General features: G+C 71.9%; 202 protein-coding genes, 3 tRNA genes and 3 pseudogenes (2 of these 208 only partly in view). 95 read left to right on the forward strand and 113 right to left on the reverse strand.

What is annotated here, in order from left to right; all coding sequences use genetic code 11:
• The 8 genes from mrdA to IE273_RS01830 all read right to left on the reverse strand — a co-directional run.
• A protein-coding gene (gene mrdA, locus IE273_RS01795) for a penicillin-binding protein 2 (protein ID WP_189813331.1) crosses the window boundary here: on the reverse strand, positions 1-1,596 show its 5' portion. Its footprint begins 657 nt before the window's first position; only the first 1,596 of its 2,253 coding nucleotides appear in the window; it begins with the start codon at positions 1,594-1,596; its stop codon lies off the left edge, out of view.
• 146 nt (positions 1,597-1,742) lie between these two features.
• Positions 1,743-2,420 carry a rod shape-determining protein MreD gene (mreD, locus tag IE273_RS01800; protein ID WP_189813332.1) on the reverse strand — a complete coding sequence of 226 codons (678 nt, stop codon included), beginning with the start codon at positions 2,418-2,420 and terminating at the stop codon, positions 1,743-1,745.
• 13 nt (positions 2,421-2,433) lie between these two features.
• A complete protein-coding gene (gene mreC / locus IE273_RS01805; protein WP_189813333.1) occupies positions 2,434-3,372 on the reverse strand; it encodes a rod shape-determining protein MreC in 939 nt (312 codons plus the stop codon).
• Positions 3,373-3,537: 165 nt separating this feature from the next.
• Positions 3,538-4,557, reverse strand: coding sequence for a rod shape-determining protein (locus IE273_RS01810; RefSeq protein WP_014672705.1), 1,020 nt, complete (start codon positions 4,555-4,557; stop codon positions 3,538-3,540).
• Positions 4,558-4,818: 261 nt separating this feature from the next.
• A complete protein-coding gene (gene ndk / locus IE273_RS01815) occupies positions 4,819-5,232 on the reverse strand; it encodes a nucleoside-diphosphate kinase (protein WP_014672706.1) in 414 nt (137 codons plus the stop codon).
• Between the two features lie 65 nt (positions 5,233-5,297).
• Positions 5,298-5,657, reverse strand: a complete 360-nt coding sequence (locus tag IE273_RS01820; protein ID WP_189813334.1) for a DUF4233 domain-containing protein — start codon at positions 5,655-5,657, stop codon at positions 5,298-5,300.
• A gap of 9 nt (positions 5,658-5,666) precedes the next feature.
• Positions 5,667-7,181, reverse strand: coding sequence for a bifunctional tetrahydrofolate synthase/dihydrofolate synthase (folC, locus tag IE273_RS01825; RefSeq protein WP_189813335.1), 1,515 nt, complete (start codon positions 7,179-7,181; stop codon positions 5,667-5,669).
• 404 nt (positions 7,182-7,585) lie between these two features.
• On the reverse strand, positions 7,586-10,210 hold the full coding sequence (locus tag IE273_RS01830) for a valine--tRNA ligase (protein WP_189813336.1): 2,625 nt from the start codon (positions 10,208-10,210) through the stop codon (positions 7,586-7,588).
• Between the two features lie 136 nt (positions 10,211-10,346).
• Here IE273_RS01830 and IE273_RS01835 point away from each other — a divergent pair, with 136 nt between their 5' ends.
• Positions 10,347-11,306 carry a hypothetical protein gene (locus IE273_RS01835; protein ID WP_189813337.1) on the forward strand — a complete coding sequence of 320 codons (960 nt, stop codon included), beginning with the start codon at positions 10,347-10,349 and terminating at the stop codon, positions 11,304-11,306.
• A gap of 70 nt (positions 11,307-11,376) precedes the next feature.
• On the opposite strand, the gene clpX is transcribed toward IE273_RS01835, so the two are convergent.
• The 5 genes from clpX to IE273_RS01860 form a co-directional block, all read right to left on the reverse strand.
• Positions 11,377-12,663: an ATP-dependent Clp protease ATP-binding subunit ClpX gene (gene clpX / locus IE273_RS01840; RefSeq protein ID WP_030648610.1), complete on the reverse strand. Its 1,287-nt coding sequence runs from the start codon at positions 12,661-12,663 to the stop codon at positions 11,377-11,379.
• Between the two features lie 171 nt (positions 12,664-12,834).
• Positions 12,835-13,500 carry an ATP-dependent Clp protease proteolytic subunit gene (locus IE273_RS01845; protein WP_189813338.1) on the reverse strand — a complete coding sequence of 222 codons (666 nt, stop codon included), beginning with the start codon at positions 13,498-13,500 and terminating at the stop codon, positions 12,835-12,837.
• A gap of 67 nt (positions 13,501-13,567) precedes the next feature.
• Complete coding sequence (locus IE273_RS01850) at positions 13,568-14,173, reverse strand: ATP-dependent Clp protease proteolytic subunit (protein ID WP_051009690.1); 606 nt, start codon at positions 14,171-14,173, stop codon at positions 13,568-13,570.
• A 285-nt stretch (positions 14,174-14,458) separates the two neighbouring features.
• Positions 14,459-15,847, reverse strand: coding sequence for a trigger factor (gene tig / locus IE273_RS01855; protein WP_189813339.1), 1,389 nt, complete (start codon positions 15,845-15,847; stop codon positions 14,459-14,461).
• A gap of 195 nt (positions 15,848-16,042) precedes the next feature.
• Positions 16,043-16,119: transfer RNA gene (locus tag IE273_RS01860), tRNA-Pro, on the reverse strand.
• Between the two features lie 160 nt (positions 16,120-16,279).
• Here IE273_RS01860 and IE273_RS01865 point away from each other — a divergent pair.
• Positions 16,280-16,350, forward strand: a tRNA-Gly gene (locus IE273_RS01865).
• A 290-nt stretch (positions 16,351-16,640) separates the two neighbouring features.
• Here IE273_RS01865 and IE273_RS01870 read toward each other — a convergent pair.
• The gene (locus tag IE273_RS01870) at positions 16,641-16,835 is read right to left on the reverse strand and encodes a hypothetical protein (protein ID WP_041665168.1); all 195 of its coding nucleotides are present in this window, start codon (positions 16,833-16,835) and stop codon (positions 16,641-16,643) included.
• Positions 16,836-17,276: 441 nt separating this feature from the next.
• Here IE273_RS01870 and IE273_RS01875 point away from each other — a divergent pair, with 441 nt between their 5' ends.
• Entirely contained in the window at positions 17,277-18,452 is a 1,176-nt protein-coding gene (locus IE273_RS01875; protein ID WP_229887038.1) for an acyltransferase family protein, read from the forward strand.
• Between the two features lie 25 nt (positions 18,453-18,477).
• On the opposite strand, the gene IE273_RS01880 is transcribed toward IE273_RS01875, so the two are convergent.
• Complete coding sequence (locus IE273_RS01880; RefSeq protein WP_189813340.1) at positions 18,478-18,924, reverse strand: HD domain-containing protein; 447 nt, start codon at positions 18,922-18,924, stop codon at positions 18,478-18,480.
• 68 nt (positions 18,925-18,992) lie between these two features.
• Complete coding sequence (locus IE273_RS01885; protein WP_189813341.1) at positions 18,993-20,165, reverse strand: PP2C family protein-serine/threonine phosphatase; 1,173 nt, start codon at positions 20,163-20,165, stop codon at positions 18,993-18,995.
• A 159-nt stretch (positions 20,166-20,324) separates the two neighbouring features.
• On the opposite strand from IE273_RS01885, the gene IE273_RS01890 reads away from it, so the two are divergent.
• Positions 20,325-21,566, forward strand: coding sequence for a GNAT family N-acetyltransferase (locus IE273_RS01890; RefSeq protein WP_189813342.1), 1,242 nt, complete (start codon positions 20,325-20,327; stop codon positions 21,564-21,566).
• Between the two features lie 22 nt (positions 21,567-21,588).
• Here IE273_RS01890 and IE273_RS01895 read toward each other — a convergent pair whose 3' ends face one another.
• Positions 21,589-22,335, reverse strand: a complete 747-nt coding sequence (locus IE273_RS01895; RefSeq protein WP_189813343.1) for an Fpg/Nei family DNA glycosylase — start codon at positions 22,333-22,335, stop codon at positions 21,589-21,591.
• Positions 22,336-22,367: 32 nt separating this feature from the next.
• Entirely contained in the window at positions 22,368-22,856 is a 489-nt protein-coding gene (locus IE273_RS01900) for a ribose-5-phosphate isomerase (protein ID WP_189813344.1), read from the reverse strand.
• 214 nt (positions 22,857-23,070) lie between these two features.
• Here IE273_RS01900 and IE273_RS01905 point away from each other — a divergent pair, with 214 nt between their 5' ends.
• The 3 genes from IE273_RS01905 (at position 23,071) to IE273_RS01915 (ending at position 25,067) form a co-directional block, all read left to right on the forward strand.
• The gene (locus IE273_RS01905; RefSeq protein WP_189813345.1) at positions 23,071-24,489 is read left to right on the forward strand and encodes an amino acid permease; all 1,419 of its coding nucleotides are present in this window, start codon (positions 23,071-23,073) and stop codon (positions 24,487-24,489) included.
• 65 nt (positions 24,490-24,554) lie between these two features.
• Positions 24,555-24,755, forward strand: a complete 201-nt coding sequence (locus tag IE273_RS01910) for an FAD-binding protein (RefSeq protein ID WP_308437020.1) — start codon at positions 24,555-24,557, stop codon at positions 24,753-24,755.
• Positions 24,756-24,836: 81 nt separating this feature from the next.
• Positions 24,837-25,067: a hypothetical protein gene (locus tag IE273_RS01915; RefSeq protein ID WP_189813346.1), complete on the forward strand. Its 231-nt coding sequence runs from the start codon at positions 24,837-24,839 to the stop codon at positions 25,065-25,067.
• Here IE273_RS01915 and IE273_RS01920 read toward each other — a convergent pair.
• Positions 25,054-25,635 (reverse strand): biotin transporter BioY, encoded by a 582-nt coding sequence (locus tag IE273_RS01920; protein WP_189813347.1) that lies wholly within the window; start codon positions 25,633-25,635, stop codon positions 25,054-25,056. The genes IE273_RS01915 and IE273_RS01920 overlap by 14 nt on opposite strands.
• 703 nt (positions 25,636-26,338) lie before the next feature.
• Here IE273_RS01920 and IE273_RS01925 point away from each other — a divergent pair.
• Positions 26,339-27,724 carry an amino acid permease gene (locus IE273_RS01925; RefSeq protein WP_189813348.1) on the forward strand — a complete coding sequence of 462 codons (1,386 nt, stop codon included), beginning with the start codon at positions 26,339-26,341 and terminating at the stop codon, positions 27,722-27,724.
• Positions 27,725-27,846: 122 nt separating this feature from the next.
• Complete coding sequence (locus IE273_RS01930; RefSeq protein ID WP_189813349.1) at positions 27,847-28,494, forward strand: superoxide dismutase; 648 nt, start codon at positions 27,847-27,849, stop codon at positions 28,492-28,494.
• A 127-nt stretch (positions 28,495-28,621) separates the two neighbouring features.
• Here the strand turns inward: IE273_RS01930 and IE273_RS01935 are convergent, their stop codons facing one another.
• Positions 28,622-29,260, reverse strand: a complete 639-nt coding sequence (locus IE273_RS01935; RefSeq protein WP_189813350.1) for a mycothiol-dependent nitroreductase Rv2466c family protein — start codon at positions 29,258-29,260, stop codon at positions 28,622-28,624.
• Between the two features lie 137 nt (positions 29,261-29,397).
• Between IE273_RS01935 and pepN (IE273_RS01940) the strand changes: the two genes are divergently transcribed.
• From pepN (IE273_RS01940) to IE273_RS01950, 3 genes are all read left to right on the forward strand, one after another.
• Positions 29,398-31,977, forward strand: coding sequence for an aminopeptidase N (gene pepN, locus IE273_RS01940; protein ID WP_189813351.1), 2,580 nt, complete (start codon positions 29,398-29,400; stop codon positions 31,975-31,977).
• Between the two features lie 207 nt (positions 31,978-32,184).
• Entirely contained in the window at positions 32,185-33,294 is a 1,110-nt protein-coding gene (locus IE273_RS01945) for a hypothetical protein (RefSeq protein WP_189813352.1), read from the forward strand.
• 108 nt (positions 33,295-33,402) lie between these two features.
• On the forward strand, positions 33,403-34,212 hold the full coding sequence (locus tag IE273_RS01950; RefSeq protein ID WP_189813353.1) for an SGNH/GDSL hydrolase family protein: 810 nt from the start codon (positions 33,403-33,405) through the stop codon (positions 34,210-34,212).
• A gap of 3 nt (positions 34,213-34,215) precedes the next feature.
• Here IE273_RS01950 and IE273_RS01955 read toward each other — a convergent pair whose 3' ends face one another.
• The 4 genes from IE273_RS01955 to IE273_RS01970 form a co-directional block, all read right to left on the reverse strand.
• On the reverse strand, positions 34,216-35,400 hold the full coding sequence (locus IE273_RS01955) for a glycosyltransferase (protein WP_189813700.1): 1,185 nt from the start codon (positions 35,398-35,400) through the stop codon (positions 34,216-34,218).
• A gap of 141 nt (positions 35,401-35,541) precedes the next feature.
• Positions 35,542-36,669 (reverse strand): serine hydrolase domain-containing protein, encoded by a 1,128-nt coding sequence (locus IE273_RS01960; RefSeq protein ID WP_229887039.1) that lies wholly within the window; start codon positions 36,667-36,669, stop codon positions 35,542-35,544.
• A gap of 95 nt (positions 36,670-36,764) precedes the next feature.
• On the reverse strand, positions 36,765-38,513 hold the full coding sequence (locus tag IE273_RS01965; protein WP_189813354.1) for a TIGR03767 family metallophosphoesterase: 1,749 nt from the start codon (positions 38,511-38,513) through the stop codon (positions 36,765-36,767).
• A 199-nt stretch (positions 38,514-38,712) separates the two neighbouring features.
• On the reverse strand, positions 38,713-39,177 hold the full coding sequence (locus IE273_RS01970) for an NUDIX hydrolase (protein ID WP_189813702.1): 465 nt from the start codon (positions 39,175-39,177) through the stop codon (positions 38,713-38,715).
• 250 nt (positions 39,178-39,427) lie between these two features.
• Here IE273_RS01970 and IE273_RS01975 point away from each other — a divergent pair, with 250 nt between their 5' ends.
• The gene (locus IE273_RS01975) at positions 39,428-42,724 is read left to right on the forward strand and encodes a S8 family serine peptidase (protein WP_189813355.1); all 3,297 of its coding nucleotides are present in this window, start codon (positions 39,428-39,430) and stop codon (positions 42,722-42,724) included.
• A 75-nt stretch (positions 42,725-42,799) separates the two neighbouring features.
• On the opposite strand, the gene IE273_RS01980 is transcribed toward IE273_RS01975, so the two are convergent.
• The 5 genes from IE273_RS01980 to IE273_RS02000 all read right to left on the reverse strand — a co-directional run bounded on the left by IE273_RS01980 (position 42,800) and on the right by IE273_RS02000 (position 46,445).
• Entirely contained in the window at positions 42,800-43,492 is a 693-nt protein-coding gene (locus tag IE273_RS01980) for a hypothetical protein (protein WP_189813356.1), read from the reverse strand.
• 5 nt (positions 43,493-43,497) lie between these two features.
• Entirely contained in the window at positions 43,498-43,971 is a 474-nt protein-coding gene (locus tag IE273_RS01985; protein WP_189813357.1) for a matrixin family metalloprotease, read from the reverse strand.
• Between the two features lie 184 nt (positions 43,972-44,155).
• The gene (locus tag IE273_RS01990) at positions 44,156-44,701 is read right to left on the reverse strand and encodes a flagellar basal body-associated FliL family protein (RefSeq protein ID WP_189813358.1); all 546 of its coding nucleotides are present in this window, start codon (positions 44,699-44,701) and stop codon (positions 44,156-44,158) included.
• Between the two features lie 138 nt (positions 44,702-44,839).
• Positions 44,840-45,892: a hypothetical protein gene (locus IE273_RS01995; RefSeq protein WP_189813359.1), complete on the reverse strand. Its 1,053-nt coding sequence runs from the start codon at positions 45,890-45,892 to the stop codon at positions 44,840-44,842.
• A gap of 1 nt (position 45,893) precedes the next feature.
• A complete protein-coding gene (locus tag IE273_RS02000) occupies positions 45,894-46,445 on the reverse strand; it encodes an RNA polymerase sigma factor (RefSeq protein WP_373309295.1) in 552 nt (183 codons plus the stop codon).
• 329 nt (positions 46,446-46,774) lie between these two features.
• Between IE273_RS02000 and IE273_RS02005 the strand changes: the two genes are divergently transcribed.
• On the forward strand, positions 46,775-47,794 hold the full coding sequence (locus IE273_RS02005) for an aspartate-semialdehyde dehydrogenase (protein WP_189813360.1): 1,020 nt from the start codon (positions 46,775-46,777) through the stop codon (positions 47,792-47,794).
• A gap of 102 nt (positions 47,795-47,896) precedes the next feature.
• Here IE273_RS02005 and IE273_RS02010 read toward each other — a convergent pair whose 3' ends face one another.
• On the reverse strand, positions 47,897-48,373 hold the full coding sequence (locus IE273_RS02010; protein WP_189813361.1) for a DUF1203 domain-containing protein: 477 nt from the start codon (positions 48,371-48,373) through the stop codon (positions 47,897-47,899).
• 112 nt (positions 48,374-48,485) lie between these two features.
• Between IE273_RS02010 and pepN (IE273_RS02015) the strand changes: the two genes are divergently transcribed.
• From pepN (IE273_RS02015) to IE273_RS02025, 3 genes are all read left to right on the forward strand, one after another.
• Entirely contained in the window at positions 48,486-51,062 is a 2,577-nt protein-coding gene (gene pepN, locus IE273_RS02015; RefSeq protein ID WP_189813362.1) for an aminopeptidase N, read from the forward strand.
• A 174-nt stretch (positions 51,063-51,236) separates the two neighbouring features.
• Entirely contained in the window at positions 51,237-51,779 is a 543-nt protein-coding gene (locus IE273_RS02020; RefSeq protein WP_189813363.1) for a GntR family transcriptional regulator, read from the forward strand.
• Positions 51,776-52,555 (forward strand): GntR family transcriptional regulator, encoded by a 780-nt coding sequence (locus IE273_RS02025; RefSeq protein WP_189813364.1) that lies wholly within the window; start codon positions 51,776-51,778, stop codon positions 52,553-52,555. The genes IE273_RS02020 and IE273_RS02025 overlap by 4 nt, the downstream gene beginning before the upstream one ends.
• A gap of 93 nt (positions 52,556-52,648) precedes the next feature.
• Here IE273_RS02025 and IE273_RS02030 read toward each other — a convergent pair whose 3' ends face one another.
• Together IE273_RS02030 and IE273_RS02035 are read right to left on the reverse strand one after the other, a co-directional pair.
• Positions 52,649-52,942 (reverse strand): hypothetical protein, encoded by a 294-nt coding sequence (locus tag IE273_RS02030; protein WP_229887040.1) that lies wholly within the window; start codon positions 52,940-52,942, stop codon positions 52,649-52,651.
• A gap of 196 nt (positions 52,943-53,138) precedes the next feature.
• Positions 53,139-54,092, reverse strand: a complete 954-nt coding sequence (locus tag IE273_RS02035) for an EamA family transporter (RefSeq protein ID WP_189813365.1) — start codon at positions 54,090-54,092, stop codon at positions 53,139-53,141.
• A gap of 124 nt (positions 54,093-54,216) precedes the next feature.
• Between IE273_RS02035 and IE273_RS02040 the strand changes: the two genes are divergently transcribed.
• On the forward strand, positions 54,217-54,717 hold the full coding sequence (locus tag IE273_RS02040) for a MarR family winged helix-turn-helix transcriptional regulator (RefSeq protein ID WP_189813366.1): 501 nt from the start codon (positions 54,217-54,219) through the stop codon (positions 54,715-54,717).
• Positions 54,718-54,720: 3 nt separating this feature from the next.
• Here the strand turns inward: IE273_RS02040 and IE273_RS44880 are convergent, their stop codons facing one another.
• The 4 genes from IE273_RS44880 to IE273_RS02060 all read right to left on the reverse strand — a co-directional run bounded on the left by IE273_RS44880 (position 54,721) and on the right by IE273_RS02060 (position 57,803).
• Positions 54,721-55,044, reverse strand: coding sequence for a hypothetical protein (locus IE273_RS44880; protein WP_189813367.1), 324 nt, complete (start codon positions 55,042-55,044; stop codon positions 54,721-54,723).
• 92 nt (positions 55,045-55,136) lie between these two features.
• Complete coding sequence (locus IE273_RS02050) at positions 55,137-55,418, reverse strand: hypothetical protein (protein WP_189813368.1); 282 nt, start codon at positions 55,416-55,418, stop codon at positions 55,137-55,139.
• A gap of 66 nt (positions 55,419-55,484) precedes the next feature.
• Entirely contained in the window at positions 55,485-57,557 is a 2,073-nt protein-coding gene (malQ, locus tag IE273_RS02055; protein ID WP_189813369.1) for a 4-alpha-glucanotransferase, read from the reverse strand.
• Positions 57,558-57,803, reverse strand: coding sequence for a hypothetical protein (locus IE273_RS02060; RefSeq protein ID WP_014672753.1), 246 nt, complete (start codon positions 57,801-57,803; stop codon positions 57,558-57,560).
• Between the two features lie 166 nt (positions 57,804-57,969).
• Here IE273_RS02060 and IE273_RS02065 point away from each other — a divergent pair, with 166 nt between their 5' ends.
• The 5 genes from IE273_RS02065 (at position 57,970) to IE273_RS02085 (ending at position 62,488) form a co-directional block, all read left to right on the forward strand.
• Positions 57,970-58,578 carry an RNA polymerase sigma factor gene (locus IE273_RS02065; RefSeq protein WP_189813705.1) on the forward strand — a complete coding sequence of 203 codons (609 nt, stop codon included), beginning with the start codon at positions 57,970-57,972 and terminating at the stop codon, positions 58,576-58,578.
• Positions 58,575-59,519, forward strand: a complete 945-nt coding sequence (locus IE273_RS02070; protein WP_189813370.1) for a zf-HC2 domain-containing protein — start codon at positions 58,575-58,577, stop codon at positions 59,517-59,519. The genes IE273_RS02065 and IE273_RS02070 overlap by 4 nt, the downstream gene beginning before the upstream one ends.
• A gap of 230 nt (positions 59,520-59,749) precedes the next feature.
• Positions 59,750-60,523 (forward strand): ABC transporter ATP-binding protein, encoded by a 774-nt coding sequence (locus IE273_RS02075; RefSeq protein WP_189813371.1) that lies wholly within the window; start codon positions 59,750-59,752, stop codon positions 60,521-60,523.
• On the forward strand, positions 60,520-61,866 hold the full coding sequence (locus IE273_RS02080) for a hypothetical protein (RefSeq protein WP_189813372.1): 1,347 nt from the start codon (positions 60,520-60,522) through the stop codon (positions 61,864-61,866). Before IE273_RS02075 ends, IE273_RS02080 begins: the two co-directional genes overlap by 4 nt.
• A gap of 31 nt (positions 61,867-61,897) precedes the next feature.
• Positions 61,898-62,488 (forward strand): hypothetical protein, encoded by a 591-nt coding sequence (locus IE273_RS02085; protein WP_189813373.1) that lies wholly within the window; start codon positions 61,898-61,900, stop codon positions 62,486-62,488.
• Between the two features lie 126 nt (positions 62,489-62,614).
• Here IE273_RS02085 and IE273_RS02090 read toward each other — a convergent pair whose 3' ends face one another.
• Entirely contained in the window at positions 62,615-63,151 is a 537-nt protein-coding gene (locus IE273_RS02090) for an HNH endonuclease (RefSeq protein WP_189813374.1), read from the reverse strand.
• A gap of 317 nt (positions 63,152-63,468) precedes the next feature.
• On the opposite strand from IE273_RS02090, the gene IE273_RS02095 reads away from it, so the two are divergent.
• Both IE273_RS02095 and IE273_RS02100 read left to right on the forward strand, forming a co-directional pair.
• On the forward strand, positions 63,469-64,581 hold the full coding sequence (locus IE273_RS02095) for a mechanosensitive ion channel family protein (protein WP_189813375.1): 1,113 nt from the start codon (positions 63,469-63,471) through the stop codon (positions 64,579-64,581).
• A gap of 133 nt (positions 64,582-64,714) precedes the next feature.
• Complete coding sequence (locus IE273_RS02100) at positions 64,715-65,335, forward strand: Uma2 family endonuclease (protein WP_189813376.1); 621 nt, start codon at positions 64,715-64,717, stop codon at positions 65,333-65,335.
• On the opposite strand, the gene IE273_RS02105 is transcribed toward IE273_RS02100, so the two are convergent.
• Together IE273_RS02105 and IE273_RS02110 are read right to left on the reverse strand one after the other, a co-directional pair.
• A complete protein-coding gene (locus IE273_RS02105; RefSeq protein ID WP_189813377.1) occupies positions 65,322-65,507 on the reverse strand; it encodes a hypothetical protein in 186 nt (61 codons plus the stop codon). The two genes, IE273_RS02100 and IE273_RS02105, sit on opposite strands and share 14 nt — an antisense overlap.
• A complete protein-coding gene (locus IE273_RS02110; RefSeq protein ID WP_189813378.1) occupies positions 65,504-66,040 on the reverse strand; it encodes a hypothetical protein in 537 nt (178 codons plus the stop codon). Before IE273_RS02110 ends, IE273_RS02105 begins: the two co-directional genes overlap by 4 nt.
• 239 nt (positions 66,041-66,279) lie before the next feature.
• On the opposite strand from IE273_RS02110, the gene IE273_RS02115 reads away from it, so the two are divergent.
• The 15 genes from IE273_RS02115 to IE273_RS02185 all read left to right on the forward strand — a co-directional run bounded on the left by IE273_RS02115 (position 66,280) and on the right by IE273_RS02185 (position 86,595).
• Entirely contained in the window at positions 66,280-67,107 is an 828-nt protein-coding gene (locus IE273_RS02115) for a hypothetical protein (RefSeq protein WP_189813379.1), read from the forward strand.
• 218 nt (positions 67,108-67,325) lie between these two features.
• A complete protein-coding gene (locus IE273_RS02120; protein ID WP_189813380.1) occupies positions 67,326-68,537 on the forward strand; it encodes an ROK family transcriptional regulator in 1,212 nt (403 codons plus the stop codon).
• A gap of 42 nt (positions 68,538-68,579) precedes the next feature.
• The gene (locus IE273_RS02125; protein ID WP_189813381.1) at positions 68,580-69,923 is read left to right on the forward strand and encodes an ABC transporter substrate-binding protein; all 1,344 of its coding nucleotides are present in this window, start codon (positions 68,580-68,582) and stop codon (positions 69,921-69,923) included.
• Positions 69,923-70,864: a carbohydrate ABC transporter permease gene (locus IE273_RS02130; RefSeq protein ID WP_189813382.1), complete on the forward strand. Its 942-nt coding sequence runs from the start codon at positions 69,923-69,925 to the stop codon at positions 70,862-70,864. Before IE273_RS02125 ends, IE273_RS02130 begins: the two co-directional genes overlap by 1 nt.
• A 2-nt stretch (positions 70,865-70,866) precedes the next feature.
• Positions 70,867-71,760, forward strand: a complete 894-nt coding sequence (locus tag IE273_RS02135; protein ID WP_189813383.1) for a carbohydrate ABC transporter permease — start codon at positions 70,867-70,869, stop codon at positions 71,758-71,760.
• A 7-nt stretch (positions 71,761-71,767) separates the two neighbouring features.
• On the forward strand, positions 71,768-73,033 hold the full coding sequence (locus IE273_RS02140) for a 6-phospho-beta-glucosidase (protein WP_189813384.1): 1,266 nt from the start codon (positions 71,768-71,770) through the stop codon (positions 73,031-73,033).
• On the forward strand, positions 73,024-74,010 hold the full coding sequence (locus IE273_RS02145; RefSeq protein ID WP_189813385.1) for an N-acetylglucosamine kinase: 987 nt from the start codon (positions 73,024-73,026) through the stop codon (positions 74,008-74,010). The genes IE273_RS02140 and IE273_RS02145 overlap by 10 nt, the downstream gene beginning before the upstream one ends.
• 72 nt (positions 74,011-74,082) lie before the next feature.
• Complete coding sequence (locus IE273_RS02150) at positions 74,083-75,537, forward strand: purine-cytosine permease family protein (RefSeq protein WP_189813386.1); 1,455 nt, start codon at positions 74,083-74,085, stop codon at positions 75,535-75,537.
• Between the two features lie 196 nt (positions 75,538-75,733).
• A complete protein-coding gene (locus IE273_RS02155; RefSeq protein ID WP_373309278.1) occupies positions 75,734-77,182 on the forward strand; it encodes a GlnX family signal transduction membrane protein in 1,449 nt (482 codons plus the stop codon).
• A 14-nt stretch (positions 77,183-77,196) separates the two neighbouring features.
• On the forward strand, positions 77,197-78,228 hold the full coding sequence (locus IE273_RS02160; RefSeq protein ID WP_189813387.1) for a glutamate ABC transporter substrate-binding protein: 1,032 nt from the start codon (positions 77,197-77,199) through the stop codon (positions 78,226-78,228).
• Positions 78,229-78,269: 41 nt separating this feature from the next.
• Positions 78,270-79,550, forward strand: a complete 1,281-nt coding sequence (locus IE273_RS02165) for a coiled-coil domain-containing protein (RefSeq protein ID WP_189813388.1) — start codon at positions 78,270-78,272, stop codon at positions 79,548-79,550.
• On the forward strand, positions 79,547-82,012 hold the full coding sequence (locus tag IE273_RS02170; protein ID WP_189813389.1) for a serine/threonine-protein kinase: 2,466 nt from the start codon (positions 79,547-79,549) through the stop codon (positions 82,010-82,012). The genes IE273_RS02165 and IE273_RS02170 overlap by 4 nt, the downstream gene beginning before the upstream one ends.
• Positions 82,013-82,015: 3 nt before the next feature.
• Positions 82,016-83,395 (forward strand): PP2C family protein-serine/threonine phosphatase, encoded by a 1,380-nt coding sequence (locus IE273_RS02175; protein ID WP_189813390.1) that lies wholly within the window; start codon positions 82,016-82,018, stop codon positions 83,393-83,395.
• Positions 83,396-83,510: 115 nt separating this feature from the next.
• The gene (locus IE273_RS02180) at positions 83,511-84,854 is read left to right on the forward strand and encodes a VWA domain-containing protein (protein ID WP_189813391.1); all 1,344 of its coding nucleotides are present in this window, start codon (positions 83,511-83,513) and stop codon (positions 84,852-84,854) included.
• Positions 84,855-84,888: 34 nt separating this feature from the next.
• Positions 84,889-86,595: an FHA domain-containing protein gene (locus tag IE273_RS02185; protein WP_189813392.1), complete on the forward strand. Its 1,707-nt coding sequence runs from the start codon at positions 84,889-84,891 to the stop codon at positions 86,593-86,595.
• Between the two features lie 6 nt (positions 86,596-86,601).
• Here IE273_RS02185 and IE273_RS02190 read toward each other — a convergent pair whose 3' ends face one another.
• A complete protein-coding gene (locus tag IE273_RS02190; protein WP_189813393.1) occupies positions 86,602-87,579 on the reverse strand; it encodes a methyltransferase domain-containing protein in 978 nt (325 codons plus the stop codon).
• An 86-nt stretch (positions 87,580-87,665) separates the two neighbouring features.
• Here IE273_RS02190 and IE273_RS02195 point away from each other — a divergent pair, with 86 nt between their 5' ends.
• The 4 genes from IE273_RS02195 to IE273_RS02210 all read left to right on the forward strand — a co-directional run bounded on the left by IE273_RS02195 (position 87,666) and on the right by IE273_RS02210 (position 96,109).
• Positions 87,666-88,070 (forward strand): globin, encoded by a 405-nt coding sequence (locus tag IE273_RS02195; RefSeq protein ID WP_014672780.1) that lies wholly within the window; start codon positions 87,666-87,668, stop codon positions 88,068-88,070.
• Between the two features lie 163 nt (positions 88,071-88,233).
• Entirely contained in the window at positions 88,234-91,536 is a 3,303-nt protein-coding gene (locus tag IE273_RS02200; RefSeq protein ID WP_189813394.1) for an FtsX-like permease family protein, read from the forward strand.
• Positions 91,537-92,030: 494 nt separating this feature from the next.
• A complete protein-coding gene (locus IE273_RS02205; RefSeq protein WP_189813707.1) occupies positions 92,031-95,075 on the forward strand; it encodes an FtsX-like permease family protein in 3,045 nt (1,014 codons plus the stop codon).
• A gap of 83 nt (positions 95,076-95,158) precedes the next feature.
• Positions 95,159-96,109 carry an ABC transporter ATP-binding protein gene (locus tag IE273_RS02210; protein ID WP_189813395.1) on the forward strand — a complete coding sequence of 317 codons (951 nt, stop codon included), beginning with the start codon at positions 95,159-95,161 and terminating at the stop codon, positions 96,107-96,109.
• A gap of 159 nt (positions 96,110-96,268) precedes the next feature.
• Here the strand turns inward: IE273_RS02210 and IE273_RS02215 are convergent, their stop codons facing one another.
• From IE273_RS02215 to ettA, 3 genes are read right to left on the reverse strand one after another with little or no spacing between them, the layout of a single operon-like run.
• The gene (locus tag IE273_RS02215) at positions 96,269-96,949 is read right to left on the reverse strand and encodes a DUF8185 domain-containing protein (protein ID WP_189813396.1); all 681 of its coding nucleotides are present in this window, start codon (positions 96,947-96,949) and stop codon (positions 96,269-96,271) included.
• Positions 96,946-97,389, reverse strand: a complete 444-nt coding sequence (locus tag IE273_RS02220; RefSeq protein WP_189813397.1) for an acyl-CoA thioesterase — start codon at positions 97,387-97,389, stop codon at positions 96,946-96,948. Before IE273_RS02220 ends, IE273_RS02215 begins: the two co-directional genes overlap by 4 nt.
• A 6-nt stretch (positions 97,390-97,395) precedes the next feature.
• A complete protein-coding gene (gene ettA / locus IE273_RS02225; RefSeq protein WP_189813398.1) occupies positions 97,396-99,060 on the reverse strand; it encodes an energy-dependent translational throttle protein EttA in 1,665 nt (554 codons plus the stop codon).
• Positions 99,061-99,691: 631 nt separating this feature from the next.
• Here ettA and IE273_RS02230 point away from each other — a divergent pair.
• From IE273_RS02230 to IE273_RS02245, 4 genes are all read left to right on the forward strand, one after another.
• Positions 99,692-100,183, forward strand: coding sequence for a hypothetical protein (locus IE273_RS02230; RefSeq protein ID WP_189813399.1), 492 nt, complete (start codon positions 99,692-99,694; stop codon positions 100,181-100,183).
• Between the two features lie 47 nt (positions 100,184-100,230).
• Positions 100,231-102,198 (forward strand): NHL repeat-containing protein, encoded by a 1,968-nt coding sequence (locus tag IE273_RS02235; protein ID WP_229887041.1) that lies wholly within the window; start codon positions 100,231-100,233, stop codon positions 102,196-102,198.
• A 264-nt stretch (positions 102,199-102,462) separates the two neighbouring features.
• On the forward strand, positions 102,463-103,212 hold the full coding sequence (locus IE273_RS02240; protein ID WP_373309280.1) for a lytic polysaccharide monooxygenase auxiliary activity family 9 protein: 750 nt from the start codon (positions 102,463-102,465) through the stop codon (positions 103,210-103,212).
• 205 nt (positions 103,213-103,417) lie between these two features.
• Positions 103,418-104,623 (forward strand): cellulose-binding domain-containing protein, encoded by a 1,206-nt coding sequence (locus IE273_RS02245; RefSeq protein WP_189813400.1) that lies wholly within the window; start codon positions 103,418-103,420, stop codon positions 104,621-104,623.
• Between the two features lie 18 nt (positions 104,624-104,641).
• Here the strand turns inward: IE273_RS02245 and IE273_RS02250 are convergent, their stop codons facing one another.
• The 4 genes from IE273_RS02250 to IE273_RS02265 form a co-directional block, all read right to left on the reverse strand.
• Complete coding sequence (locus IE273_RS02250) at positions 104,642-106,000, reverse strand: Cys-Gln thioester bond-forming surface protein (protein WP_189813401.1); 1,359 nt, start codon at positions 105,998-106,000, stop codon at positions 104,642-104,644.
• A 330-nt stretch (positions 106,001-106,330) separates the two neighbouring features.
• A complete protein-coding gene (locus tag IE273_RS02255) occupies positions 106,331-106,861 on the reverse strand; it encodes a single-stranded DNA-binding protein (protein WP_189813402.1) in 531 nt (176 codons plus the stop codon).
• Between the two features lie 459 nt (positions 106,862-107,320).
• Positions 107,321-109,759 (reverse strand): YfjP family GTPase, encoded by a 2,439-nt coding sequence (locus tag IE273_RS02260; RefSeq protein ID WP_189813403.1) that lies wholly within the window; start codon positions 109,757-109,759, stop codon positions 107,321-107,323.
• 3 nt (positions 109,760-109,762) lie between these two features.
• Positions 109,763-111,370, reverse strand: a complete 1,608-nt coding sequence (locus tag IE273_RS02265) for a dynamin family protein (protein WP_189813404.1) — start codon at positions 111,368-111,370, stop codon at positions 109,763-109,765.
• 320 nt (positions 111,371-111,690) lie between these two features.
• Here IE273_RS02265 and IE273_RS02270 point away from each other — a divergent pair.
• Positions 111,691-111,766, forward strand: a tRNA-Arg gene (locus IE273_RS02270).
• Between the two features lie 175 nt (positions 111,767-111,941).
• On the opposite strand, the gene IE273_RS02275 is transcribed toward IE273_RS02270, so the two are convergent.
• The 12 genes from IE273_RS02275 to IE273_RS02330 all read right to left on the reverse strand — a co-directional run bounded on the left by IE273_RS02275 (position 111,942) and on the right by IE273_RS02330 (position 119,552).
• Entirely contained in the window at positions 111,942-113,336 is a 1,395-nt protein-coding gene (locus tag IE273_RS02275) for a tyrosine-type recombinase/integrase (protein WP_189813405.1), read from the reverse strand.
• The gene (locus tag IE273_RS02280; protein WP_189813406.1) at positions 113,336-113,536 is read right to left on the reverse strand and encodes a helix-turn-helix transcriptional regulator; all 201 of its coding nucleotides are present in this window, start codon (positions 113,534-113,536) and stop codon (positions 113,336-113,338) included. Before IE273_RS02280 ends, IE273_RS02275 begins: the two co-directional genes overlap by 1 nt.
• Positions 113,533-114,900: a replication initiator protein RepSA gene (gene repSA / locus IE273_RS02285; protein ID WP_189813407.1), complete on the reverse strand. Its 1,368-nt coding sequence runs from the start codon at positions 114,898-114,900 to the stop codon at positions 113,533-113,535. The genes IE273_RS02280 and repSA overlap by 4 nt, the downstream gene beginning before the upstream one ends.
• A 124-nt stretch (positions 114,901-115,024) precedes the next feature.
• The gene (locus IE273_RS02290; protein ID WP_189813408.1) at positions 115,025-115,342 is read right to left on the reverse strand and encodes a SpdD-like protein; all 318 of its coding nucleotides are present in this window, start codon (positions 115,340-115,342) and stop codon (positions 115,025-115,027) included.
• 24 nt (positions 115,343-115,366) lie between these two features.
• Positions 115,367-115,522: a hypothetical protein gene (locus IE273_RS02295; RefSeq protein ID WP_101417603.1), complete on the reverse strand. Its 156-nt coding sequence runs from the start codon at positions 115,520-115,522 to the stop codon at positions 115,367-115,369.
• A gap of 12 nt (positions 115,523-115,534) precedes the next feature.
• A complete protein-coding gene (locus tag IE273_RS02300) occupies positions 115,535-115,726 on the reverse strand; it encodes a mobile element transfer protein (protein ID WP_189813409.1) in 192 nt (63 codons plus the stop codon).
• 1 nt (position 115,727) lies between these two features.
• Complete coding sequence (locus IE273_RS02305; RefSeq protein ID WP_189813410.1) at positions 115,728-115,928, reverse strand: hypothetical protein; 201 nt, start codon at positions 115,926-115,928, stop codon at positions 115,728-115,730.
• Between the two features lie 20 nt (positions 115,929-115,948).
• The gene (locus tag IE273_RS02310; RefSeq protein WP_189813411.1) at positions 115,949-116,635 is read right to left on the reverse strand and encodes a DUF2637 domain-containing protein; all 687 of its coding nucleotides are present in this window, start codon (positions 116,633-116,635) and stop codon (positions 115,949-115,951) included.
• A complete protein-coding gene (locus IE273_RS02315) occupies positions 116,635-116,838 on the reverse strand; it encodes a hypothetical protein (RefSeq protein WP_171156186.1) in 204 nt (67 codons plus the stop codon). Before IE273_RS02315 ends, IE273_RS02310 begins: the two co-directional genes overlap by 1 nt.
• Before the next feature lie 81 nt (positions 116,839-116,919).
• Positions 116,920-118,275 (reverse strand): FtsK/SpoIIIE domain-containing protein, encoded by a 1,356-nt coding sequence (locus IE273_RS02320; protein ID WP_189813412.1) that lies wholly within the window; start codon positions 118,273-118,275, stop codon positions 116,920-116,922.
• A gap of 2 nt (positions 118,276-118,277) precedes the next feature.
• Positions 118,278-118,634: an SCO3933 family regulatory protein gene (locus IE273_RS02325; RefSeq protein ID WP_189813413.1), complete on the reverse strand. Its 357-nt coding sequence runs from the start codon at positions 118,632-118,634 to the stop codon at positions 118,278-118,280.
• 138 nt (positions 118,635-118,772) lie between these two features.
• Positions 118,773-119,552 carry a GntR family transcriptional regulator gene (locus tag IE273_RS02330; RefSeq protein WP_189813414.1) on the reverse strand — a complete coding sequence of 260 codons (780 nt, stop codon included), beginning with the start codon at positions 119,550-119,552 and terminating at the stop codon, positions 118,773-118,775.
• Positions 119,553-119,570: 18 nt separating this feature from the next.
• On the opposite strand from IE273_RS02330, the gene IE273_RS02335 reads away from it, so the two are divergent.
• On the forward strand, positions 119,571-120,035 hold the full coding sequence (locus IE273_RS02335; RefSeq protein WP_189813415.1) for an NUDIX hydrolase: 465 nt from the start codon (positions 119,571-119,573) through the stop codon (positions 120,033-120,035).
• Between the two features lie 345 nt (positions 120,036-120,380).
• Here the strand turns inward: IE273_RS02335 and IE273_RS02340 are convergent, their stop codons facing one another.
• Together IE273_RS02340 and IE273_RS02345 are read right to left on the reverse strand one after the other, a co-directional pair.
• A complete protein-coding gene (locus IE273_RS02340) occupies positions 120,381-121,514 on the reverse strand; it encodes a hypothetical protein (protein WP_189813416.1) in 1,134 nt (377 codons plus the stop codon).
• Positions 121,515-122,106: 592 nt separating this feature from the next.
• Positions 122,107-123,813, reverse strand: coding sequence for a DUF6119 family protein (locus IE273_RS02345; protein WP_189813417.1), 1,707 nt, complete (start codon positions 123,811-123,813; stop codon positions 122,107-122,109).
• A gap of 515 nt (positions 123,814-124,328) precedes the next feature.
• On the opposite strand from IE273_RS02345, the gene IE273_RS02350 reads away from it, so the two are divergent.
• The 3 genes from IE273_RS02350 (at position 124,329) to IE273_RS02360 (ending at position 126,593) form a co-directional block, all read left to right on the forward strand.
• A complete protein-coding gene (locus IE273_RS02350) occupies positions 124,329-124,526 on the forward strand; it encodes a dehydrogenase (protein WP_189813418.1) in 198 nt (65 codons plus the stop codon).
• Positions 124,527-124,860: 334 nt separating this feature from the next.
• On the forward strand, positions 124,861-126,279 hold the full coding sequence (locus tag IE273_RS02355) for a pentapeptide repeat-containing protein (protein ID WP_189813419.1): 1,419 nt from the start codon (positions 124,861-124,863) through the stop codon (positions 126,277-126,279).
• A gap of 155 nt (positions 126,280-126,434) precedes the next feature.
• A complete protein-coding gene (locus IE273_RS02360; RefSeq protein ID WP_189813420.1) occupies positions 126,435-126,593 on the forward strand; it encodes a hypothetical protein in 159 nt (52 codons plus the stop codon).
• Positions 126,594-126,958: 365 nt separating this feature from the next.
• Here the strand turns inward: IE273_RS02360 and IE273_RS45035 are convergent, their stop codons facing one another.
• Positions 126,959-128,008 (reverse strand): YaaC family protein, encoded by a 1,050-nt coding sequence (locus tag IE273_RS45035; RefSeq protein WP_373309281.1) that lies wholly within the window; start codon positions 128,006-128,008, stop codon positions 126,959-126,961.
• Positions 128,009-128,891: 883 nt separating this feature from the next.
• Between IE273_RS45035 and IE273_RS02370 the strand changes: the two genes are divergently transcribed.
• The gene (locus IE273_RS02370) at positions 128,892-129,059 is read left to right on the forward strand and encodes a hypothetical protein (protein WP_189813422.1); all 168 of its coding nucleotides are present in this window, start codon (positions 128,892-128,894) and stop codon (positions 129,057-129,059) included.
• 378 nt (positions 129,060-129,437) lie between these two features.
• Here the strand turns inward: IE273_RS02370 and IE273_RS02375 are convergent, their stop codons facing one another.
• The 5 genes from IE273_RS02375 to IE273_RS02390 form a co-directional block, all read right to left on the reverse strand.
• Positions 129,438-129,740 carry a hypothetical protein gene (locus IE273_RS02375; protein ID WP_189813423.1) on the reverse strand — a complete coding sequence of 101 codons (303 nt, stop codon included), beginning with the start codon at positions 129,738-129,740 and terminating at the stop codon, positions 129,438-129,440.
• Positions 129,737-130,480, reverse strand: a complete 744-nt coding sequence (locus IE273_RS02380; protein WP_189813424.1) for a GntR family transcriptional regulator — start codon at positions 130,478-130,480, stop codon at positions 129,737-129,739. The genes IE273_RS02375 and IE273_RS02380 overlap by 4 nt, the downstream gene beginning before the upstream one ends.
• Entirely contained in the window at positions 130,477-130,701 is a 225-nt protein-coding gene (locus IE273_RS02385) for a hypothetical protein (RefSeq protein ID WP_189813425.1), read from the reverse strand. The genes IE273_RS02380 and IE273_RS02385 overlap by 4 nt, the downstream gene beginning before the upstream one ends.
• A gap of 199 nt (positions 130,702-130,900) precedes the next feature.
• Positions 130,901-131,212 (reverse strand): hypothetical protein, encoded by a 312-nt coding sequence (locus IE273_RS45040; RefSeq protein WP_373309283.1) that lies wholly within the window; start codon positions 131,210-131,212, stop codon positions 130,901-130,903.
• Positions 131,213-131,224: 12 nt separating this feature from the next.
• Positions 131,225-131,503: a hypothetical protein gene (locus IE273_RS02390; protein ID WP_189813426.1), complete on the reverse strand. Its 279-nt coding sequence runs from the start codon at positions 131,501-131,503 to the stop codon at positions 131,225-131,227.
• Between the two features lie 79 nt (positions 131,504-131,582).
• On the opposite strand from IE273_RS02390, the gene IE273_RS02395 reads away from it, so the two are divergent.
• The 5 genes from IE273_RS02395 (at position 131,583) to IE273_RS02415 (ending at position 135,907) form a co-directional block, all read left to right on the forward strand.
• Positions 131,583-132,338: a GntR family transcriptional regulator gene (locus tag IE273_RS02395; RefSeq protein WP_189813427.1), complete on the forward strand. Its 756-nt coding sequence runs from the start codon at positions 131,583-131,585 to the stop codon at positions 132,336-132,338.
• 53 nt (positions 132,339-132,391) lie between these two features.
• Complete coding sequence (locus tag IE273_RS02400) at positions 132,392-132,640, forward strand: DUF7660 family protein (protein WP_189813428.1); 249 nt, start codon at positions 132,392-132,394, stop codon at positions 132,638-132,640.
• Positions 132,641-133,260: 620 nt separating this feature from the next.
• Positions 133,261-133,689 carry a hypothetical protein gene (locus IE273_RS02405; protein ID WP_189813429.1) on the forward strand — a complete coding sequence of 143 codons (429 nt, stop codon included), beginning with the start codon at positions 133,261-133,263 and terminating at the stop codon, positions 133,687-133,689.
• Between the two features lie 477 nt (positions 133,690-134,166).
• A complete protein-coding gene (locus IE273_RS02410) occupies positions 134,167-134,598 on the forward strand; it encodes a hypothetical protein (RefSeq protein ID WP_189813430.1) in 432 nt (143 codons plus the stop codon).
• A gap of 349 nt (positions 134,599-134,947) precedes the next feature.
• Complete coding sequence (locus IE273_RS02415; RefSeq protein WP_189813431.1) at positions 134,948-135,907, forward strand: D-2-hydroxyacid dehydrogenase family protein; 960 nt, start codon at positions 134,948-134,950, stop codon at positions 135,905-135,907.
• A gap of 12 nt (positions 135,908-135,919) precedes the next feature.
• Here IE273_RS02415 and IE273_RS02420 read toward each other — a convergent pair whose 3' ends face one another.
• Complete coding sequence (locus tag IE273_RS02420) at positions 135,920-136,513, reverse strand: DUF2087 domain-containing protein (protein WP_189813432.1); 594 nt, start codon at positions 136,511-136,513, stop codon at positions 135,920-135,922.
• A gap of 209 nt (positions 136,514-136,722) precedes the next feature.
• Here IE273_RS02420 and IE273_RS02425 point away from each other — a divergent pair, with 209 nt between their 5' ends.
• Complete coding sequence (locus tag IE273_RS02425) at positions 136,723-137,028, forward strand: chaplin (protein ID WP_189813433.1); 306 nt, start codon at positions 136,723-136,725, stop codon at positions 137,026-137,028.
• 116 nt (positions 137,029-137,144) lie between these two features.
• Here the strand turns inward: IE273_RS02425 and IE273_RS02430 are convergent, their stop codons facing one another.
• The 7 genes and pseudogenes from IE273_RS02430 to IE273_RS02460 form a co-directional block, all read right to left on the reverse strand.
• Complete coding sequence (locus IE273_RS02430) at positions 137,145-138,011, reverse strand: tyrosinase family protein (RefSeq protein ID WP_189813434.1); 867 nt, start codon at positions 138,009-138,011, stop codon at positions 137,145-137,147.
• The gene (locus tag IE273_RS02435) at positions 137,995-138,489 is read right to left on the reverse strand and encodes a tyrosinase family oxidase copper chaperone (RefSeq protein ID WP_189813435.1); all 495 of its coding nucleotides are present in this window, start codon (positions 138,487-138,489) and stop codon (positions 137,995-137,997) included. Before IE273_RS02435 ends, IE273_RS02430 begins: the two co-directional genes overlap by 17 nt.
• Before the next feature lie 100 nt (positions 138,490-138,589).
• On the reverse strand, positions 138,590-139,102 hold the full coding sequence (locus IE273_RS02440; RefSeq protein WP_189813436.1) for a hypothetical protein: 513 nt from the start codon (positions 139,100-139,102) through the stop codon (positions 138,590-138,592).
• Positions 139,103-139,276: 174 nt separating this feature from the next.
• A pseudogene (locus IE273_RS02445) lies at positions 139,277-139,540 on the reverse strand (vitamin K epoxide reductase family protein); the annotation flags it as partial.
• Positions 139,512-140,015 (reverse strand): DUF5949 family protein, encoded by a 504-nt coding sequence (locus IE273_RS02450; RefSeq protein WP_189813437.1) that lies wholly within the window; start codon positions 140,013-140,015, stop codon positions 139,512-139,514. The pseudogene IE273_RS02445 and the gene IE273_RS02450, both read right to left, overlap by 29 nt.
• A 157-nt stretch (positions 140,016-140,172) precedes the next feature.
• Positions 140,173-140,460: a hypothetical protein gene (locus IE273_RS02455; RefSeq protein ID WP_189813438.1), complete on the reverse strand. Its 288-nt coding sequence runs from the start codon at positions 140,458-140,460 to the stop codon at positions 140,173-140,175.
• A gap of 140 nt (positions 140,461-140,600) precedes the next feature.
• The gene (locus IE273_RS02460; RefSeq protein WP_229887043.1) at positions 140,601-140,984 is read right to left on the reverse strand and encodes a hypothetical protein; all 384 of its coding nucleotides are present in this window, start codon (positions 140,982-140,984) and stop codon (positions 140,601-140,603) included.
• Between IE273_RS02460 and IE273_RS02465 the strand changes: the two genes are divergently transcribed.
• A complete protein-coding gene (locus IE273_RS02465) occupies positions 140,974-141,426 on the forward strand; it encodes a hypothetical protein (RefSeq protein WP_189813439.1) in 453 nt (150 codons plus the stop codon). The genes IE273_RS02460 and IE273_RS02465 overlap by 11 nt on opposite strands.
• Before the next feature lie 578 nt (positions 141,427-142,004).
• On the opposite strand, the gene IE273_RS02470 is transcribed toward IE273_RS02465, so the two are convergent.
• Complete coding sequence (locus IE273_RS02470) at positions 142,005-142,244, reverse strand: chaplin (protein ID WP_189813440.1); 240 nt, start codon at positions 142,242-142,244, stop codon at positions 142,005-142,007.
• 214 nt (positions 142,245-142,458) lie between these two features.
• Here IE273_RS02470 and IE273_RS02475 point away from each other — a divergent pair, with 214 nt between their 5' ends.
• The 9 genes and pseudogenes from IE273_RS02475 (at position 142,459) to IE273_RS02515 (ending at position 153,080) form a co-directional block, all read left to right on the forward strand.
• On the forward strand, positions 142,459-142,806 hold the full coding sequence (locus IE273_RS02475) for a hypothetical protein (RefSeq protein WP_189813441.1): 348 nt from the start codon (positions 142,459-142,461) through the stop codon (positions 142,804-142,806).
• A 57-nt stretch (positions 142,807-142,863) separates the two neighbouring features.
• Positions 142,864-144,003, forward strand: a pseudogene (locus tag IE273_RS02480) (glycosyltransferase); the annotation flags it as partial.
• A gap of 398 nt (positions 144,004-144,401) precedes the next feature.
• Positions 144,402-145,823 carry an exopolysaccharide biosynthesis polyprenyl glycosylphosphotransferase gene (locus IE273_RS02485; RefSeq protein WP_189813442.1) on the forward strand — a complete coding sequence of 474 codons (1,422 nt, stop codon included), beginning with the start codon at positions 144,402-144,404 and terminating at the stop codon, positions 145,821-145,823.
• A 3-nt stretch (positions 145,824-145,826) separates the two neighbouring features.
• Positions 145,827-147,215 carry an O-antigen ligase family protein gene (locus tag IE273_RS02490; protein WP_189813443.1) on the forward strand — a complete coding sequence of 463 codons (1,389 nt, stop codon included), beginning with the start codon at positions 145,827-145,829 and terminating at the stop codon, positions 147,213-147,215.
• Positions 147,216-147,736: 521 nt separating this feature from the next.
• On the forward strand, positions 147,737-149,398 hold the full coding sequence (murJ, locus tag IE273_RS02495; RefSeq protein WP_189813444.1) for a murein biosynthesis integral membrane protein MurJ: 1,662 nt from the start codon (positions 147,737-147,739) through the stop codon (positions 149,396-149,398).
• Entirely contained in the window at positions 149,382-150,143 is a 762-nt protein-coding gene (locus IE273_RS02500; RefSeq protein ID WP_189813445.1) for a polysaccharide deacetylase family protein, read from the forward strand. Before murJ ends, IE273_RS02500 begins: the two co-directional genes overlap by 17 nt.
• Positions 150,140-151,297, forward strand: coding sequence for a glycosyltransferase (locus IE273_RS02505; protein ID WP_189813446.1), 1,158 nt, complete (start codon positions 150,140-150,142; stop codon positions 151,295-151,297). The genes IE273_RS02500 and IE273_RS02505 overlap by 4 nt, the downstream gene beginning before the upstream one ends.
• Positions 151,294-151,944 carry a lipopolysaccharide biosynthesis protein gene (locus IE273_RS02510; protein ID WP_189813447.1) on the forward strand — a complete coding sequence of 217 codons (651 nt, stop codon included), beginning with the start codon at positions 151,294-151,296 and terminating at the stop codon, positions 151,942-151,944. Before IE273_RS02505 ends, IE273_RS02510 begins: the two co-directional genes overlap by 4 nt.
• The gene (locus tag IE273_RS02515) at positions 151,941-153,080 is read left to right on the forward strand and encodes a GNAT family N-acetyltransferase (protein WP_189813448.1); all 1,140 of its coding nucleotides are present in this window, start codon (positions 151,941-151,943) and stop codon (positions 153,078-153,080) included. The genes IE273_RS02510 and IE273_RS02515 overlap by 4 nt, the downstream gene beginning before the upstream one ends.
• Here the strand turns inward: IE273_RS02515 and IE273_RS02520 are convergent.
• From IE273_RS02520 to IE273_RS02535, 4 genes are all read right to left on the reverse strand, one after another.
• Positions 153,077-154,381 (reverse strand): glycoside hydrolase family 26 protein, encoded by a 1,305-nt coding sequence (locus tag IE273_RS02520; RefSeq protein WP_189813449.1) that lies wholly within the window; start codon positions 154,379-154,381, stop codon positions 153,077-153,079. The two genes, IE273_RS02515 and IE273_RS02520, sit on opposite strands and share 4 nt — an antisense overlap.
• A gap of 191 nt (positions 154,382-154,572) precedes the next feature.
• Positions 154,573-155,367 (reverse strand): chaplin, encoded by a 795-nt coding sequence (locus IE273_RS44885; protein WP_189813450.1) that lies wholly within the window; start codon positions 155,365-155,367, stop codon positions 154,573-154,575.
• Between the two features lie 120 nt (positions 155,368-155,487).
• Positions 155,488-155,715 (reverse strand): chaplin, encoded by a 228-nt coding sequence (locus IE273_RS02530; RefSeq protein WP_058080591.1) that lies wholly within the window; start codon positions 155,713-155,715, stop codon positions 155,488-155,490.
• 248 nt (positions 155,716-155,963) lie between these two features.
• Complete coding sequence (locus tag IE273_RS02535; protein WP_014672821.1) at positions 155,964-156,362, reverse strand: rodlin; 399 nt, start codon at positions 156,360-156,362, stop codon at positions 155,964-155,966.
• Between the two features lie 247 nt (positions 156,363-156,609).
• On the opposite strand from IE273_RS02535, the gene IE273_RS02540 reads away from it, so the two are divergent.
• Complete coding sequence (locus IE273_RS02540; protein ID WP_189813451.1) at positions 156,610-157,014, forward strand: rodlin; 405 nt, start codon at positions 156,610-156,612, stop codon at positions 157,012-157,014.
• Between the two features lie 73 nt (positions 157,015-157,087).
• On the opposite strand, the gene IE273_RS02545 is transcribed toward IE273_RS02540, so the two are convergent.
• From IE273_RS02545 to IE273_RS02565, 5 genes are all read right to left on the reverse strand, one after another.
• Positions 157,088-159,010 (reverse strand): AMP-dependent synthetase/ligase, encoded by a 1,923-nt coding sequence (locus IE273_RS02545; protein WP_189813452.1) that lies wholly within the window; start codon positions 159,008-159,010, stop codon positions 157,088-157,090.
• 105 nt (positions 159,011-159,115) lie between these two features.
• On the reverse strand, positions 159,116-160,597 hold the full coding sequence (locus IE273_RS02550; RefSeq protein ID WP_189813453.1) for a vWA domain-containing protein: 1,482 nt from the start codon (positions 160,595-160,597) through the stop codon (positions 159,116-159,118).
• A gap of 158 nt (positions 160,598-160,755) precedes the next feature.
• Positions 160,756-161,610: an ABC transporter permease gene (locus tag IE273_RS02555; RefSeq protein WP_189813454.1), complete on the reverse strand. Its 855-nt coding sequence runs from the start codon at positions 161,608-161,610 to the stop codon at positions 160,756-160,758.
• The gene (locus IE273_RS02560; RefSeq protein ID WP_189813455.1) at positions 161,607-164,258 is read right to left on the reverse strand and encodes a CocE/NonD family hydrolase; all 2,652 of its coding nucleotides are present in this window, start codon (positions 164,256-164,258) and stop codon (positions 161,607-161,609) included. Before IE273_RS02560 ends, IE273_RS02555 begins: the two co-directional genes overlap by 4 nt.
• Before the next feature lie 160 nt (positions 164,259-164,418).
• Positions 164,419-165,810, reverse strand: a complete 1,392-nt coding sequence (locus IE273_RS02565) for an APC family permease (RefSeq protein WP_189813456.1) — start codon at positions 165,808-165,810, stop codon at positions 164,419-164,421.
• A 431-nt stretch (positions 165,811-166,241) separates the two neighbouring features.
• On the opposite strand from IE273_RS02565, the gene IE273_RS02570 reads away from it, so the two are divergent.
• Positions 166,242-167,072 carry an SCO4651 family lipoprotein gene (locus tag IE273_RS02570; protein WP_189813457.1) on the forward strand — a complete coding sequence of 277 codons (831 nt, stop codon included), beginning with the start codon at positions 166,242-166,244 and terminating at the stop codon, positions 167,070-167,072.
• Between the two features lie 60 nt (positions 167,073-167,132).
• On the opposite strand, the gene mmsA is transcribed toward IE273_RS02570, so the two are convergent.
• From mmsA to iolC, 5 genes are all read right to left on the reverse strand, one after another.
• Entirely contained in the window at positions 167,133-168,635 is a 1,503-nt protein-coding gene (mmsA, locus tag IE273_RS02575) for a CoA-acylating methylmalonate-semialdehyde dehydrogenase (RefSeq protein WP_189813458.1), read from the reverse strand.
• A 16-nt stretch (positions 168,636-168,651) separates the two neighbouring features.
• Positions 168,652-170,529, reverse strand: coding sequence for a 3D-(3,5/4)-trihydroxycyclohexane-1,2-dione acylhydrolase (decyclizing) (iolD, locus tag IE273_RS02580; protein WP_189813459.1), 1,878 nt, complete (start codon positions 170,527-170,529; stop codon positions 168,652-168,654).
• Entirely contained in the window at positions 170,526-171,350 is an 825-nt protein-coding gene (gene iolB / locus IE273_RS02585; protein ID WP_189813460.1) for a 5-deoxy-glucuronate isomerase, read from the reverse strand. The genes iolD and iolB overlap by 4 nt, the downstream gene beginning before the upstream one ends.
• Positions 171,351-171,357: 7 nt before the next feature.
• Positions 171,358-172,236 carry a Cgl0159 family (beta/alpha)8-fold protein gene (locus IE273_RS02590; RefSeq protein ID WP_189813712.1) on the reverse strand — a complete coding sequence of 293 codons (879 nt, stop codon included), beginning with the start codon at positions 172,234-172,236 and terminating at the stop codon, positions 171,358-171,360.
• 266 nt (positions 172,237-172,502) lie between these two features.
• The gene (gene iolC / locus IE273_RS02595) at positions 172,503-173,453 is read right to left on the reverse strand and encodes a 5-dehydro-2-deoxygluconokinase (protein WP_189813461.1); all 951 of its coding nucleotides are present in this window, start codon (positions 173,451-173,453) and stop codon (positions 172,503-172,505) included.
• A gap of 320 nt (positions 173,454-173,773) precedes the next feature.
• On the opposite strand from iolC, the gene IE273_RS02600 reads away from it, so the two are divergent.
• Positions 173,774-173,974, forward strand: a complete 201-nt coding sequence (locus IE273_RS02600; RefSeq protein ID WP_103810279.1) for a helix-turn-helix transcriptional regulator — start codon at positions 173,774-173,776, stop codon at positions 173,972-173,974.
• A 69-nt stretch (positions 173,975-174,043) separates the two neighbouring features.
• On the opposite strand, the gene IE273_RS02605 is transcribed toward IE273_RS02600, so the two are convergent.
• Positions 174,044-175,087 (reverse strand): zinc-dependent alcohol dehydrogenase family protein, encoded by a 1,044-nt coding sequence (locus IE273_RS02605; protein ID WP_189813462.1) that lies wholly within the window; start codon positions 175,085-175,087, stop codon positions 174,044-174,046.
• 30 nt (positions 175,088-175,117) lie between these two features.
• Positions 175,118-177,388: an MMPL family transporter gene (locus IE273_RS02610; protein WP_189813463.1), complete on the reverse strand. Its 2,271-nt coding sequence runs from the start codon at positions 177,386-177,388 to the stop codon at positions 175,118-175,120.
• Positions 177,389-177,552: 164 nt separating this feature from the next.
• Between IE273_RS02610 and IE273_RS02615 the strand changes: the two genes are divergently transcribed.
• From IE273_RS02615 to IE273_RS02625, 3 genes are all read left to right on the forward strand, one after another.
• The gene (locus tag IE273_RS02615) at positions 177,553-178,299 is read left to right on the forward strand and encodes a TetR/AcrR family transcriptional regulator (RefSeq protein ID WP_189813464.1); all 747 of its coding nucleotides are present in this window, start codon (positions 177,553-177,555) and stop codon (positions 178,297-178,299) included.
• 146 nt (positions 178,300-178,445) lie between these two features.
• Positions 178,446-178,685 (forward strand): heavy-metal-associated domain-containing protein, encoded by a 240-nt coding sequence (locus IE273_RS02620; protein WP_189813465.1) that lies wholly within the window; start codon positions 178,446-178,448, stop codon positions 178,683-178,685.
• Positions 178,686-178,772: 87 nt separating this feature from the next.
• Positions 178,773-181,034 carry a heavy metal translocating P-type ATPase gene (locus IE273_RS02625; protein ID WP_189813466.1) on the forward strand — a complete coding sequence of 754 codons (2,262 nt, stop codon included), beginning with the start codon at positions 178,773-178,775 and terminating at the stop codon, positions 181,032-181,034.
• Positions 181,035-181,681: 647 nt separating this feature from the next.
• On the opposite strand, the gene IE273_RS02630 is transcribed toward IE273_RS02625, so the two are convergent.
• Both IE273_RS02630 and recD2 read right to left on the reverse strand, forming a co-directional pair.
• Positions 181,682-182,971 (reverse strand): citrate synthase, encoded by a 1,290-nt coding sequence (locus IE273_RS02630; RefSeq protein ID WP_189813467.1) that lies wholly within the window; start codon positions 182,969-182,971, stop codon positions 181,682-181,684.
• 282 nt (positions 182,972-183,253) lie between these two features.
• Positions 183,254-185,509 (reverse strand): SF1B family DNA helicase RecD2, encoded by a 2,256-nt coding sequence (gene recD2 / locus IE273_RS02635; protein WP_189813468.1) that lies wholly within the window; start codon positions 185,507-185,509, stop codon positions 183,254-183,256.
• Between the two features lie 54 nt (positions 185,510-185,563).
• On the opposite strand from recD2, the gene IE273_RS02640 reads away from it, so the two are divergent.
• Complete coding sequence (locus IE273_RS02640; protein WP_189813727.1) at positions 185,564-186,082, forward strand: hypothetical protein; 519 nt, start codon at positions 185,564-185,566, stop codon at positions 186,080-186,082.
• Positions 186,083-186,250: 168 nt separating this feature from the next.
• Here the strand turns inward: IE273_RS02640 and IE273_RS02645 are convergent, their stop codons facing one another.
• Positions 186,251-186,631, reverse strand: a complete 381-nt coding sequence (locus tag IE273_RS02645; RefSeq protein WP_189813469.1) for a VOC family protein — start codon at positions 186,629-186,631, stop codon at positions 186,251-186,253.
• A 328-nt stretch (positions 186,632-186,959) separates the two neighbouring features.
• Here IE273_RS02645 and IE273_RS02650 point away from each other — a divergent pair, with 328 nt between their 5' ends.
• Together IE273_RS02650 and IE273_RS02655 are read left to right on the forward strand one after the other, a co-directional pair.
• Positions 186,960-187,880 carry an RpnC/YadD family protein gene (locus IE273_RS02650; protein WP_189813470.1) on the forward strand — a complete coding sequence of 307 codons (921 nt, stop codon included), beginning with the start codon at positions 186,960-186,962 and terminating at the stop codon, positions 187,878-187,880.
• Positions 187,881-188,091: 211 nt separating this feature from the next.
• Positions 188,092-188,736 (forward strand): dihydrofolate reductase family protein, encoded by a 645-nt coding sequence (locus IE273_RS02655; RefSeq protein WP_189813471.1) that lies wholly within the window; start codon positions 188,092-188,094, stop codon positions 188,734-188,736.
• Between the two features lie 167 nt (positions 188,737-188,903).
• Here the strand turns inward: IE273_RS02655 and IE273_RS02660 are convergent.
• Together IE273_RS02660 and IE273_RS02665 are read right to left on the reverse strand one after the other, a co-directional pair.
• Positions 188,904-189,085 (reverse strand): annotated as a pseudogene (locus IE273_RS02660) (helix-turn-helix domain-containing protein); the annotation flags it as partial.
• A gap of 38 nt (positions 189,086-189,123) precedes the next feature.
• Positions 189,124-189,825, reverse strand: a complete 702-nt coding sequence (locus tag IE273_RS02665; RefSeq protein ID WP_189813472.1) for a DUF2637 domain-containing protein — start codon at positions 189,823-189,825, stop codon at positions 189,124-189,126.
• Positions 189,826-190,535: 710 nt separating this feature from the next.
• Between IE273_RS02665 and IE273_RS02670 the strand changes: the two genes are divergently transcribed.
• The 5 genes from IE273_RS02670 (at position 190,536) to rbsD (ending at position 196,454) form a co-directional block, all read left to right on the forward strand.
• On the forward strand, positions 190,536-191,594 hold the full coding sequence (locus IE273_RS02670) for a LacI family DNA-binding transcriptional regulator (RefSeq protein WP_189813473.1): 1,059 nt from the start codon (positions 190,536-190,538) through the stop codon (positions 191,592-191,594).
• On the forward strand, positions 191,591-193,147 hold the full coding sequence (locus IE273_RS02675; RefSeq protein ID WP_189813474.1) for a sugar ABC transporter ATP-binding protein: 1,557 nt from the start codon (positions 191,591-191,593) through the stop codon (positions 193,145-193,147). Before IE273_RS02670 ends, IE273_RS02675 begins: the two co-directional genes overlap by 4 nt.
• Complete coding sequence (locus IE273_RS02680; protein WP_189813475.1) at positions 193,137-195,086, forward strand: ABC transporter permease/substrate-binding protein; 1,950 nt, start codon at positions 193,137-193,139, stop codon at positions 195,084-195,086. The genes IE273_RS02675 and IE273_RS02680 overlap by 11 nt, the downstream gene beginning before the upstream one ends.
• A gap of 79 nt (positions 195,087-195,165) precedes the next feature.
• Positions 195,166-196,068, forward strand: coding sequence for a ribokinase (locus tag IE273_RS02685; RefSeq protein WP_189813476.1), 903 nt, complete (start codon positions 195,166-195,168; stop codon positions 196,066-196,068).
• Complete coding sequence (gene rbsD, locus IE273_RS02690) at positions 196,065-196,454, forward strand: D-ribose pyranase (protein ID WP_189813477.1); 390 nt, start codon at positions 196,065-196,067, stop codon at positions 196,452-196,454. Before IE273_RS02685 ends, rbsD begins: the two co-directional genes overlap by 4 nt.
• 212 nt (positions 196,455-196,666) lie before the next feature.
• On the opposite strand, the gene IE273_RS02695 is transcribed toward rbsD, so the two are convergent.
• From IE273_RS02695 to IE273_RS02705, 3 genes are read right to left on the reverse strand one after another with little or no spacing between them, the layout of a single operon-like run.
• Positions 196,667-197,467, reverse strand: a complete 801-nt coding sequence (locus IE273_RS02695; RefSeq protein ID WP_189813713.1) for a sugar phosphate isomerase/epimerase family protein — start codon at positions 197,465-197,467, stop codon at positions 196,667-196,669.
• 35 nt (positions 197,468-197,502) lie between these two features.
• Positions 197,503-198,654, reverse strand: a complete 1,152-nt coding sequence (locus tag IE273_RS02700) for a dihydrodipicolinate synthase family protein (RefSeq protein ID WP_189813478.1) — start codon at positions 198,652-198,654, stop codon at positions 197,503-197,505.
• Positions 198,651-199,802, reverse strand: coding sequence for a Gfo/Idh/MocA family protein (locus tag IE273_RS02705; protein WP_189813479.1), 1,152 nt, complete (start codon positions 199,800-199,802; stop codon positions 198,651-198,653). The genes IE273_RS02700 and IE273_RS02705 overlap by 4 nt, the downstream gene beginning before the upstream one ends.
• Positions 199,803-200,037: 235 nt before the next feature.
• Between IE273_RS02705 and IE273_RS02710 the strand changes: the two genes are divergently transcribed.
• The 5 genes from IE273_RS02710 (at position 200,038) to IE273_RS02730 (ending at position 205,644) form a co-directional block, all read left to right on the forward strand.
• On the forward strand, positions 200,038-201,084 hold the full coding sequence (locus tag IE273_RS02710) for a LacI family DNA-binding transcriptional regulator (RefSeq protein ID WP_189813480.1): 1,047 nt from the start codon (positions 200,038-200,040) through the stop codon (positions 201,082-201,084).
• 223 nt (positions 201,085-201,307) lie between these two features.
• Positions 201,308-201,904: a dihydrofolate reductase family protein gene (locus tag IE273_RS02715; RefSeq protein ID WP_189813481.1), complete on the forward strand. Its 597-nt coding sequence runs from the start codon at positions 201,308-201,310 to the stop codon at positions 201,902-201,904.
• Positions 201,905-201,982: 78 nt separating this feature from the next.
• On the forward strand, positions 201,983-202,909 hold the full coding sequence (locus IE273_RS02720; protein ID WP_189813482.1) for a bifunctional helix-turn-helix transcriptional regulator/GNAT family N-acetyltransferase: 927 nt from the start codon (positions 201,983-201,985) through the stop codon (positions 202,907-202,909).
• A gap of 572 nt (positions 202,910-203,481) precedes the next feature.
• Complete coding sequence (locus IE273_RS02725) at positions 203,482-204,282, forward strand: sugar phosphate isomerase/epimerase family protein (protein ID WP_189813483.1); 801 nt, start codon at positions 203,482-203,484, stop codon at positions 204,280-204,282.
• A 120-nt stretch (positions 204,283-204,402) separates the two neighbouring features.
• Complete coding sequence (locus IE273_RS02730) at positions 204,403-205,644, forward strand: MFS transporter (protein ID WP_189813484.1); 1,242 nt, start codon at positions 204,403-204,405, stop codon at positions 205,642-205,644.
• On the opposite strand, the gene IE273_RS02735 is transcribed toward IE273_RS02730, so the two are convergent.
• Entirely contained in the window at positions 205,619-206,212 is a 594-nt protein-coding gene (locus IE273_RS02735; protein ID WP_189813485.1) for an alpha/beta hydrolase, read from the reverse strand. The genes IE273_RS02730 and IE273_RS02735 overlap by 26 nt on opposite strands.
• A gap of 199 nt (positions 206,213-206,411) precedes the next feature.
• Between IE273_RS02735 and IE273_RS02740 the strand changes: the two genes are divergently transcribed.
• Positions 206,412-208,277, forward strand: coding sequence for a glycoside hydrolase family 3 protein (locus tag IE273_RS02740; RefSeq protein WP_189813486.1), 1,866 nt, complete (start codon positions 206,412-206,414; stop codon positions 208,275-208,277).
• Positions 208,278-208,339: 62 nt separating this feature from the next.
• Here the strand turns inward: IE273_RS02740 and IE273_RS02745 are convergent, their stop codons facing one another.
• From IE273_RS02745 to IE273_RS02765, 5 genes are all read right to left on the reverse strand, one after another.
• Positions 208,340-209,755, reverse strand: coding sequence for a S28 family serine protease (locus tag IE273_RS02745; RefSeq protein WP_189813487.1), 1,416 nt, complete (start codon positions 209,753-209,755; stop codon positions 208,340-208,342).
• 110 nt (positions 209,756-209,865) lie between these two features.
• Positions 209,866-210,267: a hypothetical protein gene (locus IE273_RS02750; RefSeq protein ID WP_189813488.1), complete on the reverse strand. Its 402-nt coding sequence runs from the start codon at positions 210,265-210,267 to the stop codon at positions 209,866-209,868.
• A gap of 109 nt (positions 210,268-210,376) precedes the next feature.
• Positions 210,377-214,105: an ABC transporter ATP-binding protein gene (locus IE273_RS02755; RefSeq protein WP_189813489.1), complete on the reverse strand. Its 3,729-nt coding sequence runs from the start codon at positions 214,103-214,105 to the stop codon at positions 210,377-210,379.
• A gap of 92 nt (positions 214,106-214,197) precedes the next feature.
• Positions 214,198-215,223: an esterase-like activity of phytase family protein gene (locus IE273_RS02760; protein WP_189813490.1), complete on the reverse strand. Its 1,026-nt coding sequence runs from the start codon at positions 215,221-215,223 to the stop codon at positions 214,198-214,200.
• Between the two features lie 53 nt (positions 215,224-215,276).
• Positions 215,277-216,200 (reverse strand): serine hydrolase, encoded by a 924-nt coding sequence (locus IE273_RS02765; RefSeq protein ID WP_189813491.1) that lies wholly within the window; start codon positions 216,198-216,200, stop codon positions 215,277-215,279.
• 306 nt (positions 216,201-216,506) lie between these two features.
• Between IE273_RS02765 and IE273_RS02770 the strand changes: the two genes are divergently transcribed.
• The gene (locus IE273_RS02770; protein WP_189813492.1) at positions 216,507-216,866 is read left to right on the forward strand and encodes a peptidase inhibitor family I36 protein; all 360 of its coding nucleotides are present in this window, start codon (positions 216,507-216,509) and stop codon (positions 216,864-216,866) included.
• A gap of 589 nt (positions 216,867-217,455) precedes the next feature.
• On the opposite strand, the gene IE273_RS02775 is transcribed toward IE273_RS02770, so the two are convergent.
• Complete coding sequence (locus IE273_RS02775) at positions 217,456-218,214, reverse strand: GntR family transcriptional regulator (RefSeq protein ID WP_189813493.1); 759 nt, start codon at positions 218,212-218,214, stop codon at positions 217,456-217,458.
• A gap of 203 nt (positions 218,215-218,417) precedes the next feature.
• Here IE273_RS02775 and IE273_RS02780 point away from each other — a divergent pair, with 203 nt between their 5' ends.
• Positions 218,418-218,816 (forward strand): ATP-binding protein, encoded by a 399-nt coding sequence (locus IE273_RS02780; protein WP_189813494.1) that lies wholly within the window; start codon positions 218,418-218,420, stop codon positions 218,814-218,816.
• On the opposite strand, the gene IE273_RS02785 is transcribed toward IE273_RS02780, so the two are convergent.
• From IE273_RS02785 to IE273_RS02795, 3 genes are read right to left on the reverse strand one after another with little or no spacing between them, the layout of a single operon-like run.
• On the reverse strand, positions 218,817-220,502 hold the full coding sequence (locus IE273_RS02785) for a thiamine pyrophosphate-binding protein (RefSeq protein ID WP_189813495.1): 1,686 nt from the start codon (positions 220,500-220,502) through the stop codon (positions 218,817-218,819).
• Positions 220,499-221,479, reverse strand: a complete 981-nt coding sequence (gene speB, locus IE273_RS02790; RefSeq protein WP_189813496.1) for an agmatinase — start codon at positions 221,477-221,479, stop codon at positions 220,499-220,501. The genes IE273_RS02785 and speB overlap by 4 nt, the downstream gene beginning before the upstream one ends.
• 56 nt (positions 221,480-221,535) lie before the next feature.
• Complete coding sequence (locus IE273_RS02795) at positions 221,536-222,996, reverse strand: sodium:solute symporter family protein (RefSeq protein WP_189813497.1); 1,461 nt, start codon at positions 222,994-222,996, stop codon at positions 221,536-221,538.
• A gap of 191 nt (positions 222,997-223,187) precedes the next feature.
• On the opposite strand from IE273_RS02795, the gene IE273_RS02800 reads away from it, so the two are divergent.
• The 3 genes from IE273_RS02800 (at position 223,188) to IE273_RS02810 (ending at position 225,964) form a co-directional block, all read left to right on the forward strand.
• Entirely contained in the window at positions 223,188-224,765 is a 1,578-nt protein-coding gene (locus tag IE273_RS02800; RefSeq protein ID WP_189813498.1) for a PucR family transcriptional regulator, read from the forward strand.
• 78 nt (positions 224,766-224,843) lie between these two features.
• Positions 224,844-225,632 (forward strand): phosphatase, encoded by a 789-nt coding sequence (locus IE273_RS02805; protein WP_189813499.1) that lies wholly within the window; start codon positions 224,844-224,846, stop codon positions 225,630-225,632.
• A gap of 92 nt (positions 225,633-225,724) precedes the next feature.
• A complete protein-coding gene (locus tag IE273_RS02810) occupies positions 225,725-225,964 on the forward strand; it encodes a hypothetical protein (protein WP_189813500.1) in 240 nt (79 codons plus the stop codon).
• A 341-nt stretch (positions 225,965-226,305) separates the two neighbouring features.
• Here IE273_RS02810 and IE273_RS02815 read toward each other — a convergent pair whose 3' ends face one another.
• The 3 genes from IE273_RS02815 to IE273_RS02825 all read right to left on the reverse strand — a co-directional run.
• Positions 226,306-227,187, reverse strand: coding sequence for an acyl-CoA thioesterase (locus tag IE273_RS02815; RefSeq protein ID WP_189813501.1), 882 nt, complete (start codon positions 227,185-227,187; stop codon positions 226,306-226,308).
• 47 nt (positions 227,188-227,234) lie between these two features.
• Positions 227,235-228,392, reverse strand: a complete 1,158-nt coding sequence (locus IE273_RS02820) for an acyl-CoA dehydrogenase family protein (RefSeq protein WP_014672877.1) — start codon at positions 228,390-228,392, stop codon at positions 227,235-227,237.
• A 145-nt stretch (positions 228,393-228,537) separates the two neighbouring features.
• Positions 228,538-228,631: the 3' portion of an SACE_7040 family transcriptional regulator gene (locus IE273_RS02825; RefSeq protein WP_189813502.1), read on the reverse strand. 503 nt of this gene lie beyond the right edge of the window; 94 of the gene's 597 nt are visible here — the last part of the coding sequence; its start codon lies beyond the right edge, outside the window; it ends in the stop codon at positions 228,538-228,540.

Below are 228,631 nucleotides of genomic sequence, written 5' to 3' on the forward strand. Positions count from 1 at the left end.
GGCCTCCTGGATCGGGGTGACGAGGGTGTCACCCTGGCCGATGGAGTAGTTGATCGAGTCGCCCTCGCGCATCTTGTTGCCTTCGAGGCAGTTCTCGTAGGCGATCTTCTCTACGTAGGAGCCGTCCTTCTTGCCCGTCTTGCACCAGGCGTCCTTGTTGGCCTTCCAGTACGCCTGCTTCCACTGGCGGTCGGGGACGCGGCCGGTGACCTCGTTGGGCAGGTCGACGCCGGTCTCCTTGCCGAGGCCGAACTGGTGGGCGGCCTTGTAGAAGTAGTCCTTCGGCTGGCCCCTCTTGGGGTTGATGCCGCCGTCCTTCTTCCACTCCTTGTCGGCCAGGTAGTAGAAGACGGTGTCGCAGGAGACCTCCAGGGCGCGGCCCAGGGGGATCGGGCCGAAGTTCTCGCCCTCGAAGTTCTTGAAGACCTGGCCGCCGACCGAGTAGGAGCTGGTGCAGGGGTAGCGGCCGTCGAAGTCGTAGCCGGCCTCGACCGCGGCGGCCGTGGAGACCACCTTGAACGTCGAGCCGGGGGCGGCCTGACCCTGTATGGCCCGGTTGAGCAGGGGGTAGTCCGAGTCCTTGCCGGTGAGGGCCTTGTAGTCCTTGGCGGAGATGCCGCCGACCCAGACGTTCGGGTCGTACGTCGGCGCCGAGGCCATGGCGACGATGCGGCCGGTCTTGGCCTCCATCACCACGACGGCACCGGAGTCCGCCTTGTAGTTGGTGCCGGTGATCTTGTCGAACTGCTGGCGGGCGGCCTTCATCGCCCTGTCCAGCTCGTACTCGGCGACCCGCTGGACGCGGGAGTCGATGCTGGTCACCAGGTTCGAACCGGACTCGGCCGCGTCCGACTTGGCCTTGCCGATGACCCGGCCGAGGTTGTCGACCTCGTAGCGGGTGACGCCGGCCTTGCCGCGCAGCACCTTGTCGTACGTCCGCTCCAGGCCGGAGCGGCCCACCATGTCGGAGCGCAGGTAGGGCGAGTCGGAGTCCTTGGCCTGCTGGATCTCGGCGTCGGTGACGGGCGAGAGATAGCCGAGCACCTGCGCGGTGTTGGACTTGCCGGGGCCCGGGTAGCGGCGGACGGCCTCGGGCTCGGCGGTGATGCCGGGGAAGTCCTCGGAGCGCTCGCGGATCTGCAGGGCCTGCTTGGCGGTGGCCTCGTCGGTGATCGGGATCGGCTGGTAGGGCGAGCCGTTCCAGCAGGGCTGGGGGGTCTCGGCGTCGCACAGCCGGACCTTCCGCATGACCTCTGCGGGGCTCATGCCGAGGACGCCGGCCAGCTTGGTGAGGACGGCCTTGCCGTCGTCCTTCTGCTTCAGCAGGTCGGTGCGGGAGGCGGAGACCACCAGGCGGGTCTCGTTGTCCGCGAGGGGGACGCCCCGGGCGTCCAGGATGTCGCCGCGCACGGCCGGGTCGACGACCTGCTGGACGTGGTTGCCGGACGCCTCCTTCTGGTACTCGGCGCCCTCCCGGATCTGGAGGTACCACAACCGGCCGCCGAGCGTGCCGAGGAGGGAGAGAACGAGGATCTGGATGACGACGAGCCGGATCTGGACCCGTGGGGTCCGACCGGTCTCGGGGATGTTGGTCACTGCGGCTGTCTCCCCCTCTCAGTACGCCTGTGCGAGAACGCGTACGAATGATGAACGACCGGCTCGTGAACCGGCGTTCCAGGAACGCTTACCCGTTCGAGTGAACTCACCGGAGGTCGGCCCGCCGGTGTGGAACTCCCCGCCCCTCACAGCCGCTTGACCCCCTTGATGCGGCCGACCCGGGCGGAGCGCGTGCGCGCCTTGGCCTTCAGGGCGCCGAGACCGCTGCGCTGGCTGCCGATGCGCAGGCCCGTGCCGGAGGAGAGCCAGCCCGAGGAGATGTCCCCGGCCTTGGCCGCGGGCCCGGTCTCGGTGAGCGGGTCGTTGTCGGCGCGGCGGGCCAGCCACATCACGCCGGGCACGATGAACGGCGCGAGCAGCAGGTCGTACAGGGCGGCGGAGAACAGCAGCCCCGGCAGGCCGACATGGCGGGCGGCGGTGTCGCCGACCAGGGCGCCCACCCCGGCGTAGAGCAGGGTGGAGCCGATGGCGGCGGCGACCACGACGGCCATCGGGCCGGTCGCCGACCTCAGCCGGCCGTTCTCCGGCTTGACGAGCCCGGCCAAGTAGCCGATGACGCACAGCACGAGCGCGTACCGGCCGGCCGCGTGGTCGGCCGGCGGGGCCAGGTCGGCGAGGAGACCGGCGCCGAAACCGACGAGGGCGCCGCCGACGTGGCCGTAGACCATCGCCAGGCCGAGGACGGTGAGCAGCAGCAGGTCGGGGACGGCGCCCGGCAGGTGCAGCCGGGCGAGGGCGCTCACCTGGATCACCAGGGCCACGACGACCAGCGGGGTGGAGAGCAGGATCCGGTTGACACGCATGGGGATACAGCTCCTACTGCTGCTCGTCGGTGGCGGGGGCGTCGGCCGACGGGGTGACCGTCACGGTCACCGTCGGCGTCGGGACCGGCTTCGGCTTGGCCGGGAGCACGGTGTCCCGCGGGTCCTGCTTCGGTGGCGCAACGACCACGCCGACGATGTCGAGCTTGGTGAAGCCGACGTACGGGGTGACGTACAGCGTGCGGGTCAGGCCGCCGCCGGAGGGGTCGACGCGGGAGACCACGCCGACCGGGACACCGGGCACGAACGGCTTGTCGGCCTGCGAGCCGAACGTGACGAGCCGGTCGCCCTTCTTCACCTCCGCCTTGCCGTTGAGCAGTTCCACGCGCAGCGGGCGGTCGCCCTGCCCCGAGGCGAAGCCGAGTTCGTCGCCCGCCTCCATGCGGGTGCCGACGGTGAAGTCCGGGTCGTTGGCGAGCAGCACGGTGGAGGTGCTGGGGCCGACGGTGGTGACCCGGCCGACCAGGCCGTCCCCGTTCAGGACGGTCATGTCCCGCTTGATGCCGTCGTCGGCGCCGGCGTCGATGGTGATGGTCCAGGAGAAGCCCTGGGCCGAGCCTATGGCGATGACCTGGGCGCCCTTGATGCCGTACTGCCCCTCGCCGGCCACCTTGAGCAGCTTGTCGAGCTGCTTCAGGCGGCTGCGGTTGCGGTCGTCGCTGCCGAGCTTGGCCTTGAGGGCCGCGTTCTCCTTCTCCAGCACGGCGAGCCGGTCGTGGCGGCTGCCGGAGTCGCGGACCGCGGAGACGGCGCCCGCGACCGGGTCCACCGCGGAGGACAGCCCGTTCTCGACCGGGCCGAACAGCGCCGCGGCGGCGTGCCGGGCACCGTCGACCGGGGAGTTCCGGCCTCCGCGGATGTCCACCGTGATCAGCGCGAACGCGATGGCGACCAACAGGACCAGGAGCAGCCGGCTCTCTTTCGTGTCCCTCACGTGCGGCGGCCGTGCCCTTCCTCAAGTAGGAATTCGTCGGACCCCTGGAGAACGCGCGTACTCTGACGCGGCCCAAGAGGCCCATTCGTGGGAGCTTATGCCTCTATGTCAACGATCCGCCGCACGAGAGGAGAACGTCTCGTACGGCGGAATCGAAGAGTCGCGTCATCTGCGCGGCTGGGCGTCCAGGACCTGCTGGAGCGCCTCGAACTCCTCGACGCACTTGCCGGAGCCGAGCGCGACGCTGTCCAGGGGGTCCTCGGCGATGTGGATCGGCATGCCGGTCTCCCGCCGCAGCCGCTCGTCGAGCCCGCGCAGCAGGGCTCCTCCGCCGGTCAGAACGATTCCTCGGTCCATGATGTCGCCGGACAGCTCCGGCGGGCACTTGTCGAGGGTGGTCTTCACCGCGTCCACGATCGCGTTGACCGGCTCCTCGATCGCCTTGCGGACCTCGGCCGCCGAGATGACGACGGTCTTCGGCAGCCCGGACACCAGGTCACGGCCGCGGACTTCGGTGTGCTCGTCGGTGTCGAGGTCGTACGCCGAACCGATGGTGATCTTGATCTGTTCCGCCGTGCGCTCACCCAGGAGGAGGCTGTACTCCTTCTTGATGTACTGGATGATCGCGTTGTCCAGTTCGTCGCCGGCGACGCGGATGGACTGGGCGGTGACGATCCCGCCGAGCGAGATGACCGCGACCTCCGTGGTGCCGCCGCCGATGTCCACCACCATGTTGCCCGTGGCCTCGTGGACCGGCAGACCGGAGCCGATGGCGGCGGCCATGGGCTCCTCGATGATGTGCACCTGACGGGCGCCGGCCTGGGAGGACGCCTCGATGACCGCCCGGCGCTCGACGCCCGTGATGCCCGAGGGCACACAGACGACGACCCGCGGCCGGGCCAGATACCGCCGCTTGTGGATCTTCAGGATGAAGTAGCGGAGCATCCGCTCGGTGATTTCGAAGTCGGCGATCACGCCGTCCTTCAGCGGACGGACCGCCACGATGTTGCCCGGCGTCCGGCCGATCATCTTCTTCGCTTCGGCACCGACCGCGAGGATCCCACCCGTGTTGGTGTTGATCGCCACGACGGACGGCTCGTTCAGTACGATCCCGCGACCCCTGACGTACACCAGCGTGTTGGCGGTCCCGAGGTCGACAGCCATGTCACGGCCGATGAACGACATTGAGTTCCCCATCCGGATTCATCTGGCCGTCCTGAGCGTGTGAGGGCATGTCAGGCCGGCGAGGCGGGTGCTGTGACGTGAAGGCTTCCATCGTAAACGCGCCTGCACGAACACTGCGCGAGGGTCTCCGCCATTGTCACCAGATGGCGTGCCGCCCCGCTTGTGGAGACGGGCGTTCGGGGGCGCTCGTTCCCTCAAATGCCAGGACTGTGCCGGAAAGGTCCGGGCGCGGTCCCGGACCCTCTCCGCGGCGGACGGGCGTTACGCGCGGCCGGGGAAGAAGATCTTCACCTCGCGCTCGGCGGACTCCTCGGAGTCCGAGGCGTGGATCAGGTTCTCGCGGACGATCACGCCGTAGTCACCGCGGATCGAGCCGGGCGCGGCGGCGATCGGGTCGGTCGGGCCGGCGAGCTGGCGCACGCCCTCGATGACCCGCTCGCCCTCCACGATCAGCGCGACGACCGGACCGGAGGACATGAACTCCACCAGCGGCTCGTAGAACGGCTTGCCCTTGTGCTCGCCGTAGTGCTGCTCCAGCGTGTCCTGGTCCAGTGTGCGCAGTTCCAGCGCGGTGATCTGCCAGCCGGCCTTGCGTTCGATGCGGCTGATGATCTCGCCGGTCAGGCCACGACGGACGGCGTCGGGCTTGAGGAGGACGAGGGTGCGCTGGCTCACGGAAGGCTCCTTACACGACTTGCGGGTGCGGTGGGACGAGGTTACAGGGCGTGTCGGGGCCGTCGTTACGCAGCGTCAGGCGTGGAGGAGGACTGGGCCTGGGCCGCGAAGCGGGCCTTCGCCTCGTCCACCTTTCTCCCGAAGTGCACCGACGCCCACCACAGCGCCGCGAACACCGCGCCCAGGAAGTACATGGTCGGGACGACGACACCGGAGGCGATCAGCGCGATTTGCAGGGCCCAGCCGAGGGCCACCCCGCCGGGCCGGGTCACCATGCCGCACAGCAGCACGCACAGCAGCATGGCGATGCCGCTGACCAGCCACACCGTCGACGTGGACAGGTCCGGGTCCTTCATGGCGACGAGCCCGGCGAAGCCGATGACGAAGAACTCGCCGATCAGGGTCGATGCACAGAGCGTACGCATCTTCGACTCTCAGCCCTTCCCCAGCAGCAGCCGGGCCTCGCCGACCGTGATGACGGAACCGGTCACCAGCACACCGCCGCCCGCGAACTCGCCCTCCTCCTCGGCCAGCGTGATCGCGGCCTCCAGGGCGTCCGGCAGCCGCGGCTCGACCTGTACGCGCTCGTCGCCGAACACCTCGACGGCGATCGCGGCAAGCTCGTCCGCGTCCATGGCGCGATGGCTGGAGTTCTGCGTGACGACGACCTCCGCGAAGATCGGCTCGAAGGCCTCCAGCAGCCCGCGCACGTTCTTGTCGCCGCTCGCGCCGACGACCCCGATGAGCCGGGTGAAGTCGAACGCCTCCCGCACGGCCTCGGCGGTGGCCTCGGCACCCGCGGGGTTGTGCGCGGCGTCCAGCACGACGGTGGGAGAGCGCCGTACGACCTCCAGCCGGCCCGGGGACGACACGGCCGCGAACGCCTTGCGCACGGTGTCGATGTCCAGCGGCTCGGCACGCTGCGCGCCCACGCCGAAGAACGCCTCCACGGCGGCGAGTGCGACGGCCGCGTTGTGCGCCTGGTGGGCGCCGTGCAGCGGCAGGTACACCTCGTGGTACTCGCCGCCGAGGCCGCGCAGGGTGAGGAGCTGCCCGCCCACGGCGACCTGCCGGTCGACGACGCCGAACTCCAGCCCCTCACGGGCCACGGTGGCGTCGACCTCCACGGCCTTCTTCAGCAGCACCTGCGCCGCGTCCACCGGCTGCTGGGCCAGGATGACGGTCGCGTCCTGCTTGATGATGCCGCTCTTCTCGCCGGCGATCTCCGCGTGCGTCTCGCCGAGCCGGTCGGTGTGGTCGAGGTCGATGGGGGTGACGACGGCGACGTCGCCGTCGATCACGTTGGTGGCGTCCCAGGAGCCGCCCATGCCGACCTCGACGACGGCGACGTCCACGGGGGCGTCCGCGAAGGCCGCGTACGCCATGCCGGTGAGCACCTCGAAGAAGGACAGCCGGTACTCCTGCTGCCCGTCGACCATCTCGACGTACGGCTTGATGTCCTGGTACGTCTCGATGAACCGCTCGGCGGTGATCGGGGCGCCGTCCAGGCTGATCCGCTCGGTGATCGACTGCACGTGCGGGCTGGTGTAGCGGCCGGTGCGCAGCTCGAAGGCGCCGAGCAGGGCCTCGATCATGCGGGCGGTGGAGGTCTTGCCGTTCGTACCCGTGATGTGGATCGAGGGGTACGACCGCTGGGGCTCGCCCAGCACGTCCATCAGCGCGGCGATGCGGCTGACCGAGGGCTCCAGCTTCGTCTCGCCCCAGCGGGTGGCCAGCTCCGCCTCGACCTCACGCAGGGCCTTGTCGACCTCGGGGTCCTCGGGGCGGGCGGGCACGTCCGCCTGCGGAGGGCCGCCCTGGGTGCGCAGGGTGCGGCTGCCGGCCTCGATGACCGCGAGGTCGGGGTCGCGGGTGGTCTCGGCCTCGATGATCTCGTCGAAGGGGTCGAGGGGGTCGGGGGTGTCGCTGGTGCCGGGCGCTTCGCTCACGGGCCCAGTCTACGGAGCGGATGCCCGCGGCGGGGCGCCGGTATGGGGTGGCTTGTCTCGCGGGCCGGCGGGGGCGCTCCGCGCGGTGCGGGTGGGGCTTGCCTCGCCGGCCGGCCGCGGGGCGCTCGGGCACGGTGCGGGGGGCTTGCCTCGCCGGTGCCCGCTGCGGGGCGCTCGGGGGCGGGGCGGCTTGTCTCGCCGGCCCGCTGCGAGGCGCTCGGACGCGGGGCGGGGGCGCATGCCTCGCCAACCCGCTGCGAGGCGTTCAGACGCGCTGCGGGGCGGCATGTCCCGCAGGCCGGCCGCGGGTGCGTGGTGGGCTGGTCGCGCGGTTCCGCGCGCCCCCAGGTCGGCGAAGGCCCCGGTGCCTCATCGGCACCGGGGCCCTCCCCAGGGTGAGTGGCTCACGCCTGCGGCAGCTTCTCCAGCTGGGCGGTGATGCGGGCGATGTCCTCGTCCGCCTTGGCCAGGCGCGTGCGGATCTTGTCCACCACGTTCTCCGGGGCCTTCGCCAGGAACGCCTCGTTGCCGAGCTTGGCCGTGGCCTGGGCCTTCTCCTTCTCCGCGGCGGCCAGGTCCTTGGCCAGGCGCTTGCGCTCCGCGGCGACGTCGATCGTGCCGGAGAGGTCGAGGGCCACCTCCGTGCCCGCCACCGGCAGGGTCGCCGTGGCCGTGAAGGCGTCGCCCTCCGGCTGGAGGCGGAGCAGCTGGCGGATCGAGGCCTCGTGCGGGGCGAGCGGCGTGCCGTCCAGCGTCAGACGGGCCGGGACCCGCTGGCCGGGCTGGAGACCCTGGTCGGCGCGGAAGCGGCGGACCTCGGTGATGACCGACTGGAGGGTGGAGATCTCCTGCTCGGCCGCCGCGTCACGGAAGCCGCTGTCGGTCGGCCAGTCGGCGATGACGATCGACTCGCCGCCCGTCAGCGTGGTCCACAGGGTCTCCGTGACGAACGGGACGACCGGGTGGAGGAGCTTCAGGGTGACGTCCAGGACCTCACCGAGGACCCGCTGGGAGACCTCGGCCGGCTCGCCGCCCGCCTGGAAGACCGTCTTGGACAGCTCGACGTACCAGTCGAAGACCTCGTCCCACGCGAAGTGGAAGAGGGCGTCGGAGAGCTTGGCGAACTGGAAGTCCTCGTAGTACGCGTCGACTTCGCCGATCACCGAGTTGAGGCGGGAGAGGATCCAGCGGTCCGTCGCCGACATCGCCGACGGGTCCGGCAGCGGGCCCTCGACCGTCGCGCCGTTCATCAGCGCGAAGCGGGTCGCGTTCCAGATCTTGTTGGCGAAGTTGCGGGAGCCCTGGACCCAGGCCTCGCCGATCGGCACGTCGACACCCGGGTTGGCGCCGCGGGCCAGGGTGAAGCGCAGGGCGTCGGAGCCGTACTCGTCCATCCAGTCCAGCGGGTTGACCGCGTTGCCGAAGGACTTCGACATCTTCTTGCCGAACTGGTCGCGGACCATGCCGTGCAGGGCGATGGTGTGGAACGGCGGGGTGCCGTCCATCGCGTACAGGCCGAACATCATCATCCGGGCGACCCAGAAGAAGAGGATGTCGTAGCCGGTGACCAGGACGGAGTTCGGGTAGAACTTCGCGAGCGACTCGGTCTGTTCGGGCCAGCCGAGCGTGGAGAAGGGCCACAGGCCGGAGGAGAACCAGGTGTCGAGGACGTCGGTGTCCTGGTGCCAGCCCTCGCCGGTCGGCGGCTCCTCGTCCGGGCCGACGCAGACGACTTCCCCGTCGGGGCCGTACCAGACCGGGATCCGGTGGCCCCACCACAGCTGGCGCGAGATGCACCAGTCGTGGAGGTTGTCGACCCAGTCGAAGTACCGCTTCTCCATCTCCTGCGGATGGATCTTGACCTTGCCCTCGCGGACGGCGTCGCCGGCGGCCTTGGCCAGCGGGCCGACCTTGACCCACCACTGCATGGACAGGCGCGGCTCGATGGTGGTCTTGCAGCGCGAGCAGTGGCCGACGGAGTGGACGTACGGCCGCTTCTCGGCGACGATCCGGCCCTCGGCGCGCAGCGCGGCGACGATCGCCGAGCGGGCCTCCAGGCGGTCCATGCCCTGGAAGGGGCCGTGGACGGTGATGACGGCGTGCTCGTCCATCACGGTGATGGCCGGCAGGTCGTGGCGCTGGCCGATCTCGAAGTCGTTCGGGTCGTGCGCCGGGGTGACCTTGACGGCGCCGGTGCCGAACTCGGGGTCGACGTGCGTGTCCGCGACGACCGGGATGGAGCGGTCGGTCAGCGGCAGCCGGATGAGCTTGCCGACGAGGTGCTTGTACCGCTCGTCGTCCGGGTGGACGGCGACGGCCGTGTCACCGAGCATCGTCTCGGCGCGGGTGGTGGCGACGACGATCGAGTCGTCCCCGTCGCCGTAGCGCATCGAGACCAGCTCGCCGTCGTCGTCCTGGTACTCGACCTCGATGTCCGAGATCGCGGTCAGACAGCGCGGGCACCAGTTGATGATGCGCTCGGCGCGGTAGATCAGCTCGTCGTCGTAGAGCTTCTTGAAGATGGTCTGGACGGCCTGGGACAGGCCCTCGTCCATGGTGAAGCGCTCGCGCGACCAGGCGACGCCGTCACCGAGGCGCCGCATCTGCCCGGAGATCTGCCCGCCGGACTCGGCCTTCCACTGCCAGACCCGCTCGACAAAGGCCTCGCGGCCCAGGTCGTGCCGGGACTTGCCCTCCTTGCCCAGCTCGCGCTCGACCACGTTCTGCGTGGCGATACCGGCGTGGTCCATGCCGGGCTGCCACAGCGTCTCGTAGCCCTGCATCCGCTTGCGGCGGGTGAGGGCGTCGATGAGCGTGTGCTCGAAGGCGTGCCCGAGGTGCAGGCTGCCCGTGACGTTCGGCGGCGGGATGACGACGGTGTACGGCGGCTTGTCGCTCTTCGCGTCCGCCTCGAAGTAGCCCCGCTCCACCCAGCGCTCGTACAGCGGCCCCTCTACATCGGCCGGCGCGTACTGGGTCGGCAGTTCGGTGTCGGGCGCGGGTGGCTGCTGCGATGCGTTCTCGGTCACGGGGGTCAGTTTAGAGGTGTCACGGGGTGGTCCCGAAACGCCTTTGTTCTGTAACGGTGCGGCCCCCGGTGCCGTGCCGTTCCCGTGCCTGGGTCAGGATGTCAGGAACACATAAGCTCTGGAGGGGAACCCAGGAATGAGCAACAACCAGCCGGGCCCGTACGGCCAGCCGCCCCAGCAGCCGGGTCCGTACGGCCAGCCGGGGCAGCCTGGACCGTACGGCCAGCCGGGCCCCTACGGCCAGCCGCCGCAGGCTCCCCAGCCCGGCTACGGCTACCCCCAGCAGGCCCCGCCGGCGCAGCAGCCGGGCTACGGCTACCCGCAGCAGGGCGCACCGCAGCAGCCCGGCCCGTACGGCCAGCAGCCGAACCCCTACGGGCAGCAGCAGCCGTACGGCATGCCGCAGGCGCCGCAGCCCGGCGGGGGCAAGAAGAAGACGGGCCTGATCATCGGCGCGGTGGCCGTGGTGGCCGCCGTGGCGGTGGGCGCCTACTTCCTGCTGAGCGGGAGCGGCAGCGGCGGCGTCGCGGACGACGGACCGCACAAGCTGACGACGCCGGCGACGGTGCTGTCCGAGTACAAGAAGTCCAAGGGCGACAGCGGCAGCATGACGCCAAGCGACCTGAAGGACGCCGAGAAGTGGGGCGTGCACGACCCCAAGGACGTCAGCGCCGCGTACGACGCCGGGGACCCGGACAACCCGCTGAGCAAGAAGCAGCTCAACTTCGGGGGTGTCTACGGCACCATCGACGACCCCGAGAAGACCGTCGACGCGATGTTCGCCTACTTCAAGTCCGAGTCCCAGAAGAGCAGTGGCGGCAAGGACGTCGTGCTGAAGGGCGAGCCGACGGCGTACGAGCCGGCCGGGCTCGACGGCGCGGTCCTCAAGTGCCAGCAGGCCACGGCCCCCACCGGCGCGGGCAGCGGCGGGCCGAAGGACGTGACGCTCACGATCTGTGTCTGGGGCGATCACAGCACCATCGGCATGCTCATGCCCATGGACTACGCCAACCTCGCCGCGGGCCGCGGCAGCGACCCGGCGAAGGACGCCGAGCTGACCGCCAAGTTCCGCGCGGAGGTGCGCGTCAAGTCCTGACGCACCCGTCACGCACACGAAGGGGCCCCGGTCGGTCGACCGGGGCCCTTCGTGTGCGTGACGGGTGCGGCTACGCCGTCTTCTGCTCCCCCGAGCCCCGCCCGCGGGCGTCCCTCGGGATCAGGGTCGGGTTGACGTTGGAGAGGACCACGTCGGCGGTGATGACGACCCGGGCGACGTCCTTGCGGGACGGGACCTCGTACATCACGCCCTGGAGGACCTCCTCCATGATGGCGCGCAGGCCGCGGGCGCCGGTCTGGCGCAGGATGGCCTGGTCCGCGATGGCCTCCAGCGCCTCGCGCTCGAAGTCCAGCTCCACGCCGTCGAGTTCGAACAGGCGCTGGTACTGCTTGACGAGCGCGTTGCGGGGCTCGACCAGGATCTTCAGGAGCGCTTCGCGGTCCAGGTTGTGGACCGAGGTGATCACCGGCAGGCGGCCGATGAACTCGGGGATCATGCCGAACTTGACCAGGTCCTCCGGCATGACGTCCTCGAAGACGTCCTTGGACTCCAGCTCGCGCTTGGAGAGGATCGTGGCGCCGAAGCCGATGCCCTTCGCGCCGGCCCGCGCCTCGATGATCTTCTCCAGGCCCGCGAAGGCGCCGCCCACGATGAACAGCACGTTCGTCGTGTCGATCTGGATGAACTCCTGGTGGGGGTGCTTGCGGCCGCCCTGCGGCGGAACCGAGGCCGTGGTGCCCTCCAGGATCTTCAACAGGGCCTGCTGGACGCCCTCGCCCGACACATCACGGGTGATCGACGGGTTCTCGCTCTTCCGCGCGACCTTGTCGATCTCGTCGATGTAGATGATCCCGGTCTCGGCCTTCTTGACGTCGTAGTCGGCCGCCTGGATGAGCTTGAGGAGGATGTTCTCGACGTCCTCGCCCACGTAGCCCGCCTCGGTCAGCGCCGTGGCGTCGGCGATCGCGAACGGGACGTTCAGCATGCGCGCCAGCGTCTGCGCGAGGAGCGTCTTGCCGGAGCCCGTGGGGCCCAGCAGCAGGATGTTGGACTTCGCCAGCTCGATGGCGTCGTCCCGGCCGCTCGCGCCGCCGTTCTCGCCCGCCTGGACCCGCTTGTAGTGGTTGTACACCGCGACGGAGAGGGCCTTCTTCGCCGCCTCCTGGCCGACCACATAGCCTTCGAGGAACTCGTAGATCTCGCGGGGCTTGGGCAGCTCCTCCCAGCGCACCTCGCTGGTCTCCGCGAGCTCTTCCTCGATGATCTCGTTGCAGAGATCGATGCACTCGTCGCAGATGTACACACCGGGCCCTGCGATGAGCTTCTTGACCTGCTTCTGGCTCTTGCCGCAGAACGAGCACTTGAGCAGATCGCCGCCGTCACCGATGCGTGCCACGGTGTGCTTCCCCTTCGCCTGGGAGACGCCTGGACGCTATGAGTCCAGCGGCTCCTGGTGCTGCCTTATGTCCGACGGTACCTTGCCGGGCCCGGTGTTCGGGCCCCCCTTGGCAGGGTTCACTTTGACGTGCACCCTGCCAAGAGGGGCCGGACGTGCGCGGTTGCGCTGTCAGCGGACCGAGCTGTTGTTCAGCTTGCGGGTGGAGATGATCTGGTCGACGAGGCCGTACTCCAGCGCCTCCTCGGCCGTGAGGATCTTGTCCCGCTCGATGTCCTCGCGGACCTTCTCGATCGGCCGGTTCGAGTGCTTGGCCAGCATGTTCTCCAGCTGCTCACGCATCCGGGTGAACTCGTTGGCGATGATCTCCAGGTCGGAGAGCTGACCACGGCCGGTGGAGCCGGCCGGCTGGTGGATCAGCACCCGGGAGTTCGGCAGCGCCATGCGCTTGCCGGGGGTGCCCGCGGCCAGCAGGATGGCCGCGGCGGAGGCCGCCTGGCCCATGCAGACCGTCTGGATGTCGGGCTTCACGAACTGCATGGTGTCGTAGATCGCCGTGAGGGCGGTCATGTCACCACCGGGGCTGTTGATGTAGATCGAGATGTCCCGGTCCGGGTCCATCGACTCCAGGCACAGCAGCTGCGCCATGACGTCGTTGGCGGAGGCGTCGTCGATCTGGACGCCCAGGAAGATCACGCGCTCCTCGAAGAGCTTCGCGTACGGGTCGTACTCGCGGATGCCCTGGGAGGTGCGCTCGACGAAGCGCGGGATGACGTAGCGGCTGTCGGGGCGGGGCCCTTCGTACATGCCGCTGGCGGCGCCGGGGAAGTTGCTCATGGGGTTCACCGTCCTGGTGGCGTTCGGGGGGCTGGTGTCTCGGCGGTGCGTGGCGTGGCCGGACCGGTCAGGCACCGGTACCGCCGCCTCCCGGAACACCCGAGGCGTGCGTGATGATCTCGTCAATGAGACCGTACTCCTTGGCCTCCTCCGGGGTGAACCAGCGGTCGCGGTCGCCGTCGCGGATGATCGCCTCGACCGTCTGGCCCGAGTGGAGGGCGGTCAGCTCCGACATGCGCTTCTTGGTGCGCATGAGGTACTCGGCCTGGATCTTGATGTCCGAGACCGTACCGCCGAGGCCCGCGGAGCCCTGGTGCATCATGATGTCCGCGTGCGGCAGGGCGAAGCGCTTGCCGGCCGCGCCGCCGGTCAGCAGGAACTGACCCATCGAGGCGGCCATGCCCATGGCGATCGTCACCACGTCGTTCGGGATGTACTGCATGGTGTCGTAGATCGCCATGCCGGCCGTGACCGAGCCGCCCGGGCTGTTGATGTAGAGGTAGATGTCCTTGTCCGGGTCGGCGGCAAGGAGCAGCAGCTGCGCGGTGATCTTGTTGGCGATGTCGTCGTCAACCTGCTGGCCGAGGAAGATGATCCGCTCGTTGAGCAGCCGGTTGTAGACCTGGTCGCCGAGGCCACCACCGATGGAAGGCTCGCCGGCGGCGGAGGGCATCAGATTCGTCACGTATCCACCTGCTCGTCTTACGACGGCGCCGGGCCGTCTCATTGTTCTGCCTTTCATGGACCCTAACGCGACGTTCCCTCCGGGGAATCCCGGTAAGTGAGCTGTTCGCTGTCAGCGCAGGTCGCTCCGCGGGGGCGCCGGGGAACGCCCGGGAATGCGCGCCGGCAGGCCGGTCCCGGCCCGGTACGGCGCCGGGTCCCGGGGAAGCAGACGGGCCCCGGGGGGAAGCCCCCAGGGCCCGTCGTGCGTGCCTCACAGGCGCCGCAGGGCCGATCAGCCCTCGGTCTTCTCCTCGGCGGAGTCGGACGCCTCGGTGGCCTCGGCCTCGGCCGGCGCCTCCTCGGTCTCCTCCTCGTCGTCCAGGTCGACGACCTCGCCGTTGGTGTCCTTCACCGTGGCGGACTCGACCACGACGGCCAGGGCCTTGCCGCGGGCGACCTCGCCGACCAGCAGCGGCACCTGGCCGCCCTCGACGACGGCCTGGGCGAACTGGTCGGGGGACATGCCGGAGGAGGCCGCACGCCGCATGAGGTGCTCGGTGAGCTCCTCCTGGTTGACGTTGAGGTTCTCCTTCTTGACCAGCTCGTCGAGGACGAACTGGGTCTTGATGCCCTTGACCGCGGCCTCGCGGGTCTCGGTCTCGAACTCCTCGGCGGTCTTGCCCTGGATCTCCAGGTACTTGTCGAGGGTCAGGCCCATCTGGGCGAGCTGGTGGTGCTCCAGGTTGTGCTTGCGGGTGTTGATCTCGTCCTCAAGGAGCTTCTCGGGGACCGGGACCTCCACCAGCTCCAGCAGCTTCTCCAGGACGTGCTCCTGGGCCTGCGTGGCCTGGTCGAACTGCTTCATGTTGGCGAGGCGCTTGCGGCTGTCGGCCTTCAGCTCCTCCAGGGTGTCGAACTCGGAGGCGAGCTGCGCGAACTCGTCGTCCAGCTCGGGCAGTTCGCGGGCGGCGACCTGGGTGACCTTGACGGTGACCTCGGCCTCCTTGCCCGCGGCGGAGCCGCCCTTCAGCTCGGAGGTGAAGGTGGCCTCCTCACCGGCGGACAGGCCCTTGACGGCGTCGTCGATACCGTCCAGCAGCTCGCCGGAGCCGATGGTGTAGGAGACGCCGTTGGCGATGCCGTCCTCCAGCACCTCGCCGTCGACCTTGGCCTCCAGGTCGATGGTGACGACGTCGCCGTCCTCGGCGGCGCGCTCGACGGGAGAGGTCGACGCGAAGCGCTCACGGAGCTGCTCCACGGACTTCTCGATGTCCTCGTCCGTCACCTCGACGGCGTCGACCTCGACCTCGATGCCGGAGTAGTCCGGGATCTCCAGGGCCGGGCGGACGTCGACCTCGGCGGTGAAGTTCAGCGTCTCGCCGTCCTTCAGCTCGGTGATGTCGACCTCGGGCTGGCCCAGCGGGCTCAGCTCGGCCTCGTTGACCGCGTCGGTGTAGAACTTGGGCAGCGCGTCGTTGACGGCCTCCTCCAGCACCGCACCGCGGCCGAACCGCTGGTCGATCACGCGGGCGGGGATCTTGCCCTTGCGGAAGCCCTTCACCGTGACCTGCTGGTTGATCTTCTTGTACGCCGCGTCGAGGCTGTCCTTGAGCTCCTCGAAGGGCACCTCGACAGTGAGCCGAACCCGGGTCGGGTTCAGGGTCTCCACGGCGCTCTTCACGGTTCGGTCTCCTTGTGGCTGACTTCTCGGGTTCTGCCGGAGCCCGATGGGTCCGGCGGATTTCGCCGCCCGGAGGAGTACGTAGGCCGAGGGGGCCGGGGACACACGGGCGCGCAGCTTGCATAGTAACCGCAGCCGGTCAGCGCCCCAAAAGGCGATCATCATGACGTCACTGAGCCGGACGTCACGAGCCGGTGGTCGGGGTGGCGGGATTTGAACCCACGGCCTTCCGCTCCCAAAGCGGACGCGCTACCAAGCTGCGCCACACCCCGTCTGGTGCGACACGTAGGGTACATGCCCCGGCCCGATCCGTCGGCCGTGTTCTCCGGGGCGGGACGCGCGGTGCGGCGTGACCCGACTCGTTGGCCTCCGTGGCGGGCGACCCGCTACGATGCCTTCAGTGCCGCGGTCATCGACCTGCGGCGCAGTGTTGCGGGCGTAGCTCAATGGTAGAGCCCTAGTCTTCCAAACTAGCTACGCGGGTTCGATTCCCGTCGCCCGCTCTGGATGCCGAAGGCCCAGGTGAGAGGACGATCTCCTCTTCCTGGGCCTTCTGCCGTTCCCGGGTGACGGTGCGCGGCCACCAGCGGCGTCGGCTCGGGGTGCGGGGTCGGGCCGTCCGGGCCGCCGCGCATGCGGAGCGTCGAAGGCCGTGCACTGGCCGTGAGGCGTAGGGCGAGGTGGACCGCGCCCGTGCCGCCACCGCCGAGGCGACCCTCGGCCCGGTGGCCGACGGCCTCCGGCGCCGCTTCCCGGCGCTCCGGCCCGTTCGGGGCCCTGGGTCCCCGCCGGGTCAGAACCTGATCGAGTCGATGGAGTCCGCTATCGAGTTCAGGAACCGGTTGATCGATGGCGCCATGCCGGTCGAGGCGAGGAAGAAACCGAAGAGGATGGCGACGATGGCCGGGCCGGCCTTGATGTTCCCCCCTCGGATCAACACCACCAGGATGATCGCCAACAGCAGCACCACAGACAGTGAAATGGCCACAACTGATCACACCCTCGGTCGGTCCGCTCTCCCGGCCCGGAGGTACGGCCCGCGCACCCCCGCCAGAACCATCGTGCCACCAACCCGCCCCCGGTATGCGGGTCCTGACGCAACGCCGGACGGGCACACATGCGCGGGACACCTCGCACAGGAATACGACCGGCGACGCGGTCACGAAATCCACACGAATTCACGGGGCTTCGTTTCAATAACCACGCAATGCACGGGACAGGGAATCCACGTACGGGACACAGAGGCGCCGTATGCCCGAATTAGTCTGTATTAATCGGTACATCCGGGGCGAACGGGCGACACCTGTGTGCCCATCATCACGTCGACCAGGATGGCAAGTTCGGCGAATTACGGGGTACCCGCGCGGGATAACCAGGAATGACAGTCCGGGTTTTACGGAATCCCACAGCCGACGCTAGGGTGCCTGAGATGTTCGACGCCGCAACGTCCCCCGGCCACAGCCGCAGGCCGCTCCCCCCGGCACAGCCGCCGGCGCGTGGGGTGCCCGACCGGCCCACCCCGACGCAGGCGCAGGAGCAGTCACGGACCGGCAGACCGGGCAGGCAGCGCGACGCGTTCTTCGACAACGCCAAGTACCTCGCGATCGTGCTGGTGGCCCTCGGACACTCCTGGTCGGCCATCAAGACCGACAACCGGGCCCTCGAAGGCCTGTACAACGTCGTCTACACCTTCCACATGCCGGCGTTCATCGTCATCTCCGGCTACTTCTCCCGCAGTTTCGACATGCGCCCGGACCGGCTGAAGCGGCTGGTCACCGGCATAGCCGTCCCGTACCTGCTGTTCCAGATCGCCTATTCGCTGTTCCGGCGCTACGCGGGCCAGGCCGACGACCCGATCAGTCTCGTCTCCCCGTACTACCTCACCTGGTTCCTGTGCGCGCTGTTCATCTGGCGCCTGACCACCCCCCTGTGGAAGCTGGTCCGCCACCCGCTGCCCCTCGCCCTGGGCATCGCCATGGTCGGATCGGTCACCCCGGGCCTCGACGACAACCTGGACCTCGGCCGCGTCCTGCAGTTCCTGCCCTGCTTCGTCCTCGGCCTGCTGCTGAAGCCCGAGTACTTCGCGCTGATACGCCGGCCCGCGGTGCGGGTGCTGTCCGTACCGGTGTTCGCCGCGGCCCTGGCCGTCGGCTGGTGGACCGTGCCGCGCGTGGACGGCGGGTGGTTCTACCGGCAGAGTTCGGCGCAGGACATCGGTGCCCCCTGGTGGACCGGACCGCTGATGACGCTGGCCATGTTCGGCTGCGCGCTGCTGCTGACCGCCTGCTTCCTCGCCTGGGTGCCGGGCCGCCGGACGTGGTTCACCGCCCTCGGCGCGGGGACGCTGTACGGCTATCTGCTCCACGGCTTCGTGGTCAAGGGCACGCTCTACGCGGGCGGGTTCGACCTCGCCGAGCAGTACGGCGCCCTGGGTACGGTCGCCGTCACCGTCCTCGCGGCCGCCGCCGTCACGGTGCTGTGCACCAAGCCGGTGCAGCGCCTCTTCCGCTTCGCGATGGAGCCGAAGATGGAGTGGGCGTTCCGGGAGGACGCGGCCGAACTGGCCCGCGAACGGCAGAAGCAGCGGGAGACGGTCGGCGTCTAGCCGGCGTCGCTCCCCGCCCGAACCCTCAGGCTTCGAGACCGAGAAGTGCGCGCGTCCTGGCGTACTTCTCGGTCAGCCGGGTCCGGGTCGGCTCGTCGAGCGCCGCGAGCCGCCGCGGGTCGGCGTTGTGCGCCAGGTCGGCCTCCTTCACCAGCAGTGCGCCCGGGGTGGCGAGGATGCGGCGCGCGTACGCCTCCAGTTCCTCCCCGGGGCGCTTGGTGAGGGCGTCCACGATGGCCTTGGTGCGCGGGGTCAGGGCGGCGTCGGCCAGCCACTGACGGCTGAGCGCGTCGTCCTCGACGGCGTCGTGCAGCCAGGCCGCCGCGATCTGCTCCGGGTCACCGCCACGGGCCCGCACTCCCTGGGCGACGGCCGCGAGGTGTTCGGCGTACGGCAGCCCCGCCTTGTCGGTCTGCCCCTCGTGGGCGGCCCGCGCGACGGCCTCGACCTCCGCGAGCGTGAGCTGGGTCATGGCTCCAGTGTCCCCCCGCCCCGCACCCGGCGGCCACCACGGAGGACGGCCGCGGCCCGGCGGGCGGGTCAGCGGCCGTTCGCCGTCGGCTGGCGGCAGATGAGGAGCAGGGCGCGGTCGTCGTTGACATCCTTGGCGACCGCCTCGATGAGGTGCCAGGCGGCGCCGTGGAAGCCGCCGGCCACATAGCGGTCGGCCTCGCCGGTGAGCCGGTCGATGCCCTCCACGATGTCCCGGTCGGAGGTCTCCACCAGTCCGTCGGTGAACAGCATCAGGACGTCACCGGGGCGCAGCGAGCCCTTCACGGGGTCGAACTGGGCGCCGTCGTACACCCCGAGCAGCGGCCCCTCGGCGGCCTTCTCCTCCCAGCGCCCGCTGCCCGCGCTGAGCTGGAGCCCCGGCGGGTGCCCGGCGGAGTACAGCTCGTAGTCCCCGGAGTCCAGGTCCAGGACCAGGTGGATGGAGGTGGCGAAGCCCTCGTCCCAGTCCTGGCGCAGGAGGTAGCCGTTGGCGGCCGGGAGGAAGGCGTGCGGCGGGAGGGAGCCCAGCAGGCCGCCGAACGCGCCGGACAGCAGCAGGGCGCGCGAGCCCGCGTCCATGCCCTTGCCGGACACGTCGGTGAGCACGGCCTCCAGCGTCCGGCCGCCGTTCGTGCGGGCGGCGACGACGAAGTCACCGGAGAAGGACTGGCCGCCCGCCGGGCGCAGCGCCATCTCGTGGTGCCAGCCCTGCGGCAGTTTCGGCAGCTTGCTCTGCACCCGGATCCGCTCGCGCAGGTCGAACAGCATGGTGCCGCCGCGCCGCCAGGGCACGCCGACCCGGCTGCGGAACTGCGCGGTCAGCAGCCCGAAGAACCCGCACGCGGCCACCACCAGGACCACGCCGGGGGTGACCCGGGAGGGGCCCTCGGTGTAGGGGCCGAGCCGTATCGACTCCACGATCAGCGCGGTGGCCGCCGCCGCGTACAGACCGAGCAGGCTCGCCGGGCGCAGCAGCAGGCCGCCGGCGACGATCGGCAGCACCAGGGTGGCCGGGGAACACCACACGGAGTCGAGGAGGGTCATGGTCGCGAGGACCGGGACCATCAGGAGCAGTCCGGCGAAGGCGATCCAGTCGGAGCCGTCGCCGCGGAAGTAGTCCACGGCGCTTCTGCGCAGGCCGACGCGGGCCCGGTGCCACTGCATCTTCCACCGGGCCGTGAACGTCTCGGCCTTCGCGCGCCGCTGTCGTCCTGCTGCCATCAGTTCGCGACCCTATCCAGCGGACCGGCTGCTTGGCACGGGAGGTCCCACTTGTCCCCCTGTGGGATTCCACTTCGCCGCCCGTCGGCAGGTTTCCGGCGGGCCGGACCGGGGGGAAAATCACTGGCTCGCCCCGCTTCGCCCTGATAGGCATGGCGCATGGGGACTGAGAGCGGGACCGAGTTGAGGACGCTGCGCCCGGAGGAGTTCGACCGGTGGTGGGAGCACCTGGTCCGCGCGTTCGGCGGCGGACCGGCCTCCGCCGAGGAACGGGAACTGGACAAGTCGCTCACCGAGTTCGACCGTTCCCTGGCCGCCTGGGACGGGGACGCGCTCGTCGGCACGTCCGGGGCCTTCAGCTTCCGGATGACCGTGCCGGGCGGGGCGGTGGTGCCCACCGCGGGCGTGACGATGGTCAGTGTGTCCGCGACGCACCGGCGGCGCGGGGTGCTGACGTCGATGATGCGGCGGCTGCTGGACGACGCGCGCGCCAAGGGGGAGCCGCTGGCCGCGCTGTTCGCCTCCGAGCCCGCGATCTACGGCCGCTTCGGGTACGGCGCGGCGACCCTCCAGCTCATCGCCGAGATCGACACCGGCCGGGTGACCCTGGCGGTGCCCGAGGGCACCGATGAACCGCGCGTGCGCTACGCGGCGCCCGCCGATGTGCTGGCGGGGTGCGAGGCGGTGTACGCGGCCCTGGTGCCCCGGCGCCCGGGCATGCTGGCGCGGCGCCCCGGCTGGGAGCGGGCCGCGCTGCTCGACCCGGAGAGCGAGCGGGAGGGCGCGTCGGCCCTGCAATGCGTGGTCGCCGAACGGGACGGTGAGATCACCGGGTACGCGCGCTTCCGTACGAAGCTGGGCTGGGGGCGGAGCGGTCACGACGGCACGGTGACGCTGGAGGACCTGGCCGCGCTCGATCCGGCGAGCGAGGCGGCGCTGTGGCGCTTCCTGTTCGGCATCGACCTGATGACGACGCTGAAGGTGCGGGCGCGGCCGGTCGACGACGCCTGGCAGTACCTGGTCTCCGACATCCGCCGCTGCCTGCCGCAGACACGGGACGCCGGGTACGTCCGGCTGGTGGACGTGGGGGCGGCCCTGTCGGCCCGTACGTATCTGACCCCGGTCGACGTCGTGTTCGAGGTCGAGGACGCCTTCAGTCCCTGGAACGCGGGGCGTTGGCGGCTGACCGGCGACCCGAAGGGCGCGTCCTGCGAGCGGACGGCCGACGCGGCCGATCTCGCCCTGTCGGTGCGGGAGTTGGGCGCGGCGTATCTGGGCGGGGTGACCCTGCTGTCGCTGGCGGCGGCCGGACGGGTGCGGGAGCTGCGGCCGGGGGCGCTGACGGAGGCGTCGGTGGCGTTCGGCTCACCGGTGGCCCCGTGGCTGCCCCACGGCTTCTAGGCCGGCGTTTCCCGCGGGCCGGTCAGCGTTTCTGGCAGGCCGGGCACCAGAAGAGGTTGCGGGCGGCGAGGTCGGCGGTGCTGATGCCGCCGCCGCAGATGTGGCAGGGCAGGTTCGCCCGGCGGTAGACGTACACCTCGCCGCCGTGGTCGTCGACGCGGGGCGGTCGGCCCATGGCCTCGGGGGTGTGCTCCGGGCGGACGGTGTCGATCCGGTTGTTCCGGACGCCCTCCCGCATCAGCGCGGCCAGGTCGGCCCAGACCGCGTCCCACTCGGCCGGGGTGATGTCCCGGCCCGCGCGGTAGGGGTCGATGCCGTGCCGGAACAGCACCTCGGCGCGGTAGACGTTGCCGACGCCGGCCACGACCTTCTGGTCCATGAGCAGGGCGGCGATCGTCGTACGGCTGCGGGAGATCCTGCGGTAGGCCGTGCCCGGGTCGGCGTCCGCGCGCAGCGGGTCGGGGCCGAGCCGGCCGTGGACCGCCCGCTTCTCGGCGTCCGTGATCAGGGCGCAGGTGGTGGGGCCGCGCAGATCGACGTACGACGTGTCGTCGGCGAGCCGGAGCCGGACGGTGTCGGCCGGCGGGGGCGCCGGGGCGTCCCCGAAGCCGACCTTGCCGAAGAGGCCGAGGTGGATGTGGACCCAGTCGCTGTCCCGGAAGCCCAGGAAGAGGTGCTTGCCGTGGGGGCTGGTGACGCGGACGGTCCGTCCCGAGAAGCGCTCGGCGTAGTCCTGGGCCAGCCGGTGGATCGTGTGCCCCTCTGGCACGGGTCCCTGTTCCTTCCCGCCCCCTGGGGGGCTCAGTCCTGCTGCGGGTGGTGGGCCGGGATCGGCGGGAGGTCGCCCGTGGCCTCGTACGCCGACAGCATGTCGATGCGGCGGATGTGGCGCTCGTCACCGGAGAACGGGGTGTTGAGGAAGACCTCGATGAACTTGGTCGCCTCCTCCGTGCTGTGCATGCGCGCACCCACGGCCACCACGTTGGCGTTGTTGTGCTGCCGGCCGAGCGTCGCCGTCTCCTCGCTCCAGGCCAGCGCCGCGCGCACGCCCTTCACCTTGTTCGCGGCGATCTGCTCGCCGTTGCCGGAGCCGCCGATCACGATGCCGAGGGCGTCCGGGTCCGCGGCCGTCCGCGCCGCGGCACGGAGGCAGAAGGGCGGGTAGTCGTCCTGGGCGTCATAGATGTGCGGCCCGCAGTCGACGGGCTCGTGGCCGGCGGCCTTCAGCCACTCGACGAGGTGGTTCTTGAGTTCGTAGCCCGCATGGTCGGAGCCGAGATACACGCGCATGCAACGAGTGTGACACGCCCGTATCGGGGCAGCAGCCCCAGGGTGTCGGCGGGCACCCGGGGCGGTAAATGTGAGGCAGGCCATAGATCCTCAAGAGAACCTCAAATAACGATACGGATTCAGAGGTTCCCGAATTCGTTCACCTCGGATTCACTGGACCGACTCGTACACCGCTCGTGCGGGCAGCTCTACCTGGCGCAAAGGAAATCCGTCCATGACCTCTGGTTCGGGCCTCCAAGCAGGACTGAAAAACCGCCATCTTTCGATGATCGCGATCGGCGGCGTCATCGGAGCCGGCCTTTTCGTCGGTTCCAGTTCCGGTATCGCCACAGCGGGACCGGGCATCCTCCTGTCCTACGCCCTCGTCGGCACACTCGTCGTCCTCGTGATGCGCATGCTCGGCGAGATGTCCGCCGCCAACCCGACCTCCGGCTCGTTCTCGGCGCACGCCGACCGCGCGCTGGGCCGCTGGGCCGGGTTCTCCATCGGCTGGCTCTACTGGTTCTTCTGGGTCGTCGTGCTCGCCGTCGAGGCGACCGCCGGCGCCAAGATCCTCGAAGGGTGGATCCCGGCCGTCCCGCAGTGGGGCTGGGCGCTCATCGTGATGACCGTGCTGACCGCGACCAACCTGGTCTCCGTCGGCTCCTACGGCGAGTTCGAGTTCTGGTTCGCCGGGATCAAGGTCGTGGCCATCGGCGCGTTCATCGTCGTCGGCCTGCTGGCCATCTTCGGCGTCCTGCCGGGCGTGCACGCCGACCAGGCGAGCTTCGGCAACCTGACCTCGCACGGCGGATTCCTGCCGCACGGTCCGGGCTCGATCCTCACCGGCGTGCTGCTGGTCGTCTTCTCCTTCATGGGCAGCGAGATCGCCACCCTGGCGGCCGGCGAGTCCGAGGACCCGCAGCGCGCGGTCACCAAGTCCACCAACAGCATCATCTGGCGGATCGGCGTCTTCTACCTGGGCTCGATCCTGATCGTGGTCTCGCTGCTGCCGTGGGACGACGCGTCCATCGCGAAGGACGGCTCCTACGTCGCCGCGCTGAACTCGCTGGGCATCGCGCACGCCGGTCAGATCATGAACTTCATCGTGCTGACCTCGGTGCTGTCCTGTCTGAACTCCGGCCTGTACACGGCCTCGCGCATGGCCTTCTCGCTCGGCCAGCGGGGCGACGCGCCGAAGGCGTTCGCGCGGGTCAACGGGCGGGGTGTGCCGATGGCGGCGATCCTCGCGTCGGTGGTGTTCGGCTTCGTCGCCGTCTTCTTCAACTACCTGTCCCCGGACAAGATCTTCCTCTTCCTCGTCAACTCCTCCGGCGCGGTGGCCCTGTTCGTGTGGCTGGTCATCTGCTTCTCGCAGCTGCGGATGCGGAAGATCATCCAGCGCGAGGCGCCGGAGAAGCTCGTCGTGCGGATGTGGCTGTACCCGTACCTGACCTGGGCGACGGCCGCGCTGATCGTGTTCGTCCTCGGCTACATGCTGACCGACACGGAGCACGACGGCCGCGAGACGGTGCTGCTGTCGCTGCTGGTCGCGGCGATCGTGCTGGTGATCGCCGTGGTGAAGGAGCGGATCCGGGCCGGCCGCCCGGCCCCCGCGACCGAGGCCCCGGCCGACAAGGTGTCCATCGGCTGATCCGGCCCGGCACGGCCGCACGACCTGGCCGCATGACCTGACGGGAACTGTCAGGTCATGCGGCCATGCCGCGTTCCATGACGCACGGGCTGCCCGGCGGCTACGAGGGCGGGCCACTGGTGACGACGAAGCGGCTGGACGGGATCACCATCGAACCCGGGACGCGCACGGTCCGGGTTCGGGCCGGGGTGCGCTGGGGGCAGGCGGTCCAGGCGGCCGAGCCGTACGGGCCGGCGCCGCGAAGGGGGGCACCTCCCACGCGTTGAGCGGTGGGGGAGGCTCCGCGCCGGGCGTGGGAGCCGTGTCGTAGACCCCGGGCGGCGGGCTCGGCATCCTGGCGGTTCCTGGTGCGGGTGCTGGCTGCCGGGGACCGGGAGCGGGCGCGGACCGTGCCGGACCCGGCGTTCGCGCCGCCGGCCGACGACACGCTCGGCCCGTCGCTCGACTTCGCCTTCGGCGCGGGCGGCCGGGGTGCGGGGCTGTACGACGCCGGAACGCGGAAGAGGTTCGCCGGGGTGAAGGAGACCTTCGCCCCGGCGAACCTCTTCCGCGGGAACTACGGCGTCAGCGCTTGTTGACCAGCTTCCAGGCGGTGGGCAGCACGCCCATCGCCAGGGCGGCCTTGAGGGCGTCACCGATCAGGAACGGGGTGAGGCCGGCCGCGACGGCCTGGGAGGCGGACAGGTGGGCGGCCAGGGCCAGGTAGGGGACGCCGACCGCGTAGACGACGGCCTCGCCGAGGATCATCGTGCCGGCCATGCGCAGCGGGGAGCGGTCGGCGCCGCGCCGGGCCAGGGCGCCGACGAGGGCGGAGGCGAGCAGCATGCCGAGGACGTAGCCGAAGGAGACCATGCCCGCGCCGGAGGCGCCCTGCGCGAACCACGGCACGCCCGCCACACCGGCGACCGCGTACAGCGCGAGGGAGAGGAAGCCGCGGCGGGCGCCGAGCGTGGTGCCGACGAGCAGCGCGGCGAAGGTCTGGCCGGTCACCGGCACCGGGGAACCGGGCACCGGCACGGAGAGCTGGGCCGCGAGACCGGTGAGCACCGCGCCGCCGACGACGAGGGCGACGTCACGGACGCGGGACGCGGGCAGCAGGTCGGCGAGGACGGCGCCGGGGCGGGCGGTGGCGGTGGCGGTGCTCATGGGGACTCCGCGGGTGACGGGGACATGCTGGGACAGGGTGACGCTATCCGAGCCGCCCGCGGCCGATCACCGTCAGTGCCCGACAAAGGGCGGAACGAGAGCTTCGTGGGCTCCGGACAAAGAGTGCCGGTTACACCGGCGGAGGGGTGACCCTGATCACTGAGGCAGGGACGTTTCGCTCACGTGAAGCGGATGCGGACGGAACTGTGCGGTCTCACCAAACGAACCCTGCTCACCTGGTCGGATTCCTTCCCGCCCCCGGCGTCGGTGACCGAGCACTGTGCCCGGCGCGCCGAGCGGGGCCCGATCCGGGAGTCGGCCGCGCCCCGCGGCACGAACGGACCGGCCCGGCCTGGGTCAGGGCGGGAGCCGCCGAAGACCCCGCGGGTCTGCTCGCCGGGGTGCCGGGCCGGCGCGGGAACCGCTCGACGTCCGCACCTGCCCGCCGGTCCAGGCCCGAGCCGCTGCCCGTGGGTGGGCGGGTGCCGCAAGCTCCTGAACCTGCTCCAGGCGTACCGAGGGCAAGGAGAGCCCCACTCGATCGAGGGCGACGCGTCGCACTCCCGCCCATGGTCGTGTAACCGTGGGTTCACCCTGCGTACCCCGGGCGTCCGGATGATGGGCGGGCCTGTCGTGCGCGTGGGCGGGCCGCCCAGACTGGCGGGGTTTTTGCCCGCTCATCGCACTGGGAGAGCCGCCCCCCATGCCCAGCAGCACGACCACTCAGACGCCGCCGCAGCAGCGGGCGGACGCCTCCCTCTCCCATGGCCTCAAGCAGCGCCATCTGTCGATGATCGCCCTGGGCGGGGTGATCGGCGCGGGCCTCTTCGTCGGCTCCGGCGCGGGCATCGCCGCCGCCGGCCCGTCCATCGTGATCGCCTACACCCTCTCCGGCGTGCTGGTGATGCTGGTGATGCGGATGCTCGGCGAGATGTCGGCCGCCTACCCCTCCTCGGGCTCCTTCTCGGCGCACGCCGAGCGGGCGATCGGCCCCTGGGCGGGCTTCGCCGCGGGCTGGTCCTTCTGGGTCCTGCTCTGCACGGCGGTGGGCCTGGAGGGCATCGGCGCCGCGAAGATCGTCCAGGGCTGGCTGCCGGGCACCCCGCAGTGGATGTGGGTCGCGCTGTTCATGGTCGTCTTCTGCGGGGCGAACCTGGCCGCCGTGAAGAACTTCGGCGAGTTCGAGTTCTGGTTCGCCGCGCTGAAGGTGGGCGCGATCAGCCTGTTCCTGATCCTGGGCGGGCTGGCCATCGCGGGCGTGCTGCCCGGCACCGACTCCCCCGGCACGTCGAACCTGACCGACTTCCTGCCGCACGGCAGCGAGGGCCTGCTGGTCGGCCTGCTCGCCTCGGTCTTCGCGTACGGCGGTCTGGAGACGGTCACCATCGCGGCGGCCGAGTCGGAGGACCCGGTGCGCGGTGTCGCATCCGCCGTCCGCACGGCGATGTGGCGGATCGCCCTGTTCTACATCGGCTCGATGGCGGTCGTCGTCACCCTCGTCCCCTGGAGCTCCGCGGAGGTCGTGGCGAAGGGCCCGTACGTCGCCACCCTCGACCACCTGGGCATCCCCGGCGCGGGCCAGCTGATGAACGTGGTCGTCCTGGTCGCCCTGCTGTCCGCGATGAACGCCAACATCTACGGCTCCTCGCGCATCGCCTACTCCCTGGTAGAGCGCGGCCAGGGCCCGAGGGCGCTGGCCAGGCTGTCCGGCGGGGTCCCGCGCGCCGCGGTCCTCACCTCCTGCTTCTTCGGCTTCGTGTGCGTGCTGCTCAGCTACTGGCGCCCGGACGACGTCTTCCCCTGGCTGCTGAACATGATCGGCGCGGTCATCCTGGTCGTCTGGATCTTCATCGCGGTCTCCCAGCTGCTGCTCCGCCGCCGCATCGAGCGCGAGACCCCCGAGAAGCTGGTCGTGCGCATGTGGGGCTTCCCCTGGCTGACCTGGGTCGCCCTGGCCGGCATGGCCGCGATCTTCGTCCTGATGGCCCGCGAGCCGGACACCCGCGTCCAGCTCTACTCGACGGGCGGGATGACGCTGGCCCTGGCGGCGGTGGGGTACGTCTGGCAGCGGGCGCGGGCCGGGCGCTGACCGCCGTACCCCGGACGAGGCCCCCACGTGCGACACGTGGGGGCCTTTCTGTTGCCCCGAGGTTGTTGTTGCTAGCGTGTAGTTGCAAGATACTTGCAATAAGGTTCCGGAGGGGATCACCCATGCCCGTCTACACGCTGCCCGACCTGCCCTACGACTACGCGGCGCTCGCGCCCGTGATCAGCCCCGAGATCATCGAGCTGCACCACGACAAGCACCACGCGGCCTATGTGAAGGGCGCGAACGACACGCTGGAGCAGCTCGCCGAGGCGCGGGACAAGGAGTCGTGGGGCTCGATCAACGGCCTGGAGAAGAACCTGGCGTTCCACCTGTCCGGGCACATCCTGCACTCGATCTACTGGCAGAACATGACGGGCCCGAAGGACGGCGGCGGCGAGCCGCTGGCCGCCGACGGCGTGGGCGGGCTGGCCGAGGCGATCAAGGAGTCCTTCGGCTCCTTCGCCGCCTTCAAGACGCAGCTGTCCAAGGCCGCCGCGACCACCCAGGGCTCCGGCTGGGGCGTCCTCGCCCACGAGCCGCTGAGCGGGCGGCTGGTCGTGGAGCAGGTCTACGACCACCAGGGCAACGTCGGCCAGGGCTCCACCCCGATCCTGGTCTTCGACGCCTGGGAGCACGCCTTCTACCTCCAGTACCGCAACCAGAAGGTCGACTTCGTCGAGGCCATGTGGCGGGTCGTCAACTGGCAGGACGTGGCGAAGCGGTACGAGGCGGCGAAGGCCCGCGCGAACGTGCTGCTCCTGGCCCCCTGAGAACGTCCTGCCTCGTGATCGTCTTCTCACCCTTCACGACGGCGGGCGGATGAGAGAAGACCCCCGTGAGGACGTGACTCACGGGGGTCTTCCCTTGCGCGGCGCCGGGGGTTAGCGGCGCCGAGGGTTACAGGTTGCTGAAGTCCGGGCCCTGGGTGCGGGTCCGCTTGATCTCGTAGAAGCCCGGTACCGAGGCCACGGCGATCGTGCCGTCCCACAGGCGGGCCGCCTCCTCGCCCTTCGGGGCGGGGGTGACGACCGGGCCGAAGAAGGCGATCTGCTCGCCGTCGGGGCCGGGCACCGCGATGACCGGGGTGCCGACGTCCTGGCCGACCTTCTCGATGCCCTCCTTGTGGGAGGCGCGCAGCTCGGGCTCGTACGGGGTGGAGTCCCAGTGGTCCATGAGGGACTCGGGCAGCCCCACGTCCTTCAGGGCGGCGGCCACGGCCGGCTTCTCCGGGCCCTCGCCCTGGTTGTGGATGCGGGTGCCGAGCGCGGTGTAGAGGTCGCCGAGCACCTCGGCGCCGTGCTCCTGCTGGGCCGCGATGACGACGCGGACCGGCCCCCACGCCTTGGTCGCGAGCATCTCGCGGTACTCATCGGGCAGCTCGTCGAGCCTGTTCTCGTTGAGCACGGCGAGACTCATCACATGCCAGCGGACCTCGATGTCCCGGACCTTCTCCACCTCCAGCACCCAGCGGGAGGTCATCCAGGCCCAGGGGCACAGCGGGTCGAACCAGAAGTCGACGGGGGTCTTCTCCGACATGTCTCTCCTCGTGGGGAACCCTTTCTGAGGGAAACGCCGCCGCCGGCCGCGCCATTCCCCGTCACCCCTGTCAGGAGCACATGGCAGGATCGGTGCTGTTCAGCCGCCATCCACGCGATCACGAGGGAGTGCCGTCCGTGCCCGGTGAGAATCTGTCCCGCGACGAGGCCCGGGAGCGGGCCGCACTGCTGTCCGTCGACGGCTACGAGGTGTCCCTGGACCTGCGGTCCGCCGTCGGCGACGCGGGCGGCGAGCCGCGCACGTTCCGCTCGGTGACCACCATCCGCTTCCGCTGCAACGAGCCGGGCGCCTCCAGCTTCGCCGATCTGGTCGCGCCGAGCGTGACGTCCGTGTCGCTCAACGGGCGGGACCTGGACCCGGGCGAGGTGTTCGACGGCTCCCGGATCCTGCTGGAGGACCTGGCCGCGGAGAACGAGCTGGTGGTGTACGCCCAGTGCGCCTACTCCCGCACCGGCGAGGGCCTGCACCGCTTCGTCGACCCGGAGGACGGCGAGGTCTACCTGTACACGCAGTACGAGCCGGCCGACGCCCGCCGCGTGTTCGCCAACTTCGAGCAGCCGGACCTGAAGGCGCCGTACCGCTTCGAGGTGCGGGCGCCGGAGGGCTGGACGGTGTGGAGCAACGGCGTCGGCGAACTCGCCGACGGGGTCTGGCGGTTCGCGGAGACGAAGCCGATCTCGACGTACATCACGTGCGTGGTGGCGGGCCCGTACCACTATGTGACGGACACCTACACCCGGACCTTCGAGGACGGCACGAAGCTGGAGATCCCGCTCGGCGCGATGTGCCGCAAGGGTCTCGCGCCGCACTTCGACGCGGACGACGTGTTCCTGGTGACCAAGCAGGGCCTGGACTTCTTCCACGACCACTTCGACTACCCGTACCCGTTCGGGAAGTACGACCAGGCGTTCGTGCCGGAGTACAACCTGGGCGCGATGGAGAACCCGGGCCTGGTGACCTTCCGCGAGGAGTACATCTTCCGCGGGAAGGTGACGCAGGCGTCGTACGAGGCGCGGGCCAACGTCATCCTGCACGAGATGGCGCACATGTGGTTCGGCGACCTGGTCACCATGGAGTGGTGGGACGACCTGTGGCTCAAGGAGTCCTTCGCGGACTTCATGGGCACCTTCGCGAACGTGGGCGCGACCCGCTTCCAGGACGCGTGGATCACCTTCGCCAACCGCCGCAAAGCCTGGGCGTACCGCGCGGACCAGCTGCCGTCCACGCATCCGATCACGGCGGACATCCGTGACCTGGAGGACGCCAAGCTGAACTTCGACGGCATCACCTACGCCAAGGGCGCCTCGGTGCTGAAGCAGCTGGTGGCCTACGTCGGCCAGGACGCGTTCCTGGAGGGCTCCCGGCGGTACTTCAAGCGCAACGCGTACGGCAACACGCGCCTCGGCGACCTGCTGTCGGTGCTGGCGGAGACCAGCGGCCGGGACATGACGGCGTGGGCGGCGTCGTGGCTCCAGACGGCCGGGGTGAACTCGCTGACCCCGCAGGTGCTGCTGGACACCGAGGGCGGCCGGATCGCCGAGCTGGCGATCCTCCAGGAGGCCCCGGAGTCGCACCCGGAGCTGCGCCCGCACCGGATCGCGGTGGGCCTGTACCGGCGTACGCCCGAGGGCGCGGTGGAGCGGTACGCGCGCGTGGAGACGGACGTGCACGAGCCGCGCACGGTCGTGGCGGAGCTGGCGGGCGCCGAGGCACCGGAGCTGGTGCTGGTCAACGACGACGACCTGACCTACTGCAAGGTCCGGTTCGACGAGACCTCGCTGGTCACGCTGCGGACGCACCTGGGCGCGCTCACCGATCCGCTGGCCCGCGCGCTGTGCTGGTCGGCGCTGTGGAACATGACCCGGGACGCGCTGCTGCCGGCGCGGGACTTCGTCGATCTGGTGCTGCGCTTCGCGGGCCGCGAGTCGGACATCGGGGTGCTCCAGATGCTGCACGCCTGGGCGAACTCGGCGCTGGCGCACTACGCGGCGCCGGACTGGCGGGAGACCGGCGGGGAGCTGCTGGCCGAGGGGGCGCTGCGGGAGCTGCGGGAGGCGGAGCCGGGCAGCGAGCACCAGCTCGCGTGGGCGCGCTTCTTCGCGTCCGTGGTGACCGCCGAGCCGGACCTGAAGCTGCTGACGGACCTGCTGGACGGCACGGTCGAGATCGACGGGCTTGAGGTGGACCAGGAGCTGCGCTGGGCGTTCCTGGAGCCGCTGGCCGCGCACGGGGCGGCGGACGAGTCGGTGCTGGCGGCGGAGCTGGTCCGGGACGACACGGCGTCCGGCAAGCGGCACCAGGTGCGCTGCCTGGCCGCGCGGCCGTCGGCGCCGGTCAAGGCGCAGGCGTGGGCGCAGGTGGTGGAGTCCGACGCGCTGTCGAACGCACTGGTGGAGGCGACGATCTCGGGCTTCCAGCAGCCGTCGCAGCGGGAGCTGACCGCGCCGTACGCGCAGCTGTACTTCGCGGCGATCGAGCGGGTGTGGCGCGAGCGGTCGATCCAGATCGGCATGGACGTGGTGCGGGGTCTGTTCCCGGCGTACCAGGACCGGCCGGAGACGCTGGACGCGACGGACGCGTGGCTGGAGGCGCACCGGGACGCGGCGCCGGCGCTGCGCCGGCTGGTGCTGGAGGCGCGGGACGACCTGGCGCGGGCGCTGCGCGCGCAGGAGTGCGACGCGGCGGCCGGCCGATGAGCTTTGGCCTGAGCTTGCCCGGCCGGTGACCGTTACGAAATTCGGGCAAACATAGCCGTAACCCCTGGTCCGCACCCGATCGGACCAGGGGTTTTGCTTTCCTACTCGGCATCCGAACACCTGACCTTTAGTCCCGCCTTGTCCGCATTTCTCGACGGGCGTGTAACAGCGGTTACGGTCCGGACCGGGCGCGGGAATCCCGAGGCCATGACCCACAACATCCCGCTCTCCCCCCGCCCCCTCCGCCACCTCGCCGACGTCCACCGCCGCGTCCTGACGGCCGCCCAGCTGCGCGCCCACGGCGTGACGCCGGCCGAGCTGACCGAGCGGTGCCGGCCCGACGGCCCCTGGCGGGAACTGCTCCCGCACGTGATCCTGCTGCACTCCGGCCCGCCCACCGGCGAGGAGCGGCTGCACGGGGCCCTGCTGTACGCGGCCCGCGCGACGGAGCCGGGCGTCCCGGTCCAGCCGACGGCCGGGAGCCCGCACCGGCCGCTGTACCAGGAGGCGGTGCTCACCGGACTGGCGGCGCTGGCCCTGCACGGCTTCTCGTCCACCCCGCCGCCGACCGCCCTGGACCACGTGGACGTCCTGGTCCCGCGCCGGCGCCGGCTGCGCTCCACCCGCTACGTCCGCGTCCTGCGCACCTGCGACCTGCCCGTCCCGCAGACGGTGACCGGGCTGCCGGTGGCGCCGGTGCCCCGGGCGCTGGCGGACGCGGTGGCGGAGCTGAGGGACGCGGAGGCGGTACGGCGGCTGCTGACCGAGGCGGTGCGCGGCGGCCACTGCGAACCGGCGGCGGTCGTCCGGGAGCTGACCCTCGCCAAGCTGCTGACCCGCCCGCACGTGGTGGACGCCGTGGACGCGCTGCTCGCGGAGGGCCGCTCGATCGCCGAGGACCGCCTGTACCGGATGGTCCGCGAGTACGGCCTGCCCGACCCGGTCTGGAACGTCGACCTGCGCCTGCCCGGCGGCCCGCACCTGGGCGGCCTGGACGCCTACTGGCCGGACCAGGCGGTCGCCGTCGAACTGGACACGCGCGCGCCCCGGCGAGGCCACCGGCAGGACCAGGGACAAGGCCAGGGCCAGGGCCAGGGCCAGGGCCAGGGGCAGGGGCAGGGGCAGGACGACGACGCGCTGTGGTCCGAGTACGCCCGCAAGCGCGAGCTCCTGGAACGACTCGGCATCACGGTCGTGTACATCACGCCCAGGAAGCTGCGGGACTCCACGGAGCAGCAGGCCGCCGTGGTGCGGACCGCGCTGATGGCGTCCGGGGACCGCGACCCGGCGGCGTACGTCGTGGTGCTGCCCCGCTAGCGACGGTCCGCCCGCTCCTCCAGTTTTCCTGCGCCGACCGGGTGAGCGGTCACCGGAACGGACGCGCAGGGCGGGCGGGGCGGGGGCGGGCCACGGTAGAGGAGAGTCATGAGACACCCCCGAATAGCGGCAGGCGCGTGCTCCCTCCTCCTCGCGGCCGCGTGCGCGTTCGCCGATCCGGCGACGGCGCAAGTGGCGCCCCGCACCACGGCCGGCGGCTACGTGGCCCTCGGCGACTCCTACTCCTCCGGTGCCGGAGCCGGTGACTACCTGGACTCCGGCAAGGAGTGCAAGCGCAGCAACCGGGCCTTCCCCGTGCTGTGGGCCGAGGCCCACGCGCCGGCGTCCTTCACCTTCGCCGCGTGCAACGGCGCCGGCGCCGACGACGTCCTGGCCGACCAGCTCGGCCACCTCAGCCCGCGCACCGGGCTGGTCACGCTCACCGTCGGCGGCAGCGACTCGGGCTTCGTCTCCGTCATCGCGAACTGCGCGCTGGGCGGCGCCAAGGGGTGCCTGTCCGCCGTCTCCCGGGCCCGCACCACGATGGACGGGTCCCTCTCGGGCAGCCTCGACCGGCTCTACTCGGCCATCCGGGACCGGGCCCCCGCCGCCCGCGTCGTGGTCCTCGGCTACCCGCACCTGTACCACCTCCAGGGCGCCTGCGCGCTGGGCCTCCCGGACAGCGAACGCGCCACGCTGAACGACGCCGTGGACCACCTCAACGCCGTGATCGCCCGGCGCGCCACCGCCCACGGGTTCACCTTCGCCGACGTCACCGCCGCCTTCGCCGGGCACGAGATCTGCTCGTCCCGGCCCTGGCTGCGCGGTGTCGACGTGCTGGCGATCACCGAGTCGTACCACCCGACGGCACCGGGGCAGTCCCTCGGCTACCTCCCGGTGCTCACCCGGGTGTCGTGACCGCTACAGCGGCTCGGGCAGGCGCGAGGCCTCGGTGTGCACGCCGTCGAGCAGGGCGGCGTACGCCGCGATCATGCGCGTACGGCTGAAGCGTTCGCGGCTCGCCGCCAGCGCCGGGGCCAGTACGGCGCGGTCGGCGACCGCCGCCGACCAGGCCAGGGCGATGGCCTCGGGGTCCTGCGGGGTCACGAACCCGTGGCCCCGGACGATCCGCGCGCTGTCGCCCACGTCCGTCGTCACCGGGACCGCGCCGCACATCATGCCCTCGATCAGGCACAGCGGCGCCGCCTCCCCGGAGGCGGAGGTGAGGGCGACGACGTCGGCGGCGGCGTACACGGTCTCCATGTCATGGCGTACGCCGAGCAGGCGCACCCGCTCCGCGAGGTGCCGGTCGGCGCCGAACGCGATCTCGATGTCGGCCCACAGCGCCGGGTTGGCGCCGTTCATGCCCGCGCCGCACATCAGCACGTGCCCCTCGGGCTCGCGGGCGAGCCAGGCGCGGGCGGCGCGCAGGAAGAGCGGGACGTTCTTCATCGCGGCGTAGCGGGCCGCGAAGACGGTCACCGGTGCGGGGGCCGGGATGCCCAGCGAGGCGCGCAACGCCGCGCGGGCCGCCGGGTCCGGACGGAAGCGGAGCAGGTCCACCCCGTTGGGGATGACGTGCAGCAGCTCGCGCGGGACGCCGGCCGCCGCGTAGGCGTCCCGCGTGGACTCGGCGCAGCACACGCAGGCCACCACGGTGCCGTCGGCGATGGCGGCCTTCAGCTCGGCCAGCGCCGGGCCCTGGTTCTCCGGGTCGGAGCGGTGCAGGCAGACCACCACCGGGCGGCGGGGCAGCCCGGCCTGGTCGATCAGTGCCAGCGGCTGCTCCTTCAGCGACAGGATCACGTCCGCCGCGGCCATGGACCGCGCGGTTTCGGCCAGCTCGGGCCCGCTGAAAACGTTCGCCGCGACCGTGCCGTCCACCAGCCCCGCGGTGCGGCCGAGCGAGGTGACGCCGACCCCGCCGGCGGTCAGCGCCCGGTAGCAGGCGTCGTCCTCCATGCGCTGCCGGGTGGCCTCGCGGTGGACCTCGCCGTGGATGCTGAGTACCTGGTGGGACTGGCCGCCCTCGGCCAGTCCCAGAACGACGTCGGAGTGCACGATCCGGGCCCCTCCGGAGAAGAAACCCTCGTAGACCGACAGCACACGCAGTCCGTGCCTCGCGCGCACACGACCACCCGCCTCGCACAAAAATCGAGCCATCCCCGTGAACAGCGGGTTAGCCGATATGAGGCGGTACGGACATTGCGCGCGAATGAACGCGGGACTACGCGGACGAAACGTTGGCTAACAGAATTCCTTCTCCAGCACGTCCCTCGTGTCCCCGGCCCAGTCCCCGTTGAGGTTGACCGCCACGGAGTGCCGGCCGTCCGCCGTCGATGCCGCCTCGGACACCGAGCCGTGGATGCCGCCGTCGTGTCCCCAGACGCGCACGCCGCAGGTCAGCCGGGTGTTCATGAGGCCGAGCCCGTACCGGATCCGAGGGGCGTCGGCCTCGGTGGCCACCGTGGTCTTCATCTCCTTCAGCTGCCGGGCCGGGAGCAGCTCGCCACCGAGCAGGGCGCCGTAGAAGCGGGACAGGTCGGCGGAGTCCGAGATCATCTCTCCGGCGGAGGAGGCGATGGACGGGTTGAGCTCCGTGACGTCGTACGCCGGGCCGCCGGGGACCGCGAACGTCGAGTACGCCCTGCTGCTCGGCCGCGGCAGGGTGACCCGGGTGCCGGGCACGGAGGTCGCCCTCAGGCGCAGCGGGGCGATGATCCGGCGGTTGATCTCGGTGGCGTACGGCCGGCCCGTGACCTTCTCGATCACCATCCCGGCGACGACGTAGTTGGTGTTGGAGTACCGCCAGGAGGTGCCCGGCGCGAAGTCCGGCGCGTGCCGCATGGCGAGGTCCACCAGGTCCCGCGGGGTGAGGGTGTCGAAGCGGTGCCGGAAGAAACCGTCCTGGGTGAAGTAGGCGCTGCGGAAGCCGGGGTCGGCGAGGTAGTCGTGGATGCCGCTGGTGTGGTTCAGCAGTTGCCGGACGGTGATCCGGCGGCCGTCGTGGCCGTGGCCGCGGACCACGCCCGGCAGCCACCGCTCCACCGGGTCGTCGAGCGAGACCCGGCCCTCCGCCTCCAGCTGGAGCAGGACGGTGGCGACGAAGGTCTTGGTGATGCTGGCGACGCGGAAGCGGTCGGCGGGCGAGCGCGGCTCGCCCGTGCGGGTGTCGCCCACGCCGGCGGTGGCGGACCAGACGCCGTGGCCGTCGCGCGCGGTGACGGTCGCGCCGGGGGCACCGGCCTCGACCGCCGCCTCGACGGCCTCGCGGGTGCGCTCGTGGGGTGCGGGACCGGCCGCGACGGCCGGCCCCGCGAGGGCTGCGGCAAGGAGCAGGGCGGTGCCGCCCACCAGAGCTGTGCGTGCGCGCATGTCTTCCCCAACCTGTGGTGTGCCGGTGCGGTCGGGGGAAGGGACCCGGGAGCGTTGTGCGAAGGTTGCCCGGGTGTACTCCGGTTGAGTGAATATCAGCCCTTCTTCAGCACCAGCTCGGTGTTCCTGTCGGCCGCCTTGCCCGCGAAGGTCTTGCCGGCGCCGGGCGCGTTGAAGGACAGCTCGCGGTAGAGGGCGGCGAGGCCGGTCTGCGAGAGGTCCGCGAAGTCGGTGCGGTGCGGGGCCGCGGACTCGATGAGGGTGGTGAAGACGGAGAGCGTGCCGTCCTTGTTGTCGACCAGCTCGACGATGCGGGCGAGCTGGGGGTAGTCGATGTGCGAGGCGGTGGAGACCTCCCAGAAGGAGCGCCCGCCGGAGGCCGCGTGCGGGGTGATGATGTTCTTGTGGACGTGGCCGTTCACCCAGGCGAGCACATTGCGGTGCCGGGAGAGGAGGGCCACCAGTTCCTCGCCGGTGTGCCGGCGCTCGCCGGGGCGGGCCGGGTCGGGGCGGGTGTTGGTCATGGTCTTGCTGGTGTGGTGGCTGAAGACGACGGCGTAGGAGTCCTTGTGGTCCGTCAGGGTCTTGTCCAGCCACTTCAGCTGGGCGGTGCCGAGGGAGCCCTCGAAGTGGCCGCCGGCGTCGTTGGTGTCGAGGCTGATCCCGATGACGTCGTCGGAGACCCGGAAGGAGTAGTACTGGGTCCCGGCGTCGAGGTTCGCGGAGGAGTAGCCGTGCCCGACCGGGCCGACGCCCTGGTGGGCGGGGTCGAGGTGGGCCTTGAGGTAGTCGGCGGGCGTGTACGGTGCCCGCTTCTCGTCGGGGGTGACGGCACGCATGGCACGCGCGTGCGCCTTGAGGAAGTCCCGGTAGCCGGCGCCCCGCGGGTCCCGGGCGTTCTTGTTGGTGTCCCGGAACTTCTCCGCCTCTGCGGCGGCCACGGTCATCAGCTTCCTGCCGCCGATGGCGGCCTCGGCCAGGTAGGGGTCGCCGTGGGAGCCGTAGACGCCGAGCTGGAGCATGTCGTGGTTGCCGACGGTGGAGTACCAGGGCAGCTTGAGGCCGGGGCTGCGCACCTCGCGGATCGCGGCGGCCAGGAAGCCCTCCAGGTGCGGGAAGCCGAGCGCCTTGTCGTGGTCGCGCAGGACGGCGTCGGGCTGCCAGTACAGCTTCAGACCGCTGTTCTGCACGCCTTCGTAGTGCGCCGGGTCGCCGGAGTTCGGGGTGAAGCGGCCACCGCTCATCACCTTCATGTACCACTCCAGCTCGCACCGCGCGTTGTTGTCGGTGTTGTCGCCGGTGGTCATGACGAAGTGGAGCGGAGCGCCGGTGACGGGCCCGCCGCGCAGCGCGTTGACCCGTTCGACGAAGGCGATGGCACCCTGCACGGTCAGCGCCTCCTGCGGGCGCCAGGCGTGCGGGTCGGCGGCGCGCACGAACTCGGCGCGCAGGGGGTGCTGCACATCCGTCAGGTGCATGTCAGTGAATTGCACGAACGCGGCGAGGGTCTTGCGGCGGCTCGCGCGGCCGGCCTTGGGCGTGGCCAGCTCGCCGCGCACGACCCGCTTCCAGCCGGGACCGTCGCCGAGGCGGCGGTAGCCGGAGCTGTTGCGGGGGGCGGCGACGGAGGCGAGTGTCGTGCCCTTGGTGTAGGGGGCGAGCGGGGCGGCGGCGGCCCGCCCGCTGTGGGCGACGGGCTCCTCGGCGGCGGTGACGGCCTCGCCGTCGGCCGGGCGCAGGGCGTAGCCGACACCCGCGGAGAGCGAGACCGCTCCGGCGGCGGCGAGGACGGTACGGCGGTTGACCCCCGGGACGGAGGTGGCGACAGAGCGTATGCGCGACATGCGCGGTCTCCCCGAGTGCGAACGCGTCGGCAGTGGTCGCGGGCCGTCACGGACGCGAACGCCCCGCTCACTGTGGATCGTTGGCACCGGGGATGACCTGCGCGTGAACGCGGCGGCAACGCGCGGCGCCAATCACCGTACGTGGATCACGGGTCACCGGGCGCGGTCATGGAGCGGATCACCGGTCGACCGGCACCGGTCACTCCTCGTTCAACTGCCGGGGCAGGGGAAGGCCCTCCAGGTGTCCGTGCGGCGGCTGTTCGCGCCACAGCCGCAGCGCGGTGTCGACCAGCCGCACCCGGGTCAGCCCGGGTACGGCGTCGAGGTCCTGCCAGGCGGCGAGGTCGGTGGAACCGCCCACCTCGTAACGGAGTTCGCCGCCGACGACCTCACCCGTGTAGAGGATGCGCACCCCGTGGTGGTCGGTGCGGCGGCGCGGGCGCCCGCTGGGGAAGACATGGCGGGAGGAGTCGATGCCGAGGAGGCCGGTCACCTCGATGCGGTAGCCGGTCTCCTCGCCGACCTCACGGCGGACGGTGTCGTACGGGTCCTCGCCGTGCTCCATGCCGCCGCCGGGCAGCACCCACTCGGGCGTGCCGTCCGCTGCCGGCGAGCGGGCGAGCAGAAGCTGTCCGTCGCGGACGCACACGGCGTAGGCCGCCACCCTCAATTTCCGTCGCATGGACGGACGTTAGCGCGCGGTGCCCCGGGCCGGCGGGCGAATATCCCACGGCATTCCGCCCGTTCGAAGGAGGGTTGAGCTGATTCCGGGCCATAACGGCTTGATTCGCTCATTTCCCATCGCGGGTTTTCCCCATACCTTGATTTCGATTCGGTCAACGGTCCCCAAAATCGCACCCCTTCGGTCAGGCTGAGCGCTCCCGTCCGCTCGTTCCTTGACCTGAGGGATGCCGATGATCCACACGCCCGAGCGTGATCCGATACCCGGTCCGAGACGCCTGGCCCGCATAGCCGTGGCCGTGGGCGTCGTGGCCGCCCTCTCCGCGGCGGGGCCGGTGCCCCTGGCCCTCGCCGCGGACCCGGCCCCCGCCCCGGCCGCCGATCCCGCCGTCAAGTCCGCCCACGACAAGCTCGGCTCCGACGACGCCGCCCTGCTCGCCGAGGCCAAGGCCGACGGCGACAAGAGCGTGACGATGATGATCGCGACCTCGCCCGGGAAGACCGAGCAGGTCGCCGCGGAGCTGGACGCGGTCGACGGCGGTCTGGTGGGCCGTACCGACGACGAGCTCGGTTACGTCCGCGCCACCGTCCCCACCAGCCGGGCGGACTCGGCGATCGCCGCCGCCGTGAAGCTCTCCTCCGTCCAGGCCATCGACCTGCGGCAGGAGATCCCGCTGGACGACCCGGCGCCCAGCGGCGCCACGTCCTCCTCCGCTGCCGCCACGTACCCGGCGCCGGGCAGGAACACCCCCGCCGAGAACCCGTACAACCCGTCCTTCGAGACCGGTGCCGTCGACTTCGTCGAGGACCACCCGAAGGCGGACGGCCGCGGCATCACCATCGGCATCCTGGACTCCGGCGTCGACCTCGGCCACCCGGCCCTGCGGAAGACCACCACCGGCGAGCGGAAGATCGTCGACTGGGTGACCGCGACCGACCCGGTCGTCGACGGCGACGGCACCTGGCGGCGGATGACCACCGGCGTCTCCGGCCCGTCCTTCTCCATCAGCACCGCCTCGCAGGGCACCGAGAAGTTCACGGCGCCCGAGGGCTCGTACAAGTTCAACTACATGTACGAGTCCGCCACCGCGGGCGGCGACGAGAAGGGCGACCTCAACCGGGACGGTGACACCACCGACGCCTGGGGCGTGCTCTACGACCCGGCCGCCGGCACGGTCCGCGTCGACACCAACGACAACCTGGACTTCACCGACGACGCGGCGATGAAGCCGTACAAGGACGGCTACCAGGTCGGGTACTTCGGCACCGACGACCCGGCGTCGGACGTCGTGGAGCGCGTCCCCTTCGTGGTCGAGACCCGCAAGGACGTCGTCTACAACTCCTCCGGCGCCAAGGCCGACTACGTCAACATCGGCGTCATCGAGTCCGAGCACGGCACCCACGTCGCCGGCATCACCGCCGCCAACGGCCTGTTCGGCGGCAGGATGAACGGCGCGGCCCCCGGCGCCAAGCTGGTCTCCTCGCGGGCCTGCACCTGGACCGGCGGCTGCACCAACGTCGCCCTCACCGAGGGCATGATCGACCTCGTCACCCGGCGCGGCGTCGACATCGTCAACATGTCGATCGGCGGCCTGCCCGCGCTGAACGACGGCAACAACGCGCGCGCCGAGCTGTACACGCGGCTCATCGACACCTACGGCGTCCAGCTGGTGATCTCCGCCGGCAACTCCGGCCCCGGTGCCAACACCATCGGCGACCCCGGCCTCGCCGACAAGGTGATCTCCGTCGGCGCGACCATCTCCAAGGAGACCTGGGCCGCGAACTACGGCTCGGCGGTGGAGAAGAAGTACGCGATGATGCCCTTCTCCTCGCGCGGCCCGCGTGAGGACGGCGGCTTCACACCGACCCTCAGCGCGCCCGGCGCCGCGATCAACACCACCCAGACCTGGCTGCCGGGCTCCCCGGTCGCCGAGGCGGGCTACTCGCTCCCGGCCGGCTACTCGATGCTCCAGGGCACCTCGATGGCCTCCCCGCAGGCCACCGGCGCCTCCGCGCTGCTGCTGAGCGCCGCGAAGCAGAAGGGCATCGACCTCACGCCCGCCAAGCTGCGCACGGCGCTGACCTCGACCGCCGACCACATCAAGGGTGCGCAGGCGTACGAGGAGGGCGCGGGTCTCATCGACATCGTGGACGCGTGGGAGTCGATCAAGGACGGCGCCACCGCGCACGAGTACACCGTCAAGGCCCCGGTCGACACCGCGATCGACTACGCCCTCAAGACCCCGGGCTACGGCACCGGCCTGTACGACCGCGAGGGCGGCCTGAAGGCGGGCGAGAAGAAGACGTACGACGTGACGATCACCCGTACGTCCGGCCCGGACAAGGCGGTCCGGCACGAGCTGCGCCTCGCGAACAACGCCGGCGGCACCTTCCGGATCGTCGGCGACGACGACGTCAGGCTGCCGCTGAACCAGCCGGTCACCGTCAAGGTCCAGGCGGCCCCGAAGTCCGAGGGCGTCAAGAGCGCCATCCTGGAGGTCGACGACCCGCGGACCGAGGGCGTCGACCAGCAGATCCTGTCCACCGTCGTGGTCGCGGCCCCGGTGAAGTACACGTACTCCGCGTCCGGTTCGGTGCAGCGCAACAGCACGCGCTCCTACTTCCTGACCGTGCCCGAGGGCGCGACGTCGCTGGAGGTCGCGATCGGCGGGCTGAAGGACAAGAGCCAGACCCGGTTCATCGCCATCCACCCGTACGGCGTCCCGTCCGACAACACCTCGACCCCGTACTGCTACAACAACTACCTGGACGGCAACGGCTGCAAGCCCGACGTGCGCTCCTACGCCGACCCGCAGCCCGGCGTCTGGGAGGTCGAGGTCGAGTCCCGGCGGACCTCCCCGCTGCTCGACAACCCGTACCGGCTGGACGTCACCGTCCTCGGCGCGGCCTTCGACCCGGAGACCGTGACCGTCCCCGAGGCCAAGGCGGGCACCCCGGCCACCGCCTCCTGGAAGGTGACCAACACGTACGCGGCGCTGGACGGCAAGCTGGTCGGCGGCCCGCTCGGTTCCGCCAAGACGGCCCGCCCGGCCGTCAAGGAGGGCGAGACCCAGACCACCACGGTGGAGGTCCCGGCCGGTGCGACCTCGCTCGACGTCGCCATCGGAGGCGTCTCGGACACGGCGGCCGACCTGGACCTGATGGTGTACGACGCCTCCGGCAAGGAGGTCGGCAAGTCCGCCGACGGCGACTCGGAGGAGGCGGTGTCCGTGCCGTCCCCGGCCGCCGGCACCTACACCATCGAGGTCGTGGGCTACTCCGTCCCGTCCGGCTCGACGGACTACGACTACCGGGACGTGTTCTTCTCCACCGCGCTCGGCTCCGTCACGGTCGACGGCTCGGCCCCGGTGAAGCTCGGCACGGGCGCCTCGGCCACGGTGACCGGCCAGGTCACGGCCGCCGCCCAGGCTCCGGTCGGCCGCGAGTTCTTCGGGCGGGTCCAGCTCGTGAACGCGCGCGGCACGGTCGCGGGCAGCGGCAGCGTGAAGATCGAGAAGGTCACTCCGTAACGGGGTGACACGCCCGAGGAGGGGCGGGCGTCCCGACGGACTCCCGCCCCTCCTCGCGTCACTCGCTCCCCGCCGTCACTCGGCCGGGTCCGTGGGCTCCGGGGAGCCGGTCGGGACGTCGGACGGCTGCTCGGTGGGCTCGTCCGTCGGCTCCGGTCCCTCGCCCGCGCCGATGTCGGGCTGGACCTGGTCGCGCACCATCTGCTTCCAATGGTCGGCGACCGTCGACTGTCCGTCGCCGTCCATGTCCTCCGCCGCCGGGAACGGCAGCGTGGTGCTGCCGACGGGCTGCGCACCGTAGACCGGCACCATGGTGAACCAGGACCGGTCGCTCATGCTGTGGGTGGAGAAGACGTAGCTCTCGCCGGGCTCCAGGGGCAGGTCGCCCTCCATCAGCATGAGGCTGTTGCTGTCCGCGTCGTAGCCGCCGGTCTGGTTCACCACCGTGGTGGAACCGGCCTGGAGAGTGCCTTCGTAGACCTCGTTCACCTTCACGGCCCACTGGGTCTCGGGGATGCCGTCGATTTCCGTGGTGCCCTTCTTGGACACCACCGTGCCGTGGAAGACGAAATCGGCGAAACCCACGAGTTTTTCGTCCTCGCTGAAATCCCCGATGGTGCTGGCGTGCATGTACTGCACACTGAATTCGGGACGGTCGTCGGCGACCGCCTGGACACCGCCCCAGGCGGCCACGGCGGCCACCGCAAGACCGGCCACCGTGAAAACGGCGCCCTTGCCCAGCCGGGACGCGGATCCGATGGATACCATCCTGCTTACCCCCAGAGCGCGTGGTAGTCGGCCTTGTCGTGCGACTGCGGCGTGGTCAGCGAGCCCCGGTCGGGCGTGTTGTTGACCATGATCTGGCCACGGTAGCTGTGGGCCAGGCCGAGGGCGTGGCCCAGCTCGTGGGTGGCGACGCCCCGCCGCTTCGTCGTCCCGTAGTTCTTGAGGTAGCGCGTGTTCAGGTAGATGGCGTCCGCTCCGGTGCGGGCCTTCCACAGCCCGTCCCAGGTGACGTCGGAGCGGTTGGAGTCGCGCCACTCCAGGTCGGCGATGGTGTTCCAGGCGTCCGGCGCGATGTTGATCCGGTTGAGCGTGCTGTTGTCCCAGGCGTTGATGGCGTGCTTCCGCGCGTCGTCGTACTGGGTCGAGTCCTCCCAGCGGATTTCCCGGTCGTCGACGGAGTCGTTCCCCAGGAAATGCGCGGAAGCGGGCGTGGCGGCCGTAAAAGAAATCGACAGGACCACGGCCGATACGCACGCGGCGGCGGTTTTTCTTCGGACAGATTTCACCGTACCCCCGAACTGGTTGAATTTTTACCGGCCCAGGGATCATGACCGAGACGGATCAGGCCGCGACAGTAATAATCCAGTCAACGGCAAGTAAGTATCCGGCCAAACGGAATAGGCCCATCCGAATTTGCGGGACGGCTCAGCCGACACCCTCGTTTTCCGTGCATTTCATCCGCCCGGACTCCGGAATCGCCTTTTTCACCCAGGCTCGCGCCCACTCCAGGGCGTCACCCGTCCCCTCCGGCGGGGCGTCCCCGTCCCGGTAGGCCGACGGCGCCTCGCCCTTGTGGGAGGGCACGAGCACCAGCATCCGGGCGCCCACCCGGTAGAACCGCTCGGCGTCCGGCTCCGGCGTGAGGAACTCCAGCCGGCGCGTTTCCCCGCCGGCCGGCTTGTACGCGCGGTCCACGCGCAGGACGACCCGGAAGCCGGGGCCCGCCCCGGCCGGCCCGGCCTGGGCCACCCGGCCCTCGGCGACGGCCGAGGCGCAGGCCACCAGTCCCTCGGCGCTCAGGCTGGCCGTCTCGCCGCCGTCGACGTCCGCGTGCCCCTGCTCGGAGAGGGTGTACACCGTTCCCCCGGCCCCGCCCAGCACCAGCACCGCGCCCAGGGCGACGAGGAGATGCCGGCGCCGGCGCGGGGCGCCCTGCTCCGCGGGCTCGGTCTTCCACCGTGGCGTCGTCATGATGTCCCCTCAACCGTCGGTCTTCGCGGTCCGTCTTCGCGGTTCGCTCTTCACCGCCCGGCGCCCCTGCGCGCCGGGTCGGTCCTGAGACGCGGGGGCAGCGGGAAACGTTCGGTGCGGCCGGGCCCGCCTCGCGGCTCAGGAGCCGTCGGCGGAGGAGCAGGCCAGGGTCCGGGAACCGGGCAGGGCCTCGGTGATCCAGGCGCGCTCGGCCGCCACGCGGCGGTCACCGACGGCCCACAGGCTCGCGTACCGCTCGCCCCGGCCGACCCGCACCAGCACGTGCTGCCCCGAGCGGGGCGCCGGCCGCGCGTCCGCGCCGAGCAGGAAGCGGACCTCGGCCGGGCCGTGCGCGGGCCGGTAGGAGCGGACCACGGTCAGCGTGACCCGGCTGCCGGGCGCGTCCTCGTCCGGTTCCACCCGCGCCACGGTGCCCTCCACGACGAGCCGGGAGCAGGCCAGCTCCCGCTCCGGGTGTGCCGGCCGCCCGCCGGCCCCGGCCTCCTCGCCCGTCGCGTCGACATTGCCCTTGGCCGCCGACGAGGCCCCGCTCTTGTCGTCCGCCCCGCCGGCGCCACCGCCCTGGACCACCAGCCAGCCGAAGCCCAGGACCAGGGAGAACGCCGCGGCACCGGCGAGCGAGCCGAGCGCGATCCGCAGGGTCCGGCGGGGCCCGCCGGCCCGCCCGGGGCGGGGCGGCCGGGCCGGGCGGGTGGCAGCGGAGGGACGGGTACGGCCGCGGGGGCGTGGGGCGGGGGGCAGGGCGGAGACGGCGTCCGGGGACGCCTCGGCGGCTTCCTCGGTGCTCGCCTCCCCCGTCAGCGCCTCGGCCAGCCGCGCCAGGTGGTCCCGCAGCACGGCCACGTCGGCCTCGGCCGCCCGGTGCTCGGCGAGGAAGGCGGGGTCCCGCCGGGCCTCCTCCGGCGGGGGGTCTCCGGTGATCGCGGCCATGAGGGCGTCCATGCCGTCGTTCTCCTCGTGCTCGCGGTGATCTCCGTGCTCGCGGTACCCGCCGCTCCCCCGCTGCTCCCCGTGCTCCCCGTGCCGCCTGCGCTGTCCGTGCTCCCCGTTCTCGCCGTTCCCCCGCTGCTCCCCGCGCTCCCCGTTCTCCCCGTTCCCCCCGCATTCCCCGTGCTGTCCGTCGCGTCCGGCGCGTCCGGCGCCCCGCGCGTCCTCGTGTCCGGCGGTCATGTCACGCCACCTCGTCCTCGTGCAGCCGGTCGCGCAGTGCGCGGACCGCCGTGTGCAGCCTGCTCTTGACCGTGCCCTCGGGGATGCCCAGCTCCTCGGCGATGGCCCGCACCGGCAGGTCGGCGAAGAAGCGCAGCACGACCACCTGCCGCTGGGCGGCCGGCAGCTCGTCCAGGCCCCGGGCGACGGCGAGGGACAGCAGGCTGGTCTCCTCGCCGGAGGCGTGCGCGGGCGCGCGCAGCGCGGCCAACCGCTCCCCCAGCCGTTCCTGGCGCCGCTTGGCCCGGTGCCAGTCCATGGCCAGGTTGGAGGCGACCACCGCCGCCCACGCCGACACGTCCCGCGGCGCCTCGCGCCCGCTCGCGGCCCGCTCCAGCAGCCGCAGCCGGACCTGCTGCACCCCGTCCGGCAGGTCCGACTGCGGCACGCCGCCGAGCGCGAGCACCGCCCGCACCCGGCGTTCCTGGGCCGCGTCCAGCGGATCGCCGCCGGTACCGTCCGTACCGGCGGCGTACGCCGCCCCTCGGTCGCGGCGCGCCTTTCCGCGCAGCACAAGCCACCCCCTCACGCGTTTGCCCCTACGACGTGGCGGCGGGCCGAAACGTTCGGCCGGCGCCGGACGTCTTCAGAGGCGTACGTCACACCCTCGTATGGCCGGGACCCGGACGGGCAGGGGCGGGACGGCACAGCTTCCGGCGCGGCCCCCCGGCGGAGGGAATTCCTCCAGCTCAGCCGGGTGTTCGGTGAAGCTCCGGAACCGTCTCCCGCGTGCCCGTGTCCCACTCCTCGGGCACGCGGGACAAAGAATTGGACAGGTGGACCGGGGTCGGCCGCATGATGGAAACGCCCCGGTCAGGCAAGAGACACACAGAGGGAGTCGCCGTGAGGGTCGGAATCGTCGGAGCCACCGGTCAGGTGGGCACGGTCATGCGCAGGATCCTCACCGAGCGGAACTTCCCGGTCACGAAGCTGCGCCTGTTCGCCTCGGCCCGTTCCGCCGGGACGGTGCTGGACGGCGTGACGGTGGAGGACGCGGCGACCGCCGACTACACCGGCCTGGACATCGTCCTCTTCTCCGCGGGCGGCGCGACCTCCAGGGCGCTGGCCGAAAAGGTCGCCTCCCAGGGCGCCGTCGTGATCGACAACTCCTCGGCCTGGCGCAAGGACCCCGAGGTCCCGCTGGTGGTCTCCGAGGTGAACCCGCACGCCATCGCCGACCGCCCCAAGGGCATCATCGCCAACCCGAACTGCACCACGATGGCCGCGATGCCGGTGCTCAAGCCGCTGCACGAGGAGGCCGGCCTGGAGGCGCTGGTCGTCGCCACCTACCAGGCGGTGTCCGGCTCGGGCCTCGCGGGCGTGGCCGAGCTGCACGGCCAGGTGCAGAAGGTGGCCGCCGATGCCGACAAGCTCACCCACGACGGCGCGGCGGTCGACTTCCCCGAGCCGCAGGTCTACCGGCGCACCATCGCCTTCAACGTGCTGCCCTTCGCCGGCAACCTCGTCGACGACGGTCTCAACGAGACCGACGAGGAGCAGAAGCTGCGCAACGAGTCCCGCAAGATCCTGGAGATCCCCGGCCTGAAGGTCTCCGGCACCTGTGTGCGCGTGCCGGTGTTCTCCGGCCACTCCCTCCAGGTCAACGCCCGCTTCGCCCGCCCGCTCTCCCCGGAGCGCGCCACCGAGCTGCTCGCGAAGGCGCCGGGCGTGGCCCTCTCCGACATCCCGACCCCGCTCCAGGCGGCCGGCCAGGACCCGTCGTACGTCGGCCGCGTCCGCCGCGACGAGACGGTGGACAACGGCCTCGCCCTGTTCGTCTCCAACGACAACCTCCGCAAGGGCGCCGCGCTGAACGCGGTCCAGATCGCGGAACTGGTGGCGGCGGAACTCTCGGCGAAGTAACCCCCACCTCCCGGCAAGGGGCGGCCCCTCCCGGCCGCCCCTTTCCCGTGTCCCGGTGCCGCCCGTGGCCCGGCACCAGCGCGGGCGCCGGGCCCGTGCGGCCTACCCCCGGCGCACCTCGTACAGGAAGCACCCGTACTCCACCGCCCGCACGTGCACCACGGCCACCCGCGGGTCGGTGAAGGCCTCCGTCAGGGCGGGGCCGAAGGCGTCCGCGTGCTCCACCAGACGGCCGCCGAGGATGCGGCCGTCGGCCGAGTAGCGGCGCAGGACGCGGTGGGAGCCGGTGAAGGGCAGGGCGTCGCCGGCCGGGCCGGGGCACTCCCCGGCGTGGATGAAGACGGGGCCCTGCTCGTCGTAGGCGCCCGGGTCGGCGCCCGTCCCGGCCGCCCAGCGGCGCAGCGGCGCGTACGAGACCAGGGCGATCAGCTCGCCCGGCGTGCTGTGGCGCAGGCAGCAGCGCAGCGGGGCGCCGCCCTCCGCGTCCGGCACGGCCGCCATGGGGCGGCCGGCGTCGTCGGCGGTGCGCAGCTCCTTGAGGACCTCGGCCGGGACGGGCCGTGCGGGGTACGTGGTCATGCGCCCAGCGTCCCGCCGCGACGCCGCGCCGACCGGCGGGATACGGACATCGCGTTCCCCCTCGATCCCATGGAAGGATGACGCAACCGACACATAACGAGGAGATGACCGCGTGCCTGGCACAAACCTGACTCGCGAAGAGGCGCAGCAGCGGGCCGAGCTGCTCACCGTTGACTCGTACGAGATCGATCTCGACCTCTCCGGCGCGCAGGAGGGCGGTACCTACCGGTCCGTGACCACGGTGCGCTTCGACGTGGCCCGCGGCGGCACCGAGTCCTTCATCGACCTGGTGGCCCCGGCCGTCCACGAGGTGGTCCTCAACGGTGACCACCTGGACGCCGCCGAGGTCTTCAAGGACTCGCGGATCGCCCTGCCCGGCCTGCTGGAGGGGCCCAACGTCCTGCGGGTCGTCGCGGACTGCGCCTACACCAACACCGGCGAGGGCCTGCACAGGTTCGTCGACCCGGTCGACGACCAGGCGTACCTGTACACCCAGTTCGAGGTCCCGGACGCCCGCCGCGTCTTCGCCTCCTTCGAGCAGCCGGACCTGAAGGCCACCTTCCAGTTCACCGTGAAGGCGCCCGAGGGCTGGACGGTCATTTCCAACTCGCCGACCCCGGAGCCGAAGGACAACGTCTGGGTCTTCGAGCCGACCCCGCGGATCTCGACGTACATCACCGCGCTGATCGTGGGCCCGTACCACTCCGTGCACAGCGTGTACGAGAAGGACGGGCAGTCCGTGCCGCTCGGCATCTACTGCCGGCCCTCGCTCGCCGAGTTCCTCGACTCCGACGCGATCTTCGAGGTCACGCGGCAGGGCTTCGACTGGTTCCAGGAGAAGTTCGACTACGCGTACCCGTTCAAGAAGTACGACCAGCTCTTCGTGCCCGAGTTCAACGCGGGCGCCATGGAGAACGCGGGCGCGGTGACCATCCGCGACCAGTACGTCTTCCGGTCCAAGGTGACCGACGCGGCGTACGAGGTCCGCGCGGAGACCATCCTGCACGAGCTGGCCCACATGTGGTTCGGCGACCTGGTCACCATGGAGTGGTGGAACGACCTGTGGCTGAACGAGTCGTTCGCCACCTACACCTCCATCGCCTGCCAGGCCGCGGCCCCCGGCTCGCGCTGGCCGCACTCGTGGACCACGTTCGCGAACTCGATGAAGACCTGGGCGTACCGGCAGGACCAGTTGCCGTCCACGCACCCGATCATGGCGGACATCCGCGACCTGGACGACGTCCTCGTCAACTTCGACGGCATCACGTACGCCAAGGGCGCCTCCGTCCTGAAGCAGCTCGTCGCCTACGTCGGCGAGGACGAGTTCTTCAAGGGCGTGCAGGCGTACTTCAAGGCGCACGCGTTCGGCAACACGCGCCTGTCCGACCTGCTGGGCGCCCTGGAGGAGACCTCCGGACGTGACCTGAAGACCTGGTCGAAGAAGTGGCTGGAGACGGCCGGGATCAACATCCTGCGCCCGGACGTGGAGACCGACGCCGAGGGCGTGATCACGTCCTTCGCCGTCCGCCAGGAGGCCCCGGCGCTCCCGGCCGGCGCCAAGGGCGAGCCCACCCTGCGCCCGCACCGCATCGCGATCGGCCTCTACGACCTCTCCGACGCCGGCAAGCTGGTGCGCACCGAGCGGATCGAGCTGGACGTCGACGGGGAGCGAACGGCCGTACCGCAGCTGACGGGCAAGCGCCGCCCGACGGTGATCCTGCTCAACGACGACGACCTGTCGTACGCGAAGGTCCGCCTGGACGAGGAGTCCCTGAAGGCCGTCACCGAGCACCTCGGCGACTTCGAGGCGTCCCTGCCGCGCGCCCTGTGCTGGGCGTCGGCCTGGGACATGACGCGGGACGCCGAGCTGGCCACCCGCGACTACCTCTCCCTGGTGCTGTCGGGCATCGGCAAGGAGTCCGACATCGGCGTGGTGCAGTCCCTGCACCGCCAGGTCAAGCTGGCCATCGACCTGTACGCCGCCCCGGCCGCCCGCGAGGCCCTGCTGACCCGCTGGACCGACGCCACGCTGGCCCACCTGCGCGCGGCCGAGCCGGGCGGCGACCACCAGCTGGCCTGGGCGCGCGCCTTCGCGGCGACCGCGCGGACCCCGGAGCAGCTGGACCTGCTGGAGGCCCTGCTCGACGGCACGCAGACCGTCGAGGGCCTGGCCGTGGACACCGAGCTGCGCTGGGCGTTCGTTGAGCGGCTCGCGGCCGTCGGCCGGTACGACGAGGCGGAGATCGCGGGCGAGTACGAGCGGGACAAGACTGCGGCCGGCGAGCGGCACGCGGCCACCGCCCGCGCGGCCCGCCCGACGCAGGAGGCGAAGGCGGAGGCCTGGTCCTCGGTCATCGACTCCGACAAGCTGCCGAACGCGGTGCAGGAGGCCGTGATCGGCGGCTTCGTGCAGACCGACCAGCGGGAGCTGCTCGCGCCGTACACGGACAAGTACTTCGAGGTCGTCAAGGGCATCTGGGACTCCCGTTCGCACGAGATCGCCCAGCAGATCGCGATCGGCCTCTACCCGTCCGTCCAGGTCTCCGAGGAGACCCTGGCCAAGACGGACGCCTGGCTGGCCTCGGCCGAGCCGACCGCGGCCCTGCGCCGCCTCGTCTCGGAGTCCCGCGCGGGCATCGAGCGGGCGTTGAAGGCCCAGGCGGCGGACGCGGCGGGCTCCGCCGAGTAACCGCCGGTACGACGACGGGGGCGCCCGGTGCCACACCGGGCGCCCCTGCGTGTTGGTGGTCTTTTCAGCGCAGGGCCACCAGCACAGGGCGAGCCGGAGCACCCGCACTTCGACCTCCGGCTTCCGTTCCGCACGCCGGCTGACGTCGGCAAGCTCCAGACGGAGGAGGACAGCGTGAGCGACAGCGCGTGGGTCAGCACCTCGATGCCGTATCTGACACCACCGATGCAGGGGCAGTCCGACGCCTGGAGAGCCGAGGCTGCGGCGCGCGGCGGCAAGGGCACCCAGCGCATCGTGCGGGCCGGTGAAGTGCCCGCGCCGGAAGAGGTCGCCGCCCTCCTCGGGCTGCCCGCGGGAGAGACGGTCGTGGTGCGCCGCCGCATCATTCAGCTCGACGACGAGCCCTGCGAGTTGACGGACACGTACTACCCAGCCGAGATCGCCCGTGGAACCCGTCTCGCCGAGAGAGGCAAGATCCCTGGCGGAGCGGTGACCCTGCTCGCGGAACTCGGCCACGTCGGCAGGCGGGTGCGTGAGGACGTGACCGCTCGGCTGCCGAGTGCGCAGGAGCGCGACGCCTTGCGCCTGGAACCGGACGAGCCGGTCCTCAAGCTCAGCAGGGTCACGCTGGACGGCAGCGACCGGCCCATACAAGTCGACATGATGGTCATGCCGGCGCACAGACAGCGGTTGCGTTACGAGATGCGGATCGGATGACCGTGGCCACCACCGACAGCGGCACCGAGGACCGGCGGTCCCTGCACGAGCGGATCGCCGCCGACCTCCGGGACGACATCCTGAGCGGCGATCTGGCACCGGGCACCGCCCTGCCGTCCACCGCTCGGCTCAAGGAGAGGTTCGACGCCTCCAATGCCACCATTCAGAAGGCGCTCCAGCTCCTCAAGGACGAGCGGCTGGTGATCGGACGGGCCGGAGCGTCCATCACCGTCCGCGAGCGTCGCCAGCGCACCATGCGCCCCGCGTCGTACATGCAGCCGGCCGAGGCGGGACAGCCCTACCGCTGGCTGACCGAGGCCGGGAAACTCGGCTCGGAGGCCCGCAGCACCCTGCTGGACGTGAGCGAGGTCAGGCCTCCTGCCGACGTCTCGGCGGCCCTGGGCATCGCCGACGACGAGACGGTCTTCCTACGGCACCAGGTGCTGTCCATCGACGGAGAGCCTGTCGAACTGGTCACGTCGTACTATCCCGCGGCCATGGCCAGGGGGACGGCCCTCACGGAGAAGCGGAAGATCAGGGGCGGTACCCCGGCCCTGCTCGCCGGACTCGGTCTTCCGCCCCGCCTGAGCGTGGACCGGGTCTCCGCGCGCGTCCCCACGCAGGAGCAGTACCAGGCGTTGCGGCTGCCCAGCGATCTTCCGGTACTCCGTACCCTGCGCGTGGTCTACAGCGACGACGACCGGCCCATCGAAGCCACCGTCATGGTCAAGGCAGGTCACCTCTACGAGTTGCAGTACGAGTTCTCGCCGGAGTGACCTGTTCGGCGGTGGCGGCATGCCGATGCCGGGCGGGCTGGGGCCCGTCCGGCATCGGGGTGGGGTTCAGCGGTTCGGGAGCGTGATCGGCCGTCAGTTGACGACGACCACCACGACACCCCCGCCGCCGAAGCCGGGGACGAAGCCCGAGCCGAAGAAGTCGTTGCGGAAGCCGTTGCGGAAGCCGTTGCGGAAGCCGTTGCGGAAGCCGTTGCCGAAGCAGTTGTTCCCGAAGCCGAAGCCGCGGTCGAAGCAGCCGCGGTTGGTCGTGACCTGGTGCGGGGTGGCCGCCGAGGCCGTACCCGCCGTACCGATCGCGGCACCACCCGCCAGGAGGACGCCGGCGGCGGATACCGCGAAGAGACGCCTCACGCTACGTGCTGTCATGGGCTACCTTCCTTCCACGCCCTCGCGGGGTTTCCGGTCCGGGGGCGATGGCCGCGGCCGCGGTGCGAACGTGGCACGGCGCGGTCATAGGCGTTGCCGCGGGGGACGAGCAGCAGCCCTGGCCACAACGGCTGCCGGCCCCGGTGATCCAGGGCACTCGCCGCCTGCGGCGGGCACACCCCTGATCGCGGCCCTTTTACTTCACGCTAACCGGGCCTCGGTGAGTCAGCATCTCGGACAGCGACGGACCGTGACCGCCCGGCCGCCGCCTCCGTCCGGTGGACTGTCCTCGCCCGCCTCCGAACTGCCCCGCCACCGTCGCCCCGAACGCCAGCGCCATGCCCGCGAGCTGTACCGGCGTGAGCGTCTGGCCGAGGGCCGCCCAGCCGACGACCGCCGCGGTCAGCGGGGAGAGGGGGCCGAGGAAGGCGGCCTGGGTGGCGGGGAGCCGGCCGATGCCGCGGAACCAGAGCCAGTAGGCGACGGCCGTGTTGGCCAGGGCGAGGTAGAGGTAGCCGCCGGCGGCACGGGCGTCGAGGGCGGGCGGGGCGCCCTCGGCCAGAAGCGCGACCGGAGCGATGAGCAGGCCGCCCGCGGTGAGCTGCCAGCCGGTGAGGGCGAGCGGACCGACCCCGTCCGGGCGGCCCCAGCGCTTGGTCAGCACGGTGCCGGCGGCCATGGCGGCGGTGGACGCGAGGGCCGCGAGGACGCCGACGGGGTCGAGCGCGCCGGCCCCCTTCAGCACGACGAGGCTGACGCCGAACGCGGCCACCAGCCCGGTGAGCAGCATGCGCGGGGCCGGTCGCCGACCGAGGAGCAGGGCGGAGAGCCCGACGACGAACAACGGTCCGGCCGAGCCGACGACCGCGGCCATTCCGCCGGGCAGCCGGTACGCCGCGACGAACAGCAGCGGGAAGAACACACCGATGTTCAGCGCCCCGAGCACGGCCGCCTTGGCCCACCAGGCACCGCGCGGCAGCACCCGGGTGAGCGCGAGCAGCAGCAGCCCGGCGGGCAGGGCCCGCGCCAGGGCCGTGAACAGGGGGCGGTCCGGCGGCAGGAACTCGGTGGTGACCGCGTAGGTGGTGCCCCAGGAGATGGGGGCGAGGGCGGTCACGGCGACGACCGGGGTGAGGGGACGGGACGGCATGGCAGGGCCCCTTCCGAAGGGCGTGGGTGCCTGTAGCGGCTCACCGCTAAGTAGCTTAGCCTCAAGCTACTTAGCGTCAAGTGGCTTTCTTGCGGGCGAGCGGAATGCCGTCGATACTCTCCGCATGCAGCCACAGTCCGCGGACACCGTCGACGCGATCATCGAGCAGTGGGCGCGCGTGCGGCCCGACCTGGACACCCGGGCCATGGAGGTCTTCGGCCGGATCTTCCGGCTCTCGCGCACGATGGGCGACCGGATGGAGAGGGCGTACAAGCCCTACGGCATCTCCCGCGGCGAGTTCGACGTCCTGGCCACCCTGCGCCGGTCCGGCGAGCCGTACACCCTCTCGCCCCGCGAGCTGTCGGCCACGCTCATGCTCACCACCGGCGGGATGACCGGCCGGCTCGACAAACTGGAGGGCGCGGGACTGCTGCGTCGCTCCCCCGACCCGCACGACCGGCGCGGCCTGCGGGTCACCCTCACCGAGGAGGGGCTGCGGCTGATCGACGAGGCGGTGGGCGCCGGACTGGCCCAGGAGAGCGCCGCCCTGTCCGCCCTGGACGCCGAAGAGGCCGGCCACCTGGCCGGCCTGCTGCGGAAGCTGCTGGACGCGACGGCCGAGTAGCCGTCACCCAGGTCCCCGGGCGAGTGCCGCCTCGGTCCGTGCCGGACCGGCCTGGTCGGCGGCCCAGGCCGCGTAGCCGTCGGGGCGCACCGGCACGGCGGTACGACGGCCGCTCGCCCGCCGGCCGCGGCCGGCCGGTCCGCGCGGCCGGGCCGCCTCGTACGGCTCCGGGGTGATCAGCACCAACCCTCCGCCGCGCAGCGCCTCGTACAGGGGCGTGGCCGGGCCCGACGGTGCGGCGCCGTCCGACCGCGCCGGACCCCCGACCGGCCCGCTGCGGAAGCTGCTGGACGCGACGGCCGACCAGGGCCGCGGGGGGACGCTCACGAAAACGCCGGGGGCGCCGGTCCCCGCCGGGTACGGCGTGCGCGCGTACCGGCAGGGGGAGCGGCGCCCCCGGCGAACGGACCGACGGTCGCTCAGGCCTTGGCCCGGGCGTCGGACTGGACGTCGATGTTGGACGACGTGGTGTCCTTCTTGGACCGGGACTTGTCGAGGGCCATGACCAGACCGGCGATGACCAGGAACAGCACCACCGGGGCGAAGACGTAGAGGCCCAGCGTCTGGATGACGCTCAGGCCCTTGCCGGGGTCGTCGCCGTCGTCGCGGGTCAGCGCGAGCGCGGGGGACGACATGAGCAGCATCATCAGCGTCGTACCGGCGGCCAGGGCGCCGGCGCGCAGGGCGTTCTTCTTGTCCACGGAATCAAGTTAGCGAACCGCCGTCGGGGCCGCGCGGCCGGGGTGCCCGTACGGGGGCCGGGGCACTCAGCGCAGCACCTCCAGCAGGGCCTTCAGCCGGGGTGAGGCGACGAGTTCCTCCAGCGGCACCGGGCGGCCGTCGGCGTCGGCGACCGGCAGCCGCCAGTTCGGGTACTCGTCCCAGGTGCCCGGCAGGTTCTGCGGGCGGCGGTCGCCGATGCCGTCCGGGAGCCAGACCCCGACCAGCCGGGCGGGGGTGCGCAGCAGGAAGCGGTGGACGGCGCGGATCTCCTCCTCCTCGTCGGATCCGGGTGGTCCGGCCGCCGGGCTGTCCAGCAGACCGAGGCTGCCGAGCAGGGCGAGCCACTCCGCGGCGTCGGCGGCGGCCTCCGCGCGTTCCTCGGCGGCCGAACGGGTCAGCAGGCCGAGGCGGTCGCGCAGTTCGACGTGGTCGCCGGTGAGCCGGGCGGCGGTGGGCGGCAGGTCGTGGGTGGTGGCGGTGGCCAGGCAGTCGGCGCGCCAGTGCTCGGGCGGCAGCGGGCGGCCGTCGCCCTCCCAGTCCCGTTCGAACCAGAGCACGGAGGTGCCGAGCACCCCGCGCCGCTGGAGCGTCTCGCGCACGCCGGGCTCGACGGTGCCGAGGTCCTCGCCGATCACGACGGCGCCCGCGCGGGTCGCCTCCAGGGCCAGGATCGCGAGCATGGCGTCGGCGTCGTAGCGGACGTAGGTGCCGTCGGTGGGCGGGCTGCCCTGGGGGACCCACCAGAGCCGGAACAGGCCCATGACGTGGTCGATGCGCAGGGCGCCGGCGTAGCGGAACAGGGCGCGCAGGAGATCGCGGTAGGGGGCGTGGCCGGTCGCGGCGAGCCGGTCGGGGCGCCAGGGCGGCAGACCCCAGTCCTGGCCGCGCGCGTTGAAGGCGTCCGGCGGGGCGCCGACGGACATCCCGGCGGCGAACACGTCCTGCTGGGCCCAGGCGTCGGCGCCCGCCGGGTGCACCCCGACGGCCAGGTCGTGCACGATCCCGACCGGCATGCCGGCCTCGCGGGCGGCGCGCTGGGCGGCGCGGAGCTGGCCGTCGGTGAGCCAGGCGAGACGGGTGTGGAACTCCACCCGCTCGGCGAGCTCCCCCCGCGCCCGGGCGGTGGCGGCCGAGCGGGGGTCGTCCAGCCCGTCCGGCCAGCGGTGCCAGTCGGAGCCGTGGACCTCGGCGAGGGCGCACCAGGTGGCGTGGTCGTCCAGGGCCCGGCCGTGGGCGGCGCGGAAGGCGTCGTAGGCGGCCTGGCGGCCGGGCCCGAGGGGGACCCGCGCAACCAGCTCCAGCGCCTCCCGCTTCAGCTCCCACACCGCGTCCCGGTCGATGAGGGCGCCCTTGTCCAGGACGGCGGCGCGCAGCCGCCCGGCCCGCTCCAGCAGCCCGCCCAGCCGCTCGCGGTCCTCGACGTACGCGTACTCGGGGACGTCCTCGATCCGCAGGTGGACGGGGTCGGGGAAGCGGCGGGAGGAGGGGCGGTACGGGGAAGGGTCGGTGGGGGCGCCCGGTACGGCCGCGTGCAGCGGGTTCACCTGGACGAACCCGGCACCGGCGGTGCGTCCGGCCCAGCCGGCCAGCTCGGCGAGGTCGGCGAGGTCGCCCATGCCCCAGGAGCGGCGGGAGAGCAGGGAGTAGAGCTGGACGAGCAGGCCGTAGGAGCGGCCGGGCGGGGCGGGCAGCCGGTCCGGGGCGACGACGAGGCACGCCTCACCGGTCCGCCCGTCGGGCGCGGTGGCGGTCAGCCGGTGGACGCCGAGCGGAAGATCCCCGACGTCGTCCCGTTCCGCCCCGTCCTCGGTCTCGACGCGCAGCCGGGTGCCGGCGGGCAGCGCGGTGAGGGCGGCGGGCGGTTCCGCGCCGGCCCACTGGACCACCGTCGGCGGCAGCAGGCGCTCGCGCAGCTCGCGTTCCCGGGCGGCGAGGGCGGCGCGCACGGCGTCCGGGCCGGCCGCGTCGACGCCGAGGGCGGCGAGGGCGGCGGTGACGGCGGAGGCGGGGACCTGGACGGTGCGGTCCGGGGCGGGGCGGTAGGACGTGGCGACCCCGTGCAGTCCGGCGAGCCGGGCGAGGTCCTCGGTGGGGTGCTCGTCGGGCGCCGCGGCCATCTACAGCCCCGGCGCGAAGGAGTCCGGGACCGGGTCGGACTCGCTGGTCAGCGGGGCGGCCTCGGCGAGCGGGGGCTCGCTGGTCAGGGGCTCGGCGTCGGGCAGCGGCGGCTCGCTGGTCAGCGGTGCCTGCGCGCAGGCGCTCTCCGCGCTGAAGACGCACAGCGGCGTCGTACCGGTCTCGGCGGACGGCTCCGCCACGGGTTTGAGCTGGGCCGGGATCGTGAGTCGGGCCGGTGCGGCCACGGGGGCCTCCTTGTCGGTGCGCGGGTGCTGCGGCTTCGGACGGGTCACGGCAGCCCTACCCCGTGAGCCCGCCGCCACGCGCGGCAAAACCCGGTGCCGGGGGTGATCCGGGTGATCCGGCGCCGGTCCGGTGATCGATAGAAGGGGTGTGAGACTGTTCCGCCCCATGGGGGGCCAGCGGGAGAAGGACGACGGGAGCGGCGGGGACGCGGCCCTGTTGCGGGCCGTCGCGCAGGGGGACGCCTCGGCGATGGCCGCCCTGTACGACCGGCACGCCGGGTGGCTGCACGCGCGGCTGACGCGCCGGTGCGCCGACCCCGAGCTGGTGCGGGAGGTGCTCCAGGACACGTTCGTCACGGTGTGGCGGTCGGCGGCCGGGCACCGCGGGCAGGAGGCGGGCGGCTGGCTGTGGACGATCGCCGCGCGCCGGCTGGTCGACGCGCGGCGGGCGCAGGAGCGGGCCGCGCGGGTCGCGGAACCGCTGCCGGAGCCGGAGTCCTCCGGGCGGTACGGGTCCGCCGCCGCGCCGTCCGCCGAGGACCGGGTGCTGGCGGGTCTGGAGTACGGCGATGTGGGCACCGCGCTCGACCGGATCTCCCCCGAGCTGCGGGAGGTGCTGCGGGCGACGGTCGTCGACGGGCTGAGCACCCGTGAGGCGGCCCGGCTCCTCGGCATCCCGGAGGGCACGGTCAAGTCCCGGGCCCGCCGCGCCCGCGCGGAACTGCGCGAAGCGCTGGCCCAGTTGAACCCGTCCCCGTTGGGAGGCACGGCATGACCCACCGCGACAGCCACCAGTGGCACGTCCCCGACGACCAGGCGACCCGCTACGCCGAGGGCACCCTGCCGGACCCGGACGCCTGGTCCCTGGAGAAACACGTGGAGGACTGCGCGAGGTGCGCGTCCCGGGTGTCGGCCGCGGTGGGCGGCACGGCGGCGGGGACGGTACTGGCGGCGGTACGGGCTGCCGTGCTGGAATCGGCGCCGGGGGCGGCCGTATCGGGGGAGGCGGTGCTCGGCCGGGCGGCGATGACGCCCGCGGCGGGGGCGGCCGGACCGACGGAAGCGGTGCTCGGTGGGCGGCCCGTGGTGTCGCGGTTCGCCCGGCTGCTGTGGGCCGCTGGGCCCGCCGTGCGCGGGGCCTGGCTGCCGGCCGTGCTGGGCGTGGCCGTGGCCGCGCTGGCCCTGTCCTACGGAGCCGGGTTCCCGGGGGCACGCGCGCTGCTGCTGGCCATCGCTCCCGTGGTGCCCGTCGCCGGGGTCACCCTGTCCTACGGCCCGCACGCGGACCCCTTGCACGAGGTCACCGCGGCCACACCGGGCGGCGGGCTGCGGCTCGCGCTCACCCGGACGGTCGCCGTGCTCGCGGTGAGCCTGCCGCTGCTGACCCTCACCGGGCTGCTGCTGCCCGCCTCCGGCGCCCCGGCCGCGGCGGCCTGGCTGCTGCCCGGGCTGGCGCTGGCGCTGGCCTCGCTGGCCCTGGCCTCCTTCGTCGGGTGCCGGGCGGCGGCCGGGGTGACGGGCGGCGGCTGGCTGTGCGCCGTCCTGGCACCGGTGGCCGTCGCGCCGGGCGGCGCGGCGACCCTGCGGCTGGCCGAGCAGCTCTCCCGCTGCCTGGACGGCGTCGCCGCGCAGAGCGCGTGGGCGGCGGCGGCCGTCCTGAGCGCGACCCTGCTGACGGCGCGGCGTCCGGCGTACGACCGCCCGCTGCGCCCGTGACGGCACCCTCACCGCTTCCCCTCGGCGAGCCCCGCACCGCAGCCGCGCTGACCAGCTGACCAGCTGACCAAAGGCCGCCACCCCGGTCCCCTGACGACCGTGGCTCCACGCCACCACCCACCACACCCCGACCCACCCCTGACGCCCGTGGCCGAAGCCGCGCCCACGCGCGCCCCCGACCGCACCCCGGGACCCGCCGACGGGTCCCCGTGCCCTCCCCTGGAGAGACGATGAGTTCCATCCGTGTGACCGGCCTGCGGGTCCGGCACCGCAAGACGCTCGCCCTCGATTCGCTCGATCTGGAGCTCGGCACGGGTGTGCACGGGCTGCTGGGGCCGAACGGGGCCGGGAAGACCTCGCTGATCCGGGTGCTGGCCACGGTGGCGCGGCCGGACGCCGGCCGGGTGGAGCTGCTCGGTGCGGACACCGCCGGGCACCGCGGGCTGGCCGGGGTGCGGCGCCGGCTCGGCTATCTGCCGCAGGAGTTCGGCTACTACCCGGGCTTCACCGTGCGGGAGTTCGTGGCGTACGTGGCCTGGCTGAAGGAGATGCCGGCGGCGGACGTGCCGGCGGCCGTGGAGCGGGCGGTGGCCCGGGTCGGCCTCGCGGACCGTATCGACGCCAAGGTCCGGACGCTGTCCGGCGGCATGGTCCGCCGGGTCGGCATCGCGCAGGCCATCGTCAACGACCCCGCCGTGCTGCTGCTGGACGAGCCGACCGCCGGTCTGGACCCGGAGCAGCGGGTGGAGTTCCGCGAACTGCTGCGCGCGCTGGGCGCCTCGGCGACGGTGGTGGTCTCCACCCACCTGGTGGAGGACGTGGCCGCCGCCTGCACCGAGGTCACCCTGCTGGACGCGGGCCGGGTCGCGTACCGGGGCACGCCCGAGGCGCTCACCCGGCTCGGCGAGGCGTCGGACGGGCCGGGCGACCATCCGATCGAGCGCGGGTACACGGCGGCGCTGCGGGCGCACCGCGCGCCGGGTGCGCGGGAGGCGGTGCGATGACCCTCGTCACCGAACACGTCACCGGGCCGAAGGCGGCTCCGCGGGCGCCGCACCCGCTGCGCGCCGAGTGGGTGCGGGGTTTCGCCCCTTGGGCCGGGGCCGCCGTACTGCTGACGCTCGGCGTGACGCTGTGGGCGAAGGCGGACCAGTGGCAGGGCGGGTGGTCGGAGACCGCCGGCCTGGTGCACTCGGCGATGCTGATCACCCTTCCGCTGGCCGCGGCGGCGGGCTGCTGGCAGGGCGGCCGGGAGCGTCGGCGCCGTACCGAGGAGCTGTGGGGGACGACCGTACGGCCGCCGCTGGCCCGTCTGCTGGCCGCGGCGCTGCCCGTGACGGTCTGGGTGGCCGCGGGCTACCTGCTGGCCGTGGCCCTGGCCCACCTCGCCACCTGGCCCTACGCCCAGGGCGACCGTCCCCACCCGGCCCTGCTGCCCGGGGACACGGTCGCCATGGCGGCGGGCGCGCTGACCGGGCACGTGGTGGGCCGGGCGGTGCCGACCCGGCTCGCGGCGCCGCTGCTCGCGATGGCCGGCTACGTGGGCCTCGGGATGGTGACGACCGACCTCTCGGCCCCCGGCCGGGCCCTGAGTCCGTCCGTCCCGCCCTTCGCCGGCGGGCTGCCCGTGTGGTGGCAGCCGTGGGCCATGGCGGTGTGGACGGGCGGGCTGGCGGTCGCCGCCGCGCTGGCGTACGCGGCCCGGCGCCGGGTGACGGCCGTGCTGCCGCTGGCCGCCGCGCTGGCCGCGGGCACGCTGCTCACGCAGACCGGAAACGGCCTGTGGCACGCCGATCCGATCGCCCGTCGTCAGGTGTGCGACACCTCCACCACGCCGGCGGTGTGCGTCAACGCCCGGTACGCCGGGATGCTCCCGCAGGTCAGCGACGCGCTGTCGGGGGTCACGGAGAAGCTGCACGGCGTGCGGAACCTGCCGGTGCGGTGGGCGGACCACGGCGGCGCCCCGCGCGCCGGCGAGGCCCGGCTGCCGGGCATCACCCCGCTGGGCTGGTCGGCCGTACGGGGGCGGCTGACCGATCCGGAGCAGTTCGCGTGGGAGGCCGTCGCCGCGCTGGAGGGCTACGACTGTCCCGGGCGGACCCGGACGGCCCGGGGGGCGCTCAGGGCGGACGACGCGGTGGAGTACTACCTCGCGCCGGCCGCGGCGCAGAAGGCGTTCGACGAGAACGACGCCCGGGGTGACGCGACCCGGCGCGCCGATCTGCGCGAGCGGCGCGCGGCCCGGGCGAGGCTGGCCGGCATGGACGAGCGGACGCGCCGGGAGTGGCTGTCGGCCTATTTCGCGGCCCGCGCCGACTGTGACGCCAAGGGGGTGCCGGCCCTGTGACCGGACTCGACTCGAAGGAGGTGCCGGCCCTGTGACCGGACCCCTGCTGTACGCCCGCTCCCGGGCGCTCCCCGCCACGCTGGCCGCGCTCGTCGGCACCGCCGCCTTCGCCCTCTGGGCGGCCGGCCGGCTGGACGCCTACCTCGATCCCGACCGCCGGGTGCCGATCGTCGCGCTGACGCCGCTGCTGGCGTCGGCGGTGATCGGCGCGAGCCTGTACAGCGCCTCGGACGAGCTGGACCGCACGGCCGTGCGCCCCTGGTGGCCGCGTCGGCTGGCCCAGCTGACGGCCCTGACCGCACTGGCGGCCCTGCTGGTCGTCCCGGCCGTGCTCGGCCACGCGGACACCTTCGGGCCGCCCGCCGTCATCCGCAACACCCTGGGCTGCACGGGCGTCACCGCGACGGCGGCCGTCCTCCTGGGCGCCCGTCTGAGCTGGCTCCCCGCGTTCGCCTACGTGTCCGCCGTCTACCTGGGCTCGTCCGCCGCGCGTGGCCGCGCGGGCACGGTGTGGGCCTGGCCGATGCAGCCGGGCGCCTGGGCGGTGGCCCTGGCCGCGTTCGCGGTGGGCGCGGCCCTGTACGCGGCGCGCGGCGCCCGCCCGGACGGGCCGCGGGTCTGAACTCCGGGCTGCGGAGCCGACCCGAAGGGGCGCGGGGAACCGCGCGAAGGCGCCCCACGCGCCCGCAGCCGCCGACGAACCACCGCCGCCCCTTCTGACAGGCGCGGACGCACCGGCCCGGACCGACTAGGCGGAGATGCCGTCGATCCGGGCCAGGGCGGCGTCCGCGCCGTACGGCTGCAAGTACGGCAACCAGCGCGGGTCACGATGCCCCGTGCCGATGATCCGCCAGGCCAGCCCCGTCGGCGGAGCCGGTTTGTGCCGCAGCCGCCAGCCCAGTTCCACGAGGTGACGGTCGGCCTTGACGTGGTTGCAGCGGCGGCAGGACGCCACCACGTTGTCCCAGACGTGCTTGCCCCCGCGACTGCGCGGGATGACGTGGTCGACGCTGGTTGCGACGCCACCGCAGTACATGCACCGGCCCCCGTCGCGCGCGAACAGCGCACGGCGGGTCAGAGGAACAGGCCCCCGGTAGGGGACCCGGACGAATCGCTTGAGCCGGACCACGCTGGGCGCGGGGAGGGTGACGGTCGCGCTGTGCATATAGGCGCCGGATTCCTCCAGGGAGACTGCCTTGTTCTCCAGGACGAGGACGAGCGCGCGGCGGAGCGGTACGACGCCGAGCGGCTCGTACGACGCGTTGAGGACCAGGACATGCGGCACGGGTGCCTCCTTGGGCGTCGGCGGCGCGTGGCTCGCGCCGGGACGATCTGAGGTCAGTCTCTCCTCATGCCTGGTGAACGCGCCACCATGTCCCGGTAACGGGCTGGGAGTGTTTTCGACCACACCCTCATTCATCCCCCGGATCATGGCCTGTTCAAGCCCGCGTGAGCCGCGTCTCTCCTGCACGCCTCCTGTGCGGATCGGCGCGAGGCATACACAATGCCCCGTTAGTGTGGTGGTCCTGTCCGTCCGGTGACCTTTTCGTGACCTTGACCGCCCGCCGGTACGGACCGCGCAGCACCTGGGAGGTACCTGCCGTGTCGTCCCTGCCCGCCGCCGTCCTGGCCGCCGGCGCATCGCCGTCTCCTTCGCCGTCGCCGTCGGGCTCGTCGGCCCCGGCCGTGCCGACGCTCCAGGACGCCCAGGAGAGCGCGACGAACGCGGCGAGCTGGGTCGAGCAGAACTGGTCGACGTGGCTCGCGATGGGTCTTCAGATCCTGCTGATCCTGGTCGTGGCGGTGGCACTGCGGGCGGTGGTGCGGCGGGCGATCACCAAGCTGATCGAGCGGATGAACCGCACCGTGCAGGCGGTGGACGGCAGTGCGCTGGGCGGGCTGCTGGTGAACGCCGAGCGGCGGCGGCAGCGGGCGGCGGCGATCGGTTCGGTGCTGCGGTCGGTGGCGAGCTTCCTGATCCTCGGCACGGCCGCGCTGATGGTGCTGGGCACCTTCAAGATCAACCTGGCGCCGCTGCTGGCGTCGGCCGGTGTCGCGGGCGTGGCGATCGGTTTCGGCGCGCGCAACCTGGTCACGGACTTCCTGTCCGGCGTGTTCATGATCCTGGAGGACCAGTACGGCGTCGGGGACGTGATCGACGCGGGTGTGGCGACCGGCGAGGTGATCGAGGTCGGGCTGCGCGTGACCAAGCTGCGCGGCGACAACGGGGAGATCTGGTACGTCCGCAACGGCGAGGTCAAGCGGATCGGCAACCTGTCCCAGGGCTGGGCGACGGCCGGGGTCGACGTGACCGTGCGGGCGAGCGAGGACCTGGACCGGGTGAAGGCCACGCTGGTCGAGGTCGCCGAGAAGATGGGCAAGGAAGAGCCCTGGAACGAGCTGCTGTGGAGCCCGATCGAGGTGCTCGGACTGGACTCCGTGCTGATCGACTCCATGGTGGTCCGGGTCTCGGCCAGGACGATGCCGGGCAAGTCGGTCACGGTGGAGCGGGAGCTGCGCTGGCGGATCAAGCGGGCGTTCGACGCGGCGAGCATCCGCATCGTGGGCGGTGCGACGGCCGTCGAGGACCAGCAGGACGCCCCCGACCCGACGGCCGCGGTCGCGGCCCCGTCGGTGTACTCCAACGCGGACTCCCCGCAGTCGGCGGCGGCCACCCCGATAGTCCCGCAGCGCTCGGCGCCCTCGGGGAAGTAACGGAACGGCTCGGCACACACGTTCGAGTGAACGGACGGGGCATTCCGGCGCGGGGAGCGCGCGGGGTGCCCCATCGTTCTGCCGGGGCGCCCGGCGTGGGCTTAGCCTGGCATCAGTGTGACGAGGAGAAGCGATGAGCGCCGAACCGATCATGGAGCCGGTCATGACGCAGGTGGACCCCATCGACCTGTTGATCGCGTTCGAAGAGGCATCGCCGATGCCTATTCGACCGGAGTATGTCGAGGGGACGGTCATCGTGCCGCCGCAACCGAACGACAATCACAATCACGGCGCCGGGGAACTGTTCTACCAGTTCCGGCTAGCCGGATTCGGCCTTGTGGGCTTCGGCAACGGCTACCGCGCCGCCCACGAGGACGGCAGGACCATGAGCCTGATCATTCCGGACTTCTACGTCCGCCATCGCCGAGCGACCGAGCTCGACGAGTCGTACCGCAAGGCCAACAAGGGCTGGTACCCCATCGACATGCTCGCCCTGGTCGGCGAAGTCACCTCCACGAACCACGAAACCGACACCGGCCCCAAGTTCCGTACCTATGCCGCCGCCGGCGTGCCCGTCTACGTCCTCATCGACCGCCACTCCACAACGGCCCACTGCTACACGGACCCCGTCCTCCCCGGCGACGACCCCACCGAGGCGTACTACGCCACCGACATCAAGGTCGACCTCGGCGAGCCGCTCCCCCTCCCGGCGCCCTACCCCACCCTGGACACCGCCCCCTTCATCGAGGGCTGAGCGGGCCGCAGGCCGGCTGGTGGGCCTCGCGGAGCCACGCCGCCCCGCCGGGGGCGGTGCCGCAGGACAGGGACGCGCCCCGGGTGCCGGTGAGCCAACGCGGCTGCCGCGCCGTACACGCCACCGCTCCCAGCAGCAGCATGACCGCCACCGCCGTCCGGCCGCTCCTCACTCGCTCTCCCCCAGCCTCGTCACCTGGCACACCGCCACGAACGCGCTCGCCCTGCGCTGACCCGGCATGCCCATCAGCCCCTGGTCCGCGCGCAGCAGGACCCGGGCCGCACCCGACGACCGGTCCACCGTCAGGGAGCCGGTGACGGCGTGCCGGCCGCGGAACGGGCGCCACTGGAAGTCCCACGCCCCTGTCTCGCCCGTCACGTCGTACGCCCGCTCGGACCCGGCGATCCCCGCCCGCGGCCGCTCCGCCGCCCCCGCCGGGAACGCCCGCTCCTGCGTGGCCCGGAGGACGTCCACGGTGACCGGGATGCCGGTGCCGCGCGCCCGGCGGAGCAGGGCCGCGTACACGTAGAGGGCGGCGAGCAGGCTGAAGACGGCCCAGACGAGCCGGGTGACGGCGAGGTCTTCGGCGAGCGACCGGGACAGATCCCCGTCCACGACGTCGCTCAGGCCCACCGTCGTCGGCAAGGGCGCGAAGCCGGACATCGTGGCCGGCCACAGCCTCCAGAGCAGCCTCCGGTCGACCATCCCCACCGCGCCCCATCCCCCCGCGTCCGTCCGTCTCCCGAATCCAGGCGCCGTGACCAGCGAAAACCACATCCATGACGCACTCGTGACGCACCCTTGACCCACGCCCGAACGCAGATCGTCTTCACAGGAACCCCACGTTCCCTCCGCATCCGGTGATCGTCTAGGGTCGCCCCCACAACGGGCCCTTGCTCTGGAGCGCGACGCCGCCCGGGGGCCCGTGTCGAATGTGGGGAAACATGCGCAAGCTCGCCATCGGCACCGCCCTGTCCGGCGCCCTGGCCCTGACCGGCCTGGCCGCGCCCGCCGCGTCGGCGGCCGGTACGCCGGACCTGACGTTCGCCGGCGTGACCGTGAACAAGGGCAAGCCGATCGTGGTCGGCACCACCAAAGCGGTGAACGTGCCGGTGTCGTACACCCTGACCCGGCCGAAGGACCTGGTCTTCGACCAGGAGAAGACGGCGCAGGCCGTTCTGCTGTACCGCGGCACGCTGAAGTCGCCCGACAACGAGCTGGGCCCGCGGAAGGCGCCCGTCTGCACGACCGCCGCCACGACGGACACGACCGTCACCGAGAGCTGCACCGAGACGATCGTCGCCGTCGCGGACCGGGAGCTGTACGAGGCCACCGACGCCGGCACCTGGAAGGCGGCCGGTGTCTACGCCCACAGCGACGGCAGCGCCTCGGACGACTACATGCACAGCGAGTACGACCTCACCATGTGGGGCAACCTCGCGTCGGTGCAGATCAAGCGCGCCGCCCGGCTGACCGTGAACGCCGCCCCGGAGCCCGTCGTCAAGGGCCGGACGCTGACCGTCAAGGGCAAGCTGACCCGCGCCACCTGGGCGACCGGCACGTACACCGGGTACAAGGGCCAGAAGGTCGTCCTCCAGTTCAAGGCGGACGGCGGCGCGTACGCGAACGTCAGGACGATCACGTCCGGCACCGGCGGCTCCCTGTCCACCACGGTGAAGGCGGGCAGGAGCGGCACCTACCGCTTCGTCTTCGCCGGCACGGCCACCACGGGCGCGAAGACGTCCGCCGGCGACCACGTGACCGTGAAGTGACTCCGGGCACTCCCCGTACCGCGACGCCCCCGAGGTAACGACTCTGTTGCCTCGGGGGCGTTGTCTATTGACGCCCCCTTCGTCCTCGGCTTACGTTCCTCCCACCCCAATAGGAAAGTTTCCTAACAGTGATCTCCCGGGCGGCCGTTGATCAAGACTGGACGTCATGCCCAGGTCACTGAAAAGCTGGGCGGCTGGAAAGGCAGGTGTCGCACCCCATGGCAGGAACCGCCGGTACGCCGGGCACCCCGCGCGTCCTGCGCGCCATGAACGACCGCGCCGCCCTGGACCTGCTGCTGGAGCACGGGCCGCTGTCGCGCACCCGGATCGGCAAGCTCACCGGCCTGTCCAAGCCCACCGCCTCCCAGCTGCTGGCCCGCCTGGAGGCGGCCGGACTGGTCCGGGTCACCGGCACCAGCGAGGGACGGCCGGGCCCCAACGCGCAGCTCTACGCGGTCAACCCCACGGCCGCGTACGCCGCCGGGCTGGACGTCACCCCGCACCGCATCCGGGCCGCCGTCGCCGACATCACCGGCCGCACGGTCGGCGAGTACGAGCTGCCCACCCCCGGCCGGCGCCCGGCGCACCCCGTCGTCCGGCAGGTCACCGACGCCCTCGACGGCGCCGTCAAGGCCGCCGGGCTCGCCCGGTCCGACGTGCACCGCCTGGTCATCGGCACGCCCGGCGCCTTCGACCCCAACACCGGGCGGCTGCGCTACGCCTCCCACCTGCCGGGCTGGCACTCCCCCGCACTGCTCGACGACCTCGCGGCGGCCCTGCCGATGCCGGTCGAGTACGAGAACGACGTCAACCTCGTCGCCATCGCCGAGCAGCGGCTCGGCGCGGCCCGCGGCCACGCGGACTTCGTGCTGCTGTGGAACCAGGAGGGCCTCGGCGCCGCCCTGGTCCTCGGCGGCCGGCTGCACCGCGGCTGGACCGGCGGCGCCGGCGAGGTCGGCTTCCTGCCGGTACCGGGCACCCCGCTGGTCCGGCAGGTCACCAAGGCCAACAGCGGCGGCTACCAGGAGCTGGCCGGCTCCCAGGCCCTGCCGAAGCTGGCCCGGGAACTCGGTGTCGAGGACGTGCCCCCGGGGCCGTACACCGAAGCCGCCACCCTGCTCGTCGCCCGCGCCGCCGACCACGCGGGCGGCCCGCACCGGGAGCTGCTGCGGACCTACGCCACCCGGCTGGCCACCGGTCTCGCCTCGCTCGTCTCCGTCCTCGATCCCGAACTCGTCGTCCTCAGCGGCTCCGCCCTGACGGCCGGCGGCGAGGTGCTGCGCGCCCTCGTCCAGGCCGAGCTGGAGGAGCTGGCCGCGGCCCGGCCCCGGCTGGTCGTCGGCGACGTCCACGAACATCCCGTGCTGCGCGGCGCGCTGGAGTCCGCGCTCGCCGCCACCCGCGACGAGGTCTTCGACACCTCGCGCTGAGCGCCCCCTCTTTCCCGACCCGTCCCCCTGGGAGACCTCGCCATGCCCACAGTCATACCCGAAGTCGCCCGAAAAGCGGCGTTTGCCCTGACTGTCTCCGCCGTGCTCCTCACCGCCGCGTGTACCGGCCAGTCCGACTCCGGTGCCACGGACGATCCCTCGAAGGACACGACGATCAACTTCTGGCACGCCTGGAGCGCGCCGAACGAGGTGAAGGCCGTCAAGTCGCTGGTCGCCGGCTTCGAGCACGCGCACCCCAACATCCACGTGAACGTCGTCGGCAACATGACCGACGACAAGATCAACCAGGCGCTGCGGGCCGGCGGCGAGAAGGCCCCGGACGTGATCTCGTCCTTCACCACCAACAACGTGGGCAAGTTCTGCTCCTCGGGCGCGCTGGTGGATCTGAACCCGTTCTTCGAGAAGTCCGGGATCGACCCGCAGAAGACCTTCCCGAAGCCGATGAACGAGTACACCCGGTTCGACGGCAACCGCTGCACGGTGCCGCTGCTCGGTGACGCGTACGGGCTCTACTACAACAAGACGGCGTTCGAGAAGGCGGGCATCGCGCACCCACCGAAGACCTGGTCCGAATTCGAGGCCGACGCCAAGAAGCTGACGATCCCCCAGGGCAGCGGGTACAAACAGCTCGGATTCATGCCGAACTACCACGGCTGGGAGTCCACCACCGAGCACTACCTCGGCCAGTTCTCGCCGACGTACTTCGACAAGAACGGCAAGTCGAACCTCGCCAAGGACCCGGCCTTCGCCCAGGGCTTCACGCTCCAGAAGAAGCTCGTGGACGAACTCGGCGGATTCCAGAGGCTGGAGAGGTTCCGCGCCACGCTGGGCGACGAATGGGGCCCCAAGCACCCCTTCCACACCGGCCAGGTCGCCATGCAGCTCGACGGCGAGTGGCGGCTCGGCATGGCCGAGGAGGCGAAGCCGGACTTCGAGATCGGGACCGCTCCGCTGCCGGTCCCGGACGACCGGGCCGACCAGTACGGCAAGGGCTACATCACCGGCACCATCGCGGGGATCGCCGCCACCAGCCACAAGCAGAACGCGGCCTGGGAACTGGTGAAGTACATGACCACGGACACGGACGCGGTGGTCGGCTTCGCCAACGACATCCACAACGTGCCCTCCACGCTGGCCGCGCTGAAGTCGCCGAAGCTGAAGTACGACCCGCGGTTCAAGACCTTCCTGGACATCGCCGCCAACCCGGACTCCACCACGACCCCCGCCTCGGTCAACGGCGGTGTGTACCTGGTGACGATCCAGCAGTTCGGCTACGACTACGAGAGCGGCAAGGCCACCGATCTCAAGGCCGGGCTGAAGAAGACGGCCGCGCAGATCGACACGGACATCGCGCAGGCCCAGTGATGAGCGCCGTGACCCTCGCGTCGAAACGCCGGCGCTCGGCCCTGCGCACGCTCGCCTTCATGTCCCCGTGGCTCATCGGCTTCGCGGTCTTCTTCGCCTACCCGCTGATCTCCACGCTCTACTTCTCCTTCATGCACTACGACGGCTTCCGGCCGCCGACGTGGAGCGGCGGGAAGAACTGGGCGTACGTCTTCGAGCACTACCCGCTGTTCTGGCCCGCCCTGCGCAACACGCTCTGGCTGGTCGTGATCATGGTGAGCCTGCGGGTGGTCTTCGGGCTGGGCGTCGGACTGCTCATCACCAAGATCAAGACCGGTACGGGCGTCTTCCGCACCCTGTTCTACCTGCCGTACCTCGCCCCGCCGGTCGCGGCCACCATGGCCTTCGCGTTCCTGCTCAACCCCGGTACCGGCCCGGTGAACTCGCTCCTGGAGAAGGCCGGACTGCCGGCGCCGGGCTGGTTCAACGACCCCGCCTGGTCCAAGCCGGCGCTGACCCTGCTGGCCCTGTGGGGCGTCGGCGACCTGATGGTGATCTTCATGGCCGCGCTGCTCGACGTACCGACGGAGCAGTACGAGGCGGCGGAGCTGGACGGCACCTCGGCCTGGCAGCGATTCCGGTACGTGACCCTGCCGAACATCTCCCCGATCGTGATGTTCGCCGTCGTCACCGGCGTGATCCAGACGATGCAGTACTACACCCAGCCACTGGTGGCCGGGAAGGTCGCCTCCGGCGTGATCCAGGGCGCCGGCACCCAGTTCGAGCCCGGCTACCCCGACAAGTCCACGCTCACCCTCCCCCAGCTCGTCTACAACCTCGGCTTCCAGCGCTTCGACTACGGCTCGGCGTGTGTGGTGGCGCTGGTGCTGTTCGCCCTGTCGATGGCGTTCACCACGCTGTTGATGCGGCGCCGTGGCGGCCTGATCCAGGCAGGTGACTGACCATGACGCAAGTACTGGAGCAGCCGGTGAAGCCGGCGCCGCTCGTCACCGGCGCCGAGCGCACCGCCCGGCGCCGGGCGGTGCTGGAGTGGATCGCGGTCCACTCGCTCGGCGTCGCCGCCGCGCTGTTCTTCACGCTGCCGTTCGTGTTCGTGTTCCTGACCTCGCTGATGAGCGACAGCCAGGCCCTCAGCCGGGACCTGGTCCCGCACACCTGGGAGTGGGGCAACTACCGCAAGGTCTTCGACACGCCCGGCTTCCTCACCTGGTGGAAGAACACGCTGCTGTACGCCGGTCTCGGCACCGTGCTGACCGTGGTGTCCTCGATCCCGGTGGCGTACGCGCTCGCCAAGTTCCGCTTCCGGGGCCGCAACCTGTCGCTCATGCTGGTGATCTCGATGATGATGCTGCCGCCGCAGGTGGTCGTCATCCCGATGTACCTCTTCTGGGCGAAACAGCTGGACCTGTCGGGCACGCTGTGGCCGCTGATCGTCCCGATGGCGTTCGGGGACGCGTTCTCCATCTTCCTGCTGCGCCAGTTCCTGATGACGATCCCGAACGAGTACCTGGACGCGGCGAAGGTGGACGGCTGCGGCGACCTGCGCACCCTGCTGCGGGTCGTGCTGCCCATGGCGAAGCCGGGCATCGCCGCCGTCGCCCTCTTCCAGTTCTTCTACGCCTGGAACGACTACTTCGGGCCGCAGATCTACGCGTCCGAGAACCCCGGCGCCTGGACGCTGTCCTACGGCCTGGAGTCCTTCAAGGGCGCCCACCACACCGACTGGAACCTCACCATGGCCGCCACCGTGCTGGTCATGGCCCCCGTGATCCTCGTGTTCTTCTTCGCCCAGAAGGCGTTCGTCGAGGGCGTCACCCTCACCGGAGTAAAGGGTTGAACTGGCTATGAAACTCACCGTGGTCGGCGGCGGCTCGACCTACACACCGGAACTCGTCGACGGCTTCGCGCGCCTCAGGGACACCCTGCCCGTCGAGGAACTGGTCCTGGTCGACCCGGCCGAGGACCGGCTTGAGCTGGTCGGCGGGCTGGCCCGGCGGATCTTCGCCAAGCAGGGCCACGGCGGCCGGATCGTCACGACGTCCGACCTGGACGCGGGAATCGACGGCGCCGACGCCGTCCTGCTCCAACTCCGCGTCGGCGGCCAGGCGGCCCGGCAGCGGGACGAGACCTGGCCGCTGGAGTGCGGCTGCATCGGCCAGGAGACGACCGGCGCGGGCGGCCTGGCGAAGGCCCTGCGCACGGTCCCGGTGGTCCTGGACATCGCCGAACGGGTCCGCCGGAGCAACCCGCGCGCGTGGATCATCGACTTCACCAACCCGGTCGGCATCGTCACCCGCGCCCTGCTCCAGGCCGGGCACCGGGCGGTCGGCCTGTGCAACGTGGCGATCGGCTTCCAGCGGAAGTTCGCGGCCCTGCTCGGCGCGGCCCCGGCGGATGTGCACCTGGCCCATGTGGGCCTGAACCACCTCACCTGGGAAACCGGTGTGCGTCTGGGCGGACCGGAGGGCGAGAACGTCCTGCCGAAGCTCCTGGCCGAGCACGGCGAGGCCCTCGCGGACGACGTCCGCCTCCCCCGCCCCCTGCTGGACCGCCTCGGCGTCGTCCCCTCCTACTACCTGCGCTACTACTACGCGCACGACGAGGTCGTCCGGGAACTGCGCACGAAGCCCTCGCGGGCGGCCGAGGTGGCGGCGATGGAGCGCGAACTCCTGGCGATGTACGGCGACCCGGCCCTGGACGAGAAGCCGGCCCTGCTGGCCAAGCGCGGCGGGGCCTTCTACTCGGAGGCGGCCGTGGACCTGGCGGCGGCCCTGCTGGGCGGCGGGGGCAGCCCCTACCAGGTGGTGAACGCGCTCAACAGGGGAACGCTGCCCTTCCTCCCGGACGACGCGGTGATCGAGGTGCAGGCGGCGGTCGGCCCGGCCGGCCCGGTCCCGCTCCCGGTCCCCGGCCTTGACCCGCTCTTCTCGGGCCTGATCGCGAACGTGACGGCCTATGAGGACCTGGCCCTGGAGGCCGCCCTGCGCGGCGGCCGGGACCGCGTCTTCCGCGCGCTGCTGGCACACCCCCTGATCGGCCAGTACGCGTACGCCGACGCCCTCACCGACCAGCTGATCGCACACAACCGGGAGCACCTCGCGTGGGCCTGACCGCACCTGACCCCCTGACGGTCCTCGCCATCGACGCGGGCAACAGCAAGACCGACGTGGCCGTGGTCAACGCCGCCGGGGAGGTGCTGGCCACGGCTCGCGGCGGCGGTTTCCGGCCGCCCGTGGTGGGCGTGGCCGCGGCGCTGGACGCGCTGGCGGAACCGGTCGCCCGGGCGTTCGCGGACGCCGGGGTCACCTCCGTCGGCCATGTCGCGGCCTGTCTGGCCAACGCCGACCTCCCGGTGGAGGAGGAGCAGTTGGCGACCGCGCTGCACACGCGCGCGTGGGGCGCGTCGGTGGAGGTCCGCAACGACACCTTCGCGATCCTGCGCGCGGGCGTCGCCGAGCCGCGCGGGGTGGCGGTGGTGTGCGGCGCGGGCATCAACTGCGTGGGCATGCTGCCCGACGGCCGTACCGCCCGCTTCCCGGCCATCGGCCGTATCTCCGGCGACTGGGGCGGCGGCTGGGGCCTGGCGGAGGAGGCCCTGTGGCACGCGGCCCGCGCGGAGGACGGGCGCGGCGGACCGACCTCCCTGGCCCGCACCCTGCCCGCGCACTTCGGCCTGCCGACCATGTACGCCCTCATAGAGGCGCTGCACCTGGAGCACCTGGACCACGACCGCCGGCACGAGCTGACCCCGGTCCTGTTCGCCACGGCGGCGGACGGCGACCCGGTGGCCCGCGCGATCGTCACCCGGCTCGCGGAGGAGGTCACGGTGATGGCCACGGTCGCGCTGACCCGCCTGGACCTGCTGGACGAGGAGACCCCGGTCCTCCTCGGCGGCAGCGTCCTCACCGCCGGCCACCCGCAGCTGAACGACACCGTCCGCACCCTCCTGGCGGCCCGCGCCCCCAAGGCCGACGTCCGCGTGGTGACGGCGAGCCCGGTGCTGGGAGCGGTCCTGCTGGGCCTGGACCGGCTGGGGGCGGACGCGGGGGCGCAGGAGCGGGCGCGGGGCCACTGGGAGGGGGGCTGATCCTGAGTCGTCCCGGGGGCGGAGCGGGGCAACAATGTGACCAGAGGTGCGGACCCGACCTCGGGAGGCGTCATGAGCACATCAGCCGAGCCACGAGTGTCCGGTCTCGAAGTCCGGTCCATCGACTACGTCCCGCTGGACGAGCGGCACGGCAAGCTCTGGCACCTGGGCCCGCTGTGGTTCATGTCCAACGCGCAGATCGCCACCCTGGCGGTCGGGCTGGTCAGCATCACCCAGGGCGGCAACCTCGTCTGGTCACTGCTGGCCATCGTCTCCGGCACCGTCATCGGCACCTTCTTCATGGCCTTCCACTCCGCCCAGGGCCCCCAGCTCGGGCTGCCGCAGATGATCCAGTCCCGGCCCCAGTTCGGCTACGTCGGCGCGCTGCTGGTGTGGCTGTTCGCCTATGTGCAGTACGCCGGGTTCAACGTCTTCAACAGCATCCTCGCCGCCGGCTCCCTGCACGCCACGCTGCACGGCGGCGTCAAGCTGTGGGTCGTCGTGGTGACCGCCGTCGCGCTCGTCATCGCGCTGGTGGGCTACGACATCATCCACAAGGCCGAGCGGATCCTGACGTACACCTTCCTGGTGATCTTCGGGATCTTCACCGTGGGCGTCCTGGTCACCCTGCACTACCCGGCGGGCTCCTTCGACCTCGGCGGCTTCCGGTGGACGCCGTTCCTCGCGCAGTTCGGCGTGGTCGCGGGCTACCAGATCAGCTGGGCCATCTACGTCTCCGACTACTCCCGTTACCTGCCTCCGGACGTGACCGTCCGCAAGACCTTCTACTGGACCTACTTCGGCTCCGCGCTGGGCGGCATCTGGCTGATGGTGCTCGGGGCGCTGCTGGCGGCCTGGGCGGGCCCGGGGACCTTCCAGACGATCCCGGCGATCGACGCCGCGGGGGACAAGGTGTTCACCGGGTTCGGCGCCGTCGTGCTGCTGTTCTCGGCCCTCGGCCTGGTCTCGGTGACCGCGCTGAACATGTACGGCGGGTCCCTCACGCTCATCAGCGCCATCGACTCGTTCAGGCGGGTCCGGCCGACGCTCGCCGTACGGCTGGTCACCCTCGGCCTCACCGCGACGCTCTCCCTGGCCGGCGCGCTGGCCGCGACGTCGAACTTCCTGGCGAACTTCGAGAACTTCCTGCTCCTGGTGCTCTACCTGTTCATCCCGTGGACCGCGGTGAACCTCATGGACTACTACGTGGTGCGCCGCGGGCACTACGCCATCGCCGAGATCTTCAACCCGCACGGCATCTACGGCCGCTGGGGCCGGCACGGCATCGTCGCCTACCTCGTCGGCTTCGCCGCCATGGTCCCGTTCTTCTCCGTCGGCACCCTGTTCCTCGGCCCCGCCGCGCGGGCGTTGGGCGGCGCCGACATCTCCCTCTTCGTCGGCCTGCCCGTCAGCGCGCTCCTGTACTGGTGGCTGACCCGCTCGATCGACGTGGCGGCGGAGACCCGGCTGGCGGAGGCGGAGGCGGCGGCCCTGGAACAGGCCGCCCACGAGCACCGCGAGCCGTGAGGCCGTCCCCGGCCGGCCCGTCGCCCGGGGAACCGATCCCCCGTCACCGGCGTGTTCCAGCACGGGAGGTGGTGCGTGAGCCGGTACGCGCCCCCGAGCACGATGCGATCCGATCAAGATCCAGTGAAGGCCGGTGCGCGATGTCAGTGCGGGCGGTGATACTGGGCGGCGTACGGATGACCATGGGGGAGGTCGAGTGACACACCCGCCGAAGAGCAGCGCGGCGCCACCGCCGGCCGGGTCCGCCGGTGCGGCCGGTGTCCCCGGCATCCCCGCCCAGCCAGGGCCGCCCGGGTTCCCCCCGGCCGTCGCCCCCGGGGTGCCGCCCGCGCGCCGGACCGCCTTCGCCGAGGGCGCCGAGCGGTTGCGGGCCGCCGCGACGACCGAGCCGGGGCGGTTGCGGATCATCGGTGCCGTCCTGGCGCTGCTGGTCGTCGCGTTCGGGGCGGTCACCGCCTGGCAGACCAGCACCCGCTCGGCCGCCGCCGACGACGTGCTGCACCGCAGCCAGCCGCTCAGTTACGGCGCGGCCGGCATCTACCGGTCGCTGGCCGACGCCAACACCGCGGCCTCCAGCGGGTTCCTGGCGGGCGGGCAGGAGAACGCCCAGTCCAGGGACCGGTACGAGAAGGACATCCGCTCCGCCGCCGCCGGGCTCGTCACCGCCGCCGCCAACGCCGAGCCGGGCTCCGCTTCCGAGGAGACCATCGCCGGGCTGAACCGGCTGCTGCCCGAGTACAAGGGCCTCATCGAGCGGGCCCGGACGTACAACCGGCAGGGCTATCCGGTCGGCGGCGCCTATCTGCGGTACGCCAACGAGAAGATGCAGAAGGAGATGCTCCCGGCGGCGGAGGACCTCTACACCACGGAGAACCGGCGGCTCGACGCGGACTACGCGGACGCGACGCCGTACCCGTGGGTCGCCATCGGGCTCGGGCTGCTCGCGCTGGCCGTGCTCGGCTGGGCCCAGCACCGCACGTACCGGCGCACCCACCGCGTCCTCAACCACGGCCTGGTCGCCGCCAGCGCCGCGACGGCCGTTGCCCTGCTGTGGCTGGTCGTGGGCCACATGGTCGCCCGGTCGGGGCTCGACGGCTCGTACGAGCACGGCATCCGCTCGCTCAACGTGCTCCACGACGCCCGGATCGCCTCCCTCAAGGCGCGCGGCAACGAGAACCTGAGCCTGGTGGCGCGCGGCGCCGAGACCGTCACGGTCGACGGCACGACGTACGACGCCTACTACCGCGGCTTCGACCGGGACATCGCCGTGCTCGGCAAGGGGCTGACCGAGGCGGCGCGGCTCGCCGACGACCAGGGGGGCACCGCCCCGGTCGAGGCGGCCGAGGACGACATGGCGGTGTGGAAGCAGCGCCACGCCACGGCCCGCGCCGAGGACGAGAACGGCAACTACCAGCAGGCGCTGGACAAGGTGATCGGCGCCAAGGGCGCGACCGCCGAGTGCTTCGACGGCGTCGACCGCAGCCTGGCTCGGGCCATCGCCCATGAGCGGGCCGAGTTCCAGCGGGCGGCCGGGGACGGGCGGGACGCCATGACCGGGCTGCCGGAGGGCGCCGCCGTCCTCGCGGTGCTGGGCGCGGCCGGCGCCGTCGCCGGCATCGGCCGCAGACTTTCGGAGTACCGGTGACAGGGGGCAAGGCGATGGACGTGAGCCGTGCGCGGTCCGCCCTGCGAGGCTGGGGCGGGGTCGTCGCGATGGCGGTGCTGTGCGCGCTGGCGCCGGCGTTCGTCCTGCTGCTGCCGTGCACCCCGCAGGCGCCGGACGACGCGCGGCAGGCCGGGCAGAAGGCCGTCACCGGCGCCCAGGCCCGCGCCGACGGGTGCGTGGACGCCGAGGCGCACGAGCGGACGCCGGCGCCGTCCGGCGCGGACGGTCCGACGATCGACGCGATCAAGGCACGCACGGGCGCCAAGCGGAAGCTGATCGTCGGCGTCGACCAGAACAGCTACCGCTGGGGCTACCGCAACCCCAACACCGAGGGCGCCCGGCTGGAGGGCTTCGACATCGACCTCGTCCACCGGATCGCCGAGGACATCCTCGGCGACCCGGACGCGGTGCAGTTCAAGGCCATACCGACCAACCAGCGCATCCCGGCGATCGAGGACGGACGCGTGGACATGGTCGTCCGCACCATGACGATCACCTGCGGCCGGCTGGAGCACGTCGCCTTCTCCGCGCCCTACTTCAAGACCGGCCAGCAGGTCCTCGCCCCCAAGTCCTCCCCGATCACGGGCTACGACGCCTCGCTGGCGCACAAGAAGGTGTGCACCGCGGCCGGTTCGACCGCCCTCGCCAAGCTGGAAGCCGACAAGAAGGGCGGCCGGCTGCCCGCCACCACCGACCTGTCCACCACCGTGCCGAACCAGCTGGACTGCCTGGTCCGGCTGCAACTCGGCGAAGTGGACGCGGTGGTGACCGACGGCGCGCTCGCCGCGAGCCAGGCCGCGCAGGACCCGACCGTCGAACTGAAGGGCGCGCCGTTCACGACCGAGTACTACGGCGTGGCGATGAAGAAGGACGCCGGCGATCTGGTACGCCGGGTCAACCGCGTTCTGGTGGACTACCGCGCACACGGCTGGCAGACGTCGTACGACGACTGGCTGTCGGCGACACTGGGCAGGGACTCGGCCGCGTCGAAGCCGCCCGCGCCGCAGTACCGGCGCAGCAGTTGAGCCGTACCCGACCGGAACAGACAGCAAGCGAGAGGTGATCGATGGGCGTCACGGACCCCGCCGGGCCGGTGATGGACCGGGACGAGGTGGACCGTGCGCTGGCGCGGCTCGGCCAGGAGCACGAGGCGATCGAGACCTCGCTGCTGGCCCTCCAGGACCACGCGGGCCGCAGACTCCTCGAGGGCGCGCGGCTGACCGGCGTCACCAAGGAGCGCTGGCAGGCCGCGGAGGCGCGGATCACCCGGCTGTGGGCGTACTTCGACGCCTACACGGCCGCGCTGCGCGGCGCCCGTGAGATCCGCGCCCGGCGCCGCTGGTCCAGCCGGGAGGACCTGGCGGAGCTGACCGAGGTGCTGCGCGGCGAGTCCGTGACCGTCCCCGGCGGCGGGAACGGCAGGCTGAGCGAGTCGTTCTCGCTGTCCGCGCTGGTGGAGCGGATGAACGAGCTGTACGCGACGAGCCTGGACATGATCGTCGCCGCCGACGCGGTCTGGTCGGCGCTGCCCGCGCGGATCGATTTACTCGCCGCGGAACTCCAGCGCACCCGGCAGCTCGCGCACTCGGTGGGGGTGCGCCCCGGCGAGCACCCGGCCGGTGACGACCTGGAGCGGATCACCCGCACGCTGACCAGGCTGCGCGAGGACGTCGTCTCCGACCCGCTGGCCTTCTGGGTGCCGGCCGAGGGCAGTTCGGCGCCCGGCGGCGGACGCCCGGACACGACGGTGTACGACCGTGAGGCCCGCGCCTTGGAGGACGTGCGCCGGGAGATCGACGCCGTGTTGACGGTCCGGCAGGACGCGGAGGCGCGGCTGATCCGGCTGCGGGACGTGCTCTCGCGCGCGGACCGCACCCTGGCCGAGGCGCGTACCGCGCGCGGTGAGGTGCTGGCGAAGATCGCCGCGACCGAGGTGCCGGTGGTGAGCGGGCCGCCGACCGCGCTCCAGGAGCAGCTGGCGACCGCGGCCGAGTACCGCAGGCAGGCCCAGTGGCACCGGCTCTCCCCGCTGCTGGAGTCGCTGGAGGAGAAGGCGGAGGACGAACTGCTGCGCGCCCGCGAGTCGTTGACCGCGGTCACCGCGCCGCTCGCGGTCCGCGCCGAGCTGCGCGGCCGGCTCGACGCGTACAAGGCGAAGGTCGCCCGGCACGGGCTCGCGGAGGACCCGCTGCTGGTCGAGCGGTACGACGCGGCCCGCCGCATGCTGTGGAGCGCGCCCTGCGACCTGCGGGTGGCGGAGCAGGCCGTGCTGCGCTACCAGCAGGCGGCGGCGGAACTGCTCGGCAGCGCGAGCGCGCCGGAGGACCGTAAGGGGGGCGAGTCATGAGTCAGCCGGGGCAGAGCTGCCAGCGGCCGGGCTGCGAGGGGACGTACGAGGACGTCGGCGGCGGCGAGCTGTACTGCGACACGTGCGGTCTCGCACCGGTCGTCTCGGCGACCGGCATGGTGGGCTCGCCGCCCACCGGGGTCGCCCGGGGGGCGTCCGACAGCGGCAGTTCCCGCAGCTCGCGCAGCGCGCGCACGGCCTCGCAGTCGTCGAGGTCGCGCCGCTCGGTGTCCGGCCGGCTGTCCCGGTCGCTGTCCGGGAAGCCCACGGGCCGCTCGGTGTCGGTGCGCAGTTCGGGCTCGTCCTCCGGGGCCTCCTCGCGGGGGCGGCTGGGCGCCGGGCTGGTCGCGGTGCCGCAGGTGCCGCGGCCCGACCCGCGCGCGATGGTGCTGGAGAACCCGGAGGTGCCGGAGCGGAAGCGGTTCTGCTCGCGGTCGGACTGCGGGGCGCCGGTCGGCCGGGCGCGGGGCGACCGGCCGGGCCGCACGGAAGGTTTCTGCACCAAGTGCGGTCACCCGTACTCCTTCGTGCCCAAGCTGCGGGCCGGGGACATCGTGCGCGGCCAGTACGAGGTCGCGGGCTGCCTGGCGCACGGCGGGCTGGGCTGGGTCTACCTGGCCGTGGACCGGGCCGTCTCCGACCGGTGGGTGGTGCTCAAGGGCCTGCTGGACACCGGTGACCAGGACGCGATGGCCGCGGCGATCTCCGAGCGGCGGTTCCTCGCGGAGATCGAGCACGCCAACATCGTGCGCATCTACAACTTCGTGGAGCACCTGGACCAGCGCACCGGCTCCCTCGACGGCTACATCGTCATGGAGTACGTCGGCGGCAAGTCCCTGAAGGAGATCGCCAACGCCCGCCGGACGCCCGACGGCCGCCGCGACCCGCTGCCGGTGGAGCAGGCGTGCGCGTACGGCATCGAGGCGCTGGAGGCGCTCGGCCATCTGCACAGCCGGAACCTGCTGTACTGCGACTTCAAGGTCGACAACGCCATCCAGACCGAGGACCAGCTCAAGCTGATCGACATGGGCGCGGTCCGCCGGATGGACGACGACGAGTCGGCGATCTACGGCACGGTGGGCTACCAGGCACCGGAGGTCGCCGAGTCCGGCCCGTCCGTGGCCAGCGACCTCTACACGGTGGCCCGCACGCTCGCCGTGCTGACCTTCGACTTCCAGGGCTACACCAACGTCTACGCCGACTCCCTGCCCGACCCCGACACCATCGAGGTCTTCCGCCGCTACGAGTCCTTCTACCGGCTCCTGGTGCGCGCCACCGACCCCGACCCGGGCCGCCGGTTCGCCTCCGCGCAGGAGATGGCCGAGCAGCTGACGGGGGTGCTGCGCGAGGTCGTCTCGCTCCAGACCGGGCGGGCGCGGCCCGCGCTGTCGACGCTGTTCGGGCCCGAGACCAAGGTCACGGACACGGAGTTGTTCCCCCGGCTGCACGGGGACGTGTCCCGGCTGGGCGCCCGGCCGGTGCGGAAGGCTCCCGCCCCTCCCGCCCCGCTCCCGCCGGCCCTGGTCGGGCCCGTCGACGCGCCGGCCGCCGCGCTCGCCCTGCCGGTCCCGCTGGTCGACCCGAACGACCCCGGCGCCGGTTTCCTCGCGGGCCTGACGGCCTCGGCGCCGGCCGAGCTGATGAGCGCGCTGGCGGCGGCGCCCGCGCAGACCGTGGAGACCCGGCTCCGGCAGATCCGCGCCCGGCTGGAGAGCGGCGACCACCAGGGTGCGCTGATGAGCCTGGCCAGGCTGGACGAGGAACAGGGCGACGACTGGCGGGTGGTGTGGTACCGGGGCGTGGCCGCGCTGGTCACCGGGGACTTCGAGCACGCCGCGCTCGCCTTCGACGCGATCTACGACGCCTTCCCCGGCGAGGCCGCGCCCAAGCTGGCGCTCGGCCTGTGCGCCGAGGTGCTGGGCCAGCTGGACAACGCGGCCGAGTACTACCGCCTGGTGTGGACGACCGACCCGAGCTTCGTGAGCGCCGCGTTCGGGCTGGCCCGGGTGCGGCTCGCGGCCGGGGACCGGCGGGGCGCCGTGACGACGCTGGAGTCGGTGCCGGAGTCCTCCATCCACTACACGGCCGCCCGGGTCGCCGCCGTCCGGGCCCGGCTGAGACAGCGCACCGCGAGCGCGGGTGACGTACCGTTCCTGGACGACCTGACGGCCGCCGCCGGTCAGGTCGAGGCACTCCAGGCGTACGGCCTGGACCCGGCGCGGCGCGAGCTGTTGTCGGCGGAAGTGCTCGGCTGCGCGCTGGACTGGATACTCTCCGGGGGCCAGGGCGCCGGGCCCGCCGCCGGAGGCCGGGTGCTGCTGGGCAGCGGTCTGGACGAGCGGGGCCTCCGCTTCGGCCTGGAGCGCGCCTACCGCACGCTGGCACGGCTGGCGCCCGGCGGTGATGAGAGGATCGAGCTGGTGGAACGGGCCAACCGTTACCGTCCCCGGACGTGGGTGTAGTCGATGTCGCAGATGCCCCAGCAGGCCGCACTGGCGAAGTGCCCGAGCTGCGCGGAGCCCGTGGAGTCGGGTGACCTGTTCTGCGGAGCGTGCGGATACGACCTTTCGGTGGTGTCCGCGCCGCCGCAGGACCATCCGACGCTGACCATGACGGGCCCCGCCGGCCCCGGGGACGGCACGCCGTGGCCCACCCCCGGACCACCCGGCCCCGCGGCCTCCCCCGAGCCGCACCTTCCGACAGACCTGCCGGGCACCGACTCGGGCGGCACACCCCTGTCCGGCGAGGGATCCGGCGCCGCTCCGGGGGCCACACCCCCGGCGGGGCCGGGCGGCGCCGAGCCGGGCGGGCACGAGGGCGGCGGGGGGCATTCCTCCGGTTCCGGGGTGCGGTTCGACCGGCCGGACGAGCCCGACGAGTACCCGTTGCAGGCACCGGCCCCCCGGCCGGCCTCCGCACCGGCCGACCCGGCGCAGCTCTGCGTGGCCTGCCGGGCGGGCCGGGTGGACAGCGACGGCTACTGCGAGAACTGCGGGCACGCCCAGCCGCGCGAACGCGACCACGTGGAGCGGGAGTCGGGACCGGTCGCCGCCGTCAGCGACCGCGGCCTGCGCCACCACCGCAACGAGGACGCCTTCGCCGTCGGCCACACCACGCTGCCCGACGGCACGCCGGCCGCGCTGGCGATCGTCTGCGACGGTGTGTCGTCCGCGACCCGCCCCGACGACGCCTCCCTGGCCGCCTCCCGGGCGGCCGGCGACACCCTGCTGGCCGCGCTGCCGCGCGGCACCCACCCGCAGACGGCGATGCACGAGGCGATCGTCGCCGCCGCTCAGGCCGTGAACGCGCTCGCCGAAGAACCCGCCACCGCCCGCGAGCACGCCCCGCACCAGAACGCGCCGGCCTGCACGATCGTCGGCGCGGTCGTCACCCCCGGACTGCTGGTCGTCGGCTGGGTCGGCGACAGCCGCGTCTACTGGGTGCCCACCGACCGCACCGCACCGCCCGCCCGGCTGACCGAGGACGACTCCTGGGCCGCCCAGATGGTCGCCGCCGGCCTGATGAGCGAGGCCGAGGCGTACGCCGACGCGCGCGCCCACGCGATCACCGGCTGGCTCGGCGCGGACGCCTACGAACTGGAGCCGCACACCGCGTCGTTCAAGCCGGACCGGCCCGGCGCCGTGGTGGTGTGCACCGACGGGCTGTGGAACTACGCCGAGACGGCGGAGGAGATGTCCGAGGTCCTCCCGCTCGACGCGGCGGCCCGCCCGCTGCACAGCGCACGGGTGCTGGTCGGCCACGCCCTGGACGGCGGGGGCCACGACAACGTAACAGTGGCGGTCCTGCCGTTCCCGCTGCCGCCGCAGGGGGCAGGATCGGCCTGAGGGCCGTATCCGACGGGGGAACGGCACGGGGAAGCCGCGGCGGACCGGTGGGGACCGGTCCGCTCACAGTCGTCGCCTCGCGTCGGCGAGGTGTCCTAGGGGGATGTGAGCAAGGATGGCCAATTTCGCGAAGTCGAACGTGCCGCGGTTCTCGGTGGACGTCTACCAGAACGAGTACCTGCCCGAGGGCGGCAGCGAGGTCAACGCCATCGTCACGGTGACCGCGACCGGCGGCGGCACCATCGGCAGCGCGCTCACCGCACCGGTGTACCCGCCGGGCGGGGGGCCGTCCGCCGCCGTGGCGCTCATGGTGGACTGCTCGGGTTCCATGGACTACCCGCCGACCAAGATGCAGGGCGCCCGGAACGCCACGGCCGCCGCGATCGACACCCTGCGCGACGGCACCCGCTTCGCGGTGATCGGCGGCACGCACGTGGCCAAGGAGGTCTATCCGGGCGGCGGGCGGCTCGCGGTCGCCGACGCCACCACCCGCGAGCAGGCCAAGCAGGCGCTGCGCCGGCTGAGCGCGGGCGGCGGTACGGCCATCGGCACCTGGCTGCGGCTCGCCGACCGGCTGCTGTCCGCGGCGGACGTCACCCTCCGGCACGGCATCCTGCTCACCGACGGCCGCAACGAACACGAGTCGGCGGAGGATCTGCGGGCCACGCTGGACGCCTGCGCCGGCCGGTTCACCTGTGACGCGCGGGGCGTGGGCACCGACTGGGAAGTGAAAGAAGTCACAGGGATCGCCTCGGCGCTGCTCGGCACCGCCGACATCGTCGCCGACCCGGCCGGTCTGGCCGCCGACTTCACGCGGATGATGGAGACGGCGATGGGCAAGGAGGTCGCCGACGTCTCCCTGCGGGTGTGGACACCCGTCGGCACGACCATCCGGTTCGTCAAGCAAGTCGCCCCCACCGTGGAGGACTTGACCGGCCGCCGCACCGAGGCCGGGCCGCGCGCCGGGGACTACCCGACCGGCTCCTGGGGCGACGAGTCCCGTGACTACCACCTGTGCGTGACGGTCCCGCCGGCCGGGCTCGGCCAGGAGATGCTCGCCGCGCGGGTCTCCCTCGTCATCCCGGAACCGGACGGAAGTGCGCAAAACCTCGGCGCGCAGGGGCTGGTTCGGGCCGTCTGGACCGACGACATGACCGCCTCCACCGCGATCAGCCCCCAAGTCGCCCACTACACCGGGCAGGCCGAACTGGCGCAAGTCATCCAGAAGGGCCTGGACCTTCGCAAAGCGGGGGATTTCGATGGAGCAACCGCCAAACTGGGGCGCGCGGTTCAGCTCGCGAACGCCTCGGGGAACGCGGATACTGCGAAACTGCTTGCGAAGGTGGTGGACGTGGTCGACGCCGTGACAGGTACTGTGCGGTTGAAGACGAGGGTCGCGGAGGCGGACGAGATGACTCTGGAGACCCGGTCCACCAAGACTGTTCGTGTGAAGAAGTGACCCTCGGAAGCGTAGGAGAAGGGGAAGCACCGACATGCCGACCTGCCCGAACGGACACCAGTCGGGTTCCGACGACTGGTGCGAGGTCTGCGGTCACCGCATGGCCGGTGCCGTACCTCCGCCCCCTCCGCCGCCCCCGGGCGGTTACGGCTTCCCGCCCCCGCAGGGCGGCCCGGCCGGCGCCCGGCCGCACCCGGCCGGCGGCTCCGACCCGGAGCCGGAGCTGTGCCCGCAGTGCCGTACGCCCCGCGAGGGCGGCGCGCCGTTCTGCGAGGAATGCCGGTGGAACTTCCTGACCAACACGGCGACCTCCTACACCCCGGCCGCCCCGCGCTCGCCGCAGCCGCGGTTCCAGCCGCCGAGCTCGACGTACGGCGGGGGTGACGGGTACGAGTACCAGGGTTCGCGGCCCTCGCGGGTGAACCGGCCCGCCGAGCCGCTCCCGTCCTTCCACAGCGAGCCGTCGGGCCCGACGCCGTTCGGCGGCGACCGGGCCCCGTCCGGCCCGCCGACCTCCCCCGGCCCCTCGGGTCCGGCCCCCTTCGGCGCGGGCAACCAGCGCCCGCCCGGAGCGCCGCAGGGCTTCGGCCAGGGTCCGGGTCAAGGCGGTCAGGGTGGTCAGGGTGGTCCGGGGCAGGGCCCGGGTGCCGGCAACCCGTCCGGTCCCGGCGGCCCCGGTGGTTTCGGTGGCCGGGGCGCGGTGCCGGGCCAGGGTCCCGGTGGCCAGGGTGGCCCGGGTTCCGGTGGCCCGTCCGGCTTCGGTGGCGGTCCCGGGCAGGGACCGGGCGCCGGTGGCCCGTCCGGTCCGTCCGGGTTCGGCGGCGGTCCGGGGCAGGGTCCCGGCGGTCCGGGCGGCCCGTCCGGCTTCGGTGGCGGCCAGGGCCCCGGCGGTCCGGGCGGCCCGGGTTCCGGTGGCCCGTCCGGCTTCGGAGGCAACCCGGGGCAGGGTCAAGGCCAGGGCCCGGGGTCCCAGGGCCCCTCCCCCTTCGGGCGTGAGCCCTCCCGTCCCGGTGGCCCGGCCGCGCCCGGCCCCTCCGGCTTCGGCGGTGACCCCTCGCGTCCGGCGCCACCGCCCGGCGGTCCCGGCGGTGCCCCGCAGGCGTTCCAGCCCTCCGGGCAACCGGCCCCGCCCGCCTTCCCGGGCGGGACCCGCCGGCCCCCGGCCGCCGACGACGACTGGGTGATCTCCCCGCCGTCGTCCACCGGCCCCGGCGGTCAGGGCGGCGGCTACGGCTACCCGCAGCCCGGCGGCACCCAGACCCCGCCGGGACCGGGCGGACCGGGCGGCTTCCCCCAGGCACCGCAGGCTCCGCACGCGCCGCAGGCCCCCCGGTCGACCACCTGGACCGCGACCATCGGCCCGGACCGCGAGTACTTCATGGCGATGATGCAGCGCTCCGGCCCCGAGGCCGCGGGCCTGAACCTGCCCGCGTACTCGCCCGAGCAGCAGCGCGTGCTGACCGGCGACCAGGTCACCATCGGCCGCCGCCGGCACTCCACCGGCGACACCCCCGACATCGACCTGTCGGTGCCGCCGGAGGACCCGGGTGTCTCGCACCAGCACGCGATGCTGGTGCAGCAGCCGGACGGAAGCTGGGCGGTCGTCGACCAGAACTCGACGAACGGCACCACGGTCAACATGTCGGAGGAACCGATCCAGCCGTTCGTGCCGGTCCCGCTCCAGGACGGCGACCGGGTGCACGTGGGCGCCTGGACGACGATCACCGTCCGCCGGGGCTGACCGCGCTCAGGGCAGGGGCCAGGCGTACGGCCCCTGCGGGTCGTCCAGCCACGCCCAGGCGTGCTCGCCGGAGACCGTGACGCCGTACCGGCCGCGTTCCGGTTCGCCCTCGCGCTCCCACAGGGCGTACGCCTCCTGCGGGTCGAGGGTGCCGCGGGTCAGGGTGAGCAGGAAGCGGAACGGCTCCTGCTCAAGGGCCCGGCGTGGCAGCCCGGCCGGTGAGACGCCCTCGGGCTGCGCCCGGCGCCCGCCGCGCAGCGGCACGAAGAAGGCGGCCCCGGGCAGGAACGGGCCCTCGGCGTGCTCCGCGTCCCGCACGGTGAGCGTGAGCAGGCCGGTGGCGAGCGGGGTGAGGACGCGCGCGCCGGCGCGGCACTGGGCGAGCCAGGCGCGCGGCACCGTGGACAGCTCGCAGGTGGCGATGATCCGGTCGAAGGGGGCGCGTTCGGGCACCCCACGCGCGCCGTCACCGGTGACGACGACGGGGTGGTGGCCGGCCGCCGCGAGGTGCTGCCGGGCCGACTCGGTGATCTCCGGTTCCAGGTCGATGGTGGTGACGAGGTCGTCGGCGCCGAGCCGGTGGGCGAGCAGGGCCGCGTTGTAGCCGGTGCCGGCGCCCACCTCCAGCACCCGGTCGCCGTCCTCGACGCGCAGGGCGACCAGCATCCGGGCCATCAGGGAGGGCTGGCTGCTGGAGGAGAGCAGCTCGCCGTCGCGCAGCCGGGTGGCCAGCGGCACGTCCGCGTAGGCGCCGCGCACCCAGCGCTCCCGGGCCTCGCGGTCGGGACTCTCGCCCCAGCGGCGCTCGTAGCCGCGCGCCCCGGTGACGTAGTAGTACGGCACGAACAGGTGCCGGGGCACCGCCGCGAACGCCTCCCGCCACACCGGGTCGTCCGCCCAGGCCCCGTCGGCGTCGATCTCCCGCACCAGCTCGGCCCGCGCCGCGTCGGCGAGAGCCTCGATCCCGGTGTCGTAGACGCCCATGGGTCCACAGTAGGGGCGGGCGGCCTGCGGACGGGGCTGGTCCTAAGCCTTGAGTCCTCGGTCACCCGGTCTGAGACGATGGACGGGTGAATGAGATTCGGCGCGGCACGCTTCAGGAGCAGACCTTCTACGAGCAGGTCGGCGGGGAGGAGACCTTCCGCCGGCTCGTCCACCGTTTCTACGAGGGGGTCGCGGAGGACCCGCTGCTGCGGCCGATGTACCCGGAGGAGGACCTGGGACCGGCCGAGGAGCGGCTGGTGCTGTTCCTGATGCAGTACTGGGGCGGTCCGACGACGTACAGCGAGAACCGCGGCCACCCCCGGCTGCGCATGCGGCACGCCCCGTTCACCGTGGACCGGGCGGCGCACGACGCGTGGCTGCGGCACATGCGGGTGGCCGTGGACGAGCTGGGGCTGTCGGAGGAGCACGAGCGGACGCTGTGGAACTACCTGACGTACGCCGCCGCGTCGATGGTCAACACCCCCGACTGAGCACCCGGGACTGACGGGTCGTCACTGAAGGTCGGATTCCGGTCACCCGTCGCCGCATTCCGATCACAATCCGGTATAGACCGGCGAACAACCGCTTACCCGTCGCCCGGCCCTCTGCCAGCATCGCCCGCAGGTCTGGAAGCACCGGACACACGGGGGCCGGGTGACGGGGTTCGTCTTCTCACGCGCGCGTGCGCACCGCCTGCTGCTGGGCGCCGCGCTGCTGACGGTGGTGCTGACCACCGCCGTGCTCGCGACGCTCACCGCGTACTCGGGGGCGATCGGCGACGCGGCACTGCGCCATGTGCTCGGCGACCCGCGCAACGCCGCCGACACCGCGCTGATCGTGAAGGCGGACGTGCCCCCGGCCGAGCGGACCGCCGCCGACACCGCCGTACGCCGGGGCGCGCGCCGGGCCTTCGCCGGGTCACCGGTGACCGTACGGACCCTGCGCCGCTCGGGGCCGTACGCCCTGCCCCGCTCCCTCCAGCCGCCCGCGAGCAGGTCGGGCGACCCGGACCTGACGTACTTCGCGGCACTGGACCGTACGCAGGTGCGGGTGGCCGCCGGCCGCCTCCCCCGCCGTACCGACGGCGAGGCCGAGGTGGCGCTCCCGGAGACGGCGGCCCGCGCGCTGCGGCTGGAGCCCGGCGCCCGGCTCATCCTGGCGGACCGGCTGGAGGGGCCCGCGGTCCGGGTCCGGGTCGTCGGCGTGTACCGCCCCGCCTCGGTGACGGCACCGTACTGGCGGCTGGACGACCTGCTCGGGCGCGGGGTGAAGAAGTCCGGCTTCACGACGTACGGGCCGCTGCTCACCGACCCCGCCGTCCTCACCGGCGGCCGGGTCAGCGCCGGAGCGACGGGCTGGCTGGCGTCGGCGGACTTCGCCTCGGTGACGACCGGCCGGATCGGGGAGCTGCGGGCGGCGGCCCGGGCCGGCAGCGCGGCCCTGCGCGAGCCGGCCGCGCTGAGCGGTACGACGGTGTCGCAGACCGCGCTGCCGGACGTGCTGGACCGGGTGGACCGATCCCTGCTCGTGGCCCGCTCCACCCTGCTGATCGTCGCGCTCCAGCTGGTGCTGCTCGCCGGCTACGCGCTGCTGCTCGTCGCCCGGCTGCTCAGCACCGAACGCGCCGACGAGACCCGGCTGCTGCGGGCCCGGGGCGCCTCCCGCACCCGGATCGCCGCGCTCGCCGGGGCCGAGGCGCTGCTGCTCGCGCTGCCCGCGGCCCTGTGCGCGCCACTGCTCGCCGGCCCGCTCACCGCACTGCTGGCCGGACACGGCCCGCTGGCCCGGCTCGGCCTGCGCCTGGACCTGCCGGCCGCCGGCCGGCCCGCCGTCTGGCTGGTCGCGGCCGGGGTCGCCGTCGGCTGCGCGCTGGCGGTGACCGTACCGGCGGTCACGGGCACGGGGGCCGAGGCACGCCCGTCCGGGCCCCGGCGCTCCTGGGCCCCGAGGCTGCGCCGGACGGCGGCCCGGCCGGGCGGCGCGCGGGCCGTGCCGGCCCCGCTGCGGGCCGGCGCCGACCTCGGGCTGCTCGCCATCGCCGCGGTGGCCTACTGGCAGCTGGGCCGGCAGGACTCCGGCGCCGTGGCCGCCGACCGGTCGGGCGCGCTCGGCGTCGATCCGCTGCTGGTGGCCGCGCCCGCGCTGGCCCTGCTCGCCGGGACCGTGCTCACGCTGCGGCTGCTGCCGCCCGTGGCGCGGTTCGCCGAACGCTGGGCGGCCGGCGGGCGGGGGCTGCCGGCGGCGCTCGCGGGCTGGCAGTTCAGCCGGCGCACCGCGCGCGGCACGGGCCCGGTGCTGCTGCTCGTCCTCGCCGTCGCCCTCGGCATGCTCGCGATCGGGCAGGCCGCCTCCTGGGACCGCTCGCAGGACGACCAGGCCGACTTCCGGGCCGGGGTGCCGGTGCGGGTCCTGGCCTCCGGGGAGGACGGGTTCGGCCGTACGGACCTGTACGGCGGCCTGCCACGGGTGCGCGAGGCCGCCCCGGCCGTGCGCGCCGCCCAGCCGCTGTCCGGCGACCGCACGGCGACCGTGCTGGCCCTCGACACCGCCCACGCGGCGGACGCGGTCCTCATGCGCCCCGACCTGGCGGACGAACCGGTACGGCCGCTGCTGGGCCGGCTCACCCCCAAGAGCGCCCCCGCCGGGGCCGGGGTCCCGGCGGGCACCGCCCGGCTGAAGCTGACGGCCCGGCTGCGCAGCTCGACCGGGCCGGGCACCACGACCGCGGTGACGGTCACCCTGACCGACCGGTACGGGGTGCCGTACCAGCTGCCGGCCGGGCAGCTCCCCGCCGACGGGCGCCCGCACACCCTGACCCTCGCCCTCGGCACCGCCACCGGACCGGCGACCCTCACCGGTCTCCGCCTGGACCTGACCCAGCCCGCCGAACGGGCCGAGCACCACCGCCTCACGATCGACGGGCTGACCGCGTCGGGCACGGACCACCCGCTCACCCTGCCCGCCCGGTGGACCACCACCGCGGAGGCCGGCGGCGCCGCCGTACCGAGCGCCGCGACCAGCCCCACCCGTCCCGAGGTCACCGGCACCCACCCCCTGGCCTTCGCCTACAGCACCGGCTACCTCCCGGACGCCGGCATCTGGACCGTCGCCTCCGTCACCCTCCGGCTCCAGGCCGCCCAGCCCGTGCCCGCCGAGGTGCCGGCCGTCGCGACCGACCGCTACCTGGGCGCGGCGGGCGCCCGCACCGGGCAGCGGGTCGACCTCACCCTCGGCGACCGGCGGGTGCCGGTGCGGATCGTACGGGCGGTACGCGCGCTGCCGGCCACCGCCGACCCGGCCGCCACCGGCACCCACGACGGCGGTGCCGTCCTGCTCGACCTGCGCGCCCTGAACCAGCTGCTCCAGGCCCGGTACGGCGAGAACGCCACCCCCACCGAGTGGTGGCTCGCCACCGCGCCCGGCGCCTCCGCCCGCGTGGCCGCCGCCGTCCGGGCGCTGCCGGACGTCGATCCCGGGCAGGTCGTGGTGCGCGACGAGATCGCCGCCGAACTGCGCGACGATCCGTTCGGCGCCGGACCGGAGGCCGCGTTCACGGCGGCGGCCGTGGTCGCGGCGGCGCTCGCCGCCGTCGGCTTCGCGGTCGGCGCCGCCGGCGCGCAGCGGGCGCGCGGCGCCGAGTTCGCCGTCCTGCGCGCACTCGGCACACCGCGCCGCCAGCTGGCCCGGACGGTCGCCGCCGAACAGGCCGTCCTGGTGGGCCTGGCGCTGGCGGTGGGCCTGGGCCTGGGCACCGTACTGGCCCGCACCGTCCTGCCCCTGATCGTCCTGACCGGCGAGGCGACCCGCCCGGTACCGGACCTGCTGGTCCGACTCCCGCCCGGACAGGTGGCGCTGCTGCTCGCCGCCGTCGCCGTGGCACCACTGACGATCGCGGCGACAACCGCCGTACGCCGGGCGGACCCGGCACGGGCGCTGCGCGGGCAGGGGGGTGAGTGACGTGGGGATCGCTCCGGGTCCCGTCGCTGCGCAGGCGGCCACCGCGTGCCTGGTGACTCCATACCGGCGGACCCGTCCACGGGACGCACTCGGACCGGTACCCGCCACGCACCGGCCGACGCCATACGCCGTCTCAGCCGAGGCGCCCCGCGCGGGCACTCCGCCCGTACGCGCCCGGATGCCGGACACGCCCACGACGGTGACCGCCGCGCACCGGCCCCCCACGCACCAGCCGACGCCACACGCCGTCTCAGCCGAGGCGCCCCGCGCGGGCACTCCGCCCGTACGCGCCCGGATGCCGGACACGCCCACGACGGTGACCGCCGCGCACCGGCCCCCCACGCACCGGCCGACGCCACGCGCCGTCTCGGCCGAGGCGCCCCGCGCGGGCACTCCGCCCGTACGCGCCCGGATGCTGGGGGCGCTCGCGGTGGGGGCCGCCGTGGGTCGGACGGGGCGCGTGCGGGCGGCGCACGCTCAGGGAGGTGAGTGACATGGGCCGGCCGTTGCCGCGCGTGGTCGCTCCGTGGGTGCGGACCCGGCTGCGGGCCGCGCCCGGTGCCGCCGTCGCGCTCGCGTTGCTGGTCGGGCTGGCCGCGTGTCTGGCGGGCGCCTTTCCGCGGGCGGTGGACCGGTACGAGGACGCGGGGCTGCAACGGACGCTCCGCCAGGCCCGTCCGGAGCACACCACCGTACGGGTGTCGGCGCCCCAGCCCGACCTCGGCCTGCCGCCCGAGCGGCGCGCCGCGGCACTGCGCCCCGACGCACTGGAGCGGCAGTACGAGAAGGTGCTCGGCACGGTCGGCAGCCCGTTGAGCGTGCAGCGCGCCCAGTCCGCGTACGGCGTCGCCGGCACCGTCAGCCCGGCGGTGCCCGACCCGTGGCTGCCCCGGCCGACCGGACTGCCCGCCCACATCTCGCTGGCCGCGCAGCACGGCCTCGCCGACCACGCGCGCGTGCGCACCGGCCGGCTGCCGCGCGCCCCGCACCCGGTCGACGCCTCGACCCCCGAGGTGGAGGCCGCCGTCACCGCCGCCACCGCCAAGGCCCTGCACATCAAGGTGGGTTCGGTCGTCCACATGCCGGCGCCCGGCCGCGACCCGCTCGCCGTCCGGGTCACCGGCATCCTCGTCCCGCGCGACCCCGACAGCGCCTACTGGTCCACCGTCCCGCTGCTGCGCACCCCGACCCTGGTGACCCTGCCCACCCCCGGCCCGGACCCGGACAAGTACTGGCTCGGCGCGCTGCTGCTCGCCCCCGAGGCGGCCCCCGCCCTGCTGGGCACCAGCACCAACCCGGCCCGCTACTGGCACCTCGCCCCCGCCCTGCGCGGTCTGCGCGCCCACGACCTGGACCGCCTGCGGTCGGCCGTCGCCGCCCTGGAGTCCGGTCCGGGCCTGCAACGCGCCCGCGCCGTCACCGACGACGGCACCGACGTCAACACAGACCTGGACGACGCCCTCGCCTCCTTCTCCCGGCTGCGCTCCGGCATCGCCCCGCTGGTCTCCGTGGCCGCCGCGGGCGCCGCGACGGTCGTCGCCGTCGTCCTGCTCATGACCGGTGGCCTGGCCGCCGACCGGCGCCGCGTCGAACTCGCCCTGCTGCGCGCCCGCGGCGCCTCCCTGTCCGGCCTCGCCGGGCGGCTGCTCGCCGAGACCGCCGTGATCGCCGTACCGGCGGGCGCCGCCGGCCTGGCGGGGTCCCTGCTCGTGGTCCCCGCCGGCCGGGTCGTCCCGGCCGTCCTCTCCGCCCTGGCCGTCACCCTGGCCGCCTGCGCCGCCCTCCCCCTGCGCGCCGTCCTCGCCCACCGCGCGGTCCGGCTGACGGCTCCGCGCGAAGACATCGCCTCGGTACGGCCGTCCCGGCGCCGTACGGTCGCCGAGCTGACCCTGCTGGTGCTGGCCGCCGGTGCGGTGGCCACCCTGCGCCGGCGCGGCACGACGGGCGACCAGCTGACGGCCGTGGCCCCCGTCCTGGTCGGAGTCATCGCCGCGTTGGTGCTGCTCCGCGTGTACCCGCTGCTGCTGCGGCGCCTGTCCGGTCCCGCCGGGCGGCTGCGCGGCGCGGTGGGCCACCTCTCCCTGGCCCGCGCTGGCCGCACCCAGGGCTCCGCGGTGCTCCCGCTCCTCGCCCTGCTGACCGCGCTGACCACGGCGGCGTTCGGCGGCTCGGTGCTGGCGGGTGTGGCCGAGGCCCGCGACCGGGCGGCCCTGCTCACGGTCGGCGCGGACGCCCGCGCCGACGCGGGCGCCCCCCTGCCGGCCGACGCCCCCGCCCGGGCCCGCTCGGTCCCCGGGGTCCGCGCGGTGACACCCGTCAGCATCGCGTACGAGGCGAAACCGGAGGACGGCGAGAACGCGGTACCCCTGCTGGGCGTCGACCCACAGGGCTACGGCGCCCTGACGACGTACACCGGCCTGGGCACGCTCCCGCCCGCCCGGCTGACGGCGGGGGGTCGGACCGGCACGGGCCGGCTGACGGCGGGGAGTCAGACCGGCACGGGCCGGCTGACGGCGGGGGGTCACTCCGACGCGGTCCGCCTGCCGGCTGGGGGCCGCTCCGGCACAGGCCCGCTGACGGCGGGGGACCAGTCCGGCACGGTCCCCCTGCCGGCTGGGGGCCACTCCAGTAGCGGCCACCCCGCAGGCGGGGACCACTCCCGCACCGCCCGCCTGACCGCCAAGGCCCACCTGACAGCCGAGGCCCACCCCGGCACCGCCTCCCTGACAGCCAGGGCCCGCCCCGGCACCGGCCGCCTCGCGGGCGACGACCGCTCCGGTCCGCTCCCCGCCGTCGCCTCCCCCTCCGTCGCCTCCTCGTACGGCACCCGGCGGCCGTTCCTGGTGCGGCTGGAGGACGGCAGCGCGGTCACCGTGCGGATCGTCCTGGTCCGCGACCGCACGCCGGCCGTCTCCGGTCCCGACTTCCTCGTCGTGGACCGGGCGGGCCTGCCCGCCCGGGCGAGCCGTCCCACGACCCTGCTGCTCACCGGCGACCACGTGGACGCGGACGCCCTCCGGAAGGCCGTGGGAGGCTCCGCCGCCGTACGGCTCCGGGCCGAGGAACGCGCCCGGTACGCCGACTCGCCCCTCCAGTCCGGCGCCGAGCACGTCTACACGGCGGCCGTCGCCACGGGGGCCGGCTTCGCCGTGCTGGCCCTGCTGCTGTCGCTGCTCCGGGCCGCCCCCGAACGGTCCGCGCTGCTGGCCCGCCTGCGCACGATGGGCCTCACCCGCGCCGAGTCCCGCCGCCTGCTGATCCTCGAATCCCTGCCCCAGGCCCTCCTGGCAGCCCTGGGCGGCACACTGACCGGCTGGACGGCGATCCGTCTCCTCGCACCCGGCATCGACCTGACGACCGTCGCCTTCCCGACGGCCCGGACCCCCTTGACCGAGACCCGCCTCCACCCGGACACCTGGTCGCTCCTGCTCCCGGCCCTCGCGGTGGTGACGGTGGCGGTGGGAGTGGCGGCGCTGCAAGCCTGGTGGACAGGACGACGGGGCTCGGTCACAGAACTACGGGCGGGAGACGGCCGATGACGCCCCACAGGACACCCGGCCGGCACGGGCAGGCGACCCCACCCCCCGCCCGCCACGGGCACGGCGCACCCGCAGGAGACCCCATGACAACCGACCCGAGCCTGACCGAGCTGGCCCACCGCGTCACCGAGGCCGGAGCGAACCCCGCCTACGGCCATGACGCCCTGATCACCTGCGACCGCCTCGTCCGCGTCTTCACCACCGCCGGCATAGAGGTCCAGGCGCTCCAGGGCCTGGACCTCCTCGTCCGCGAGGGCGAACTGATGGCGCTGGTCGGCGCGTCCGGGAGCGGCAAGTCCACCCTGATGAACATCCTCGCCGGCCTCGACACCCCCACCGCCGGCGCGGCCCGCGTCGCCGGCCGCGACCTGCTCACCATGACCGCCGCCGACCGCCTCGCCTACCGCCGCGAGGTCGTCGGCTTCGTCTGGCAGCAGACCGCCCGCAACCTCCTCCCCTACCTCACCGCGGCCCAGAACGTCGCGCTGCCCCTCCAGCTCTCCCGCACCCGCAAGGGCCGCCGCGCCCGCGCCGAACACGCCCTGGAACTCCTGGAGCTGCTCCAGGTGGCCGACTGCCGCGACCGCCGCCCGCAGCAGATGTCCGGCGGCCAGCAGCAGCGCGTGGCGATCGCCGTGGCCCTCGCCAACGACCCGGCCGTCCTGCTCGCCGACGAACCCACCGGCGAACTCGACTCCCAGACGGCCGCGCAGATCTTCGACGCGTTCCGCACGGCCAACGAGACCCTGGGCACCACGATCGTCATCGTCACGCACGACCAGGCGGTGGCGAGCGAGGTCCGCCGTACGGTGGCGATCCGGGACGGCCGTACGTCCACCGAGGTGCTGCGCCGCAGCGAGATCGACGCGGCGACCGGCCATGAGACGGTCGTGGCCCGCGAGTACGCCATGCTCGACCGCGCGGGCCGCCTCCAGCTGCCCGCCGACTACCTCCGCGCCCTGGACATGCGCGACCGGGTGGCCCTGGAACTGGAGTCCGACCACATCGGGGTATGGCCCGACAACACACAGTGAGCCGAACCACCCGGTTCAGCGCACACCGACCCGCCTGGCCAAGCGCACACCGACCCGCTCCGCGCAGCGCACGCCGACCCGCCTGGCCAAGCGCACACCGACCCGCGCCGTTCAGCGCACGTCGACCCGCTCCGCTCAGCGCACGCCGACCCGCTCCGCTCAGCGCACGCTGACCCCGAAGGCCCCGAGCAGCCCCGTCTGCCGTACGGCCACCGAGCCGTACGGCGTACGCAGCCGCAGCCACGCCCCCGAGGAGAACAGCCCGATGTCGCCCGGCTCGCTGCCGGGCCGCAGGAAGCCCAGTGACCGGGCCGCGTGCACGGCCCGTACCGGCAGCCGGGTGCCCGCGATCTGCCGGGACCAGATGTCCTGCCCGATCCGGTCCAGCTCCGCGCGGGTACGGTTCCGCGGCCCCAGTTCCTCGGTGCGCGAGCGGAATTCGGCCACCGAGGCGGCGACCGTGGCACGCAGCGCGTCGGGCGCCGGCAGCCCCGGCTCGGGCTGCCAGCCGGCGCGCGGCGGCAGCACCCCGGCCCACGGGGGACCGGTGACCGCGCCGGGGACGGCGGCGGTGGCCGCGCGCTCGTCCACGGACTCCAGGAACTCACCGGCGGAGACGGTCACGTCGAGGGTGGCGTCGAGCCCGTCCTCGTACGGCTTCGCCAGCCGCACCGCGCGGACGGCCAGCACCTCGAAGGACGGCGGCCGGCCGAAGACGGCGAGTGCGGTGCCGGCGGCCTGCAACCGCACCGCGGCTCCACGGTCGAAGTGGAGCAGCCGGGAGAGGAAGGCGGCGAGGTCCGCCGCCTCCGTCTCGTCGGCGAGGTGCAGCACCGTCATGCCGCGACGGCCTCCCCTTCGGGATCGGGCTCGGCGTCCGCGGGGCCCTCGGCGGTGTCCGTGTACTCCTGGAGGAACTCACGCTCTTCCGCGGTGATCCGCCGCGGGCGCTGGGCGTCGAAGTCGAACGGGACGATGACCGTCGACGCCCGTACGTACACGAGATCGCCGTCCTTCACCTCGTAGGTGAGGGTGAAGGACGCGGCCTTGATCTCGGTGACCCACAGCTCGATGTCCACCGGCTCGTGCCGGTGGACGAGCTGCCGCTTGTAGTCGATCTCGTGGCGCGCCACCACGGACCCCTGCTTGAAGTCCTTGTCCGGGCGGAACAGGAAGTCGATCCGGGCTTCCTCCAGGTAGCGCAGGAACACCACGTTGTTGACGTGGCCGTACGCGTCCATGTCCGCCCAGCGCAACGGGCAGCGGTAGATGTGGCGCAAGACCGATCAGCCCCGGGTCAGCTTCTTGTAGGTGGCGCGGTGCGGACGCGCGGCGTCCGGGCCGAGCCGCTCGATCTTGTTCTTCTCGTACGACTCGAAGTTGCCCTCGAACCAGAACCACTTCGACTCACCCTCGTAGGCGAGGATGTGCGTCGCGACGCGGTCGAGGAACCACCGGTCGTGGGAGACGACGACGGCGCAGCCGGGGAAGTCCAGCAGGGCGTTCTCCAGGCTGGAGAGCGTCTCGACGTCGAGGTCGTTGGTGGGCTCGTCGAGGAGCAGCAGGTTGCCGCCCTGCTTCAGGGTCAGCGCCAGGTTGAGCCGGTTGCGCTCACCACCGGAGAGGACACCGGCCGGCTTCTGCTGGTCCGGGCCCTTGAACCCGAAGGCCGACACATACGCCCGGCTCGGCATCTCGACCTGGCCGACGTTGATGTAGTCGAGCCCGTCGGACACGACCTCCCACAGCGTCTTCTTCGGGTCGATGTTCTCGCGGCTCTGGTCGACGTAGGAGATCTTGACGGTCTCGCCGACCTTGATGTCACCGGAGTCCGGCGTCTCCAGGCCCTGGATCATCTTGAAGAGAGTGGTCTTGCCGGCGCCGTTCGGGCCGATGACACCCACGATGCCGTTGCGCGGCAGCGTGAAGGACAGCCCGTCCACGAGGATCTTCTCGCCGAAGCCCTTGTGCAGGTCGTTGACCTCGACGACGACGTTGCCCAGGCGCGGGCCCGGCGGGATCTGGATCTCCTCGAAGTCCAGCTTCCGCATCTTGTCGGCCTCGGCGGCCATCTCCTCGTACCGTGCGAGACGGGCCTTGGACTTGGCCTGCCGCCCCTTGGCGTTCGACCGCACCCACTCCAGCTCTTCCTTGAGCCGCTTCTGGCGCTTGGCGTCCTTCTGACCCTCGACCTTGAGGCGGGCGGCCTTGGTCTCCAGGTACTTGGAGTAGTTGCCCTCGTAGCCGTGCAGACGGCCCCGGTCGACCTCGCAGATCCACCCGGCGACGTTGTCCAGGAAGTACCGGTCGTGGGTGACGGCCACGACGGTGCCCGGGTACTTGGCCAGGTGCTGCTCCAGCCAGTTCACCGACTCGGCGTCGAGGTGGTTGGTGGGCTCGTCCAGGAGCAGCAGGTCGGGCTGCTCCAGCAGCAGCTTGCAGAGCGCGACGCGGCGCTTCTCACCACCGGAGAGGTTGGTCACCGGCCAGTCGCCGGGCGGGCAGCCCAGCGCGTCCATGGCCTGCTCAAGCTGGGCGTCGAGGTCCCACGCGTTCGCGTGGTCCAGCTCCTCCTGGAGCTTGCCCATCTCGTCGAGCAGCGCGTCGGAGTAGTCGGTCGCCATCAGCTCGGCGATCTCGTTGAACCGGTCGAGCTTGCCCTTGATCTCGGCGACACCCTCCTGGACGTTCTCCAGGACGGTCTTCTCCTCGTTCAACGGGGGCTCCTGGAGCAGGATGCCGACGCTGTAGCCGGGCGAGAGGAAGGCGTCACCGTTGGACGGCTGCTCCAGCCCCGCCATGATCTTCAGCACGGTCGACTTACCGGCACCGTTCGGGCCGACGACGCCGATCTTCGCCCCGGGGAGGAAGTTCAGGGTGACGTCGTCGAGGATCACCTTGTCGCCGTGCGCCTTGCGCGCCTTGCGCATGGTGTAAATGAACTCAGCCAAGAGAAACCGTCCGGCAGCTTGAAATCTGGCAGTGGGCAGATACACCCCATCTTGCCTGACCGCCAGCCCTGGATGGAAACCCGTCCGATGCGGGTGTCCTGACCTGCGCTTTCTCGGTGGCGGCTGCTGCCTGTCCGGCACAGCCGGTCACTGCCGGCCGACCTCGGCGCCCTCGTACGGCCCAGGGACGGCCCGAGCTGATCACCACGGTCCCGCCGGCCGCTCGACGGCGGCCGTCGGCGATACGGCGCATGGCCCTCAGCCGGGCCGGCCGCGTCGGCAGCGGTGGCGGTTCTCCCCGAGGGCGCCGACAATGGTGATGGTCGGCTCGATCCCATATCCCGATGCCGTATCCCGATGCCGTATCCCGATGCCATATCGAGCGATCCAGCGCCGGCGTAGAAAGCAATCCAGCGCCGGCGTAGAAGCGGTGACCTGCGCGGCGGCGAAGGCATCAGGTGGTGGCACATTGTCGCTGGCCGCCCGTTGTTTTCTCGCCTCCGAAATCCATTCCACAGGTCTCTAAGGTCTCGAAGATCTCGAAGGTCTCTGGGCGAGCGGGCGCATTTCCGAGTCGAGGCCGCGTCGGGGCACGGGTGACGTTTCGTAACGACTGCCGGGAGGATGCATCGTGGCACTCACCGAGACGGATCTGCTCACCATGGGCGACGGGGGCTTGGTGGAACTCTTCCGCGCCAGTCCGCCCGGTGACATTCCGCACGGCCCGCTGGAGGGCACGGGCATCGTCCGGTGGGGAGGCAAGTGGGTGGCCGAGCCGCTCGCCCGGCTGGTACGCCTGGCCGTGTGGCGGGGCAAGGTCTTCGACCACGAGGGCTATCTGAGCAATCGGATGACCTCGTTCGACGTGCTCGCCATTGTGGCTCAGGTGTACACCGGGCCGAGCCTGCTGGACGACCAGGAGTGCATCGTCATCGACTATTCCAGGATTTCACTGGTAGCTCGGGGCGTTCGGGACGAGATGCGCGAAGTCGGCCCAGGACTTTATCTGGGCGTGGTCTGGCTGCTGGGGGTCCGGGTCGGCTGGTTCGCACTGAGAGTGCCGGAAACCGGGTCCAAAGGCTTCGGGGCCGAGCAAGCCGCCGACAGGAATTCTGCTTTCTGATCGATCCGCTCCGCGTGCTTTCGCCGCACGGCACAAAGGAACGATTCATGAGTATTCCTGGCATGCACGCTCGCCCGCTGTCGACCCGTAAAGGCAGCCGCAGCACGGTACGGGCCGGGGCCCTGCGGCTGGCGTCGGCCACTGTCGCGGCGGCCTGTGCCGCCTTCGCCCTACCGACATCAGCGCTCAGCGCCGCACCGACCTCCTTGCAGGGGACCGTCACCGGGGCGGGCAAGCCGCTCCGGGGTTCCCAGGTCACGCTCATGGCGGGGTCACGCTCCGGAGCCACGAAGCTGGGCCAGGCCACCACCGACGCGCACGGTTCCTTCCGGATCACGTACACCAAGCCTGCCGACGGCGTCCTCTACGTCGAGGCCGCGTCCCAGCAGGCGCACCGACTCCGACTGCGCTCGGTCGTCGGGTTCGGCGCGGGCGGCGCGGTACCCGAGCGGACCGAGACCAAGGTGACGGTCAACGAACTGACCACCGTCGCCGCGACGTACGCCCTCGCCCAGTTCAACGACCGACGCGGCATCGCGGGACCCGCTCCGGGGCTTCAGAACGCTGCCGCGACCTCGTTCACCCTCGCCGACCCGACGACCGGCAAGCCAGGAAGAGCCCTCACCGGTGACAGCGCCAACAGTGAGACGCTCGCCACGCAGAACACGCTGGCCAACCTCGTCTCGCTCTGTGCGACGGACAGCGCCGGATGCGGCAAGCTGATCCGACTGGCGACACCGGCCGGCGGCAGCCCGCCGACCGACACCGTGCAGGCGGTCCTCAGCCTGGTACGCAACCCGACGCAGTCCCCGGGCCGCCTGGAGGCCCTGGCCCGTACCGCGACCGTGTTCACTCCGGCCCTCACGGCGGCACCCGCGTCCTGGATCCTGGCCGTCCGCCACCCCGCTCCCCAGGTCTACGCACCGGGCCGCATCGCGTTCGACGCGAAGGGCAACGTGTGGGCGAGCAACAACTGGAAGCCGGGTACACGGGACCCCAGCGCCTACGTCACCGTGCAGGATCCCACCGGCCGACCGGCCCTCGGCAGCCCCATCATCGGAGGCGGCATGAAGGGCGGAGCCTGGGGCCTGGCGATCGATCACGACGGATCCGTGTGGGTGCCCAGCTACGGCGGCAACGCCATGTCGAAGTACTCGTCCTCCGGCAAGCCCCTCTCACCCTCTGCCGGGTGGAAGAACGGCGATCTCGTCAAACCACAGGGCGTCGCCGTCGACCAGCGAGGCAACATCTGGATCGCCAACTCCCACGGCCTCAAGGGCAAGCCCGGGGTGGGCAGCGTCGTGGTGTACCCCCATGGCGATCCGAGCAAGGCCATCACCATCACCGACAAGAGCTTCAACCACCCGTTCGCCGTGCAGATCGACGGCCAGGGCCGGGCCTGGGTCACCAACAGCCACTTCTCCTTCCAGCAGATCAGGGAAGCGGGCCGGCCCAGCAACATCGGGGGGAGCGTCACGGTCATCGGCCCCGACTTCAAGCCGGTCGCCTCGACCACCGACAAGTCGCTCCAAGGACCCCTCGGGTTCGCCCTGGACAGCAAGGGCAACGCCTGGGTGGCCAACTTCTTCACCAGCTCCGTCACCGAGATCCGGCCGAACGGAACCATCGCGGGCGTGCACCGACTGCCCAAGAAGGTCTTCCCCTGGTCGGTCGCCATCGACGGCCAGGACCGCGTGTGGGTCGCCGGCTTCGGTAACTCCTCCGTGACACTCCTGTGCGGGGTGAACCGCGCAGCCTGCCCGTCCGGCGCGTCCCCCGGCACCGTCCTGTCCCCCGCGCAAGGCTTCCGGAACAAGGCGATCCAGCACCTCACCGCGGTCCAGATCGACTCCTCCGGCAACGCCTGGGTGGCCAACAACTGGTCGAAGATCGTGCCGCCGACCGGCGGTGTGGGCCTGGTCGAACTCATCGGCGTCGCCACCCCGGTCTGCACGCCCTTGACCCCCCTGCCGACGCGCCCGTCGTCGGCGACCACCACGGCCTGCCCGAAGTAGACCGCGCGAGCCGACGCGCCCCGGCTCAGGATCCGGGGCGCTGTGCTGACGGGGCGGATTCCGCTCCGGTCTTGGCGCCCGCCGACTCGGCGACTCGGCGACTCGGCGACTCCCAGGTTTGGCGGAAACGAACCGTTGCCGCCACGGAGCGCACCGCGCAGCCTAGAGGGCGCGGGAGCGCTCCCATGCCGCCTTCCGCCACAACCCCACAGTGAACTCGTGCGTGCACCGTGAACCCATCCCCCACACAGGAAGAGCCCCGTCATGCATTGTCATGAACATGCACATCGTGCTGAGCCCGCAGATCGTGACCTCGTGCGTGGTGATCTCGTGCGTCGTGACCTCTCATATCGGTATCTCGCACGTCGTACGGTCGGCCGTCTGGCGCTCGTCCTGAGCACCCTCGTCGCGGTACTCGTCAGCCTGATCACCTGGGGCGGCACGGCCTCCGCCCACGGCTCGGTGATCGACCCGGCCTCGCGCAACTACGGCTGCTGGCAGCGCTGGGGCAACGACTTCCAGAACCCGGCGATGGCGGAACAGGACCCCATGTGCTGGCAGGCATGGCAGGCCAACCCCAACGCCATGTGGAACTGGAACGGCCTCTACCGCAACGGTTCCGCCGGCAACTTCCAGGCCGTCATCCCCAACGGACAGCTGTGCAGCGGCGGCCAGACCGAGGGCGGACGCTACAACTCCCTCGACGCCGTCGGCCCCTGGAAGACCACGGACATCGGCGCCAACTTCACCGTCAAGCTGTACGACCAGGCCAGCCACGGCGCGGACTACTTCCTCGTCTACGTCACCCGGCAGGGCTTCGACCCCACCAGGCAGCCGCTGACCTGGAACGACCTGCAACTGGTCGCCCGGACCGGCAAGTACGCGCCGAGCCAGAACTACGCGATCCCCGTCAGCACCTCCGGCTACAGCGGTCGCCACGTCGTCTACACCATCTGGCAGGCCTCGCACATGGACCAGACGTACTTCCTGTGCAGTGACGTGAACTTCCGCTGACCCACTGCCGGCCCCCGCACCCCCCCATCCCGCCCCACATCTCACTGTCGTCACCCCCGTCCCCACCCGATGGACGCGACCCGGGCGAGCTGGGGCCGGGTCGCGTCCAGCTCGGTTGGGAGCGCTCCCGGAACCGTGGGGGCCTCCCCCTCCCCCTCCCCCTCCCCGCCCCACCCCACCCCTCCCCTCCCGCTAGGAGCCGCACATGCCCGCCCTGCTCGCGCGATGCACGCGATGGCTGCGGCGACCCTGGACCGCCGCCGCGACCGCTCTCGCAGCCACGGCCGCTCTCGCCTCGGCGGTGTCGCTCCTGGGCGCGGCACCCGCCAGCGGCGCCGGCACAACGCCCGGGTGCCGCGTCGACTACACCGTCAACCAGTGGACCGGCGGCTACACCGCCCAGATCCGTGTCACCAACCTCGGCCCCGCGCTGAACGGCTGGCGTCTGGCCTGGACCTACGGCGGCGACCAGCACATCACCTCGGCCTGGAACGCCACCGTCACCCAGACCGGCCACTCCGTGACCGCCGTCAGCACGGACTGGAACGCCGCCCTGGCCAGCGGCGCCGGCACCGACTTCGGAATACAGGGGACCTGGCAGTCCGCCGACCCCGCGCCCACCGACTTCAGCCTCAACGGCGCGCCCTGCGCCGGTGACGGCTCCGTCCCGCCGACCACACCACCCACCACGCCAGGCACCCCTCCTCCCACAGACCCGCCCGCCGACTGCGGTGGCGCGGTCCTCTGCACCGGCTTCGAGGACCAGGCCGGCACCTCGCCGTCCGGCGACTGGCACTTCACCGCGCCCGACTGCCAGGGCACGGGCACGGCCACCGTCGACACGGCCGTCGCGCACAGCGGGACCAGGTCAGTGCGAGTGGACGGGCGGGCCGGCTACTGCAACCACGCCTTCGTCGCCGCCACCGCCGACCTGTCGTCGGTCGGCCCGGTGCTGTACGTCCGTCTCTGGATCCGGCACACCACCCCGCTCCCTTCCTCCCACGTCACCTTCGTGTCCCTGCCGGACTCCGCCCAGGGCGGCCGGGCGCTGCGGGTCGGTGGCCAGAACGGCGCCCTCCAGTGGAACCGGGAGAGCGACGACGCCACGCTGCCCGCGCAGAGTCCGGCCGGGGTGGCGCTGAGCAGGCCGCTCCCGACGGGCAGTTGGCAGTGCCTGCGGTTCGCGGTCGACACCTCCGCGCCCAAGCTGGACACCTGGCTCGGCAACGAGCAGGTGCCCGGACTGCACGCCGACGGAGTGCCGACCCAGGACGTCGACCAGCAGTGGCTCTCCCGGACCACGCCGCCCCGGCCGACGGCTCTGCGGCTCGGCTGGGAGAGCTACGGCACCGGTGACGACACCCTGTGGTTCGACGACGTGGCCGTCGGCTCGTCCCCGATCGGCTGCTGACGAGCCCCGCCGAGGGGGTCACCCGCCGTGGGCCGACTCCCTCTTGCGCAGCACGATCAGGACCACGCCGCCGATCACCACCAGCCCGATGGCCACGCCCGCGATCACGGGAGTGATCATCGAACCGCCGGTCGCGGCCAGGTTGGTGGTGTCGGCGGTGTTGCCGCCCACCGTGACCGGGCTGGGCTCGGTGTGGAGCTGGGCCGTCTCCGTCGTGATCGTGCCCTGGGTCTTGCAGTCCAGGACGCCGGTGAAGCGGTGGCTGAAGCCATGGGGGCCGGTGATCGTGAAGTCGTAGGCCTGGTCCTCCTGGAGCGGCACGGTCACCGTGCGGGACGCGCCCGCGGGGATCGTATGCTCGGTGCCCATCAGGCGGAAGGTGAACGGCTCGTCGCCCTTGTTGGCCGTGGTGATGTCCACGCCGCCCTTGGCGCAGTTCTTGTGGGCCGAGACCGCCGGTATGGCGCCCTTCTCCACCCAGCCGGCCGTCGCGGTCGCGGAGACCGTGGACTCGCTGGAGCCGGCCAGGATCTGGGTCTGGCTGCGGTTCTCGGAGGCGAAGGCCCGGCCCACCGGCACGGTCGTCGACGCCTGCACGTTCAGCTGGGCCGTTCCGTCCGCCGCGTCCTCGGGGACGTCGAAGAACAGCTGGCTGCCGTTCCTGGCCGAGGTGATCACCTTGCCGGTCTTGTCGATGATCCGCACTCCGCTGGTGGCCGCGTCCGCCGGCAGGTTCACCGTGACCGCGCCCGCGTTGGTGTGTACGGTCACCGGCCCGAGCAGGTCGCCCGGCCGGCCGGAGACCGCGGGCGGGTCCAGGGTGAGCGAGGCCTGCGGCTCGGCGACGTTCCGGGCGCTCTTCTCCAGGTAGTCGGCGAGCTTCTCGGCCTGTGGGTCCACAGCGTCGACCTTCGCGCCGTCGGAGTAGCGCCAGATGGCCACCTGGGTGCCGGCCGCCGCGTCCTGCTCGGTCAGCCCGCTCGCTCCCGCGTGCCGCGCGAGTGCGGCGAGGTCGTTGACCTGGGGGTAGGAGTTCTGAAGGATCCAGCGGATCCGGCCCGCGTCCTTGTTGGTGCCCAGCGAGGTGCCGCTCCAGGGCGTTTCCTGGTATCTGGCGTCCCGCTGGGTGGGGTTGTGGAGATCGACGCAGTACGTCTGCAGGGTGCCGCCGCCGTCGACGGACATCTCGAACAGGCCCGCGGACACCCGCTGGTCGCCGCCGTCCTCGTGGATCACGGCCTCGCCGTAGGTCTTCAGACCGTTGATCGTGGCCGTCGCGCCGCCCTGGGTCTGCGGTGTGTCCTCGGCCACGGCCGTACCGGCGCCGGACAGCACGCCGGCCGCCATGAGGCCGGTCACCGTGGTGGCGGCGGCCATGCGGGCCGTTCCCGTGGACCGGCAGAACCCAGAGAGCGCAGCAAGCACAGAATTCCCCTTCGAGCAGGACCCGTTGGACGTGGGGGACGGTCCCACCAGCAGAATCGGCAGCCCCAAGGGGCACGCCCGGCATCCTATGGACCAGCCGGAGCCTCACCCGCCGGTCGGATCATCCGATGGCCGATCCGATCCGTAATCGTTATCGCCGGGACCGTCCACGAGCTGGTGGTATCGACAAATCCACTGGTTCGTACAGTGCGTTCAGGCGGTACGCACAGCACGGGGGGGGCGGATCAGCGACAAGACGCTTTCAGCGGTGCGACCCTGACGTCATGTCACCGCCACCGCTTCCTGCTCCTGTGGCGCGGGTCCCCCTTCCTCCCCGCCCTCTTCCTGCATGTGCTGCTGCTGGCCGCGCTGTTCCGGCTGTGCGTGCTGCGGTTCCGTCGGCCGTGGTGTCTCCCAGTTCGGCTCCGGGCGGGCCGCCGTCGGTGGCGCCTCCGGTTTGACCGCGCGCTGGAAGAAGGCCATACCGCGCGACAGGTCGTGGCCGATCGCCACGGCGTCGATGTCGGCGGACGCCCACTGCTGCTGTCCCTGCACCTCCGTGCGCACCTTGAGCCGGCCCTGGACGACGACCGGCTGGCCCACCTCCACGCACGCGGCCACGTTGACCGCGAGCTGCCGGTTGGCCCACACCGTGAAGAAGTTGGTGTGCCCGTCCGTCCAGACGTTCTTCTCCCGGTCCCAGTAGCGGGCGGTCACCGCGAGCCGGAACCGGGCCGACGGTCCCGTCGCCAGCTCGCGGTAGGCCGGCCGGGTCGCCACATTCCCCACCACACAGACGTTGGTCTCGTTCACTTCGATCGCTCCCCTCCCTCGCCCGGCGCTTTCCGGCCGGGCGGGCACGCGTACGGGCCCGTCCCGTACGGCTGCGTCTGCCGCACCGGCGCGTACCTCTGCCGTACGCGCCGGCACCTCGCGACAACCGCCCGCACCGCCCGCCGTTCTCCTGGCCGGACCCGCCGTGCGATCGCCGTGACCTCAGACTGCCTCCGCCGGACCGAGCCCGCTGAGCGCTGTGGACGACCGCCCCCCTGTGGAAAACCCCGCCACCCGCACGGGGGACGAACGGCGCGGGTGACGAACGGCGCGGGTGACGAATGGCGCGGCTCACGACCGGCATGAGTGACGATCGGCACGGCTCGCGACCGGCACAAATGACGACCGCCCGCCGCCCCCGTCACCCACCCCCCACCGGCCACCTCTCCCCGCGCTGACCAGGCTTTCTCACCCCACCCCGCCTCACCCCACCCCGCCTCACCTCACCCCGCTCCCGGTCCGCACGACCCTCCCGTACTGCTCGCGCACCTCCCGGTACCGCAGCAGTTCCGCCGCCACCGGATCGAGCACCCGGGCCCGGCCGCAGCTCGCCGCCGCCTCTCGTAGCCGGCGTTCCGCTTCCTGGCCGTAACGTCGTGCGGGCCCCCGCGCCGCCATCCGGCAGGCCCACTCCACCAGCGGCCCGCCGATGATCCCGCACACCATCAGCAGCACCGGAACACCCAGGTTGGGCACCATCACCCCGGCGATCTGTCCCACGAGCCACGCGCCGCCCGCGATCTGGAGCAGGGTCATCGCCGCCTGGACCAGTACGGCCACCGGCCACCAGCCCGGCCGGGGCGGGCGGCCCGGCGGCAGTCCGGCCCGGGCCGCCAGGTCGTCCAGCGCCTCGGACAGCCCGTGGGAGCCGCGTACGGCCGCTTCGCGCACCGCCTGGGCCCAGGGAGCGGGCAGTCCGGCCGAGGCCCGGTCGGACACCGTACGCACCGCCTGTTCGACGCTCGGCCGGGCCGTGGCCTCCTCGTCGGCCTGGGCGCGCACCGCGTGGCGGCCCGTCGTGGAATCGCCACGGCCCTGGTACCAGCGCCACAGCCGCAGCCAGGGCGTGCCGCAGGCGCGGTTGGCGTTGCGCAGCCAGGCGCGCTCGGCGGCCTCGCCCGCCGCGGTGGCGCCGACCGCGTCCGCGAGCCGTGCGGCGAACTCCTCGCGCGCCTCCTCGCTGAGGCCGACCCGTCGTCCGGTGGCGTAGACGGGTCGCAGCTCGGCCGCGGCGGTGTCGACGTCGGCCGCCACCCGGCGGGCCGCGGCGCCGCGCTCCGCCACGAACTGGCCGAGCGCCTCGCGCAGGTCGCCGACGCCCTCGCCGGTGAGCGCGGAAAGCGCGAGCACGGTGGCTCCCGGTTCGCCGTGCTCGCCGAGTGCGATGCCGTCCTCGTCCAGCAGCCGTCGCAGGTCGTCCAGGACCTGGTCGGCGGCGTCCCCGGGCAGCCGGTCCACCTGGTTGAGGACGATGAACATGATCTCGGCGTGGCCGGCCATCGGCCGCAGGTACCGCTCGTGCAGGACGGCGTCGGCGTACTTCTCCGGGTCCACCACCCAGATGACCGCGTCGACCAGTTTCAGGATCCGGTCCACCTGTTCGCGGTGCTGTACGGCGGCCGAGTCGTGGTCGGGCAGGTCGACCAGGACCAGCCCGCGCAGTTGCCCCTCGGTGTCGGGGCCGTGCAGCGGGCGGCGGCGCAGCCGGCCCGGGATGCCGAGCCTGTCGATGAGGCCGGCCGCGCCGTCGCTCCAGCTGCACGCGATGGGTGCGGCCGTGGTCGGACGTCGTACGCCGGTCTCCGAGATGGGTACTCCGGCGAGCGCGTTGAAGAGCTGGGACTTGCCGCTGCCGGTCGCTCCGGCGAGGGCGACGACGGTGTGCCGCCCGGAGAGTTTGCGGCGCGCGGCGGCCTCGTCCAGGACGCGGCCGGCCTCGGCGAGGGTGCGGTTGTCCAGTCGGGTGCGGGAGAGCCCGACGAGTTCGCGCAGGGCGTCCAGTCGGGAGCGCAGCGGGCCGTCGTACGCCAGCGGGGCCGGGGTGTGGCTGCCTGGCCCGCGGTGCGCGGGTTCCGCGGCACAGGCGCGCTCGGTGGCGAGGGCGGCGGCGCTGGCGTCGGTGACGCGCCGCGCGATGAGACCGTCGTCCCAGGCGCCGGAGGAGTCGGGCTTGGCGTCGGTACCGGTACCGGTGCCGGCGGCCGTGCCGGTGCCGGAGTCGGCCGTGGTGGTGGTCTTGGGGGGCGTGGTCTCGGCTGCGGGGCGGGCCTTCGGCGAGTGGGGCTGTGGCCGGGGTACGGAGACGCCGGATACGCCGCCGCCCTCGGCGCTGTGCCCGCGCGCGGGGCGCTCACGATCGGGGGCGCGGTCGCGTGCGCCGGTACGTTCGCGGTCGCCGTCCCTGTCCCGCTCGCCGTCACCGTCCCGCTCGGAGTCGCGGCCCCGCTCAGTGACGCCGTCCCGTTCGGCGGCGTCGCGGCCGGCGTTCTCGTCCTTCACGCGCGCGGGGCGCCCGCCGCCGGAGTCCGGGCCCGTGCCACCGCCCCCGTCCGAGCCGTCGTCGCTGCCCCCGGCGCTCTCCTCCCCCTTCCCCTCGCCCCCGTCCCCGTCTCCCTCCCCCGAGCGGCCGATGGGGGCAGGCCGCGGCGCGTCCGCGGGGCGATCGGCGCCGGGGCCGTCGTCCCCGCGCTTGCCCTTGACGAGGCTCGGGCGCGCTTCCGGCAGGCCACCCGCGCGCTCGACACCGTCCATGGGGCCCGAGCCGGGGTGACCACCGTGATCCCTGGACCCCGTGTCGTCGCTGTCGCTGCCGAGGTGGCCCGTGCCCCTCATGTGCTCGGTGTGATCCGTGTGGTCGTGGTCAGTGACGGCGGTCACCGGTCACCTCTCCTTCTGCAGTACGGACAGCGCGGCGATGAGTTCGGCCTGGGGCTCGGGATGGACGTCCAGGGCGTCGAGCGGGGCGATGCGCCGCTCGCGTTCGCGGTGCATGACGCGGTCCACGTGCTCGATGAGCAGTCGTCCGGCCCGGTCGCGCAGCCGCAGCACACCGTGGGCGCCGAGCCGCTCGGCGAGCCCCTCGCCCGCGGTACGCGCCCGGCGCCCGCCGAGCACGGCCGTGGCGACGAGGGCGGCGACGACCTCCGGGTCGGGTGCGCCGGTGCGCTCCAGCACGCGTACCTCCTCCTCGGCGTACTCCTCCAGCTCGCGCCGCCAGCGGCGGGCCGCGAGCCCGATGCGGTGCTCGGAGCTCTCCATAGAGGCGTCCCGGGCGGTGAGCCCCGGGGCGTCGGCGGCGGGTTCGCGCCGCCAGGCATCGTCGACGCGCTCGTCGGCGGCGGTCACGGCGCACAGCAGCAGGGCGGCCAGGCTGTCCACGAGGGCGTCCAGGAGTTCCCCGGCGGTGCAGTCCAGGGGGAAGGCGCGCCAGCGTTTGAGGGCGTCCCCGGCGAGTACGGCGCCGGACTGGAGACGGGCCCGCACGCGCGCGTGCTCCTTGTCGTAGGCGGTCTCGACGGCGGAGGTGAGCCGGTGGGCCGCCGCGTACTGGGAGGCGGCGGCGCCGGCCAGCTCGGGCAGGCGGGACTTGAGCGAGTCGAGGAGGCCGTAGGCCGTACGGGCCATGACGTGGTGGCGGGCGGCGGGGTCCTGGGCGTGGTGGACGAGCCAGCTCTTCAGGGGCGCGACGGCGGTGGCGGGCAGCAGTCCGGCGCCCCAGGCGGACTCGGGCAGCTCGGGCACGGTGAAGCGGGGTACGTCGCCGAGCCCGGCCTTGGTGAGCAGGGCCGCGTACTGCCGGGAGACCTCGGAGACGACCTGGTGGGGTACCCGGTCCAGGACGGTGACGAGGGTCGCGTCGTACTCCTTGGCGGTGCGCAGCAGGTGCCAGGGGACGGCGTCGGCGTAGCGGGCGGCGGTCGTGACCATGATCCAGATGTCGGCGGCGCAGATCAGCTCGGCGGCGAGGACGCGGTTCTCGGCGATCAGCGAGTCGACGTCGGGGGCGTCGAGGAGGGCGAGCCCGCGCGGAAGGGTGTCGGCGGTCTCGACGCGCAGCACGCGCGCGGGGCCCTCGTCGGTGAGCAGGAGCTCGTCGGCCGGGTCCTGGTGGGGCACCCACACGCGCGTGAGCTGGGGGAGCACGCGCATGCCGCTGAACCAGTGATGATCCTCCGGATGGCAGACAAGGACCGGTGTCCGGGTGGTCGGCCGCAGCACACCGGCCTCGCTCACCCGTCGGCCGACCAGGGAGTTCACGAGCGTGGACTTGCCCGCGCCGGTGGAGCCGCCGATGACGGCCAGCAGCGGCGCCTCGGGCTCCCGTAGGCGGGGTACCAGATAGTCGTCGAGTTGCGCGAGGAGTTCGTCGCGGTTGGCACGCGCGCGTGGCGCCCCCGCGAGGGGCAGCGGAAAGCGTGCGGCGGCGACACGGTCGCGCAGTGCGGAGAGTGTGTCGAGCAGCTGAGGCCGTACGTCCAAGGTCACCACATGCGAAGAATGCCCAACTTTAGGGGAATTCTGAAGCATATGGGCATGTCTGCGCGCCGACGGAACGGAACGGACGGAAGGGATGACCGGGACACGCGCACAGTCCAGGCATAACGAGTGCACAACACCCGGGGCGTCGGGCGCCAAAAACGATGCACGATTCGTACCCGCCTGCGATTATCAGGACCGCTTCACCGAACCTCCACATCGAGCCACGGAGGCGAAGCGACAGGGTCAAGGAACCGGGAGCCCTATCCTTGACCCCGGCAACGTCACGGGTCAGCCCCCACCAGGGCACCAAGCACGAGGCCACCCCACCGGCCCCCGTAGCTCAGTGGATAGAGCAGGCGCCTTCTAAGCGCTTGGCCGCAGGTTCGAGTCCTGCCGGGGGCGCCATTCTCCGCCCTCCCGATTGGGAGAGCTTTTCGCAGGTCAGAGCGGCTGTCGACGGGTACGACGAAGCCCCGGACGCCCTCTAGATGATCAAGGGCAGACTCCGGGGCCGTCCGGCTGTCACCGGGTTTTCGCGGGTGGCTGTGTCGAATACGTGTCGAAGTTTTCGGCCCGGGGATCAGTCGGTGCCGGGCAGTTCCGGCAGGTCGCCCGCGGCTTCGAGCCGCCGCTTGAGGTCCGGCAGCTGCCCGTCGACGCATCGGGCGTACGTGGCGAGGAGCACAGCCACGCTGTTCCCGGCCCACTCAGCCACCTGGGCTGGCGGGATCCCGTCGTTGAGCCACTTCGTCAGCCGCGTATTGCGGTTGTCGTACACGCGGCGCCCGGTGGGCGACTCGTAGACGTGCGGAGGCAGTACGGCCTTGCGTGCGTTGCGCCACGCCCGACGGATGACGGACCCGGCGAGGATGCCGCCGGACTCGCCCTGAAAGAGCAGATCACCCGGCTGGAGCTGTTCGTCCTCGATGTGCTGCCGCAGGATGCGAGTCAGGGCCGGATGCCCTGGCACGGTGCGTGTCTCGCCCTCCGCGCGGCCTTTGAGGTCGCGTTGCTCGTGGACCTCCCCCGTGTCGGTCCACTGCTTCCCCACCTCAGGGGTCGCGGTGTGGATCAGCAGCTCGCACCACTGGTCGTCGGCATCGGGCTCGGGCAGCGTGACGTCCTCGACGCGCATGGCCACGGCTTCCTCGGGCCGGGGCCCGCAGTAGTACAGGGTGGCGAAGAAGGCGTGGAGCCTCTTGCCGCCCCGGGGCCGGCGCCGTATCCAGTCGAGGATTGCCGCCGCCTGCTCGGGATTCAGCAGGGACCGCTTGTCGACGGCGTTCGTGGTCTTGGTGACGGCCGTCGACTCCTTGCCCTTGGGCAGGGGGTTGGTCCGGAGGATGCGCCGCCGGATCGCATACTTCATGGCGACGTTGAGGATCCGGCGGTTGCGCTTCCGGGACCAGGCCGCTGCCTGCTTGCCGTCGAGGCGGGTGTCGATAGCGCGCAAGACCTCGTCGACCTTCTCCGGGTCCTCCCAGGCCGATACGGGCAGGGAGTTTCGTTCGACCCAGCGGAGGATGTCCACGACGTCTCGGGGCGCCTGCGGGCGTCGGTTCGTGTTGAAGGCCCACTCACGCAGAGCGGTGCGTACGGCCACGGGGGCGAACGCGGTGGGCTGGGCCCGCAACAGCGCGATGGTGGTCGCGGTCAGGGTCTTGGCGAGGTTCTTGCGGCTGTTGCCGCCGAGTTGCGACCAACGGGCGTCCACGTACTCGACGGCGAACTTGTACCAGCTCATAGCCGCCGACTTGGAGCGGTGGGAGACGGGAAGGCCGGTGGCAACGACGAAGGCTTCTCCCTTGCCCGTCGCCCGGATCAGCTCGGAGCGGAAGCCTTCAGCGAGCGCGACAGTACCGAAGGGCTCACGCCAAGCCTTTCCTGCGACGACCCACCGCACGGTGTACGTGGTCTTCCGAGCACCCTTGTAGGTGAGGATCTTGTAGACCTTGACGTCGTATGTCGTCTCCATCAGGCGGCGTCCTGACGGTCGTCGAGCCAGTGGTCGAGGTCGCTCCGCCGGATCCGGAGGTCACCGTTCGGGAGCTTGATGCAGCGCGGCGCACGGCGCTTGGCCCGCCAGTCGTAGAAGGTCGAGCGGGAGATGGCCAGTTCCTCGCAGACCTCCGCGAGGGTGAGCATGGTGCGTCGTGACCGGACGGCCGTGGTCATTCCGTGCTCCCTTCGTTCAGGAGGGCGTCGCGGGCGGTTTCACGGTTGGTCTGGAGGTCGCGAGCGATGGTCGCGGCGAGGGCGGCTTCGCCCGGGGTGTGGCCGTGGCCGGCGTACTGCCAGTCCGCCAGGACGAGGACGGTGTCCGGCTCGCGGTCGTCGAGACCGAGGACGGATGCCTCTTGGGCGGCGCGGTAGTCGGCGCGTTCCTGGCGGAGGGCGCCGAGGGTGGTGGAGTAGGTGCGCGACTTGGACGAGAAGTGGCCGCGGAAGCCGAGCATGTGGGCCCAGGCCCAGAGGCGCCGGTCCGGGTAGAGGCTGTCCAGATCACGGCACGCGGTGATGAGGCGCCGAGTGTGATCGGGGACCTGGTGGCGGTCGAGTTCGGCGAGTTCGCCGATGCGGCGGTCGAGGGTGCCGGTGTTCTCCGCGGCTTTGGTGGCGTACTTGGCCACGTACGAGGCGACGGCCTGTTCGGTGATGTCGGAGCCGTCACCGAACGCCTTGACCGGGCGGACGTCGAGCTGTCGGCCCCAGCGGAAGGTACGGGCGGGCTCGTCACCGGCAGCCGGGACCGACACCGACGTGTACGAGTGCGCTGCGGCGGCACGGACAGCGTCTGTCAGAAGGTCGACCGTGGCCCAGGCGGGCGGGGGTGTCCCAGGACCCTCCGGGCCGTCGAGGCGTACGACGGCGTGGAAGTGCAGGGCGCCGCGCTTCTGGAACTCGGCGACCTTGCCGTACGAGACGCGGAGGTGTTCGGCGAGTTCCCGGCGGGGCAGGCCGGCGCGCGCGGCGAGTTCGCGGCGGAGTCGCGTGGTGAAGCGCTGCCAGAGCTGACCGGCGTGGTTGTTGAACAGCACGGCCCCCGCGTAGTCGTAGCTGTCCGGGTCGAGGGCGGTGCCCAGCTCCGGAGCGTCGGACGCGTGCGGGGTGCCGCAGCGGCAGGTGCCGTGATCGGGGCGGTTGTGGACCGTGCCGAACGAGGGGGCCGTGAGGGTGGCGAAGACGCGCGGGTGATCGCGGACGGTGGCGGGGATGTCGCGGCGGTCGTCTCCGGCCAGGCCGGCGCGGATCAGGTGGTACGTGTCGCCCGCGTAGGTCCAGGCGCAGGACGGGCAGCGGGAGGCGCGGCGGTTGCCGCAGGCGAGGCGAAGACGTCCGCCCGGCTCCTTCTCGGTGGAGTAGTGGTGCAGGGTCTCGCCGGTGGTCTTGTCCTTGTGGAGAACCCAGCCGGTGAGGTGGATCGGGTCGGAGCAGCCGCCGGTGCGGCGGATCTGGTCCTCCCAGCGGGTGTAGTCCGAGGCCGAGGCCACCCGGAGCACGTCTCCGAGAGTGATCGGGTCAAGCAATGTGTCGGGCATGGGCGCACTTGTCGCGGGTGAGGCGCGGTGGGCCATGCTTGGGGTTCCTTCCGGTTGCGAGATCGGACAGGGACGGCGCCCGGGCGGCGGATGCTTGGCGGTATCGAGGCCGCCCGGGGGCCGGTCAGCGACGCTTGGCGTCGGATGCGAGCAGGGAGCGCAGGACGACCGCGCAGACGGCGACCGAGGCTCCGGTGATGGCGACCGCCAGGAGCAGGGAGACCAGGACGGCTCCGAGCACCAGGACGACGGCCGTGCCGCCGCCGACGAGGGCGAGGGCGGTGCCGGGGGTGAGCTGGACCGTGGGCCGGACCGGCGTGGGAGGCGTCGGGGCGACCGGCGGGGTCCCCGCGTTCGAGATGATGGCGGTCGGCTCGAAGACGACGGGCGGTGTGCCGAGTCCGGTCGGCGTGGGCATGGTCGGGATCTTCGGGCGGAACATCGGTGGTCTCCTCTCGCGGGCTGGTTACTTGACGAGGGCGTTGATGGCCGGGGCGAGGACGCTGTCGGCGAGGAGGAAGCCGCCGAGCAGGAGGACGGCGATGAGCCAGGCGGGCGGGCGGATGAGCTTGACGCCGAGGTAGCCGACGACGAGCAGCGCGAGCCAAAGCGGGACCTGCATGGCGGATGTCTCCTAGCGGACGCGGCAGCGGTGGGTGCGGGCGGCGAGCTGGGCCGCGGACTGGCTGGAGTAGTCGGCGGACCAGCCGCAGCCGTCGGAGCTGCACACGGCGGCGTGCTTGGTGTGGCCGTTGCGGTCGCGGTGCGTGCCGATCTGCACCGGGCCGATGCGCATCACGGAGTGGAAGTGGTCGCGGGCGGGCATGTCAGTCGGTTTCCTCTCGGGTCGTGGTCGTGGTCGGGGCGGGGAAGCCGGCACGGATGCCGGCGGCGGTGGCCGGGTCGGCGGTGAAGCGGGCGGCTTCCTCGGCGAGCAGGTGGGCGAGGAAGGGCCGGTTAGCGGCGGCCATCTCACGGGCGCCGTCGAGGTAGTCGGAGGCGGTCAGGTCGCCCGGGTCACGGATCACTGGTCTTCCTCTCTCGCCGATCAGGCGAGGTGGGCGGCGATGGCGTCGGCGAGGTGGGGCGGAACGCCGAGGCGGGAGCGCAGGGTGTCGGGGTCGATCGGGGCCCCGGTACGGGCGCGGTACTCGTCGGCGACTTTGCGGGCGTGGTCGACGAGGACGGCGGGGACCTGCGGAGCGGAGGCCGGGGCGGGAGCTTGGTCCGAAGGGGACGGGGCCGCGTCAGGCTCGAGTACGGCGTCTGTGGCCGAAGCGGCTTCGGCGTCCGGTACCGGCTGCTGAGCCGGCGGCTCCGCGCCCTCGGCCTCCGCGACGGGTGCCGGCGGAAGCGGCTCCGACTCCGCAGCCGACGAGTGAGCGAGGAGCGTGCCGCCGAGGAAGGCAAGAGCAGGCCATCCGGCGATGCCGAGGCGGAGCAAGGCGGGCGGGTCGGTCAGGTCGAGGAACCCGGCGGTGGCGACATTGGCACCGAGCGAGGCGCAGAGTGCGACCAGGAACCAGCACCAGGCCAGCCGGGACGGGCCCTCACTGCGCAGGCGCCGCCAGGCAGCCACCAGGAGGAGATCGACGCTGACCGGGTAGGCCCATGCCTTCCACCCGTTCTGTCCGGCGGCGGAGGCCAGGTCGTGCAGATGCGCGAAGGACAGGGCGCCGGCGATGACGGCCTGCACCAGGACCGCGTCGACGCGGAGGCCGTGACGAGCACCCATCAGGAGTCACCCGGGTAGGCGGGGCCGCCGTCGGGGTCGTAGCCGTCCGGGAACACGCCGGGCGGCGGCTCCGGCAGGGAGACGGCGAGGGAGGGACTGACTGCTTCCACAAAATCGAGGTCGGCGCCGGTCGTGTCGGCGTAGAGGGCGAGTTGGCCGAGCAGGAGCACGGTCCGGGCGAAGTCCTCGCAGTTCGGGCACACAGCGAGATCTCCTTTCTTGGGCATGGTGGGGTAGGGACTTGGCGCGAGAGCGGTCGCGCCGACCGGTGGGAATCCGAGAAGTCAGGCGGTAGCCGGGGAAGGCTTGGCCGCCAGCAAGGGAGCGTCGGCCGAGCCGGAGAGAGCGGGCCGGAACGGAGCCAGCTCGGGCAGATCCGGCGTCCGGTCGGCATGCCGGTTGCAGATGTTCACGGCTTGACGGAGCGAGGTGTGCGGAGCGCGGATGCGGTGCCAGCCTCCGGACGAATCGCCCGCGATGGCGAGCCCCCGCATCTCCGCCGGGATCTGAATGGCGGCGAGGACGGCGTCCGGGGCGATGTCGCCGAAGGCCATGTTGGCGGAGGTCTCGTCGTTGACACGGTGCGCGGTACGGCCGGTGAGCTGGGCGCGGAGCATGGTGATGCCCTTGCCGAGTTCGGAGCCGAAGCGCTGCCCACAGATTTCGAGGTAGATACCGGCCGCTCGGCCGAGCTGGGCGAGGCGGACCAGGGCGGTGATGATGCGGTCCCGGCGCTTCTCCTCCTCCTTGTTGGCGTACAGAGCGAGTTCGGCAACCTCGTCGACCAGGACCACGACCGGGGTCGGGCGCAGATCGGACGGCAGGTCCCAGATGTCGGCGGCGATCTCCGCGTCCGGCACGTCGGCGGCGAGGCGCTGCTGAGCCCTGATGACCTGATAGATGCGCTCCATCCGGACCACGAGCGCGTCCAGCACGTCGGCGGCGGTGTCGGGGTCATCGGCCAGCGCGGAGAACCGGCGGGCCAGTGGGAACAGTTCAACCCCCTGCTTGCAGTCGATGCCGACGAGGGCGACGTCCATCGGGGCGAGCCCGGCGACCAGGTTGCGCTGGTAGACGGACTTGCCGGACTCCGTGGCCCCGAGGGTGAGGGCGTGGGGTATCGCCCGGTAGTCGCGGTAGTGCACCGAGCCGTCCTGCCGCAGGGCGACCGGTACCCGCATCGGCCGGGTGTCGGTCTTGGCCGGCATCTGCACCCGCTTGAGCACGTCGTAGCCGGTCATCCGCACCTCTACGACGCCGGAGCGCAGCTCCCGCGAGGTCACGCCGTACATCGAGAAGGAATGCCGGAGCCGGTCCGAGGCGGCGGCGACGTCGAAGGCGTCCTGCCCAGGCCGGAGCTTGAGCCGCAGGACCAGGCCGGTACGCGTCGGCCGCAGCCGCAAAATGCGCGGGGCGCGTGGCCCCGGTATCGGCCGGTTGGTGGCACGGGCGAGGGCGAGCCGCCACCGCGCGGGCGGAACGGTCAGCCCGCACGCGTCCATGACGGAGCCGTACCGGACCAGAACCCGCACCACGGCCAGCGTGACCCCGAAGGTCAACCAGTACCAGGCGGGGCGCCGCCACCGCAGAACACCTACGGCGGCGGCGACCAGCATCAGAGCGACCGTTAAGGCGGTCATGATCAGGCCGCCTTGGGCCTTGCCGCGGCATCGGCGAGCGAAGTGACCGCGACCGCGCGGAACGCGATGCCGTGCCGCTTCTGGCCGTTGAAGTCGTTCTCCCAGGGCCGGGCGATAAGGCCGGTGAGCGCGACCGGCGTGCCCATGGCCAGCTCGCCGGTGATGCCGGGCTCCGGGACGGTGATGGAGAGGATCTCCACCTCCTCGTTCGCCGCGAACATCACATCGACCGTCATCAGCTTGGCCCCGGTCTCGGCGTCGGTGGCGACCTCACCGGTACGACGGTCACGGATCTTGACCTGCGGGGACTTGGCAACCATCACGACCGCGCCTGAGGTGTCAACGGGAATCTGACGCACAGAGAGCACTCCTCTATAGATGCTGGACTCCGTCACTCATGTACATGAGTGACGCGAAGAAGCGTGCCTGACTCCTGTACATGAGTCAACCCGCCACGAAGAAGAACTCGTGACGGGCTGCCGAGAGTTGAGTGCGCGTCAGTCGACGGCAGGGATCCGATACTCGAAAACGAACTGGTCAGCGGCCATGAGGGTGTCGCACACCTCGGCCACGAGACCCGCGGTCGTACGAGCCTCACGGATCAGATGAACCACGGGCGCACCAGGAGTCAGCGCCAGCTCCGAAGCTTCCGCCTTGGAGGCCGGCCGCGCTTGCAGCGTCTCGACGAACTCCGCGAACTCGTGTCCGTGGTCTTCAAGTCGGGCGTAGATGCCACCTCCGCCGGGGTTCTCGGCGAACAGCTCCGGGATGTCCTTCACGACGTCCCAGGGCAGGTACGACGTCGCGGTCTCGACCGGGGTGCCGTTACGGAAGTAGAGACGCCGACGAGCCAGCACCTGCGTACCGGCCGGAACGCCCAGCCGCTGGGCCACATCCTCGGGCGCCTCCATGGGCCCGATGTAGAGGACGCTGACCTTGGCGGTGGCACCGGACTGCGCGGACTCCGCAAGGTAGGCCGCCTGTCCGCCCTGCCGGAGCGAACGCCGGAAGCGATCGGAGGAGCGGTGCCGCACCGGAGGCCGGTTCTTCACGATCGAGCCCTTGCCGTGCCGGGTCTCGACCAGCCCACTCGCCCGCACCTCGACCATTGCCTTACGGATCGTCCCGCCGGACACGCCGTAGCGCTCGACCAGCTCAGACTCACTCGGCACCATGTCGCCAGGCTTGAGGACCCCCGCCCGGATCTGTTGCACGATCTCGTCCGCGATCTGCACGTACCGAGGTCCGGACCCGACCCCTCCAGCCGCAGTTCCCATAGTCCTTCTCTGCCTCCTATGCTCCTCTACATGAGTCAAGCACAGGAAGCGACGGCGTCTCCCCTGCACTCCGTATCTGTGGCCGGAGTGGTGGTGCGCGAGGACGGCCGCCTCCTGGCGATCCGCCGAGCCGACAACGGCACCTGGGAGCTCCCCGGCGGCATCCTCGAACTCAACGAGACCCCCGAGGCCGGCGTAGCCCGCGAGGTCCTGGAGGAGACAGGCATCCACGTCGAGGTGGACGAGCTGACCGGCGTCTACAAGAACCTCACCCGCGGCATCGTGGCCCTCGTCTTCCGCTGCAAGCCGTCCGGCGGTACCGAGCGCACGTCGAGCGAGTCAACCGCGGTTTCCTGGCTCACGCCCGACGAGGTCAGCGAGCGCATGTCCGAGGTCTTCGCGGTCAGACTCCTGGACGCCCTGGACGGCAACGGCCCTCACGTACGCAGCCACGACGGCAAGCGCCTCATCCCAGCGGGATAAAACCTTCTCTCCTTCATCAAGGCGGCTCGCTCCGCTCCCCGCGCGCGGCCCGGCCCCCGGCCGGGCCTGCGCTCCTGTCTCCGCCCCGCTCCAGCCCGGCCGGCGCCCGTGCCGCGCGCACAGCAACCAGCCACCTGACGTCAGAGAAGGGGTACCTCGTGGCTGGGGTGGTCGGCTCCACGGCTTTAGGCAGCCACTTTGGCGCGAGCCTCGCAGATCATGGCCCCAACGTCGTGCTTTACCGGGCAGGTCCACAGACTGCCCGACGCGCCGCAAGCTTACGGGGCCATGATCACTCGCGCCAAAGCAGCTCCAGCCCAAAGCCGCTCCGCCGACCTATCGTTCCTAGCTCCCCCAACTCCTCGTTCCCCACCTCAGATCATCGAACAACGCTTCCAAATCTTTATTGTCCCGCAAGTCGAATTCACGCTCGGCCGCCAATAGCCTCCACGCCGCCCAAGTGACGGCATTCTGCATTTCACGAACAAAATCGCCTTCTCGAACCCTCGGGCTTTCACCGCCATGAGCGATAGCGCTCCGCGCAGAATATATTGCATCATACTCTCGCGCCCTAAGTGGTCGATCTCGGGGCACCGCCTCCAGGAAGGCAAACCGTTCTTTCATTGCTCGCCCAGGAAGTCCGGATCGGGCACCCACCAGAGAATCTAGCGCAACGCCAGCCGCCAGAGCTGAGTCGTCGTTCGCTATCGACCAGAAACTCTCTGAAAACCATCGCGCAGCAACTTGTATTCGCCTCGTTATATTAGTCTTACCCTCCAGGCATTTATTTACTGCATGAGCTAGTTTATCGTCACACAGTAGGCGTTCCAGCGGGACGCGTTCCGCGCTATACCAGAAGCTCGGCTTAAAAACGCCAAGCGCGTCGGAAATAAGTGGTTCACAGGAAAGATCCGAACCGTCGCCTGACGCCTTCATGGCTTGATGAATAACCGTTCGGTCAAGAGTCAGTCCCCGCACGCCGGGTCTGTTCGAATCCCCGCGAACAGAGTAAAGGGCGTGCTCCTGCTTCTTCTGGTCGAGAAGAAGCGCGAGATCTATGATTAGCTCTAGACTTCGCTGAGCCTGATTGAAGGCCTCGGTTCGCTGTCCCGGAACCATCGCAGCGAATCCGATCAAGGGGCGCCGATGAGATTGTTGTTCCGCGTACTCCTTCACCGACGAGACGGCAGCACTGGCCCTGCCGCCAATTTCCTCAAGGCTGCTGGCGAATGACTCGTCCAGTACGCCTATAAGGCAATTTTTCGCTAGGCGTAGAGGTGGCCCCTCCCAGTCGATGTTAGCCACCGAGAAAACAGCGATCGACGGCTCGCAAGAGAACACCGTACCGAGATTTCTCTCAGCCACGCCTTCCGGATTTTCCACCTCAGACAGGAGCGCGACCAGAGTTGCAATTAATCCCCATAGCTCCTCCAGATCCCATCGCTCGCGTATTTGTTGTTGCTTTTGCAGGAGATCCATCAGCTCTTCATATTTCTCAAGTCCCGTCCCAGTCAGGGAAATCGGGCCCTTCGGAGAGCTGATTGACGCCTCAGGTGAGCGTCGATACGTTTCACTACACCATCCGTAATCCCACGGCTTTGAGTCCGGAGCGGGAAAAGCCGTAGAGGCAGCCTCCACGGCCAATCTGACGGCACGCTGCAATGGCTTTTGCATGCTCACATGCTGCCACAGGATCACAAACAAGACTTGGGTTTTTCGTCTTGCCGGCCTTCAGGCCGAGTCCTGCACAGTCGTGGGGACTACAGGCCGCGACCGCTGCGATCGGTTGTGGCTGTTCATTGGTGGCTGGCATCTAGGGAGTGGTCTTCACTGGGCCGGGCCGGTGGTAGGCCGCTCAATGAGACCGCTGACGACCACCACTGACAGTCGCGCTGACCGGCAACTGCGGGTCACCCTCGTCGATCTGCGACACGGGTACCACCATCCCTAGCCCGGAGAACTGGCAGTGGTGCGAGCCGAATACGCTTCTGACCTGAAAAACCTGTTCTGCCGAGGTACCACGCCCCGTGAGTTACGGGTGTTCTGCTCCCCGCGGGATAAAAGCCATCGGTCAGTCCTCTTTTTCCTTTGCCTTCGGCTTGAACGTCATCTGTATCCGGGCGAGCGTCGCCACGGAGCCCAATAGCTTGACTCGCTTACTGAAGCTGCGAAGGTTGACCTTGCTGAAGGTTGGCAGATCTTTAGGGAGCTGCTGCTTCCCGTCGAACGCTATGGCATAGGTGACGAATCTAGGGGGTGTGAGGGCTGCCGCGTCAACGAAACCAGAATTGATCGACCGCACGGCCTCTATAAAGTCATTTCTGTACGCGGCGTCTGAGATGATTGTTTGAGCAGAAACGAATCCCTGGGAGAAGAGATGGCTCAGAGTTTGGCTGCCCGTATACTGCTTCACATGAATCAGATAGCCGTCTGAGTGCAAGAGGTCGCAAGCCTCGACTTGATCGCCCTCCTCGGCAAAGATCGGATGCCTATCGAGGCATATTAGATCGGACCTGCCCTCGGTCGCCTTAACGTTGTAGTGCTTTTCCCAGTTCTTCCGGTAGCCCCAATCGTCCCACGTGCGCAGCTTAAGGATGGATGTAACGTCCTCTATCTGAGCTAGATCTTGGTCTAGCTTCTCAGCGTATTTTTCTGCGAGCGCATACCACTTCCCCAGTGTTAGCAGATAGCGTTTGTCTGCATCTCCCGCCTCAAAAATGAGCCAGTGCTTCAAGGGCTTGGCCATGCTCACAGCTTGGCCGTTCGTGTCGCGAGCCTGCACCTTAATGTCGGTGAGGCTGGAGACGCCGAACTTTCCGGGAAATCCAAACAGTGCTTCCCTTAGCCCATCCAGGTTCATCGTGTCGAACACCTGAGACTGGTCATTCTTATACAAAATGAAGTCGTGAATATTCTCCACCGACACGTCGTCCGGGGGAGCGACGGAGAGGATGTGTACTGCCAATTCGCTGACGTCCAGCTCGTTAAGCGGGGCTCCTTGAGGTTTACGAGCACGCGACTCGAAGAGTTCATCGACGAGCAGCTTCTCTAGATCCTTGACTATGTCGCTCTTGATTCGCAGAGGTTCGAGCGAATCTATGAAGGCAAGGTCTTTCGATGCCGAACCCGTTTCAGCAGTGTCGAGCATCTTTTTCAGGGTCTCACGAACCTTATTCAGGTCCGTGTCTAGCTTGAAAGAAACAGAATCTGTTGCGACAACTGCACCAAGGTCGGGAAACTCTACCCCTGAGTCGAGTCTACCTACAAGCTTTCGAGTGAACTCGCCATCTAGCTCAACCTCAAAATCGCTAATTGATGAGTTCGCGGGGATCTGAACCCACTGAGATCGCGCGGAGGAGTCAATTCTACGACTCCCAATTCCACTCATGGCCTTACTGTCAAATCGGCGAGCAGCGAACTTAAGGCCAAAATTCGCCTCAATCCAAGACCACTCAAGGGTGGAACTTCCGTACCCGAAGCAGAGTGCAAATGTGCGATCTCTCACAGGGAGGAAAATGACTAGCCGATTCGAGAAGTTTTCCACCGTCTCCAATTCGGGAAAGACGGGCGAGAGGAGTTTTGCCCAAGCCGGAGTGTTCGGAGACATGTCTCGCAAATAAGCGACACAGCCATCCGGGGCTGACGTCGACTCGGCGAGCTTCATCATGCCGGAGGTGCCGCCGGGGCGGTACTGCGACCTCAACGCTTGCTCGGGCGATTCAAGGCCTTCCCTCAACAGGAAGCAGTTGAAACGCAGCGTTTGAACCTTTTCCGTCATGACTCACCACATCCCCCCAGCGACAGTAAAGGGATTTGTAGCACGGTAAGTCGACTATGGGAACTGGTTCAACAGTGACGCACTTTATGCGAACAAACATTCGCCTCCCGGTCTCCTTGAGGGGTCATATGGACTGGGGCTGCACCTCTGAGTGCTATAGCCGGCGCACTCGCTGGCATCATGACGACGTACGTTGTGGTGTGGACCGAGACCGCTGGAAGCTCGGCATCACGCCTCGCGCGAACGGCTCCGCATACCGCCCCTCTGGTGAGGGCCTTCCCAAGGTTCACGTTCAGGTGGGTACGAGGATGCACCAAGATCGCCTTTGTGCAAGGGAAGACCACCAAGCGCCCCAGCCAGTGAGTGTCTAACTGCGTGACAACGCCGACGAACACCGGCGGACGAGCGCGAACACCTACGCACCATCAGTGCAGGTGAGGGGCACACCAGCTCAAGGCAGAGCCCTCACCCGAGTTGCTTCGAGACGAAGCGGTAGCTCCGTTAGGGTGCACTGCATGACCGAGGCCCCGGACTGTCCCGAGTGCAGCCAGCCCATGAAGTTCGGCGGCTTCGTCCTCGTCGATCGGGAGAACGATGGCCGGCGGAGCTGCCGGGCGCTGTGGAGGTGTACCGGTCGGCATGTCTGGTGGCGCTGGGCCGACCGTCCGGAGGAGCCGCTGGAGGCCTGCCCGATGCCGAAGCTCTTCCGCTGACGTCCAACGCTGACATCAACGACCCCTGACGGCGGCGGCACACGGCACCCGCGCACGGCAGTGGTGCACGAGGCGAACTCCGACCAGGCCAAGGGTAGATCGAACTCCTAAAGCGGGTGTCGCAGGTTCGAATCCTGCCGGGGGTACATCGAGAAAGGCCAGCTCGGGGGGGACCTCCCAGACTGGCCCTTCTCCCCCACCGCCGCGGATCAGGGCTCCGAGTCGATCGGTGATGGCCCGGCCCCGGTCGTGAGGACGCCCCTACGGCGCTCACCCAGGCCGGTCCACCGGGCCCTGCTGCAACCACAGAAAGCAGTGGCTTGTCTCCTTCTCCATGACAGTCAACCGACGGCCGCACCCCACACCCGACGACCGGGAGTTGCGGCTGTGGAAGGTCGGCCGAGCGCTGACACTCGCCTTCGTCGCCGCGGTCCTGGTCGCAGGCAGTATCTTCTACGGGCTGGTGGAGCTGCTCGACTTCAAGGAGATCGACAGTACCGCGAAGCTCGACGCGAGCACGCTCTTCGACTTGGTGAAGCTCTCCTTCGGGGTGGTCGCCGGGGCTGGTGCACTCGTCGCCCTGGTCGTGGCCTACCGCCGCCAGCGTGTCGACGAGGTCGGCGCCCACCGCGAAGCCACCCGCCTTCACACCGAACGCTTTTCCCAGGCTGTCGACAAACTCGGATCCGACTCCCCGGCCGTCCGCCTCGGCGGGGTCCACGCCCTCGCTGGCCTTGCCGACGACGCCCCCGACGACAGCCTGCGCCAGACCTGCATCGACGTTCTGTGTGCCTACTTGCAGCTCCCCTTTACCTCGGATCCTGGCGACGATCCCACCCATCAAGAAGAGCACCATCGATACTTGGCCTTCCGCAAGGTCCGGCACACGATTCTGCGTCTCATCGGCGACCACTACCGGCGCCCCCAGGGGACCCACCGCTCCTGGCAGGGCTGTGATCTCGACCTGACCGGCGTCACCATCGACTGCGATGTGTCCTTCGACGGTGCGACATTCTCCGATGGCACCGTCTCCTTCGACGGTGCGACATTCTCCGATGGCACCGTCTCCTTCGGTGATGCGACGTTCTCCAACGGCGTGGTGTCCTTTCACGGTGCGACGTTCTCCAGCGGCATGGTGCGTTTCGACGGTGCGACGTTCTGCGGTAGCGAGGTGTCGTTCAGCGCTGCAGTATTCTCCGGCAGCGTGATGTCGTTCCGCAGGGTCGCCTTCTCAGGTGGTGCGGTGGCCTTCAATGGGGCCACCTTCGCTGACCATGGGGTGACCTTCCAGGCCGCGACGTTCTCTGGCGGCGACGTGTCCTTTATGCATGCGACGTTCTCCGGCAGCACTGTGTGCTTCGAACACGCGGCGTTCTCTGGAGGTGAGGTGTCGTTTCGCGAGGCGACGTTCCCAGGCGGCGAGGTGTCGTTTCGCGAGGCGACGTTCTCCAATGGCGAGGTGCTGTTCCTCAGGGCGGGATTCCTTGGCGGGCTAGTGTCTTTCCGCGATACGAGGTTCAGCGGCGGCTTGGTTGGTTTCAATGAATCGGTGTTCCCTCGCGGCGAGGTGTCGTTTCGCGGAGCGGCATTTTCCAGCGATATGGTGATCTTTCATGATGTTGAGTTCTCCGGCGGCGCGGTGGCCTTCCGCGAAGCAACGGGATTGGCCCCCCGTGGACTTATGGCTGCCGTAAGCACCTCTGCGTCTGATTCAGTCACCCTTCCCTCGGCTTGGCAGGCACCGAGTCCATAGAACTCAGGGGGCGGAAACGATCGTCTGTGCCTCCAGGATCGCGATCGGATGATCCAATCTGACTTCTTGGAGACTCCGTGATCAATCCAATGCGACGGGCGGGTGCATTGTGCCCCTTGACGCCTCCCATAGGGTGCCCGAAGTGGGCCCACCGCTTGGCCCACTGGTTGTTCGAGGCCGAGCGGAACCCGGACACCTTCCGCTGGTACGCCGGCCAGCCCACCGACGGGGCACCCGAATCGCACCGGTTCGCGATCGAGTTCATCGAGTCGCTGAAGGACAAGGATGTCCCCAAGCTGCCAGGGCCGCGGTGAGCAGCGTGCCAGAGCCGTGCCAGATAGTGCGGGGAACCACGGGAAACAACGGTCACTCAATAAGCACGTTCACAGGTCATAGGGCCGCTCCGCAGCAGGCCACCAAGCCTCTTGAGAGTGTGGGACCCTAGCTTCCCAAGCTGAGGGCTGCAGCTTCATCATGACGGGGGGTCGGTCGTCATGTCCTGCTCTGTTCGACGGCATCGGCAGCGTGGCTGAGGCAGGTGGGTGTACAGCGACGCACACGCGTGCTTGATCGGTCACTTCACTCGCCGTCGTGGCGAACTGGCGTCGGCTGAGACTCAGACAGAGCGCTGCAACGATGCCGGCCGTCAGCAGAGTGCCGACAGAGTTGGGCCGCCCTGCTACCGACCAGCAACGTCCTTGATCGCCATCAACGCCATATGAGGCACCACCACGATCGCTTGGTCAAGCAGGTGTTCCACGGCGTTCGCTGCGGAGGAGCTGTCGATATCGATGATCTCTGCCCAAGAAGCTGGCTCATAGCGCGCCAGGATCGACAAGCCAAAGAGTACCGCCCACCATGCCAAGAGCGGGTGAACAGGACCAGCCATGCTGCCGAGCGCCGGGAAGGCATAGGCGTCACTTGGACCGCGGTACAGTGTCGACCGCTTGAGAGCCTCAAGACGCCCGGCGTCCGCATCTACTGGAATCGTCAAAGCTGACGGCAGGAACACCTCCAGCTCCTCCGCTGGACCGTTGCCTCGGTTATGCCACAGAACGCTGTTAGGCGCGTCTGGAGTGTGAGACCACCCCTTGAGCGAGGGATAACTAGCAAGGAAGGCATCTACGGCCTTCGGATCTGCTTCTGATCTCACCCGCACCTCCCGAGGAACCGGATACAGGGAAAGCCGACACCATATTTCGTCACCGCGGTGAATAAGACCGCCAGGGGCGAAGTGCATGGCTGGCAATCCTGATGCGCCATGGAGGGGTACGGTTTGCGCTTCAGGTACGAGAGGCCAAAGCTCGCCAAGCGTCAACGGATTCTGCGGCTCCAGCGGCTCAGCTCCTATGGCCCGCGCTACTGCCGGAAAAGATCCCTTGGCGGTCGGTAGGACTTCCACCGAAGCCAACCCCGAACTTGCGTCTAGGTTGCGGGTCCCGATCCCGTGCCCCTTGAGCCGCCACCCGTCCTGGCCCAGCAAGCCTGACGCTGCGGCAATCGCCCTCCCGAACTGCGACAGTGCGTAAAAAATCTGGACAGGGCGCGTCGCCGGACCAGCAGCTTCCGCTGCCTCGGTGAACTGTTGGGCCTGCTCCAATGCTGCGACGAACACGGCACGCCGCTCTGCCGTTGCCCGAGCGGGTCCAGCCACTCCAGTACGTAGTCCCCGCAATTCACGCCAGACCTCTCGCTTGCTTGGCATCGCAAGGTCTCGCCAGGTGGCCATGGGCCTCCTCAATCGTTCTAGGCCCACCGGGCCCCTCAGCAGATGTCAGCTCAGCTGGCCCGGCGTGAACGGCTGGCCCCCTCCACAACGGACAGGTGTTGCGGGTCTATAGCGCGTCGGCCGACGCAGGCAGACTGAGCGTACGGCAGTCCTCGGGGCACACGCACCGGTGTTTCCCCTCACGAGGAGCGGCACCGGGTGAGTGTCTAACTGCGTGACAACTCCGACGAACAGCGGCGAACAAGCGCGAACGTCTGCGGACCATCAGCGCATGTGAGAGGCCCACCACCCCAAGGCAGCTCCTCCACCCAAGTTGCTTCGGGACGAAGAGGTCGCCGTGCCACAGCCGTGCCAGATACAAGGGCCACCGACGGTCCACAAGGGTTGCCAGCGGGTGCATCCATGCCCGCTGGCTACGCCGACAAAGTGGCAGCTCACCAACCCACACCCCACCCTCTCTCCTGCAGCGGGTGTCGCCGACCACTCCAGGTTCACCACCGCCGTCACCCGGTACCACGGGCCGCCTCCGACCGCCGCCTCACCACCGCCCCGGGCCTTGGCGCCAACCTGTACCCGCTCCTCGCCTAGCAGGAACTACCGGTGACCGCCGACGTCATCGCCCGCAGCGGCATGGGACACCGAAGCCCGAGTGCTGTGACGCAGCTCTCATCCCGGATGAGACCCGTGAACCTTGTTGGCCCACTTCGAGGTTGGGCGTCGTCGCAGGTCAGAAGCGGCTTGTGTGGCTAACAGCCCATCAGGCACGCTCCGAGTCGAAGGCATTGGAGCCGACAGCGCCAAGGGGAGTCCGCCGCACATCCCGGCCAGGACCTCAAGGCGGTACTCCCCCGCGCTGATCCCGCACGAGAAGAGGAGATCTGCCATGCACCATAGCAACGAGGAGCGCTACGAGGAGGAGCCGGAGCCCGTCCCCATCTGGCAGCGAATACGGTCCTGGCGGTTACACCAGCACCTAGCCCGCGGCGCCGCCTATGGGGCCGGTAGCGGCGCCGTCAGCCTGCTCTTGGTGTGGCTGCAATCCCGGTACTGACCCAGCAGGCGAGTAGGGTGTGCTCATTTGGTGCGGGAGCGACAAAACACAGAACCTCCCGCACCACGTAGCGGGTACTGAACCACTGATGTTGAAGCATGGCACACGCGTGCGTGGTCGGTTAGCGCTCTCGCCGTCGTGGCGGACTGCCGTCAACTGAGGCCCGGACGGGGTGCTGGCGTCAGCTGGGCCGTCCCTGGGCCGTCTGAGGCCGCCCAGCAATGACAGAAGCCCACGGGGCATGGGGTGTTCAGAACCGTGGGCTTCGTCGGGCTTGTTGTTCGGCGGGGACCGGTAGTCAGGAGACCGGCATCTCAGGTCGCACGCAGCCGCCGCGGCAGAGCTGCTTCAGCCTCTGAGAAAGCGCAGCGCCCCCTGTCAGGGTCGATGAGGATCACTCACCGCCAGGAGGTGACCGCGGCTGACCGCAACGCGGAGGACGTCCCGCAACGCCCTGGTCAGCTCCCTCGCCAGCCGTTGCAAGGCCTCCGGGCCGGCGTCCTGGTCGTCGAGGGTGTCGGAGGCATGCTCCAGCAACTCGGCTGCCGTCCCCAACTGCACCGCTTCGATGTTGTCCGCCAGACGGGACATGTAGCCGGCCTTGTCGTCGGTGTCCAAGTAGCAGGGCTTGCCCTCCGGCCCCGACCACGGGAGGAGTCGCAGTTCGTTCGGTGCGGTCATCGTCGGGTTCCCTTCTCATCGGTCACGTCGTGGGTGGTGAAGACCGCGTCGACGCGATCCCCGGGGAACACGAGAAGCGCGGCCTCGACGACTCGACCGGTGGAGTCGGTCGCGACCCGTGTGATCGCGAGGGCTGCCGCCGTTGGGCCGATCCGGAGGGCGGATGCCTCGTCCGGTGTCGGTGGACGAGCGCATACCGTCTCCCGGACAGTTGCCGGTGCCGAGCCGAGGACAGCGAATCGCGTGGCCGTGTCCCGCAACGAGGAGTCGTCGCCCAGCACGTCGGCCGATGCCAGGTCGCGCGGGATGTAAATGCGGGCCAGACCGTGCGGTGAGTCTCCCTCATGGCTGATGCAGAAGAACTCAGCGAGAGGGGTGCCCGTCGGCACCCTCAGCAAGGACGTCAGATGGCCGTCTGCCTGCACGATGGCGGTGCGAACAGTCACGCGCATGGCCGCTTCAGCGGCGGTCCATGGGTCCAGCGTTCCCCACCCCCCGACGTACACGACCTTGCGGAGGCAGCGGCGGACGAAGTTGCCTTTCCCGTGCCTCTTCTCGACAAGGCCCTCGCCCTGGAGGACCGCGAGGGCACTTCGCAGAGTTGCCGTACTGACCTCGTATCGGTCGGCGAGGTCTGCTTCAGACGGCAGGCGTTCACCCGGTTTGACCGCGCCGGTTGTAATCTGGCGCCGGAGATCGTCGGCGATGTCGTGATGGCGTGAAGGCACGGACCGGGTCACCGCCTTCTCTGCACACGAATGGCAGCGAGCCGGGTTCGCGTGTGTATGGTCAGCAGCTCGCCCGACTCGAAGAGGAGTCGTTTGGCGCCTTGAGGAAGTTGGATGAGGTCCATGACCCGGCACGCTCTGCCGCCCAGTTGAATGACGTCGCCACGCTGCACGGTGGTCGCCGTGACCTCGACCGTGGAAACCAGCGCGCCGCCCGGTACCCAGCCGCTCACCGCTGCACCCCCCTGGGCTTTGAGTGGCTCGGCATCGAGTGGCAGGGGCACGCGCACGTCTCGTAGGCAACCGGCAGGTCGACCGGCGCGGAGACGGGAGAGGACTCCGTGCAGCGCGGGTGTGTGCCGATACGGCAGGCGGTCGACCGGTAGGGGACGGCCGAGGCGTCGGTGACGCGGAGTTGTTGGCGTGGAGACATCAGTGGACCCCCGCCAGGGTCGACCAGGCTTCAGCCGGCAAATGGGAAGCGACGACCACCGCCCGTGGCCGTACTCGTTGCTCCCAGGCCAGCACGTAGGGGCGGACGAGTGCGTTGTCCTCCCCTGCGAGCGGGAGTCGGTGGTTGACGATGTCGGAGACCCGGCCCAGTGGCCGCCTCGACGCATCGGCGGACGCCGGGCGGGCAGGGGCGACCGTCGGCCGGGAGGTCGTTAAGGGGCGGCGGTGCCTGCCCTTGGGGGCGTACCGCGCTCTGGTGAGCGAGACGGCACGGCGGATACGGTTGAGCACGCTGCTCAGCTCCTATCGCTGATGGCTCGGTCCCCCGACATCGCCCGTCGTGGGGACCGCTTTATGTACGACCGCCCAGAGGGTGCGGCCGTTCTGGCTGGTGGCGCGGAGGCCGAACCGATCGGCCTCGGCCACCACTTCCAGGGCCTCCCGCCATAAGTCGGCGGAGGGCATTTCCGGTATCTCCGCTTCGACCGACGTGTAGCGGTCGTACTCCTCCACGCGCGCGGGAAGCCCGACGGCGGACAGCCGGGCGGCGATGGCCGCCGCGCGGGATCCCGAAGCGGGCACAGGGCAGCCTCCGTCAACCGGCGATCACTTTCAGTGAAGCTAGTTAACTAGGTTAGAGCTAGTGGACTAGATTTTCCATATGCCTGAGCAGCCGCCCTATCTCCGCATCGCCGACGAACTCCGGCGCCGGATCGCGGAGCACGTATGGGAGCCCGGGGACCGTCTGCCGTCCCGTGCCCAGATCGGCCAGGAGTACGGGGTCGGCGAGAACGTGGTCCGCCGGGCTCAGGAGCTGCTGATCTCCCAGGGCGTGCTGGAGGGCCGCGCCGGTTCGGGCACATACGTCGCCGAGCCCCGGCAGCGGGTACGGGTGGTCCGTTCGTCCGCGCGTGAGCGGCCCGACGGGTCGCCGTTCCGGGCGGACATGAAGGCCGTGGGCAGGCAAGGGGACTGGGAGAGCCGGACTGAGGCCAAGGTGCCAGCTCCGGCGGACATCGCGGCGCGGCTCGGCATCGCCGAGGGCGACCTGTGCGTCCGGACGACATACGAGTTCCTGGCCGACGGCAGGCCCGTGCAGCTGTCGACGAGTTGGGAGCCGTACGACCTCACCGCCGGCACTCTCGTCGTCCTCCCGGAGGGAGGGCCGCACGCCGGGGCTGGGGTCGTGAACCGCATGGCCGCGATCGGTGTCACCGTCAGCCACGCCGTGGAGCAGCCTGAGCCGCGGCAGGCGACCGCCGAGGAGGCGTCCCTCCTGGGCATCCAGAAGGCCGCACTCGTTACCCACATTCGGCGGACGTACTACAGCGACGAGGGCCGGCCCGTGGAGACGGCGGACATCGTGGTGCCTGCCGCTCACTGCGAGATCGTCTACGAGATTCCGATCAACCGCTAGCTCCGCCCCCACAGGACGCCTTCAGGTTGGCGTTCCCAGTAGGGTCCGCAGGCATGACCATCTCTCCCAATCAGGTCGGCAGCAGAGAAGACCTGGCAGCCTTCGTCCGTTCCCTGCGTCACAGCCACGCCGAAGAAGGAAGCTCATGGGAGAACGCGGACCTTCCGAGCTTCTTGGAGGCCTTGGCCGCCTGGATCGACGATGCGGACGGGTGGTACGGCAACACCGGCCGGGAGTTGCCGCCCGGTGGTGACTGGACGTTCTTCGCCCGAGCTCTGCAAGCGGCGACCATGTACGAGTAGGCCGAGCCATGTCGAATGCGTGTCGAAGACCAGTCGATGACGCGCGCGGCACGCAAAAAGAAGCAGGTCAGCAAGGATCTGACTGAAGATCCACCGAGCGCCTTCTAAGCGCTTGGCCGCAGGTTCGAGTCCTGCCGGGGGCGCTTGTCTCCGTCCTCCCGCTCGGGAGGGCTTTTCGCTGGTCAGAGCGGTTGTCGCCGGGTGCGACGAAGCCCCGGACGCCCTCTCGATGATCAAGGGCAGACTCCGGGGCTGTCCGGCTGTCACCGGGTTTTCGCGGGGGGCCGTGCCTAGTACGTGTCGAAGTTCTCGGCCCGGGGAAGATCAGCCGGCCCCGGCCCATTCGGCCACCCGGGCGGGCGGGGTGCCGCCGTTGAGCCACTTCCTCAGGTATGGATCCGCCCGTGCCGGCCCACTGCTTCCCGGCCTCCGGCGTCGCCGTGTGTATCGGCAGCTCGCACCACTGGTCGGTGGTGTCGGGCTCGGGCAGGGTCACGCTCTCCGCGCACATGGCTACGGCTCCCCCCAGCCCCTGGCCGGATGCTCACGCGTTGCCTCGGCAAAAGCGCGTTGGTGTCAGCCGTGAGTTTGCCACTGACGCGAGCGGCAAGGCGAAGTCCATGCGTCAGTCGAACAGCGGCACGAATCAGAGTTCCGTATCCAAGCGGAGTGCGTCTGCCAAGGCCCGGCGGGCCACGGCGAAGGCGACTGCTCCCGCGTCGCAGGCGGCGGACAAGGCGGCCGAGAAGGGCGGTGACGCGACGTCAGCGGCCGTGAACGGTGCCGAGCGTGTGGCCGGGACGAGCACCGCGGTCGCGCACAGCGCGGCCGAGCGTGTCGAAGCCGGCCGTCAGGCCGTCGTCGCCGCCTCGGGACAGGCCGTGGCCTTCGCCAGGACGGCATGGACGGTGATCGCCCACCGAAAGCTCGTCGCCGCCGGTGTAGGTGCGGGCTTGTCGGCGTTGAGCGCCACGTCATACCTGGCGGGTCACCGCGCGGGGCGCCGCACGCACGGCCCCCTTACCCGGCTGACCGGCGGGCGGATCTGAGCGGTACGCAGGGGGGCTGCGGTCGGCGGCAGTGATGGCAGCGCTGACGGCAAGACATCGGGCGGCGACGGCGCTCGGCGAATCCAGTGCGGCCCTGGCGAGGTGTCGGCGGCCCACGCCAGCGACGTCCGGTCGCGTCTTCCAAGCGCTCGGCCGCAGCTTCGGGTCCCAACGGGGCGCCGGTCTCGCCCTCCATCTGGTCGCCAACGCCTGGGGTGAACTCGGCACCTCCCGCCCCGCCGACACGGTGGCCTTCACCGAGGCGGGAAGCAGCGAGGTCCGTCAGGCAGAAGTCACGGACGCGTGTTCCTGAGTGAACCCCGGACCGGACCGACCTGGACCACCTGGAACGTTTTTGCCGGTCACCCCGGCGCTGCCAAGTTCCCTCACTTTGCTGAAGCCGACCGCCACCCCGGGTCACGGCCGGCCCCGGTTGCCCCGGATGTTCATCGGGCGATCATCAGAAGGGGACCGGCCTTGGCCGTGCAGTACCTCAGGCGTGTTGTCACGACGCTGGCCGCCGCAGCATCCCTCGCCCTCGCCGCGCCGACGAGCGCGCACGCCGGCGCCATGGGCTCGACGCCCGTGCGTACCTTCGAGTACAGCGTGGGCGGTATGACCGTGAAGGTGCCGACCGATTGCATGTTCACGCACATCATCCGCGGCAGCGGCAGGAAGATCACGTACCAGAACGCCGGCGTCGACTGCGCCTTCGTCGCGGCCCTCAGCAGCGGCTTCTGCAACTGGCGCATCGACTTCACCTACGCCGACACCAACAACCGCACCTACCGCACCTCGCGGGGCAAGACGCACAGTGAGTGCAAGATCGACCCCATGCGGAACAACGCTCCCCAGACGCTTCCTCGTTATGGCAGGGCATGTGCTCGCCTCTACGTCAACGGCGTGTGACGCGTCAGCCAATGTCACCACATCACCAAGTGAGTCGGTCATGAGTGAGCAGGAGCGGGGCCCCGGGCGGGGGCAAGCGGAGGATGTGCGCCGGCGGTGGATCGGTGGGGGCGCGTTTGTGGTGGGGCTCGTGGGAGCCCTGGCGTTCTTCGCGTTCTTTCCCGGCCTTCCCCATGTCATCGACTGGGGAGCCGTTCTCGTGGCCCTCGGTGTGGGCGGTCTCATGCGGTGGGGGTGTGTGGCGTGGCTGGGCAGGCGGGGGAGGTGAGAGTGGGCATCGGGTGCAGCGGGATCGGCTGGGAGGGGTGTTCGGGCGCGCGCTACAGTCGCCGCGCAGGAGGGAGATCGCGTGCGACTTCGCTGTGTGGTGCTGGATGACTTCCAGGGTGTGGCGGACCGGTTGGCCGACTGGTCGGTGATCGAGGAGCAGGTGGAGGTCGTCGCGCTGCGCGAGCACCTCGACGGAGAGGACGCCGTCGCCGCGGCGCTCGCCGAGTACGACATCGTCGTGACGTTGCGCGAACGCGTCCCCTTCCCCGGCTCGCTGATCGCCCGCCTCCCCCGGCTGAAACTGCTCATCGCCTCCGGGATGCGCAACAGCGTCGTCGACTACGCCGCCGCCGAGGCGCACGGGGTCACCGTGTGCGGTACGGCGAGTTCCAGCACCCCGCCGGTCGAGCTGACCTGGGCACTGCTGCTCGGTCTCGCCCGTGGGATCGTCCAGGAGCACAACGCGCTGCGCGGCAACGGGCCCTGGCAGTCCACCGTCGGCGCCGATCTGCACGGCCGCCGGCTGGGCCTGCTCGGGCTGGGGAAGATCGGCAGCCGTGTCGCCCGGGTCGGCCTCGCCTTCGGCATGCGCGTCAGCGCGTGGAGCCAGAACCTCACCAGGGAGCGCACCGAGGAGGTGGGCGTCGAACTCGCCGCGTCGAAGCAGGAGTTGCTCCGCGACAGCGACTTCGTGTCCGTCCACCTCGCCCTCGGCGACCGTACCCGCGGTCTCGTCGGCGCCGCCGAACTCGCCCTGATGAAACCGACCGCCTACCTCGTCAACACCTCCCGCGCCGCGATCGTCGACCAGGACGCGCTGCTGGCCGCGCTGCACGAAGGCCGTATCGCCGGCGCCGGAGTCGACGTCTTCGACATCGAGCCGCTGCCGGCCGGTCATCCGATGCGTACCGCGCCGCGCCTCCTCGCCACGCCCCACCTCGGCTACGTCTCCCACACCAACTACACGACGTACTACGGCCAGGCCGTGCAGGACATCCAGGCCTATCTGGCGGGCTCACCGGTACGACGCCTGCCCTGAGGGCCACAGCGGTCAGGCGGGCTGGGGTCGCACGCGTTCGTAGACGCCCTCGCTGCGGCGCAGTTCGCACAGGTCCACGAGGTACCGCCGGAGCGCCACATGGTCGATCTCGTCGGTGCCCTCGCACCAGGCCCGCAGGCGCTCGTTCACGATCCGCTCCGGGTAGGCGACCCCCGGCTCGAAGGTCCGCTCCGCGATGTGCCGCAGCACCTGCTGCTTACGGGTCCACTGGGCCGGCAGCCGGAGCAGACGGCCGTCCCGGACGAAGGTGCTCACCACGTCGCCCGCGGCCGGGCGCGCGGAACCCTCCGTTCGCCGCGGGCGGGCCAGTTCGCGCAGGAGGTCGTGGGCGACGGCCAGGCCGTCCTCCGGCCCGTCCGTCACGGCTCCCTGCTCGCGCAGTCTGAGCAGGGCGAGGGCCGTGTCCTTGGGCGTGAGGCCCGCCGTCTCGGCGACCTGCCGGGTGCTCCGCGCGCCCAGCGCCACCGCCGCGAAGGCCCGCAACCTGTTCTCCTCGGCGAGCAGACCGATCAGCTGCCGCGACCGCTCACCGGCGTCCGGACCGTCGTCGCCGGTACCGCTGTCGGGAACGTTGTCCGTGTCCATACCCGGAGGGTAGGGGCGGAACCCGGCCGACGCCCGTGAATAAACCCCGGCCCCGCGCGGCAGCACCGTGCCGTCGAAGCGACAGCACCCTGCCGTTGAAAGGGTGATCCGCCGCTGATCACCGTGACCAGCCCCGTGCGGCGCCGTTGAACGGGAAGTGCGGCGGCGGGCCTGTCGCTGCGCTTTCCGAGCTACAAAAGGAGAACGTGATGTCTCGCATCGCGAAGGCGGCCGCTGTCGCTCTCGGCACCGGTGCCGTGGTGGTCAGCGGGGCCGGACTGGCCCTGGCCGACGCGGGCGCTCAGGGCGGCGCCGTCGGTTCGCCCGGCGTGGTGTCCGGCAATGTGGTCCAGGTTCCGGTGCACATCCCGGTCAACGTGTGCGGGAACACCGTCGACGTCGTCGGTGTGCTGAACCCGGTCTTCGGCAACGCCTGCGTCAACCACAGCGACAAGGTCAAGCCCGGCAACCCCGGCCCGGGTCACGACGGCTACGGCAACGGCTACGGCAACTGAGCCGACCGGCACGCCAGCACGACAGGCGCCACACGCAACACAACAGGCACCACCACAGGGAAGGGCCCCGGCACTCCGAGCGCCGGGGCCCTTCCCGCGTGCGGACACGTGCCCGCTCAGGCGTACCGGTAGATCCGGCTCACGTCCTCCAGCTGGTCCGGCGTCTCGTCCCACGGCGGCAGCTTCTCGTGCCGGGCGACGATCCGCCGGTGCTGGTCGTCGGCGACGCCGGGCGGCTCGGCCGGGAGGTAGCGGTGGCTGCGGTGGGCCCGCTGCCAGCGGTACCACTGCAAGTCGAGGAAGGCGTGGTGCAGCCAGAACACCGGGTCGTTGACGGACGCGCCGCCGAGCATGGCGCCGCCGACCCAGCGGTGCACCCGGTTGTGGTTCTTCCAGGAGCCGCTGCCGCTGCCGGCCCCCCAGCCCTCCAGCTTGTTGCGGAAGCCCTTGCGGACGGTGGAGTCCCAGGGCCGGGCGTCGTAGACGGGGTCGTCCAGCGCCCACTTCAGCTCGCTCCGGGTGGGAAGCTGGAGCGGGGCGGCCGAGCGGCCGAGGTCCCGGGTGAGGAACTTGCCGTCGGTGACGCCCTCCCTGAGGGTCCAGTGGCCCGCCGCATAGGCGAACGGACCGGTCGTCACCTGCCGGTCGGAGCGCCGCCCGTTCCCGCCGAGCAGGTCCTTCGTCCACGGCACGGAGGTCGTCGTACGATCCCGGGTCCAGTCCCAGTACGGCACCGTCACCGACGAGTCGATCCGGCGCAGCGCCCGTTCCAGGTCCAGCAGGAACCTGCGGTGCCAGGGCAGGAAGGACGGCGCCATGTGGGCCGTGCGCAGGCCGTTCTCGCCGTCGGTGGTGTAGAAGTCGATGTGCAGGCGCACGAACTCGTCGTACTGGCCGCGCCGTTTGAGCGTGAGCAGCGCGTTCACGAACCGTCGTCGCTCGCCCGCGGTGAGCGTGCTGACGTTCTTACGCACGTACGCCATGCTGTCCCCCCGTGTGCGCGTGCCCTCCCGGCTGACCGTCGGCGAGCCGGCCCGGCGCGAGGTCGCGCAGCTCCCGGCCCGGCCCGATCTCGTCCACGGCCGCCCGGGTCGCCTCCAGCGGTGTCCGGTACGACGTGTAGTGGTCGACCATGCTGAGCCAGGTGCCGTCGGCCCGGCGCATCAGGTGCAGCGGGCGTCCGTCGACGGTGATCCGCCACTCGCCCCCGTCCGCCTCGGGCCCCGCGGCCGGTACCAGGACGCCCTGGATACGGCGGCCCCGATAGGTCTCGTCGAAGGAGCTGCCGCCGGTCCCACCGGCCGACGGCGCGGGCCGGGAGGCGGCGACGACCGGGGCCAGTCCCAGCGCCGCCGTGGAGGCCAGCAGCCTCCGCGCCACCTCCCTGCGGGACGGTCTCGCCGCTCCCGTTCCGGCCTGCTGCTCCGCACCGACCGCCACTGCGCCGACACCGACGACCATGCTCACTCCTCGTCCGGGATCAGATTCCGTACCGGCTAACCGGCCGAGGGTGCGCGGGGTCACTGAAGCAGAGCCGTACGGCGGGTACGGCCGTGCCCGGCTACAGTCCCGGGCCCGTGCCCAGGTTGCCGCCGGCGACGGTCTGGAGGACCGGGGCGAGGACGCCGGCCTGGGGCAGCTTGGCGCCGGGGAGGCCGAAGTTGTTCCCGTCGGGCGCGGTCAAGGGGGCGTCGAGGGACAGGCCGGGGGCGAGGGCCCGCAGGTCGCCGGCGGGCGCGTCGGCGTCGAGGTGGTCGAAGCCGTCGCCCAGGAGGTGCGGCAGCGGAGCCCTGGCGTCCAGGCCGGGCAGCCCACTGGTCACCGGCAGCTGGGGCAGGGTCCGGTCGGGGAGGAGCCGGCCCGTGGCGTACCGGGGTCCGTCGGGGGCGCCCGGCTTCGGCAGCGGCAGCTCGGCGCCGAGCCTCGGCACCTCCATGCCGAGCGCCGTCGAGACACCGCCCAGGGGCACGCGGACGGGGACCGTACCGGCCGCCGCGGCCGGGGCGACGGCCCCCACGGTGGCCGCGACGCCCGTGACGACGGCGGCAAGGGTTCCTCGGGTGGTCGGCTTCATGTCAGGTACGGTCCCTTTCAGGATGCGGTGTGTTCGACGTCCGTACCGCGTAACGAGTGGAAAACGCCTTCATTTCGCAATTCGCCCGAGTGCCGTAATAGTCAGCTCGTCGGTCAGCCCATCGGTCGGCTCTCGGTCAGCTCGTCCAGAATTCCCACCAGCGGGTCAGCACGGCGACTCGCACCGCAACCAGGACACGAACCCGACGCCGAACAGGCATCCGGCCTCGAACAGCAGCCAGTACCAGCCGGGGAAGCGGGCACCGGCCAGCAGGCTCATGCCGGCGCAGACGACGACGCCATAGGCCGCAAACTCGTCCAGGGTGATGATCCACGGGGCCGGCGGCCCGGCCGCGCCGGTGAGGACGCACAGCGGGGCGGGACCGCGGCCGGCGCCGGCCCCCCGGGCATCAGACGCGCAGGCTACGGGCCGGCAGATAGGCGTGCGCGGCGGCGTTCGTCGTTTCCGGGGCTCCCGCGAACGCGGCCAGCTCCACGCCCTCGACCGGCCGGCGCGGGCCGGTCGTGGGGCAGACGCGCGTCGTGAACATGAAGTAGGTGTAACCGAGTTTCCCGACCGCCTTCAGCCACTCCGCCGGCGGGGTGACCTGAGTGGTGACGTGCGGCATTTGCAGGACGATCTGGCCCGCGACGACCAGCATGCTGGCCTTCAGGCTCGGCCGGGTGGTGCCGTCGACCGGGTCGCCGCCCACGGGCAGGCCCATCTCGTCGAGGAGCCGCGCCACGGCGGCGGACGCGGCCTCCGGGCCGTCCGGGCCGTCGCCCAGCGAACAGGCGAGGAGACACGGCGTCCTGCCGTCGCCCTCCTCGTTCCTGGCCATCCAGGCGAGCAGGGCGAGCGTGCCGAGGTCGGCGGCGCGGAAGGGGCGGATTTCGCTGGATACTGAGGTCACCGCGCGACCATATCGACGGGCCGTGGCGTCACCCGGCGGCTTCTCACCCTTCCGGAGCAGCGCCCGGGGCCGCTCCACACGATCGGGGGACGGGGTCCACGGCACGCGTCAGGGCCGGCCCGCACGGGTGCGGTACCGGCCCTGGCGGGCGCGGGCGTCAGCGTTGCAGGGGCAGGCCGCCGAGCAGCCCCCGCTGGTTGAGGGTGGTGGTGGCGCCCTTCACGCTGCTGAGCACGGAGTCCTTGTTCTCCGTGTCCAGCGCGTCCGACTGGTGCTGCAACGGCATCAGATCCCGCACGGCGGGCGGCTTCTCGGCCAGCTCGGCGAGCGCGCCGTTGAGGCTCATCGGCGGCAGGTGCCGGGCGTCGTAGGCGAACGCGGGTGCGGCGACGCCGGCAAGGGCCACGGAACCGGCGACAACGACGGCGGCCTTCAGGGACTTCATCGTGTTCCTTTCTTCGGCAACTCACGTCACCCCGGGAATTCTGACGCCCTGCCTAACGATGTCCGGCCGGGGCGGAAACCCCGCACCCAGAAGACATATGAAATTGCCGTACGGTCCCACGGTCCAGGTAATTCCCCACGTCAGCTGGTCGTCGGCTGGCTCGACTCCGCGGGGAGGCTGGGCAGGGAGGGCAGGGATTCCACGCCGGGGGCGGGCGCGTCCTTGCCGAGGAGGGTCGTCCCCAGCAGGTCGACCAGGCCGGACACCACGTCGGCGGCGGACGACAGGACCTGGTCGAGCTGCCCGGTGACCGCCTTCACCAGGTTGTCGATCGCGGTCTGGAGGGAGGAGAGAGCGTCACTGGTCAGGTCGCGGGACGAGGGCAGCTTGGCGATGCCGCCGTGCCGCGTGGCCGCCCGCGCGGCCAGGGCCACCGGCACGGCGGGGGCTGCGTGAGCGACCGGCGAGGCGGGCGTGGTGGGAGCGGTGGAGGCCGCGGGGGAGGTGGCTGCCGTGGGCTTCACCGATGACGTGGAGGAAGTCGCGGGTACGGTGGCTGCCGCGGGCTTGGCCGAGGTCGTCGGGGACGCGGACGCCGTGGGCTTCGCGGGGGCCGCGGACGTGGTGGCCGCTGCCGGCTTGGCGGGCGCCGAGGGAGCCGCGGGCTTCGCGGAACTCGCCGGAGACGCGGACGCCGTGGGCTTCGCGGAACTCGCCGGAGACGCGGACGCCGTGGGCGTAGCCGCCGCCGGCTTCGCCGGTGCCGTGGACGCCGCGGGAGCCGTAGGTGCCGCGGGCTTCCCGGCGTTCGTAGGCGTGGCCGCCGTAGGCTTCGCAGCCGTCGTAGGTGTAGCCGCCGTAGGCTTCGCCGCCACAGTAGGTGTAGCCGCCGTAGGCTTCCCAGCCGTCGTAGGCGTGGTCGTCGGTTCGGTGGCCGGCTTCGCCGCTGTCGTGGGCGTCGTCTGAGCCGCGGGCTTCGCAGGCGTCGTAGATGTCGCCGCCGTGGGCTGGACGGGTGCCGGGTGGACCGCCGCTGTCATCGGGGTGGCCGGCTTCGGGTCGGTGGCGGCCTTGGCGACGGCCGTCTTCGCCGCCTCGCCCAGTCGCCTGGCCTCGTCGGCGGGGAGCTTGCCCCGCTCCAGCGATCGGTTGAGCAGATCGACGACCGGACCGACTGCGGAGTCCGCGTTGCCCAGGGCTCTGACCTGGGCGAGCAGTTTGTCCTTCTCCGCTGCCGAGACGGGCGCCCGGGAGGCGGCACGGTCGTGCTCCCGGGCCGCGTCGGCGGCGACCGCGATCGGGCCGGTGATCCCGACCAGGACGGACGCGCAGAGGACGGTGGACGCGAGACGCCGGGCAGGCAGATCACGCATGGGCGTTCCTTTCGGTGAACAGTGAGACCTGACCCCACCGTCGATTCACCGATCGCTCACCGCAACCGCTCACCTACGTGCGGTGACCCTTCTGAGGGAGCACAAAACCGGCCGTCCACCCCGCGACGGACGAGCGGGACGGGCGGCCGGCCGAAGGGTTGCGCCCCGACGTCAGTCGCTGACGCAGGTGTTGCCGAACGCCGGGTTCAGCAGCGCGATGACGTCCACCGTGTTACCGCACACGTTGACCGGCACGTGGATCGGGACCTGAACGGCGTTGCCCGACAGCACACCGGGCGAGCCGGCGGCGAGTGCGCCCGCACCGGCGTCGGCGGAGGCCACGCCGGCACCGCCGGCGACGGCCGCGACGGCGGCGGAGGTCAGGACCAGGCCCTTCGCGATACGCGACATGGAGAGGTGCTCCTTGGGATCGACACAAACATCCGGGCGGGATGCCCGGCGTTGTGTCAACGCGTGGCGCTCCCCGGGGTTGTGCCGCCAATGGAGTGACGTGCGAACGACACGCCTTCACAACTCCGACACACTTGAGCGGTTTCTGATGATTAGTCCGGTTAGCCGCTAGAGTTGCGGACCTCTCCAGCACGTGTGAAAGGGCTCCGCCGTCATGCGCAAGTTCCCGGGTCCGCCGCTGCGTACGACGGCGGACGCCTCCGCCGCCCTCCCCTGCCGCGGGACGCTCACGCTCTCCCCCGGCCTCCGGCGTACGCCCGTCGCACGGCACGACCCCGCCGCTCCTGCGGACGACGTACCCGACTCCACGATCATCGCACCGGGTGACGTACCCGCCCGGCGGGTTCCGGCCTACGCCGACACGCTCGGCCACGACGGCGACGTGTGCGATCCGGGCCGGGCTCCGCGACGGGACGGTGACCAGCCGGGCTTCCGACTCGTTTCCCACGCGGACGCGGCACGGGCCGGCGTGCTCTTCGCCGCTGCGAACGCCCGGAGGTAACAGGCGCGTTCACGACCGCAGTCCCCAGAGCGCCCCCGTGAGCGAGGTAACCCGCGAATGCACCATCCAGCACCCGGCCTTCGACCCCGGGTCCTGCACCTCACGCAACCCGTCGACGGCGGTGTCGCCCGGGTCGTGCTCGACCTGGCCCGCGCCCAGCTCGCGGCGGGCCTGCGGGTCACGGTGGCCTGCCCGGGCGGCGCACTCGCCGCCGGCCTGCGGGAACTGGGCGCCGACGTCCGGGACTGGCGGGCGAGCCGGTCCCCGGGTCCCGCTCTGCGGGGCGAGGTACGGCGACTCGTACACCTGATCGACGAGGTACGGCCCGAACTGGTGCACGCGCACAGTGCGAAGGCCGGCCTGGCCGCGCGGCTCGCCGTCCGCGGGCGTGTCCCGACCGTGTTCCAGCCGCACGCCTGGTCCTTCGAGGCGGTCGGCGGCCTCACCGCGGGACTCGCCCTGCGCTGGGAGCGGTGGGGGGCGCGCTGGGCGGACCGGGTGGTGTGCGTCAGCGAGGCGGAGCGTGCGACAGGTCTGCGCGCCGGGGTACGCGCGGCGTACGTGGTCATCCCGAACGGCATCGACACGACCCGTTTCGCACCGGCTCCGGCCGGCGGCACTCCCTCGACTTCCGTGGTGGACGGCCAAGGTCGCCCCGTCGACGCCGAAGACCGCCCCCTCGTCGTCTGTGTGGGCCGCCTCTGCCGGCAGAAGGGCCAGGACGTCCTGCTGCGCGCCTGGCAGGACGTCCTCGGTGTGCTGCCCCGGGCGAGACTGGTGCTGGTCGGCGACGGCCCGGACCGGGAGGGCTTACGCCAACAGGCGCCCCCTTCGGTGCAGTTCACCGGTGCCGTGGCCGACCCCGTGCCCTGGTACCGGGCCGCCGACCTGGTGGTGCTCCCCTCGCGCTGGGAAGGCATGGCGCTCGCCCCGCTGGAGGCGCTGGGCTGCGGCACCCCCGTCGTCGTCACCGACGTCGACGGCGCCCGCGAGAGCCTGCCGCCGGCACTCGCCGCGCACTGCCTGGCACCGCCGGAGGACCCCGCGGCGCTGGCCGGCGCGATCACCGCGCTGCTGTCCGACCCACCGCTGCGCGCGGGGCTCGGCGACCAGGGCCGCCGGCACATCCTCTCCGCGCACGACGTACGGCACACCGCCGAACGGATCGCGTCCCTCTACGACGAACTCCTCGGCACCACCGACACGGACTCCGAAACCGCCGACACGGACCCCGGCACCACCGACACCGGCTCCGACACCGCCGACGCAGGCCGCGCCCCCGCCGCCCCAGCCCCCGGCACCAACGTCACCCCCGGCAGCGGCCTCGGCAGCGCCGATGCAGGCTCCGACACAGCGGCCCCGAGCCCCGGCACCACCAACACCGGCTCCGACACCGCCGACGCAGGCCGCGACCCCGCCGCCCCACCTCCCGGCACCGCCGACACAGCCTCCGCCACAGCCCCCGGCACCGTCACCCCAGCCCCCGGCACCGCCGACACCGGCCCCGGCCCCACCGCCCCCGGCCCCACCGGCCCGTCCGGGGCCGGTGAAGCAGCCCGGCCCGTGTCCTCCGAGTGCAGGGAGTCCATCCACTCGTGACTGCGGAAAGCACCGTTCCCTCCCCCGGCTCGCAGCCATGGGACCACGGATTCTCGCCCGTCTCGGTGTTGCCGGCCCGCACCGCCGACGGCTTCCGGTTCCCGGTGCGGCGCCCACCCGTGCGGCCCGCCTCCTCGCTGCCGCTGCTCGCCACCGACCTGTTCGCCGCGCTGGTGGGCGCGGTCGCGCTGGACGAGGCCGCCCGCCGGCCGGTGCTCGTCGCCGCGCTGGTGTCCGGCGCGCTGCTGCTGCGTCCGCACTCCGCGCGACCGGTGCCCGGTGTGCTCGACGAACTCCCCGTGGTGTGCGGGCGGATCGCGGTGGCCTGGCTGGGCCTCGCCGCGCTGCTCGCCGCGTACGACCCCGAGCGCGCCCTCACCGTCCGGACCCTGCTGCTGGGCTGCGCGCTGCACACGGCGGCGGCCGGTGCGGGCCGGGGCGCGGTGTACTGGCGGCGCCGGGTCGGACTGCGCCGCCACCCGCGTCCCGCCCTGGTGATCGGGCCCGCGACGACCGCGCAGCGGGTGGCCGCCGCTCTGCTCCGCCGGCCGGGCTGCGGGGTGCGGCCGGTGGGCGTGGTCGCGGAACACCCGGACGGCACCGGCGGGCTGCCGGTGCTCACCACCGGTGAGGAGGTGGAGCGGGCGCTCATCCAGAACGGGGTCCGGGTCGTCCTCACCGTCCACCCGGCCGTGCGCACGGAGAAGGGGCCGCTGCTGCGGGCGCTCACCGAGTCCGGCTGCACGCTGTGGGAGGTGGACGCGGACAGTCCGGCGTACGAGATGCGCGACCAGCTCGCCGGGTTCGCCGTGCGCCGCCTGGACCTGGGCGCGCGGCGGCGGACGAGCGTGGCCAAGCGGCTGCTGGACATCGCGGTGTCCGGGGCGCTGCTGGTGCTGGTCAGCCCGCTGCTGCTGGTGTGCGCGGTGGTGCTGCGGCTCACCGACGGACCCGGGGTGGTGTTCCGGCAGGAGCGCATCGGCGAGAACGGCCGTCCCTTCACGCTGCTGAAGTTCCGCACCCACCGCCCGGTCGACGAGCACGAGGCGGCCACCCGGTGGAGCGTGGCCGGCGAGCGGAGGATGAACCCGTTCTGCCGGTTCCTGCGGCAGGCGTCGCTGGACGAGCTGCTCCAGCTGTGGAACGTCTTCCTCGGCGACATGAGCCTGGTCGGCCCGCGCCCCGAACGGCCGTACTTCGTCGCCCGGTTCAGCCAGACCTACCCGGGGTACGCGGCCCGCCACCGCATGCGGACCGGCATCACCGGGCTCGCCCAGATCAACGGATTGCGCGGTGACACCTCGATCGAGGACCGGGCCCGTTTCGACAACGCCTACATCGACAACTGGTCGCTGTGGCAGGACGTCTGCATCCTGCTGCGCACCGCCGCCGCGCTGGTGCGGTCCACGGGGAGCTGACCGATGGCGCTCCCCCTGCCGCTCCGGCACCCCGCTCGGCTGTCCCCGCTGCTGCCGGTGCTGCCGGTGCTGCCGGTGCTGCCGGTGGTGGCCGTCGTCGCGCTGCTCGCACTGCCCGTCGCCCCCGGTGAGGAGGGCGGCGCGGGTCCCGCCGACGCGGTGTCCGCGCTGGCCGTCGTCTTCTGCGGGGTACGGCTGCTGCGCGCGCGCCGCCGCCCGCTCACCCGGACCGCGGCGGTCCTCCTCGGTCTGCCGGTGCCCGGTCTGGCGCTGGCCGCGCTGCACGCGGTCTCGCCGGGCGCCGGGCTCACCGGCCTCGGCCGTTACCTCCAGGTCTTCGTCCTGGTCCCGGCCGCCGTCGTGCTCCTCGTCCGTGACCGGGCCGACCTCCGGCTGCTGGCCTGGTCGTTCGTGGCGCTCGGAGGCTGGCAGGGGGCGGTCGGCACGCACCAGTACGTCACCGGCACCGGCGCCTCCTACCAGGGCCAGGACATCCGCGCGGTCGGCACCTTCGGGGTGTCGGACGTGATGGGCATGGCCACGGTGGTGTCGTTCGGGCTGGTGTGCGCGGTGGGTCTGGCGCTCGGCCGGACCTCGGCGCGGGAGCGGACGCTCGCCGTGTGCTGCGCGCTGGCCCTGTCGGTGCCGCTCGCCCTGTCCTTCAGCCGGGGCGCCTGGATCGCGACCGTGGTCACGCTCACCGTGCAACTGGTGCTGTCCGGGCCGCGCCGGGCGCTGAAGGTGGGCGCGGCGGCGGTGGCCGCGTGCGTGGTGCTGGTGGGCGGGCCGGGGGTGGGTACGGCGATGCTCCAGGAGCGGATCGACAGCATCACGCGGGTCGCCGACGCGCCCGACCAGTCGGTCACCGACCGGTACACGATGTGGGCCGCTGCCACCGACATGTGGCGCGACCGCCCGCTGACCGGCGTCGGCCTGAAGGGCTTCCCCGAGTACCGCGACGGGCACGCCTCGCTCGCGCTGTCCTCGGGCAGCGACACCGAGGGCGCGGGAGCCGCGTTCCGCCGGCAGCCGCTGCTGTCGCCGCACAACATGTACCTGCTGGTCCTCAGTGAACAGGGCCTGATCGGTCTGCTGTGCCTCGCGGGCGGCTGGCTCGCGCTGCTGGTGTGCGCGCTGCGCGGCCTGTGGCGGACCCGCGCGGCCGGCGGCCGGGGCCTGGACTGCGCGCTGGTCGCCTGCGGGCTGCTGGTGTGGCAGCTCGTGGACTTCGCGTACGCCGACATCGGCGGCCCGTCGACCGTGCTGACGGCGGTGTGCTTCGGCCTGATCGCCTGGTGGGCGCTGATCGGCGGTGACCAGGTGGACTCCGCGGAGTGCACCGCCGTACCGGCCGGACGGGGCAGCCGGCCCGGGGAGGCGGTACTGCGATGACGGCGTCGGCGCCCCGTACGCCCTCCACGCCCTCCAGGTCCGCCGCGCTCCCGGAGGCCGCCGAGATGACACCGCCCAGAACCGAGGGAATGCCGGCCCCGGAACCCGGCGCGTCCTTCCGCGCGACGCTCGGCACGGATTCGGAGGCCACCGCGCCCCGGCCGACGCTCGGCACGGAACCAGAGGCCCACGCGTCCCGGCGACCGGCGCTCCACGCCGACCCTGGACCCAGCGCGCCCCGGCGACCGGTGCTCGGCCTCGGACCGCAGGCGCACGCGCCCGCCCGGCCGGCACCCGACGCGCAACCGGAACTCGGACCGGCCCGGCCGAAGCGCAGCACGGAACCAGAACCCGGCCCACCCCGGCCAACGCTCGGCGGGGATCCGGAACCCGGTCCGCCCCAGCCAACGCCCTGCACGAACCCACACCCCAGTCCGCCCCAGCCAACGCCCGGCACGAACCCGCACCCCGGGCCGTCCCGGTCGGCGTTCGGCGTGGGGCCGGCAGTCGGTGGCCAGGGAGTGAGCCTGCCCATCGCCCGGCCGGCCGAGGCGGCCACGGTGGCGGGGCCGTTCCACCCCCCGGTGTCCCTTCCTGCCGATCCTGTCGAACACGCGCCGCCCACGCGGCGTTTCCTCGCTCAGGCCACTCTCGTCACCGCCTCGCTCTCCATGGCGGCGGCGCTGCTCGGGCTGGTGCGGGACCAGTCGCTGGCCCGGCTGTTCGGGGCCGGGCGGGACACGGACGCCTTCCTGGTCGCCTGGACGGTGCCGGAGTTCGCGGCCACGCTGCTGATCGAGGACGGGCTGGCCTTCGCGCTGATCCCGGCGTTCAGCATGGCCCTGGCCCGCCGCGCGCAGGGCGCCCCGGGGGATCCGGTGCGGTCGCTGGTGGCCGGCACCCTGCCCCGGCTGGCCCTGGGATTCACGGCGGTCGGGGCGCTGCTCGCGGTGGCCGCGCCACAGTTCGTCGCCGTGCTCGCACCGGGTCTGCCCGACCCCGCTCTCGCCGTGGACTGCACCCGGCTCACCGCGACCTGCGTGCTGAGCTTCGGCCTCGCCGGGTACTCCAGCGCCGCCCTCAGGGCCCACCGCCGCTTCCTGGCACCGGCCGCGATCTACCTCGCGTACAACGTCGGCATCATCACGGCGATGTACGCCCTCGGTGACCGGTGGGGCGTGCGGTCGGCCGCGTTCGGGGTGGCGGCGGGCGGCTGCCTGATGGTGCTGGTCCAGTTCCCGTCCCTGGTACGGCAGTTGGGTCGCCGCCGGACCGGCGGGACGGACGCCGGGGCCCCCGCCGTCGCGCAGCCGCTGGCGGTGCCGCTGCTGGCCACCGTGCTGCTGTTCGCGCTGTGCCGGCAGTCGCAGGTGCTGATCGAACGGTTCCTCGCCTCGGAGCTGCCCGCCGGGGCCATCTCGCACCTGAACTACGCGCAGAAGGTCGCGCAGATCCCGATGACGCTGTCGATGATGCTGTGCACGGTCACCTTCCCGGTGGTGGCGCGGGCGCTGGCCGACGGCGACACGGAGCGGGCCCGGGACCGGGTGGAGCGGGATCTGGCGCTGGCCGGCTGTCTGGTGCTGCTCGGCACGGCCGCCGTCGTGGCCTGTGCCCCGCAACTGATCGGACTGCTGTTCCAGCGCGGCGCGTTCACGGCCCAGGACACCGCGGCGACCGCCGGTGTGATGCGGGTCTACGCGCTCGGTCTGCTCGGCCAGACGCTGACCGGCGTCCTGGTCCGCTCCTACTTCTCGGCGGGCCGCGCCGCCTGGTACCCGGTGGCCGCCATGGCCGCGGGCATCGTCGCGACCTCCTGGACCGGTGCCTGGACGCTGGGGCCCTGGGGGGTCACCGGGATCGCCGCCGCGAACGCCACGGGCATCACCCTCACCGCCGTGCTGCTCCTAGCCGGGATGCGGCGCGGCAGCGTGCCCATCCGGACCGGGCCGGTGCTGCGCGAGCTGAGCCGGCCGCTGCGGGCGGCGGTGGTGGCCACCGTGGCCGGCGGATTCGTGGGGAGCATACCGGCGGGCCCGCTCGCCGGGCTGGCCGCCGGCGGCGCCACGGTGACCGTCGTGTTCGTCCTGCTCGGCTGGGCGCTGGGCGCCCAGGGCTTCGCCCCCGCACTCCGTTCCGTACGCACCCTCACCCGAAAGCTCGCCCATGCCGTCCTTCGTTGAGTCCCCGGCCCCCGCCCGGCACCTCACCCCCGGCCCGGTCCCGTGGATCGCCATGTACCACTCGGTCGGCGACTGCTCCGACGACCCGTACCACCTCACGGTCAGCCCGGACCGGCTGGAGCGGCAGCTGCGCTGGCTGCGCCGGCGGGGGCTGCGCGGCGTGTCGGTCACCGAACTGCTCGCCGCCCGGGCCCGGGGCGAGGGACGGGACCTGGTGGCGCTCACCTTCGACGACGGGTACGCCGACTTCCTCGGCGACGCCCTGCCGCTGCTGACCCGTTGGGGATGCACGGCGACCCTGTTCGTGCTGCCCGGCCGGCTCGGCGGCGACAACGCCTGGGACCCCCTCGGCCCGCGCAAGCCGCTGCTGACCGCCGACGGCATCCGGCGGGCCGCCGCCGCGGGCATGGAGATCGGCTCGCACGGCCTCACCCACGTCGACCTCACCCAGGCCGACGACGCCCTGCTGAAGGCCGAGACCGCCGAGAGCCGGGCGGTACTGGAGGAACTGACCGGCACCCCGGTCACCGGCTTCTGCTACCCGTACGGCACGGTCGACGGGCGTGCCGTGGAGGCCGTACGGGAAGCCGGTTACGCCTACGCCTGCGCCATCGACCCCGGTGAGCTCACCGGGCCGCACGTCCTGCCGCGCGTGTACATCGGGCAGAACGACACCGCCCTACGCCTGTTCCTGAAGTACCGGCTGCACCGGCTGCGCCGGCGGCCCGTCGAGGGGCTGCGGTGAAGGCCCTGCACATCATCACGGGGCTCGGCGTGGGCGGCGCCGAGCAGCAACTGCGGCTGCTGCTGCGGCACCTGCCGGTCGCGAGCGAGGTGGTGACCCTGACCAACCCCGGGCCGGTGGCCGACGGGCTGACGGCCGACGGGGTCCGGGTGACCCACCTGGGCATGGCCGGGAACCGTGACCTGGCCGCGCTGCCCCGGCTGGCCCGGCACATCCGGCACGGCCGGTACGACCTCGTGCACACCCATCTCTACCGGGCCTGCCTGTACGGCCGGATCGCCGCCCGGCTGGCCGGGGTCCGCGCGGTCGTCGCCACCGAACACTCCCTCGGCGACTCGCAGATGGAGGGCCGTCCGCTCACCGCGGGGGTCCGCACGCTGTACCTGCTGGGCGAGCGGCTGGGCCGGTCCACCGTCGCCGTCTCCCCCACGGTCGCCGCCCGGCTCGCCCGCTGGGGGGTGCCCGAGCCGCGCATCGCGGTCGTGCCCAACGGCATCGACCTGGCGCGGTTCGCCTTCGACCCGGACGCCCGCCGGCGCACCCGCGACCGGCTCGGGCTGCCCGCCGACGCGTTCGTCATCGGCGGCGTCGGCCGGCTCATCCCCGGCAAACGCTTCGACCTGCTGATCCGCGCCCTCGCCCGGCTGCCCGCCGGCTGCCGGCTGCTGCTGGTCGGCGGCGGCCCGGAGGAGCCCGCGCTGCGGCGGGCCGCACGGGAGGCGGGGGTCGCCGGGCGGGTGCTGTTCGCCGGGGAGCGGCCGTACCTGCCCGACGGCTCGTCCGGGCCCGCTCTGCCCGCGCTGGCGGCGGCGATGGACGTGCTCGCCGCGCCCTCCCCCGAGGAGGCGTTCGGCCTCGCGGTCGTGGAGGCGCTGGCGGCCGGCCTGCCGGTGCGCTACACCTCCTGCCCCGCGCTGGAGGACCTGCCGCCCGGGGCCGCCCCGCACGCGGTGCGGGTCCCGTGCGACGCCGGCGCCTACGCCCGCGCGCTCGCCGAGGTCCGCGCCGCCGGGCCCGGCCCGCGCACCGCCCCCGAGGCGGCCCGCCACTACTGCGTCACCCGCAGCGCCGCCCGGCTGATGGACGTCTACACGGCGGCGCTCGCCCGCACGGTCCCCCCGTCCCGATCCCCCGAGGGAGTCATCCCGTCATGACCGACAACCGCGTCCACCGCCGCCCCCTGCGTCCCTCCCGTCTCCGTGCCCTGCCGCCCTGGTCGCTGGTGGCGGCCGGTGTCCTCGCGGGTGGCCTGCTGGGCGGCGGGTACGGCGTGCTCAGGGCCCCGGAGTACACGGCGACCAGCTATGTCATCGCCGTCCCCACCGAGCGGTCCGACACCGCCACCGCGCTCGGCTTCGCGCAGGCCTACGGCCGGGTCGCCACCCAGGTCGCGGTCCTCGGCGACGCCCAGGTCTGGGCCGGGGTGCCGGCGGCCACCCTGCGCGACAGTGTGCGCGCCGCGACCTCGCCGGACGCCCCCATGGTCGCCGTGTCCGCCACCTCCGACCGTGCGGCGCGGGCCGCCGACATGGCCAACGCGGTGGCCCGCGCGCTCACCCGGCACGCCGACGCCGCCGAGGCCGACACGCACGTCGAACTCGTGCAGTTCTCCCGCGCGGTGACGCCCGGCGCGCCCACCTCGGCGTCCGCCGGGGTGACCGGACTCGTCGGGGCGAGCGCGGGCGGGCTGCTCGGCGCCCTGGCACTGCTGGTCCGCCCGAGACGGCGGCAGGAGGAGACGCTCCGCGCGGCCTCGGTGCCCGGTCCGGCCCTGGCCGCCGACGCGCACGGCCAGCTGTGACCGCCACCTACCCGGCGGGCCTCGCCCGTCCCACCAGCCACCCGGAACTCGTCACCGAACTCGTCACCGACGAGGACGCCTTCGCGGCGCTGGGCCCCGCCTGGGGACGCCTGCACGCGCGGTGCGCCACCGCGACCCCGTTCCAGAGCCATGCCTGGCTGTACTCGTGGTGGCGGTCGTACGGCCGGCGCGGGCGGCTCCGGCTGCTCGTGGTGCGCGCGGGCCGGGAGCTGGTGGCCGTCGCGCCGCTGATGCTGGTCCGCCGGCCGCTGCCCGCGCTGGTGCCGCTCGGCGGGACGATCTCCGACTACACGGACGTGCTGCTGGACGACGGCGACGACGGGCGGGCGGCCGGCGCGCTCACCGAGGCGCTCACGGACGCGGCGCGCACGGCGCTGGTCGACTTCCGCGAGGTGCGCCCGGGCGGTGCGGTGGAAGGGGTCTACGACCGCTGGCGCGGGCCGCGCCGCACGCTCCGCGACTCGCCGTGCCTGGAACTGCCCGCCGTGTCCATGGAGGAGCTGATCGCCCGGCTGCCGTCGAAGAAGTCGGCGCAGCGGGTGCGGGCCAAGCTGCGCCGGCTGACCGCGCTGGGCGTGCAGCGGCGGACGGTGGGCCCGGAAGAGGTCGACGCGGCGCTCGACCGGCTGCTGGAGCTGCACCGGATGCAGTGGCAGGGGCGCAAGGTGACGAGCGAGCATCTGCGGCCCAGGTTCCGCGAGCACCTGGTGCGCGCGGTGGGTCCGATGGTGCGCTCGGGGGACGCGGTGGTCACCGAGTTCCGGCTCGGCGACGAGGTGGTGGCCGTCGACCTGACCCTGCTCTCGGGCAGCCTGGCCGGCGGCTACCTCTACGGCGCGCATCCGGGCCTGCGGCAGCGGAAGGCGGACGTGGCGGTGATACTGCTGGACGCCTGCACCGAGCACACGGGTGGCGGCCTGCGCGGCACGCTGAGCCTGCTGCGCGGCGACGAGCCGTACAAGCACCACTGGCGGCCCGAGCGGGTCGTCAACCGGCGGCTGCTCATGGCCCGGCGGCGCACCGCACCGCTGCTGACCGCCGCGCTGTGCGACGCGACCGTCCGGCAGCGGGGCCGGGAGGCGTTGCAGCGGTGGCGGGAACGGGAGCGGGGCTAGCGGGTCCGCGACCACCAGTCGAAGGGAAGGCAGAGGTCTGTGCCGAGCCAGTACCCGGCCCAGTCGCCCAGGCCCAGCGGCGAGCAGTCGGCCGGGGGCTCGGTGGTGGGCACCGGCGTGGGGGCCGGGGGCGGTGTGGGCAGCGGGGCGGGCTGCTCGGTGCGGCCGTACAGGGCGGCCCGGTAGATCCGTGACGAGCGGGGATTGGCCGAGCACTGCCACACGCCGTGCGGGCAGTAGTCGGTCAGCGTGTTGTACAGCGGCTTGTGCGCGTCGATCCAGTCGAGCATGCGCCGCATGTACTCGGCGTTGTCACCGTTGCGGAAGAGCCCCCACTCCGGATAGGAGATGGCCTTGCCGTGGGCCTTCGCGAAATCCACGTGCTGCTGGAGGCCGTACGGCTCGGTGACCTGGTCGTCGAAGGACAGCCCGCTCGGCTGGTCGTAGGAGTCCATGCCGATGATGTCGACCGTGGCGTCCCCGGGATAGCACTCCGTCCACGGTACGGCGTCCCGGCCGCGGCTCGGCGCGAAGTCGAACCGGAACTTCTGTCCCGGCACCGAGCGCATGACGGCGACGATCCTGTTCCAGTACGTCTTCCATGCCTCGGGGTCCGGTCCGCAGCGGTGGGTGTAGGTGGTGCCGTTCATCTCCCAGCCGAGCACGATCACCGTGTCCGGCACCCTCAGTTCCACCAGCCGCTGGGCGAGGGCCCTGAAGTGGTGGTCGAACGCGCCGTCCGCGGCCTGCCGCAGCAGCCACCGCACCTGGACGTCCGAGAGGCCCTCCTCGTTGCGCTCCTGCATCGGCACGTTGAGGACGAGTGTCCGGTCCGCCTTCTCGTGCCGCCACCGCGCCCATACGTCCAGGAAGCCGGGCGCTCCCTCGATGTCCCGCCAGCGGTCGCCGGGCAGATAGGTGTGGGCGACCTTCAACTCGGTCCCGCCGAGCCACTGACTCACCTCGGCCATGCGCGCGACACCGCGCGGCCCGGAGTCGAGGAACACCCCGAAGTCCGCGACGGCCCGACCGGACGCGGGAGGCACCGGACTCTGCGACGGGGTGGCGGGAAGCGGGACGGGCGGTGTCACCGGTGCGGGAGCCGGTGGAACGGGCGGGGTGGAGGTGGCCGCCGGGGTCGTCGGAGTCATCGGGAGCGGGGTGAGCGGGACGGCGGCGCGCGCCGTCCCGGGGCCCGCGCTGAGCCCGGGGCCGGCCGCCAGGGTGACCGACGCGACGATCACCGCCGCGAGGACGGCGACCGGCCGCCCGGACCGGGCCCTGCGCTGTCGCGGAGCCATGCCCGCTCCTTTCCCCACTGCCCTTCGAAGTCCCGCCCCGCGCCATCCGGCACCTGACGCGGGGTCATATCAATACGGCCCGGCCGGCTGGGCGTGCGTGGGGGGCGGGCCGGGATGGCGCCGGTACGGCGAGTGGCGTGGGGGCCGGGCGCGGTCGGGTGCCGGGCCCTCGGTCCGGCACCCGGTGCGCGCTAGCGACGGGAGGCGGACCGCCCTCGCCGGTACAGGACGGCACCGGCCGCGATCAGGGCGGCGCTCGCGGCCGAGGTCGCGATCATGGCCGGGCCGTCACCACCGGTGTGCGCGAGCACGGGCGGCTCCTCGGGGTACTCCCCGCCAGGCGGCGTGGCGTGACCACCACCGGGGGGCGTGCTCTCATCGCCGCCGTACGGCGGCCGGGTGGTCTCCTCCCCGCCGTACGGGGGCCGGGCGGTCTCCTCCCCGCCGTAGGGGGGCGGGGTCGTCTTGCCGCCGCCGTACGGAGGCGGGGTCGTCTCCTCGCCGCCATACGCAGGCGGAGTCGTCTTGCCACCGCCGTACGGAGGGGCGGAGTGGCCGTCACCATACGAAGGCGCGGAGTGGCTGCCGCCGGAGGGAGGCGCGGAGTGGTGGCCGCCCGAGCTGCCGTACCCGGAGTCGCCCGAGTCGCCGTACCCCGTGTTCCCCGAAGCACCGTGACCCGAGTTCTGCGAACCGCCGTTCCCGGAGCCGGTGTGCTCCTCGTCGGCGCTTTCGCTCCGCCGGACCTGCGTGGCGCAGGAGTTGGCGAACGCCGGGTTCAGCGCGGCGGCGGCGTCGACGGAGTTGCCGCAGATGTTGACCGGGATGTTCACGGGGACCTGGATGGTGTTCCCGGACAGCACCCCGGGGGAACCCTGCGCGGCACCGTGCGCGTCGGAGTCGGCGAGTGCGGAGCCGCCGTACAAGGACAGCACGCCGGTCGCGGCGGCGGCCACGGCCATGCCCTTGCTGAGTGTCTGTCGCAATCTCGTGGTCTTTCCTGCTCGAAGAAGTGGGAAGGCCGGCCCCGGAGCGCGGAATCGACGGATCGGCGGTCCGGGGCCGGCCAGTGCGCAGCCGGTGGGGGCTGGTACCTCGGGCGGATCTCAGTCGTTGGCGCAGGCGTTGCCGAGCGCCGGGTTCAGCAGCCCGATGACGTCCACCGTGTTGCCGCACAGGTTGACCGGCACGTGGATCGGAACCTGGATCACGTTGCCGGACAGGAAGCCGGGGGAGTTCGCGGCGGTGCCCTGGGCCCCGGAGTCGGCGAAGGCGGGTCCGGCCATACCCAGGGCCAGGAGGACGCCCGCAACGGCAGCAACGGTCTTCTTCATGAATGTTCCCTTCTCTGGGGCCATGCCCCATTGACGGCCAGAACCGTGTGAGCACGACGTGAACGGTCGCGGCACGGAACGAGAGATTGACACAACAGGACACCGCGGAACGCGGACCGCGCGACAATCACTCGATCGCACCGCTCTCTCACGCGTTTTCCCTCGCCCTTCCTCGCCGAAATACGTGGAAAAAGGCCCGGGAAGTCCGCGGACAACGCAGCGGACGACCCGGGCCCTGCCAGTTCGGCTCAGCCTTCGCCGTTGGCCGAGAGGACCGACAGGTCCTCCAGGACGTGCGAGACCGCACCGTCGCGCTTGGCGTTGGTGGAGTTGTCGTTGCACTGCTGCTGCAGGTGGTCCGACAGGATCGGGATGTCCTGGGCGGTGACGCCGATGAGCGCGTCGACGGCGACGTCGACGTCCTGGACACCGACACACGGCTTGTTGAGCGAACCCTGCACCAGCGAGAGCTGCGGGCTCATGTCGCCCTTGGTCGCCGAGTTGCCCCACGACGACGCGGCGCCGTTGCCATTCGCGACGGTCGGTCCGTCGTCGTTGCCGATGGCAAGCGCCTGCGGCGCGGCCGCCACCGCCATTCCCACGACAGAAGCGGCGGTCGCGGCGGCGACCATTGCCTTCTTGAGCACTTCGCGTTCCTTTCCTCGTAGCGACGCATGCCCTACGGCCTCATCAACCCGGTGCACCAGGAATGGTTCCGCTGATTCACTCGGTTGGAGCGTAATTGCCCGGGGGGTGACGAGAAGCCATCAATCCGAAAAGCACACCACCAGCCCACCGCATCGGCCGACGGAGTGAACGGGAGAAACCAGGATGGGTCAGCGAAGTTGACCAGTGCGCTCCGGTGGACGGGGTTTCCTCAGAAAGGACTGGCCAGTGATCAAGAAGATTGTTGCCACTGCGGCCGTCGCCGCTTCCGCCATGGGCGCCTCCGCCGCCGCGGCACCGCAGGCGCTGGCGCTCGGGAACGACAGCGGCCCGACCGCCGCCAATGGCAACGGTGCTTGGCAGAGCTACGGCAACTCGGCCACGTACGGGAACATGAGCCCGCAGATCGCCCTGATCCAGGGCTCTTTCAACAAGCCGTGCATCGCCCTGAACGACATTCCGGTCGGCGTCGGCGCCCTCATCGGTGTCAACGTTCAGGACATCCCGATCCTCTCGGACCACATGCAGCAGCAGTGCACCGAGAACTCCTCGAACGTCAAGCGCGACGGCGCGCTGGCGCACCTGCTGGAGGACGTGTCGATCCTGTCCGAGAACTCCGAAGCCGGTCACTGATCCCGGTCCCTGGAGCGGGTCGCCGAGCCCTCGGCGGCCCGCTTCGGCGTGTCCGTGGCACCCGGCGGGCGTGTCAGCGCCGGTACAGCGCCTCGATCTGCTCCGCGTACGCGGCCGTCACCGCGTGCCGCTTCACCTTCAGCGACGGGGTCAGCAGCCCGTTCTCCTCGGTGAACTCGCCCTCGACCAGCGCGAACGCCCGGATCGACTCGGCGCGGGAGACCGCCTCGTTGGCGTGGTCGACCGCCTTCTGCACCTCGGCGCGCAGCCGCTCGTCGCGCACCAGCGTGGACAGCGGGGTGTCCGGTGGCAGCTTCCGTACGGACAGCCAGTGGGCGACCGCCTCCGGGTCGAGGGTGATCAGCGCGGCGACGAAGGGCCGGTTGTCGCCGACGACCAGGCACTGGCCGACCGGTGAGCGGCTGCGCAGCCGGTCCTCCAGGACGGCCGGGGAGACGTTCTTGCCGCCGGAGGTGATGAGGATGTCCTTCTTGCGGCCGGTGATGCTGAGGTAGCCGTCGTCGTCCAGCACGCCGAGGTCACCGGTCGCGAACCAGCCGTCGTGCAGTGCGGCGTCCGTGGCGGCCGGGTTGTTCCAGTACGACGCGAAGACCACCCCGCCCTTGATCAGCACCTCCCCGTCGTCGGCGAGGCGGACGCGGACGCCCGGCACCGGCCGGCCGACCGTGCCGGGGCGGGGGCTGAGCGGGGGCACGATCGTGGCGGCGGCGCTGGTCTCGGTCAGGCCGTAGCCCTCGTAGACGACGATGCCGGCCGCGAGGAAGAACAGGTTGAGGTCGCGGTCCAGCGGGGAGCCGCCGCTGATGGCGTACCGCGTCCGGCCGCCCAGTTCCTTGCGGATGCGGCGGTAGACCAGCAGGTCGTACAGCGCCCAGGCGGCGTACAGGCCCGGCCTCGGGCCCTTGCCGGTGCCGAGGAACTTCCGCAGGTGGGCCTCGCCGAAGCGGACGGCGACGCGTTCGGCACGGTCGAAGGAGGCGGCCCGGCCGAGTTTCTCCGCGGTGGCCCGCCCGGTGTCGTGGATCTTCTCGAAGAGGTACGGCACCCCGACCAGGAAGGTGGGCCGGAACTCCTTGAGCGCGGGCCGCAGTTCGTCGGGCTTCACGCTCGGGAAGTGGCCGGTCTCGATGCGGGCCAGCAGACAGGCGAGCTGGAGGGTGCGGCCGAGGATGTGGGCGAGCGGCAGGAAGAGCAGGGTGGAGGCGGCCTGACCGGTGACCGCCCGGAAGACCGGGTGCAGCAGCCCGACGGTGCCCGCGGCCTCGGCGTGCAGGTTGGCGTGGGTGAGGACGCAGCCCTTGGGGCGTCCGGTGGTGCCGGAGGTGTAGCAGAGGGTGGCGATGGTGTCGGGGCCGAGTGCCCCGCGCCGCTTGGCGAGTTCGTCGTCGGGGAGGTCCCGGCCGAGGACGGTGAGGTCGGCGAGGGCGTCGGCGTCGAGTCGCCACAGGCGCGGGAGGTGCGCGTGGCCGGCCGTGCCGGTGGTGACGGTGGCGGCGTTCGCGGCGGTCTCGGTGACGGCGAACCTGGCACCGGAGTCGCGGACGATCCACTCGACCTGCTCGGCGGAGGAGGTCGGGTAGACCGGCACGGACTGGCCGCCGGCCGCCCAGATCGCGAAGTCCAGGACGGTCCACTCGTAGCGGGTGCGGGACATCACCGCGACCCGGCCGCCGGGTTCGAGCCCGGCGGCGACGAGCCCCTTGGCGACGGCGGCGACCTCGGCGGCGAAGGCGGACGCCGTCACCGGGTGCCAGGCACCGTCGCGGTCGCGGCGGCGCAGCAGCACCGCGTCGGGGGTCTCGGCCGCGTGCGTGAACGGCAGGTCGGCCAGGGAACCGGTGGTGAGCGGGGGTGCCAGGGGCGCGGCGCGCACCTCGCGGACCACGCCCAGGGGGTCGCGGACGATCTCCACCGCGGCGCGGTCCACGAGGTCGGTGCGCTGCCGTGCCCGTTTCAGATCCCTGCGTACGCCCATGACGGCTCCCGGTGGCGGTGCGTGGCCTGCCCAAGGTTCCTACCGATGGGTCAACTTACTCACAAGTAAGGAAAGGTCAATGGGGCCCGCGGGGGTCGCTCCACGTCACTCCACGGGGTCCGTGCCGCTCGCCTGGCGGATGGCGTCGGCGAGGCCGCGTACGTCGGCGTCCTCGGTGGTGCGGGCCAGCCCGGCGGCCCTGCGGGCGAGGCCGGTCAGGCCGGGGGCGCCGGGGAGGGCCGGGCGGTCCGCGGAGCCGGTGCGCAGGGCGTCGGCGAAGTACGCGGCGACCGCGGTGACCTGGAAGCGGGGGCTCGCCCGCCAGACCGAGCCGGCCAGGGCCCCGGTCTCCAGGGCGCCCGACGCCTCGTGCGGGTCGCGGGTCCCCGGGTCGAGCCAGCGGACGGTGGCGGTGGCGAGGTGACCACGGGCGCCGTGCCGGATGTGGACGGCGTACAGGGCGGTGACGGTGTGCCCGGGGCCGACCTCGCCGCCGTCGACCCGGTCGTTGCGGAAGTCCCGGTCGGCGACCTCGCGGTCGTCGTAGCCGATGAGGCGGAAGTCGGTGACGGTGTGCGGGTCGAAGGCGACCTGGGCCTTGGCGTCCCGGGCGGTCAGCTCGATGTTCCGCGGGAGCTGCCCGGCGAAGACCTTGTCGGCCTCCCCGGGATCGGAGACGTACACGGTGTGGCCGTCGCCCCGGTCGGCGAGGCGCTCCATGAGGGAGTCGCCGTAGGTGCTGCCGACACCGACGCCGAAGAGGGTGATGCCGTGTTCGCGGCGGGCGTCGTCGATCCGGCGGAGGATCGCGTCCGCGCTGGTCTCGCCCGTGTTGGCGAGGGCGTCGGAGACGAGGACGACCCGGTTGGTGGCCCCCTTGCGGGCGCCCTCCACGGCGGTGGCGTAGCCCTCCTCGACCCCCGCGCCGAGGTTGGTGGAGTTCTGCGGCTCCAGGGTGTCGATGGCGTCGCGTACGGTGCCGCGGTGGCCGCCGAGCCGGGTCATCGGCAGCACGGTCTCGGCGTCCCCGCTGAAGGTGACGAGGGCGACGGAGTCGTCGTCGCGCAGCCGATCCGTCAGGGTGGTCAGGGCGTGCTGGGCGAGGTCCAGGCGTCCGGGTTCGCCCATGGAGCCGGATGTGTCGATGACGAAGGTGAGCGCGGCGGGCGGGCGGTGCGCGTCCGGCGCGGCGGGCCGGGTGGCGAGGCCGACCCGGACCAGGGACCAGTCCGGCTCGCCGGTGCGGGCGCCGTCGACGGTGACCGTGAAGCCGTTGCCGTCGGGCCGCCGGTAGTCCTGGCGGAAGCTGTTGACGAACTCCTCCGGGCGGACGGTCCCGGGATCGGGCCTGCGGCCGTCGGCGAGGGTGCGGCGGGCGTAGGTGTAGGAGGCGGTGTCGACGTCCAGCGCGAAGGTGGACAGCCGGCCGCCGGCGTCCTGCCGGACCACGCCGGACCCGCCGTCGCGGGCCTTCTCGTCGGCCTTCTGCGCGGCGCCGCCCGCGCTGCACGCCGTCAGCAGCAGCCCGCCCGCGGCCGTGAGCGCGAGCAGCGCCCGCCGTGCCCGGTGGTCCCCGTACCGCTCCATCTGGTCCTCCCCGTCTGCCCGTTGGCGCCGGACGTGTGCGTCCGCTGCCGACTGTGACGGGGCGGGGACCCGGAACGTGCGTCCCGGGGAGTTGCGGATGGATCTCGAACCGGCCACGGCGGCGGCCCGTCGTGACCGGCGGGTGACGCGCCGGTGACCTAGGAGACGACGTCCTTGCGGGCGAAACCCCGGAAGGCCAGGGCGAACAGCACCAGGGCGTACGTTATGGAGAGCGCGGTGCCCTGGATCATGCCGGACCACTCGGGGCGGGGCTGGACGGCGTCGGCCCACGCGAACTGCCAGTGCGCGGGCAGGAAGTCACGCCAGTGGCCGAGGGCGGTGACGGCGTCCAGGACGTTGCCCACGATGGTCAGTCCGACCGCGCCGCCGACCGCGCCGAGCGGGGCGTCCGTCCTGGTGGACAGCCAGAACGCCAGCCCGGCGGTGACCAGCTGGGACACGAAGATGTACGCCACGGCCACCAGGAGCCGCTGGGCCGCCGTCCCCGTGTCGAGCACGCCGCCGGTCGGTATCTGAAGCGGGCCCCAGCCGTAGGCGGCCGTGCCGGCGGCGAGCGCCACGAGCGGCAGCAGCACCATCGCGGCGAGGCTCATCCCGAGCGCCACCACGAGCTTGGACCACAGCAACCGGGCCCGGGGCACCGGCGCGGCGAGCAGATAGCGCAGCGACGACCAGCTCGCCTCCGAGGCGACCGTGTCCCCGCAGAACAGGGCGACCGGGATCACCAGCAGGAAGCCCGCCGAGACGAACAGGTTCACGGCGGCGAAGTTGGCGCCGGAGGCGGTGGCCGTGTCCATCAGGGTGACCTGGTTGTTCCGGCCGCCCGGGTCGCCGCCGATCGCGAAGGCGATCAGCAGCACGAACGGCAGTACGGCCAGGACGGCGCCCATGACCAGCGTGCGGCGCCGCTTGAGCTGGCGGACCAGCTCGACCCGCAGCGGCAGGGTGCGCCCCGCCTGGTAGCCGGAGGCGACCTCGGTGAGCGTGCTCATGCGGAACCTCCGATCAGGGTGAGGAAGGCGTCTTCCAGGCGGCGGTGCGGGCCGACGGAGGCGACCGGCACCTCCAGCCGCACCAGCTCCACGACCAGCCGCTCGGCGGTGCCGCCGGGGTCCAGCCGGATCAGCAGCCCGTCGTCGGTGCGCACGGCGGAGGCGACGCCGTCCAGCGCGCCCACCTTCTCCACCACGGGCTCCTGCACCGGTACGGCGGTGCCGACCAGCAGGGTGTCGCCGGAGCCGACGATCTCCCGGACCGGGCCCGCCTGCACCAGTCGGCCGCGGTCCATCACCACCAGGTGGGTGCAGGACTGCTCCACCTCGGCGAGGAGATGGCTGGAGACGATCACCGTACGGCCGCCGGCCGCGTAGCGGATCATCACCTCGCGCATCTCGCGGATCTGGGGCGGGTCCAGGCCGTTGGTGGGCTCGTCGAGGATGAGCAGGTCGGGCAGGCCCAGCATGGCCTGGGCGATGGCGAGGCGCTGCCGCATGCCCTGCGAGTACGTGCGGACCGCGCGGGCGAGCGCGTCGCCGAGCCCGGCGATCTCCAGGGCCTCGTCCAGGTGGGCGTCCGCGGGCGGACGGCCGGTGGCCCGCCAGTACAGCTCCAGGTTCTCCCGGCCGGACAGGTGGGGCAGGAAGCCGGCGCCCTCCACGAACGCGCCGACCCGGGAGAGCACCGACGCGCCGGGCCGGATGGCGTGGCCGAAGACGCGGATCTCGCCGGCGTCCGGCCGGATGAGGCCCATCAGCATGCGCAGGGTGGTGGTCTTGCCCGCGCCGTTCGGTCCGAGCAGGCCGAGGACCTGGCCCTTCTCCACCCGGAAGGAGAGGTCCCGGACGGCGTACCGGTCGGTGGACCCGGCGTACCGCTTGCTCAGGTCCGTGATCACCAGCGGGACCTCGGCCAGCGCGGGGTCGGGCGCAGGGGCGGCCGTCCGGCGGCGGGTGGTGAGCAGCAGGGCGAGGGCGGCGACCGCGCCGGCCACGGGCAGCCACCAGACCCAGGCCGGCAGGGGCGCGGCGGCGGTGGTGACGGAGGGGGCCGTCGGCACGCTCAGGCCTCCCTTCAGGGAGACGGTGTAGGTGGCCGGGGCGGCCGGGGAGGCGTAGCCGAGGTCGGTGGAGGCGAGGACCAGGCGGAGCCGGTGGCCCTTCTGCACCTCGTGGTCGATCGCCGGGAGCGTGACGGTGACGTCCTTGCCCGTCTTGGCGCCGGTCACCCGGAAGGGGGCGACGAGCTGGGCGGGCAGCACCTGCCGGGTGCCGTCGGGGCCGACGTCGTAGACCTTGCCGAACAGGACGGCGTCGTCGCGGGTGGAGGTGATGTGCACGGTGGCGGTCGGGGTGCCGGTGATGCGCAGGTCGCGGGTGAGCGGCGCCGAGTCGAACCGGGCGTACTGGCCGGGGAAGTCCAGGGAGACGCCGACGCCGAGCGCGGAGAGCTGGGCGAGGCCGCCGGAGCCGCCGAGGCCGGGCAGCGCGGAGACGCCGGGCGGGCTGGCCCCGGCCGGGTTGGCGACGCGCTGCGTGCCGCCGGTGAGGGCGATGGTGCGCGGATGGTCGCGCAGGCCGGGATAGGCGGCGGCGCTCGCGCCGCGCAGCCGGGCGGTGCCGTCGGTGGAGTCGACGCCGCCGGTGCGGGTGATCCGGAAGGCCGGGCCGGTGTCGGTGCCCCGGTCGCCCTTCAGGTAGCGGTCGAACCACGCGCGCACGCGTGTCTCGACCCGGCTGGTCTCCATGTCGCCGCCGTCGTGCCCGCCGGCGATCCAGTCGACGTCGACGGGGGCGCCGTTCGCGCGGATCGCCTTCTCGGCGGCGTCGGCCTGGCCCAGCGGGAACAGCGAGTCCGTCTGCCCCTGCACCAGCAGCGTGGGCACCTTGATGCGGTCGCCGACCGCCGACGGTGAGCGTTCCTCCAGCAGCTTGCGGGCGGCCGGGTCCGGGGTGCCGGACTCGGCGACCCGGTCGTACATCCGGCACAGCGCGGGCTCGAACTTCGCGCAGCCCCCGCCGGTGTTCACGAAGACGCCGGCCCACAGCTTCTTGAACACGTCGTCCGGGAAGAGGGCGTCCGCGAGGTTCCAGTAGGTGATGGCCGGGGCGATGGCGTCGACCCGGTGGTCGTACCCGGCGGCGAGCAGGGAGATCGCGCCGCCGTAGGAGCCGCCGGCCACGCCCACGCGCGGGTCGCCGGGCTTGTCGAGCCGCACCTGGGGCTGCCTGGCCAGCCAGTCGATGAGCCGGGAGGCGTCGGCGACCTCGCCCTTCGGGTCGTTCAGGCCGATCTTCCCGGTCGAGCCGCCGAAACCGCGCGCGGACCAGGTCAGGACCGCGTACCCGTCCCGGGCGAGGTCCTCGGCCTGCCGGCGCATGTCGTCCTTGCTGCCGCCGAAGCCGTGCGCGAGCAGGACGGCGGGGTGCCGGCCGGCGTCGGCCGGGGTGAAGTACGAGGTGTCCAGGCGCACCCCGTCGACCGCCATGACCTGGTCGCTGCGGCGCACGGCCCGCGGGTCGTCGGAGGCGACGGCCGCCGTCCACGTCCCGGCGCCGGCGAGCACCACGACGGCGGCCCCGGCGGCCAGGAGCCGGCGGGGCCGCCGTAGCAGGCTGCGCAGGGCGGGCGGTCGAAGATCCATGCGTCAACGGTACGGGGCGGTACTGACAACCGCTGCCGACCTGGGGGTGAGCGGGTGCCCCTCCTCCGGGTGTACGGGGGTGCTGTGCCCTACCGCGGTCGTGGTACGGACGGCGGAGCCGCACAGTGGTACGGCCCCGCTCCGACGTCCGGGCCCGTGGTCAGGCCTGCGCGTCCTCCGGGATCGACACCAGCCAGTGGGTGTCGCGGCGCGGGCGCAGGTACAGGGCCCAGTAGAGGGTCGCCGCGGCGGTGATGCCGCCGGTCCACAGCAGGTAGCTCGTCTCCTGCTGGGTCAGGATGTAGGCCAGGACGGCGATGAGCAGGACCGGCACCGCGGGCCACAGCGGCATCCGCCAGGCGGGGGTGTGCTTGTGGGAGCCACGGCGGGCGAGCAGGGCGGCGACCGCGACGAGCAGGTACATGCCGGTCACCGAGACGCCGGTGACGCCGTACAGGGTGTCGAGGTTGACGAAGCAGAGCACCGCGCCGGGGACGCCGACCGCGAGGGTGGCGACCCAGGGGGAGCCGAAGCGGCCGAGCTTGGAGAAGACGGTGTTGACCGGGCCGGGCCAGGCCTTGTCGCGGGCCGAGGCGAACAGGACGCGGGAGTTTTGGATGACCATGACGATGCCCGCGTTGATGATCGCGAGGGCCACGCAGAGGCTGACGAAGGTGCCGACCGCGGAGTTGGACCAGGCGGTGACCATGGAGCTGATGTCGCCGCCGGTCAGTTCCTTGAGGTCGGAGGCGCCCATGGTGATGGCGGCGACCGGCACCAGGATGACCACGGTGGAGATGGCGAGGGTGGCGAGGACCGTCCGGGCGACGTTGCGGCGCGGGTTCTCCAGTTCCTCGGAGAGGTAGACGGCGGTGGAGAAGCCCTGGGTGACGAAGAGGGCGATGGCGAGGCCGGAGACCACCAGCATGGCCGTCACGGTGTCGGTGTGGCCGTTCGCGCCGGCCACCTGCATCGAGACCAGGCTGCCCACCCCGCGGTGGCTGTGCGAGAAGCCCAGCAGGGCGACGACCCCGGCGGCGATGACCTCCAGGACCAGGAAGATGCCGGTGATCCAGGCGTTGGCACGCAGGTCCAGCAGACCGGCGAGGGTGGCCAGCAGCATCACTCCGGCGCCCGTCATGGACGGGTCCAGGTGGACGAGGGGGGCGAGGTAGTCCGCGGTGCCCATCGCGATCACCGGGGGCACGATCATCACGACCAGCAGGGAGAGCACGAAGACCAGCCAGCCCGCGAGCCGTCCGGCCATCGTGGAGACCATGGCGTACTCGCCGCCCGCGCTGGGGATCAGGGTGCCCAGCTCGGAGTAGCAGAACGCCACGGCGATACAGAGGAGCGAGCCGATGGCGATCGTCAGGGCGGTGGCGGTGCCGAGGGAACCGAACAGGTCGGGGACGACGACGAAGAGCGTGGAGGCGGGCGTGACGCAGGACAGCGTCAGCAGCGTGCCGCCGACGACACCGATGGAACGCTTCAGCCCCGGTGCGGGAGCCGTCGCGGTGTCTACCACGGACTTCTGGAGCGTGTCGGTCATGCGGCGGTTCCGTTCGACGTGAGCGGCTGGGGTGGGGGTCGGGAGCGCTATCGCCTCCGGCGGATCGTCGTACGTTCGTCTCGTCCGCTCCCGGCGCTGCATAGAGAACCCCGACGAAAACCACCACGTCAATGGCCGTTTGCCTTCGGAATCCGCACCTCCGGACGGCTGTGTGCCGCATCACTTTCCCAGGCTGTGACGCCCCATAGGTGCATCCATCAAGCCCATGACTGATGTGACCTTGCTTTTGAAGGTCATCTGCTCGTAACCCCTTCGCCACCCGTTTCGTCCGGCCTGAACGGGAACCGTAGGCAAGGTTTCAAAAAAATGTCAGCCGTCCGGTATCCGGACGGGTTATTCAGTCGCGTCCATGTCAGTGGTGGCCGATAGAGTGCGCCCCGCACAACAGACACACAGCTTGGGGTGGGGACATGAGGAAGAGGCACACCGCCGCCTGGGTGGCCTGCACGGCGGCAGCACTGGTGGCGGTCTCCGGCTGCGGCACGGAGAGCGCCAGGACGGCCGTCAAGGCGGTCGACAAGGCCGATCAGGCGATGGCGGCACTGACGAGGGCGACGGACCGGACGGAGCGGCTGGGCTCGGCCGAGGTGCGGATGACGACCGACACCGGCACCAGCGGCCCGATCTCCATGAAGGGCACGTACTCCTGGGGCGGCGGATACGCCTTCGACGTGGAGATGGACACCAAGGCCGCGAACATGCAGGCCATGAACCACTCCCCCACGACGCACGTCCTGTTCGTCGACGGCGTCTACTACTACGACGTCGACCGCTTCGCCTCCGGCCCGTACCAGGGCAAGGACTGGATCAAGATCGACGGCTCGGTCCTCTTCGGGAAGAAGGGCGCCGAGGCCCTCAGCGGGGACAACGGCAGCCCCTCCGCCTCCATGAAGGGCCTGAAGTACGCCAAGGACGTCCAGAACCTCGGCACGCAGACCGTGAACGGGAAGCACACCACGCACTACCGCGGCGTCATCGACAGCGCCCACATGGGCAAGCTCAAGGACGTCTACGGCGAGGGCAGCCCCATGAGCAAGGTGACCGGCGCGGAGTCGATCCTCATGGACGTGTGGGTCGGCTCCGACGACCTGCCGGTCCGGCTCAAGGAGAAGATCGGCGTCATGACCATCAGCATGGACTTCGACAAGTTCGGCAGGACGGCCACCGTGCAGGCCCCGCCCGCCGGGCGCGTCGCCGACCTCACCGACATGATCAAGAAGCAGCGGAGCCGGCAGGGCTGAACGCGCCGGTGCCCCGCCCTCTCGCGCTCGCGCGGAGGGCGGGGCACCGTGCCGTCCGGCTCAGTGGTTGCGGGGGAAGCCCAGGTCCACGCCCGCCGGGGCGTCGGCCGGGTCGGGCCAGCGGGTGGTGACGACCTTGCCGCGGGTGTAGAAGTGCGTGCCGTCGTTGCCGTAGACGTGGTGGTCGCCGAAGAGCGAGTCCTTCCAGCCGCCGAAGGAGTGGTAGCCCACCGGCACCGGGATCGGCACGTTGACGCCGACCATGCCGGCCTCGATCTCCAGCTGGAAGCGGCGGGCGGCGCCGCCGTCCCGGGTGAAGATCGCGGTGCCGTTGCCGAACGGCGAGGCGTTGATGAGCGCCACGCCCTCCTCGTAGGTCTCGGCGCGCAGTACGCACAGCACCGGGCCGAAGATCTCGTCCTGGTACGCCTTCGCGCTGGTCGGCACCTTGTCCAGCAGCGAGATGCCGATCCAGTGGCCGTCCTCGAAGCCCTCGACGGTGTACCCGGTGCCGTCCAGCACCACCTCGGCGCCCTCGGCGGCGGCGCCCTCCACGTACGAGGCCACCTTGTCGCGGTGCGCCTTCGTGATCAGCGGGCCCATCTCGGACGTCGGGTCGTTGCCCGGACCGATCTTGATCTTCTCGGCACGCTCGCGGATCTTCTCCACCAGCGTGTCGCCGACGGCGCCCACCGCCACGACCGCCGAGATGGCCATGCAGCGCTCGCCCGCGGAGCCGTAGGCCGCGCTCACGGCCGCGTCGGCCGCCGCGTCCAGGTCGGCGTCGGGCAGGACCAGCATGTGGTTCTTGGCGCCGCCCAGCGCCTGCACACGCTTGCCGTTGGCGGAGGCGGTGGTGTGGATGTAGCGGGCGATCGGGGTCGAGCCGACGAAGGAGACGGCCTTGACGTCCGGGTGCTCCAGCAGACGGTCCACGGCCACCTTGTCGCCGTGCACGACGTTGAAGACACCGTCGGGCAGACCGGCCTCGGCCAGCAGCTCGGCGAGGCGGATCGACGCCGACGGGTCCTTCTCGCTCGGCTTCAGCACGAAGGTGTTGCCGCACGCGATGGCGATCGGGAACATCCACATCGGGACCATCGCCGGGAAGTTGAACGGCGTGATGCCGGCGACGACACCGAGCGGCTGGCGGATCGAGGCCACGTCCACCCGGCTCGCGACCTGCGTGGACAGCTCGCCCTTCAGCTGGACGTTGATGCCACAGGCCAGGTCGACGATCTCCAGGCCACGCGCCACCTCGCCCAGCGCGTCCGAGTGCACCTTGCCGTGCTCGGCGGTGATCAGCTCGGCGATCTCGTCCCGGTGCGCGTCGAGCAGCGCCCGGAACTTGAAGAGGACGGACGTGCGCTGGGCCAGGGAGGACTGGCCCCAGGTCAGGTAGGCGTCCTTGGCCGCCGCGACGGCCGCGTCCACCTCCTCGACCGACGCGAACGCGACCTTCGTGGTGACCGCGCCGGTCGCCGGGTCGGTGACCGGCCCGTACGCACCCGACGCGCCTTCGACGGTCTTCCCGCCGATCCAGTGGTTGACGATCTTCGTCATGTCCGGAGACTCCTTCTCACAGATGGCGGCGTCGGGTCGAGACGTGCCGTTCGTACAGCTCACGTGCCTTGACCGCGGCGGGGCGGGTCGCGGTCTCGGCCACAGGAACATCCCACCAGGCCTGCGCCGGAGGCGCCCCCGACACAGTGTCGGACGTTTCCGTCTCCACGTAGACACATGTGGGTGCGTCGGCCGCGCGCGCCTCCGCGAGCGCCGCGCGCAGGTCCCGTACGGTCTTCGCGCGCAGCACCCGCATGCCGAGGCTGGCCGCGTTGGCGGCGAGGTCGACGGGGAGCGGGGCGCCGGTGAAGGTGCCGTCCTCGGCGGTGTAGCGGTAGGCCGTGCCGAACCGCTCGCCGCCCACCGAGTCCGAGAGCCCGCCGATCGAGGCGTACCCGTGGTTCTGCACCAGCAGGACCTTGATCGCGATGCCCTCCTGCACGGCGGTCACGATCTCCGTCGGCATCATCAGATAGGTGCCGTCGCCGACCAGCGCCCACACGTTCCGCTCGGGCGCGGCGAGCTTCACCCCGAGGGCGGCCGGGATCTCGTAGCCCATGCAGGAGTAGCCGTACTCCAGGTGGTACTGGTCGCACGACCGCGCCCGCCACAGCTTGTGCAGGTCGCCCGGGAGCGAGCCGGCCGCGTTGATGATGACGTCCGACTCGTCCACCAGCGCGTCCAGGGCGCCGATGACCTGCGGCTGGGTCGGCCGTGCGTCGAGCTCCTCGACCTCGAAGCAGGCGTCGACGCGCTGCTCCCAGCGTTCCTTGTCCTCGGTGTACTCGCTGACGTAGGAGTCGGCGACGCCGTGGCCGTGCATGACCAGTGCCTCGGTCAGCTCGCCCAGACCGCTGCGGGCGTCGGCGATCAGCGGCAGCCCGGCCAGCTTGTGGCCGTCGAAGGGCGCGATGTTGAGGTTCAGGAAGCGGACGGCCGGGTTCTCGAAGAGGGTGCCGGAGGCGGTGGTGAAGTCGGTGTACCGGGTGCCGACGCCGATGACGAGGTCCGCGGTGCGGGCCAGCTCGTCGGCGGTCGCGGTGCCGGTGTGGCCGACACCGCCGACGTCCTGCGGATGGTCGTACCGCAGTGAGCCCTTGCCGGCCTGGGTGGAGGCGACCGGGATGCGGGTCGCCGCCGCGAACTCGGCGAGGGCCTCCTCCGCGCGGCTGTGGTGGACCCCGCCGCCGGCGATGACGAGGGGCCGTGCGGCGGAGCGGATCGCCCGGACCGCCTCCGCCAGCTCGGTCGGGTCCGCGCCCGGCCGCCGTACGGTCCACACGCGCGTCGAGAAGAACTCCTCCGGCCAGTCGAAGGCCTCCGCCTGCACGTCCTGCGGCAGGGCGAGCGTGACCGCGCCGGTCTCCACGGGGTCGGTGAGGACCCGCATGGCCTGGAGGGCGCTCGGGATCAGGGCCTCCGGGCGGGTGACCCGGTCGAAGTACTTCGACACCGGGCGCAGGGTGTCGTTGACCGACACATCGCCCGCGTACGGCAGCTCCAGCTGCTGGAGGACCGGGTCGGCGGGGCGGGCGGCGAAGACGTCGCCGGGCAGGAGCAGCACCGGGAGGTGGTTGATGGTCGCGAGGGCGGCGCCGGTGACGAGGTTCGTGGCGCCGGGGCCGATCGACGTCGTGACCGCGTGCGTGGACAGGCGGTTCGACTGACGGGCGTAGCCGACCGCCGCGTGCACCATGGACTGTTCGTTGCGGCCCTGGTGATACGGCATCACGTCCGCGTACTCGACCAGGGCCTGGCCGAGGCCGGCGACGTTGCCGTGTCCGAAGATGCCCCAGGTGGCGCCGATCAGCCGCTGCCTTCGGCCGTCCCGCTCGGTGTACTGGGCGGCGAGGAAGCGGACGAGCGCCTGGGCGACGGTCAGCCGGATCGTCATCGGTAGCCCCCTGTGCTTTCTACGTGGTCGGGGTGGAAACAGATCCGCCATTCCCGGGTCTCGCCCGGTCCCGCCATGACGTTCAGGTAGTACATGTCATGTCCGGGCTGGGCGATGGACGGGCCGTGCCAGCCGTCGGGGACGAGGACGGCGTCGCCGGAGCGGACCTCGGCGAGAACGTCGGCGCCGCCCTCCCGCGAGGGGAACACCCGCTGGTAGCCGAGCCCGTTCGGGCCGTCGATCTCGAAGTAGTAGATCTCCTCCAGCTCGGACTCCTCGCCCGGCCGGTGCTCGTCGTGCTTGTGCGGCGGGTACGAGGACCAGTGGCCGCCCGGCGTGATCACCTCCACGGCGATCAGCTTGTCGCACGCGAAGGAGTCGGCGGAGGCGAAGTTGCGCACCCGGCGGGCGCAGGAGCCGCTGCCGCGCTCCTCGACGGGGACCTCCGGCGCGGGGCCGTAGCGGGCGGGGAGTCGTCGCTCGCACTTCGCTCCTGCCAGGGCGAAGCGGCCTCCCGCGCCGGAGGCGATCAGGACCTGGGCGTCCCGGGGCACGTACGCGAAGTCGGAGACATCCGCGAACACGCTTTCCCGGCCCAGGAGTTGGAACTCGTCGTGCTCCATATGCACGGTACATCCGCCTTCCAGCGGAAGCACGATCCACTCACTGTCCCCAGTGGTGAACGTATGACTGCCACCGGGCGCCAGCTCGACGACACGCAGGCTGCTGTGCGTCCAGCCGGCCACCTTCGGATCGATGTCGACGGCGTACCGGGAATTCGCGGTGGCGCCCCGGGGCAGATGCAGGTCGGTGCTGGTCATGCGGCCCTCACAGCAGTCCTACGGCGGTGTCCACGGCGGCGGCCACATCGCCGTCCGCCGGGTACAGCAACGAGCGGCCGACCACCAGGCCGCGCACGGTGGGGAGTTGGAGCGCGCCGCGCCACTTCTCGTACGCGGCGACCTGGTCCTCGGGCGAGTCGCCGATGTCCCCGCCGAGCAGCACGGCGGGCAGGGTGGAGGTCTCCATCACCCGGGCCATGTCGTCGGGGTTCTCGGTGACCGGCACCTTCAACCAGGTGTAGGCGGAGGAGCCGCCGAGGCCGGAGGCGATGGCGATGGACCGGGTGACCGCTTCGGCGGACAGGTCGTTCGTCACCTTCCCCCCGGGGGTACGGCGGCTGATGAACGGCTCCACGAACACCGGCAGCCGGCGCTCGGCCATGGCGTCGATGACGCGGGCGGTGGACTCCAGGGTGGTCAGGGAGCCGGGGTCGCTGTAGTCGACGCGCAGCAGCAGCTTGCCCGCGTCGAAGCCGAGGCGCTCGATGTCCTGCGGGCGGTGGCCGGTGAACCGGTCGTCCAGCTCGAAGCTGGCCCCTTGCAGGCCGCCGCGGTTCATGGAACCCATGACGACCTTGTGGTCCAGGGCGCCGAGGAGGAGCAGGTCGTCCAGGATGTCGGCGGTGGCGAGGACGCCGTCGACGCCGGGCCGGGACAGCGCGAGGCAGAGGCGTTCGAGCAGGTCGGCCCGGTTGGCCATGGCGAGCTTGCGGTCGCCGACGCCGAGCGCGCCACGGGCCGGGTGGTCCGCGGCGACGATCATCAGCCGCCCGCTGTCGTTCAGCAGCGGCCTGCGAGCCCGACGGGCAGCGGCCTCCCCGATCGCCTCGGGGTGCCGGGTACGGATCCGGACGAGTTCGCCCACGTCGACACGGGTGCCTGCGGCGCCTTGGCGGGGGGAGGCCGCGGAGACGTGGGGACGGGAGGGCGCGGAGCCCTCACGGGGAGGGGTCGCGGAGCCCTCACGGGGAGGGGTCGCGGAGCCCTGGCCGGGAGCATCCGCGGTGCCTTCACGGGGAGCGGACGCGAGGGCGTCGGAGCGTGCGGGCGCGGAGCCCTCGCGGGGAGCGGGCGCGGTGGAGCCGGTGCCCGAGCCGTCGTCGGGGTGCGTGCCGGTGACGCGGCCGGCCCTCACAGCACCGCTCCGGCGTCGAGCGCGGCGGCCACCTCGTCCGGGGTCGGCATCGCGGAGGAGCACTCCAGGCGGGAGGCGACGATGGCACCGGCCGCGTTGGCGTGCCGCATGATCGTCTCCAGGTCCCAGCCGGCCAGCAGGCCGTGGCAGAGGGAGCCGCCGAAGGCGTCCCCGGCGCCGAGTCCGTTCAGGACGGTGACGGGCAGGGGCGGGACCTCGGCCGACTCACCCTTCTGGTTGACGGCGAGGACCCCCTTGGGTCCTTGCTTGACGACGGCCAGCTCGACCCCGGCGTCCAGCAGGGCGCGGGCGGCGGCATGCGGCTCGCGCACTCCGGTCGCGACCTCCACCTCGTCCAGGTTGCCGACGGCGACGGTGGCGTGGCGCAGGGCCTCGGCGTAGAGGGGGCGGGCGGTGCCGGGGTCCGACCAGAACATGGGGCGCCAGTCGAGATCGAAGACGGTGATGCCCGCCTTGGCCCGGTGGGCGAGGGCAGCGAGGGTCGCCGTACGGCTCGGCTCCTCGCTCAGGCCGGTGCCCGTGACCCAGAAGATCCGGGCCTCGCGAAGGGCGTCCAGGTCCAGCTCGTGGGCGTCGATCTCCAGGTCGGGGGCCTTGGGCTGCCGGTAGAAGTAGAGCGGGAAGTCGTCCGGCGGGAAGACCTCGCAGAAGGTGACGGGGGTCGGCAGGCCGGGGACGGGGGTGACCCAGCGGTCGTCGACGCCGAAGCCGCGCAGCGCCTCGTGGAGGTAGGTGCCGAACGGGTCGTCGCCGGTACGGGTGATCACGGCGGTGTGCCGGCCGAGGCGGGCCGCGGCCACCGCCACGTTCGTCGCCGACCCGCCGAGGAACTTGCCGAAGGACGACACCCGGGCGAGCGGGACACCGGTCTGGAGCGGGTAGAGGTCCACTCCGATCCGCCCCATGGTGATCAGGTCGTAGGCCATCGGCTTCCCTTCGTCATGGCTCTCCCCGGCTTTCTAGTCCCGCATGCCGAGCCATGTCAATGTTTTGTCCAGACATTCGGACTAGTCCCCGCCCCGGACTCCGTTACGAAGCGCCCTATGTGGCTGCTGTGTCACAAAGACCTCCCTCCTGTCACACATGTCACGTGTACGCGGGTTCTCGGTCACATCCGGTCGACAGGGAGGCTCCGCTGGTCACTCAGCGTCGTTCACCAGGCGCAGGTTTGTGATCAGCGCAGCGCCCGGTCCCCCCGGTGGCCCTTCCCGGTCGCCGCCGCGGTGCGCGCGGGGAGGTGCAACGCATGGCCGACCGAAGGCTCTGGTCCTACAAGGAGATCGCGGCGCACATCCGGGTGCAGCCGGACACCGTACGGTCCTACCGCAAGCACGGGCTGCTGCCCCCGCCCGACCACGTCGAGGGCGGCAAGCCCTACTGGTACGCCGACACCGTCCGCGCCTGGGTCGCCTCCCGTCCCGGCAACCGCGGCCGCAGAGAGGACTGACGCGCTCTCGCGGGCACGGTGCCGGGCGGCGGGGAAGCCGGGCGGGAGCGGTGAACGGGCGGTGGGCTCTCAGCTCCAGGGCTCGATGACCGTGACGCCCGCGCCCGGCGCCGTGTCCATCGCCGCGAGGGCCGCCGGAGCCGCGTCGAGCGTGATCGTCCGGGTCACCAGGAGATCCGGACGCAGAACGCCGGCGCGGACCAGGTGCAGCATGCCGGGGTAGGTGTGGGCGGCCATGCCGTGGCTGCCGAGGAGTTCCAGCTCCAGGGCCGTCGCGCGGGCCAGCGGGACCGGGGTGGTGCCGTCGGGCGAGGGCAGCAGGCCGACCTGGACGTGCCGGCCGCGGCGGCGCAGACCGTTCACGGAGGCCGCGCAGGTGGCCGGCGAGCCGAGGGCGTCGAGGGAGAGGTGCGCACCGCCGCCGGTCAGCTCCCGGACGACGGCGGCCGGGTCGGACACCCCGGTCGCGTCCAGGCACTCGGCGGCTCCGAACGTCCGCGCCAGCTCCAGCGCTCGGGGTGACACGTCGACCGCGACCACCCGGGCCCCCGAGGCCGCCGCGATCATCACCGCCGACAGGCCGACCCCGCCGCAGCCGTGCACCGCGACCCACTCCCCGGCCGCCACCCGGCCCTGCTGCACCACGGCCCGGAACGCGGTGGCGAAGCGGCAGCCGAGCGCGGCGGCGGTGGCGTACGTCATGTCGTCCGGCAGCGCGACGAGATTGACGTCGGCGTGGTCGAGCGCGACGTACTCGGCGAAGGAGCCCCAGTGGTGGAACCCGGGCTGGGTCTGCCGCTCGCACACCTGCTGGTCGCCCGCCGCACAGGACGGGCAGCCGCCGCAGGCGCAGACGAACGGCACGGTGACCCGGTCGCCGGGCCGCCAGCCGGTCACCCGCGCGCCCACCGCCTCGACCACACCGGCGAGTTCATGCCCCGGCACGTGCGGCAGCGTGATGTCCGGGTCGTGCCCCATCCAGCCGTGCCAGTCGCTGCGGCAGAGGCCGGTGACCTCGACACGGACGACCACACCGTGGTCCGCGGGCTCCGGGTCGGGTACGTCCCGCACCTCGGCCGGCTTTCCGTACTCCTCGAACATCACGGCTCGCATGCATGCTCCTTTCGGGAACCTGCGCGAAGGCTAGACGCTCCGGGGGCCGCCGGAATGGGTCACCAGTTCCGGTTCGTCGTGGCCGGCGAGGCCGCTCCCCGCGCCGCTGCCGGGCGCTTCCCGCTCGCCCTCGCTCATGCCGAACCGGTCGTGGAAGCGCCGCAGCCACGCCGGCGCCCACCAGGTCGCCCTGCCCGTGAGCCGCATGACGGCCGGGACCAGGAGGCCGCGGACCACCATCGCGTCCATCAGGACCGCGAGCGCGATGCCGAGGCCGAGCATCTTGGTGTCGGTCACCCGGGAGGTGCCGATCGCCACCATGACCACGGCCAGGATGACCGCCGCCGCCGTGATCAGGCCGCCCGTGCGCTGGAGGCCGAGGCGGACCGCTCCCTCGTGGTCGCCCGTGCGGTCGTACTCCTCCTTGACGCGCGAGAGCAGGAAGACGCCGTAGTCCATGGAGAGGCCGAAGGCCACGCAGAACATCAGCACGGGCAGGGTGGTCTCGATGGAGCCGGGGCTGGTGAAGCCGAGCGGGCCTGAGAGGTGGCCGTCCTGGAAGACCCAGACGACCGCGCCGAACATCGCCGTCAGGCTGAGCGCGTTGAGCACCACGGCCTGGAGGGGTATCAGCACGCTGCCGGTGAGGAGGAAGACCAGCAGGAGCGTGACGACGGCGATGAACACGGCCGCCCAGGGCAGGCGCTCCGCTGTCGCGTGCTTGGTGTCCACCAGGACGGCGGCGGTGCCGGTCACCTTGGTGGAGAAGGGGGCGTCCAGCGCGCGCAGGTCGCCGACCAGCCGCTGGGCCGGGTCGCCCACGGCCTCTCCCCCGGGCTGGACCGTGAAGTAGGCGGTGTCGCCCTTGACCAGGGGGCCGTCGACGCGGACCACCTCGGGCAGGGCGGCCATCCGCTGCTTGTAGGCGGCGTACTGGGCGTCGGTGGCCCGGCCCTCGGCGAGGACTTCCAGGCCGCCGCCGGGGCTGCCGGGGAAGCCCTCGCGCAGGTGCTGCTGCACCACGTGGGACTCGGCGGTCGAGGGCAGCTGCCGGTCGTCGGCCGTACCGAACTCGACCCCCAGGAAGGGCAGTCCGAGCAGCACGAGCAGGGCGGTGGTGCCGAGGACGAAGAGGGGGGCGCGGCGCATCACCAGGCCCGCCGTACGCGCCCAGGCGGCGCCTCCCCCGGCCGGCTTCGACGCGCGGCCCCGGCGGAAGAGGCGGCGCAGGTCCAGGGAGTTGACCCGGTGGCCGAGCAGGACCAGCGCGGCCGGGAGCAGGATCAGGGCCGCCGCCGCCGCGAGGAGGACCACGGCGATGCCGGCGTAGGCGAAGGACCGCAGGAAGTACTGCGGGAAGACCATCATGGCGGCCAGGGAGACCGCGACGGTCAGGGCGGAGAAGAGCACGGTGCGGCCGGCCGTGCGCAGGGTCGTGCCCACGGCGGTCGACGGGTCGGCGCCGGCAGACAGTTCCTCGCGGTAGCGGCGGACGATGAACAGGGCGTAGTCGATGGCGAGGCCGAGCCCGAGCGCCGTGGTGAGGTTCAGCGCGAAGACGGAGACGTCGGTGAAGGTGGTCAGGCCGCGCAGCACCGCGTTCGTCCCGAGGATGGCGACGATGCCGATGCCCAGCGGGAGCAGGGCCGCCACCGCGCTGCCGAAGACCATGACCAGCAGCACCAGCGTGATCGGCAGGGCGATCAGTTCGGCGCGGGTGAGGTCCTCCTTGATGACCGTCTGCATCTCGTGCCGCACCGCGACGATGCCGCCGATCCTCACCTCGACCGGGCCGTGCGTGCCCCGGTAGTGCGGGGCGATGCGGTCCAGGGTGCGGCCCATCGCGCTCTCGTCGCCGGTGACGCGGGCGGCGATCAGCGCCTCGTGACCGTCCTCGGCGCGCAGGGCCGGGGCCTGCGCGGGCGCGGCCTGCCAGTAGGAGCCGACGCCGGTGACGCCCGGCTCCCCCGCGAGCCGCGCGGCCAGGGTGCGGGCCTCGGCGGCCACCGCCGGGTCGTCCACCGAGGCGCGGCCCGCGTCGACCAGGAGCAGCAGGTTCGGCTCGGAGGCGGGGAACTCGCGCTCCAGCGCCTTGGTCGCGTACGTCGACTCGGCGGCCGGGTCCTCCCAGCCGCCGCTGCCGAGGCGGTCCGCGACCCCGCTGCCGGCCAGCACGGCGAGCGCGGTGAGCACCAGGGCGACCAGGAGCGACAGGCGTGGCCGGGCGGTGACGAATCGGGTCCAGCCACCGGCCCGGGACGGTTGGGCCCCGGACCGCGGCGCCTTGTTGACATCGGTCATCGTGCGGTGTCCCCTTCACCGTGACCAGCGCTGACGTGTGCGAGCACGGCGGCATGGTCCAGCCATTGCCTAGACTGGCAGACACGAGAGATCGCTCGCGTTTCATCAGAATGCGAGCGACCGCTCGCGTTTGTCAATCGCATTCGGAGAGCTGGGGATAACGCGTGCCCGACACCACGCAGAAGGACGGCACCTCGGAGGCCGCACAGAGGGACGGCACCTCGGAGGCCCGCACCTCGAAGGCCGGCACCCCGGAGGCCCGCGCCTCGAAGGCCGGCGCCCCGGAGAAGGAGCAGGCGCCGCGCCGCCGCCAGGCCCGCGGTGAACGCCGTGTCACCCAGCTGCTCGAAGCCGCCGCCCAGGTCTTCTGCACCACCGGCTACACCGCCGCCAGCACCAACGCCATCGCCCGTGCGGCGGGCGTCTCGCCCGGCACGCTCTACCAGTTCTTCCCGAACAAGGAAGCGATCGCGATCGAGCTGGGCGACCGGCTGATGCACGAGATGCGGGAGGCGTACGGCGAGGCACTGGCTCCCGTCGACCCCGCCACGCCGCTGGAGGAGGCGATCGGCTCGGCCGTCGACCGGTTCATGGCCTTCAACACCGACCATCCGGCCTTCTTCGCGCTGATGCACGGACCCGACGTCCCGGGCCGGATGGCCGAGGCGCACGACCAGCTGCACACGACGGTGATCGGCCGGATCGAGGCCCTGCTCGGCTCGCTCGTGCCCGGCGCCGACCCGGCCGACGTCACCCGCACGGCCCGTGTCTGCCTCGGCATCTACAAGGCCGGCCTGGAGCTGGTCCTGGCCCACCAGGGCGCCGAGCGCGCCGCGTACATCCGGGAGACCAAGGACGTCCTGATCCGCTACCTGGAACCCCTGGTGGGTGACCGGCTCGGCCGCACATGACACGCGACACCGGAAATCCGGGCGCGGGACCCCGCTGAAGTCATACCCCCTAGGGGTATAGTCTGAGAGGAGATGGGGTTCCTCCGCGGCCTCCACGGCCTCCGTGGACCCCACTGGCCCCACATGCCTCGACGAGGAGTAACGACATGACCGCTCAGACCGACACCACGGGCCCCGTCACCACCGTCTACCAGGTGACCGGCATGAGCTGTGGCCACTGCGAGGGCTCCGTCTCCGGCGAGATCTCCCAGATCCCGGGTGTCAGCTCGGTGAAGGCCGTCGCGTCGACCGGCGAGGTGACCGTCGTCTCCGAGGCCCCGCTGGACGAGGAGGCCGTGCGCGCCGCCGTGGACGAGGCCGGTTTCGAGCTGGCCGGCCAGGCCTGAGGAAAACCCTCCGTTTCCCCGACCCGGGCCGTACCGACCAGCTGATACTGGATCCGTACGGCCCGGTCCGATGTCTGGAGTCCGGACATGACCAGCACCACCGCACAAACCGCGAAGACAGCCGCGGCCACGGGCACCACCTCCGAGACCGAGCTGCTCATCGGCGGGATGACCTGCGCCTCCTGCGCCGCCCGGGTGGAGAAGAAGCTCAACCGGATGGACGGCGTCAGCGCCACCGTCAACTTCGCCACCGAGAAGGCCAAGGTCACCTTCGCCGACGGCGTCCGGGTCGCCGACCTGATCGCCACCGTGGAGAAGACCGGCTACACCGCCGAGGAGCCACCGCCGCCCCGGCCCGCGCCCGGAACGGAACCGGCAACCCCCGCACCGGACGCCGAACTGGGCGCCCTGCGCCACCGCCTGTTCGTCTCCGTGCTGCTCGCCGCCCCCGTGGTCCTGCTCTCGATGATCCCGGCGCTCCAGTTCGACAACTGGCAGTGGCTCTCGCTCACCCTCGCCGCGCCGGTCGTCGTCTGGGGCGGCGCCCCCTTCCACCGGGCCGCCTGGACCAACCTCCGGCACGGCGCCGCCACCATGGACACCCTCGTCTCGGTCGGCACGCTGGCCGCGTTCGGCTGGTCGCTGTGGGCCCTGTTCTTCGGCGACGCCGGCATGCCCGGCATGCACGACGAGTTCCGCCTCACCGTCTCCCGCATGGACGGCGCCTCCACGATCTACCTGGAGGTGGCCGCCGGAGTCGTCGCGCTGATCCTGCTCGGCCGCTATCTGGAGGCCCGCTCCAAGCGCCGCGCGGGCGCCGCCCTGAAGGCCCTGATGGAGCTGGGCGCCAAGGACGTGGCGGTGCTGCGGGAGGGCCGCGAGGTACGGATACCGGTGTCGTCCCTGGCCGTCGGCGACCGGTTCGTCGTCCGGCCCGGCGAGAAGATCGCCACCGACGGCACGGTCGTGGAGGGCGTCTCCGCGGTGGACGCCTCCATGCTGACCGGCGAGTCGGTGCCGGTGGACGTCGGCCCCGGCGACCGGGTCACCGGCGCCACGGTCAACGCGGGCGGCCGGCTGGTCGTGGAGGCCACCCGGGTCGGCGCGGACACCCAGCTCGCCCGGATGGCGAAGCTGGTCGAGGACGCGCAGAACGGCAAGGCCGAGGTGCAGCGGCTCGCCGACCGGATCTCCGCCGTCTTCGTCCCCGTGGTCATCCTCATCGCGCTCGGCACGTTCGGCGTCTGGCTGGGCGTCACCGGCGACACGGTGGCCGCGTTCACCGCCGCCGTGGCCGTCCTGATCATCGCCTGCCCCTGCGCGCTGGGCCTGGCCACCCCGACCGCGCTGATGGTCGGCACCGGGCGCGGCGCCCAGCTCGGCATCCTGATCAAGGGCCCCGAGGTGCTGGAGTCCACCCGCCGCGTGGACACGGTCGTCCTGGACAAGACCGGCACGGTCACCACCGGCCGGATGAGCCTCCAGGCCGTGTACGTCGCCGAGGGCGAGGACGAGAAGAAGCTGCTGCGGCTCGCTGGCGCCCTGGAGCACGCCTCCGAGCACCCCGTGGCCCGTGCCGTCGCCGCCGGCGCCGAGGAACGCGCCGGAGCGCTCCCGCGGGTCGAACACTTCGAGAACGTACCCGGTCGGGGCGTGCGCGGGCGCGTGGACGGCCGCGAGGTGGCCGTGGGGCGCCTCTACGACGACCTCCCGCAGGAGTTGGCCCGCGCGGCCCGCGAGGCCGAGCAGGAGGGTCGTACGGCCGTCGTGGCGGGCTGGGACGGGCGGGCCCGCGGGGTCCTCGCCGTCGCCGACGCGGTCAAGCCGACCAGCGCCGAGGCGATCCGCGAGCTGCGGGCGCTGGGGCTGACGCCGGTGCTGCTCACCGGGGACAACCGGACCGTCGCCGAGGCGGTCGCGCGCACGGTCGGCATCGACTCCGCGCACGTCTTCGCCGAGGTGCTGCCCGAGGACAAGGTGGACGTCGTACGCCGGCTCCAGCGCGAGGGGCGGGCCGTGGCCATGGTCGGCGACGGCGTGAACGACGCCGCCGCGCTCGCCACGGCGGACCTGGGCCTGGCCATGGGCACCGGCACGGACGCGGCGATCGAGGCCGGCGACCTGACGCTGGTGCGCGGGGACCTGCGGGTGGCCGCGGACGCGATCCGGCTGTCCCGGCGGACGCTGGCCACCATCAAGGGAAACCTGGTGTGGGCCTTCGGCTACAACGTCGCCGCGCTGCCGCTGGCCGCCGCGGGGCTGCTCAACCCGATGATCGCGGGGGCGGCGATGGCCTTCTCCTCGGTGTTCGTGGTGACCAACAGCCTGCGGCTGCGGACCTTCCGGTAGGGCGGGGGCGATTGCCGGGGCGGATGTCCCGGTCCCCCTGGAGTCCGGCGCGAGCCTCACATAAGCTCTACACAAGGCTCTCGCATCATCCTTACGCTTGAGCCCCGATCGCCGTATCGGGGCTCTTGCGCACTTAAAGGTCATATGCAAGAGACACAGATCACAGTGATGCGAACGTAACCATCGAAGGGGTTCGAGGGTCTAAGTTGGCGATGTCAGCCCAGCGTCTTGGGGGGCGCTGACTGGCATCTGGGGATGTCTTGGGGGACTTCCTCAGAGATGCGTTGCCGGGGCACGCACACCGGGAAGCTTTGAGCGGCCCTTCCGGCGTGCGTTGTCCCGGCAGATCGCACCGCATCACTGGAGCAGGCCGAGTTTTGCTCGTTCTGCTCACAGACAGCGATTCAGGCGCTGTCCTCTCCGAGCGCCCGGCCGGATCCCGTGGGGGGAATCCGCACCGGGACATGGGAAGGCGCCCTGGTCGTCGGCCCGTGGGGGGACCGGCGTCTCAGGGCGCCTTCCGCTTTTTCCGCCTGTACCGCTTTGACGCTCCCGTGTGCCGCTACAGCCCTCCGGCCCATGCGGCTACGGCGCGACCGTCGGGTGCCTGGAGGCTCACCGCACGCCAGGCACCCGCCGAGAAGAACTCAGCGCTCCTCGACCGGCACGAAGTCGCGCTCGACCACGCCCGTGTAGATCTGGCGCGGGCGGCCGATGCGGGAGCCCGGCTCCTTGATCATCTCGGTCCACTGGGCGATCCAGCCCGGCAGGCGGCCGAGGGCGAACAGGACCGTGAACATCTCGGTCGGGAAGCCCATGGCGCGGTAGATCAGACCGGTGTAGAAGTCCACGTTCGGGTACAGCTTGCGCTCGACGAAGTAGTCGTCGGACAGCGCGTGCTCCTCCAGCTTGAGGGCGATGTCGAGGAGCTCGTCCTCCTTGCCCAGCGCGGAGAGCACGTCGTGCGCGGCGGCCTTGATGATCTTGGCGCGGGGGTCGAAGTTCTTGTAGACCCGGTGGCCGAAGCCCATCAGGCGGACACCGTCCTCCTTGTTCTTCACCTTGCGGATGAAGGTGTCGACGTCGGAGCCCGAGTCGCGGATGCCCTCCAGCATCTCCAGCACGGACTGGTTGGCACCGCCGTGCAGCGGGCCCCACAGGGCGCTGATGCCGGCCGAGATCGACGCGAACATGTTGGCCTGCGAGGAACCGACCAGGCGGACCGTGGAGGTCGAACAGTTCTGCTCGTGGTCGGCGTGCAGGATCAGCAGCTTGTCCAGCGCGGCGACGACGACCGGGTCGAGCTCGAACTCCTGCGCCGGCACGGAGAAGGTCATGCGCAGGAAGTTCTCGACGTAACCGAGGTCGTTGCGCGGGTAGACGAACGGGTGGCCGATCGACTTCTTGTAGGCGTACGCCGCGATCGTCGGGAGCTTGGCGAGCAGCCGGATCGTGGAGAGGTCGCGCTGCTTCTCGTCGAACGGGTTGTGGCTGTCCTGGTAGAAGGTGGACAGCGCCGACACGACCGAGGACAGCATGGCCATCGGGTGGGCGTCGCGCGGGAAGCCCTTGTAGAAGTTCTTGACGTCCTCGTGCAGCAGCGTGTGCCGCGTGATGTCGTTCTGGAACGCCGTCAGCTGGTCGACGGTGGGCAGCTCGCCGTTGATCAGCAGGTACGCCACCTCAAGGAAGGTGGAGCGCTCGGCCAGCTGCTCGATGGGGTAGCCGCGGTAGCGGAGGATGCCCGCCTCGCCGTCGAGGTAGGTGATCGCGGATTTGTAGGCGGCGGTGTTGCCGTAGCCGCTGTCCAGAGTCACCAGACCGGTCTGGGCGCGGAGCTTCCCGATGTCGAAGCCCTTGTCACCGACGGTGCTGTCGACCACCGGGTAGGTGTACTCGCCGTCGCCGTACCGCAGTACTACAGAGTTGTCGCTCACGTCTTCCCTCACCGACGTAGTGCCTCATCTTCGAGGTGCCCTGACTGTCTCTACCATCCCCCATTTGGCTCAGGAGAGTGCACTCGGGGTCGACCATTGGGCCTATTGGCGGCACTCAGTGCCGTCAACCTGCTCATCCTGCCCCCTCGAAGGGGCAACCGGAAGTGCTCTGTGACCTTCACGACTCGTTTGATCGATCATTTTCGCCGCAGGCTCGGATTCCGTGCCGCCACCGTGACTTCGGGGCCACCGCCCGTGACTTCGGGGCCCTTTGCCGGGAGCTCAGGCCCCCAGTCTGTAGTCCAGGGCCGTGCACCGCCGCCCGGCCGACACCGTGCGCACCGCCTGCCCGATCGCCCTGCGCGAACCGACGAGAACGACCAGCTGACGGGCCCGGGTGACCGCCGTGTAGAGCAGGTTCCGCTGGAGCATCATCCATGCTCCCGTGGTGACGGGAATCACCACGGCGGGATATTCACTGCCCTGTGAGCGGTGGATGGTCACCGCGTACGCGTGGGCCAGTTCGTCCAGTTCGTCGAATTCGTACGGAACCTCCTCGTCCTCGTCCGTCAGCACGGTCAGGCGCTGTTCCACCGGATCGAGCGAGGTGACGACACCCACGGTGCCGTTGAAGACACCGTTCTTCCCTTTCTCGTAATTGTTGCGAATCTGGGTGACCTTGTCGCCGACGCGGAAGACCCGGCCACCGAACCGCTTCTCCGGCAGATCGGGTCGCCCGGGCGTGATGGCCTGCTGGAGCAGCCCGTTGAGCGTGCCCGCACCGGCCGGCCCCCGGTGCATCGGCGCGAGCACCTGCACGTCCCGGCGCGGGTCCAGCCCGAACTTGGCCGGAATCCGCCGCGCGGCCACATCCACGGTGAGCCGGCCGGCGGCCTCCGTGTCGTCCTCCACGAAGAGGAAGAAGTCCTTCAGCCCGTCGGTGAGCGGATGCTGCCCCGCGTTGATGCGGTGCGCGTTGGTGACGACACCGGACTGCTGGGCCTGCCGGAAGACCCGGGTGAGCCGGACGGCCGGGACGGGACTGCCGTCGGCGAGCAGATCGCGGAGGACCTCCCCCGCGCCCACGCTGGGCAACTGGTCCACGTCCCCCACGAAGAGCAGATGGGCCCCCGGCGGTACGGCCTTCACGAGCTTGTTGGCGAGCAGCAGGTCCAGCATGGACGCCTCGTCCACGACCACCAGGTCGGCATCGAGCGGCCGGTCCCGGTCGTAGGCGGCGTCCCCGCCGGGCTTCAGCTCCAGCAGCCGGTGCACGGTGGATGCCTCGGCTCCGGTCAGCTCGGCCAGCCGCTTGGCGGCCCGTCCGGTCGGGGCGGCGAGCAGCACCTTGGCACGCCGGGCCCGGGCCAGCTCCACGATCGAGCGCACGGTGAACGACTTGCCGCAGCCGGGCCCGCCGGTGAGGACCGCGACCTTCTCGGTCAGCGCGAGCTTCACCGCCGCCTCCTGCTCGGGCGCGAGGTCGGCGCCGGTACGGGATCCCAGCCACCCGAGCGCCTTGCCCCAGTCCACGTCCCGGAACCCCGGCATCCGGTCCTGGTCCGTGCGCAGGAGCCGCAGCAGTTGGGCGGAGAGGGAGAGTTCGGCGCGGTGGAAGGGGACGAGGTACACGGCGCTGACGGGCTCGTCGCCGCCGCCCTCGGGTCCGGGCACCTTCTCCCGGACGACCCCCGGATCGCCTCCGTCCTCCGGTACCCGGCCCAGCTCGCCCAGGCACTCGATGACCAGCCCGGTGTCCACCTGGAGCAGCTTCACGGCATCGGCGATCAGCCGCTCCTCCGGCAGGAAGCAGTGCCCCTGGTCGGCGGACTGCGACAGCGCGTACTGCAAGCCGGCCTTCACGCGCTCGGGACTGTCGTGCGGGATCCCGACCGACTGGGCGATCTTGTCGGCGGTGAGGAAGCCGATGCCCCAGACGTCGGCGGCGAGCTGGTAGGGGCGTTCCTTCACGACGGAGATCGACGCGTCGCCGTACTTCTTGTAGATCCGCACGGCGATGGAGGTGGACACCTCGACGGTCTGGAGGAAGAGCATGACCTCCTTGATGGCCTTCTGCTCGTCCCAGGCGTCGGCGATCTTCTTGGTGCGTTTGGGGCCGAGGCCGGGGACCTCGACGAGGCGCTTGGGCTCCTCCTCGATGATCCTCAGGGTGTCGACGCCGAAGTGCTGGGTGATGCGGTCGGCGAAGACCGGCCCGATGCCCTTGACCAGCCCGGACCCCAGATAGCGCCGGATGCCCTGGACGGTGGCCGGCAGCACGGTCGTGTAGTTCTCCACGTGGAACTGTCTGCCGTACTGCGGGTGCGATCCCCAGCGGCCCTCCATCCGGAGGGATTCACCGACCTGGGCGCCGAGGAGCGCGCCGACCACCGTGAGGAGATCCGCGGCGCCTCTGCCGGTGTCGACCCGGGCCACCGTGTACCCGTTCTCCTCGTTGGCGTACGTGATCCGCTCCAGCACGCCTTCGACCACGGCAAGACGCCGTTCGCCGGTCTGGGTCCCCGCCTGTTGAGCCATGATCCGACGGTACCGGTGAGGTCTGACAGCGGCCCACTGGTACCGTCCCTGCCCATGACCGACGCCGAGGGGAACGGGGCCGCCGCCCAGGAGTTGCGGGACCGCGTCGAGGCGGCTGCCGCGGGGACGCCGTACCGCTTGCAGGGGACGGCGGACGGCTTCGACCTGACCGTCGACGTCCGTACCCCGCAGTGGCGGGAGCTCCTGACCCGGCACCGCGTCGCTCAGGTCCACACCTACCGGGTCGCGCTCCGCCCGCGGGAGAAGCGCTTCACGCTGACCGACGTCGTCCGCACCGTCGAGTACGAGGCGGGCCCGGGCGGGGTCCGGCTGGGCAGGACCGTGTCCGTCGGCCGGAGCGTGTACGTCACCAGGACGTGGAGCCCGGGCGGCACACCGGAGTACTCCTTCTCCTCCGCCGAGGGCCACCGCCTGATCCGTGGCGCGGCCCGGGAGCTGGGCTGGCGGGAGGTCCGGCCCACGAGCGTGAAGATCGCCATGGCCTTCGGCATCCTCGGCGGCGTCGGTGCCCTGGGCACGTTGATCGCCCTCGCCGCCGTGTTCTGGCTCTGAACGGTCAACTCGCCCACGAGCGCCGGGATTCGGGGCTCCGGACCGGCGCACTACGGCGGACCCGTGATCCGCGTGCACTTCTACCAGGCGGGCCGCCGGGCCGACCACACGGAGGCGTTCTGGGTGAAGTCGGCCGGTGTGCCGGACCACGGCTCTCCCTGGCCGCGCTCAGAGGGGGTTGAGGCGGGCCTTGAGCAGGCAGAACTCATTGCCCTCGGGGTCGGCGAGAACGTGCCAGGACTCCTCGCCGGTCTGACCGATGTCGGCCGGACGCGCCCCGAGCTCCACGAGGCGTTCGAGTTCGGCGTCCTGATCACGGTCGGTGGCGTTGACGTCGATGTGCAGCCGCGGCTTCCCCGGCTCCGGCTCGGCCCTGCGGCTGAGGAAGAGCGTCGGCTGCGCGCCGCCGAACCCTTCCCGCGGCCCGATCTCGATGCTGCCGTCCTCCTCGCGTCCCAGCACCACGAAGTCCAGGACCTCGCACCAGAACCGCGCCAGCACCTCGGGTTCGCGGCAACCGAGCACGAGCTCACTGATACGACATGCCATGGAAGGAACCTGCTCTCAGCGTGGGACGACCGGTGCGGCCACGTGAACCGGATGGGCTCGGCCCGGCGGCGCGGCGGGAACACGCCGAGACCGTACCGGGCGGGGCGAGGAGGTGCGAAGGGTTTTGGGGCCTGAGGGTGGAGGTGGGGGTGCTGGTCCTTCTTCAGGGCTTCGAGGCAGGTGGCGAAGGCGGGGCTGGGGCTGGTGACGGCCTGTGCGCAGTGCTGGGGTGGCAGCCGTCGGCGTGGTTCGGGGACCGGGGGAAGTGCGCGTGGTGCGAACTTATGGCGGGCCGGCTCGTTGATCACGTCGTATGAAAGGAGAGCTGATGGTCGGCTCGTCGCATGAGGCGTTGCACCGGATCTTCCAGAAGGATCCGGCGTTGCTGACGCGGGCGTTACAGCGGGTGCTGGATGTGCCGTTCCCGGAGCCGCGGGAGATCGCGGCGCTGAACGTGGACCTGACGGAGATCGAGCCGGTCGAACGCCGGGTGGACACGTTGCTGCGGGCGGAGACGGATCAGGGCACGTATCTGCTGGTGGTGGAGTCACAGGGGAAGGTGGACGAGCGTAAGCGGGGCAGCTGGCCGTACTACCTGTCGTACCTGTACGAGAAGTACCGGTGCGAGCCGGTGCTGATCGTGATCACGCAGAGCAGTGCTACGGCGAAGTGGGCCTCGCGTCCGATCCGGTTCGGGTTCTCGGGGTGGGACTCGTTGACGGTGCGTCCGCTGGTGCTGGGTCCGGACAACGTGCCGGTGATCGCGGACGAGCGGCAGGCCGAGCGGGACGTCCCCCTTGCGGTGCTGTCGGCGATGACACACGGGCGTGGGCCGGGGGCGGCGGCCATACTGGAATCCCTGGCATCCGCCCTGCGGACCATCGACCCCGACAGTGCCGCGGTCTTCGTGCAGTTCGTCGACTCATGCCTGGCCGATCCCCAGGCGAAGCAGATGTGGAGGGATTTGATGACGGCGATCCAGTACTTCTGGCGACACCCGCTGGCCGAGCAGGTACGGGAAGAAGGACGGGAGCAGGGCCTGGAGGAGGGCTTGGAGCAGGGGCTGGAACAAGGCCGGGCGGAGGCCAAGGCCGAGATGGTGCTGCACATCCTGGAATGGCGTGGCGTCCTCGTGCCGGAAGCCGTCCGCGAACGGGTGAACGCCTGCACAGACCTCGACCAGTTGGAGACCTGGGCCCAGCGAGCCGTTCACGCGGCGGACGCCACGGAGTTGTTCACCGAGGAGTGAGCAAGTAGCCCTTGGGCCGCGGAAGCGGTGGCCCAGCCCGGCACCGGGCCCTCGGGTCGGCTGCGTCCGCATCGTCGGCAGGGGTGCGCGGTCGGGCCTCGGCGGTTTACGGCCACTTGCGGGCCGCTGTCGATCCGGCCACGTCCCGTTCGACGTCATGATGTGCGGCGCCTCGCTGCACGATGACGCGACGGGACTGACGAGGACACACGTGGATCAACTGCTGAGAGTCATGAACTTCAACGTGTCGATTGACGGAATCGGTGCCGGTGAGTACCAGAGTCTTGAGCGGCCGTTCGGGCACGACCATCCCGAGAGGCTGTTCGCCTGGGCCGGAGCCACGGCGAGCTGGCCCATGCGCACGGATCCCGGGGGGAGCCGGGGCCTCGACGACTACTTCACGCGGGACTTCGCACGCGACATCGGCGCCGAGATCATGGGCCGCAACAAGTTCGGGCCCCAGCGTGGGCCCTGGCAGGACCATGACTGGCGCGGCTGGTGGGGGGTGGAGCCCCCGTTCCGCACCCCGGTGTTCGTCATGACCCACCACACGCGTCCGTCGTTCACGCTCCGCGACACCACGTTCCATTTCGTCGACGGCGACCCGGCCACGGTCCTCGAACGGGCGCGGGAGGCGGCGCAGGGCAAGGACGTCCGGCTCGGCGGCGGGGTCACCACCATCCGGCAGTTCCTTGATGCCGGCCTCGTCGACACCATGCATGTGGCGGTCTCGCCGGTGAAGCTCGGGTCCGGACTGCGGCTGTGGGAGTCCCCCGATGACCTGCTCGACCGGTTCCACCTGGACGTCGTGCCCAGCCCGAGTGGTGTGACGCACCACCTGTTCTGGCGAAGGTGACGCGAGGGACCATCCAAGTTCAGGCCGCGGGAGTGAGGGGGCGTCCGCCCCAGCGGATGCCCTTCTCGCCGCGGATGCGGGCGCGTTCCGTGCGCTCGGCGGCCGGGACGTCGCGGTGGCGGGCGTTGGTGTTGCACCAGCGCAGACCGTGAACTGCCTCAGCGGTCCGGACGGCCTCCCGCCCGCCGAGGGGCCAGGCAGGCCAGGCCGATCTCGTTGAACCGCTGGATCACTTCGCGGACGGTGTCCTCGTCGGCCCGCACCAGTTGGGCGATACCGGCACCCGGTTCCCGCCGACCGAGGCCAGCAGCGTCATCGCGCGCCGGTGGCGCACCGAACTGGTGCGGCCCACGACCACCGACCCGGCGAAACCGTGCGGTCGGAGCACTAGCGGCGGTGGCGGGGTTTGTCCTGGCGCGGGGGGAGCGTCAGGGTGATTTGACGGACCAGTTGCTGGAAGCATGCCAGGGACGCGCATGCGGGGAGGGCGGCGCCGGCGATACCTGTGATCGTTCGGTCGGCCTGGGCCACGCACAGCATCATCGCGACGGATGAGAACAGCAGGACGATGAACCACGAGTGCAGGGCCCGGCGCTGGTGCAAGGCACTGCGCAGGATGGAGAGGGAAGCCACCATCCAGGGGCCGTACACGAGAATGGGCCACCAGGCGATCATCTCGCCGCTCGTGCTCGACGTGATGTTCCGCAGTGGCCCGTAAGCCGCCATTCCGCCGAATACGCTGACCATCGCCACGATGACAGAAACGAATGCGGCGATCACGAAGCTGCCGGTCTGCATCCATTTGACGTGGATTTTTCGAACCCGGCTCTTGCGGTGTCCGGCCCCGGCGGAAGGGCGCCGGATGGGCGGCAGCTGTGCGGTGATCCGGGCCAGGTTCTCCATCGGGTCGGCGTAGTCGGGTGCCGGTTCGCCGCGAGGGGGCGGGACCACGGTCGGCTGCTCGGCCGGAACGGCCTCCTGGAGGAGGTAGGCGAGTTCCTCGGCCGGGTCCCAGCCCGAGTCGGGGGGCACCAGGAGGGCCGCTGAGTCCAGGGCGTCGACGGGGCTGCCGTGCCAGACGGTACCCACCGTGTAGGGGGGTGTGTCCGCGTACCGTTCACGCCGGGCGAAGGGGGAACCCGCATAGTCGTGATTCATGAAGATCCGCCCCCGTCACACGCGATCCGCGCGACAGTCAGAGTTTGCCTGGTCGGTCCATCGTTGATTAAGTTCCTCCTGAACCGCTTCCAACAGCGTGAGGAACTCGCGGAGCAGCGACTCGGTGGCCTGGGGTTCGACGCGCACGCCGTCCCCGCGCAAGGTGCCACGCGCCTCCAGCGAGCGTGCAACACCGGGTGTGTAAATATACCTTCCCACCGTCGCCACACGACTCGCAGACAGACTGTCTTTCCTCGCGTCGCGGTGAGGCAAGCCATGGAACCTTGCTGTCGTCATATTCGAGCTAACGCCGCCCCCTCTCCTCCAGATGCGCGGCAAATGAGTGAACATGACGCAGGGAAAACATTGGAAGTGCGTTTTTTCATTTGTGTCATTCGCTTTTCAGTGGCCCGTTTATGGGTCGAGTGGTTTGTATTCTGAGAACCCTTCCGGTCTGATCGTCCGCCCCGTCGCCGGCGGTCCGTCCGGCGCCGGGGCGGACGGCCCCCTCGCACACCCCCGGTCACGATTGGGTCTCGGCCGCCCGGCACCCCTTGCCTCCGACCCGTGTAATCGATTCCAATCCTCCCTACGGCAGGGATGTAATCGATTCCACGATCCACGAGGAGGTGGGGCCGGCGATGGCGAGCATCAAGGATGTGGCCGCTGCGGCGGGTGTGTCCGTGGCCACCGTGTCGCGCGCGCTGAACGGGCATCCGTCCGTCAGTGCCGACGCGCGGGCACGGGTGATGGAGGCCGTGGACGCCCTGGGCTACCGGCCCAACGCCGTCGCCCGCTCCCTCCGGACGGATCAGACCCGTACCCTCGGGCTGGTCATCAGCGACGTGCTGAATCCTTACTTCACCGAGCTGGCCCGTTCCGTCGAGGAAGAGGCCCGCGCGCTCGGCTACAGCGTGATCATCGGGAACGCCGACGAGCGGCCCGAGCTCCAGGACCATCACGTACGGACCCTGCTCGACCGGCGGATCGACGGGCTGCTCGTCTCCCCCACCGACGGCGGTTCGCCCTTGATGCTGGACGCCGCCCGGGCGGGGACGCCGATGGTGTTCGTCGACCGGTGGATCCCGGGCGTGGACGTTCCGGTGGTCCGCGCGGACGGGCAGGCCGCCGTACGGGACCTCGTCGCCCATCTGTGCCGGCTCGGGCACCGCAGGCTCGCCATCATCGCCGGGCCCGCCGCCACCACCACCGGCAGTGAGCGTGTGGAGGCGTTCCGGGCCGCGCTCGCCGAGTACGGGCTCTCGCTCCCGGACGTCTACATCGGGCAGGGCGACTTCCAGGCGGAGAGCGGGCGGCGGGTCACCGAAGGGTTCCTCGATCTGCCGGAGCCGCCCGAGGTCGTCTTCGCCGCCGACAACCTGATGGCGCTCGGCGCCCTGGACGCCGTACGGGCGCGCGGGCTGCGCGTGCCCGACGACATCGCGCTGGCCGCGTTCGACGACATCCCGTGGTTCGTGCACACCGATCCGCCGGTCACCGCCATCGCCCAGCCGACCGGTGAGCTGGGTCGGGCCGCCGTACGGGCCCTGGTCGACCGGATCGAGGGGCGCACCCCGCGCTCCGTCACCCTGCCCGCACGGCTCGTCGTACGCCGCTCCTGCGGAGAGACGCACGTGCCCTCCCAGACCCCCGCACCCCCCACGCAGTCCCCCTCCCCAGTGCAAAGGAGCACGTCGTGAGCAACCCGGACGAGTTGCTGCGCATCGAGGGCATACGCAAGACCTTCCCCGGCGTGGTCGCGCTCGACGGCGTCGACTTCGACCTGCGCCGGGGTGAGGTCCATGTACTGCTCGGTGAGAACGGCGCCGGCAAGAGCACCCTCATCAAGATGCTCTCCGGTGCCTACACCCCCGATGCCGGCCGGATCCTCGTAGGCGGTGAGGAGGTGCGCATCCATGGTGCGCAGGACTCCGAGCGCCTCGGGATCGCCACCATCTACCAGGAGTTCAACCTCGTTCCCGATCTGACCGTCGCCGAGAACATCTTCCTGGGCCGGCAGCCGCGCCGGTTCGGGATGATCGACCGGAAGCGGATGGAGGCGGAGGCCGCGACGCTGCTGGAGCGTGTCGGGGTCGATGTCTCGCCCCGGGCCCGCGTGCGGGAACTCGGCATCGCGCGGCTCCAGATGGTCGAGATCGCCAAGGCGCTCAGCCTGGACGCGCGCGTGCTCATCATGGACGAGCCGACCGCCGTGCTCACCTCGGAGGAGGTGGAGAAGCTCTTCGCCATCGTGCGGTCGCTGCGCGAGGACGGCGTGGGAATCGTCTTCATCACCCACCACCTGGAGGAGATCGCCGCCCTGGGGGACCGGGTGACCGTCATCCGGGACGGGCGCAGTGTCGGGCAGGTGCCCGCCTCGACGCCCGAGGACGAGCTCGTACGGCTGATGGTGGGGCGCTCCATCGAGCAGCAGTACCCGCGTCAGCGTCCGGAGCAGGGCGCCGCGCTGCTGTCCGTCGAGGGGCTGGGCCGTGACGGCGTGTTCCACGACGTGAGCTTCGAGGTGCACGCCGGCGAGGTCGTCGGTATCGCGGGGCTCGTGGGGGCCGGCCGTACGGAGGTCGTCCGGGCGGTGTTCGGCGCCGACCCGTACGACCACGGGGTCGTGCGGGTCTCCGGTGCCGAGCTCAAGCGGCACGACGTGAACGCGGCGATGGCGGCCGGGATCGGGCTGGTGCCGGAGGACCGCAAGGGCCAGGGACTGGTGCTGGACGCCTCCGTCGCGGAGAACCTGGGGCTGGTGACCCTACGGTCGGCCACCCGGGCCGGGCTGGTGGACCGCAAGGCGCAGTACTCCGCCGCCGAGCGGATCGCCGGGCAGCTGGGCGTGCGCATGGCGGGCCTCGGGCAGCATGTGCGGACCCTGTCCGGCGGCAACCAGCAGAAGGTCGTCATCGGCAAGTGGCTGCTGGCCGACACCAAGGTGCTGATCCTGGACGAGCCGACGCGCGGTATCGACGTCGGCGCCAAGGTCGAGATCTACCAGCTGATCAACGAGCTGACGGCCGCCGGTGCCGCCGTGCTGATGATCTCCAGCGATCTGCCGGAGGTGCTCGGCATGAGCGACCGGGTGCTGGTGATGGCCCAGGGCCGGATCGCCGGTGAACTCCCGGCCGACGAGGCCACCCAGGACGCCGTCATGGCGCTCGCCGTCTCCACCCCGACCGCCGGCTCGGACTCCGCCACCGGCTCCACCCCCCTCACCGACAAGGAGGCCACCCGTGGCCACTGACACGCTCAAGAGGCCGGCGGGCGCGAGTGGCGCCCCGGGCGGCCTGCGCCGACTGCTCCTCGACAACGGCGCGCTCACCGCGCTGATCGTCCTGGTCATCGCCCTGTCGGCGCTGTCCGGCGACTTCCTGACGACGGACAACCTGCTCAACATCGGCGTCCAGGCGGCCGTGACGGCGATCCTCGCCTTCGGCGTGACCTTCGTGATCGTCTCGGCGGGCATCGACCTGTCGGTCGGCTCGGTGGCCGCGTTGTCGGCGACCGTGCTGGCCTGGAGCGCCACCTCCCACGGGGTGCCCGTGGTGCTCGCGGTGCTGATGGCGGTCGCCACCGGCATCGTCGCCGGTCTGGTGAACGGTTTCCTCATCGCCTACGGCAAGCTGCCGCCGTTCATCGCGACGCTGGCCATGCTGTCGGTGGGCCGCGGTCTCGCCCTGGTGATCTCGCAGGGCTCCCCCATCGCCTTCCCGGACTCGGTCTCCCACCTCGGGGACACCCTCGGCGGCTGGCTGCCGGTGCCGGTGCTGGTCATGGTGGTGATGGGACTCATCGCCGCGTTCGTGCTGGGGCGGACGTACATCGGCCGGTCCATGTACGCGATCGGCGGCAACGAGGAGGCCGCGCGGCTGTCCGGTCTCCGGGTGCAGCGGCAGAAGCTCGCGATCTACGCCCTGTCCGGGCTGTTCGCCGCCGCGGCGGGCATCGTGCTCGCCTCCCGGCTGTCCTCGGCGCAGCCGCAGGCCGCCGACGGTTACGAGCTGGACGCCATCGCGGCGGTCGTCATCGGCGGCGCCTCGCTGGCGGGCGGCACCGGCAAGGCGTCCGGCACGCTGATCGGCGCGCTGATCCTGGCGGTGCTCCGCAACGGTCTCAACCTGCTCTCGGTCTCCGCGTTCTGGCAGCAGGTCGTGATCGGTGTCGTGATCGCGCTGGCGGTGCTGCTGGACACCGTCCGCCGCAAGGCCGGGGCGACCCCGGTGGCCGCCGGCACGGGCGGGCCGAAGGGCAAGCAGGCAGCCACGTACGCGCTCGCCGCCGTGGTCACCGTCGCCATCGTCGGCGCGACCTCCTTCCTGCACGGCGGTTCCTCGTCGTCCACGACCCCGAAGATGGGGCTGTCCCTGTCCACGCTCAACAACCCCTTCTTCGTGCAGATCCGGTCGGGTGCCCAGGCCGAGGCGAAGAAGCTGGGTGTGGACCTGACCGTCACCGACGCCCAGAACGACGCCTCGCAGCAGGCCAACCAGCTCCAGAACTTCACCAGTTCGGGCCTGGGCGCGATCATCGTCAACCCGGTGGACTCGGACGCGGCGAGCAACTCCGTGAAGGCCGCCGACAAGGCGAAGATCCCGGTCATCGCCGTGGACCGCGGTGTCAACCACGCGTCCGTGGACACGCTGGTGGCCTCCGACAACGTCGCCGGTGGTGAGCTGGCCGCGAAGACCATCGCCGAGAAGCTGGGCGGCAAGGGCAAGATCGTCATCCTCCAGGGCCAGGCGGGCACGTCGGCGGCCCGGGAGCGGGCGGCCGGGTTCGCCCAGGGCCTCAAGGCCTACCCGGGCATCCAGGTGCTGGCGCAGCAGCCCGCCGACTTCGACCGCACCAAGGGCCTCGACGTGATGTCGAACCTGCTCCAGGCCCACCCGGACGTGCAGGGCGTCATCGCCGCCAACGACGAGATGGCTCTGGGCGCGATCAAGGCGCTCGGCTCCAAGGCCGGCAAGTCCGTGCAGGTGGTCGGCTTCGACGGCACCCCGGACGGCCTGACCGCGGTCAAGAACGGCACGCTGTACGCGTCCGTCGCCCAGCAGCCCTCGCAGCTGGGGAAGATCGCCGTGGACAACGCCCTCAAGGCGGTCAAGGGCGACAAGGTGGACCCGACGGTGAAGGTGCCGGTGAAGGTGGTCACCAAGGACAACGTGGCCGGCTTCACCGGCTGACAACAGGCGATTCGGGCGGGCGGCCCCGGGCACTTCCGGGGCCGGCCCGCCTGGCGTCATCTCTCAGGGGAGTCAACTGATGTACGACTACGACCTTCTGGTCGTGGGATCGGCCAATGCCGACCTGGTGATCGGTGTCGAGCGGCGGCCGGCCGCCGGCGAGACGGTGCTCGGCGGCGATCTGGCCGTGCACCCGGGCGGCAAGGGCGCCAACCAGGCGGTCGCCGCGGCCCGGCTCGGTGCCGCCACGGCCCTGCTGGCGCGGGTCGGCGACGACGGCCACGGCCGGCTGCTGCTCGACTCCCTGCGCGAGGCCGGGGTCGACACGGTGGGCGTGCTGGTGGGCGGGGCCCCGACGGGGGTCGCGCTGATCACCGTCGACCCGTCCGGCGACAACAGCATCGTGGTGTCGCCGGGCGCCAACTCCCGCCTGCTGCCGGCGGACGTCCGGGCTGCGGCGGGCGTCCTGCGCGCCTCCCGGGTGGTGTCGGCGCAGCTGGAGATCCCGCTGGAGACGGTCGTGGAGGTCGTACGGAACCTGGCGCCGGGCAGTCGCTTCGTGCTGAACCCGTCGCCGCCGCGCGAGCTGCCCGCGGAGGTGCTGGCGGCGTGTGACCCGCTGATCCTCAACGAGCACGAGGCACGGGTGGTCCTCGGGGACGCCTGCGCGAGCGACGATCCCGAGGACTGGGCCCGGCTGCTGCTGGCCAGGGGTCCCCGCTCGGTGGTGGTGACGCTGGGCGCGGAGGGGGCGCTGGTGGCCGACGGCTCGGGGGCGACCCGGGTGCCGTCGGTGACGGTGGACGCGGTGGACACCACGGGTGCCGGGGACGCGTTCACGGCCGCCCTGGCCTGGAAGCTCGGTTCCGGTGCGGACCTGGCGGACGCGGCGGCCTACGCGGCCCGCGTCGGCGCGGCGGCCGTGACCAGGCGGGGCGCGCAGGAGTCGTACCCGACGGCGGAGGAGGTCGAGGCCCTGTGAAGAAGGCGGGGATCCTCAATCGTCATCTCTCCGGCGCCCTGGCCGAACTGGGCCACGGGCACGGGGTGCTGGTCTGCGACGCGGGCATGCCGATACCCGACGGCCCCCGGGTGGTGGACCTGGCCTTCCGCGCCGGTGTGCCGTCCTTCGCCGAGGTGCTGGACGGCCTGCTGGCCGAGCTGGTGGTGGAGGGCGCCACGGCGGCCCAGGAGGTGCGGACGGCCAATCCGGCGGCGGCCGGGCTGCTTCAGGCCCGCTTCCCCGAGCTGTCCCTCGTCTCGCACGAGCGGCTGAAGGAGCTGTCGGCCGGGGCCCGGCTGATCGTCCGCACCGGCGAGGCCCGGCCGTACGCGAACGTCCTGCTGCGCTGCGGGGTGTTCTTCTAGGGCGAGGAAGGCCGGAGCCCAGGGCGGGGACGGCCGGAACGTTTCGAGGGGGCGTCCCCGGCCCAGTAGGCCGGGGACGCCCCCTCGGCGTTCCCCTCCCCTGCCGGAACCCGACCCTCCCCCCGGGGTCCCCCGTGGTTCCGACGACGGTTACGACACGGCAGGCGGCGGAATGGTTGCACCCGGTTCTGGGAATTCCTCCGCGGGGTCCGCTAGCGGATCACGTGCTCCACGAACCGCCGCGCCGTCTCCGCCAGCACCTCGCGCCCGTCCCGTGCCCACAGCCGCTCGTTGAACAGCTCGACCTCGATGGGGCCGGTGTACCCGGCGGCCTCCACCCATCTCCTCCACTCCCGCATGTCGACCGCTCCGTCGCCGAGCTGACCGCGCCCGTTGAGGACGCCCTCGGGCAGGGGGGTGGTCCAGTCGGCGAGCTGGAAGGTGTGGATGCGGCCCGCCGCGCCCGCGCGGGCGATCTGCGCGGGCGCCTGGTCGTCCCACCAGACGTGGTACGTGTCCACGGCCACCCCGACCTGGTGCGCGGGGAAGCGTTCGGCGAGGTCCAGGGCCTGGGCGAGGGTGGAGACCACACAGCGGTCGGACGCGTACATCGGGTGCAGCGGCTCGATGGCGAGACGTACGCCGCGCTCGGCCGCGTAGGGGGCGAGGACGGCCAGCGCGTCGGCGATGCGCTCCCGGGCGCCGCGCAGGTCCCTGCTGCCGGCGGGGAGTCCGCCGGAGACCAGGACCAGGGTGTCGGTGCCGAGGGTGGCGGCCTCGTCGATCGCCGCGTGGTTGTCGCCCAGCGCCTCGGCCCGCTCGACGGGGTCGGTCGCGGTGAGGAAGCCGCCCCGGCACAGCGTCGTCACCGTCAGGCCCGCGTCCCCCACCAGCTTGGCCGCGGCCTGAACGCCGTACCGCCGCACCGGCTCCCGCCACAGGCCGACCCCGGGGACGCCCAGCGCGACACAGGCGTCGACCAGGTCCGGGAGGGACAGCTGCCTGACCGTCATCTGGTTGACGGAGAAGCGCGCGAGTTCCGCCGTGCTCACTGGTCCACCCCGTACAGCGACAGAAGGGACTTCATCCGTTCCTCCGCGAGCTTCGGGGCCGGGAACAGGCCGAGGCCGTCGGCGAGTTCGTAGGCGCGGGCGAGGTGCGGCAAAGAGCGGGCCGACTGGAGGCCGCCGACCATGGCGAAGTGGCTCTGGTGGCCGGCGAGCCAGGCGAGGAACACCACCCCCGTCTTGTAGAAGCGGGTGGGCGGCTGGAACAGGTGGCGGGACAACTCCGCCGTGGGGTCGAGGAGTTCGCGGAAGCCCTGGACGTCACCCGTGTCCAGGACCCGTACCGCCCCGGCCGCGAGCGGGCCCAGCGGGTCGAAGATACCGAGCAGGGCGTGGCTGAAGCCCTGGTCGTCGCCCGCGATCAGCTCCGGGTAGTGGAAGTCGTCGCCGGTGTAGCAGCGCACGCCCCGCGGCAGCCGTCGTCTGAGGCCGACCTCGCGCCGCGCGTCCAGCAGCGAGATCTTGACGCCGTCGACCTTGTCGGGGTGTGCGGCGATCACCTCCAGGAAGGTGCCGGTGGCCGCGTCCAGGTCGGACGAGCCCCAGTAGCCCTCCAGGGCCGGGTCGAACATCGGGCCGAGCCAGTGCAGGACCACCGGTTCGGCGGCCTGGCGCAGGAGGTGGCCGTAGACCTCCAGGTAGTCCTCGGGGCCCTGCGCCGTCGCGGCCAGCGCCCGGGACGCCATGAGGACGGCCTGGGCGCCCGCCTCCTCCACGACCGCGAACTGCTCCTCGTACGCGGCCCGGATCCGGGCGAGGGTGCCCCCGGCGAGCTGGTCCGTGCCGACACCGCAGGCGATACGGCCGCCGACCGCGCGCGCCTCCGCGGCGCTGCGCCGGATCAGTTCGGCGGCGCCCGCCCAGTCCAGGCCCATCCCGCGCTGGGCGGTGTCCATCGCCTCGGCGACACCGAGCCCGTGCGACCACAGGTGGCGGCGGAAGGCGAGGGTGGCGTCCCAGTCGATCGCGGCGGGCGCGTCGGGCGAGACGTCGGCGAACGGGTCGGCGACGACATGGGCCGCCGAGAAGACCGTGCGGGAGCTGAAGGGGGTGCCGGGGGCGAGGGAGAGGGGTGCGGTGCGCGGCTCGTACGTGCGCAGGGTGCCGTCCGCCGCGGGGAGTCGGATGGTCACAGGGAGATCTCCGGTACGACGATGCGGCGGCCCTCGGCGGAGGACTTCAGGCCCAGTTCGGCGAGTTGGACACCCCGGGCGCCGGCCAGCAGGTCCCAGTGGTAGGGGGCGTCGGCGTAGACGTGTGTGAGGAACAGCTCCCACTGGGCCTTGAAGCCGTTGTCGAACTCGGCGTTGTCGGGGACCTCCTGCCACTGGTCGCGGAAGACCTCGGTGGCGGGGACGTCCGGGTTCCACACCGGCTTGGGGGTGGCGCTGCGGTGCTGGACACGGCATCCGCGCAGGCCGGCGACGGCCGAGCCCTCGGTGCCGTCGACCTGGAACTCGACCAGTTCGTCGCGGTGGACGCGGACCGCCCAGGAGGAGTTGATCTGGGCGACGGCGCCGCCTTCGAGTTCGAAGACGCCGTAGGCGGCGTCGTCGGCGGTGGCGTCGTAGGGCTTGCCGTTCTCGTCCCGGCGCTGGGGGATGTGGGTGGCGGCGAGGGCCTGGACGGAGGTGACCCGGCCGAACAGCTCGTGCAGGACGTATTCCCAGTGCGGGAACATGTCGACGACGATGCCACCGCCGTCCTCGGCGCGGTAGTTCCAGGAGGGGCGCTGGGCGGGCTGCCAGTCGCCCTCGAAGACCCAGTAGCCGAACTCGCCGCGCACGGAGAGGATCCGGCCGAAGAAGCCGCCGTCGACGAGGCGCTTCAGCTTCAGCAGGCCCGGCAGGAAGATCTTGTCCTGGACGACGCCGTGCTTGACGCCCTTGTCGTGGGCGAGGCGGGCGAGGGCGAGGGCGCCGTCGAGGCCGGTGGCGGTGGGCTTCTCGGTGTAGACGTGCTTGCCGGCCGCGATCGCCTTCGTGAGTGCCTCCTCGCGGGCGGAGGTGACCTGGGAGTCGAAGTAGATGTCGACGGACGGGTCGGCGAGGACGGCGTCCACGTCGGTGGAGACCTGGTCCAGGCCGTGCCGCTCGGCGATCTCCCGCAGGGCGTGCTCACGCCGGCCGAGCAGGACCGGTTCGGGCCAGAGCACGGTGCCGTCGCCGAGGTCGAGGCCGCCCTGCTCCCGCAGGGCGAGGATCGACCGGACGAGGTGCTGGCGGTAGCCCATGCGCCCGGTCACGCCGTTCATGGCGATACGCACCGTCTTGCGTGTCACGTGAGTCCCCTTCGCGGGCCGGTGGAGCAGGCGATTCAACCATCGGACAGCAAGCGCTTTCTAGATGGGGAGAAGCTAGCCTCTGGAAGTGGTCTGTACAAGACCGTGTCCGCTTCGGGTTGTTCGAGGGGGCGAACAACCGGGGTCCGTGGCCTTATGGTCTGCTCGGAACCAGGACGGATGCCTGGCTGTCTACGAGGGCGTACCCCATGACGCGTGACCGGAGGACGACGAGATGACGGTGACCCTGGCGGACGTGGCGGCCCGCGCCCAGGTCTCCCCCGCGACGGTGTCGCGCGTACTGAACGGCAACTACCCGGTCGCCGCGTCCACCCGCGAGCGGGTGCTGCGCGCGGTGGACGAGCTGGACTACGTCCTCAACGGCCCCGCCAGCGCGCTCGCCGCGGCCACCTCCGACCTGGTCGGCATCCTCGTCAACGACATCGCCGACCCGTTCTTCGGGATCATGGCGAGCGCGATCCAGGCGGAGATCGGGGGCCCGGGCGGGCGCGCGGGCGGCGAACGCCTCGCGGTCGTCTGCAACACCGGCGGCTCCCCCGAGCGCGAGCTGACGTATCTGACCCTGCTCCAGCGGCAGCGGGCCGCGGCCGTGGTGCTGACCGGCGGGGCCGTGGAGGACGCGCCGCACGCGGCCGCGGTCGCGGCGAAGCTGCGGAAGCTGGCGGACGCCGGGACCCGGGTGGTGCTGTGCGGGCGCCCGCCGGCGCCGGACACCGAGGCCGTCGCGCTGACCTTCGACAACCGGGGCGGCGCCCGCGCGCTGACCGACCACCTCATCGGCCTCGGCCACCGCCGGCTCGGCTACATCGCCGGCCCCGAGGAGCGCACGACCACCCGGCACCGCCTGGAGGGCCACCGCGCGGCGCTCGCGGCGGCGGGCATCGAGGAGGACCCGCGCTGGACGGTCCACGGCCGCTACGACCGCCGGTCCGGTCACGAGGCCACGCTGGAACTGCTGCGCCGCGATCCCTCGTTGACGGCGATCGTGGCCGCGAACGACTCCGTCGCCCTCGGCGCCTGCGCCGCGCTGCGGGAGTCCGGGCTGCGGATTCCCGAGGACGTCTCGGTGGCCGGCTTCGACGACCTGCCGTTCAGCATCGACGCGGTGCCGTCCCTCACGACGGTCCGGTTGCCGCTGGCGGAGGCGGGTGCGCGGGCCGGGCGCATCGCGATGGGGCGGGAGGAGCCGCCGCCCGGGGGGATCGCCGCGGTGCGGGGGGAGTTGATGGTGCGGGGGTCCTCAGGGGTGCCGCGGGAGTAAGGGCGCGGGGTGCCGGGGCCGCGTCGGGGTGGGGCTGTGATTGTGTGCCGGGTGCGGGTGCGCGGTGGTTGAGCGCGCCCGCGCGGCGGAGCCGCACATCCATACAGCCCCGCGCCCCCGAGGTTGGCCGGGCCGCCGTCTTCCTGGTCGGCACCGATGAGTTCTCGAGGTGCCGGGCGTCTTCATCGTCGTAAGCAACGGACACTTGCCGAGGAGCGGATCCATGCGTGTCGTCGTCACCGAGTTCATCAGCCTTGACGGAGTCGTGCAGGCCCCGGGCGGGCCCGAGGAGGACACCGACGGGGGGTTCGCGCACGGTGGGTGGTCGCACCCGTTCTTCGACCCGGAGGTCGTGGGCGGGGCGTTCGCCGCGGGGCTGGAGAAGGCCGAGGCGCTGCTGTACGGGCGGCGGACGTATCTGACGATGGCCGCCGCGTGGCCGGAGCGGGCGGGGGACCCGTTCGCCGACCGGCTGAACTCCATGAAGAAGTACGTCGTGTCCGACACGCTCGGCGAGTCCGAGCTGAGCTGGGAGAACACCGTGCGGATTCCGGGGGCGCGGGCCCTGGAGACGGTACGGGAGCTGCGGGCCGCCGAGGGCGGGGACCTGGCGATGATGGGCAGCCCCACGCTGGTGCGGGCGCTGATCGCGGCGGGGCTCGTGGACGAGTTGCGGCTCGTCGTCATGCCCGTACTGCTCGGCGGCGGGAAGTCGGTCTTCCCTGCCGACGGGGGGCTGCGCAGCTGGGAGCTGGTGTCGTCGGCCACCGCGAAGACCGGGGCGCAGGTGAACGTGTACCGGCCGGCCGGGCGGTCGTAGGCGTGGACGGGGGCGCGCGGGCGGCCTAGGCTCGCAGGAGGCAGGATCTCTGACTGGGTCAAGCATCCGGGGGCGATCATGACCGTCCAGGACGTCCGTGCTTTCAACCGCTTCTACACCGGTGTGATCGGCGCCCTCGACTACGAGCGCCACCTGTACGCCCCGTACACCCTGACCGAGGCCCGCGTGCTCTACGAACTCGCGCACGCGCCGTACCTGGACGCGGCCGACGTGCGCGGTGGGCTGGGGCTCGACGCCGGGTACCTGAGCCGGATCCTGAACCGTTTCGAGGAGGACGGGCTGGTCCGGCGGGAGCCGTCGCAGGACGATCCGCGGCGGCGCCGGATCACGCTGACCGGGCACGGGCGGGAGACCGCCGCGCTGCTGGACGAGCGGGCCCGGGAGTCCGTCGCGGCGCTGCTCGACGGCGTCGCTCCGGCGGACCGGGCCCGGCTGACCGAGGCCATGCGGACCATCCGGGACATCCTGGGCGGTCGGAAGCAGGCCGCGGACGTGGTGGTACGGGAGCCGCGGGCCGGGGAGCTCGGATGGATCGTGCAGCGCAACGGCGCGCTGTACGCGGTCGAGTACGGGTGGAACGCCGAGTACGAGGGGCTTGTCGCCCGGATCGTCGCCGACTACGCGGAGGATCACGATCCGCATCTGGAGCGGGTGTGGATCGCCGAGTTGGCCGGGCGGCCCGTGGGCTGTGTGATGTGCGTACGGGACGGCGCGCCCGGCACCGCGCGGCTGCGGCTGCTGCTCGTGGAGCCCGAGGCGCGCGGGCACGGCGTCGGGGACCGGCTGGTGCGGGCCGTGATCGACTTCGCCCGTGGGGCCGGCTACCGGGAACTGGTGCTGTGGACCAACGACGTGCTCGACAGCGCCCGCCGCCTCTACCAGCGGCACGGGTTCGTCCTGGTCGCCGAGCAGCCCCACCGCTCCTTCGGCAAGGACCTGGTCGGCCAGGACTGGCGGCTGACGCTGCGCGGACCGGGCGAGTGACGCACGGTCCCCGGACAGCGCCGAAGGGTCCCACCGCCTCCGTGAGTCACGGTCCGCGGGCGCGCTGGCCGCACCCGGCGAGTGACGCGGGGGATCCCGGACCCCAGCCGACCTGTCGACCAGGACCGGCGGCTGACTGCCACGATCCAGTCGGTCAGGACCGGCGGCTCCCTCGGGCACGCCCCGGTCGGCCGGGACCAGGCGCACACACCGCCCGCCCCGAGCCGGCGACGCACGACGACCCGGACCCCAGCCGACCAGGACCCGCGGCTGACTGCCACCACACCCTCGGCCAGGACACGCGGCTCCCCGCCACCACCCCCTCGGCCAGGACCAACCCCTCCCCTCCCCGCCCCGCGCCCACCGGCCAGGACCGCCGGCTCCCCCGCCCGCGCCCCCACCTGCCAGGACCGGCGGCTCCCCGGCCGCGCCCCAGCCCGCCGAGACCAGGCGCGCGCACCGCCCGCCCCGAGTGAATGGCGCACGGCAATCCGGGTACCAGTCGGCCGAGAGCGGCGGCTCGCGCTGGGGGATCAAGCGTGTGGCCGGTGGGGCGAGTAGGGTCCCTGCCCATGAAGCTGGCGTTCTCCACTCTCGGTGTCCCCGGCCTGCCCGTCCCGGAGGTCCTCGCGCTCGCGACCGCGCACGGCTACCACGGTGTCGAGTTGCGCGCCCATCCCGAGGAGCCGGTGCACCCCGGCCTGGCACCTGCCGGGCGCGCCGAGACCGCGGCCCTGTTCCGGGACGCCGGGGTCGAGGTGCTGGGCCTCGCCGGTTACGCGCGCGTCGCCGCTCCGGGCGACGACGCGCCCGTACTGGCGGAGATCCGGGACCTCCTGCGGCTGGCCCACGACCTCGGCGCGCCCTTCGTCCGGGTCTTCCCGGGCGCCGACCCGGACCGGCCCCGCGAGGAGTCGGACGCGATCGCCGCCCGGCGGCTCGGCACCGCCGCCGAGGACGCCGCCGCCCTGGGCGTCCGGATCCTGCTGGAGACCCACGACTCGCACCGCACCGGCGCCGACGCGATCCGGATCCTCGGCCCGGTCGGACACCGGCAGGTGGGCGCGCTGTGGGACGTGATGCACACCTGGCTGGGCGGCGAGCAGCCGTCGGACACCTTCGCGGCCCTCGCCCCGCACCTGGGCTACGTCCAGGTCAAGGACATCGCCTCCGCCGAGGACACCGCCCCGCTGCCGCTCGGCGCCGGAGTGCTGCCGCTCGGCGAGTGCGTGGACGTGCTGTCCCGGCACCACTGGGACGGCTGGCTGTGCTGGGAGTACGAGAAGCGCTGGTACGAGGGGGCCGCACCGCTTCCGGGTCTGCTCGACGCCGGCCGCGAGCATCTGCTGAGGGTGCTGGGCGAAGCGGCCTAGCCCCCGCCGGCCCACCCGGGGAGGGCCGCCGCCCGCGCGGAATTCGCTGGCCGGGGCGTCGGCGTCCGGTTACCCTCCCCCGGTGATCCAGCCACCGGGGCCGTGCGCCCGCTTCCGCTCATGAGCCTCGCCCGCTCGCTCATCGACGTACGCCCCCTGCGCACCTCGCCCGTCTTCCGGCGGCTGCTGATCGGCCGGACCGTGTCCGTGCTCGGCGGGTTCATGACCATGGTGACGGTCATGTACCAGGTCTGGGACCAGACCCGCAGCACCGCGTGGACCGGTGCCGTCGGGCTGGCCCAGGCGCTGCCGCTGGTGGTGTTCGGGCTGTTCGCCGGGGCGTGGGTGGACCGGGCCGACCGGCGCCGCGTGTTCCTCGCGGCGACCGTCGGCCAGGCGGTCTGCTCGCTGCTGCTCGCCGTGCAGGGCTTCACCGGGCATGTGCCGCCGGCGGTCGTCCTGCTGCTCGTCGCCGTGCAGTCGGGTTTCGGCGCGCTGGGCGCCCCGGCCGCCGGGGTGTTCGTACCCCGGCTGCTGCCCAAGGAGCAGGTGGCCGCCGGGCTGGCGCTCCAGCAGGTGACCGGTCAGTCGATGATGCTGCTCGGCCCCGCCCTGGCCGGGCTGCTGCTCGGCTGGTTCGGCATCGGCGTCTGCTATCTGCTGGACGCCCTCAGCTTCGGCCTCGCCTTCTACGGCGCCCGCGGGCTGCCCGCGCTGCCGCCGCAGGGCGAGCCGTCGCGGGCCGGGCTGCACGGGGTGCTGGACGGGCTGCGGTTCCTGGCCGGGCACCGGGTGGTGCGGGGCGCGCTGGTCACCGACCTCGCCGCGACCGTGCTGTCGTTCCCGGTGAGCCTGTTCCCGCTGGTGAACGCCGAGCGGTTCGGGGACGATCCGCGCACCCTCGGCCTGTTCCTGTCGGCGCTGGCCGTGGGCGGGGTCACCGCGACCGCGCTGTCCGGCCCGCTGACCCGGCTCGCCCGGCCGGGCCCGGTGATGCTGTGCGCGTCCGCCACCTGGGGCGCGGCCCTGGTGCTGTTCGGCCTGGCCGGCAACCCCTGGCTGGGCCTGGCCCTGCTCGCGCTGGCCGGTGCGGCGGACGCCACGGCCGTGGTCTCCCGCTCCACGATCGTGCAGACCCGCACCCCGGACGCGCTGCTCGGCCGGGTCACGGCGGCCGAGCAGATCGTCGGCCAGGCGGGTCCCAGCCTCGGCAACGCGCGCGGCGGTCTGCTCGCCGGCTGGACCTCGGGCACGACCGCCCTGATCAGCGGCGGCCTGTTGTGCGTGCTGGCGGTGGCGGCGGTCGCGACGACGACACCCGAACTGCGGGACGGGGCTAGCGCGGTGCCGGACGCACCGTGAGCGGTGCGGTGCCGCTGACGCACCAGTCCAGGACCGCCGGCCAGGGGCCGTACCCGGCGTCCAGGTCGAGGTGGGCGGCGCCGGGCAGGATGTCGGCGGGGATGCCGAGCGGCTCGGCGAAGACCGTGTCCGCGCCCCCGGGGCAGTACGGGTCGTCGTCGCCCGCGACCAGCCGCGTCGGCCCGGACAGGGTGAAGTCGAGCGCGGGCGGGGCGAAGGCGGCCACCTCCGGGTACCGGGCGAGGACGGGACCGGACGGCGGGGAGACGAGCAGCACCCGGTCCGCGTACCGCTGCTGCTTCATGCCCCGGGCGGCGGCGTGCAGCCACAGCACGGCGGACAGGCTGTGGGCCACCACGACCCGCTCCTCCGGCCCGTTCAACCCCTCCAGGTGGCGGGCGAGTTCACCGAGCCAGACGTCCAGGTCGGGGTCGTCGGCGTCGGGTAGCTGCGGGTAGCCGACCCGGTGGCCGAGTGCGGTGAGCCGGCCGGCGAGCCAGTGCTGCCAGTGCTCGGGCGGACGGTGGTTCTGCCAGCCGTGCAGGATCAGGTACGCGCGTGTGGTCATGCCGGTGATCCTCCACGGCCCGCGTCCGCCGGTCCAGCGAGCCCCTTCGAAGCCGCGGAACGTCCGGACGCGCCCCGCGAATGCCCGGCCGGCCGCCCCTTCGTGGTTACTGTGCACTCCCTTGACGGAAAGAAACTTCCCGGATATTGGTGACTCCTCGGAAGTTTCCTTCAGCGGTTCTCCTCTGGAAGGAGCGCACGTGCACCACACCAGCACGGGTAGCGGCACCGGCACGAACGGCACTGAGAACTCCGCGGGCAGACGCGCCGCACGGCCGTCCAGACGCGCCGTCCTCGCCGCGACCGCGGGCCTCACCGCCGCGCTGACCGTACCGACGACCGCCCACGCCGCCACCCCCGACGACCGCCGGCTGCGCGCCCTGATCTCCCGCATGTCGCTGGAGGAGAAGGTCGGCCAGCTCTTCGTGATGCGGGTCTACGGCCACTCCGCCACCGCCCCGGACCAGGCGGACATCGACGCCAACCTCCAGGAGATCGGCGTCCGCACCGCCGCCGAGCTGATCGCCAAGTACCGGGTCGGCGGCATCATCTACTTCGCCTGGGCGCACAACACCCGCGACCCGCACCAGATCGCCGACCTCTCCAACGGCATCCAGCGGGCCTCCCTGGACCAGCCGCGCGGCCTGCCGGTGCTCATCGCCACCGACCAGGAGCACGGCGCGGTGTGCCGGATCGGCAAGCCCGCCACCCTCTTCCCCGGCGCCATGGCGATCGGCGCGGGCGGCTCCCGCTCCGACGCCCGCGCCCTGGGCCGGATCTCGGGCGCCGAGCTGCGCGCGATGGGCGTCAACCAGGACTACTCCCCCGACGCCGACGTGAACGTCAACCCGGCCAACCCGGTCATCGGCGTCCGCTCCTTCGGCGCCGACCCGGAGGCCGTGGCCGGGCTGGTCGCCGCCGAGGTGAAGGGTTATCAGGCCGCGGGGGTCGCCGCGACCGCGAAGCACTTCCCGGGCCACGGGGACACCGCCGTCGACAGCCACTACGGCTTCCCGGTCATCACCCACAGCCGCGAACAGTGGGAGGAGCTGGACGCCGTACCCTTCCGGGCCGCGATCCGCGCGGGCATCGACTCGATCATGACCGCGCACATCCAGTTCCCGGCGCTGGACGACTCCGGCGACCCGGCGACCCTCTCCCGCCCGATCCTGACCGGCATCCTGCGCGAGGAACTCGGCTACGACGGTGTCGTGATCACCGACTCGCTCGGCATGCAGGGCGTGCGCACCAAGTACGGCGACGACCGGGTGCCGGTGCTCGCGCTCAAGGCCGGCGTGGACCAGTTGCTCAACCCGCCGTCGCTGGACGTGGCCTGGAACGCGGTGCTGAGGGCCGTGCGGGAGGGCGAGCTGACCGAGGCCCGCCTGGACGAATCGATCCTGCGCATCCTGCGCCTGAAGGCCCGGCGCGGACTCTTCGACCGCCCCTCGGCCGACCGGGCGGACGTCGACCGCACGGTGGGCACCAAGGCCCACCTGGCGACGGCCGACCGCATCGCCGAACGCACCACCACCCTGCTGGTCAACGAGGACGCCACCCTGCCCCTCGACCGCCGTACGCGGCGCAGGCTCCTGGTCGTCGGCGCCGACCCGGCCTCCCCGTCCGGCACCACCGGGCCGCCCACCGGCGTCCTGGCCGCCGCCCTCACCGAACTGGGCTTCACCGCCACGGCCCTGTCCACCGGCACCGCCCCGTCCGCCGCGGCCGTCGACCAGGCGGTCACCGCCGCGCGGGACGCGGACGCGGTGATCGTGGCCACGTACAACGTGACGGCGTCCAGCACCCAGCGCACCCTGGTGGACCGCCTGCTGGCCACGGGCAGGCCGGTGGTCGCGCTGGCCGTCCGCAACCCGTACGACATCGCGCAGCTCCCCTCCGTCCGCGCCTGCCTGGCCACGTACTGCTGGACGGACGTCGAACTGCGCGCCGCCGCACGGGTGATCGCGGGCCGGGTGAGACCGCGCGGGAAGCTGCCGGTGCCGGTGCAGCGGGCGGACGACCCCACGCGGGTGCTGTACCCGATCGGCCATGGGCTGACCTACTAGGGGGCACCCGCCCGCCCGCAGGGCCGGTCGGCGGGCACCGTCCGCCGACCGGCCGTCCATGCTCACGGCCGCAGCGCCGGCTCCCGCTCCGTGTCCCGCACGTCCAGCTTCGCGTCGTACCGGGCCAGTGGCTTCGCCTCGGCCACGGTGGACGGGGAAGCACCTGCCCACTTCAGGATGCGGGCCGTGGCCAGGGACTTCTCCTCGGGGACCAGGCCGGCCACGTTCGCGCCGTGGTTCGCCCCGGGTGCCGTGAAGACGTACGCGTCGCGGGCGCCCGCGCCGAGGCGGAAGCGCTCCGAGCCCCAGGGGTCGTTCTGGCCGTAGACGAAGAGCATGTGGTGGGCGTGGTGGCGGACCCACGTGTCCACGTCCCGCATGGCGTCCGGCTGGAAGCGCATCGGGATGGAGCGGGGGACGAAGTTGCGCGGGGGCTGGTAGCCGTAGCGGATCAACTTCCGCTCGATGTGGGGGAAGTGGATCGTCGGGGCGCCCAGCTGCGTGCCCGCCTGGTAGTAGTACGGGGTGTACGTCTCCAGGCCCTGGTCGGTGTAGGCGGAGAAGCCGGAGATCGTGTCGACGGAGTTCCAGATCTCCTCGTCGGTCGCGGTCGCCGCGTCCGCCGGAACGGTGTCGCAGTCCTTCAGGAGGCTGTACTGCCAGAAGCCCCAGACGTAGTCGAGGACGACCGCCTCGTAGGCCTTGTCGAGGCTGCCGATGGTGGTGAAGGTGTAGCCGTTCTCGGCGGCGTACGCGGCGTACTTCTGCTCCAGCGGCCCGCGCCGCACCAGCGCCTCCCGCTGGACGGCGTTCAGCCGGTCCCGGCACTCCTTGGTGCCGACCCGCTCGAAGAAGCGGTCGTACGCCGAGTCCTCCTTGTTCACGACGTCGTTGGGGGCGACGTAGGCCACCACGCCGTCCATGTCACGGGGGTAGAAGCGCTCGTAGTACGTCGCCGTCATGCCGCCCTTGGAGCCGCCGGTGGCCAGCCAGTTGGCGGAGTAGAGGGGCTTGAGGGCCTCGTACACGCGGTGCTGGTCGCTCGCCGCCTGCCAGATGTCGAGCGTGCTCCAGTCGGCCGGGGCCGGGCGGGACGGGGTGAAGAAGCGGTATTCCAGGGAGACCTGGTTGCCGTCCACGATCTGGGTGGGCTCGCGGCGCGAGGGCGTCGTGGAGACGTTGTAGCCGCTGGTGTAGAAGACCGTGGGGCGGCTGGTGTCCTTGTGCAGCACGGTGATGCGCTGCTGGAAGGTGCCCCGGTCGGGGTGGCGGTGGTCGACCGGCTGCGTGTAGTCCAGGACGAAGTAGCGGTAGCCGGGGTACGGCTTCTCCTGGAGGAGGCTCATGCCGGGTATCGACAGGAGCCGGTCCTTGATGTCGGTGGGCTCGGGCTCGGCGGCGGTGGCCGCGCCGGCCGCCGTGCTCAGGGTTCCCAGGAACACCGTGAGCGCCAGCAGCCATCTGAGCGCCTTGCGCATGCGCACTCTCCCCTGTGAGACAGATGTGCGCCGGAAGCTATCCCAGCACCTGCCGTCCCACCAGAGGGAATTGAGCGCTCCGGTTCACCGGCCGGGCGCGGGGGCCGCGGTCAGCACAGGATCCAGCCCGAGCTGACCGAGTACTTGCCCACCGAGCCCTTGATCCACACGCAGCGGTGGCCGGCGTGCACGGTCACCGGGCCGGCGTGGTGCTTGTAGCGGCCCTTGTCCACGACCGGCCGGTTGCCGCGGGCCTGCACGCTGACCGACATGGTCCGGGCGGGCCCGGGCTGTCTGGCGACGGTGACGGCGCAGACGTAGCCGTCGCGCTTGTAGACGTGGGTGACGCCGGACGCGAACGGGAGCGTGCGCACCTCGCGCCCGGCGCAGCCGCTCGCCGAATCGGCCTGCGCCGTCCCCGTCGCCGTCAGCCCGAGCACCCCGGCCGCGGCCAGCACGGCCGCGGCGAGCACCAGCCGCCTGCGCGGCCGGCGTATCGCACCACTGTCCACTGTCGTCCTCCCCGTCCCGGTCACACACCCCGTGTCCGTACTGATGTACGGACGCACAGGTGTGTCGGATGGTTGCACGACCGTCAGGGAGACGACCCGGCGGGAGGGCTCAGCGGGAGGCGCCGACCGGCTCCTCGGGCTCGGACTGGCCGACGAAGGTCCGCCACAGCTCGGCGTACCGGCCGTCGCGGGCCAGCAGCTCGTCGTGGGTGCCGTCCTCCGCGACCCGGCCGTGGTCCATCACCACCACCCGGTCCGCGCGGGCGGCGGTGGTCAGCCGGTGGGCGACCACCAGGGTCGTACGACGGCCCGCCAGGCGGTCGGTGGCCTGGTTGACCTGCGCCTCGGTGGCCAGGTCCAGGGCCGCCGTGGCCTCGTCCAGGAGCAGGATGTCCGGGTCGACCAGTTCCGCGCGGGCGAGGGCGATCAGCTGGCGCTGGCCCGCCGAGAGGTTGCGGCCACGCTCGGCGACCTCGTGCAGGTAGCCGCCCTCCAGCGTGGCGATCATCTCGTGCGCGCCGACCGCGCGGGCCGCCGCCTCCACCTCGGCGTCGGTGGCGTCGGGACGGCCGTAGGCGATGGCGTCGCGGACGGTGCCCGGGAAGAGGTAGGCCTCCTGCGGGACGACCCCGAGCCGGTGGCGGTACGACGTGAGGTCCAGGGCGCGCAGGTCCGTGCCGTCGACCGTGACCCGCCCGGCGGTCGGGTCGTAGAACCGGGCCACCAGCTTCACCAGCGTCGACTTGCCCGCGCCCGTCTCGCCGACGAACGCGACCGTCTGCCCGGCCGGGATCGTCAGGTCGATACCGGACAGCGCCTCCTCCTCGTCGCCGTACGCGAAGCGCACGTCCTCGAAGGCGATGTCACCGCGCAGGGACAGCACGTCGAGGGGTTCGTCGGCGGTCCGTGTGGACGTCGGCTCGCGTAGCAGCTCCTGGATGCGGCCCAGCGAGACCGTGGCCTGCTGGTAGCCGTCGAAGACCTGGGAGAGCTGCTGGACGGGCGCGAAGAACAGGTCGATGTAGAGCAGGTACGCCACCAGGGCGCCCGTGGTCAGCGTGGCCGCCTCCACCCGGCCCGCGCCCGCGACCAGCACGGCCGCCGCGGCCACCGAGGACAGCAACTGCACGAACGGGAAGTAGACGGATATCAGCCGCTGGCCGCGGATGCGGGCGCTGCGATAGGCGTCGCTGCGCTCGGCGAACCGCCGCCCGCCGTCCCGCTCCCGCCGGAAGGCCTGCACGATGCGCAGCCCGGCCATGGTCTCCTGGAGGTCGGCGTTCACCGTCGACACCCGCTCGCGGGCGAGTTCGTACGCCTTCACGCTCGCCCGGCGGAAGAAGAAGGTGGCCACGATCAGCGGGGGCAGGGTGGCGAAGACGACGAGCGCGAGCCGGAGGTCGAGCACCAGCAACACGACCATGATCCCGAAGAAGGTGACGACCGAGACGAACGCCGTGACCAGGCCGGTTTGCAGGAAGGTGGAGAGCGCGTCGACGTCCGTCGTCATCCGGGTCATGATCCGGCCGGTCAGCTCGCGCTCGTAGTAGTCCAGGCCGAGCCGCTGGAGCTGGGCGAAGATCTTCAGCCGCAGCGTGTACAGCACGCGTTCGCCGGTACGGCCGGTCATCCGGGTCTCGCCGATCTGCGCGGCCCACTGGACGAGCACGGTCAGCAGGCCGAGCAGCGCCGCCGACCAGACCGCGCCGATCGCCATCTTCGTGACGCCCGAGTCGATGCCGTGCCGGATCAGCACCGGCAGCAGCAGGCCGGCGCCCGCGTCGACGGCGACCAGCAGCAGGCTGACGAGGAGGGGCAGGCGGAAGCCGCGCAGGAGGCGGCGCAGGCCGTAGGAGCCCTCGGGCAGGACGGCGCGGGCCTCGTCGATGTCCGGGGTGTCGGTGGCCGGGGGCAGCGCCTCGACCTGGGTGAGCAGTTCCGGGGTGGCCGGGGTGCCGGTCAGGGCTGTGTCGTCGGCGTTCTTGGGCTCCCGGTCACCGGTCCACAGCCGGGGGGTGACGCCCCGCTCCGCGTCGAACTCGGCTTCCAGTTCGTCGCGGACGGAGGTGTCCTCCCGGGGCTCGGCCGGCAGGGCGCGGCCCGGGGACACCCCGCCCAGCTCGTCCGGGTCGGTGAGCAGGCGGCGGTAGAGGGCCGAGCGCTCCTGGAGCTCCTCGTGGGTGCCGACGTCGGCGAGCCGGCCGCCGTCGAGCACGGCGATTCGGTCGGCGAGGTTGAGGGTGGAGCGGCGGTGGGCGATGAGCAGGGTCGTGCGGCCCTCCATCACATGCTTCAGCGCCTCGTGGATCTCGTGCTCGACGCGGGCGTCCACGGCCGAGGTGGCGTCGTCCAGGACCAGCAGGCGCGGGTCGGTGAGCAGGGCGCGGGCGAGGGCGATGCGCTGGCGCTGGCCGCCGGAGAGGGTGAGGCCCTGCTCGCCGACCTTGGTGTCGTAGCCGTCGGGCAGCTCCCTGATGAAGCGGTCCGCCTGGGCGGCGCGGGCGGCGGCCTCGATCTCCTCCTGGCCGGCGTCCGGGCGGCCGTAGGCGATGTTGTCGCGGACGGTGTCGGAGAAGAGGAACGAATCTTCCGGGACCAGTCCGATGGCGGCCCGCAGCGAGTCCAGGGTCAGCTCGCGCACGTCGTGGCCGCCGATCAGGACGGCGCCGTGGGTGACGTCGTAGAAGCGCGGCAGGAGCAGGGAGACGGTGGACTTGCCGGAGCCGGAGGAACCGACGACGGCGAGGGTCTCGCCGGGCCGGATCTCGAAGCTCAGCCCCTCCAGCACGGGACGCTCGTGGTCGTAGCCGAAGGACACGTCGTCGAACTCGACGGTCGCGGGCGCGTCGGCGGGGAGGGTCTTGGTGCCGTCCTTGAGGGTCGGCTCGGTGTCGATGAGCTCCAAGACGCGCTCGGTGCCGGCGCGGGCCTGCTGGGCGACGGTGAGGAACATCGCGAGCATGCGGACCGGGCCGACCAGCTGGGCCAGGTAGGTGGAGAAGGCCACGAAGGTGCCGAGCGTGATGTGCCCGCGTACGGCGAGCCAGCCGCCGAGGGCCAGCATGGCGACCTGGCCGAGCGCGGGCACGGCCTGGAGGGCCGGGGTGTACCTGCTGTTCAGGCGGATCGTGCGCAGGCGCCCCGCGAACAGCCGGCGGCCGACCTCGCGCAGCTTGTTCGTCTCCTGGTCCTCCTGCCCGAAGCCCTTCACCACGCGGACGCCGCTCACCGCGCCGTCCACCACACCGGCCACGGCGGCGGCCTGGGCCTGCGCGTACCAGGTGGCCGGGTGCAGTCTGCTGCGGCTGCGCTTGGCGATCCAGCCGAGGGCGGGCGCGACGGCCAGGGCGACCAGGGTCAGCGGCAGCGACAGCCACGCCATGATCACCAGGGAGAGCAGGAAGAGCAGGAGGTTCCCGATGGTCATCGGGAGCATGAAGAGCAGGCCCTGGATCAGCTGGAGGTCGCTGGTGGCACGGCCGACGACCTGCCCGGTGGACAGCTCGTCCTGGCGGCGGCCGTCCAGCCGGGTGATCGTGCCGTACATCTCGGTCCGCAGGTCGTACTGGACGTCGAGGGCGAGCCGGCCGCCGTAGAAGCGGCGGATGTAGGTGAGGGCGTAGACCAGGGCGGCGGCGCCCACGAGGGCGCCGGCCCAGGGGGCCATGGCGCGGGTGTGGGCGTCGATCACGTCGTCGATGATCACCTTGGTGAGCAGCGGGACGACGGCCAGGACGGCCATGCCGGCGAGCGAGGCGCCGAGGGCGAGGACGACGTCCTTCGGATACCGCCAGGCGTACGCCGCCAGACGCCGTGCCCATCCCCGTTGCGCTGCCACGCCGGTGCCTCCTGTTTTGGCCGTGCTCTACCAGAAGGCGTCAACGCCGGCCGGTGCGGATTTCATCCCTCCGCAACAAACCGGGGCAGCGGTCAGACACGTACCCGGAGGTAGTAGAACCGGGTCGTCTGGGCCGCGTTCTGGTTGTCGTCGCTCACCAGGAGGACCTTCAGGCGGCCGGTGTGGTCGCGGCCCGTGATCGTCATGCCCTCGATGTTGTCCAGGAGGGGGTTGGGCTGGGGCTGTTTCGCCGTGGCGCCGAGGGAGGGGCAGCCGGCGATGTCGGCCAGGAGCGTCTTCTCGGCCAGGCGGACGCCCGGCTGGCCGGTGAGGTTCTCGGTGCCGCTCGTGTCCGTGGCGTGGCGGAGGTCGGCCAGGTAGAGGCGGACCGTGTTGCCCACACCGGCGGTGAAGCCGCGCTCCAGGACGAGGAGGCGGCCGTCGGGGGTCGCCTGGACCTCGGGGACGCCGAGGCCGGCGTCGGTGCGGTAGGCGTACTGGGCGCCGGGCGTGAAGCGGCCGTGGTGGCGGGTCCAGGTCTGGAAGCGGACGATGCCGGCGGAGTCGCCCGAGAGCGCGTACTCCATGGAGGCCAGCAGGGTGTGGCCGCCGGGCAGCAGGGTCAGCCCCTCGAAGGTCTGGTTGGCGGTGGCCCGGCCGGCCGGGGCGACCTGGAGGGCGGGCGGGACCGGGAGGCGGTCGAGGATCGCGCCGTCGCGGGAGTAGCGGCGGATGGACGGCTCGGTCTCGGAGGAGATCAGCCGGGTGCCGTCCCGGTCGATGACGAGGCCCTCGGAGTCCAGGTCGGCGCCCTTCTCGTCGGCGAGGTGCACGGCCGCCCGCGGCTGGAGCGTACGGGCGTCCAGACGGAACAGCGACGAGCGGTCGGCCAGGGCCGCCAGCGAGCCGTCCCGGTCGACCGCGAGGGCGGAGAAGTTGCCGACGAAGGTGCCGTCGTACGTCGTCTTGTCGAGCGCGTCGGAGAAGCGGTCGATCGACACGGCGGCCGAGCAGGCGTGGCGCGCGGTGGTACCGGCGGCGGCCGGCCCGGCGGCGGCCAGACAGGTGGCCGCCGCCAGGCCGGCGGTGAGGGTGGCGAGTACGGTTCTCAGGCGCATGACCCTCACCGTAGGACTCGTCGGTGACGTGCGCGAGACCGCCTCGTGAAGGGTCAGCTCCGCGGCGGTACGGCGACGAACGCCTCGCGCGGCCGGCTGGTCGGGGTGTAGCGGGTGACGCCGCTGGTGGTCGGCACCAGGTCCTTGTGGATCGCCTTGGCGACGTTCTGGATCGTGGTGACGCCGTAGTTCATGGTGCTGTTGTCCTGCGTCAGCACGGTGATCATGTAGTCGCGGCCGGCGCCGTTGAAGGTGCCCAGGCTGTGCACCCGCCAGCCGTGCGTGGACCGCTGCAACCAGCCGTTCTTCACGTGCACGGAGACGGAGGACGGCGCGCCGGCCGGGGTGCCCCAGCGCTGCGAGGAGACGACCTGGCCCATCAGCTTCAGGATGTAGGCGCGGGAGTTGTCGCTCAGCACGCTGTTCTTGGCGGTGACGAGCTTGAGGAGCTTCTGCTCGTCGTTGACGTTCTCCTGGGTCAGACCCCAGTAGCCGTTCGCGCCCGGCACGGTCTTGGTCATGCCGGCGGCGGCCAGGAAGCCCTTGATCTTCGTCATGCCGAGCTGCTTCCAGAGCTTGCTGGTCGCGTTGTTGTCGGACTGAGTGATCATGGCCTTGGCGAGCGACTGCTCGGTGCTCGTCAGGTACCGGTTGTGCTTCTTCGCGTCCCACAGCAGCGTGGCGAGCACGGTGACCTTGACCGTGCTGGCCGAGTCGTACGCGCTGGTGGCCCGCAGGGTGCAGGTGGTCTTGGTGCTGCGGTCGTACAGGCCGATGGCGACCGTGCCCCTGCGGTTGGCGAGGGCCGCCGTGATGTCCTTCTTCAGCTTGGCGGCCAGGCCCGCCTTGGCGGACGTACAGGTCACGGTGGGCGTGGCCGCGGCGGCCGGGGCGGCGGCGGTGACCGCCGGCACGAGCAGCGCGGCACTGACGGCAGCCGCGAGCACGCCGGCCCGGCCGGGTATCCGGTAAGTCATGGAAATTCCCCCTTGAACGTCGTACTGGCGTCCCCCTGAACGCCGTTGAGCGCACCCGTGCGCTGCCTGACTGGACTCGCCAGGGCGATCGACAGTTGTACGCGTGTTCGGAGAGGGGGAGTTGCTCACAATTTACAGGAGCATGCCAATGCGAGGATGAGGCCCCCCGCGGTCCTACTAGTCCCACTTCTTCCCTCACACCGGCGACGGCCGTCTCGCCGCCGGGCGTGTCCCGCCGGCCGCCCCCCACCATGGCGGTGCCCGGCGCGCTGCCGGGCGTCCCGACTCCCCTTCCTGGAGAGCCACATGTCGCAACAGCTCCGCGCCTGGACGCTGGCCGCCGCCCTCGCCCTGACCGCCTCGCTCGTGCCCGCCGGGACCGCGACGGCCCGCGCCGCCCAGCCCTCCTGCCCCGACGGCTCCGTCTGCCTCTGGAGCGGCGAGGGCTTCGGCGGCTCGTACTGGGAGTGGACGGCCCGCAGCGGCTACCGCGACCTGCCGCCGAGCCTCCACGACCACGTGGGCTCCTTCGTCGCCTCGACCCGCGCCTGCTTCGTCAACTGGGGCCCGGTGGAGAAGCGGGACGTCTTCAACGGCGACTGGCGCTCCCGCTACCTCGGCGACTTCGGCGGCCGGATGGACGGGGTGGGGCCGGGCGGCTGCTGACGGGAGGCGGTGCCACCCGGACGTTCGCCTGATCCCGGGAACCGTACAGCACGGTTGGCCTACAGTGGCTGGTGACGTGCACCGTACTGATGCGTGCCGCTGGGATACCGGTACGGATCGTCGGCGCACGTCGCGCGGCGAGGTCTGGCCCCGGCGGCAACCGGAGCCAGACCGCAGCGCGTGCGCCGGGTGGGTCCGGCCGATCTGGGGCCGGTCGGACTCGCCTCGCCATCGGCGAAGTCGTCCCGTTCGGCCCGAACCCCTCCACGTCGTCGCCCTACTTGGCGAACGCCTGCACACACACCGCGACAAGGGGAGCCAGTGGCGTCAGGATCGCGACCGCGCCCCGCACCCACCGGGGAAGCGGTTCCGGCTCGCGTTCTTCGGTGCCACGCCTTCTCCTTGCCATGCCAGCGCTCCTCTCGCCGTAGCGTCCCGCGCTGCGGGATCCGGCCCTGGCGGACCGGAGCACTGGACGGCGATCGAAGCACCAGCGGCACAGAGCATACTGGCTACCCCTGGCCGAGTCGGCACCTTCCGACCATCAAGTCGCTTGAGAGACAGCCGACTTGTCCCTGCACACGGCAGTTCAGACCTCGAAGTCGTACTCCAGGACGTAGACCGACGAGTCCAGCACCATCTCGTTGACCTCCACCACGACCCCTTCGGCGTCGTAGGCGGTACGCGCGATCAGTACAACCGGCACACCGGCGGGTAGCGCCAGCCGCTCGGCTTCCTCCCTGCTGGGCATCCGGGACCGGACCTCCTCCCGGAACCGTGCGGGCCCGTGCCCCAGTTCCGCCAGCCTCGCGTACGTACCACCGGGCCCGGTCTCCGGCTGGGTGATCCGTGTGCCCGCGACGATGCCGGCCGGCAGGCGGGATGTGGACAGCAGAACCGGCTTGCCGTCGAGCACGAAGCGGCGCCGCCGGACACACACGGACGCGTCCTCGCCGAGCCCCATGACCGCCGCCACGGCAGCGGGCGCCGGCTCTTCCGTCACCTCGACCGAGTCGACCACCAGTTCCCGGTCTCCGATGTCGGCCGACCAGATCGAGCGCCCCTCGGACCATTGGGTGCGCGCGAGCCCCTCGATGCCCCGGCGCCGGATGGGCCTGAAATCCCGGACGAACACCCCGGCACCTTTGCGGGCCTCCGCGACCCCCTCCGCCTGGAGCACGCCCAGCGCCTGCCGCGCCGTCATCCGGGCGACACCGTGTTCGGCCATCAGGTCGTTCTCGCCGGGCAGCCGGTCCCCCGGACCATACCGACCGGCCTCGACCGCCGCACGTAGTTCCGCGGCGATCCGCTGGTACTTGGGCTGCCGCCCCGTCTCCCGGCTGCTCATCCAGACCTCTCCTCCGATCATCTCTAGACATCCTAGGCGTCAGGGGCCTCGCAGCCGCGGTCAGACGGTGACTGAATTCGACCACCGAGTGCCACCTCTCTAGAGATGCATTGCGCAGAGTGGCAGCCGAGCGCTTTACCGTCCACATCTCTAGAGATGCAGCAGCCCAGCGTGAACCACCTGATCGCCTCGGAGGCACCTGCATGACCGAAGTCCAGTGGCACTTACCCCACGGCCCCCGCAGCGCCGGGCGCGCCCGCGCCCTTCTGCGGACGCAACTCGCCGAATGGAAAGTCGACGACGAAGTCGCCGACACCGCCCAGTTGTTGCTCTCGGAGCTGATGAGCAATGCCATCCGGCACGCCCGGAGACCGCCCGGCCGGGATATCGGCGTGCGTCTCGCGCAGTACGACGGCCGGCTGCGCGTGGAGGTCGCCGACGCCAACTCCGGCAGACCTGTGCCGAGAACGGCGGAGGCCGACGACGAACAGGGCCGCGGGCTCGCCATCGTGAATGCCCTCGCGGTGCGTTGGGGCTGCTGCCTCCGTCGACACGGGATCGGCAAGTCGACCTGGGCCGAGCTGCTGCTGCCGCCCTCCTGATCAGTCCAGGTGCGTCGGCGCGAACATCCGGAGCAGGGCCGGCAGTACGACCACCGACGGGCCCGGGGTCGCCAGGGCTTTCGCCAGGTCGGCCTCCAGGGTCTCCGGCGTCGTGCGGACGCCCGGTACGCCGAAGGACTCGGCGAGGGCGACGTAGTCGGGGCGGGTGAGTTCCGTCGCCGTCGCCTGGCCGAAGGCGTCCGTCATGTACTCGCGGAGGATGCCGTAGCCGCCGTCGTCGACGATCAGCCAGGTGACGTTCAGGCCGTACTGCTTCGCCGTCGCCAGTTCGGCGATGGAGTAGAGCGCTCCGCCGTCGCCGGACACCGCCAGGACCGGGCGGGTCGGGTCCGCCGCCGCCGCGCCCAGGGCCGCCGGGAAGCCGTAGCCGAGGCCGCCCGCGCCCTGGGCCGAGTGCATGGTGTTCGCACCCTGCGGGTCGAACGCGGACCAGGCCCAGTAGGCCAGGATCGTCATGTCCCAGAAGGACGGGGAGCCGGCGGGCAGGGCGCGGCGGACCGAGGCCAGCACGTCCTGTTCCAGGGTGAGGTCCTGGGCGGCTATGCGTCCGGACACCCGGGCCAGCAGGTCCCGCACCCGCTCGGGCGCGGACTCGTCCGTGCGCTCCTCCACCGTCTCCAGTAGCGCCTGGAGAGCGAGGCGGGCGTCCGCGTGGATGCCGAGGGCCGGGTGGTTGGACTCCAGCTTGCCGAGGTCCGCCTCGATCTGGATCACCCGGCCCCGGGGCGCGAACGTGTGGTAGTTGGAGGACAGTTCGCCGAGGCCCGAGCCGACCACCAGCAGGACGTCGGCGTCCTCCAGGAAGTCCGTCGTGTGCCGGTCCTCCAGCCAGGACTGCAACGACAGGGGGTGGTGCCACGGGAAGGCGCCCTTGCCGCCGAAGGTCGTCACGACCGGCGCCCGGAGCTTCTCGGCCAGCCGGAGCAGCTTGCCCGACGCGTCCGCGCGGACGACCCCGCCGCCCGCGATGATCGCCGGACGGGCGGCGCGGGAGAGCAGGTCGGCCGCCACCGCCGTCAGTTCCGGGCGCGGGACCAGGCCGTCCGGGGTGGCGTCCATCGCCGTCACCACGGGCAGCGAGGTCTCGGCCAGCAGGACGTCCTGCGGGATCTCCACCCACACCGGGCCGTGCGGGGCCGTCAGGGCCGACTTCCAGGCCGCGGCGAGGGCGGAGGGGATCTGTGAGGGGGTGCGGACCGTGTGGACCGACTTCACCACGCCCCGGAACGAGGCCGCCTGGTCCGGGAGTTCGTGGAGGTAGCCGTGCCGGCCGCCGCCCAGGCCCGCCGTCGGGATCTGGCTGCTGATCGCCAGCACCGGCGCGCTGGCCGCCGCCGCCTCCTGGAGCGCGGCCAGCGACGTCAGCGCGCCCGGACCCGTCGAGAGCAGCAGCGGCGCCGCCTCGCCCGTGATCCTGCCGTACGCGTCCGCCGCGAAGCCCGCGTTGTTCTCCACCCGCAGGCCCACGTAGCGCAGGGAGGAGCGGCGGAGCGCGTCGAACATGCCGAGGGCGTGCTGGCCGGGGAGGCCGAAGACGGTCGTCGCGCCCAGCCCGGCCAGCGTCTCCACGACCAGGTCTCCGCCGTTGCGCCCCGGGGGAGGGTTCAGGGCCGCGGTGATCTGCGCCGGCGTCGGGCGGAGTACCAGGTCGTGGTCGTGGGTCACTTCGCTTCCGCGTCCTTCCGGGCCGCCGCGATCTGGCGGCTCATGATGGTGGTCAGTTCGTACGCCGTGTGGGAGGCGGCGACCGAGGTGATCTCGGCGTTGTCGTACGCCGGGGCCACCTCGACGACGTCCGCCGACACCAGGTTGCAGCCGGCCAGCCCGCGCAGGATCTCCAGCAGCTCGCGGGAGGTCATGCCGCCCGCCTCCGGCGTGCCGGTGCCGGGCGCGTGGGCCGGGTCGAGGCAGTCGATGTCGATGGAGATGTACAGCGGGCGGTCGCCGATGCGCTGGCGCAGCTGGTCGGCCACCTCGTCGGCGCCCCGGCGGTAGACGTCGGCGGAGGTGACGATGCCGAAGCCCATCTTCTCGTCGTCCGTCAGGTCCTGCTTGCCGTACAGCGGGCCGCGGGTGCCGACGTGGGACAGGGCGGAGGTGTCGAGGATGCCCTCCTCGACCGCGCGGCGGAACGGGGTGCCGTGCGTGTACTCGGCGCCGAAGTAGGTGTCCCAGGTGTCCAGGTGGGCGTCGAAGTGCAGCAGGGCGACCGGGCCGTGCTTCTTCGCCACCGAGCGCAGCAGCGGCAGCGCGATGGTGTGGTCGCCGCCGAGGGTCATCAGCCGGGCGCCGGTGCCGAGCAGGTCGTCGGCGGCGGCCTCGATGGTCTCGACGGCCTCGTTGATGTTGAACGGGTTCACGGCGATGTCGCCGCCGTCCGCGACCTGGGCGAGGGCGAACGGGGAGGCGTCCTGCGCCGGGTTGTAGGGGCGCAGCAGCCGGGACGCCTCACGGATGGCGTTGCCGCCGAAGCGGGCGCCCGGCCGGTACGAGACGCCGGAGTCGAACGGCACGCCCACGACGGCGACGTCGGCGGTCCCGACCTCGTCCAGGCGGGGCAGCCGGGCGAAGGTCGCGGGTCCGGCGTACCGCGGGACGCGGGAGGAGTCGACGGGGCCGCGGGGCGTCTCGTTGCTGCTCATGGTGAAATGCCTTCTTTCCAGCGCTTCATCGCGCTTGTACTGCTTTCCCTGTGACTCTACTGGTGAGCCGGGACCGGTTCGGACGGAAGTTCGGGGGAGCGTCCGGCGAGGCGCTCGCGCCAGGTGGCGAGGACCGTCTCGTCGGTGGGCCGCGTGGCCAGGGAGACGGCGACGTAGGCCGCGAGGGAGGCCAGCAGGCCGTAGTAGACGGGCTCGTTGGCGAGGATGCCGTAGCCGGCCATCAGGCCGACGACGGCGAGGCCGCCGACGATCACGGAGGCCAGCGCGCCCTGGACCGTGCCGCGCTTCCACAGCAGACCGCCCAGGATGGGCACCAGCAGGCCGCCGACGAGGAGGTTGTACGCAACGGTGAGCGCCTCGACCACGTTGTTCAGGGCGATCGCCGTGCCGATCACGACGAGGCCCATGACCAGGATGAACACGCGGTTGCCCGTGACCTCGTCGTGGTCGTCGCCGTCCCGTCGCACGACCCCGCGCAGACGGGACCAGATGTCGTTGTTGGCGACCGTGGCGCAGGCGATCAGGGCGCCGGAGGACGTCGACATCACGGCGGCGAGGGCGGCGGCCAGGACCAGTCCGCGCACGCCGACGGGGAGTTCGTCCTTGACGATGGTGGCGAAGGCGTCGTCGGGGCTGCCCAGCTTGGGGTAGAGCACCTTGGCGGCCGTGCCGATCACCGCGCCGGCCAGGGCGTAGGCCAGGCAGTAGGTCCCGGCCACCGTGCCGCCCCACTTGGCGGTCCTGTCGCTGCGGGCGGTGAACACCCGCTGCCAGATGTCCTGGCCGATCAGCATGCCGAACGTGTAGATCAGGACGTAGGTGAAGATCGTCTCGCCGCCGATGCCCAGCGGGTCGAAGTACCCGGTCGGCAGCTTGGCCTTCATCTCGGAGAAGCCGCCCGCCTTGACGACCGCGATCGGCAGGAGCAGGAGCAGCACACCGATGGTCTTGACGACGAACTGGACCATGTCGGTCAGGGTGATGGACCACATGCCGCCGAGGGTCGAGTACGCGACGACGATCGAGCCGCCGAGGATGATCGCGACCGTGCGGTTCATGTCGAAGAGCACGTCGAAGATCGTGGCGTAGGCGATGGTGGAGGTCACCGCGAGCATGAGGGTGTACGCCCACATGACGACGCCGGAGATCACGCCGGCCCGGCCGCCGTAGCGCAGGTCGAGCATCTCGGAGACCGTGTACACCTTCAGGCGGGCGATCCGGGCCGAGAAGAAGACGGAGAGGGCGAGCAGGCCGAGGCCGATGGTGAAGACCATCCAGGCGCCGGAGAGGCCGTACTGGTAGCCGAGGCCCACACCGCCGATGGTGGAGGCGCCGCCGAGGACGATCGCCGCCATGGTGCCGGAGTACATGGCGGGCCCGAGGCGGCGGCCGGCCACCAGGAACTCGCTCTTGGACTTGGCGCGGCGCATGCCCCACCAGCCCATGGCGAGCATGCCGGCGAGATAGACGACGATCACTGTGTAGTCGACGGCCATGTGGGGCCCTCCTTCGCGCACTGTCCGGTGGCGTGTCGTGCGGGTGCTTCGGGGATGTGTCGGCAGCGGCTCGCGGGGACATCCGCCCGTACCCGCGGCTGCCGTGCCCCTTGAGGCTAGGTGGCCGGAAAGCGACTGCGAAGTGTACGTTTCATCCATATGAACGGGGCGGGATGGAGGGAACGCACACCATGCCCGAGACGATCGCCCCGGCGGTCCCGCCGACCCCACCGGTCACGCTCCAGGCACTGCTGGCCCGGGACGACCTCGCCCTGCGGCAGATCGCCGGGCCGGCGGACCCGGGGATCGTGATCCACTGGGCGCACACCTCGGAGATGGCCGACCCCTACCCCTATCTGCTGGGCGGCGAGCTGCTGCTCACGGCCGGGGTGCACATCCCCGAGGCGGCCGGCTCGGGCACCTACTTCGACGACTACGTCGCGCGGATCGTGGCGGCGGGCGGCGCGGCCCTCGGCTTCGGGGTGGCCCCCGTGCACGACACGGTCCCGCGCGCCCTGGTCGCCGCCTGCGACCGGTACGGCCTGCCGCTGCTGGAGGTCCCGCCGCACACCACGTTCTCCGCGGTGGCCCGCGCGGTCTGGCAGCTGATGGCACAGGCCCGGCTGGCCGAGCTGCGCCGGGTCACCGAGGCCCAGCAGAGTCTGGCGGCTGCCGCCTCCCGGCCGGATCCGGTCCCCTCGGTGCTGCGCCAGCTGGCCCAGCGCCTGGGCGGCCGGGCGGTGCTCTACGGGCCCGACGGCACGGAGATCGCGGGGGCGGGCCGGGAGACACCGCAGGGCGCGCGGAGGGCGTTGGCGGAGCTGGCGGGGGTGGTCAGACACCCGACCGCTCCCCCACCGACCGCTCCCCGCGGCCGACCGCACCCGACCCCTTCCGCATCGAAGGCACCGAACGCACCGAAGACACCGAGCGCACCGAGCGCACCGGCCCCCCGCCCGCACCCCACCTCCGCCACCGACACCCACGGCGCCACCCACCTCGCCGTCTACGCCCTCGGGGCCGGGGAAGGGTTCGTGCTCGGGGTGGCCGCCCCCCGCCGCGACCCGGGTGATCACACCATCGCCTCCGTCGCCGCCGTCCTGCTGGCCCTGCTGACCGGTGAGCACCAGAGCGGGGCCGGGGCGGCCCGGTCCTCCGCGCTCGTCCGGCTGCTGCTGGGCGCCCCGCCCGAGGAGGTGGCGCCGCTGCTCGGCACCGGGCAGTGGCTCGTGGTGCACGCGCGGCCGGAGGCCCAGGCCCCGGACGCGGTCGCCGCCTCCGCGCTGGGCGCCGCCCTGGGCTCACCCCTGGTCGACCTCGCCCGCGACGTCGTACGGGTGCTGGTGCCGGCGGACCGCGAACCGGGGCCGCAGCCCGGCTGGACGCTCGGGGTGAGTGCCGCGGCCGGGCCCCGTGAGTGGCCGGCCGCCGACACCCAGGCCGCCCGCGCCCTCGCCCGGGCCCGTGCCACCCGCACCCCGCTGGTCCGGCACGCGGCCCGGCCGGCGCTGGCGGACCTGGTGCCGCGGGCGGACGCCGAGACCCACGCCCGTACGCTGCTCGCCCCCCTCGCGGGGCAGGCCGCGCTCGCCGACACCCTGCGCACCTGGCTGTCCCTGCACGGCAGTTGGGACCGTACGGCGGTGGCGCTGGACGTGCACCGCAACACCGTGCGGCAGCGGATCGCCCGCTGCGCCGCCCTGTTGGCCGCCGACCTGGACGATCCGGACGTGCGCATGGAGCTGTGGTTCGCGCTGCGCCGTGACTGACGGCGACCGTGCGTGACCCCCGTCCCAGCGGGCGGCATGCCGAGGACGCGCGCCGGGCACTGCCCCACAATGGGAGGCATGCCGATACCCGGGACACCCAGCCGCGCCCAGCTCGTCGACCACCTGGTGCGCACGCGTATCGCGGGGGACGTCGCCACGCCCCGCGAGAACAACCTCTCCCACTACCGCCAGCTCGCCAACGGTGTCCGCAACTACTGGCTCGGCCTGGAACTGGGCGACCGCTGGACGGACGAGCAGGACGTGCTCGCGGTCATGGCCGAGCGGGTGGGCGTCAACGACGACCCGGAGTACCGGTACGGGCAGGACACCATCGACCCCGAGTTGACGGTGGACGCCCTCGACCGCATGGCGGCGCGGCTGCGCAAGGCGGCCGAGGACCGGCAGCGGGTGCTGTTCGCGACCGGGCACCCGGGCGGTCTGCTGGACGTCCACCGGGCCACGGCCGCCGCGCTGCGCGCCGCCGGCTGCGAGATCGTCGTCATCCCGGACGGGCTCCAGACGGACGAGGGGTACGTGATGCAGTTCGCGGACGTGGCCGTGCTGGAACACGGGGCGACGCTGTGGCACACCCACTCCGGTGAGCCGATGCGGGCCATTCTGACGGGACTTGAGCGGGAAGGGCGCCCGCTGCCGGACCTGGTGGTCGCCGACCACGGCTGGGCCGGGTACGCGGGACAGCACGGGGTCGACTCCGTGGGGTACGCCGACTGCAACGACCCGGCGCTGTTCCTCGCCGAGTCCGAGGGCACCGTGCAGGTCGTCGTCCCGCTGGACGACCATGTGGTGAGCCCGCGCCACTACGACCCGATGACGGCCTACCTGCTCGCCGCGGCGGGCCTCGTCTGACAGGGCGCCACGCGGGACGTCTGATGTCCCGTCAACACCGAGGTGCGGCCCCGCAGGACGGGGCCGCACGTCGTCAGTTCCCGGTCGGCTCAGTGACCGCCGCCACCGCCGCCGTGGTCACCGCCACCACCGTGGTCGCCGCCACCACCATGGTCGCCACCGCCACCGTGGTCACCGCCACCACCGTGGTCGCCACCGCCACCGTGGTCGCCACCGCCACCGTGGTCACCGCCACCACCGTGGTCGCCACCGCCACCATGGTCGCCACCGCCACCATGGTCGCCGCCATAGTCCCTGCTGTAGGAACTCTGGTCGGTGTGGTCCGCGGCTGAGGCGGTTGCGGCCGTGCCGATCGCGGCTCCTCCGGCCAGCAGCACACCGCTGGCGGAGATCGCGACGAGACGCCTCGCTCGCTGTGATCGCATGGGAATACCTTCCATTTCCATCGTCTCTCCCGGCTCCCTGGGGGAGGCGCGAGGTGGATGGCCGTCGCCGCTGCGAAAGGGGAAGAACGCGGCGCGGTCTTCAGGTGTCGCCGCAGCCAGGAGGAACTGGGGAACGAAACGGCGCCGGGCACCTCGTAACGGGTCTGCCGGGCATGCCGTTCACTGCGGCCTTCACTCAGAGAGCCTAGTCCCACATAGGTCACGCGTCATCTCGGAGGGCACCCGGGTCACGGCCGTCTCGGCACCCGGACGACACCCTCCTGGATGACCGAGATGGCGAGCCGCCCGTCCTGGGTGTAGATGCGGGCCTGGCCGAGGCCCCGGCCGCCGTGCGCGGACGGTGACTCCTGGTCGTACAGCAGCCATTCGTCGGCCCGGAAGGGGCGGTGGAACCACATCGCGTGGTCCAGGGAGGCGCCGACGACGTCCCCGACGGCCCAGCCGCCGCGCCCGTGCGCGAGCAGCACGGAGTCGAGCAGGGTCATGTCGGAGACGTAGGTGGCGAGGACGACGTGCAGCAGGGGTTCGTCGACGGCGCCGCCGAGCTTGCCGTTGGTGCGGAACCACACCTGGGAGTGCGGCTCCCGCGGCTCGCCGTACCGCCCGTACGGCGGCTCGTCCACGTACCTGAGGTCGATCGCCTCGCGCGCCTCCAGGAACCGCTCCACGACGTCGGGGGCGAGGTGGCCGTAGCCGCCCAGGCGCTCCTGGGAGGTCGGCAGCGTCGCCGGATCGGGCGCGGTGGGCATGGGCGCCTGGTGCTCCAGCCCGTCCTCGTACACCTGGAAGGACGCCGACAGGTGGAAGATCGGCTTGCCGTGCTGCACGGCGACCACCCGGCGGGTGGTGAAGGACCGGCCGTCACGGATGCGGTCCACGGTGTACACGATCGGCGCGTCCGGGTCGCCGGGGCGCAGGAAGTACGCGTGCAGGGAGTGGGCGGGCCGGTCCGCGGGGACCGTCCGCCCGGCGGCGACCAGCGCCTGTGCCGCGACCTGCCCGCCGAAGACGCGGGGGACGACGGCGGAGCGGGACCGGCCGCGGAAGATGTTCTCCTCGATCTGCTCCAGGTCGAGCAGATCGAGGAGATCCTGGAGTGCCTGGCTCATGGTGTGCGGTTGTACCGGCCGGTGATCGCGCGCCGGTGTCCGGGGCCTTACAGGCCCATGTCCTTGGCGATGATCGTCTTCATGATCTCGCTGGTACCGCCGTAGATGCGGTTGACGCGGTTGTCCGCGTACAGGCGGGCGATCGGGTACTCGTTCATGTAGCCGTAGCCGCCGTGGAGCTGGAGGCAGCGGTCGATCACGCGGTGGGCGACCTCGGTGCAGAAGAGCTTCGCGGAGGCGGCCTCGGCGGGGGTCAGCTCACCGGCGTCCAGGGCCTCCAGGGCGCGGTCGGCGACCGCCTCGGCGGCGTCCACCTCGGCCTGGCAGGCGGCCAGCTCGAACTTGGTGTTCTGGAAGTGGGCGACCGGCTTGCCGAAGACGGTGCGCTCCTGCACGTAACTCTTGGCGAACCGCACGGCGGCCTTGGCCTGGGCGTAGGCGCCGAAGGCGATGCCCCAGCGCTCGGAGGCCAGGTTGTGGCCGAGGTAGGAGAAGCCCTTGTTCTCCTCGCCGAGCAGGTCCTCGACCGGGACCTTGACGTCGACGAAGGCCAGCTCGGCGGTGTCGGAGGTGCGCAGGCCCAGCTTGTCCAGCTTGCGGCCGATGGAGTAGCCCTCGGACTTGGTGTCCACGGCGAACAGGGAGATGCCGTGGCGGCGGTCCTCGGCGGTCGGCGCGGCGGTGCGGGCGCAGACGATCACCTTGTCGGCGTGCACACCGCCGGTGATGAAGGTCTTGGCGCCGTTGAGGACGTAGTGCGTGCCGTCCTCGGAGAGCTTGGCGGTGGTCTTCATGCCCGCGAGGTCGGAGCCGGTGCCCGGCTCGGTCATCGCGATGGCCCACATCTCCTCGCCGGTGACGAACTTCGGCAGGTAGCGCTTCTTCTGCTCGTCGGTGGCGAGCATCTTGATGTAGGGCAGGGCGAGCAGCACGTGCACGCCGGAGCCGCCGAACTGCACGCCGGCGCGGGCGGTCTCCTCGTAGAGGACGGCCTCGAACTTGTGGGTGTCCAGGCCCGCGCCGCCGAACTCCTCGGGCACGCTGATGCCGAAGATGCCCAGCTCGCCGAGCTTGTAGTAGAAGTCGCGCGGCGCCTGGCCGGCGGCGAACCACTCGTCGTACACCGGCACGACCTCGGCCTCGATGAAGGCGCGGAGGGTCTCCCGGAACGCCTCGTGATCCTCGTTGAACACCGTACGGCGCACGCCGTCACCTCCACGTACCTGACATCGGCATGTCTAAGCGCTTGCTCACTCACCGTACCGGCGAGTACGGAATCCCGTCCAGGGGGGTCCCGCCGTAACGCTCGTCACGCTCCTGTCGCCGACCTGTGTGAACAGCGCGGCCGGGCTACTCCTCGCCCGCCGCCTCGAAGGCGCCCCGCGCCATGCGGTGCAGCAGGGCCGCCGTCGTGCCCCGGCCGGGCAGCGTGCCGGCGCGGCCG

The sequence above is a fragment of the Streptomyces olivaceoviridis genome, from assembly GCF_014650115.1.
Lineage (GTDB): Bacteria > Actinomycetota > Actinomycetes > Streptomycetales > Streptomycetaceae > Streptomyces > Streptomyces olivaceoviridis.

Coding starts and splice junctions, on each gene's coding strand:
- mreD (WP_189813332.1), bottom strand. CDS start 2,420: ATGCGTGTCAACCGGATCCTGCTCTCCACCCCGCTGGTCGTCGTGGCC.
- IE273_RS01810 (WP_014672705.1), bottom strand. CDS start 4,557: ATGTCGTTCATCGGCCGTGACATGGCTGTCGACCTCGGGACCGCCAAC.
- IE273_RS01820 (WP_189813334.1), bottom strand. CDS start 5,657: ATGCGTACGCTCTGTGCATCGACCCTGATCGGCGAGTTCTTCGTCATC.
- IE273_RS01835 (WP_189813337.1), top strand. CDS start 10,347: ATGAGCAACAACCAGCCGGGCCCGTACGGCCAGCCGCCCCAGCAGCCG.
- IE273_RS01845 (WP_189813338.1), bottom strand. CDS start 13,500: ATGAGCAACTTCCCCGGCGCCGCCAGCGGCATGTACGAAGGGCCCCGC.
- IE273_RS01850 (WP_051009690.1), bottom strand. CDS start 14,173: ATGCCCTCCGCCGCCGGCGAGCCTTCCATCGGTGGTGGCCTCGGCGAC.
- IE273_RS01875 (WP_229887038.1), top strand. CDS start 17,277: ATGTTCGACGCCGCAACGTCCCCCGGCCACAGCCGCAGGCCGCTCCCC.
- IE273_RS01880 (WP_189813340.1), bottom strand. CDS start 18,924: ATGACCCAGCTCACGCTCGCGGAGGTCGAGGCCGTCGCGCGGGCCGCC.
- IE273_RS01885 (WP_189813341.1), bottom strand. CDS start 20,165: ATGGCAGCAGGACGACAGCGGCGCGCGAAGGCCGAGACGTTCACGGCC.
- IE273_RS01890 (WP_189813342.1), top strand. CDS start 20,325: ATGGGGACTGAGAGCGGGACCGAGTTGAGGACGCTGCGCCCGGAGGAG.
- IE273_RS01900 (WP_189813344.1), bottom strand. CDS start 22,856: ATGCGCGTGTATCTCGGCTCCGACCATGCGGGCTACGAACTCAAGAAC.
- IE273_RS01905 (WP_189813345.1), top strand. CDS start 23,071: ATGACCTCTGGTTCGGGCCTCCAAGCAGGACTGAAAAACCGCCATCTT.
- IE273_RS01910 (WP_308437020.1), top strand. CDS start 24,555: ATGCCGCGTTCCATGACGCACGGGCTGCCCGGCGGCTACGAGGGCGGG.
- IE273_RS01920 (WP_189813347.1), bottom strand. CDS start 25,635: ATGAGCACCGCCACCGCCACCGCCCGCCCCGGCGCCGTCCTCGCCGAC.
- IE273_RS01925 (WP_189813348.1), top strand. CDS start 26,339: ATGCCCAGCAGCACGACCACTCAGACGCCGCCGCAGCAGCGGGCGGAC.
- IE273_RS01930 (WP_189813349.1), top strand. CDS start 27,847: ATGCCCGTCTACACGCTGCCCGACCTGCCCTACGACTACGCGGCGCTC.
- IE273_RS01935 (WP_189813350.1), bottom strand. CDS start 29,260: ATGTCGGAGAAGACCCCCGTCGACTTCTGGTTCGACCCGCTGTGCCCC.
- IE273_RS01945 (WP_189813352.1), top strand. CDS start 32,185: ATGACCCACAACATCCCGCTCTCCCCCCGCCCCCTCCGCCACCTCGCC.
- IE273_RS01950 (WP_189813353.1), top strand. CDS start 33,403: ATGAGACACCCCCGAATAGCGGCAGGCGCGTGCTCCCTCCTCCTCGCG.
- IE273_RS01960 (WP_229887039.1), bottom strand. CDS start 36,669: ATGCGCGCACGCACAGCTCTGGTGGGCGGCACCGCCCTGCTCCTTGCC.
- IE273_RS01965 (WP_189813354.1), bottom strand. CDS start 38,513: ATGTCGCGCATACGCTCTGTCGCCACCTCCGTCCCGGGGGTCAACCGC.
- IE273_RS01975 (WP_189813355.1), top strand. CDS start 39,428: ATGATCCACACGCCCGAGCGTGATCCGATACCCGGTCCGAGACGCCTG.
- IE273_RS01980 (WP_189813356.1), bottom strand. CDS start 43,492: ATGGTATCCATCGGATCCGCGTCCCGGCTGGGCAAGGGCGCCGTTTTC.
- IE273_RS01990 (WP_189813358.1), bottom strand. CDS start 44,701: ATGACGACGCCACGGTGGAAGACCGAGCCCGCGGAGCAGGGCGCCCCG.
- IE273_RS01995 (WP_189813359.1), bottom strand. CDS start 45,892: ATGACCGCCGGACACGAGGACGCGCGGGGCGCCGGACGCGCCGGACGC.
- IE273_RS02010 (WP_189813361.1), bottom strand. CDS start 48,373: ATGACCACGTACCCCGCACGGCCCGTCCCGGCCGAGGTCCTCAAGGAG.
- IE273_RS02025 (WP_189813364.1), top strand. CDS start 51,776: ATGACCGTGGCCACCACCGACAGCGGCACCGAGGACCGGCGGTCCCTG.
- IE273_RS02030 (WP_229887040.1), bottom strand. CDS start 52,942: ATGACAGCACGTAGCGTGAGGCGTCTCTTCGCGGTATCCGCCGCCGGC.
- IE273_RS02035 (WP_189813365.1), bottom strand. CDS start 54,092: ATGCCGTCCCGTCCCCTCACCCCGGTCGTCGCCGTGACCGCCCTCGCC.
- IE273_RS02040 (WP_189813366.1), top strand. CDS start 54,217: ATGCAGCCACAGTCCGCGGACACCGTCGACGCGATCATCGAGCAGTGG.
- malQ (WP_189813369.1), bottom strand. CDS start 57,557: ATGGCCGCGGCGCCCGACGAGCACCCCACCGAGGACCTCGCCCGGCTC.
- IE273_RS02065 (WP_189813705.1), top strand. CDS start 57,970: ATGGGGGGCCAGCGGGAGAAGGACGACGGGAGCGGCGGGGACGCGGCC.
- IE273_RS02070 (WP_189813370.1), top strand. CDS start 58,575: ATGACCCACCGCGACAGCCACCAGTGGCACGTCCCCGACGACCAGGCG.
- IE273_RS02075 (WP_189813371.1), top strand. CDS start 59,750: ATGAGTTCCATCCGTGTGACCGGCCTGCGGGTCCGGCACCGCAAGACG.
- IE273_RS02080 (WP_189813372.1), top strand. CDS start 60,520: ATGACCCTCGTCACCGAACACGTCACCGGGCCGAAGGCGGCTCCGCGG.
- IE273_RS02100 (WP_189813376.1), top strand. CDS start 64,715: ATGAGCGCCGAACCGATCATGGAGCCGGTCATGACGCAGGTGGACCCC.
- IE273_RS02110 (WP_189813378.1), bottom strand. CDS start 66,040: ATGGTCGACCGGAGGCTGCTCTGGAGGCTGTGGCCGGCCACGATGTCC.
- IE273_RS02115 (WP_189813379.1), top strand. CDS start 66,280: ATGCGCAAGCTCGCCATCGGCACCGCCCTGTCCGGCGCCCTGGCCCTG.
- IE273_RS02120 (WP_189813380.1), top strand. CDS start 67,326: ATGGCAGGAACCGCCGGTACGCCGGGCACCCCGCGCGTCCTGCGCGCC.
- IE273_RS02125 (WP_189813381.1), top strand. CDS start 68,580: ATGCCCACAGTCATACCCGAAGTCGCCCGAAAAGCGGCGTTTGCCCTG.
- IE273_RS02130 (WP_189813382.1), top strand. CDS start 69,923: ATGAGCGCCGTGACCCTCGCGTCGAAACGCCGGCGCTCGGCCCTGCGC.
- IE273_RS02135 (WP_189813383.1), top strand. CDS start 70,867: ATGACGCAAGTACTGGAGCAGCCGGTGAAGCCGGCGCCGCTCGTCACC.
- IE273_RS02140 (WP_189813384.1), top strand. CDS start 71,768: ATGAAACTCACCGTGGTCGGCGGCGGCTCGACCTACACACCGGAACTC.
- IE273_RS02150 (WP_189813386.1), top strand. CDS start 74,083: ATGAGCACATCAGCCGAGCCACGAGTGTCCGGTCTCGAAGTCCGGTCC.
- IE273_RS02160 (WP_189813387.1), top strand. CDS start 77,197: ATGGACGTGAGCCGTGCGCGGTCCGCCCTGCGAGGCTGGGGCGGGGTC.
- IE273_RS02165 (WP_189813388.1), top strand. CDS start 78,270: ATGGGCGTCACGGACCCCGCCGGGCCGGTGATGGACCGGGACGAGGTG.
- IE273_RS02170 (WP_189813389.1), top strand. CDS start 79,547: ATGAGTCAGCCGGGGCAGAGCTGCCAGCGGCCGGGCTGCGAGGGGACG.
- IE273_RS02175 (WP_189813390.1), top strand. CDS start 82,016: ATGTCGCAGATGCCCCAGCAGGCCGCACTGGCGAAGTGCCCGAGCTGC.
- IE273_RS02180 (WP_189813391.1), top strand. CDS start 83,511: ATGGCCAATTTCGCGAAGTCGAACGTGCCGCGGTTCTCGGTGGACGTC.
- IE273_RS02185 (WP_189813392.1), top strand. CDS start 84,889: ATGCCGACCTGCCCGAACGGACACCAGTCGGGTTCCGACGACTGGTGC.
- IE273_RS02190 (WP_189813393.1), bottom strand. CDS start 87,579: ATGGGCGTCTACGACACCGGGATCGAGGCTCTCGCCGACGCGGCGCGG.
- IE273_RS02205 (WP_189813707.1), top strand. CDS start 92,031: ATGGGCCGGCCGTTGCCGCGCGTGGTCGCTCCGTGGGTGCGGACCCGG.
- IE273_RS02210 (WP_189813395.1), top strand. CDS start 95,159: ATGACAACCGACCCGAGCCTGACCGAGCTGGCCCACCGCGTCACCGAG.
- IE273_RS02215 (WP_189813396.1), bottom strand. CDS start 96,949: ATGACGGTGCTGCACCTCGCCGACGAGACGGAGGCGGCGGACCTCGCC.
- IE273_RS02235 (WP_229887041.1), top strand. CDS start 100,231: ATGAGTATTCCTGGCATGCACGCTCGCCCGCTGTCGACCCGTAAAGGC.
- IE273_RS02240 (WP_373309280.1), top strand. CDS start 102,463: ATGCATTGTCATGAACATGCACATCGTGCTGAGCCCGCAGATCGTGAC.
- IE273_RS02245 (WP_189813400.1), top strand. CDS start 103,418: ATGCCCGCCCTGCTCGCGCGATGCACGCGATGGCTGCGGCGACCCTGG.
- IE273_RS02250 (WP_189813401.1), bottom strand. CDS start 106,000: ATGGCCGCCGCCACCACGGTGACCGGCCTCATGGCGGCCGGCGTGCTG.
- IE273_RS02275 (WP_189813405.1), bottom strand. CDS start 113,336: ATGGAGACGACATACGACGTCAAGGTCTACAAGATCCTCACCTACAAG.
- IE273_RS02280 (WP_189813406.1), bottom strand. CDS start 113,536: ATGACCACGGCCGTCCGGTCACGACGCACCATGCTCACCCTCGCGGAG.
- repSA (WP_189813407.1), bottom strand. CDS start 114,900: ATGCCCGACACATTGCTTGACCCGATCACTCTCGGAGACGTGCTCCGG.
- IE273_RS02290 (WP_189813408.1), bottom strand. CDS start 115,342: ATGTTCCGCCCGAAGATCCCGACCATGCCCACGCCGACCGGACTCGGC.
- IE273_RS02295 (WP_101417603.1), bottom strand. CDS start 115,522: ATGCAGGTCCCGCTTTGGCTCGCGCTGCTCGTCGTCGGCTACCTCGGC.
- IE273_RS02300 (WP_189813409.1), bottom strand. CDS start 115,726: ATGCCCGCCCGCGACCACTTCCACTCCGTGATGCGCATCGGCCCGGTG.
- IE273_RS02310 (WP_189813411.1), bottom strand. CDS start 116,635: ATGGGTGCTCGTCACGGCCTCCGCGTCGACGCGGTCCTGGTGCAGGCC.
- IE273_RS02320 (WP_189813412.1), bottom strand. CDS start 118,275: ATGACCGCCTTAACGGTCGCTCTGATGCTGGTCGCCGCCGCCGTAGGT.
- IE273_RS02330 (WP_189813414.1), bottom strand. CDS start 119,552: ATGGGAACTGCGGCTGGAGGGGTCGGGTCCGGACCTCGGTACGTGCAG.
- IE273_RS02335 (WP_189813415.1), top strand. CDS start 119,571: ATGCTCCTCTACATGAGTCAAGCACAGGAAGCGACGGCGTCTCCCCTG.
- IE273_RS02340 (WP_189813416.1), bottom strand. CDS start 121,514: ATGGATCTCCTGCAAAAGCAACAACAAATACGCGAGCGATGGGATCTG.
- IE273_RS02345 (WP_189813417.1), bottom strand. CDS start 123,813: ATGACGGAAAAGGTTCAAACGCTGCGTTTCAACTGCTTCCTGTTGAGG.
- IE273_RS02350 (WP_189813418.1), top strand. CDS start 124,329: ATGACCGAGGCCCCGGACTGTCCCGAGTGCAGCCAGCCCATGAAGTTC.
- IE273_RS02355 (WP_189813419.1), top strand. CDS start 124,861: ATGACAGTCAACCGACGGCCGCACCCCACACCCGACGACCGGGAGTTG.
- IE273_RS45035 (WP_373309281.1), bottom strand. CDS start 128,008: ATGGCCACCTGGCGAGACCTTGCGATGCCAAGCAAGCGAGAGGTCTGG.
- IE273_RS02370 (WP_189813422.1), top strand. CDS start 128,892: ATGCACCATAGCAACGAGGAGCGCTACGAGGAGGAGCCGGAGCCCGTC.
- IE273_RS02375 (WP_189813423.1), bottom strand. CDS start 129,740: ATGACCGCACCGAACGAACTGCGACTCCTCCCGTGGTCGGGGCCGGAG.
- IE273_RS02395 (WP_189813427.1), top strand. CDS start 131,583: ATGCCTGAGCAGCCGCCCTATCTCCGCATCGCCGACGAACTCCGGCGC.
- IE273_RS02400 (WP_189813428.1), top strand. CDS start 132,392: ATGACCATCTCTCCCAATCAGGTCGGCAGCAGAGAAGACCTGGCAGCC.
- IE273_RS02405 (WP_189813429.1), top strand. CDS start 133,261: ATGCGTCAGTCGAACAGCGGCACGAATCAGAGTTCCGTATCCAAGCGG.
- IE273_RS02420 (WP_189813432.1), bottom strand. CDS start 136,513: ATGGACACGGACAACGTTCCCGACAGCGGTACCGGCGACGACGGTCCG.
- IE273_RS02425 (WP_189813433.1), top strand. CDS start 136,723: ATGTCTCGCATCGCGAAGGCGGCCGCTGTCGCTCTCGGCACCGGTGCC.
- IE273_RS02430 (WP_189813434.1), bottom strand. CDS start 138,011: ATGGCGTACGTGCGTAAGAACGTCAGCACGCTCACCGCGGGCGAGCGA.
- IE273_RS02435 (WP_189813435.1), bottom strand. CDS start 138,489: ATGGTCGTCGGTGTCGGCGCAGTGGCGGTCGGTGCGGAGCAGCAGGCC.
- IE273_RS02440 (WP_189813436.1), bottom strand. CDS start 139,102: ATGAAGCCGACCACCCGAGGAACCCTTGCCGCCGTCGTCACGGGCGTC.
- IE273_RS02455 (WP_189813438.1), bottom strand. CDS start 140,460: ATGAAGTCCCTGAAGGCCGCCGTCGTTGTCGCCGGTTCCGTGGCCCTT.
- IE273_RS02470 (WP_189813440.1), bottom strand. CDS start 142,244: ATGTCGCGTATCGCGAAGGGCCTGGTCCTGACCTCCGCCGCCGTCGCG.
- IE273_RS02475 (WP_189813441.1), top strand. CDS start 142,459: ATGCGCAAGTTCCCGGGTCCGCCGCTGCGTACGACGGCGGACGCCTCC.
- IE273_RS02490 (WP_189813443.1), top strand. CDS start 145,827: ATGGCGCTCCCCCTGCCGCTCCGGCACCCCGCTCGGCTGTCCCCGCTG.
- IE273_RS02500 (WP_189813445.1), top strand. CDS start 149,382: ATGCCGTCCTTCGTTGAGTCCCCGGCCCCCGCCCGGCACCTCACCCCC.
- IE273_RS02510 (WP_189813447.1), top strand. CDS start 151,294: ATGACCGACAACCGCGTCCACCGCCGCCCCCTGCGTCCCTCCCGTCTC.
- IE273_RS02520 (WP_189813449.1), bottom strand. CDS start 154,381: ATGGCTCCGCGACAGCGCAGGGCCCGGTCCGGGCGGCCGGTCGCCGTC.
- IE273_RS02530 (WP_058080591.1), bottom strand. CDS start 155,715: ATGAAGAAGACCGTTGCTGCCGTTGCGGGCGTCCTCCTGGCCCTGGGT.
- IE273_RS02545 (WP_189813452.1), bottom strand. CDS start 159,010: ATGGGCGTACGCAGGGATCTGAAACGGGCACGGCAGCGCACCGACCTC.
- IE273_RS02550 (WP_189813453.1), bottom strand. CDS start 160,597: ATGGAGCGGTACGGGGACCACCGGGCACGGCGGGCGCTGCTCGCGCTC.
- IE273_RS02555 (WP_189813454.1), bottom strand. CDS start 161,610: ATGAGCACGCTCACCGAGGTCGCCTCCGGCTACCAGGCGGGGCGCACC.
- IE273_RS02560 (WP_189813455.1), bottom strand. CDS start 164,258: ATGGATCTTCGACCGCCCGCCCTGCGCAGCCTGCTACGGCGGCCCCGC.
- IE273_RS02565 (WP_189813456.1), bottom strand. CDS start 165,810: ATGACCGACACGCTCCAGAAGTCCGTGGTAGACACCGCGACGGCTCCC.
- IE273_RS02570 (WP_189813457.1), top strand. CDS start 166,242: ATGAGGAAGAGGCACACCGCCGCCTGGGTGGCCTGCACGGCGGCAGCA.
- mmsA (WP_189813458.1), bottom strand. CDS start 168,635: ATGACGAAGATCGTCAACCACTGGATCGGCGGGAAGACCGTCGAAGGC.
- iolD (WP_189813459.1), bottom strand. CDS start 170,529: ATGACGATCCGGCTGACCGTCGCCCAGGCGCTCGTCCGCTTCCTCGCC.
- iolB (WP_189813460.1), bottom strand. CDS start 171,350: ATGACCAGCACCGACCTGCATCTGCCCCGGGGCGCCACCGCGAATTCC.
- iolC (WP_189813461.1), bottom strand. CDS start 173,453: ATGGCCTACGACCTGATCACCATGGGGCGGATCGGAGTGGACCTCTAC.
- IE273_RS02600 (WP_103810279.1), top strand. CDS start 173,774: ATGGCCGACCGAAGGCTCTGGTCCTACAAGGAGATCGCGGCGCACATC.
- IE273_RS02605 (WP_189813462.1), bottom strand. CDS start 175,087: ATGCGAGCCGTGATGTTCGAGGAGTACGGAAAGCCGGCCGAGGTGCGG.
- IE273_RS02610 (WP_189813463.1), bottom strand. CDS start 177,388: ATGACCGATGTCAACAAGGCGCCGCGGTCCGGGGCCCAACCGTCCCGG.
- IE273_RS02620 (WP_189813465.1), top strand. CDS start 178,446: ATGACCGCTCAGACCGACACCACGGGCCCCGTCACCACCGTCTACCAG.
- IE273_RS02625 (WP_189813466.1), top strand. CDS start 178,773: ATGACCAGCACCACCGCACAAACCGCGAAGACAGCCGCGGCCACGGGC.
- recD2 (WP_189813468.1), bottom strand. CDS start 185,509: ATGGCTCAACAGGCGGGGACCCAGACCGGCGAACGGCGTCTTGCCGTG.
- IE273_RS02640 (WP_189813727.1), top strand. CDS start 185,564: ATGACCGACGCCGAGGGGAACGGGGCCGCCGCCCAGGAGTTGCGGGAC.
- IE273_RS02645 (WP_189813469.1), bottom strand. CDS start 186,631: ATGGCATGTCGTATCAGTGAGCTCGTGCTCGGTTGCCGCGAACCCGAG.
- IE273_RS02650 (WP_189813470.1), top strand. CDS start 186,960: ATGGTCGGCTCGTCGCATGAGGCGTTGCACCGGATCTTCCAGAAGGAT.
- IE273_RS02670 (WP_189813473.1), top strand. CDS start 190,536: ATGGCGAGCATCAAGGATGTGGCCGCTGCGGCGGGTGTGTCCGTGGCC.
- IE273_RS02685 (WP_189813476.1), top strand. CDS start 195,166: ATGTACGACTACGACCTTCTGGTCGTGGGATCGGCCAATGCCGACCTG.
- IE273_RS02695 (WP_189813713.1), bottom strand. CDS start 197,467: ATGACGGTCAGGCAGCTGTCCCTCCCGGACCTGGTCGACGCCTGTGTC.
- IE273_RS02710 (WP_189813480.1), top strand. CDS start 200,038: ATGACGGTGACCCTGGCGGACGTGGCGGCCCGCGCCCAGGTCTCCCCC.
- IE273_RS02715 (WP_189813481.1), top strand. CDS start 201,308: ATGCGTGTCGTCGTCACCGAGTTCATCAGCCTTGACGGAGTCGTGCAG.
- IE273_RS02720 (WP_189813482.1), top strand. CDS start 201,983: ATGACCGTCCAGGACGTCCGTGCTTTCAACCGCTTCTACACCGGTGTG.
- IE273_RS02725 (WP_189813483.1), top strand. CDS start 203,482: ATGAAGCTGGCGTTCTCCACTCTCGGTGTCCCCGGCCTGCCCGTCCCG.
- IE273_RS02730 (WP_189813484.1), top strand. CDS start 204,403: ATGAGCCTCGCCCGCTCGCTCATCGACGTACGCCCCCTGCGCACCTCG.
- IE273_RS02735 (WP_189813485.1), bottom strand. CDS start 206,212: ATGACCACACGCGCGTACCTGATCCTGCACGGCTGGCAGAACCACCGT.
- IE273_RS02745 (WP_189813487.1), bottom strand. CDS start 209,755: ATGCGCAAGGCGCTCAGATGGCTGCTGGCGCTCACGGTGTTCCTGGGA.
- IE273_RS02760 (WP_189813490.1), bottom strand. CDS start 215,223: ATGCGCCTGAGAACCGTACTCGCCACCCTCACCGCCGGCCTGGCGGCG.
- IE273_RS02765 (WP_189813491.1), bottom strand. CDS start 216,200: ATGACTTACCGGATACCCGGCCGGGCCGGCGTGCTCGCGGCTGCCGTC.
- IE273_RS02770 (WP_189813492.1), top strand. CDS start 216,507: ATGTCGCAACAGCTCCGCGCCTGGACGCTGGCCGCCGCCCTCGCCCTG.
- IE273_RS02775 (WP_189813493.1), bottom strand. CDS start 218,214: ATGAGCAGCCGGGAGACGGGGCGGCAGCCCAAGTACCAGCGGATCGCC.
- IE273_RS02780 (WP_189813494.1), top strand. CDS start 218,418: ATGACCGAAGTCCAGTGGCACTTACCCCACGGCCCCCGCAGCGCCGGG.
- speB (WP_189813496.1), bottom strand. CDS start 221,479: ATGAGCAGCAACGAGACGCCCCGCGGCCCCGTCGACTCCTCCCGCGTC.
- IE273_RS02795 (WP_189813497.1), bottom strand. CDS start 222,996: ATGGCCGTCGACTACACAGTGATCGTCGTCTATCTCGCCGGCATGCTC.
- IE273_RS02800 (WP_189813498.1), top strand. CDS start 223,188: ATGCCCGAGACGATCGCCCCGGCGGTCCCGCCGACCCCACCGGTCACG.
- IE273_RS02805 (WP_189813499.1), top strand. CDS start 224,844: ATGCCGATACCCGGGACACCCAGCCGCGCCCAGCTCGTCGACCACCTG.
- IE273_RS02815 (WP_189813501.1), bottom strand. CDS start 227,187: ATGAGCCAGGCACTCCAGGATCTCCTCGATCTGCTCGACCTGGAGCAG.